203 protein-coding genes, 2 tRNA genes, 1 other RNA gene and 1 riboswitch (2 of these 207 cut by a window edge) are annotated in these 223564 nt (G+C 70.1%); of the genes, 92 read left to right on the top strand and 114 right to left on the bottom strand.

Annotated features, from left to right (window positions below; all coding sequences use genetic code 11):
- Window positions 1–679, top strand: the 3' portion of a protein-coding gene (locus tag ACE37J_RS13240) for a LysR substrate-binding domain-containing protein (RefSeq protein ID WP_409711730.1). The gene continues 188 nt to the left of window position 1, outside the view; only the last 679 of its 867 coding nucleotides appear in the window; its start codon lies off the left edge, out of view; the stop codon is at window positions 677–679.
- A gap of 35 nt (window positions 680–714) precedes the next feature.
- On the opposite strand, the gene ACE37J_RS13235 is transcribed toward ACE37J_RS13240, so the two are convergent.
- The 4 genes from ACE37J_RS13235 to ACE37J_RS13220 are packed head-to-tail and all read right to left on the bottom strand — an operon-like array spanning window position 715 to window position 5953.
- Window positions 715–2328 carry an ABC transporter substrate-binding protein gene (locus tag ACE37J_RS13235; protein ID WP_409711729.1) on the bottom strand — a complete coding sequence of 538 codons (1614 nt, stop codon included), beginning with the start codon at window positions 2326–2328 and terminating at the stop codon, window positions 715–717.
- 58 nt (window positions 2329–2386) lie between these two features.
- Window positions 2387–4036 carry an ABC transporter ATP-binding protein gene (locus tag ACE37J_RS13230; protein ID WP_409711728.1) on the bottom strand — a complete coding sequence of 550 codons (1650 nt, stop codon included), beginning with the start codon at window positions 4034–4036 and terminating at the stop codon, window positions 2387–2389.
- A complete protein-coding gene (locus tag ACE37J_RS13225; RefSeq protein WP_409711727.1) occupies window positions 4026–4988 on the bottom strand; it encodes an ABC transporter permease in 963 nt (320 codons plus the stop codon). Before ACE37J_RS13225 ends, ACE37J_RS13230 begins: the two co-directional genes overlap by 11 nt.
- Window positions 4985–5953 carry an ABC transporter permease gene (locus tag ACE37J_RS13220; protein WP_409711726.1) on the bottom strand — a complete coding sequence of 323 codons (969 nt, stop codon included), beginning with the start codon at window positions 5951–5953 and terminating at the stop codon, window positions 4985–4987. The genes ACE37J_RS13225 and ACE37J_RS13220 overlap by 4 nt, the downstream gene beginning before the upstream one ends.
- Before the next feature lie 151 nt (window positions 5954–6104).
- Between ACE37J_RS13220 and ACE37J_RS13215 the strand changes: the two genes are divergently transcribed.
- From ACE37J_RS13215 to ACE37J_RS13190, 6 genes are read left to right on the top strand one after another with little or no spacing between them, the layout of a single operon-like run.
- Window positions 6105–7022, top strand: a complete 918-nt coding sequence (locus ACE37J_RS13215; RefSeq protein ID WP_409711725.1) for a 3-keto-5-aminohexanoate cleavage protein — start codon at window positions 6105–6107, stop codon at window positions 7020–7022.
- Window positions 7022–8425: a carnitine 3-dehydrogenase gene (locus ACE37J_RS13210; protein WP_409711724.1), complete on the top strand. Its 1404-nt coding sequence runs from the start codon at window positions 7022–7024 to the stop codon at window positions 8423–8425. The genes ACE37J_RS13215 and ACE37J_RS13210 overlap by 1 nt, the downstream gene beginning before the upstream one ends.
- Window positions 8422–9582: an acyl-CoA dehydrogenase family protein gene (locus tag ACE37J_RS13205; protein ID WP_409711723.1), complete on the top strand. Its 1161-nt coding sequence runs from the start codon at window positions 8422–8424 to the stop codon at window positions 9580–9582. Before ACE37J_RS13210 ends, ACE37J_RS13205 begins: the two co-directional genes overlap by 4 nt.
- Window positions 9583–9586: 4 nt before the next feature.
- The gene (locus ACE37J_RS13200) at window positions 9587–11593 is read left to right on the top strand and encodes an acetate--CoA ligase family protein (RefSeq protein WP_409711722.1); all 2007 of its coding nucleotides are present in this window, start codon (window positions 9587–9589) and stop codon (window positions 11591–11593) included.
- Window positions 11590–12195: a DJ-1/PfpI family protein gene (locus tag ACE37J_RS13195; protein WP_409711721.1), complete on the top strand. Its 606-nt coding sequence runs from the start codon at window positions 11590–11592 to the stop codon at window positions 12193–12195. The genes ACE37J_RS13200 and ACE37J_RS13195 overlap by 4 nt, the downstream gene beginning before the upstream one ends.
- On the top strand, window positions 12192–12977 hold the full coding sequence (locus ACE37J_RS13190; RefSeq protein WP_409711720.1) for a carnitinyl-CoA dehydratase: 786 nt from the start codon (window positions 12192–12194) through the stop codon (window positions 12975–12977). Before ACE37J_RS13195 ends, ACE37J_RS13190 begins: the two co-directional genes overlap by 4 nt.
- Window positions 12978–13295: 318 nt before the next feature.
- On the opposite strand, the gene ACE37J_RS13185 is transcribed toward ACE37J_RS13190, so the two are convergent.
- The 4 genes from ACE37J_RS13185 to ACE37J_RS13170 form a co-directional block, all read right to left on the bottom strand.
- Window positions 13296–14207, bottom strand: a complete 912-nt coding sequence (locus tag ACE37J_RS13185) for an alpha/beta hydrolase (protein WP_409711719.1) — start codon at window positions 14205–14207, stop codon at window positions 13296–13298.
- 3 nt (window positions 14208–14210) lie between these two features.
- Window positions 14211–15866 carry a GMC family oxidoreductase gene (locus ACE37J_RS13180; protein ID WP_409711718.1) on the bottom strand — a complete coding sequence of 552 codons (1656 nt, stop codon included), beginning with the start codon at window positions 15864–15866 and terminating at the stop codon, window positions 14211–14213.
- Between the two features lie 167 nt (window positions 15867–16033).
- A complete protein-coding gene (locus ACE37J_RS13175) occupies window positions 16034–16234 on the bottom strand; it encodes a hypothetical protein (protein ID WP_409711717.1) in 201 nt (66 codons plus the stop codon).
- A 127-nt stretch (window positions 16235–16361) separates the two neighbouring features.
- Complete coding sequence (locus tag ACE37J_RS13170; protein WP_409711716.1) at window positions 16362–17507, bottom strand: Mrp/NBP35 family ATP-binding protein; 1146 nt, start codon at window positions 17505–17507, stop codon at window positions 16362–16364.
- 178 nt (window positions 17508–17685) lie between these two features.
- Here ACE37J_RS13170 and ACE37J_RS13165 point away from each other — a divergent pair, with 178 nt between their 5' ends.
- From ACE37J_RS13165 to ACE37J_RS13150, 4 genes are read left to right on the top strand one after another with little or no spacing between them, the layout of a single operon-like run.
- Window positions 17686–19464, top strand: coding sequence for an ABC transporter ATP-binding protein (locus tag ACE37J_RS13165; RefSeq protein ID WP_409711715.1), 1779 nt, complete (start codon window positions 17686–17688; stop codon window positions 19462–19464).
- Window positions 19461–21353, top strand: a complete 1893-nt coding sequence (locus ACE37J_RS13160; protein ID WP_409711714.1) for an ABC transporter substrate-binding protein — start codon at window positions 19461–19463, stop codon at window positions 21351–21353. The genes ACE37J_RS13165 and ACE37J_RS13160 overlap by 4 nt, the downstream gene beginning before the upstream one ends.
- A 37-nt stretch (window positions 21354–21390) precedes the next feature.
- Entirely contained in the window at window positions 21391–22422 is a 1032-nt protein-coding gene (locus tag ACE37J_RS13155; RefSeq protein ID WP_409711713.1) for an ABC transporter permease, read from the top strand.
- Window positions 22419–23576 (top strand): ABC transporter permease, encoded by a 1158-nt coding sequence (locus tag ACE37J_RS13150; protein ID WP_409711712.1) that lies wholly within the window; start codon window positions 22419–22421, stop codon window positions 23574–23576. Before ACE37J_RS13155 ends, ACE37J_RS13150 begins: the two co-directional genes overlap by 4 nt.
- Window positions 23577–23597: 21 nt before the next feature.
- Here the strand turns inward: ACE37J_RS13150 and ACE37J_RS13145 are convergent, their stop codons facing one another.
- The 6 genes from ACE37J_RS13145 to ACE37J_RS13120 form a co-directional block, all read right to left on the bottom strand.
- Window positions 23598–25235: an ABC transporter ATP-binding protein gene (locus tag ACE37J_RS13145; RefSeq protein WP_409711711.1), complete on the bottom strand. Its 1638-nt coding sequence runs from the start codon at window positions 25233–25235 to the stop codon at window positions 23598–23600.
- Window positions 25228–26046 carry an ABC transporter permease gene (locus tag ACE37J_RS13140; RefSeq protein ID WP_409711710.1) on the bottom strand — a complete coding sequence of 273 codons (819 nt, stop codon included), beginning with the start codon at window positions 26044–26046 and terminating at the stop codon, window positions 25228–25230. The genes ACE37J_RS13145 and ACE37J_RS13140 overlap by 8 nt, the downstream gene beginning before the upstream one ends.
- Complete coding sequence (locus ACE37J_RS13135; protein WP_409711709.1) at window positions 26043–26999, bottom strand: ABC transporter permease; 957 nt, start codon at window positions 26997–26999, stop codon at window positions 26043–26045. Before ACE37J_RS13135 ends, ACE37J_RS13140 begins: the two co-directional genes overlap by 4 nt.
- 10 nt (window positions 27000–27009) lie before the next feature.
- Entirely contained in the window at window positions 27010–28593 is a 1584-nt protein-coding gene (locus ACE37J_RS13130; RefSeq protein WP_409711708.1) for an ABC transporter substrate-binding protein, read from the bottom strand.
- A gap of 187 nt (window positions 28594–28780) precedes the next feature.
- On the bottom strand, window positions 28781–31165 hold the full coding sequence (locus ACE37J_RS13125) for a YbcC family protein (RefSeq protein WP_409711707.1): 2385 nt from the start codon (window positions 31163–31165) through the stop codon (window positions 28781–28783).
- A gap of 26 nt (window positions 31166–31191) precedes the next feature.
- Window positions 31192–32754, bottom strand: a complete 1563-nt coding sequence (locus tag ACE37J_RS13120; RefSeq protein ID WP_409711706.1) for a proton-conducting transporter membrane subunit — start codon at window positions 32752–32754, stop codon at window positions 31192–31194.
- Window positions 32755–32854: 100 nt separating this feature from the next.
- Here ACE37J_RS13120 and ACE37J_RS13115 point away from each other — a divergent pair, with 100 nt between their 5' ends.
- Window positions 32855–33724 carry a LysR family transcriptional regulator gene (locus ACE37J_RS13115; RefSeq protein ID WP_409711705.1) on the top strand — a complete coding sequence of 290 codons (870 nt, stop codon included), beginning with the start codon at window positions 32855–32857 and terminating at the stop codon, window positions 33722–33724.
- A gap of 6 nt (window positions 33725–33730) precedes the next feature.
- On the opposite strand, the gene ACE37J_RS13110 is transcribed toward ACE37J_RS13115, so the two are convergent.
- The gene (locus ACE37J_RS13110; RefSeq protein WP_409711704.1) at window positions 33731–34066 is read right to left on the bottom strand and encodes a TfoX/Sxy family protein; all 336 of its coding nucleotides are present in this window, start codon (window positions 34064–34066) and stop codon (window positions 33731–33733) included.
- Between the two features lie 120 nt (window positions 34067–34186).
- On the opposite strand from ACE37J_RS13110, the gene ACE37J_RS13105 reads away from it, so the two are divergent.
- From ACE37J_RS13105 to nusB, 4 genes are all read left to right on the top strand, one after another.
- Window positions 34187–35326, top strand: coding sequence for a COX15/CtaA family protein (locus ACE37J_RS13105; RefSeq protein ID WP_409711703.1), 1140 nt, complete (start codon window positions 34187–34189; stop codon window positions 35324–35326).
- A gap of 77 nt (window positions 35327–35403) precedes the next feature.
- Window positions 35404–36531, top strand: a complete 1128-nt coding sequence (gene ribB / locus ACE37J_RS13100) for a 3,4-dihydroxy-2-butanone-4-phosphate synthase (RefSeq protein ID WP_409711702.1) — start codon at window positions 35404–35406, stop codon at window positions 36529–36531.
- A 3-nt stretch (window positions 36532–36534) separates the two neighbouring features.
- Window positions 36535–37062 carry a 6,7-dimethyl-8-ribityllumazine synthase gene (locus ACE37J_RS13095; RefSeq protein WP_409711701.1) on the top strand — a complete coding sequence of 176 codons (528 nt, stop codon included), beginning with the start codon at window positions 36535–36537 and terminating at the stop codon, window positions 37060–37062.
- Window positions 37059–37550, top strand: coding sequence for a transcription antitermination factor NusB (gene nusB / locus ACE37J_RS13090; protein ID WP_409711700.1), 492 nt, complete (start codon window positions 37059–37061; stop codon window positions 37548–37550). The genes ACE37J_RS13095 and nusB overlap by 4 nt, the downstream gene beginning before the upstream one ends.
- Before the next feature lie 62 nt (window positions 37551–37612).
- Here nusB and ACE37J_RS13085 read toward each other — a convergent pair whose 3' ends face one another.
- The gene (locus ACE37J_RS13085) at window positions 37613–38464 is read right to left on the bottom strand and encodes a hypothetical protein (RefSeq protein WP_409711699.1); all 852 of its coding nucleotides are present in this window, start codon (window positions 38462–38464) and stop codon (window positions 37613–37615) included.
- A 288-nt stretch (window positions 38465–38752) separates the two neighbouring features.
- Here ACE37J_RS13085 and rsfS point away from each other — a divergent pair, with 288 nt between their 5' ends.
- Together rsfS and rlmH are read left to right on the top strand one after the other, a co-directional pair.
- Complete coding sequence (gene rsfS, locus ACE37J_RS13080; protein WP_409711792.1) at window positions 38753–39145, top strand: ribosome silencing factor; 393 nt, start codon at window positions 38753–38755, stop codon at window positions 39143–39145.
- 12 nt (window positions 39146–39157) lie between these two features.
- On the top strand, window positions 39158–39619 hold the full coding sequence (gene rlmH, locus ACE37J_RS13075; protein WP_409711698.1) for a 23S rRNA (pseudouridine(1915)-N(3))-methyltransferase RlmH: 462 nt from the start codon (window positions 39158–39160) through the stop codon (window positions 39617–39619).
- Window positions 39620–39627: 8 nt separating this feature from the next.
- Here the strand turns inward: rlmH and ACE37J_RS13070 are convergent, their stop codons facing one another.
- The gene (locus ACE37J_RS13070; RefSeq protein WP_409711697.1) at window positions 39628–40845 is read right to left on the bottom strand and encodes a matrixin family metalloprotease; all 1218 of its coding nucleotides are present in this window, start codon (window positions 40843–40845) and stop codon (window positions 39628–39630) included.
- 159 nt (window positions 40846–41004) lie between these two features.
- Between ACE37J_RS13070 and ACE37J_RS13065 the strand changes: the two genes are divergently transcribed.
- Both ACE37J_RS13065 and ACE37J_RS13060 read left to right on the top strand, forming a co-directional pair.
- Window positions 41005–41649: a VPLPA-CTERM sorting domain-containing protein gene (locus ACE37J_RS13065; RefSeq protein WP_409711696.1), complete on the top strand. Its 645-nt coding sequence runs from the start codon at window positions 41005–41007 to the stop codon at window positions 41647–41649.
- Between the two features lie 22 nt (window positions 41650–41671).
- Window positions 41672–42292: a phage tail protein gene (locus tag ACE37J_RS13060; RefSeq protein WP_409711695.1), complete on the top strand. Its 621-nt coding sequence runs from the start codon at window positions 41672–41674 to the stop codon at window positions 42290–42292.
- Window positions 42293–42297: 5 nt separating this feature from the next.
- Here the strand turns inward: ACE37J_RS13060 and radC (ACE37J_RS13055) are convergent, their stop codons facing one another.
- The 4 genes from radC (ACE37J_RS13055) to ACE37J_RS13040 form a co-directional block, all read right to left on the bottom strand.
- Window positions 42298–43164 carry a RadC family protein gene (gene radC / locus ACE37J_RS13055; RefSeq protein WP_409711694.1) on the bottom strand — a complete coding sequence of 289 codons (867 nt, stop codon included), beginning with the start codon at window positions 43162–43164 and terminating at the stop codon, window positions 42298–42300.
- Window positions 43165–43265: 101 nt separating this feature from the next.
- Window positions 43266–44168 carry an RNA polymerase sigma factor RpoH gene (rpoH, locus tag ACE37J_RS13050; protein WP_409711693.1) on the bottom strand — a complete coding sequence of 301 codons (903 nt, stop codon included), beginning with the start codon at window positions 44166–44168 and terminating at the stop codon, window positions 43266–43268.
- A gap of 81 nt (window positions 44169–44249) precedes the next feature.
- The gene (locus ACE37J_RS13045; protein WP_409711692.1) at window positions 44250–45242 is read right to left on the bottom strand and encodes an RluA family pseudouridine synthase; all 993 of its coding nucleotides are present in this window, start codon (window positions 45240–45242) and stop codon (window positions 44250–44252) included.
- Window positions 45243–45286: 44 nt separating this feature from the next.
- Complete coding sequence (locus tag ACE37J_RS13040; RefSeq protein ID WP_409711691.1) at window positions 45287–46990, bottom strand: DUF4157 domain-containing protein; 1704 nt, start codon at window positions 46988–46990, stop codon at window positions 45287–45289.
- A gap of 108 nt (window positions 46991–47098) precedes the next feature.
- Between ACE37J_RS13040 and ACE37J_RS13035 the strand changes: the two genes are divergently transcribed.
- A complete protein-coding gene (locus ACE37J_RS13035; RefSeq protein WP_409711690.1) occupies window positions 47099–47494 on the top strand; it encodes a DUF6476 family protein in 396 nt (131 codons plus the stop codon).
- A 21-nt stretch (window positions 47495–47515) separates the two neighbouring features.
- Here ACE37J_RS13035 and ACE37J_RS13030 read toward each other — a convergent pair whose 3' ends face one another.
- The 6 genes from ACE37J_RS13030 to ilvC form a co-directional block, all read right to left on the bottom strand.
- Window positions 47516–48838, bottom strand: coding sequence for a calcium-binding protein (locus tag ACE37J_RS13030; protein WP_409711689.1), 1323 nt, complete (start codon window positions 48836–48838; stop codon window positions 47516–47518).
- A 110-nt stretch (window positions 48839–48948) separates the two neighbouring features.
- Window positions 48949–49620, bottom strand: coding sequence for a 6-phosphogluconolactonase (gene pgl / locus ACE37J_RS13025; protein WP_409711688.1), 672 nt, complete (start codon window positions 49618–49620; stop codon window positions 48949–48951).
- The gene (gene zwf, locus ACE37J_RS13020) at window positions 49617–51086 is read right to left on the bottom strand and encodes a glucose-6-phosphate dehydrogenase (protein WP_409711687.1); all 1470 of its coding nucleotides are present in this window, start codon (window positions 51084–51086) and stop codon (window positions 49617–49619) included. The genes pgl and zwf overlap by 4 nt, the downstream gene beginning before the upstream one ends.
- Window positions 51087–51166: 80 nt before the next feature.
- Entirely contained in the window at window positions 51167–52036 is an 870-nt protein-coding gene (locus ACE37J_RS13015; protein ID WP_409711686.1) for a DMT family transporter, read from the bottom strand.
- A gap of 93 nt (window positions 52037–52129) precedes the next feature.
- Window positions 52130–52387 carry a PepSY domain-containing protein gene (locus tag ACE37J_RS13010; protein WP_409711685.1) on the bottom strand — a complete coding sequence of 86 codons (258 nt, stop codon included), beginning with the start codon at window positions 52385–52387 and terminating at the stop codon, window positions 52130–52132.
- A 169-nt stretch (window positions 52388–52556) separates the two neighbouring features.
- Entirely contained in the window at window positions 52557–53579 is a 1023-nt protein-coding gene (gene ilvC, locus ACE37J_RS13005) for a ketol-acid reductoisomerase (RefSeq protein WP_409711684.1), read from the bottom strand.
- A 302-nt stretch (window positions 53580–53881) separates the two neighbouring features.
- Between ilvC and ACE37J_RS13000 the strand changes: the two genes are divergently transcribed.
- The gene (locus tag ACE37J_RS13000) at window positions 53882–54331 is read left to right on the top strand and encodes a thermonuclease family protein (protein WP_409711683.1); all 450 of its coding nucleotides are present in this window, start codon (window positions 53882–53884) and stop codon (window positions 54329–54331) included.
- Here ACE37J_RS13000 and ACE37J_RS12995 read toward each other — a convergent pair.
- Together ACE37J_RS12995 and ACE37J_RS12990 are read right to left on the bottom strand one after the other, a co-directional pair.
- Window positions 54324–57467 carry an efflux RND transporter permease subunit gene (locus ACE37J_RS12995; RefSeq protein WP_409711682.1) on the bottom strand — a complete coding sequence of 1048 codons (3144 nt, stop codon included), beginning with the start codon at window positions 57465–57467 and terminating at the stop codon, window positions 54324–54326. The two genes, ACE37J_RS13000 and ACE37J_RS12995, sit on opposite strands and share 8 nt — an antisense overlap.
- A gap of 1 nt (window position 57468) precedes the next feature.
- Entirely contained in the window at window positions 57469–58584 is a 1116-nt protein-coding gene (locus tag ACE37J_RS12990; protein ID WP_409711681.1) for an efflux RND transporter periplasmic adaptor subunit, read from the bottom strand.
- A 114-nt stretch (window positions 58585–58698) separates the two neighbouring features.
- Between ACE37J_RS12990 and miaA the strand changes: the two genes are divergently transcribed.
- Window positions 58699–59559, top strand: coding sequence for a tRNA (adenosine(37)-N6)-dimethylallyltransferase MiaA (miaA, locus tag ACE37J_RS12985; RefSeq protein WP_409711680.1), 861 nt, complete (start codon window positions 58699–58701; stop codon window positions 59557–59559).
- Here the strand turns inward: miaA and ACE37J_RS12980 are convergent.
- Both ACE37J_RS12980 and ACE37J_RS12975 read right to left on the bottom strand, forming a co-directional pair.
- Complete coding sequence (locus ACE37J_RS12980) at window positions 59556–59993, bottom strand: DUF488 family protein (RefSeq protein ID WP_409711679.1); 438 nt, start codon at window positions 59991–59993, stop codon at window positions 59556–59558. The genes miaA and ACE37J_RS12980 overlap by 4 nt on opposite strands.
- 60 nt (window positions 59994–60053) lie before the next feature.
- Window positions 60054–60902, bottom strand: a complete 849-nt coding sequence (locus ACE37J_RS12975) for a CmcJ/NvfI family oxidoreductase (RefSeq protein ID WP_409711678.1) — start codon at window positions 60900–60902, stop codon at window positions 60054–60056.
- Between the two features lie 427 nt (window positions 60903–61329).
- Here ACE37J_RS12975 and ACE37J_RS12970 point away from each other — a divergent pair, with 427 nt between their 5' ends.
- Window positions 61330–63084 (top strand): acetolactate synthase 3 large subunit, encoded by a 1755-nt coding sequence (locus tag ACE37J_RS12970; protein ID WP_409711677.1) that lies wholly within the window; start codon window positions 61330–61332, stop codon window positions 63082–63084.
- A 7-nt stretch (window positions 63085–63091) separates the two neighbouring features.
- On the opposite strand, the gene ACE37J_RS12965 is transcribed toward ACE37J_RS12970, so the two are convergent.
- On the bottom strand, window positions 63092–63841 hold the full coding sequence (locus ACE37J_RS12965) for a hypothetical protein (RefSeq protein ID WP_409711676.1): 750 nt from the start codon (window positions 63839–63841) through the stop codon (window positions 63092–63094).
- Between the two features lie 51 nt (window positions 63842–63892).
- Here ACE37J_RS12965 and ilvN point away from each other — a divergent pair, with 51 nt between their 5' ends.
- The gene (gene ilvN, locus ACE37J_RS12960) at window positions 63893–64453 is read left to right on the top strand and encodes an acetolactate synthase small subunit (protein WP_409711675.1); all 561 of its coding nucleotides are present in this window, start codon (window positions 63893–63895) and stop codon (window positions 64451–64453) included.
- 18 nt (window positions 64454–64471) lie between these two features.
- Here the strand turns inward: ilvN and ACE37J_RS12955 are convergent, their stop codons facing one another.
- Window positions 64472–64897, bottom strand: coding sequence for an organic hydroperoxide resistance protein (locus tag ACE37J_RS12955; RefSeq protein ID WP_409711674.1), 426 nt, complete (start codon window positions 64895–64897; stop codon window positions 64472–64474).
- Between the two features lie 105 nt (window positions 64898–65002).
- Here ACE37J_RS12955 and ACE37J_RS12950 point away from each other — a divergent pair, with 105 nt between their 5' ends.
- Window positions 65003–66232: a Coenzyme F420 hydrogenase/dehydrogenase, beta subunit C-terminal domain gene (locus ACE37J_RS12950; RefSeq protein WP_409711673.1), complete on the top strand. Its 1230-nt coding sequence runs from the start codon at window positions 65003–65005 to the stop codon at window positions 66230–66232.
- 194 nt (window positions 66233–66426) lie between these two features.
- On the opposite strand, the gene scpA is transcribed toward ACE37J_RS12950, so the two are convergent.
- Both scpA and ACE37J_RS12940 read right to left on the bottom strand, forming a co-directional pair.
- Window positions 66427–68556, bottom strand: a complete 2130-nt coding sequence (gene scpA, locus ACE37J_RS12945) for a methylmalonyl-CoA mutase (RefSeq protein WP_409711672.1) — start codon at window positions 68554–68556, stop codon at window positions 66427–66429.
- Between the two features lie 179 nt (window positions 68557–68735).
- Complete coding sequence (locus ACE37J_RS12940) at window positions 68736–69182, bottom strand: OB-fold nucleic acid binding domain-containing protein (RefSeq protein WP_409711671.1); 447 nt, start codon at window positions 69180–69182, stop codon at window positions 68736–68738.
- Window positions 69183–69540: 358 nt separating this feature from the next.
- On the opposite strand from ACE37J_RS12940, the gene ACE37J_RS12935 reads away from it, so the two are divergent.
- Entirely contained in the window at window positions 69541–70632 is a 1092-nt protein-coding gene (locus ACE37J_RS12935) for an NAD(P)/FAD-dependent oxidoreductase (RefSeq protein WP_409711670.1), read from the top strand.
- On the opposite strand, the gene ACE37J_RS12930 is transcribed toward ACE37J_RS12935, so the two are convergent.
- Window positions 70619–71440: a DUF547 domain-containing protein gene (locus ACE37J_RS12930; protein ID WP_409711669.1), complete on the bottom strand. Its 822-nt coding sequence runs from the start codon at window positions 71438–71440 to the stop codon at window positions 70619–70621. The genes ACE37J_RS12935 and ACE37J_RS12930 overlap by 14 nt on opposite strands.
- 117 nt (window positions 71441–71557) lie before the next feature.
- Here ACE37J_RS12930 and ACE37J_RS12925 point away from each other — a divergent pair, with 117 nt between their 5' ends.
- A complete protein-coding gene (locus ACE37J_RS12925) occupies window positions 71558–72505 on the top strand; it encodes a GlxA family transcriptional regulator (RefSeq protein ID WP_409711668.1) in 948 nt (315 codons plus the stop codon).
- A gap of 2 nt (window positions 72506–72507) precedes the next feature.
- Here ACE37J_RS12925 and purN read toward each other — a convergent pair whose 3' ends face one another.
- The 3 genes from purN to ACE37J_RS12910 form a co-directional block, all read right to left on the bottom strand.
- On the bottom strand, window positions 72508–73137 hold the full coding sequence (purN, locus tag ACE37J_RS12920; protein ID WP_409711667.1) for a phosphoribosylglycinamide formyltransferase: 630 nt from the start codon (window positions 73135–73137) through the stop codon (window positions 72508–72510).
- Window positions 73134–74186, bottom strand: coding sequence for a phosphoribosylformylglycinamidine cyclo-ligase (purM, locus tag ACE37J_RS12915; RefSeq protein ID WP_409711666.1), 1053 nt, complete (start codon window positions 74184–74186; stop codon window positions 73134–73136). Before purM ends, purN begins: the two co-directional genes overlap by 4 nt.
- A 135-nt stretch (window positions 74187–74321) precedes the next feature.
- Window positions 74322–74801 (bottom strand): hypothetical protein, encoded by a 480-nt coding sequence (locus tag ACE37J_RS12910; RefSeq protein WP_409711665.1) that lies wholly within the window; start codon window positions 74799–74801, stop codon window positions 74322–74324.
- A 220-nt stretch (window positions 74802–75021) separates the two neighbouring features.
- Between ACE37J_RS12910 and ACE37J_RS12905 the strand changes: the two genes are divergently transcribed.
- Both ACE37J_RS12905 and ACE37J_RS12900 read left to right on the top strand, forming a co-directional pair.
- Window positions 75022–75097, top strand: a tRNA-Ile gene (locus tag ACE37J_RS12905).
- A 120-nt stretch (window positions 75098–75217) separates the two neighbouring features.
- Complete coding sequence (locus ACE37J_RS12900) at window positions 75218–76669, top strand: hypothetical protein (protein ID WP_409711664.1); 1452 nt, start codon at window positions 75218–75220, stop codon at window positions 76667–76669.
- Between the two features lies 1 nt (window position 76670).
- Here ACE37J_RS12900 and ACE37J_RS12895 read toward each other — a convergent pair whose 3' ends face one another.
- Window positions 76671–77540: an acyl-CoA thioesterase gene (locus tag ACE37J_RS12895; protein WP_409711663.1), complete on the bottom strand. Its 870-nt coding sequence runs from the start codon at window positions 77538–77540 to the stop codon at window positions 76671–76673.
- 203 nt (window positions 77541–77743) lie between these two features.
- Between ACE37J_RS12895 and ACE37J_RS12890 the strand changes: the two genes are divergently transcribed.
- Window positions 77744–78721: an ABC transporter substrate-binding protein gene (locus tag ACE37J_RS12890; RefSeq protein ID WP_409711662.1), complete on the top strand. Its 978-nt coding sequence runs from the start codon at window positions 77744–77746 to the stop codon at window positions 78719–78721.
- Between the two features lie 158 nt (window positions 78722–78879).
- Window positions 78880–80415: an ABC transporter permease gene (locus tag ACE37J_RS12885; protein WP_409711661.1), complete on the top strand. Its 1536-nt coding sequence runs from the start codon at window positions 78880–78882 to the stop codon at window positions 80413–80415.
- A gap of 236 nt (window positions 80416–80651) precedes the next feature.
- Here the strand turns inward: ACE37J_RS12885 and ACE37J_RS12880 are convergent, their stop codons facing one another.
- From ACE37J_RS12880 to cobA, 3 genes are all read right to left on the bottom strand, one after another.
- Window positions 80652–81692 carry an ABC transporter ATP-binding protein gene (locus tag ACE37J_RS12880; RefSeq protein WP_409711660.1) on the bottom strand — a complete coding sequence of 347 codons (1041 nt, stop codon included), beginning with the start codon at window positions 81690–81692 and terminating at the stop codon, window positions 80652–80654.
- A gap of 69 nt (window positions 81693–81761) precedes the next feature.
- A complete protein-coding gene (locus ACE37J_RS12875) occupies window positions 81762–82751 on the bottom strand; it encodes a glutathione S-transferase family protein (protein WP_409711659.1) in 990 nt (329 codons plus the stop codon).
- 92 nt (window positions 82752–82843) lie between these two features.
- Window positions 82844–83623, bottom strand: coding sequence for a uroporphyrinogen-III C-methyltransferase (cobA, locus tag ACE37J_RS12870; RefSeq protein ID WP_409711658.1), 780 nt, complete (start codon window positions 83621–83623; stop codon window positions 82844–82846).
- A gap of 168 nt (window positions 83624–83791) precedes the next feature.
- On the opposite strand from cobA, the gene ACE37J_RS12865 reads away from it, so the two are divergent.
- A complete protein-coding gene (locus tag ACE37J_RS12865) occupies window positions 83792–84208 on the top strand; it encodes an SH3 domain-containing protein (RefSeq protein ID WP_409711657.1) in 417 nt (138 codons plus the stop codon).
- 123 nt (window positions 84209–84331) lie between these two features.
- Entirely contained in the window at window positions 84332–85249 is a 918-nt protein-coding gene (locus ACE37J_RS12860) for a calcium/sodium antiporter (protein WP_409711656.1), read from the top strand.
- Here ACE37J_RS12860 and ACE37J_RS12855 read toward each other — a convergent pair.
- The 5 genes from ACE37J_RS12855 to ACE37J_RS12835 form a co-directional block, all read right to left on the bottom strand.
- Window positions 85219–86055, bottom strand: coding sequence for an acyl dehydratase (locus ACE37J_RS12855; protein WP_409711655.1), 837 nt, complete (start codon window positions 86053–86055; stop codon window positions 85219–85221). The genes ACE37J_RS12860 and ACE37J_RS12855 overlap by 31 nt on opposite strands.
- Window positions 86052–87182 (bottom strand): CaiB/BaiF CoA transferase family protein, encoded by a 1131-nt coding sequence (locus tag ACE37J_RS12850; RefSeq protein WP_409711654.1) that lies wholly within the window; start codon window positions 87180–87182, stop codon window positions 86052–86054. Before ACE37J_RS12850 ends, ACE37J_RS12855 begins: the two co-directional genes overlap by 4 nt.
- Before the next feature lie 205 nt (window positions 87183–87387).
- The gene (locus ACE37J_RS12845) at window positions 87388–87570 is read right to left on the bottom strand and encodes a hypothetical protein (protein ID WP_409711653.1); all 183 of its coding nucleotides are present in this window, start codon (window positions 87568–87570) and stop codon (window positions 87388–87390) included.
- A 40-nt stretch (window positions 87571–87610) separates the two neighbouring features.
- The gene (locus ACE37J_RS12840) at window positions 87611–88081 is read right to left on the bottom strand and encodes a hypothetical protein (protein WP_409711652.1); all 471 of its coding nucleotides are present in this window, start codon (window positions 88079–88081) and stop codon (window positions 87611–87613) included.
- A gap of 61 nt (window positions 88082–88142) precedes the next feature.
- A complete protein-coding gene (locus ACE37J_RS12835; protein ID WP_409711651.1) occupies window positions 88143–89306 on the bottom strand; it encodes an acyl-CoA dehydrogenase family protein in 1164 nt (387 codons plus the stop codon).
- 194 nt (window positions 89307–89500) lie between these two features.
- Between ACE37J_RS12835 and nhaA the strand changes: the two genes are divergently transcribed.
- Window positions 89501–90688: a Na+/H+ antiporter NhaA gene (gene nhaA, locus ACE37J_RS12830; RefSeq protein WP_409711650.1), complete on the top strand. Its 1188-nt coding sequence runs from the start codon at window positions 89501–89503 to the stop codon at window positions 90686–90688.
- 19 nt (window positions 90689–90707) lie between these two features.
- Here nhaA and ACE37J_RS12825 read toward each other — a convergent pair whose 3' ends face one another.
- Both ACE37J_RS12825 and ACE37J_RS12820 read right to left on the bottom strand, forming a co-directional pair.
- Entirely contained in the window at window positions 90708–92675 is a 1968-nt protein-coding gene (locus tag ACE37J_RS12825; RefSeq protein WP_409711649.1) for a methylmalonyl-CoA mutase family protein, read from the bottom strand.
- A 100-nt stretch (window positions 92676–92775) separates the two neighbouring features.
- On the bottom strand, window positions 92776–93453 hold the full coding sequence (locus ACE37J_RS12820) for a nitroreductase (protein ID WP_409711648.1): 678 nt from the start codon (window positions 93451–93453) through the stop codon (window positions 92776–92778).
- Between the two features lie 102 nt (window positions 93454–93555).
- On the opposite strand from ACE37J_RS12820, the gene ACE37J_RS12815 reads away from it, so the two are divergent.
- Entirely contained in the window at window positions 93556–94887 is a 1332-nt protein-coding gene (locus ACE37J_RS12815) for a 1-acyl-sn-glycerol-3-phosphate acyltransferase (RefSeq protein WP_409711647.1), read from the top strand.
- Window positions 94888–95007: 120 nt separating this feature from the next.
- On the top strand, window positions 95008–96261 hold the full coding sequence (ccrA, locus tag ACE37J_RS12810; RefSeq protein WP_409711646.1) for a crotonyl-CoA carboxylase/reductase: 1254 nt from the start codon (window positions 95008–95010) through the stop codon (window positions 96259–96261).
- A gap of 63 nt (window positions 96262–96324) precedes the next feature.
- Here the strand turns inward: ccrA and ACE37J_RS12805 are convergent, their stop codons facing one another.
- From ACE37J_RS12805 to ACE37J_RS12780, 6 genes are all read right to left on the bottom strand, one after another.
- Window positions 96325–96405, bottom strand: a complete 81-nt coding sequence (locus ACE37J_RS12805) for a hypothetical protein (protein ID WP_409711791.1) — start codon at window positions 96403–96405, stop codon at window positions 96325–96327.
- 294 nt (window positions 96406–96699) lie between these two features.
- Entirely contained in the window at window positions 96700–97266 is a 567-nt protein-coding gene (locus tag ACE37J_RS12800) for a DUF4145 domain-containing protein (protein ID WP_409711645.1), read from the bottom strand.
- Window positions 97267–97440: 174 nt separating this feature from the next.
- Entirely contained in the window at window positions 97441–99096 is a 1656-nt protein-coding gene (ettA, locus tag ACE37J_RS12795) for an energy-dependent translational throttle protein EttA (protein ID WP_409711644.1), read from the bottom strand.
- Window positions 99097–99138: 42 nt separating this feature from the next.
- Window positions 99139–99483 carry a hypothetical protein gene (locus ACE37J_RS12790; RefSeq protein ID WP_409711643.1) on the bottom strand — a complete coding sequence of 115 codons (345 nt, stop codon included), beginning with the start codon at window positions 99481–99483 and terminating at the stop codon, window positions 99139–99141.
- 40 nt (window positions 99484–99523) lie between these two features.
- Window positions 99524–100552, bottom strand: coding sequence for an asparaginase (locus ACE37J_RS12785; RefSeq protein WP_409711642.1), 1029 nt, complete (start codon window positions 100550–100552; stop codon window positions 99524–99526).
- The gene (locus ACE37J_RS12780) at window positions 100545–101141 is read right to left on the bottom strand and encodes a sigma-70 family RNA polymerase sigma factor (RefSeq protein ID WP_409711641.1); all 597 of its coding nucleotides are present in this window, start codon (window positions 101139–101141) and stop codon (window positions 100545–100547) included. The genes ACE37J_RS12785 and ACE37J_RS12780 overlap by 8 nt, the downstream gene beginning before the upstream one ends.
- Before the next feature lie 148 nt (window positions 101142–101289).
- Between ACE37J_RS12780 and ACE37J_RS12775 the strand changes: the two genes are divergently transcribed.
- The 3 genes from ACE37J_RS12775 to ACE37J_RS12765 all read left to right on the top strand — a co-directional run bounded on the left by ACE37J_RS12775 (window position 101290) and on the right by ACE37J_RS12765 (window position 103822).
- A complete protein-coding gene (locus tag ACE37J_RS12775; protein WP_409711640.1) occupies window positions 101290–101844 on the top strand; it encodes an invasion associated locus B family protein in 555 nt (184 codons plus the stop codon).
- Window positions 101845–101867: 23 nt separating this feature from the next.
- Window positions 101868–103055, top strand: coding sequence for a 23S rRNA (adenine(2503)-C(2))-methyltransferase RlmN (gene rlmN, locus ACE37J_RS12770; RefSeq protein ID WP_409711790.1), 1188 nt, complete (start codon window positions 101868–101870; stop codon window positions 103053–103055).
- 68 nt (window positions 103056–103123) lie between these two features.
- Entirely contained in the window at window positions 103124–103822 is a 699-nt protein-coding gene (locus ACE37J_RS12765) for a vWA domain-containing protein (protein WP_409711639.1), read from the top strand.
- A 230-nt stretch (window positions 103823–104052) separates the two neighbouring features.
- On the opposite strand, the gene ACE37J_RS12760 is transcribed toward ACE37J_RS12765, so the two are convergent.
- Window positions 104053–104607, bottom strand: coding sequence for a hypothetical protein (locus ACE37J_RS12760; RefSeq protein ID WP_409711638.1), 555 nt, complete (start codon window positions 104605–104607; stop codon window positions 104053–104055).
- 211 nt (window positions 104608–104818) lie between these two features.
- Entirely contained in the window at window positions 104819–105316 is a 498-nt protein-coding gene (locus tag ACE37J_RS12755; protein WP_409711637.1) for a VOC family protein, read from the bottom strand.
- A 144-nt stretch (window positions 105317–105460) separates the two neighbouring features.
- Here ACE37J_RS12755 and lepA point away from each other — a divergent pair, with 144 nt between their 5' ends.
- Entirely contained in the window at window positions 105461–107260 is a 1800-nt protein-coding gene (gene lepA / locus ACE37J_RS12750) for a translation elongation factor 4 (protein WP_409711636.1), read from the top strand.
- Between the two features lie 395 nt (window positions 107261–107655).
- Window positions 107656–108372, top strand: coding sequence for a hypothetical protein (locus tag ACE37J_RS12745; protein ID WP_409711635.1), 717 nt, complete (start codon window positions 107656–107658; stop codon window positions 108370–108372).
- Window positions 108373–108420: 48 nt separating this feature from the next.
- Here ACE37J_RS12745 and ACE37J_RS12740 read toward each other — a convergent pair whose 3' ends face one another.
- Window positions 108421–108525: a type II toxin-antitoxin system RelE family toxin gene (locus ACE37J_RS12740; RefSeq protein ID WP_409711634.1), complete on the bottom strand. Its 105-nt coding sequence runs from the start codon at window positions 108523–108525 to the stop codon at window positions 108421–108423.
- Between the two features lie 103 nt (window positions 108526–108628).
- Here ACE37J_RS12740 and ACE37J_RS12735 point away from each other — a divergent pair, with 103 nt between their 5' ends.
- Window positions 108629–110470: an ABC transporter ATP-binding protein gene (locus tag ACE37J_RS12735; protein WP_409711633.1), complete on the top strand. Its 1842-nt coding sequence runs from the start codon at window positions 108629–108631 to the stop codon at window positions 110468–110470.
- 104 nt (window positions 110471–110574) lie between these two features.
- Here the strand turns inward: ACE37J_RS12735 and ACE37J_RS12730 are convergent, their stop codons facing one another.
- Window positions 110575–110805, bottom strand: a complete 231-nt coding sequence (locus ACE37J_RS12730; protein ID WP_409711632.1) for a hypothetical protein — start codon at window positions 110803–110805, stop codon at window positions 110575–110577.
- A 107-nt stretch (window positions 110806–110912) separates the two neighbouring features.
- Here ACE37J_RS12730 and ACE37J_RS12725 point away from each other — a divergent pair, with 107 nt between their 5' ends.
- The 6 genes from ACE37J_RS12725 (at window position 110913) to ACE37J_RS12700 (ending at window position 117481) form a co-directional block, all read left to right on the top strand.
- Window positions 110913–111329 (top strand): nuclear transport factor 2 family protein, encoded by a 417-nt coding sequence (locus tag ACE37J_RS12725; RefSeq protein ID WP_409711631.1) that lies wholly within the window; start codon window positions 110913–110915, stop codon window positions 111327–111329.
- 175 nt (window positions 111330–111504) lie between these two features.
- A complete protein-coding gene (petA, locus tag ACE37J_RS12720; RefSeq protein ID WP_409711630.1) occupies window positions 111505–112053 on the top strand; it encodes a ubiquinol-cytochrome c reductase iron-sulfur subunit in 549 nt (182 codons plus the stop codon).
- Between the two features lie 11 nt (window positions 112054–112064).
- Window positions 112065–113381 carry a cytochrome b gene (locus ACE37J_RS12715; RefSeq protein ID WP_409711629.1) on the top strand — a complete coding sequence of 439 codons (1317 nt, stop codon included), beginning with the start codon at window positions 112065–112067 and terminating at the stop codon, window positions 113379–113381.
- A 14-nt stretch (window positions 113382–113395) separates the two neighbouring features.
- Window positions 113396–114190 carry a cytochrome c1 gene (locus ACE37J_RS12710; RefSeq protein WP_409711628.1) on the top strand — a complete coding sequence of 265 codons (795 nt, stop codon included), beginning with the start codon at window positions 113396–113398 and terminating at the stop codon, window positions 114188–114190.
- A gap of 116 nt (window positions 114191–114306) precedes the next feature.
- Complete coding sequence (locus ACE37J_RS12705; RefSeq protein WP_409711627.1) at window positions 114307–114903, top strand: VOC family protein; 597 nt, start codon at window positions 114307–114309, stop codon at window positions 114901–114903.
- A 292-nt stretch (window positions 114904–115195) separates the two neighbouring features.
- Window positions 115196–117481, top strand: coding sequence for a right-handed parallel beta-helix repeat-containing protein (locus ACE37J_RS12700; protein ID WP_409711626.1), 2286 nt, complete (start codon window positions 115196–115198; stop codon window positions 117479–117481).
- Window positions 117482–117536: 55 nt separating this feature from the next.
- Here ACE37J_RS12700 and xrtE read toward each other — a convergent pair whose 3' ends face one another.
- The 3 genes from xrtE to ACE37J_RS12685 form a co-directional block, all read right to left on the bottom strand.
- The gene (gene xrtE / locus ACE37J_RS12695; RefSeq protein WP_409711625.1) at window positions 117537–119192 is read right to left on the bottom strand and encodes an exosortase E/protease, VPEID-CTERM system; all 1656 of its coding nucleotides are present in this window, start codon (window positions 119190–119192) and stop codon (window positions 117537–117539) included.
- 113 nt (window positions 119193–119305) lie between these two features.
- On the bottom strand, window positions 119306–119464 hold the full coding sequence (locus ACE37J_RS12690) for a hypothetical protein (RefSeq protein WP_409711624.1): 159 nt from the start codon (window positions 119462–119464) through the stop codon (window positions 119306–119308).
- Between the two features lie 162 nt (window positions 119465–119626).
- A complete protein-coding gene (locus ACE37J_RS12685; protein WP_409711623.1) occupies window positions 119627–123466 on the bottom strand; it encodes an SdrD B-like domain-containing protein in 3840 nt (1279 codons plus the stop codon).
- 269 nt (window positions 123467–123735) lie between these two features.
- On the opposite strand from ACE37J_RS12685, the gene ACE37J_RS12680 reads away from it, so the two are divergent.
- Window positions 123736–125019: a glycosyltransferase gene (locus ACE37J_RS12680; protein ID WP_409711622.1), complete on the top strand. Its 1284-nt coding sequence runs from the start codon at window positions 123736–123738 to the stop codon at window positions 125017–125019.
- On the top strand, window positions 125016–127085 hold the full coding sequence (locus tag ACE37J_RS12675; protein ID WP_409711621.1) for a hypothetical protein: 2070 nt from the start codon (window positions 125016–125018) through the stop codon (window positions 127083–127085). Before ACE37J_RS12680 ends, ACE37J_RS12675 begins: the two co-directional genes overlap by 4 nt.
- On the opposite strand, the gene ACE37J_RS12670 is transcribed toward ACE37J_RS12675, so the two are convergent.
- Together ACE37J_RS12670 and ACE37J_RS12665 are read right to left on the bottom strand one after the other, a co-directional pair.
- A complete protein-coding gene (locus ACE37J_RS12670) occupies window positions 127075–127983 on the bottom strand; it encodes a pseudouridine-5'-phosphate glycosidase (protein ID WP_409711620.1) in 909 nt (302 codons plus the stop codon). The two genes, ACE37J_RS12675 and ACE37J_RS12670, sit on opposite strands and share 11 nt — an antisense overlap.
- A complete protein-coding gene (locus ACE37J_RS12665) occupies window positions 127980–128876 on the bottom strand; it encodes a PfkB family carbohydrate kinase (protein WP_409711619.1) in 897 nt (298 codons plus the stop codon). The genes ACE37J_RS12670 and ACE37J_RS12665 overlap by 4 nt, the downstream gene beginning before the upstream one ends.
- A 77-nt stretch (window positions 128877–128953) precedes the next feature.
- On the opposite strand from ACE37J_RS12665, the gene ffs reads away from it, so the two are divergent.
- An RNA gene (gene ffs / locus ACE37J_RS12660) (signal recognition particle sRNA small type) lies at window positions 128954–129051 on the top strand.
- An 8-nt stretch (window positions 129052–129059) separates the two neighbouring features.
- Here ffs and ACE37J_RS12655 read toward each other — a convergent pair.
- The 3 genes from ACE37J_RS12655 to ACE37J_RS12645 all read right to left on the bottom strand — a co-directional run bounded on the left by ACE37J_RS12655 (window position 129060) and on the right by ACE37J_RS12645 (window position 131407).
- Window positions 129060–130238, bottom strand: a complete 1179-nt coding sequence (locus ACE37J_RS12655; RefSeq protein WP_409711618.1) for an MFS transporter — start codon at window positions 130236–130238, stop codon at window positions 129060–129062.
- Window positions 130238–130927: a DNA mismatch repair protein MutT gene (locus ACE37J_RS12650; RefSeq protein ID WP_409711617.1), complete on the bottom strand. Its 690-nt coding sequence runs from the start codon at window positions 130925–130927 to the stop codon at window positions 130238–130240. Before ACE37J_RS12650 ends, ACE37J_RS12655 begins: the two co-directional genes overlap by 1 nt.
- Window positions 130928–130993: 66 nt before the next feature.
- Window positions 130994–131407, bottom strand: a complete 414-nt coding sequence (locus tag ACE37J_RS12645; RefSeq protein WP_409711616.1) for a DUF983 domain-containing protein — start codon at window positions 131405–131407, stop codon at window positions 130994–130996.
- Between the two features lie 159 nt (window positions 131408–131566).
- Between ACE37J_RS12645 and ACE37J_RS12640 the strand changes: the two genes are divergently transcribed.
- The 4 genes from ACE37J_RS12640 to ACE37J_RS12625 are packed head-to-tail and all read left to right on the top strand — an operon-like array spanning window position 131567 to window position 133601.
- Window positions 131567–132067, top strand: coding sequence for a calcium-binding protein (locus tag ACE37J_RS12640; protein ID WP_409711615.1), 501 nt, complete (start codon window positions 131567–131569; stop codon window positions 132065–132067).
- Window positions 132068–132106: 39 nt separating this feature from the next.
- Complete coding sequence (locus tag ACE37J_RS12635) at window positions 132107–132709, top strand: RNA polymerase sigma factor (RefSeq protein ID WP_409711614.1); 603 nt, start codon at window positions 132107–132109, stop codon at window positions 132707–132709.
- Window positions 132706–133116: a hypothetical protein gene (locus tag ACE37J_RS12630; protein WP_409711613.1), complete on the top strand. Its 411-nt coding sequence runs from the start codon at window positions 132706–132708 to the stop codon at window positions 133114–133116. Before ACE37J_RS12635 ends, ACE37J_RS12630 begins: the two co-directional genes overlap by 4 nt.
- Window positions 133116–133601, top strand: coding sequence for a hypothetical protein (locus ACE37J_RS12625; protein WP_409711612.1), 486 nt, complete (start codon window positions 133116–133118; stop codon window positions 133599–133601). The genes ACE37J_RS12630 and ACE37J_RS12625 overlap by 1 nt, the downstream gene beginning before the upstream one ends.
- A gap of 415 nt (window positions 133602–134016) precedes the next feature.
- Here the strand turns inward: ACE37J_RS12625 and ACE37J_RS12620 are convergent, their stop codons facing one another.
- A complete protein-coding gene (locus ACE37J_RS12620) occupies window positions 134017–135369 on the bottom strand; it encodes a diguanylate cyclase (protein ID WP_409711611.1) in 1353 nt (450 codons plus the stop codon).
- 29 nt (window positions 135370–135398) lie between these two features.
- A complete protein-coding gene (locus ACE37J_RS12615; protein ID WP_409711610.1) occupies window positions 135399–135776 on the bottom strand; it encodes a response regulator in 378 nt (125 codons plus the stop codon).
- A 114-nt stretch (window positions 135777–135890) separates the two neighbouring features.
- On the opposite strand from ACE37J_RS12615, the gene ACE37J_RS12610 reads away from it, so the two are divergent.
- The 8 genes from ACE37J_RS12610 (at window position 135891) to ACE37J_RS12575 (ending at window position 143961) form a co-directional block, all read left to right on the top strand.
- Window positions 135891–136169 carry a DUF3572 family protein gene (locus ACE37J_RS12610; protein ID WP_409711609.1) on the top strand — a complete coding sequence of 93 codons (279 nt, stop codon included), beginning with the start codon at window positions 135891–135893 and terminating at the stop codon, window positions 136167–136169.
- A 1-nt stretch (window position 136170) separates the two neighbouring features.
- The gene (locus ACE37J_RS12605; RefSeq protein WP_409711608.1) at window positions 136171–136860 is read left to right on the top strand and encodes a hypothetical protein; all 690 of its coding nucleotides are present in this window, start codon (window positions 136171–136173) and stop codon (window positions 136858–136860) included.
- A 59-nt stretch (window positions 136861–136919) separates the two neighbouring features.
- The gene (dnaG, locus tag ACE37J_RS12600; RefSeq protein WP_409711607.1) at window positions 136920–138875 is read left to right on the top strand and encodes a DNA primase; all 1956 of its coding nucleotides are present in this window, start codon (window positions 136920–136922) and stop codon (window positions 138873–138875) included.
- A gap of 76 nt (window positions 138876–138951) precedes the next feature.
- Complete coding sequence (rpoD, locus tag ACE37J_RS12595) at window positions 138952–140961, top strand: RNA polymerase sigma factor RpoD (RefSeq protein WP_409711606.1); 2010 nt, start codon at window positions 138952–138954, stop codon at window positions 140959–140961.
- 97 nt (window positions 140962–141058) lie between these two features.
- The gene (locus ACE37J_RS12590; RefSeq protein WP_409711605.1) at window positions 141059–141838 is read left to right on the top strand and encodes a hypothetical protein; all 780 of its coding nucleotides are present in this window, start codon (window positions 141059–141061) and stop codon (window positions 141836–141838) included.
- Between the two features lie 65 nt (window positions 141839–141903).
- On the top strand, window positions 141904–143073 hold the full coding sequence (locus tag ACE37J_RS12585; protein WP_409711604.1) for a benzoate/H(+) symporter BenE family transporter: 1170 nt from the start codon (window positions 141904–141906) through the stop codon (window positions 143071–143073).
- A complete protein-coding gene (locus ACE37J_RS12580; protein ID WP_409711603.1) occupies window positions 143070–143537 on the top strand; it encodes an N-acetyltransferase family protein in 468 nt (155 codons plus the stop codon). Before ACE37J_RS12585 ends, ACE37J_RS12580 begins: the two co-directional genes overlap by 4 nt.
- Window positions 143538–143604: 67 nt before the next feature.
- The gene (locus ACE37J_RS12575; RefSeq protein WP_409711602.1) at window positions 143605–143961 is read left to right on the top strand and encodes a peptidoglycan-binding domain-containing protein; all 357 of its coding nucleotides are present in this window, start codon (window positions 143605–143607) and stop codon (window positions 143959–143961) included.
- A gap of 286 nt (window positions 143962–144247) precedes the next feature.
- Here ACE37J_RS12575 and ACE37J_RS12570 read toward each other — a convergent pair whose 3' ends face one another.
- The 3 genes from ACE37J_RS12570 to ACE37J_RS12560 are packed head-to-tail and all read right to left on the bottom strand — an operon-like array spanning window position 144248 to window position 147169.
- Window positions 144248–145111 (bottom strand): sulfotransferase, encoded by an 864-nt coding sequence (locus tag ACE37J_RS12570; protein WP_409711601.1) that lies wholly within the window; start codon window positions 145109–145111, stop codon window positions 144248–144250.
- 31 nt (window positions 145112–145142) lie between these two features.
- On the bottom strand, window positions 145143–146960 hold the full coding sequence (locus ACE37J_RS12565) for an HAD-IA family hydrolase (RefSeq protein ID WP_409711600.1): 1818 nt from the start codon (window positions 146958–146960) through the stop codon (window positions 145143–145145).
- Between the two features lie 26 nt (window positions 146961–146986).
- Window positions 146987–147169 carry a hypothetical protein gene (locus tag ACE37J_RS12560; protein ID WP_409711599.1) on the bottom strand — a complete coding sequence of 61 codons (183 nt, stop codon included), beginning with the start codon at window positions 147167–147169 and terminating at the stop codon, window positions 146987–146989.
- A gap of 481 nt (window positions 147170–147650) precedes the next feature.
- Between ACE37J_RS12560 and ACE37J_RS12555 the strand changes: the two genes are divergently transcribed.
- Window positions 147651–148163: a hypothetical protein gene (locus ACE37J_RS12555; protein WP_409711598.1), complete on the top strand. Its 513-nt coding sequence runs from the start codon at window positions 147651–147653 to the stop codon at window positions 148161–148163.
- A complete protein-coding gene (locus tag ACE37J_RS12550) occupies window positions 148160–149383 on the top strand; it encodes a glycosyltransferase (RefSeq protein ID WP_409711597.1) in 1224 nt (407 codons plus the stop codon). The genes ACE37J_RS12555 and ACE37J_RS12550 overlap by 4 nt, the downstream gene beginning before the upstream one ends.
- A gap of 6 nt (window positions 149384–149389) precedes the next feature.
- Here ACE37J_RS12550 and ACE37J_RS12545 read toward each other — a convergent pair whose 3' ends face one another.
- The 7 genes from ACE37J_RS12545 to ACE37J_RS12515 all read right to left on the bottom strand — a co-directional run bounded on the left by ACE37J_RS12545 (window position 149390) and on the right by ACE37J_RS12515 (window position 157881).
- Complete coding sequence (locus tag ACE37J_RS12545) at window positions 149390–151993, bottom strand: autotransporter domain-containing protein (RefSeq protein ID WP_409711596.1); 2604 nt, start codon at window positions 151991–151993, stop codon at window positions 149390–149392.
- Window positions 151994–152057: 64 nt separating this feature from the next.
- Entirely contained in the window at window positions 152058–153716 is a 1659-nt protein-coding gene (locus tag ACE37J_RS12540) for a thiamine pyrophosphate-binding protein (RefSeq protein WP_409711595.1), read from the bottom strand.
- 515 nt (window positions 153717–154231) lie between these two features.
- Entirely contained in the window at window positions 154232–155584 is a 1353-nt protein-coding gene (gene miaB, locus ACE37J_RS12535; protein WP_409711594.1) for a tRNA (N6-isopentenyl adenosine(37)-C2)-methylthiotransferase MiaB, read from the bottom strand.
- On the bottom strand, window positions 155581–156549 hold the full coding sequence (locus ACE37J_RS12530) for a fatty acid desaturase (protein ID WP_409711593.1): 969 nt from the start codon (window positions 156547–156549) through the stop codon (window positions 155581–155583). The genes miaB and ACE37J_RS12530 overlap by 4 nt, the downstream gene beginning before the upstream one ends.
- A gap of 54 nt (window positions 156550–156603) precedes the next feature.
- Entirely contained in the window at window positions 156604–156783 is a 180-nt protein-coding gene (locus tag ACE37J_RS12525; protein WP_409711592.1) for a YdcH family protein, read from the bottom strand.
- A gap of 133 nt (window positions 156784–156916) precedes the next feature.
- Window positions 156917–157675, bottom strand: a complete 759-nt coding sequence (locus ACE37J_RS12520; RefSeq protein WP_409711591.1) for a tRNA1(Val) (adenine(37)-N6)-methyltransferase — start codon at window positions 157673–157675, stop codon at window positions 156917–156919.
- Window positions 157672–157881, bottom strand: a complete 210-nt coding sequence (locus ACE37J_RS12515) for a DUF2007 domain-containing protein (protein ID WP_409711590.1) — start codon at window positions 157879–157881, stop codon at window positions 157672–157674. The genes ACE37J_RS12520 and ACE37J_RS12515 overlap by 4 nt, the downstream gene beginning before the upstream one ends.
- A gap of 62 nt (window positions 157882–157943) precedes the next feature.
- Here ACE37J_RS12515 and ACE37J_RS12510 point away from each other — a divergent pair, with 62 nt between their 5' ends.
- Window positions 157944–158957: a polyprenyl synthetase family protein gene (locus ACE37J_RS12510; RefSeq protein WP_409711589.1), complete on the top strand. Its 1014-nt coding sequence runs from the start codon at window positions 157944–157946 to the stop codon at window positions 158955–158957.
- Between the two features lie 4 nt (window positions 158958–158961).
- Here the strand turns inward: ACE37J_RS12510 and ACE37J_RS12505 are convergent, their stop codons facing one another.
- The 3 genes from ACE37J_RS12505 to ACE37J_RS12495 all read right to left on the bottom strand — a co-directional run bounded on the left by ACE37J_RS12505 (window position 158962) and on the right by ACE37J_RS12495 (window position 163511).
- Entirely contained in the window at window positions 158962–160578 is a 1617-nt protein-coding gene (locus ACE37J_RS12505) for an ATP-binding protein (RefSeq protein ID WP_409711588.1), read from the bottom strand.
- A 92-nt stretch (window positions 160579–160670) separates the two neighbouring features.
- A complete protein-coding gene (locus ACE37J_RS12500) occupies window positions 160671–162245 on the bottom strand; it encodes a hypothetical protein (protein ID WP_409711587.1) in 1575 nt (524 codons plus the stop codon).
- 54 nt (window positions 162246–162299) lie between these two features.
- Window positions 162300–163511 carry an aminopeptidase P family protein gene (locus ACE37J_RS12495; protein WP_409711586.1) on the bottom strand — a complete coding sequence of 404 codons (1212 nt, stop codon included), beginning with the start codon at window positions 163509–163511 and terminating at the stop codon, window positions 162300–162302.
- Window positions 163512–163705: 194 nt separating this feature from the next.
- On the opposite strand from ACE37J_RS12495, the gene gndA reads away from it, so the two are divergent.
- The 4 genes from gndA (at window position 163706) to ACE37J_RS12475 (ending at window position 168468) form a co-directional block, all read left to right on the top strand.
- Window positions 163706–165118, top strand: coding sequence for an NADP-dependent phosphogluconate dehydrogenase (gene gndA, locus ACE37J_RS12490; protein ID WP_409711585.1), 1413 nt, complete (start codon window positions 163706–163708; stop codon window positions 165116–165118).
- Between the two features lie 292 nt (window positions 165119–165410).
- Window positions 165411–166280: a ParB/RepB/Spo0J family partition protein gene (locus ACE37J_RS12485; protein ID WP_409711584.1), complete on the top strand. Its 870-nt coding sequence runs from the start codon at window positions 165411–165413 to the stop codon at window positions 166278–166280.
- A 179-nt stretch (window positions 166281–166459) separates the two neighbouring features.
- The gene (locus ACE37J_RS12480; protein WP_409711583.1) at window positions 166460–167509 is read left to right on the top strand and encodes a DGQHR domain-containing protein; all 1050 of its coding nucleotides are present in this window, start codon (window positions 166460–166462) and stop codon (window positions 167507–167509) included.
- Window positions 167509–168468 carry a hypothetical protein gene (locus tag ACE37J_RS12475; protein ID WP_409711582.1) on the top strand — a complete coding sequence of 320 codons (960 nt, stop codon included), beginning with the start codon at window positions 167509–167511 and terminating at the stop codon, window positions 168466–168468. Before ACE37J_RS12480 ends, ACE37J_RS12475 begins: the two co-directional genes overlap by 1 nt.
- Before the next feature lie 209 nt (window positions 168469–168677).
- Here the strand turns inward: ACE37J_RS12475 and ACE37J_RS12470 are convergent, their stop codons facing one another.
- Window positions 168678–170282 carry a gamma-glutamyltransferase family protein gene (locus tag ACE37J_RS12470; protein WP_409711581.1) on the bottom strand — a complete coding sequence of 535 codons (1605 nt, stop codon included), beginning with the start codon at window positions 170280–170282 and terminating at the stop codon, window positions 168678–168680.
- Between the two features lie 240 nt (window positions 170283–170522).
- Between ACE37J_RS12470 and ACE37J_RS12465 the strand changes: the two genes are divergently transcribed.
- On the top strand, window positions 170523–172034 hold the full coding sequence (locus ACE37J_RS12465; protein WP_409711580.1) for a peroxidase family protein: 1512 nt from the start codon (window positions 170523–170525) through the stop codon (window positions 172032–172034).
- Window positions 172035–172054: 20 nt separating this feature from the next.
- On the opposite strand, the gene ACE37J_RS12460 is transcribed toward ACE37J_RS12465, so the two are convergent.
- Window positions 172055–173515 carry an ATP-binding protein gene (locus tag ACE37J_RS12460; RefSeq protein ID WP_409711579.1) on the bottom strand — a complete coding sequence of 487 codons (1461 nt, stop codon included), beginning with the start codon at window positions 173513–173515 and terminating at the stop codon, window positions 172055–172057.
- Window positions 173516–173669: 154 nt separating this feature from the next.
- On the opposite strand from ACE37J_RS12460, the gene ACE37J_RS12455 reads away from it, so the two are divergent.
- Window positions 173670–174656, top strand: a complete 987-nt coding sequence (locus ACE37J_RS12455; RefSeq protein ID WP_409711578.1) for a 2-hydroxyacid dehydrogenase — start codon at window positions 173670–173672, stop codon at window positions 174654–174656.
- A 68-nt stretch (window positions 174657–174724) separates the two neighbouring features.
- On the opposite strand, the gene rpmG is transcribed toward ACE37J_RS12455, so the two are convergent.
- Window positions 174725–174892: a 50S ribosomal protein L33 gene (gene rpmG, locus ACE37J_RS12450; protein ID WP_409711577.1), complete on the bottom strand. Its 168-nt coding sequence runs from the start codon at window positions 174890–174892 to the stop codon at window positions 174725–174727.
- Window positions 174893–174992: 100 nt separating this feature from the next.
- Window positions 174993–175727: a hypothetical protein gene (locus tag ACE37J_RS12445; RefSeq protein ID WP_409711576.1), complete on the bottom strand. Its 735-nt coding sequence runs from the start codon at window positions 175725–175727 to the stop codon at window positions 174993–174995.
- 56 nt (window positions 175728–175783) lie between these two features.
- On the opposite strand from ACE37J_RS12445, the gene ACE37J_RS12440 reads away from it, so the two are divergent.
- Complete coding sequence (locus tag ACE37J_RS12440; RefSeq protein ID WP_409711575.1) at window positions 175784–176635, top strand: SDR family oxidoreductase; 852 nt, start codon at window positions 175784–175786, stop codon at window positions 176633–176635.
- Here the strand turns inward: ACE37J_RS12440 and ACE37J_RS12435 are convergent.
- On the bottom strand, window positions 176629–178407 hold the full coding sequence (locus ACE37J_RS12435) for an IlvD/Edd family dehydratase (protein ID WP_409711574.1): 1779 nt from the start codon (window positions 178405–178407) through the stop codon (window positions 176629–176631). The two genes, ACE37J_RS12440 and ACE37J_RS12435, sit on opposite strands and share 7 nt — an antisense overlap.
- 67 nt (window positions 178408–178474) lie before the next feature.
- A complete protein-coding gene (locus tag ACE37J_RS12430) occupies window positions 178475–179161 on the bottom strand; it encodes an SDR family NAD(P)-dependent oxidoreductase (protein WP_409711573.1) in 687 nt (228 codons plus the stop codon).
- A gap of 108 nt (window positions 179162–179269) precedes the next feature.
- On the opposite strand from ACE37J_RS12430, the gene ACE37J_RS12425 reads away from it, so the two are divergent.
- Genes ACE37J_RS12425 through ACE37J_RS12405 form a run of 5 tightly spaced genes read left to right on the top strand, consistent with a single transcriptional unit; the run spans window position 179270 to window position 184108 of the window.
- Entirely contained in the window at window positions 179270–180793 is a 1524-nt protein-coding gene (locus ACE37J_RS12425) for a trimethylamine methyltransferase family protein (protein ID WP_409711572.1), read from the top strand.
- A 31-nt stretch (window positions 180794–180824) separates the two neighbouring features.
- Window positions 180825–181880, top strand: a complete 1056-nt coding sequence (locus ACE37J_RS12420; protein WP_409711571.1) for an amidohydrolase family protein — start codon at window positions 180825–180827, stop codon at window positions 181878–181880.
- Window positions 181831–182490, top strand: a complete 660-nt coding sequence (mobA, locus tag ACE37J_RS12415) for a molybdenum cofactor guanylyltransferase MobA (protein ID WP_409711570.1) — start codon at window positions 181831–181833, stop codon at window positions 182488–182490. The genes ACE37J_RS12420 and mobA overlap by 50 nt, the downstream gene beginning before the upstream one ends.
- A complete protein-coding gene (mobB, locus tag ACE37J_RS12410; RefSeq protein ID WP_409711569.1) occupies window positions 182487–182981 on the top strand; it encodes a molybdopterin-guanine dinucleotide biosynthesis protein B in 495 nt (164 codons plus the stop codon). Before mobA ends, mobB begins: the two co-directional genes overlap by 4 nt.
- Window positions 182981–184108, top strand: coding sequence for an MFS transporter (locus tag ACE37J_RS12405; protein WP_409711568.1), 1128 nt, complete (start codon window positions 182981–182983; stop codon window positions 184106–184108). The genes mobB and ACE37J_RS12405 overlap by 1 nt, the downstream gene beginning before the upstream one ends.
- On the opposite strand, the gene radC (ACE37J_RS12400) is transcribed toward ACE37J_RS12405, so the two are convergent.
- Window positions 184101–184832, bottom strand: a complete 732-nt coding sequence (gene radC / locus ACE37J_RS12400; protein ID WP_409711567.1) for a RadC family protein — start codon at window positions 184830–184832, stop codon at window positions 184101–184103. The two genes, ACE37J_RS12405 and radC (ACE37J_RS12400), sit on opposite strands and share 8 nt — an antisense overlap.
- A 153-nt stretch (window positions 184833–184985) precedes the next feature.
- Between radC (ACE37J_RS12400) and greA the strand changes: the two genes are divergently transcribed.
- The 4 genes from greA (at window position 184986) to ACE37J_RS12380 (ending at window position 188303) form a co-directional block, all read left to right on the top strand.
- Window positions 184986–185462: a transcription elongation factor GreA gene (gene greA, locus ACE37J_RS12395; protein WP_409711566.1), complete on the top strand. Its 477-nt coding sequence runs from the start codon at window positions 184986–184988 to the stop codon at window positions 185460–185462.
- A 13-nt stretch (window positions 185463–185475) separates the two neighbouring features.
- Window positions 185476–186498, top strand: a complete 1023-nt coding sequence (locus tag ACE37J_RS12390) for a hypothetical protein (protein ID WP_409711565.1) — start codon at window positions 185476–185478, stop codon at window positions 186496–186498.
- An 83-nt stretch (window positions 186499–186581) separates the two neighbouring features.
- On the top strand, window positions 186582–187556 hold the full coding sequence (locus ACE37J_RS12385; RefSeq protein ID WP_409711564.1) for an MBL fold metallo-hydrolase: 975 nt from the start codon (window positions 186582–186584) through the stop codon (window positions 187554–187556).
- A gap of 53 nt (window positions 187557–187609) precedes the next feature.
- Window positions 187610–187750, top strand: a riboswitch (FMN riboswitch).
- Between the two features lie 76 nt (window positions 187751–187826).
- Entirely contained in the window at window positions 187827–188303 is a 477-nt protein-coding gene (locus ACE37J_RS12380) for a 6,7-dimethyl-8-ribityllumazine synthase (protein WP_409711563.1), read from the top strand.
- A 46-nt stretch (window positions 188304–188349) separates the two neighbouring features.
- On the opposite strand, the gene ACE37J_RS12375 is transcribed toward ACE37J_RS12380, so the two are convergent.
- The 4 genes from ACE37J_RS12375 to ACE37J_RS12360 form a co-directional block, all read right to left on the bottom strand.
- Window positions 188350–188739, bottom strand: coding sequence for a winged helix-turn-helix domain-containing protein (locus tag ACE37J_RS12375; RefSeq protein ID WP_409711562.1), 390 nt, complete (start codon window positions 188737–188739; stop codon window positions 188350–188352).
- 70 nt (window positions 188740–188809) lie between these two features.
- Window positions 188810–189904 (bottom strand): molybdenum ABC transporter ATP-binding protein, encoded by a 1095-nt coding sequence (modC, locus tag ACE37J_RS12370; RefSeq protein WP_409711561.1) that lies wholly within the window; start codon window positions 189902–189904, stop codon window positions 188810–188812.
- Window positions 189901–190599 (bottom strand): molybdate ABC transporter permease subunit, encoded by a 699-nt coding sequence (gene modB, locus ACE37J_RS12365; protein WP_409711560.1) that lies wholly within the window; start codon window positions 190597–190599, stop codon window positions 189901–189903. Before modB ends, modC begins: the two co-directional genes overlap by 4 nt.
- 184 nt (window positions 190600–190783) lie before the next feature.
- Window positions 190784–191434 carry a helix-turn-helix domain-containing protein gene (locus ACE37J_RS12360; RefSeq protein WP_409711559.1) on the bottom strand — a complete coding sequence of 217 codons (651 nt, stop codon included), beginning with the start codon at window positions 191432–191434 and terminating at the stop codon, window positions 190784–190786.
- 161 nt (window positions 191435–191595) lie between these two features.
- Between ACE37J_RS12360 and ACE37J_RS12355 the strand changes: the two genes are divergently transcribed.
- From ACE37J_RS12355 to glnT, 4 genes are read left to right on the top strand one after another with little or no spacing between them, the layout of a single operon-like run.
- Window positions 191596–192492, top strand: a complete 897-nt coding sequence (locus tag ACE37J_RS12355; protein WP_409711558.1) for a class II glutamine amidotransferase — start codon at window positions 191596–191598, stop codon at window positions 192490–192492.
- Between the two features lie 4 nt (window positions 192493–192496).
- On the top strand, window positions 192497–193189 hold the full coding sequence (locus ACE37J_RS12350; protein ID WP_409711557.1) for a protein GlxC: 693 nt from the start codon (window positions 192497–192499) through the stop codon (window positions 193187–193189).
- A 10-nt stretch (window positions 193190–193199) separates the two neighbouring features.
- On the top strand, window positions 193200–194528 hold the full coding sequence (locus ACE37J_RS12345; protein WP_409711556.1) for an FMN-binding glutamate synthase family protein: 1329 nt from the start codon (window positions 193200–193202) through the stop codon (window positions 194526–194528).
- 28 nt (window positions 194529–194556) lie between these two features.
- A complete protein-coding gene (gene glnT, locus ACE37J_RS12340) occupies window positions 194557–195864 on the top strand; it encodes a type III glutamate--ammonia ligase (protein ID WP_409711555.1) in 1308 nt (435 codons plus the stop codon).
- Between the two features lie 15 nt (window positions 195865–195879).
- Here glnT and ACE37J_RS12335 read toward each other — a convergent pair whose 3' ends face one another.
- The gene (locus ACE37J_RS12335) at window positions 195880–196569 is read right to left on the bottom strand and encodes a winged helix-turn-helix domain-containing protein (RefSeq protein ID WP_409711554.1); all 690 of its coding nucleotides are present in this window, start codon (window positions 196567–196569) and stop codon (window positions 195880–195882) included.
- A 10-nt stretch (window positions 196570–196579) separates the two neighbouring features.
- Window positions 196580–197083 carry a hypothetical protein gene (locus ACE37J_RS12330; protein WP_409711553.1) on the bottom strand — a complete coding sequence of 168 codons (504 nt, stop codon included), beginning with the start codon at window positions 197081–197083 and terminating at the stop codon, window positions 196580–196582.
- A gap of 336 nt (window positions 197084–197419) precedes the next feature.
- On the opposite strand from ACE37J_RS12330, the gene ACE37J_RS12325 reads away from it, so the two are divergent.
- The 5 genes from ACE37J_RS12325 (at window position 197420) to ACE37J_RS12305 (ending at window position 202215) form a co-directional block, all read left to right on the top strand.
- The gene (locus ACE37J_RS12325) at window positions 197420–197911 is read left to right on the top strand and encodes an oxidoreductase (protein ID WP_409711552.1); all 492 of its coding nucleotides are present in this window, start codon (window positions 197420–197422) and stop codon (window positions 197909–197911) included.
- Window positions 197904–200474 (top strand): ATP-binding protein, encoded by a 2571-nt coding sequence (locus tag ACE37J_RS12320; RefSeq protein ID WP_409711551.1) that lies wholly within the window; start codon window positions 197904–197906, stop codon window positions 200472–200474. Before ACE37J_RS12325 ends, ACE37J_RS12320 begins: the two co-directional genes overlap by 8 nt.
- Before the next feature lie 74 nt (window positions 200475–200548).
- Window positions 200549–201163: a response regulator transcription factor gene (locus ACE37J_RS12315; RefSeq protein WP_409711550.1), complete on the top strand. Its 615-nt coding sequence runs from the start codon at window positions 200549–200551 to the stop codon at window positions 201161–201163.
- 88 nt (window positions 201164–201251) lie between these two features.
- Window positions 201252–201325, top strand: a tRNA-Gln gene (locus ACE37J_RS12310).
- A gap of 467 nt (window positions 201326–201792) precedes the next feature.
- Window positions 201793–202215: a helix-turn-helix domain-containing protein gene (locus tag ACE37J_RS12305; protein WP_409711549.1), complete on the top strand. Its 423-nt coding sequence runs from the start codon at window positions 201793–201795 to the stop codon at window positions 202213–202215.
- A gap of 210 nt (window positions 202216–202425) precedes the next feature.
- Here the strand turns inward: ACE37J_RS12305 and ACE37J_RS12300 are convergent, their stop codons facing one another.
- The 18 genes from ACE37J_RS12300 to ACE37J_RS12215 form a co-directional block, all read right to left on the bottom strand.
- The gene (locus ACE37J_RS12300; RefSeq protein WP_409711548.1) at window positions 202426–203961 is read right to left on the bottom strand and encodes a tail fiber domain-containing protein; all 1536 of its coding nucleotides are present in this window, start codon (window positions 203959–203961) and stop codon (window positions 202426–202428) included.
- 40 nt (window positions 203962–204001) lie between these two features.
- Window positions 204002–204385 (bottom strand): hypothetical protein, encoded by a 384-nt coding sequence (locus ACE37J_RS12295; RefSeq protein ID WP_409711547.1) that lies wholly within the window; start codon window positions 204383–204385, stop codon window positions 204002–204004.
- Window positions 204385–205152, bottom strand: coding sequence for a hypothetical protein (locus tag ACE37J_RS12290; protein ID WP_409711546.1), 768 nt, complete (start codon window positions 205150–205152; stop codon window positions 204385–204387). Before ACE37J_RS12290 ends, ACE37J_RS12295 begins: the two co-directional genes overlap by 1 nt.
- A gap of 4 nt (window positions 205153–205156) precedes the next feature.
- A complete protein-coding gene (locus ACE37J_RS12285; RefSeq protein WP_409711545.1) occupies window positions 205157–206887 on the bottom strand; it encodes a hypothetical protein in 1731 nt (576 codons plus the stop codon).
- A complete protein-coding gene (locus tag ACE37J_RS12280) occupies window positions 206884–212577 on the bottom strand; it encodes a tape measure protein (RefSeq protein ID WP_409711544.1) in 5694 nt (1897 codons plus the stop codon). The genes ACE37J_RS12285 and ACE37J_RS12280 overlap by 4 nt, the downstream gene beginning before the upstream one ends.
- Window positions 212578–213450 (bottom strand): hypothetical protein, encoded by an 873-nt coding sequence (locus ACE37J_RS12275; RefSeq protein ID WP_409711543.1) that lies wholly within the window; start codon window positions 213448–213450, stop codon window positions 212578–212580. It lies immediately after the preceding gene.
- Between the two features lie 186 nt (window positions 213451–213636).
- Window positions 213637–214176 carry a hypothetical protein gene (locus ACE37J_RS12270; protein ID WP_409711542.1) on the bottom strand — a complete coding sequence of 180 codons (540 nt, stop codon included), beginning with the start codon at window positions 214174–214176 and terminating at the stop codon, window positions 213637–213639.
- Window positions 214177–214184: 8 nt separating this feature from the next.
- Entirely contained in the window at window positions 214185–215498 is a 1314-nt protein-coding gene (locus tag ACE37J_RS12265) for a phage tail tube protein (protein ID WP_409711541.1), read from the bottom strand.
- Window positions 215499–215508: 10 nt separating this feature from the next.
- On the bottom strand, window positions 215509–215928 hold the full coding sequence (locus ACE37J_RS12260) for a hypothetical protein (protein WP_409711540.1): 420 nt from the start codon (window positions 215926–215928) through the stop codon (window positions 215509–215511).
- A 120-nt stretch (window positions 215929–216048) separates the two neighbouring features.
- Window positions 216049–216246, bottom strand: a complete 198-nt coding sequence (locus tag ACE37J_RS12255) for a hypothetical protein (RefSeq protein WP_409711539.1) — start codon at window positions 216244–216246, stop codon at window positions 216049–216051.
- A complete protein-coding gene (locus ACE37J_RS12250) occupies window positions 216243–216584 on the bottom strand; it encodes a hypothetical protein (protein WP_409711538.1) in 342 nt (113 codons plus the stop codon). The genes ACE37J_RS12255 and ACE37J_RS12250 overlap by 4 nt, the downstream gene beginning before the upstream one ends.
- Window positions 216584–217204: a hypothetical protein gene (locus tag ACE37J_RS12245; protein ID WP_409711537.1), complete on the bottom strand. Its 621-nt coding sequence runs from the start codon at window positions 217202–217204 to the stop codon at window positions 216584–216586. Before ACE37J_RS12245 ends, ACE37J_RS12250 begins: the two co-directional genes overlap by 1 nt.
- A gap of 2 nt (window positions 217205–217206) precedes the next feature.
- Window positions 217207–218070, bottom strand: a complete 864-nt coding sequence (locus ACE37J_RS12240; RefSeq protein WP_409711536.1) for a hypothetical protein — start codon at window positions 218068–218070, stop codon at window positions 217207–217209.
- Window positions 218071–218086: 16 nt separating this feature from the next.
- Entirely contained in the window at window positions 218087–218311 is a 225-nt protein-coding gene (locus ACE37J_RS12235; protein ID WP_409711535.1) for a hypothetical protein, read from the bottom strand.
- On the bottom strand, window positions 218311–221145 hold the full coding sequence (locus ACE37J_RS12230) for a hypothetical protein (protein ID WP_409711534.1): 2835 nt from the start codon (window positions 221143–221145) through the stop codon (window positions 218311–218313). Before ACE37J_RS12230 ends, ACE37J_RS12235 begins: the two co-directional genes overlap by 1 nt.
- The gene (locus ACE37J_RS12225) at window positions 221138–222544 is read right to left on the bottom strand and encodes a phage portal protein (protein WP_409711533.1); all 1407 of its coding nucleotides are present in this window, start codon (window positions 222542–222544) and stop codon (window positions 221138–221140) included. Before ACE37J_RS12225 ends, ACE37J_RS12230 begins: the two co-directional genes overlap by 8 nt.
- Window positions 222541–222843, bottom strand: coding sequence for a hypothetical protein (locus ACE37J_RS12220; protein ID WP_409711532.1), 303 nt, complete (start codon window positions 222841–222843; stop codon window positions 222541–222543). Before ACE37J_RS12220 ends, ACE37J_RS12225 begins: the two co-directional genes overlap by 4 nt.
- 64 nt (window positions 222844–222907) lie before the next feature.
- A protein-coding gene (locus ACE37J_RS12215; RefSeq protein WP_409711531.1) for a phage major capsid protein crosses the window boundary here: on the bottom strand, window positions 222908–223564 show its end. Its footprint extends 1359 nt past the window's final position; only the last 657 of its 2016 coding nucleotides appear in the window; its start codon lies beyond the right edge, outside the window; the stop codon is at window positions 222908–222910.

The raw sequence follows: 223564 nt of genomic DNA, 5'->3' as shown, positions 1-223564 counted from the left end.
GGCGCGGGGGCGGCTCTATGCGGCGGAGGCGCGGCGGGCGCTGGCGATCCTCCGGCGGGCCGCGGCGGAGGAGGCGCCGCTTTCGGGCGAGCTGCGGCTCGCCTGCCCGCCCGGCTTCGGCGCGCTCTGGCTCGCGGAGCGGCTCTGCGGGTTCCGCGCGCTCCATCCGGAGATCGCGCTGCAGGTCTCCGCCTCGCGCCGGCTCGGGCGGATGAGCGATGCGGGGGCGGATGTGGAGATCGGCTTCGGCGAGGCGGCGGAGATGCCGCCGGAGGCGCGGCTCCTCAAGCGCGTCTCGCTCTTCCCCATCTGCGCGCCCTCGCTCCTGAACGCGGAGCCGGGGCTCCGCCGCGCCTCGGACCTCGCGCGGCTCACGCTGCTCCACCTCGTCACGCCGGTGGACTGGGAGCGCTGGCTCCAGGCTTCGGGGGCGGAAGGGGCGGACCCGCGGGGCGGGGTCGTCTTCTCCGACATGCCGATGGTGCAGGCGGCGGCGGAGGCGGGACAGGGCGTCGCGCTCGGCGATTCGCTGACCGCGGCCTCGGCGCTCGCCTCGGGGCGGCTGGTGCGGCCCTTCGCGCTCTCCATCCCCTGCCGGTGGAGCTATTTCATCCGCGTCGGAGAGGGGGAGGCGGCGGCGGCCCTTGCGGGCTGGATCGCCGCCGCGCTGCCGAGATAGGGGGGCCGGGGCGGCGCGCGCCCCGGCCCGGTTTCTTACGCCATCGACCAGCGCTCGACGTTCTTGTGGCCGTCGAGCTCCCAGTTGTTGGCGAGCTGCTCGGGCAGGGCGATCTTCGTCGAGGCCGCGTGCGTGTAGGCCATGAAGATCGGGATCAGCGCGCCGCCGTCCTCGGAGCAGATGATCTGCATCTCGACATACATGTCGCGGCGCTTCTTCTCGTCGAGTTCGGAGCGGGCCTGGATGAGAAGCTCGTTGAACCGCGGATTGGCCCATTTCGTCTCGTTCCAGTCCGCGCCGGCCTGATAGACCTGGCTGAACATCCAGTCCTCGGTCGGCCGGCCGCCCCAGTAGCCGCCGCACCAGGGCTTCTTGAGCCAGACATTGTCCCAGTAGCTGTCTTCCGCCTCACGGACGACCTCGATCTCGATCCCGGCGGGCTTCGCCGCCTCGGCGTAGAGCGAGCCCGCGTCGATCGCGCCCTCGAAGGCGGTGTCGGCGAGGCTGAGCTGGACCTTCAGGCTGTCGAGGCCCGCCTTCTTCAGGTGGAACTTCGCCTTGTCCGGGTCATAGGGCCGCTGCGGCAGCTCTTCCGGCGTCGCGCGGTAGGCGTTTGCCGGGCCGATCGGGCTGTCGTTGCCGACCTCGCCCTGGCCGCGGAGGATCTTGCTGACGAGCTCCTCCCGGTTGATGGCGTATTTGAGGGCGAGCCGGACGTCGAGATTGTCGAAGGGCGCCGTGTCGACATGCATCGGCAGGACGGCGTGCTTGTTGCCGGTGATCGGGAAGATCTGGATGTTCGGGTCCCGGCCCATCAGCCCGACCGTCTTCAGGTCGAGGTTGGAATAGGCGTGGAGGCTCCCGGTGATGAGGGCGTTGGCGCGGGCGCCGGCGTCGGGGATGAAGAGGTTCTCCGCGCTGTCGAAATGCGCGCGGCCTTCCTTCCAGTAGTTCTCGTTCCGGATGACGCGGGTGTTCACGCCCGGCTCGAAGCTTTCGAGCTTGTAGGAGCCGGTGCCGGTTCCCGACTGCCAGTCCATCGTCCCGTCAGCATTCGCGGGGCAGATGACGAGGTGATAGTCGGAGACGATGAAGGGCCAGTCGGCGTTGCCGGCCTCCAGGTCGAAGACGACGTTGTCGCCGTCGGCCTTCACCTCCACGATCTGCTTCACGAGGCCGGAGGCGGCGGATTTCGAATCCGGGCCGCGATGATGGTTGAAGGAGGCGACGACGTCTTCCGGCGTCAGCGACTTGCCGTTGTGGAAGGTGACGCCGGAGCGGATCTTGAAGACCCAGCGCTTGCCGCCGTCGAGGCCCTCCCATTCCGTCGCAAGCTCGCCGATCAGCGAGCCGTCCGGCGCGATCTCGGTCAGGTTGTTGCGGAGCTGGCCGAAGCTCACGTTGATCATGTAGCTGTCGAGCGTCTGCGCCGGGTCCAGCACGTCCTTCGTGCCGCCGCCGGTGAGCGCCTGGATGAAGTGCCCGCCCTTGTTCGGCGCAGCCTTCGCCGCCTTGGCGAACATGAAGTCCGCCGCGGCGACGGTGACGCCGGCGGCGCCCGCGATCTGGATGAATTCGCGGCGGGACATGCGGCCCGAGGCCGCCTCCTTCCGCATCCAGCCGAGGCCTATGGATTTCAGGTCGATCATGTCTCGTCTCTCCTTGTTGGTCTTGCGTCGTCTGCGCGGGCCGTTCTCGGCCCGTCGGTCATTGCCCCGCGCCTTCCATGCGGCGGGAGGCGAGGGCGCCTTCCAGCCAGCCGGGGGTCGTCTCAGGCACGGATTTGAGCAGAAGATCGGTATAGTCGTCAAAGGGCGGCGCGAGGGCCGTCTCCAGCGGCCCGGCGCGCACGACGCGGCCCTTGAACATCACGGCGACCTCGTCCGCGATGGCGCGGACGGTCGCGATGTCATGCGTGATGAAGAGGTAGGAGAGCCCCTCCTCCCGCTGGAGCCCGACGAGGAGGCGGAGGATTCCCTCGGCCACCAGCGGGTCGAGCGCGGAGGTCGGCTCGTCGCAGATGATGAGCTTCGGCTTCGCGGCGAGGGCGCGGGCGATGCAGACGCGCTGCTTCTGCCCGCCAGAAAGCTCAGTCGGCAGGCGGTTCGCCAGCGCGCGGGGGAGCTCGATCTGGTCGAGAAGCTGGTGGACGCGCCGCTCGCGCTCGGCGCCCTTCGTTCCGAAATAGAAGGTGAGCGGGCGGCCGATGATCTCCTCGACCGTCTGGCGCGGGTTCATCGCCACGTCCGGCATCTGGTAGATGAGCTGGAGATCGCGGAGCTGATCCTTCGTCCGGTCCTTGAGCTTCGGCGGCAGGGCGGCGCCGGCGAAGCGGACGGCGCCGGAAGCAGGCGGCAGGAGGCCGGTGACGACGCGCGCCATGGTGGACTTGCCGGAGCCCGACTCGCCGACGATGGCGAGGGTCTTGCCGGTCTCCAGCGCGAGCGTCACGTCATGCAGCACCGTCACCGCGCCGCCATAGGCCGCCGTCACGCCCTCCACCGAAAGGAGCGGCGCGGGCGCGGCGGGCGGCGCCTCCTCCTTCCGGAAGGCGCGGAGGGAGACGAGCGCCTGCGTGTAGGGCTTCTTCGGGCGGGAGATGATTTCCTCGGTGGTTCCCCATTCCACCGTCTCGCCATGGCGGAGCACCATGATCTCGTGCGCGATCTGGCTCACGACGGCGAGGTCGTGCGTGATGTAGATCGCCGCGGCGCCCTCATCCTCGATCGCCTCCTTGATCGCGGCGAGGACGTCGAGCTGCGTCGTCACGTCGAGCGCGGTGGTCGGCTCGTCGAAGACGACGAGATCGGGCCGGGGGGCGAGGGCCATCGCCGTCATCGCCCGCTGGAGCTGGCCGCCCGAGACCTGGTGCGGATAGCGGCGGCCGATCGTCTCCGGCTCCGGCAGCTTCAGCTTGCGGAAGAGCTCGACCGCCCGCTTCTCCGCTTCCGCCCGGCTCATGACGCCGTGGATGAGCGCGACCTCCACGATCTGGTCCATCAGCCGCCATGCGGGGTTGAAGGCGGCGGCGGCGGATTGCGCGACATAGGAGACGCGGTTGCCGCGCATCCGGTCGAGCTGGCGTTCGTTGAGGGTGCGGAGGTTCACCCCGTCGAACCAGATCTCCCCGCCGGTGAAGCGGCAGCCGCCGCGCACATAGCCCATGCCGGCGATGCCGATGGTGGACTTGCCCGCCCCGGATTCCCCGATGAGGCCGAGCACCCTGCCCCGTTTCACATTCAGCGAGACGCCCTTGACGATGGGGGACCAGACATCCTCGCTTTCCCCCTCGATCCGGAGGTCGCGGATGTCCAGCAGCGTGGCGTCGCCGCGTTTCGGGGGCGGATTACTGGCCATCGCGGAGCCCGCTCGTCTCGTTCAGGAACCAGTCCACCACGAAGTTCACCCCGATGGTGAGGAGCGCGATGGCGGCCGCGGGCAGGAGCGGCGTGATGTCGCCGAAGGTGATGAGCGTCGCATTCTCCCGCACCATGGAGCCCCAGTCCGCCATCGGCGGCTGGATGCCGACGCCGAGGAAGCTGAGCGCGGCGATGGTGAGGAAGACGAAGCAGAAGCGGAGGCCGAATTCGGCGACGAGCGGGGGCATGACGTTCGGCAGGATCTCCTTCCGCATGATCCAGGCCAGCCCCTCCCCGCGAAGCCGCGCCGCCTCGACATATTCCATCACGGCGACGTTCATCGCGACCGCGCGGGCGAGGCGGAAGACGCGCGTCGCGTCCAGCACGGCGATGATGAGGACGAGGTTGAGGAGCGAGGAGCCGAAGGTGGAGAGCAGCATCAGCGCGAAGATGAGGGAGGGAATCGCCATCAGCACGTCCACCGCCCGGTTCAGCACGATCTCGAACCAGCCCTTGCCGACGACGGCGGCGAGGATGCCCAGCGTCCCGCCGATGAAGAAGGCGAGAAGCGTGGTGACGAGGGCGATGCCCACGGTGTTCCGCGCGCCGTAGATGAGGCGGGAGAGCATGTCCCGCCCGATCTGGTCCGTCCCCAGCCAGTGCATCGAGCCCGTCGCCTCGAAGTTCAGCCAGTACGGGAGCGAAAGCGGGCCGAGATCGGCCCAGACGAGCCGCGGCTCGAAGGCCCAGACCTCATAGGGAATGTCGAAGGTCTGGCTCTCGCCATGCGGGGCGATGGCGGGGGCGAAGATCGCGAGGACGGCGTAGAAGACAATCACAGCAAAACCGAACCACGCGGTGAAGGGCGCCTTGCCGAGACGGCGCCAGGCCGTCCGCTTCGGCGGGACGGCGGCGACAGCCGCGGCGGCGGATGCGGGCGCGTCGGTCATCGCGGGTGCAGGATTCGCGGGTTCGTCGCGATGGCGATCACGTCCGCCGCGAGGTTGAGGAAGATGTAGGTCGCCGCGAAGATGAGCGCGCAGCCCTGCACCACCGGAATGTCCCGCGTCTGCACCGAGTCGACCATCAGCTGCCCGACGCCGGGATAGACGAACACCGCCTCCACCACCACGACGCCGACGATGAGATAGGCGAGGTTGAAGGCGATGATGTTGACGATGGGCGCCCAGGCGTTCGGCAGCACATGCTTCAGGATCACGCGGCGGCGGGAGACGCCCTTGAGCCGCGCCATCTCCACATAGGGGCTGGCGAGGAGCGAGATGATCGAGGCCCGCGTCATCCGCAGCATGTGCGCGATGATGACGAGCGCGAGCGTCATCGCGGGCAGCAGCGTCTTCACCAGCCGTTCGTCCAGCGGCGTCTCCGGCCCGACATTGGCGAGGCTCGGCAAGAGCCGGAGATTGACCGCGAAGATCAGCATCAGGATGTAGGCGACGAAGAATTCCGGGAAGGAGATGGTGGAGAGCGAGGTCGCGTTCACCGTCCGGTCGAACCAGCTGTTGCGGTAGAGCGCGGCGGCGACGCCGAGCGCGAGCGCGAGCGGGACGGCGATGACGGCCGTGATGGCGGCGAGGAAGAGCGTGTTGCCGAGGCGCGGGCCGATCACCTCGGCCACGGAGCGGCTGTAGCCGGCGCCGCTGGCGAAACTGTCCCCGAGATCGCCCTGCGCGACGCGGCCGATCCATTCGAGATAGCGTTCGACCGGCGGACGGTCGAGCCCGAGCTCGCGCTGGAAGGCGGCGACCGTCTCCGGCGTCGCCGACTGGCCGAGGATCGACTTGGCGAAATCGCCGGGCAGGAGCGTGACGGAGGAGAAGATCACGATGGAGACGAGGAAGATCGTCACCACGCTCAGCGCAAGGCGCTGAAAGATCACGCCGAGAATCAGCTTCATAGGCCCCCGCCTGAGACAACGCGCCCGCAACGGCGCGCCGGATATGTCAGCGTTAACCCCCGCTCCTGACATGGCAAGGGAAAACCGCGCGATCCCGCGTGACGGCGGTTTCGCCCAAGGCTAGGCTCCGCCCGAATCGAGGGGAGAGCCCATGCCGCTGACCATGAACAGAGAGGTCGTCATCACCTGCGCCGTCACCGGCTCGGGCGGGACGCAGGACCGGAGCCCGCATGTGCCCCGCTCCCCCGCCGAGATCGCGGCGAGCGCGATCGACGCGGCGAAGGCGGGGGCGGCCATCGTCCATTGCCATGTGCGCGACCCGGAGACGGGGAAGCCTTCGCGGAAGCTCGAATATTACCGCGAAGTGACGCAGCGCATCCGCGAGGCGGAGGTGGATGTGGTGCTGAACCTCACCGCCGGCATGGGCGGGGACCTCGTGCTCGGCCCGCCGGAGCGGCCCATGCCCCCGGTCGAGGGCGCGACGGACATGGCCGGCGCCGCCGCCCGCGTCGAGCATGTGAAGCAGTGCCGGCCCGAGATCGCGACGCTCGATTGCGGCACGATGAACTTCGCCGAGGCGGATTACGTCATGGTCAACACGCCGGGCATGCTCCGCGCGATGGGCCGGATGATGACCGCGCTCGGCGTGAAGCCGGAGATCGAGGCCTTCGACACCGGGCATCTCTGGTTCGCCAAGCAGCTCGTGGAGGAAGGCGTGCTGGAGGCGCCCGCGCTCGTCCAGCTCTGCATGGGCGTGCCCTGGGGGGCGCCGGACGACCTCAACACCTTCATGGCGATGGTGAACAACGTGCCGGCGGAGTGGGCCTGGTCCGCCTTCTCGCTCGGGCGCAACCAGATGCCCTATGTCGCCGCGGCGGTGCTGGCGGGGGGGAACGTGCGCGTCGGGCTCGAGGACAATCTCTGGCTGGAGAAGGGGCGGCTCGCCACCAATGCGCAGCTCGTCGAAAAGGCGGCGACGATCATCGAGACCATGGGCGCGCGGGTGCTGACGGCGGAAGAGGCGCGGGCGAAGTTCGGGCTCGTGAAGCGCGCGCCGGAGGCGATGTGATGCGCGGCGTCGCGGGGATCGTCGGCGGCGGGGTGATCGGCGGCGCCTGGGCGGCGCGGTTCTCGCTGATGGGCTGGGACGTGCGGCTCTACGATCCGGACCCGGAGGCGGAGCGGAAGATGGCGGCGGTGCTGGCCAACGCCCGCCACGCGCTGCCGATGCTCTATGACTTCGCGCTGCCGGCGCCAGGGGCGATCACGCATGTCGCGACGGTTGCGGAGGCGGTTTCGGGCGCGGACTGGATCCAGGAGAGCGCGCCGGAGCGCCTGGACCTGAAGCTGAAGCTCCTCAGGGAGATCGAGGCGGCGGCGGGGGCGGAGACGCCCATCGGCTCCTCCACCTCCGGCTTCAAGCCTTCGGAACTCCAGGAGGGCGCAGCGCGGCCGGGGCGCATCCTCGTCGCGCATCCGTTCAACCCGGTCTACCTCCTTCCCGTCGTCGAGCTGGTGGGCGGGGACGAGGCGACGCGCGACCGGGCGGAGGCGGTTCTCACCGGAATCGGGATGCGCCCGCTCCGCATCCGGAAGGAGATCGACGCCCATGTGGCCGACCGCTTCCTTGAGGCCGTCTGGCGCGAGGCGCTCTGGCTCGTGAAGGACGGAATCGCGACGACGCAGGAGATCGACGACGTCATCCGCTACGGCTTCGGCCTCCGCTGGGCGCAGATGGGGCTGTTCGAGACCTATCGGATCGCGGGCGGCGAGGCGGGGATGCGCCATTTCCTCGCGCAGTTCGGCCCTGCGCTGAAATGGCCCTGGACGAAGCTGATGGACGTGCCGGAGCTGACGGACGAGCTGGCGGGTATGATCGCCGACCAGTCCGACGCGCAATCGGGCCACATGTCGATCCGGGAGCTGGAGCGGCTCCGCGACGAGAACCTCGTCGCCATCCTCCGCGCGCTGAAGGGACGCGGGGCGGCGGCGGGCGCGCTCCTCTCAGCGCATGAGGCGACGCTCCGCCCCGCGGCCGCGGACGGGCCGCCGATGGAGACGGCGCGGCGGATCGTTCCCGTCGACTGGACGGATTATAACGGCCACATGAACGAGAGCCGCTATGGCCAGGTCTATTCCGACGCCGGGGACGCGGTGATGGCCCATGTCGGCGCGGACGCCGCCTATATCGCCTCCGGCCTCAGCTATTTCACGGTGGAGACGCAGGTGAAGTTCCTCGCCGAGACGAAGGCGGGCGAGGCGATCCGGGTCACGAGCCGGGTGCTTGAGGGCGCGGGGAAGAAGCTCCGGCTCTTCCACGAGATGCGGCGTGAGGCGGACGATGCGCTCCTCTCCACATGCGACCAGATGCTGATCCATGTGAGCCTTGAGACGCGCCGTTCCTGCCCGCCTGCGCCGGAGGTGCTGGCGCGGGTCGAGGCGCTGTCGGCGAGCCATGGAGCGGGGCGATGAACTTCGGATTGACCGACGAGCAGGAGATGATCGTCTCCACCGTCCGCCGCTTCGTGGAGGAGGAGATCTATCCGCACGAGGCGGAGGTGGAGCGGACGGGCGCGGTGCCCCCGGCGCTCGCGGAGCGGATCAAGGCGAAGACCAAGGAACTCGGCTTCTACGCCTGCAACTTCCCCGAGAGCGTGGGAGGGGCCGGCCTTTCCCATCTCGAATTCGCGCTGGTGGAGCGGGAGCTGGGGCGGGGCTCGATGGCGCTCAACCATTTCTTCGGGCGGCCGCAGAACATCCTGATGGCCTGCCGGGGCGAGCAGATCGAGCGCTATCTCCTCCCCGCCGTGCGGGGCGAGCGGATGGACGCGCTCGCCATGACGGAGCCGGGCGCGGGCTCCGACATCCGCTCGATGAAGACCACCGCGCGGCGCGACGGCGGCGACTGGGTGGCGAACGGCACCAAGCATTTCATCTCCGGCGCCGACCATGCCGATTTCGTCATCGTCTTCATGGCGACGGGGGAGGACCAGACCGAGAAGGGCCCGAAGAAGCGGATCACCGCCTTCCTCGTGGACCGGGGGACGCCCGGCTTCACCATCCGGCCCGGCTATCGCTCGGTGAGCCATCGCGGCTACGCCAACATGGTGCTGGAATTCGACGATTGCCGCCTGCCGGACTCACAGGTTCTGGGGGAGGTCGACAGCGGCTTCGCGGTGATGAACGAATGGCTCTACGCCACGCGCATCACCGTCGCCACGATGGCGGTCGGCCGGGCGCGGCGCTGCTTCGACATGGGGCTCGCCCATGCGGCGGAGCGCAAGCAGTTCGGGCAGGAGATCGGCAAGTTCCAGGGCGTCGCTTTCCAGCTCGCGGACATGGCGACGGAGATCGACGCGGCGGACTGGCTGACCCTCTCCGCCGCCTGGCGGCTCGACAAGGGCCTGCCGGCGAACCGGGAGATCGCCTCCGCCAAGCTCTACGCCTCCGAGATGCTGGCGCGGGTGACGGACGCGACCTTGCAGATCTTCGGCGGCATGGGCCTGATGGACGACCTCCCCATCGAACGCTTCTGGCGCGACGCGCGGGTGGAGCGCATCTGGGACGGGACGAGCGAGATCCAGCGGCATATCATCGGGCGGGAGCTTCTCCGCCCGCTCGGCGCCTGAGCTCATGCTCGCGCCGCGGGACCTTTCCCGCCTGCTGCGCCCGCGCTCGGTCGCCGTCATGGGCGGCGGCTGGGCGGCGAATGTCGTCGAACAATGCCTCAAGATGGGCTTCGCGGGGGAGGTCTGGCCCGTGCATCCCTCGAAGGCGGCGGTGGGCGGGGTGCGGGCGTATCCCTCCCTCGCCGCGCTGCCAGGCGCGCCGGACGCGACCTTCATCGGGGTGAACCGGCACGCCACCGTCGATGTCGTCGCGGAACTCTCCGCGATGGGCGCGGGCGGCGCCGTCTGCTTCGCTTCGGGCTGGGCGGAGACGGGGGAGCGGGATTTGCAGGCGCGGCTGGTGGAGGCGGCCGGCGCCATGCCGATCCTCGGGCCGAACTGCTATGGCCTCGTCAACTATCTCGACGGCGCGGCGATCTGGCCGGACCAGCATGGCGGGCGGCGGGAGGCGCGGGGCGTCGCCATCGTCTCGCAAAGCTCCAACATCGCGATCAACCTGACGATGCAGGCCCGCGGCCTGCCGCTCGCCTATATCCTCTGCCTCGGCAATGCGGCGCAGACGGGGCTGGCGGAGGTGGCGGGGGCGTTGCTGGCGGACGAGCGGGTGACGGCGCTCGGCCTCTATCTCGAAGGCGTGGGGGACGCGCCGGCGCTCGCGGCGCTGGCGGAGGCGGCGCGGGCCGCGGGGAAGGGGATCGTCGCCGTGAAGAGCGGCAAGTCGGCGGCCGGGGCGGCGGCGGCGGCGACGCACACGGCCTCCCTCGCCGGGGGCGGCGCGGCCTCCTCCGCCTTTCTCGCGCAGGCGGGGATCGGGGAGGTTCCGGGGCTTTCGGACCTGCTGGAGGCGCTGAAGATCCTTCATGTCCACGGGCCGCTTTCGGGGCGGCGGTTGTCGATCACAGCCTGTTCGGGCGGGGAGGCGGGGCTGTCGGCGGACCTTTCCGCCGGGCTGCCCTTCGAGTTCCCGGCGCCGGCGGGCGAGGCCGCGGCGCGGCTCTCCGCCGTGCTCGGGCCGCTGGTGACGCTCGCGAACCCGCTCGACTACCAGACCTTCATCTGGGGCGACGAGGGGAAGATTGCGGAGGTCTTCTCTGCGATGATGGCGGGCGCGGACGCCGGCTTCTTCGTCATCGATCCGCCGCGGGAGGATCGCTGCGACCCGGCGAGCTTCGTGCCCGCGCTCCGCGCGATCGAGACGGCGGGGCGGGTGAGCGGCAAGCCGGCCTTCCCGGTCGCCTCGCTCGCCGAGAATTTCGGGGAGGAACGGGCGCGGGACTGGATCGCGCGGGGCGTCGCGCCGCTGATGGGGCTCGAAAGCGCGCTCCTCGGGCTCCGCGGGGCGACGGCGCCGGCGGGGCGCGCCGGCTGGCGGCCCTGGGCGGCGCGGGCGGAGCGGCCGGCGCGGCTCCTGCCCGAGGACGAGGCGAAGGCTCTGCTGGCGGCGGCGGGCGTGAGCGTGCCGCTTTATGTGGCGGCGCCGACGCTCCCCGCGCTCCGCATGGCCGCCGCCGCGCTCCGCCCGCCGCTGGCGCTGAAGGGGCTCGGCTTTCTCCACAAGACGGAGGCGGGGGCGGTGCGGCTCGGCCTTTCCACGCTCGCGCGCGAGGGGGAGATGCCGGGCGCATCGGGCTATCTGGCGGAGGAGATGGTGGCGGGCGCGGTGGCGGAGCTGCTGGTCGGGCTCCGGCGCGACCCGGTCTATGGCGGGACGCTGACCATCGGCTTCGGCGGGCGGGAGGCGGAATTGCTGGAGGATGTGGAGACGCTGATCCTCCCCGTCACGGGCGGGGAGATCGAGGCCGCGCTCCGCCGCCGCAGGCTCTTTCCGCTGCTCGACGGCTTTCGCGGGCGGGCGCGGGGCGACGTGGCGGCGGCGGTCTCCGCGGCCTTGTCCATGCAGAAGATCATGGAGCGGGATGCGCGGATCGTGGAGATTGAGGTCAACCCGCTGATGGTTCTGCCCCAGGGCGCCGTGGCGGTCGATGCGGTGATCCGGGAGGCGGAGACGTGAAGCGGAGAACGGTCGGCGCCCTCGTCTATCCGGATTTCGAGTTGCTGGACCTTTACGGCCCGCTCGAGATGTTCGGCATGTTCCCGGACGAGTTCGCACTCCGCATCGTGGCGGACGGGGCGAATTCCGTTCCCTCCGCGCAGGGGCCGCGGACGACGGTGGACGACCTGATCGGGGTCGAGCGCTATGACATCCTCCTCGTCCCCGGCGGGCGGGGGACGCGGCGGGACGTGAAGAATGCGCGGCTCCTCGCCTGGCTGCGGGAGGCGGCGGAGGGCGCGGAGATCGTCGCCTCCGTCTGCACCGGCTCCGCGCTGCTCGCCCGCGCCGGGCTCCTGGACGGGCGCGGGGCGACGACGAACAAGCTCGCCTTCGACTGGGTGGCGAAGCAGGGCCCGAAGGTCGACTGGCGGGGCCGGGCGCGCTGGGTGGAGGACGGCAAGTTCTGGACCGCCTCCGGCGTCTCCGCCGGGACGGACATGGCGCTGGCGCTGATCGGCCGGCTGCTCGGCCCGGAAAAGGCGCGGCAGGCGGCGGACTGGGCGGAATACACGCCCAACGAGGACCCGGCGAACGACCCGTTCGCGAAGGAGGATACATGACGACAGGCCCGATCCGGACGCGCCGCGAGGGCGCGGTGCTCGAAGTCACGCTCGACCGGCCGAAGGCGAACGCCATCGACCTCGTCACGAGCCGGATCATGGGGGAGACCTTCCGCGACTTTCGGGACGACGACACGCTTCGCGTCGCGATCCTGCGGGCGGAGGGGGAGAAGTTCTTCTGCCCCGGCTGGGACCTGAAGGCGGCGGCGGCGGGCGATCCGGTGGACGGGGATTACGGCGTCGGCGGCTTCGGCGGGCTGCAGGAATTGCCGCATCTCAACAAGCCGGTGATCTGCGCCGTCAACGGCATCTGCTGCGGCGGGGGGCTGGAGCTGGCGCTTTCCTGCGACCTCATCCTCGCCTCCTCGAACGCCACCTTCGCGCTGCCGGAAATCCGCTCGGGCACCATCGCGGACGCGGCCTCGCTGAAACTGCCGAAGCGCATCCCCTATCACGTCGCCATGGACCTCCTGCTGACGGGCCGCTGGTTCGACGCGGAGGAGGCGCTGCGCTGGGGCATCCTCAAGGAGATCACGGCGCCGGAGGAGCTGATGGCGAAGGCGTGGAGCCTCGCGCGGCTGCTGGAGAGCGGGCCGCCGCTCGTTTACGCCGCGATCAAGGAGGTGGTGCGGGAGGCGGAGGCGATGCGCTTCCAGGACGCGCTCAACCGCATCACGCGGCGGCAGTTCGCGACGGTGGACCGGCTCTACGGCTCGGAGGACAATCTGGAGGGCGCGAAGGCCTTCGCGGAGGGGCGCGACCCGGTCTGGAAGGGGCGCTAGGGGGCGGATTCGGGCCATAACCATGGTTATCGGCCTCGGGGCCTTGATTTCTATGGAATTTTTCCGTGATCGATTGTTTCAGTGGCCGTAGCCGCGTTCCGCTCGCGTCGGGGCAGGCCCCGGCCCGAACGGCGCGCGGAGGGCCGCGGGCTCCCTCGGGGGGCCGCCTCGGAATGACTGGTCCGCGCGGTTTATGGCGTCAGGAACCCCAAAGGTTGCCCGTCTTGCGCCGTTGCGATGCGGCCTCCCTGGCGGGAGGGAGGCCGCGGCCCGGGCTGGTCGCCCGGGCCAAGGGGCGTGGGGCGCGGCTCCCCTACCCTACCCCGCCGCCAGCCGCCCGACGCCCTCCACGATCCGCGCGAAGGCGGCGCCCGCCCTCGGGGACATATGCCGCGCGCGGAGCCAGCCGTGGACGAGGCCGCGGTCGAGCCGCCAGTCCGCGGCGCCCCCGGCGGCTCGGATGCGGTCCCGATATTCGCGCCCGTCATCGGCCAGCGGGTCGCATTCGGCGCTGAAGATGAGGGTCGGCGGGAGGCCGGAGAAATCTTCGTCATGCAGCGCGGCCGCCGTCGGGTCCCGCTCGGGGGCCTCGCCGGCGAAGCGGATGCGGCCGTAGAAAAGCACGTCCGCCCGGGTGAGCATCGGCGCCTCGGCGTGCTCGATGTAGCTGCCGCGGTCGGCATCGCCGCCGAGGCCGGGATAGATCAGGACCTGACCGGCGACGCGCGCGTCGCTCCCGCGCAGCGCATGGGCGACGGAGGCGGCGAGGGCGGCGCCCGCGCTGTCCCCCGCCAAAATCAGCGGCGCGCCGAAGGCCGCGAAGGCCGCGCGCACGGCGGCGAGCGCATCGAGATAGGCGGCGGGGTGCGGATGTTCGGGCGCGAGCCGGTAGTCGGCGCTGACGACGCGGAGGCCGGTTCCGGCGCAGATCTCGGCGCAGACGTCGTCATGGCTTTCGAGCCCGCCGACGACGAAGCCCCCGCCATGGAGATAGAGAACCGCGCCCCCGCCCGGCCCGCTCTCATAGATGCGGGCGGGAACGCCGCCGATCGGCCAGTCCTCCACCCGGACGCCGGAGGGGCGCGGCGCGCGGAAGGCCGCCGCCATACGGTCATAGACGGCGCGCTGCCCGGCGATGTCGAGGCTCGCCGCGTCGGGCGGGTAGTGCCGCGCCGTCTCCCGGATGAAGGCCTTGATCCCTTCGTCGAGCAGCGCGTCGTAATCGGGCATGGCTCAGCGCCTTTCGGTCTCGCGGATGCGGCGGGCGCCGAGCCAGCCGACGAGGATGCTCGGCGCGTTGGTGTTCCCGGCGATCAGGTTCGGGAAGACCGAGGCGTCGCAGATGCGGAGCCCTTCGAGCCCGCGCACCCGAAGGTCCGGGTCCACCACGGAGCTTTCCGGGTCCGTCCCCATCCGCAGCGTCGCGCAGGGATGATAGACGGTGCCGGATCGTTCGCGGATGTCGGCGATCAGCGCCTCGTCGCTTTCGACGGCGGGGCCGGGGCGCAGTTCCTCCGCGATCACGGCGCGCATCGGCGCGGTGGCGGCGAGGCGGCGGAGGAAGCGGGCGCCCGCCAGCATCTCCTCCATGTCCCGCCCGTCCGCGAAGGCGCCGGCGCGGATGCGGGGCGGCGCGAAGGGGTCGGGGCCCGCCAGCCCGATCTCCCCCCGGCTCCACGGCCGCGCGTTGGAAAGGCCGAGGCTCATGCCGGAGAACGGGTCCGGCGTCAGCAGCGGGCGCTTTCCGGGGCGGGGGACGAGGGTGGAGAAGGCCTGGAAATAGAGCTGCATGTTCGGTCGCGGCCGCTCCGGCGACGTGCGGAAGAAGCCGCCGCCGTGGTTGACGGACTTCGCGAGCGGCCCGGTTCCGAAAAGGAGCCAGCGGAGGCCGGCGCGGAGCTTGCCGAGAAGCGGGCGCAGCTCGTCATTATAGGTCGGCGCGTTCGCGCGGTAGGTGTGGTTGAGCCCGAGATGGTCCGCCATGTTGCGCCCGACATGGGGATGGTCGAGGAGCGGCGCCACGCCGTTCGCGGCGAGGTCCGCGGCGGGGCCGACCCCGGACAGCATCAGGAGCTGCGGGGAGTTCACCGCCCCGCCGGCGAGGATCACCTCCCGCGCCGCCCGCGCCTCCCCCTCCCGCCCGTTCCGGCGGAAGGCGATTCCCGTGGCCCGCCGCCCCTCGAAGAGGATGCGCGTCGCCTGCGCCCCGGTCCAGACGGTCACGTTCCGCCGCCGCATGGCGGGGCGGAGGAAGGCGCGGGCGGCGGAGTTCCGCCGCGCGCCGCGGATCGTCATCTGGTAGGTCCCGGCGCCCTCCTGGCGAGCGCCGTTGAAATCCGGGTTATGGGGCAGCCCCGCCGCCGCCGCCCCGGCGACGAAGGCGTCGCAGAGCGGGTGCAGGTCCCGCCGGTTGGCGGAGATGAAGAGCGGCCCGCCGGCGCCGCGCCATTCGTCGCCGCCGGCCTCGTTGTCCTCGATCTCGCGATAGGCTTCCCGCGCCGCCTCCCAGCCCCAGTGCGGGCCGGCGGCGGCGCCCCAATCCTCGTAATCCTCCCGCCCGCCCCGCGCCCAGACCATCGCGTTGATGGAGCTGGAGCCGCCGAGAAGCTTCCCCCGCGGCCAGTAATCGGGGCGCCCGCCGAGGCCGGGGTCGGGCTCCGTCAGGTAGGCCCAGTTCACCGCAGGGTCGAAGAAGAGCTTGCCGTAGCCGAGCGGCATGTGGACGAAGAAGCGCCGGTCGCTCCCCCCCGCCTCGATGACGAGGACGGAGCGCGCGCCGTCCGCCGAGAGCCGCTCGGCCAGGACGCAGCCTGCGGAGCCCGCGCCGACGATCACATAGTCGAAAACCGGCGAGGCCATGATCTCAGGCGCCGCCCTTCGAAGCGTCATGCGGTCGCCGTGCGCCCCGCTCCGTCGTCGCCTTCACGAAGGCGACGAACTCGCACGACAAGGTTTCGAGCGCGACGATGCGGGGCATGGGCAGGGTCCGGCGGGAGAGACTCCTCGCGTTCCTAGCCGCTTCCGCAGCGCCGCGCCACGGGGAGTTTCGGGGCCGTTTACCTGGCCGGCGCGGCCATCTCCGTCAGGTTCGGGGCGCCTGCGCCCGGCAGATCCTCCCCGCCCCCGATCGCCGCAAGCGCGAAGAGCGCTGCGGCGAAGAGGGCGAGGAGGGCGCCGAGGCGGCGGCGGTCTTCCGAAGGCCCGGCCGCGGCGTCGCGCCGCCCGGCGGCGCGGCTTTCGATGGTTCCGTATCGCATGGTGCGTCTCCAGGATCCTGCGGCCCGGGGGGGCCGCCTGCTCATGGAGATGGGCGCCGGAGATCAATTCCGGAAACGAATGTATTTCATCGCTTCCATCACTCTACGTGATGATCGGACGCCGCCCTCACACCCGCCAGCCCACCGCCTCCGGCTCATGCGCGCCGAGACCTTCGGCGAGCGCCCGCGCCATCTCGCGGAAGCGCGCGGCCTCCGGCCCCTCCGGCTTCGCGGCGACGATGGGCGTCCCCCCGTCCGAGGTCACGCGGAGGTCGAGCGTCAGCGGCACGCGGCCGAGGAAGGGCGCGCCGATCCGCTCCGCTTCCGCCTCCGCGCCGCCATGGCCGAAGATCTGCGTCTCGTGCCCGCAATTCGGGCAGCAGAAGGTCGCCATGTTCTCGATCACGCCGAGGATCGGGATCTTGATCTTGTCGAACATGTCGATCGCCTTCCGCGCGTCGATCAGCGCCACGTCCTGCGGGGTGGAGACGACGACGGCGCCGGAGAGCTTCGTCTTCTGGCTCAGCGTCAGCTGCACGTCGCCGGTGCCGGGCGGGAGATCGACGATCAGGAAGTCGAGCGGGGCCCAGTTCACCTGATAGAGCATCTGCGTCACCGCGCTCATCAGCATCGGGCCGCGCCAGATCACGCTCTCCCGCTCGCCCGTCAGGAAGCCCATGGACATGCATTTGACGCCGAAGCCGCGCATCGGCTCGATGTTCTGCCCGTCCGGCGAGGAGGGGCGGCCCGCGATGCCGAGGAGGCGCGGCTGGGAGGGGCCGTAGACGTCCGCATCCAGCAGCCCGACGCGCCAGCCCTCCATCGCGAGCGCGACGGCGAGATTGGCGGAGACGGTGGACTTGCCGACGCCGCCCTTGCCCGAACCGACGGCGACGATGCGGGCGACGCCGGGCACGACACCGCCCTGCGGCGGCGCCGGCGGCGGGCGGAGCGGCTTGTCGCCGGGTTTCGCGCGCGTGCCGAGATCGGGCGGCGCGCCTTTCGGAGCCGTAGGCGTATCGGAATGCGCGGTGAGCGCGGCGATGACGGACGTGACGCCGGGAACCGCCTTCGCCGCCGCCTCCGCCGCCTGCCGCAGCGGCTCCAGCGCGGCGCCCCGCGCCGGGTCCACCTCCAGCGCGAAGCGCACCGCCCCGCCCTCGACCGTGAGGCCGACGACCATGCCGGAGGTCACGATGTCCCGCCCGTGGCCACCCGAATCCGTTACAGCGGAAAGCGCCTTCAGCACGTCCTCGCGTCTCGCGTCCGCCATGTCGCCTCCCGAAAGCGTTCATATTCGGATGCTAGATAGCCTCAGGGGCTCCGCTTCGCCACCGGCCTGTTCGGCGCGTGACGAAGCGCGCACGAAACCGGGCCGCGGCGGCGCAAAATCGGTTGCCCCGCTGGCGCGGCCTTGCGACAAACGGGGCGCAACCGGGGGGAAGAGACGGATGCCGCAGCCTTTGCTGACGGTTGAGGGACTGACCATCGCGTTCGGCGCGGGCCGCTCCGCCGTGCGCGTGGTCGACGACGTCTCCTTCGCCGTGCGGCGGGGGGAGACGCTGGCGCTCGTCGGCGAATCGGGCTCGGGCAAGACGCTGACGGGCAAGGCCCTGCTCGGCATCCTGCCGAAGGGCGCGGCGATCATCGCCGGCCGCGCGATCCTGGCGGATGACGGCGGGGAGACGGACCTCCTCGCCCTCGACCCGGCCGCGCTCCGCAAGGTGCGGGGCAAGCGCGTCTCGATGATCTTCCAGGAGCCGATGAGCTCCCTCTCCTCGCTCCACACGATCGGGGATCAGGTGGGCGAGGCCGTGCGCCTCCACACCGACCTTCGCGGCGCGGCGGTCAAGGCGCGCTGCATCGAAACCTTCGCCGCCGTGGGCTTCCCGGACCCGGAGCGGGCCTTCCGCGCCTATCCGTTCGAGCTTTCGGGCGGGCTCCGCCAGCGCGCGATGATCGCGATGGCGATGGTCTGCCGCCCGGCGCTGATGATCGCGGACGAGCCGACGACCGCGCTCGACGTGACGACGCAGGCGACCGTGCTGGACCTCATCAAGACGCTCCAGCGCGAGACCGGCATGTCCGTCGTCATGGTCACGCACGATCTCGGCGTGGTCGCCAACATGGCCGACAGCGTCGTCGTCCTCCGCAAGGGCAAGGTTGTGGAGAGCGGCCCGGCCCGCGCCGTGCTGAAGACGCCCGGCCACGGCTACACGAGGAAGCTGATCGCCGCCGCGCCGGAAATCCCCGAAAATCTGGAGCCGCGGCACGCCCCGTCCGAGGATTTCATCCTCCGCGCGCGGCATCTCTCCAAGACCTATCCGGGCAAGGCGCAGGGCCTCGGCCGCGTCTCCCCGCCGGTGAAGGCGGTGCAGGACGTGCGGATCGACCTCCGGCGGGGGGAGACGCTGGCCATCGTCGGCGAATCCGGCTCCGGCAAGTCCACCGTCGCCAAGCTGATGCTTCAGGCGGAGCGGCCGGACCCCGGCGCCTCCGTCCTCTTCCGCGGCGCGGACGGCGCGGAGGTGGACGTGGCGGCGCTCAGGGGGGAGGAGCTCCGGGATTTCCGCCGCAAGGTGCAGATCGTCTTTCAGGACCCGTTCTCCTCCCTCTCCCCCCGCATGTGCGTGCGGGACATCCTGACGGAGCCGCTTCGCGTCCACGGCGTCGGCACGGGGCGGGAGCAGCGGGAGCGGGCGGCGGACCTGATGGAGCGCGTCGGCCTTTCCGCCGACCATCTCCAGCGCTTCCCGCACGCCTTTTCCGGCGGGCAGCGGCAGCGCATCTCCATCGCCCGCGCCCTCGCCCTCGGGCCGGAGCTGATCGTCTGCGACGAGCCGACCTCCGCGCTCGACGTGTCCGTGCAGGCGCAGGTCCTCGCCCTTTTCAAGGAGATACGGGACGAGTTCGGCCTCTCCTACCTCTTCATCAGCCATGACCTCGCGGTGGTGGCGGACCTTGCGGACCGCGTCGCCGTCATGCGCCGGGGCCGGGTGATCGAGGAGGGGCCGGTGAAGGCGCTCTTCACCAATCCGGTCCATCCCTACACGCAGGCGCTGATGGCCGCCTCGCCCGAGCCGGACATGGACCGCCCGCTCGACCTCGCCGCCGTGGCGCGCGGGGCCGGCGAGCCCGACAGCTGGCCCGAGCCCTTCGGCTATCGGGACGATGCGGCGCCGGACCTGATCGAGGTGAATGCGGGCCACTACGTCAGGAGAGCAGCATGAGACCCATCCTCCCCGCCCTCTTCGCGCTCTGCCTCTGCGCCGCCCCGGCTTCCGCCCTCACGATGCAGGAGACGCCCTCCCTCGCCCCGCTCGTCGCCGAAGGCGCGCTGCCGCCGGTCACGGAACGGGCGCCGGAGGAGCCGCTGGTCGTCGACCTCGCCGCCCGCGGCCGCACGATCGGCGCGCATGGCGGGCAGATCCGCACCCTGATCGGGCGGGCGCGGGACGTGCGCTACGCCGTCGTCTACGGTTACGCCCGGCTCGTCGGCTATGACGAGGATTTCCGGCTCGCCGCCGACCTCCTGAAGGCGGTCGAGGTGGAGGAGGGGCGTGTCTTCACCCTCCGCCTCCGCAAGGGCCACAAATGGTCAGACGGGTCGCCCTTCACGGCGGAGGATTTCCGCTACTGGTGGCAGGACGTGGCGAACCACCCCGAGCTTTCGCCCGCCGGCCCGCCGGAGCTTTTCCTCGTGAACGGCGTGGAGCCGGTGTTCGAGGTGCTGGACGAGACGACGGTGCGCTACACCTGGCAGGCGCCGAACCCGCGCTTCCTCCCCGCCCTCGCCGCCGCGCGGCCGCCCTTCATCTATCGCCCCTCCGCCTTCATGAAGGCCTATCACGCCCGCTACGCCGACCCGGCCGCGCTGGAGGAGGCGGTGGACGACGCCGGGGTGAGGAACTGGGCGCAGCTCCACAACCGGCTCGACAATCTCTACGATTTCGACAATCCGGACCTGCCGACGCTCCAGCCGTGGGTGAACGTGACGCCGAAGAACAACAGCCGCTATGTGCTGGAGCGGAATCCCTATTACCACCGCTTCGACCCGGAGGGCCGCCAGCTCCCCTATGTCGACACGATCGAGATGACGGTCGCCGCAGGCGGGCTGATCCCGGCCAAGGCGAACCGCGGCGAGGTCGATCTCCAGGCCCGCGGCCTCGCCTTCGGCGACGCGCCGGTGCTGAAAAAGGGGGAGAAGGGGGGCGGATACGTCACCCGGCTCTGGACGAACGGCGCCGCCTCCGACGTCGCGCTCTACCCGAACCAGACGGTGAACGACCCGGTCTGGCGCGCGCTGATGCGGGACGTGCGCTTCCGCCGGGCGCTCTCCCTCTCGATCAACCGGATCGCGATCAACAAGTCGCTCTATTTCGGCATGGCCAAGCCCTCCGCCGTCGCCGCCCTGCCGGCGAGCCCGTTCTATGACGAGGAGCACGCGATGGCCTATGCGAAGCTGAACCGGGACGAGGCGCGCGCCCTGCTCGACGAGGTGGGGCTCGACAAGGTCGATTCCGAAGGCTGGCGCCTCCTGCCGGACGGCAGGCGCGCCGAGATCGTGGTGGAGACGGCGGGCGAGCGGCAGGAGGAGATGGACGCGCTCGAACTCGTGCAGGAGATGTGGAAGGAGGTCGGCCTCAAGATGATCTTCCGCCCGCTGGACCGGGACATCCTGCGCAACAAGGCCTTCGCCGGGGAAAGCATGATGCCGGTCTGGTTCGGATGGGACAACGGCGTGCCGACGCCGGACGCCGTGCCCTCCGCGCTTGCGCCGGTGGACCAGACGAACTTCGCCTGGCCGGCCTGGGGCCAGCACTACCAGACCAAGGGCGCCGCGGGCGAGAAGCCGGCGACACCGGAGGCGCAGGCCCTCCTCGCCCTGTTCGAGCGCTGGTCCATCGCTTCTTCCGAGAGCGAGAAGGCCGCGATCTGGGAAGAGATGCTGGAGATCCACGCCGAGCAGATCATGGCCATCGGCCTCGTCTCCGGCGCGCCGCAGCCCATCGTCATCTCGAAGCGGCTGAGGAACTTCCCCGAGAACGGGATCTACGCCTGGGAGCCGGCGGCGCATATCGGCGCCTACCGGATCGACGAACTCTATTTCGCCGAATGATGCGCGGGACAGCGATCAAGGCCGGAGGGCGCACCTGATGCTCGCCTACATCCTGCGCCGCTGCGTCACGATGGCGGGGACCCTCGCCGTCATCTCCGTCCTCATCTTCGCGATCATCAACCTGCCGGAAGGCAACTACCTCACCAACCAGATCCGGGAGCTGATGGCGACCGGGGAGCAGGGCTCCATCGCGAAGGCGCAGTTCCTCCTCGCGCAGTATTCGCTCGACCGGCCGGTCTGGGAACAATACCTCGTCTGGGTCGGGCTCTGGCCGGGGCCGGACGGGTTCTCCGGCATGTTGCAGGGGAATTTCGGCTATTCCTTCGAGCTTGACCGGCAGGTCTATGACGTGGTGGCCGAGGCGATGTGGTTCACCATCGGGCTCAACCTCGTCGTCGTGCTCTTCGTCTATCTGACGGCGCTGCCGCTCGGCGCGCTCGCCGCCGTGCGCGCCAACACCTGGATCGACTATCTCGCCGCGCTGATCGGCTATATCGGCCTCGCGACGCCCAACTTCCTCCTCGCGCTCGTGCTCATGTATTACGGCAACAAGGCGGTCGGGCTGCCGATCGGCGGCGGCATGGCGAGGGAGTTCATCGACCAGCCGATGAGCCTGGAGAAGTTCGGCTCTATCATGCTCCACATGGTCGCCCCCGTCGTCGTCATCGGCACGGCCGGCATGGCGGGCATGATGCGCCGGCTCCGCGCCAACCTGCTGGACGAGCTCGGGAAACCTTACGTCACCACCGCGGCGGCGAAGGGCGTCTCCCCGACCCGCGCGGTCATCAAGTATCCGCTCCGCATGGCGCTCAACCCCTTCATCGCGGATATCGGCAACCTGCTGCCGCAGCTCATCTCCGGCTCCGTCCTCGTCTCCGTGGTGATGAGCCTGCCGACCATCGGCCCCGTGCTCCTTTCCGCGCTGCGTAGCCAGGACATCTTCCTCTCGGGCTTCATCCTCCTCTTCGTCTCGGCGCTGACGCTGGTGGGGATGCTGATCTCCGACATCCTTCTCGCGGTGGTGGACCCGCGCATCAGGCTCTCGGGCAAGGCGGGGGGCGCGCGATGACGAAGATCGACCCGGACCGGCATTTCATCGCCAAGGACGATTACGACGAGGCGGCGGACCTTCAGGCGCTGGACCGCGCCGATCTCGACGCGCCGACCTGGGTGCTGATCTGGCGGCGGTTCCTCAGGCACAAGCTTGGCGTCGTCTCCGGCGTCTATCTCCTCGTCATCTATCTCGCGCTGCCCTTCGTGGACGTGCTCTCGCCCTATCATTATGCGGAGCGGAACGAGAACCACATCTACGCCCCGCCGCAGCCCGTGCGGCTCTGGTCCGAGGCCTACGGCTTCGGCCTCCACACCTTCGTGACGGAGGAGAAGTTCGACGTGGAGACCTTCCAGATGGGCTCCATCGTGGACTGGTCGCAGCCGCTGAAAATCCCGCTCTTCCAGAGCTGCGGGAGCACCTATCGCCTCCTCGGCCTCATCGAGACGAGCTTCCGCTTCATCTGCCCGCCGGAGGGCGGAACGCTCTTCATACTCGGGACGGACAGGCTGGGGCGGGACGTGCACAGCCGGATCATGCACGGCGCGCAGCTTTCGCTCACCGTGGGGCTCATCGGCGTCGCCGTCTCCTTCGCCATCGGGCTCGTCCTCGGCGGCATGGCGGGCTATTTCGGCGGCTGGGTGGACAGCCTGACGATGCGGGCCATCGAGATCATCCGCTCGCTGCCGGAACTGCCGATCTGGCTGGCGCTCGCCGCGGCGATTCCGGCGAACTGGGGGCCCGTCTCCGTCTTCTTCCTTATATCCATCATCCTCGGGCTGCTGGACTGGCCGGGCCTTGCGCGCGCCGTCCGCTCGAAATTCCTGGCGCTGAGGGAGGAGGATTATGTGAAGGCGGCGGAGCTGATGGGGGCGCGGCCCACGCGGATCATCGGCGCGCACATGATGCCGAACTTCATGTCCCACCTCGTCGCCTCGGCGACGCTCTCGATCCCCGCCATGATCCTCGGGGAGACGGCGCTCTCCTTCCTCGGGCTCGGCCTCCGCCCGCCCGCCGTCAGCTGGGGGCTGATGCTGAACGACGCGCTCGACCTCACGGTGGTGGAGATCTATCCATGGCTCCTGATGCCGCTCGTGCCGGTCATCATGGTGGTGCTGGCCTTCAGCTTCCTCGGCGACGGGCTCAGGGACGCGCTCGACCCCTACAGTTGAGCGCTGACTGGCCCGGGCCGGTTAGTTCCCCGCGCTCTCCATTCGCCGCCGCTCCAGAGCCTCCTCCAGCCAGCCGCGCCGCATCTCGGGCACGGAGGCGAGGAGGAGGTCAGTGTAATCGTCGAAGGGCGGGGAGAGGACGGCGGATTTCTGGCCGTAGCGCTGCACCCGGCCGCGATACATGACCGCGATCCGGTCCGCGATGGCGCGCACCGTCGCGATGTCATGCGTGATGAAGAGATAGGCGACGCCCTCCTCCGCCTGGAGCCGGAGGAGGAGCTTCAGCACGCCGTCCGCCACCAGCGGGTCAAGCGCGGAGGTCACCTCGTCGCAGATGATGAGCCGGGGCTTCGCGGCGAGGGCGCGGGCGATGCAGACGCGCTGCTTCTGCCCGCCGGAAAGCTCGGCCGGATAGCGGTCGATGAAGCCGGAGCCCATCTCGATCTGCTCCAGCAGCTCTTGCACCCGCCGCCGCCGCGCCTCGCCCCTCAGCCCGAAATAGAAGGAGAGCGGGCGGCCGATGATCGTGCCGACCGTCTGGCGCGGGTTCATCGCCGTGTCGGCCATCTGGTAGATCATCTGGATCTCGCGGAGATCGTCCCGGCTCCTTCCCGCGAGGGCGGGGGAAAGGCGGCGGCCGGCGAAGTCGATCTCCCCCTCTCGCGCGGGGAGGAGGCCGGTGATGACGCGGGCGAGGGTGGACTTGCCCGAGCCGCTCTCCCCCACCACCGCCAGCGTCTGCCCGGCGGGGAGGTCGACGCTCACGTCGCTCAGCACGTCGAACCCCGTGCCGCGATAGCGGGCCGTGACGCCGCGGACGGAGAGGACGGGCTCCGCCCCTTCCGGCTTCTCCTCATGCTCGATGGAGCGGACGGAGACGAGGGCGCGGGTGTATTCCTCCCACGGGGCGGTGATGATCTGCTGCGTCTCCCCGTATTCCACCGCCTCGCCGCCGCGGAGGACGAGGATATGGTCCGCCACCTGCGCGACCACGGCGAGGTCATGCGTGATGTAGAGGGCGGCGACGCCGGTATCCCGGATCGCCTCCTTGATCGCGGCGAGAACCTCGATCTGCGTCGTCACGTCGAGCGCGGTCGTCGGTTCGTCAAAGATCACGAGGTCGGGCTCGGGGCAGAGCGCCATCGCGGTCATCACGCGCTGGAGCTGCCCGCCCGAGACCTGGTGCGGATAGCGGCGCCCGATGGTTTCGGGCTCCGGCAGGCCGAGCTTGCCGAAGAGGCGGACGGCGCGCGCCTCCGCCTCCTTTCGGGAGGCGACGCCGTGGGCGAGCGCGGCCTCCACCACCTGCTCCATCAGGCGCTTCGCCGGGTTGAAGGCGGCGGCGGCGGACTGGGCGACATAGGTCGCCTCCTTCCCCCTGAGCGCGCGGAGGCCGGAGGCAGGCTCCTTCATCAGGTCCCGCCCATTGAGCCGCACGGCGCCGCCCGTCAGCCGCACGCCGGAGCGGCCATAGGCCATGGAGGCGAGGCCGATCGTGGACTTGCCGGCGCCCGATTCCCCGATCAGGCCCAGCACCTTGCCCCGCTCCAGCGTGAGCGAGACGCCCTTGACGAGCACGACCTCGCGCGGGGGCTCGCCGGGCGGATAGGCGGTCGCCTCGATCCGGAGGTTCTCGATTTCGAGAAGGCGGTCAGCCACCGCGCCCCCCTTTCAGGCTCGACGTGCGGTTCAGGATCCAGTCCGCCACGAGGTTGACGGAGATCGCCAGCGTCGCGATGGCGAAGGCGGGGACGAGCGCGGCGGGCACGCCCCAGACGATCCCCTCCCGGTTCTCCTTCACGATCCCGCCCCAATCGGCCAGCGGCGGCTGCACGCCGAGGCCGAGGAAGGAGAGCGTGGAGATGAAGAGCACCATGAAGATGAAGCGCAGGCCCATCTCCGCGATGAGGGGGGAGAGGGCGTTCGGCAGGATTTCCCGGAAGATGATCCAGCCGGTGCGCTCCCCCCGCAGCTTCGCCGCCTCGACGAAGTCCATCACCGTCACGTCCACCGCCACGGCGCGGGCGAGGCGGAAGACGCGGGTGGAATCGAGGAGGCCCATGACGAGGATCAGCACCGGCACGGTGACGGGGGTGACCGAGAGGACGGCGAGCGCGAAGATCAGCGAGGGGATCGACATGATGAGGTCGACGAAGCGGGAGAGCAGCTGGTCGACGAACCCGCCCCTCACCGCCGCGACGAAGCCGAGCACGGAGCCGAGGGTGAAGGAAAGGAGCGTCGCCGCCGTCGCGACGAAGATCGTCGTCTGCCCGCCCCAGATCATGCGGCTGAGAAGGTCGCGCCCGATGCTGTCCGTCCCCAGCGGATGGGCGGCGGACCAGGGCTCCCACCTGTCCCCCACCACTTCCGCCATGCCGTAGGGGGCGATGAGCCCGGCGAAGATCGCGCCGAGGAAATAGACCGCGGTGAAGACGAGGCCGATCAGCGCGGCGGGGGGAATCCGCCTCATTTCGGATGCCTCAGCCGCGGATTGGAGACGATGGAGACGATGTCCGCCACGAGGTTGAGGCCGATATAGACGGCGGCGAAGATGAGCCCGCAGGCCTGCACCACCGGGACGTCGCGCTTCGAGACATGGTCGACGAGATATTGCCCCATGCCGGGATAGACGAAGACGACCTCCACCACCACGACGCCGACGACGAGATAAGCGAGGTTCAGCATCACCACGTTCACCACCGGCGCCACCGCGTTCGGGAAGGCGTGGCGGGCGACGACGGCGAAGGGCCGGAGCCCTTTCAACTCCGCCGTCTCGACATAGGCGGATTCCATGACGTTGAGGATCGCCGCCCGCGTCATCCGCATCATGTGGCCGAGGACGACGAGGACGAGCACGAGCGCGGGGAGGGAGACGGCGTAGAGCCGCTCCCCGAGGCTCATCCCCTCATGCACGGCGGCGAGCGAGGGGAAGATGCGGAAATTCACCGAGAGGAAGAAGATCGCGATGTAGCCGAGCAGGAATTCGGGGATCGAGACGGTGGCGAGGGTGAAGGTGGAGATCACCTTGTCCGGCCACCGGTCCCGGTAGCGCGCTGCGAGGAGGCCTAGCCCTATGGCGAGGGGCACTGCGATCACGGCGGCCGTCGCGGCCAGGAAGAGCGTGTTGCCGAGGCGCCGCCCCAAGGCCTCCGCGATGTCCTGCCCGTTCGTCAGCGCCGTGCCGAGATCGCCCTGCAGGACGCCGCCCAGCCAGTCGAGATAGCGGGTCAGCGGCGGGTCGTTCAGCCCCAGCTCCGCGCGGAGATTGGCGAGCGCCACCGGCGTCGCCGATTGCCCGAGGATGCTCTGCGCCACGTCGCCCGGCAGGATCATCGTGCCGGCGAAGAGGAGGACGGAGGCCGCCCAGAGGAGGAGGACGCCCAGCACGACGCGCCGGGCGACCAGGATCAGGACAGGATGCACAAGGCGGCCCTCAGGCCATCCAGGTGTACCAGGAGGCCCGGCCCGTCATCATCTCGCCGTTCGGATCGTCATACCAGCCGGCGATGGCGTCCGCATGCGCGTCAACGAAGTCGTTGAACATCGGGCAGATGAGGCCGCCCTCCTCGTGCAGGATCTTCGCCAGCTCGTGGTAGAGTTCCGTGCGGCGGGCGAGGTCCGTCTCCGCCCGCGCCGCGACGATGAGGGCGTCGAAGGCCTCGTTGCGGAACTTGGTGTCGTTCCAGTCCGCCGTCGAGAGATAGGCGGTGGTGTACATCTGGTCCTGCACCGGGCGGCCGCCCCAGTAGCTGGCGCAGAAGGGCTTCACGTTCCAGACGTCGGACCAGTAGCCGTCATCCGGCACGCGCGTGACCTTGAGCGGGATGCCCGCCGCCTCGCAGGATTGCTGGAAGAGCGAGGCCGCGTCCACCGCGCCGGGGAAGGCGGTGTCCGCCACCAGAAGCTCGATGGGCGAGCCGTCATGGCCGGAGGCGGCGTAATGCGCCTTCGCCTTCTCGATGTCCTGCTCCCGCTGCGGCAGCGGGGTGAAGAGCGGATAGGCGGCGTTGATCGGGATGTCGTTGCCGACGGTGCCGAAGCCGTCGAGGATCTTGTCCACCAGCTCCTGCCGGTTGATCGCCCATTTGAGCGCGAGGCGCAGATCCCGGTTGTCGAAGGGGGCCTTGTCCACATGCATGATGAAGACGTAGTGGCCGCGCCCGGCGACGCTGGTCACGTTCACGCCCGGCGCGCGGGACATGAGCTGCGCGATCTTCGGATCGACGCGGTTGATCATGTGGACCTGGCCGGCCTGGAGCGCGGAGGTGCGGGCCGTGCCGTCATTGATGACGAGGATCTCCACGGCGTCGTAGAAGCCGCGCTCCTTGTCCCAGTCGTCCTGGTTCTTCTCGAAGGCGTAGCGGACGCCGGCCTCGGCGGAGACGAGCTTGTAGGGGCCGGTGCCGATGGCGGCGTTCGGATCGTCGAAGCCGCCGTTCGGCTGGATCACGAGGTGATAGTCGCCGAGGAGATAGGGAAGGTCGGCGCTGCCGGATTTCAGCGTCACGACCACGTCGCGCCCGTTCTGCTCGATCCCGGCGATGCCCTGGAGGATGCCGAGGGCGCCCGACTTCGAGTTCTCGTCGGAATGGCGCTTGAAGGTCGCGACCACGTCCGCCGCCGTCATCTCGCTCCCGTCATGGAAGCGCACGCCCTCGCGGATCGTGAAGGTCCAGACGGTGCCGTCCGCGTTCGGCGAGAAGCTCTCCGCGATGCGGGGGACAAGCTCGCCGGTCGGCGAGACCTCGACGATCGCGTCGCCCCACTGGCTGATCACCGAATAGGGCACCGGGCTGTCGGAGAGGCCCGGGTCCAGCGTGTCCGTCGTCTCGCCGCCGCCGAGGCCCATCTTGAGCACGCCGCCGCGCTTCGGCGTCGCGGCGCGGAGGCTGGCGGGGGCGAGCGAGACGCCGAGCGCGGCGGAGATGCCGGCCGCGCCGGCGCCGCCGAGCAGCGTGCGGCGGGTCAGCCCCGCGCGGTCGAGGCTCGCCAGAAGGCGGGACAGGTCGTCATTCATTCGCGTTCTCCCGTTGTCGGAGGCCCGCCGGCGCGGGCTCTGTGATTGCGGTTCAGGCCGTCGGAGCGATGCTCCGGCGCGGAGGCGCGCTGACGCGCGCCGCCTGCTCCGTAGACCGACTTTGCGACAGAAGCGCAACAGGGTGAAGCGAAATGCGGCGCCCCGGCTTCCGATCGCGACGCGAGGCTCAGGCCGCCGCGCGCATCGGCTCCGCCCCGAACGCCTCCCACTGCAATCCGGGCCGGTAGCGCGCGGAGACGCGGCCGCCCTCCATCAGCAGGAGATGCATCCAGCCGTTGTCGAAGAGCGCGCGGACGCCGGGATGGCGGGAGAGAATGTCCGCCACCGCCTCGCGCGGGGCCTCGACAAGCACGGAGAGCCGGAGCGGCTCATGCACGGGCCTCTCCCCGTCATGCACCGCCTGGAGGGGCAGCCCGGCGCGGAGCGCGCCGCCGTTCCCCTCCACCACGCCGAAGCCGCCGACGACGTTGTGGAGCAGCTTGTCGCCCGAGCCGAAAACCTCGGGCGCGACGGTGGAGCCGTAATATTGCAGGCTGATCCAGCTCGCCACCACGACCGGCGCGGTGAGGATGAGCTCCAGCGTGCCGAAGCCCTCGTCCCCCTTCCAGTCGTAGCAATGGAGGAAGGCGCGGCCGCCGAGATCGGCCCCCACCGACGCCGACCGCGGGGCGGCGATGAAGGCGGCGCAGCCGGCGAGGCCCCATTCGGGGCGAAGCTCCGCCCAGTTGAAGGCCCGCGCGGCGACCGTCTCCGCCTTCGCGCCGGGGATGCGGAGCGCCCGCTCCGCCCGCGTCGCGGCGCCGGCGGCCTTCAGCGCGGCGCGGGCGCGGGCGATGTCCTCCGCATGGCCGGGCGCGGGCGCATCCTGATAGAGGGTCGCCTCGTCCGTCGTCGTGTCGTGGAGCCCGGCGAGGAAGTGGGCGTCCTCCGGCAGGGAGACGCCGTGCGCGGCGAGGCCGGCGCGCGTCTCCGGGTCGTTCAGCAGCGCGGCGAGGAGGCGGGCGGAGACCTCGCCCGTCCTGCCGCCGCAGGCGCCGCACTGATAGGCGCTCTCATGCGGGTTGTTCGCCGCATGGGCGCCGTGGCCCATGAGGATGACGAGCCGCGCATGGCCGGAGGCGAGGCCCATCGCCTTCAGCGCGGCGGCGCCCGTCTCCGCCTTCTGCGCGGGGCTGAGCGGCGGGTCGAAGCGCGGGGCCGGGGAGGGGGCCGTGGCGGAGGCGAGGGAGAGACCGTCCTTCGCCAGCTTCCAGGCATAGGCGGGCCCCGCCGCCTCGACAAAGGCGAAGGAGGAGACGGCGGCCTGCCGGAACCGGCCCCAGGCCCGCTTCGCGCGCGCGGCGATGCGCTCCGCCTCCTCCGCCGCCGGGGCGGCGTGGCCTGTCGCATTCAGCGCCGGGTTGAGGAGGACGGGCAGATGCGCCTCCGCCTCGTCCGAGCCGTGCGGCCGGTGCGCGGCGGGGAGGCCGAAGAAGCCGGCGAAGCCTTTCGTCGCGATCCCCGCATCCTCGGCCTCCAGCGCCCGGCGGAAGACCTCCGAGCGGACGTCGATGCAGAAGACGGCCTGAATGGCGGGCCGCGCCTCCGCCGGGGCGGGACCGGCGCCGAGCGAGGCGGCGAGCCGCCGCTGCCAGCCGCGCTCCGCCGCTTCGAGCAGGATCGCGTCCAGCGCCTCTTCGGCCCCCGCCTCGACCGGCGCGGCGTGGAGGGCGACGATCTCCGACCACTCCGCGGCGACGCCGGGCGCATGGGCGAGCAGCGCCTTCTCGAAGGTCAGGCGGATGGCGAGAAGGTCGATCAGGGTTCCGTCCGTCCCCCCCTCCATCTCCGCCCGCCAGAGCAGCCAGCGCGCGTGCTGCGGCCAGCCGCCGAGATCGAGCAGGAGGCGGTGGAACGCCGTCTCCGCCGCCGGGGCGGAGAGGCCGAGCGCCTCCGCCGCGGCGAGGATCGCGCGCGCCGCATGATCCGGCGACGCGGCGACATGGGCGCAGAAGCCGGCGAGGCCGGCGATCTCCGGCGTCAGGTCGCTCGACGCCCAGGCGCGCCAGGAGGCCCAGGCCGAGAGTTCGGGCGCCGGGGACCAGAGCGCCTGCCCCCGGTCGAACCGGCCCGCGGCCCAGAGGCCGAAGCACCGGGCGATGATTGCGGGCCAGTCCACGCCCGTCGCCTTCGCCGCGAGATCGGCGACGGTCGGCAGCGCGCAGCGCTCGGGCGCCGGCTCCGCCATCCGCGCCTTCAGGTCGGCCAGGCTCGCGGGTTTCAGCGGCGAGGGCGAGGCGGCGAGGGCGGCCTCGAGGTCTTCGTCCGTCACCCGCCCCTCGGCCAGCGCGGCGGCGAGGCCGGCGCGGGGCGGCGTGAGGCTCATCCCGGCGACGCGGGCGAGGCGCGCGGCGGCGGCGGCGAAGGGTTCCTCCGCCTGGCCGAGGAACGGGTTGACGGCGACCGTCGCGTCGAGCGGGAAGGCGGGGGGGATGGCCCGCGCCGCGGCTTCGGCGGCTTCGAGAAGCCCCTGCGACGAGAGGGCGGCGAAGGTTTCGGCGTTGTCGAACATCTGTCTCTCCATGGCCTGGGCGGGGATCAGCGGGGCTTCACGGCGTCGAAGCCGCCGATCAGCCGGTCGAGGACGGCGTTGAGGTAGAACCCGTTGGCGACATGGACGCGCAGGCCCGCAGCCGCCGGGTGATGCGCCCAGCGCGGGAAGAGCGACTGCGCGACCGCCACCAGCCCGAACGAGGCGAGGGCGAGGACGATCAGCGCCCATTCGAGCGCGCCGGGAACGGGCGGCTCAGGCAGGTGCGGCCCCCAGAGCGCGCCGGAGACGGCGTGGAACCCGAAATAGGCGAGCGCGGCGGCGAGCGAGGCCTGCGCCGTCTTCCGCGCGAGGGCGCGCGGCGCGGCGGCGGCGAGGCCCTGGGCGACGAGATAGGCGACGCCGAAGATCAGGATCGCGCCGAGCGCCAGCGCCTGCGCCGATTTCGGGCCGATCAGGAGCCAGAAGGCGGAGGCGACGGCGGCGTAGAGCGCCAGCGCCAGCGCAAAGGCGCGCGCCACGTCCCGCAGGCCCGGGGCCGCGACCGGGCCGGGCCGCCGCGTCTCCGTCGCCGCCTTCACCGCGCCGCCGGCGGAGAGGAAGGCGTGCGCCTTGTAGAGCGAATGGGCGACGACATGGAGCAGCGCCAGCGCCCAGAGGCCGAGCCCGCACTGGAGGAGGAGAAAGCCCATCTGGCTCACGGTGGACCAGGCGAACGCCGTCTTCGCCGCGCTCTGCGTCAGCATCACGGTCGCGCCGAAAAGGGCGGTGAAGCCGCCGATCATGGCGAGCGCGGCCATCGCGCCGGGGCTCGCCTGCACGAGGTCCGCGAGGCGGATGAGGAGGAAGCCGCCCGCGTTCACGACGCCGGCATGGAGAAGGGCGGAGACGGGCGTGGGCGCCTCCATCACCTCGGTCAGCCAGCCGTGAAGGGGGAAGGAGGCCGTCTTCAGCGCGGCGGCGAGCGCGAGGAGGGCGACGGCGATCTTCGCCGCGAGGGGCAGGCCGCCCGAAGCGGCTTCGGCCAGAAGGGCGATGTCGGCCGTCCCCCAGGCGGACCAGAGGAACGCGGCGGCGACGATCAGCGCCGCGTCGCCCGCGCCCCAGACAAGGGCGAATTTCGCGGCCGCGCGCCGCGCCTCGGCCCGCTCCGGAAACCAGAGGAGGAGCCGCCGCATCGCCGCGCCGACCGCGACGAAAGCGGCGACGAGAACGGCGAGCGAGCCGGCCTGCACGAGGAGGAGGACGGCGGCGAGCGTCGCGAGGATCAGGCCGTGAAAGGCCCCCTCCCGCTCCGCCCCGTCGAGATAGGTGCGGGAATAGCGCGTGACGATCCAGCCGATGAAGGCGACGAGGAGCGCCATCGTCGCGCTGACGGCGTCGAGCCGGAAGGCGATGAGCAGCGCGCCCGAGCCGAAGCCGAAGGTCGCCGGGCCGGAGAGGGCGAGCTGCGCCGCGCCCGCGGCGGCGAGGACGAGCGCGGCGAGGGCCGCGCCCTCGGCCAGCATCGGCAGCCGCCCGGGGCGACGGCCCGGCTGCGCGGCGGCGAGGCCGGCTCCGGCGAGAAGGATGAGCGGGGCGAGAAGCGAGAGGGGGATGAGGGACGTCACGGCTGGCCTCCTGTCGGGTTCGGATGGACGGGGAGGTAGCGCTTGAAAGACTTCCAGAAAAATACATATTTTCAGGGTAAACATTCTGTTTGATGGAACAATGGCCGAGATCAACCTGCATCACCTCCGCCTCTTCCGCGCCGTCGCGACCGACGGAACGCTCACCGGCGCGGCGCGGCGGCTCAACCTGTCGCAATCGGCCGTCTCCACGCAGATCAGGGCGCTGGAGGCGGCGCTCGGCCATGCGCTGTTCGAGCGGCGGGGGCGCGGGCTCGCGATCACCGAGGCGGGGCGGATCGCGCTCGACCATGCGGAGGCGGTGTTCCGCGCGGCGGAGGACCTGACGGCGACGCTGAAGGAGACGGGCCGGGCGCGGCGGGCGCTCCGCGTCGGCGCGCTCGCTACGCTTTCGCGCAACTTCCAGATCGGGTTCCTGCGCCCGCTCGTGGGGCGGGCGGATGTGGAGGTCGTGCTCCGCTCGGGCCTGCAGGAGGAACTCCTGCGCGGACTCGACTCGCTGGCGCTCGACCTCGTGCTGACGAACATGCCGCCGGCGCAGGACGCGGCGAGCCCCTGGCTCGTCCAGCGGCTGGCGGAGCAGCCCGTCTCGCTGATCGGCGCGCCGGGGCGGATCGGGGCCGGGCGGACGCTGCGGGACTTGCTGGAGACGGAGCCGCTGATCCTCCCCGCGCGGGGCGCCGCGATCCGCGCCGGGTTCGACGCGCTGGCGGAGCGGCTCGGCGTCTCGCCCGCCATCGCCGCGGAGGCGGACGACATGGCGATGCTGCGGCTTCTGGCGCGGGAGGATGCGGGGCTCGCCGTGATCCCGCCGATCGTGGTGCGGGACGAGCTTGAGTCGGGCGCGCTGCGGGAGGCGGCGCGGCTCGACGGGATCACGGAGAGCTTCCTCGCCGTGACGCGGGAGCGGCGGTTCCCCAACCCGCTCCTCGCGGAGCTGTTCCGCGCCTGACCGGGCTCAGACCTTCGGCGGGAGCGAGGCGGCGAAGCCGAAGGCGAGGTCGACGAGGCGTTCGAGCGTCTCCGGCGCCTCCGCGAGGGCCGGCTCCGCGATGCGGACGAAGCCGGCCATGCGCCGGCCCGAGGGCGTTGCGGCCTCGACCCCCGGCAGGGCGAGCGCCGCGGCCTCGTTCGGCTTGCCGACCCGCGCCATCGCGCCGCGCTTCGTCGCGCCGGCGACCATGTTGCCGTCGACCATGAAGAAGACGCCGCCGAACATCTTCTTCTCGGCAATGCCGGGGAGGCCGCCGATCCGCTCCGCGATGATCGAATAGGCTGTTTCGGAATGCGCCATGAGAGATTTCTTTCTTGCGCCGCCCGAGCGCGGCTCCCCGCCCCGCGACCTTCTAGCAGAGGCGCCCGCGCTTGTCCGCGCACGGGCGCGCCGCTAGATCAGGCCGGGAAAGGGATGGCCATGAAAAAGCGCGCGATCTTCGAGGAGGCGGGGGCGGCCCCGGCCATGGCGGCGCCGGCGCCGGGCGCGGCGGCGGCGAAGAAGACGGGGGCGCGCGCGGCGATCCGCGTCTGGCTCCTGATCCTCGCCGCGCTCGTCGTCGTCATGGTCGTCGTCGGCGGGCTGACGCGGCTGACCGACAGCGGGCTCTCGATCACGGAATGGAACGTCATCATCGGCGCCATTCCCCCGCTTTCCGAGGCGGACTGGATCATCGCCTTCGAGGAATACAAGACGACGGACGAATGGCGGCTCCAGAATTCCTGGATGACGCTGGAGGATTTCAAGCCGATCTTCTGGTGGGAATGGGGCCACCGCTTCATGGGGCGGATGATCGGCCTGATCTGGTTCATTCCGCTCGTCATCTTCGCCGCGCTCGGCATGATCCCCCGCGGCTGGGGGCTGCCGCTGGTCGGCGTCGGCCTCCTCGGCGGGCTTCAGGGCGCGGTCGGCTGGTGGATGGTCTGGTCCGGCCTTTCGGTGCGGGTGGACGTGGCGCCCTATCGGCTCATGGTCCATCTCGGCATCGCGTTCCTGATCTTCGCCGCGCTCGTCTGGCTCATCGCGAAGATCGGGCGGGAGGAATGGGCGCTCCTCCAGGCGCGGCGGGCGCGGGCGCCGGGATTGCGGTTCTGGGGCGGGGCGGCGTTCGTGACGCTCTTTCTCCAAATCCTCCTCGGCGCGCTCGTGGCGGGGACGGACGGCTGGGCGGGCTGGCATGACTGGCCGTTCATGGACGGCTATTTCATCGCGCCCGAAGCCTTCTCCATGACGCCGCATGTGGAGAACCATTTCGAGAATCCGGCGATGACGCAGTTCCAGCATCGCTGGTTCGCGATCGTGCCGCTGACCCTCGCTCTCATCTTCCTGATCAAGGCCCGCCGCTCCGGCCACCGGAAGAGCAAGACCTGGGCGACCGCGCTCTTCCACGCGATGTGGGTGCAGGCGGGAATCGGGATCGTGACGCTGATGCTCGCGGCGCCGGGTCACATGATCTGGCTCGCGCTGCTTCATCAGCTCTGGGGCCTTATGCTCGTCGCGCTCGCCGTCCGGGCGCTCTTCGAGGTCTCCTATCCCGCGGCGCAGTCCGTCCGCGGCTGACGCCGCGGGAGCCGCTCCGCCCCCCTCGCCTTTCCTCGCGCCGCGCGTTACATCCCGGCGCGACGAGAGGAGTTCGCATGACGGACGCAGGCTTCACCGGCGCCATCTCCCCCACCTCCGAGATCATCGAGGAGGCGCGGAACGGGCGCATGTTCATCCTCGTGGACGAGGAAGACCGGGAGAATGAGGGCGACCTCGTGATCCCCGGCCAGATGGCCACGCCCGACGCGATCAACTTCATGGCGACGCACGGGCGCGGGCTCATCTGCCTCGCCATGACGGGGGAGCGGCTGGACAGGCTGGGGCTCAACCTCATGAGCGCCTCCAACCAGTCCCGCCACGAAACGGCGTTCACCGTCTCCATCGAGGCGCGGGAGGGGGTGACGACGGGCATTTCCGCCCATGACCGGGCGCGCACCGTCGCCGTCGCCATCGACCCGGCCTCGGGGTCGGCGGACATCGCGACGCCCGGCCATGTCTTCCCGCTCCGCGCCCGCGCGGGCGGCGTGCTGGTGCGCGCCGGCCATACCGAGGCGGCGGTGGACATCGCGCGCATCGCCGGGCTCAACCCTTCCGGCGTGATCTGCGAGATCATGAACGACGACGGGACGATGGCGCGGCTGCCCGACCTCGTCGCCTTCGCGCAGCGCCACGGGCTGAAGATCGGGACGATTTCGGACCTGATCGCCTGGCGGCGGCGGCACGACAACCTCGTGCGCGAGGTCGCCTCCGCGACCATCGAATCGGAGATCGGCGGCGCCTGGGCGCTCCGCGTCTTCCGCGACACGGCGAGCGGGACGGAGCATCTGGCGCTCGTGAAGGGGGAGATCGGGCCCGAATCGAACAGCGGTCCGACGCTGGTGCGGATGCATCAGCTCGACCCGCTGGAGGACGTTCTGGCGCTCGCGGGCGGGCACTGGCGGCATGCGCCCTCGGCCATGCGCGCCATCGCGGAGGAGGGGCGCGGCGCGCTCGTGCTGCTGCGCGACATGTCGCCCGATCTCGTCTCCCGCCGGCTCAAGGAGGGCGCGCATGACGCGCCGAAGCGGCTCCGGCAATATGGCGTCGGCGCGCAGATTCTCGCGGCGCTCGGCGTCACGGAGATGACGCTGCTGACCAATTCGCCGAAGCCCGACGTCGTCGGCCTCGACGCCTACGGGCTCCGCATCACCGGCGCGCGCCCGATCCCCGACTGGGAGGACTGAGAGATGGCGGAACCGCACGGCCCCGGCCTCGCCCTGCCCCGCTTCGAGGACGGGCCGACGCTCCTCCTCGTCGCCGCGCCGTTCTATCGCGGGATCGCGGACATGCTGATCGCCGGCGCCCGCGCCGCGGCGGAGGCGGCGGGCGCTTCCCATGAGCTGATCGAGGTTCCGGGCGCGCTGGAGATCCCGACCGCGATCCGGCTGGCGGAGGGGCGCTACGACGCCTTCGTCGCGCTCGGCTGCGTGATCCGGGGGGAGACGACGCATTACGAGACGGTGTGCAACGACAGCTCCCGCGCGCTCGCCCTCCTCGGGATCGACCGGGCGCTCTGCATCGGCAACGGCATCCTGACCGTCGAGAATCAGGCGCAGGCCGAGGTGCGGGCGGACCCGGCGGGCATGAACAAGGGCGGCGGCGCGGCGGAGGCGGCGCTGCACCTCCTCGCGCTCAAGCGCCGCTTCGCGGCCCCGCGCGGCGGGCGGCCGGGCGAGTTCATGTTGGCGGGCGATCCGCTGGTCGGCGGCGTATGAGCCCGCGCGAGGTCCAGGCGCCGAAGGGCGCCGAGGCGCGGCTGATGCGCTCCGCCTCCCGCCTCGCGGCGGTGCAGGCGCTCTATCAGATGGAGCTGAGCGGACAGCCGCTGAAGACGGTGCGCGACCAGTTCGAGGCGCACCGGATCGGCGCGGAGCTGGACGGGGAGCAGTATCGGGACGCGGACATCCCGCTTTTCCGCCGCCTCCTCTCCCACGCCGTCGACCGGCAGGCGGAGATCGACCAGCTGACGGACCGGGTGCTGGTGGACAAATGGCCGCTCGGCCGGGTGGACGCGACGCTCCGCGCCCTCTTCCGCGCGGCGGGGGGCGAGCTTTACGGCGAGCCGAAGACGCCGCCGAAGGTCGTCATCACCGAATATGTGGACGTGGCGCGCGCCTTCTTCGCGGAGGGCAAGGAGCCCGGCCTCGCCAACGCCGTGCTCGACGCGATGGCGCGGGAGATACGGCCAGAGGCGTTCGGGTAGGGCGGGGGTGAAGGGGATGGAATATCTGACAGCTTTGCGGACATTGCTGCCACTACTCAACGTCAGCGCAGGTCGCGGCTCGCATCAAATTCTTCCGGCTCGTGTAGAATTATCCTTTTCTCCTTGAGGAAGGATTTATAGCCCTCAATCGTCTTTTCACATAGAACCTTATAGAACATGCACAGTTCCGCGATTTGCGAGTGAGTAAGCCTAATTTGATGTCCTGCCGGGATTGCCAAATCGCGTGGCGTGAAACGAAGGCTTATCTCTACCGGACCATCGCCGGGCAGTGTATCGGTATCGAACGGCGCATGATCGACCACTCTTTCTTCGCCATCTCGACTTGCCACCATATCGAAGGCGAGCCATCGAATGATCAGGGTATCCCGGGCGACATTGTTGCAGTCAAACTGCGGCCGCACTACTCCTGCGTGATGACTAAGAGCGTTGCGAGCTAGACTTAGAGAATTGAGTTCGTCATAGTGATCAGCGACTTTCAACTTAACAGCCACTGCACGTTGTTTTGCGGCAACATTGGTCATCCGAGCGAATTTTGGATCGAACCGGTGATTAGATCGAACTTGCGAGCCGTGCAACTCGCCAACCTCGAGTGCGAACCACAGTTTATCCAGAAACACCCCATAGAACAAATCAAGCTCCCGGAGGCAGCAGCCAACTAACCAAGCCCGATATTCCTCCCGTGCAGCGTCTCGAGATTCGGTGGTGATTTCTTCAGGCCAAAATCTATAGACTATACTGGCCGCTATGTTGAAATCGCCGCCATCCCTCTGATCCAAATCATCAAGCCCAAAGCGCATAAATGCACTTGCGCGACGGATTGCCAGATTGACCACCTCTTGCATCGCATCTACGTCAATATTAATCTTGGCATTCTTTGGCGCTTTGCTGATCACACTCGCGGACCCTGTCTGTTGTTCGCCAATAGGATGCCATAGGTGGGATGTTCAGCCAACCTTGGTCTGCGCGGAGCCAAAGGAATGGCTTTCTCTGGGCTCGAAGCCGCCATTCGCATCAGCGCTTCCTCGAAAACCTATCGTCGCGACGATTGACGCCGGAGGGCCCACGGTGCGCCGGCTTCGAGCGTTGAGAGAGGTCCCCCGATTTGCTATATTAGCCTTGCGCCAGATGGGCGCGACCTGATGGAGGACGTCGTTCTGCATGAACGGACCTATGCGGGCTCGATGACGAGCCCGAGCCCCCTGCCGCCCGCGGCCCTCGCCCCGGAAGCGGCGCTTCTCTCCCGCATCCTCACCCGGCTGGATGAAGACAAGGCCGAGGACATCGTGACGATCGACCTGCGCGGGAAATCCGCCATGGCCGATCACATGGTCGTCGCCTCGGGCCGCTCCTCCCGCCAGGTCTCCGCGCTGACGGAGAAGCTGATGGAGATGATCAAGGCCGAGTTCGGCCGCGCCCCCCGCGTCGAAGGCAAGAACGCCGGAGACTGGGTGCTGCTCGACGCCGGCGACGTGATCGTCCACATCTTCCGGCCCGAGGTGCGCGAGTTCTACCAGCTCGAAAAGATGTGGGCGCCGGAGCAGGACGCCGCCCGCCCGAAGCCCGGCCACGCCTGACGGAACGCGCCGGTGCGGGTCTCCGTGCTCGCCATCGGCCGCGCGCGCGCCGGGCCGGAAGCGGCGCTGACGGCGGACTGGCTCGCGCGGTTCGACGCGACGGGGCGCGCGCTCGGCCTCGGCCCTTCGCGGCTCGTCGAGATCGAGGACCGGAAGCGGCGGGGCGAGAGCGCGCTGCTTGAGGAGGCGATCCCGGAGGGCGCCTTCGCGGTGGCGCTCGACGAGCGGGGGCGGGTGATGACCAGCCCGGATTTCGCCGCCCTCCTCGCCGCCGAACGCGATTCAGGGCGGCGGGAGATGGCGTTCCTGATCGGCGGGGCGGACGGGCATTCGGAGGCGCTCCGCGGGCGTGCGGACCGGCTGCTGAGCTTCGGCCCGATGGTCTGGCCCCACATGCTGGCGCGGGCGATGCTGGCCGAGCAGCTCTATCGCGCCGCGTCGATCCTCGCGGGCGGGCCCTATCACCGGGTCTGAGCGAAGGCTCAGAAGAGGAAATCCGCCTCCGAAAGCGCCGCGGCGGAGACGCCGAGCAGGATGACGGTCGAGCCGGCGCCGTCCGAGACCACGGCGCCGTCCGCCCCGTCGCTGATCGAGAGGTCGGCGAGGGACGCGACGCCGGCATTGCCGGACCAGTCCAAGAGGTCCTGCCCCGGCGCGAAATCCCGCACCCGGTCCCGCCCCGCCCCCTCGCCGAAGACAAACGTGTCCGCGCCGGGGCCGCCGGCGAGAATGTCCCGCCCGGAGCCGCCGATGAGCGTGTCGGCGCCGGCGCCGCCGACAAGTCGATCCTGCCCGCCGCCGCCCCTCAGGAAGTCGTCGCCCCCGCCGCCGCGCGCGACATCCGCGCCGCGGGCGCCGCCGAGCGTATCGTCGCCCGCGAGCCCGGCCAGAGTGTCGTCCCCCGCGCCGCCGCGCAGCGCATCCTGCCCGCCGCCGCCCTTCAGCGTATCGTCGCCGGCGCGGCCGCGCAGCAGATCGTCGCCCGCCATGCCCTTCACAAGCTCGCCGCCGGCGGCGCCGACCATCTCGTTGCTCCGGGCATCGCCCATCATGCGGAGGCCCTCCGGCCCGCTTTCCACGAAGAGGTCGCCGTCGGCGCCGACGCCGATCTCGACCGGAGCGTCGTCCTGCGGGCCGTAGATGATCTGCGCGCCCTCGATATCGTCCGCCACCGGCTCGAAGATGTCGTTGATGCGCGGGTTCATCAGCGCGCGCACGCCGCTGATGTGTTCGAGCCCGATGGAATGCCCGATCTCGTGAGTCACGACGCCGAGGAGCTGGGTCGGATCGCTGAAGAACTGCCGCTCGTCCGAGTCGACGAGAATGTCCCCCGCGAGCGGGTTGTTCTGGTCGAACGGGAAGAAGGCCTGCGCCAGCGTATCGCCGAAGACGCCGTCGATCTCCCCGAAGGCGATACGGATATCGGCGCCGCTCCCCTGGCCGACCGGCGAGCCGTCATCCCGGATCTGGACGAATTCGATGTCCGCGATCTCGGTCCAGGCGTCGAAGCTGGCTCGCAGGACCGACGTGACGTCATAGGAGGCGAGCGCTTCCGGCGCTGTCGTGAAATCGGAGCGGGACGTGCCGTAGGCCGTCGAGACGCCGCTCCTGCCGCCGGCGACGATGCTCCAGGTCACGACGCCGCCCGGCGTCCCGTTGAATTGCGAAGCGCCCCATTTGGCGCCGAAGAGAACCGGCATCGAACGCTCCCGTCTTGGCGGCCCGCAAGATCGCGGCGCGCCCTCCGCAGGTCAAGCCGGAGGGGCGCCACCGATGCGTGTATGATTACAATTACAACAGATGCGTTAACGCCTAGGTTGTTGAACAGACGCCCCGGAGCGGGGCCTCGGGAGACAGCAATGACCTTGAAACGCCTCTGGCGGCCCGCCCTCGCGGCCGCGCTCCTGAGTGCTGGCCAGGCTTCGGCCGCCAGCCTCACCTTCACCCTCGGCGACGAGGATTGCTTCGGCCTCGGCGGGCCCTGCGCCGACGGGAGCGACTTCGTCTCCGTCGCGCCAACAGACCGGAGCGGGCCAGGCGACCCGGCGGGGACGGACGTGTTCGGGCCGAACGGGACGCTGAACTTCAGCTTCCTCGTCGATCTCGGCGGCGAGGTCGCGACTTCGGCGACGGTCTCGGCCCGCACGGTAGGGCTCGATCTGGTCGATCTCGGCGGCTTCGGCGACGCGTTCATCGGCGCGCGGTTCCTCTTCAACGGCGTCGATATCGGGACGTTCTCCACCGGCTCGCCGCTGGAGATCGCCACGGCGAGCTTCGCCGTCGCCCCCGGCGCGCTCATGGACCTAGCGATCAACATGCTGACGATCGTCCCCGAGGAGGCGTTCGAGCAGTTCCAGGTCTTCGAGGATTTCGCCGTGGACTTCGCCCGCCTCTCCATCGAGACGCAGGCGGGGCCGACGGCGGCCGTGCCGCTCCCCGGCGCGCTCTGGCTCCTGCTCGGCGGCCTCGGCGCGCTGGGCGCCCTCCGCCGCAAGGCGGCCTGACCCACCCCTGAAAGGACTGAAAATGCGTATGACGCTCATCGCGGCCGCGGCCGCGCTCGCTCCCCTCATGGCCTCCGCCCCGGCGGCGGAGGCGCAGGAGAAATATATCGGGGAAGTCTTCCTCGCCGGCTTCAACTTCTGCCCGCGCGGCTCGATGGCGGCCGCGGGGCAGCTGATGGACATCGCCTCCAACAGCGCGCTCTTCTCGCTCTACGGCACGATCTATGGCGGCGACGGGAGGACGACCTTCGCCCTGCCCGACCTCCGCGGCCGCGCGCCGGTCGCCTCCGGGCAGGGGCCGGGGCTTTCCAACCTTCCCATCGGCGCGAGGGGCGGGCGGGAGACGACGACGCTGAACGTCGCCAACCTGCCGCCCCACGATCACGCCGTCACTGCGACGCTGCACGGGACGACGACGCCGGCCTCGACCCCGAACCCGACCGGCGCGCTGCCGGCGCTCACGACCTCGGGCTCGGCCTATGCGCAGGTTCCGGCGGGCGGCGCGACCGTGGCGATGGAGGCGTCCGCCATCACCGCCTCAACAGCGAACACGGGCGGCGGACAGAGCTTCGAGACGCGCTCGCCCTATCTGGCGATGACATGGTGCGTCGCCACCTTCGGCATCTTCCCCTCGCGGAGCTGAAGCGCCTATTCGAGCAGGCCGAGGGCGCGGAAGCTCGCGTCCTCGGCCCTGCCGATCACGATATGGTCATGGATCGTGACGCCCACCGCGCCGCAGGCGGCGTCGATCTTCATCGTCATGGAAATGTCCTGCGGGCTCGGCGACGGATCGCCCGAGGGATGGTTGTGGACGAGGATGATGGCGGAGGCGTTGAGCTCCAGCGCCCGCTTCGCCACCTCGCGCGGATAGACCGGGACATGGTCGACCGTCCCCGACCCCTGCGCCTCGTCAGCGATGAGGACATTCTTGCGGTCAAGATAGAGGATGCGGAACTGCTCCGTCTCCCGATAGGCCATCACGGTCTTGCAATAGCTCATCAGCGCCTCCCACGAGCCGATGACCTCCCGCTTGATGACCTTTGCGCGGGCCATGCGATGGCCGAAGGCCTGCACCAGGCGAAGCTGGAGAATCACCTTGTCCGTCACCCCGTCGACCTCGAGCAGGCGCTGCTCCGGCGCGGCGACGACGCCGTTGAGGTCGCCGAAGAGCGCGATGAGGCGCTTGGCGAGCGGTTTCACGTCCCGCCGTTCGATGGCGTTGAAGAGGAGGAGTTCGAGAAGCTCGTATTCCGGCAGGCTCTCCTGCCCGTTTTCGAGGAAGCGCTTCCTCAGCCGCTCCCGATGCCCCCAGTAGTGCGGCGCGGGGTTGGAGCGCCAGCCGGGCGCGCCGCCGGGGATCGACTCATCGGGCCGGGGTTCCGCCGCTGCGGGCGCCGCCGCGGCCGGCGGCGGGGGCGAATCGTAGCTCTCGATGGGCGCAAAGCTGCTTTCGAGTTCGTCGAGCCGCCTCAGCGCAGCCTCCGAAAACCCACGGTCTTTCGACTCGCCGCCCATCACACAATCCTTTCCGCCCGACCGTCAGAATCGGGCGGAAAGGTTAATCTAGGGTTGACGATTTCAACTAAGACGAGCGTCCGGAGGTGGCGCTCGCCCGGTCAGTTGATCCGGCGGACCAGCCCGCGCTCGACGGCCAGCTCCCGCATCTTGCGCTGCAGCTTCTCGAAGGCGCGGACCTCGATCTGGCGGATGCGCTCCCGGCTCACGCCGTATTCGGAGGAAAGGTCCTCCAGCGTCACCGGGTTGTCCTTCAGCCGCCGCTCGGTGAGGATGTGCCGCTCGCGCTCGTTGAGCGCGGCCATCGCCTCGATCAGGAGTTCGCGCCGGCCCTCCATCTCGTCCTGCTCGGCGTATTCGGCGGCATGGTCGCCCTCGTCGGTCAGCCAGTCCTGCCACTCGGCCGCGCCTTCGCCCTCGGAGCCGCCGAGCGGGGCGTTGAGCGAGGCGTCGCCGCCGCCGGACATGCGGCGGTTCATGGAGACGACCTCCTCCTCCGTCACATTGAGCTGCGTCGCGATCTTCTCGACATGCTCCGGGCGAAGGTCCCCCTCCTCCAGCGCGCCGATCTTGTTCTTCGCCTTGCGGAGATTGAAGAAGAGCTTCTTCTGCCCCGCCGTCGTGCCCATCTTCACGAGCGACCACGAGCGCAGGATGTATTCCTGGATCGAGGCGCGGATCCACCACATCGCATAGGTGGCGAGGCGGAAGCCCTTCTCCGGGTCGAAGCGCTTCACGGCCTGCATCAGCCCGACATTGGCCTCGGAGACGACTTCCGCCGTCGGCAGGCCGTAGCCGCGATAGCCCATGGCGATCTTCGCCGCGAGGCGGAGATGGGAGGTGACGAGGCGGTGCGCGGACTCCTTGTCCTCATGGTCCACCCAGGCCTTCGCCAGCATGTATTCCTCTTCCGGCTCCAGCATCGGGAATTTCCGGATCTCGGTCAGGTACCGGCTGAGGCCGGCCTCCGGGCTCGGGGCGGGCAGGTTGGCGTAAGTCGACATCTTCCCTCCTCTCGGCGGTCGAAACCGCGAAGTCTGGACTTGGGGGGCGGCCCCCCCCGTTTCAAGCTGAACTGTTTTCCCTCACGGTTCGTTCATTTCTACGAAACAGGCGCGAAAATCCGGCGGCGGCTCCGAAGTGAAATCGAGGCTTTCGCCCGTGACAGGGTGGCGGAAGCCGAGCCGCGCGGCGTGGAGCATCTGCCGGCCCGGCCTTGCGCCTCCGCCGCCGGCGTTCCCGTAGACCGGATCGCCGAGCAGCGGATGGCCGAGATGGGTGAGGTGGACGCGGATCTGATGCGTCCGCCCGGTCTCCAGCCGGCAGCGCAGGAGCGCGGCGCGGGCGAAGGCCTGCTCGACGCGAAAGCGGGTGACGGCGCGGCGCCCCTCGCCCCTCGTCACCGCCATCTTCTTCCGGTCCGCCCGGTGGCGGCCGATCAGGCTCTCGAACCGGAACCAGGGCGGATCGAGCGTCAGGCCGGGCTGGCCCATGAGGCGCGGGTCCGCCCGGTCGGGCGCGCCGCGGCAGAGCGCGAGATACTCCCGGTCGAGGTCATGGGCGGCGAAGAGGCGGGCGAGGCCCTGATGCGCGACATCCGACTTCGCGGCGACGAGGAGGCCCGACGTGTCCTTGTCGATCCGGTGGACGATGCCGGGGCGCCGCACGCCGCCGACGCCCGAAAGGCTCTCCCCGCAATGATGGAGAAGGGCGTTGACGAGCGTGCCCCGCTCAGCCCCCGGCGCGGGATGGACGACCATGCCGGCGGGCTTGTCCACCACGATCAGGTCCGCATCCTCGTGAACGACGACGAGCGGGATCGCCTCCGGCTCCGGCTCGGCCGCCTCGGGTTCGGGCGGCAGCAGGAGATAGTCCGCCCCCGGCGTGACTTTCGCGCGGGGGTCGCTGACCGTCTCGCCGCCGAGCGAGAGCGCGCCGGCCCGGATCAGCGCGGCGAGGCGGGAGCGGCTGAGCCCTTCGGGCAGAACCTCCGCCAGCGCCCGGTCGAGCCGGAGGCCGGCCGAATCCGGCGGGGCCCGGAGGAGCAGGGGCTCCGGCGCGTCTTCCTGATGATCCATGACGCAAGGCCCCCCTATCGCGGCCAGCAGAACCGCGCCTTCCGCTAAAGGCCCTTGGCTATATCAGCGGGAACCTCGCCGCGCTCGATGCGCTCCCAGTACTCCGCAGGAATGAACTTGCCGATGGCCCGCAACTCATCCGCCATCAGGCGGCGGCGCCGGTCAATTGGGATCGACTTCATCTTGTCGGAAAGAAAGTTGTCCTGTCCGGTCCAGATGGCGTAAGCGTCCATCAGGCCGTCAGCCTTCCGGCCAAAGACCTTCTTGTCCGCAAAGTCGCCTTTCGCCGGATCGACCCAGATGCCCTGGATCGTCTCCTGGGGAACGCCGAGCCTCGTTCTGAGCACGCCCGGGCTCTCGATCCTGCCGGCGGTGCGCTTCGTCACATGGGCCGGATTGTCGGTATAGGTGATGAGCGAGCCGGGAATGGCCGCCTCGGACAGCGTGCGCAGGTCGCTTCCGCGAACGCCGAACTGATCGCTCGCATAGTGCCGGTCCACATTGAAGCTGCGCCCGCGGTTCTCCTTTCGGCCCGCCTCGGCCTCCAGCCCCGCATTCTTCGATATCTCCCTGAACGCCGCGTTCGAGATGAGGAACGACCGTATCAGCGGCTTGTAGCTTGCATCCTGAACCTTGTACTTCTCGTACCACTTGATCGCGCGAAGCGGCTGGCCGGCGTTGACCCAGAGAATGGGGTTGGCCTGCGTCCCCGTGTAGATCTTCACCCGCCCGGCGACCTGCTGAATGTCCTTGTAGTCGCTCGTCCCGTCCTTGTTGACCTTGGCTTCCGAGGCGACAGTGACGTAGATGCGCACTGCGGGCCCGCCTCCCCCCTTCGATCCCCCGGCGAATTCCTGCTCGACGAAACCGCGGTAGATCGCCCGGTTGTGCTTCGGGTCGTCGCCCTTGCGGCCCTTGATCCGGGACGGCGCGACATATCCGAAACGGGCATGGCCGAGCACGGGCTGCGAGCCCTTCGGGGCGCCCTTGACGCCGAAATTGACCATCGACGGCTTGGTCTTGAGCGTCTTGTCATGACCGAGCGCGTCGAAGTCCTCCGCGATGATCTGCGCGATCCTCGCCTGCGTGGCCCATGGCCCGACGACGTTGCGGATATAGCGGTCGAGGTCGAGAAATTTTCGCCGTCTCTCCGCTGCTTCGTGCATGCGCCTGTCGCGCCGGTCCATGATGACCTGACGGCTCTTGTACTTGTTGGGCTGGTCTCGGGGCGCATGCCGGAACGGCTGTATCGAATTCGCCGGAGCCGCAGCGGCGGGCGAAGCCTGCATGGCCTGCAATGCGCGGACCGGAGGCTCGGCTTCGACGCGCCGGGCCATGCGCTCGGCCTCAGCTTCCAGTGCGGGATCCTGCACCACGCACAGGCCGGAGGCGGCGGCGCGCACCCTGCCCTGTCTCTGCTGCACCACATGGGCCAGTTCATGCCCGATGAGCCGCCGCCCCTCCGCCGTCTCGGGGCGGTAGCTGCCCGGAGTGAAATAGAGGTCCGCTCCCGCGGCGAAGGCGACGGCTCCGATCGACCCGGCCTGCGGGCCGACGTGAACCCTCACGGCGGAGAAATCGGCTCCGAAAACGCCTTCCATCCGCGCGCGCAACGCCGCCGGCAGAGGCGCGCCCGGACCGACCTTGCGCAAGACCGCCGGGTCGACCGCGAACGCTCCGTCACTCGCCTGTCCGGCCCGAGCGTGTTGCGGGCGGGAGACAAAGCGACCCTGTATGGCAATCGCCACGATGCATCTCCACTATGGCGCAACCCGCCGATATTCTAGCACGCAGGCGCAACCTGCGCGAGTGCGTCCTCCGCCTCCCTTGACTTGGCGCGTCCGGCATCCGAGGCCTTGAGCCCTGCGACGGAGGAGGCGAAGCCGCTCATGCCCTCACCGCTTTCGCCTCCCGGTGCGGAGGGCCCTGAACTGGCGGAGCCGCCGGGCTTCCGGCGGCTTCGCCTCATGGTCACGGTGCTGACCGCGACGCTCACCATCGGCATGATGGTCATCGCGGCGACGCTTGTCATCCGCATCCTGATGGAAGAGGGGCCGCGCCCGCTTTCCGCGCCGGTCGCCGCCGAGGTGGCGGCGCCGGAGGGCGAGGCGATCATCGCCGTCGGCGCGGGCCCCGGCGCGCTCTCGCTCCTCACGCGGGACGAGGCGGGCGTGGAGCGGCTCCGGACCTATCACCCGGAGACGGGCGCGGAGATCGGCGTGACGCTGATCCGGCGGTCGCCGGGCGGGTGAGGCCGCCCGGCGCAGTCAGGTTCAGAAGATGAAGTCCGAAGCGTCCAGATCGTCGAGGTCGAAGCGCTGGAGGCGGATCGTGTCGCCGCCGCCAAGATCGATCTCGACATGGGAGCGGACCTGCTCGGCGGAGATGTCGTCGAACCCGGCGAGCCCGAAGGCGGAGATGTCCATCACGTCCACGCCGTCCTGGAAGCCGCCGACCCGTTCCGCCGCGCCGTCCACGGTGAAGATCAGCGTGTCGGCCCCGGCGCCGCCCTTGTAGCGGTCCGCGCCCTCGCCGCCGTCGAGCGTATCGTCGCCCGAGCCGCCGGCGAGGCGGTCATCCCCCGCATCGCCGTTGAGGACGTCGTTCCCCGACCCGCCCTTCGCGCGGTCGTTTCCTTCGCCGCCGCTCACGGTGTCGTCGCCGGAATTGCCGACCGCCCGGTCATCGCCGTCGCCGCCGAAGATCCCGTCATTTCCGCTCTCGCCCTTGAGCCGGTCGTTCCCGCTTTCGCCGAAGAGGTCGTCGTCGCCTTCGCCGCCGCGCGCGCGGTCATTCCCCTCGCCGCCGAAGAGCGTATCGGCGCCCGCGCCGCCGCGAAGATCGTCCCGGTCGTCGCCGCCGAAGAGCGCGTCGTCGCCGTCCTCGCCGCGCAGACGGTCCCGCCCGGCGCCGCCGTCGAGCGTGTCGTCGTCATCGGAGCCGTCCAGACGGTCCCGGCGGTCCGAGCCGCTGCGATCATGTCCCGGCTTCCCGCCGCCGTCACGGTCGTCGTCACGGTCGTTTCCGCCGCGGTCATCCTCCTTGCTGTCGTCGTCGTCGCGGTCGTCATCGTCGTCGCTGTCGTCGTCATCGTCGCGGTCGTCGTCATCGTCTTCACGGTCATCGTCGTCACGGTCGTCATCGTCGTGATCGTCGTCATCCCGGTCGTCGTCGTCATCCCGGTCGTCCACGCCGCCGTCGAAGGAGAGGCCCGCCTGCGCCGCGGCGGCCTCAAGCCTCGCAAAATCCTCCGCCGTCGCTTCGCGGTCGACGATGGTGCGTCCGGCCTCGTCCTTCCGCTTGTAGCGGTCTCCGTCGATCTCCTCCTCGGCACCGCCGCGATACTCGACCTCGATCTCGTCGCGCTCGACCTCGACCTCCCGCACAGGCGCGGAGATCGGGCCGAGCGACGCTTCGAACTCCGCCGCCGTGGCGAGGAAGCGCGCGCGGTCCTCCTCCGTGGCGTCGCGGGTCTCCACGATGAGGCCCGCCGCGTCGACAAGCGTATAGACGCCCTTGCGGATCGTCTCCCGGCTCCCGTCTTCGGAGACGAGCGCGAGCGAGTCGCCGAAGACGTCAACCCTGATGATGGCCATCGATTCCGTCCTTTCACATCACAGGCGCAGAGCGCCGTACGCAGGGGAAACGCGCGGCTCCCGCAGTTATTCCCGCGGCTGTCGATATTTTTGTCCTGTTAACAATTCCCTTAAGGCGCCCAGCGGACCTCCGCCGCGCGCGCCGCGCGAAGGACGGCGGAGACGGGCGCCGCGAGCGGGTCCTCCGTCTCCGTCGCCAGCGCCAGCGCCTCGCGCTTCGCCTCGCCGCGAATGAGGAGGACGAGCCGGCCCGCCCCGGCGAGGGGCGGCAGCGTGAGCGTCAACCGCGGCTCGGGCGCGCCCGGCGCGCGGATCGCCATGACCGGGGGCGCATCGGCGGCGAGCGCGGCGGGAAGCGCCCCGGCGCCGGGGAAGAGGGAGGCGCAATGCATGTCCTCCCCCATCCCGATCACCGCGAGATCGAGCGGGAGGAGCGGGGCGAGCTCGGCGGAGAGACGCGGCGCCGCCGCCTCCGGCCCCTCACCCGCGCGCCAGAAGGGGAGGATGCGGGCGCCCGGCATCGCGCGGCGGATCATCCCCTCGTTCGAGCGGTCGTCCTCCGGGGGGACCCAGCGCTCGTCCCCCGGCAAGATCGTGACGCGCGCCCAGTCGAGCGGCGCCGCCGCGAGGGCGGCGAGGAAGGCGGCGGGCGTGGAGCCGCCGGGAGCGGCGAAGAGCGCGCGGCCCCGCGCGACGATGGCGGCGCGGAGCGTCTCCGCCGCCTCCCGCGCCAGCGCCGCGGCGAGCGCCGCGCCGCTCTCATGCGCGTGGAACGGGATCATGCGATCTCGCGCCAGCGCCGGCCGTCCCGATGCAGGAGGATGTGGCTCTCCATCGGCCCCTCCCCGCCCGGCTGATAGGGGCAGGGCGCGGCGCGGCCCTTCTCGAAGGCGGCGATGACCGGGTCGATCCAGGCCCAGGCGGCCTCCACCTCGTCCCCCCGCATGAAGAGCGTCTGGTCGCCGCGAATCACGTCCATCAGCAGCCGCTCATAGGCGTCCGGCATCCGGAAGCCGGCGCCCACCGTCGCGCCGAAGGACATGTCGAGCGGGGCGGAGACGATGCGCATGCCGCCCGGCCCCGGCTCCTTGATGTTGAGCCGGAGCTCGATCCCCTCGTTCGGCTGGAGCGTGATGACGAGGACATTGCCGCGAAGCGCCCCCGCCGCATCCCCGAAGATCGAATGCGGCGCGTCGCGGAAGCGGATGGCGATCTCCGTGTGCCGCGCCTTCAGCCGCTTGCCGGAGCGGATGTAGAAGGGGGTGCCGGCCCAGCGCCAGTTGTCCACCCCGATCTTGATGGCGATGAAGCATTCGGTGGCGCTTTCCGGGTCCCCCGCCTCCTCGCGGTAGGAGGGGCCCTCCGGCCCGGCGGAATACTGGCCGCGGACGATTTCCGTATCCACCGCCGCGCCGTCGATCGGGCGGAGCGCCTTAAGCACCTTCAGCTTCTCGTCCCGCACCGCGTCCGGGTCGAAATGCGAGGGGGGCTCCATCGCCGTGAGGCAGAGGAGCTGCAGGAGATGGTTCTGCACCATGTCGCGGATCGCGCCGTTCTTGTCATAGTACCCGCCGCGGGCGCCGACGCCGACCGTCTCCGCCGCCGTGATCTGCACATGGTCGATGTGATGGGCGTTCCAGAGCGGCTCGAAGAGCGCGTTGGCGAAGCGGAGCGCCATCAGGTTCTGCACCGTCTCCTTCCCGAGATAATGGTCGATGCGGTAGATCTGATGCTCGTCGAAGGTCGCGGCCAGCTGGTCGTTCAGCGCGCGGGCGCTGGCGAGGTCGCGCCCGAGAGGCTTCTCCACCACCACGCGGGTGAGCGGGGTGACGAGCCGGGCCTTGCCGAGGCGGGAGCAGATCGAGCCGAAGATCTGCGGCGCGACCGAGAGGTAGAAGGCGCGGGGCCGCCCCTCCCGCCCCTTCAGCTTGCGGCCGAGCGCGGGCCAGCCCCCCTCCCCCTCCGCGTCGATCTGCTGATAGTCCAGCATTTCGAGGAAGGCCGCGACCTTCTCCTCCGGCCGGTGTTCCGGCGCGATGAATTCCTCCAGCGCCTCGCGCGCGAAGCGGCGGAAGCCCGCCCGGTCCAGCGCGGCGCGGGCGGCGCCGATGATGAGCGCGCCCGCCGGCGCCTGCCCCGCAGCGAAGCGGTGGAAGAGGCCGGGCAGCAGCTTGCGGCGGGAAAGGTCCCCCGTCCCTCCGAAGACGACGAGGTCAAATTCCTCGACCGGGACGACGATCGCCGCCATGCTGCGCTCCCTCGCTTCGCGGCCGATGCTGCGGCCGCGAGAGAAGGCTAATGCGGGCGGGCGGGCGGCGCCAGCATCCTTCAGCGGCGGAGGATCATGTCCTTCGCGGCGATCAGCGCGCCGAAGGTGATGAGAAGGCAGGCGAGCGCGAGCGTCCACGTCGCCGTCGCCCGCCCCGCCCCGACGAGGACGAGCGTGGAGAGGAGCGGCGCGGCGTAGGCGGCGGCGCCGAGCGTCTGGATGTCCCCCTGCTTCACCCCCCGGTCCCAGAGGTAGAAGGCGAGGCCGACCGGCCCCGCGCCGAGCCCGATGACGGCGAGCCACTCCCCGGCGCCGGCGGGCCAGACCGTCTCCTCCAACGCGAGATGCGCGAGGAGGGAGAGCGCGGCGGTGACGAGGCAGAACCCCGCCACCGCATCCGTCGGCGCCGTCGCGAAGCGGCGGGAGAGGACGGAATAGCCGGACCAGACGAAGGCCGCCGCGAAGGCGAGCCCGTAGCCCGCGGCGTATTCCGCCCGGAACGCCACCGCGCCGCCCCCGGTCACGATCAGCGCGGCGCCCGCGAAGCCGAGAAGCGCGCCGAGGAGATGATGCGCCCGGAGCCGCCCGCCCGGCCCGAGCGCGGCGAAGAGGACGATGAGGAGCGGCCAGAGATAGGCGATGAGGCTCGCCTCGACGGGCGGCGCCGCGCGGAGCGCCGAGAAATAGAGGAAATGATAGCCGAAGAGCCCCCCGACGCCGACCGCCCAGACGGCGAGCGGCTGCCGCAGCGCCCGCGCCGCGCCGGGGCGGAAGAGCCAGCTCACCGCCCCGATGGCGCCGCCGATGGCGAAGCAGAGGGCGTTGAGGAGGAGCGGCGGCACGGCGCCGGAAGCGGCCGTCATCAGCGCGAGCGTCGCCCAGAGGAGGACGGCGCCGAAGCCGACGAGGGTGGCCGCGCCGCGGCTCATCCGAGGCTCCGCGAAACCATCCGTGCCGCCATGATCGCCCCCTGCCGCACCACACCACGGCGCCTAGCAGAGCGCGCGCGGCGGCGGAAGGGCTCAGTCGTCCCGTTCGCGACGGATGACCGCAAAGTCGCCCGGGGAGAGCCGCAACTCCCAGACGCCGCCGTCCCCATGGCGCGCCTCGTCGACGTTCCAGTTTCCCTCGCGATCGACCTCGATCTCCTCCCACGAGACATAGCCCTGCTCGGTGAGCGCGGAGACGATCGCGGCCCAGTCGGCGGCGGGCGCGCCGCGCCCGGCATGGGCGGGGGCCGCGAAGACGGCGAAGAGAGCGGCGACGAGAACGGGTTTCATGCGATTGGCCTTCCTGTCATTCCCCGGCTTGCGGCGCAGCATCGCCGCTTCCGCTAGATAGGCGCCGCCGCCTCCGATGGAACCGGCGGGCGCGCAGGCTGAACAGGGCCGACGAACGAAAAGGGGCGGCGCAGCCATCGCCGCGCCGCCCCCTGACAGACCGCCGAGGTCAGTTCTTCGCCTTGTCCACCAGCTTGCCGGCGGCGATCCAGGGCATCATGGCGCGGAGCTTCTCGCCCACTTCCTCGATCTGGTGCGCGTCGTTGTTCCGGCGCGTCGCCTTGAACATCGGCAGGCCGGCCTTGTATTCGCGCATCCACTCGGAGACGAAGCGGCCGTCCTGAATGTCCTTCAGAACCTGCTTCATCCGCGCCTTCGTCTCCTCCCGCGGCAGGATCTGCGGGCCGGAATGGTATTCGCCGAATTCCGCGGTGTTGGAGATCGAGTAGTTCATGTTGGCGATGCCGCCCTCATAGATGAGGTCGACGATCAGCTTCACCTCGTGGAGGCATTCGAAATAGGCCATTTCCGGCGCATAGCCGGCCTCGACCAGCGTCTCGAAACCCATGCGGATCAGCTCGACGAGGCCGCCGCAGAGCACGGCCTGCTCGCCGAAGAGGTCGGTCTCGCACTCTTCCTTGAAATCCGTCTCGATGATGCCGGAGCGGCCGCCGCCGATGGCGGAGCAGTAGGAGAGCCCGATCTCCAGCGCCTTGCCGGAGGGGTTCTGGTCCACCGCCACGAGGCAGGGGACGCCGCCGCCCTTCACGAATTCGCCGCGCACCGTGTGGCCCGGGCCCTTCGGCGCCATCATGATGACGTCCACGTCCGGGCGCGCCTCGATCAGCTTGAAGTGGATGTTGAGGCCATGCGCGAAGGCGATCGCGGCGCCGGGCTTCATGTTGTCGTGGATGTACTTCGAATAGGTCTCGGCCTGGAGCTCGTCCGGCATCGTCATCATGATGACGTCGGCCCAGGCGGCCGCCTCGGCGATGCCCATGACCTTCAGGCCCTCGGCCTCGGCCTTCGCGGCGGAGGGCGAGCCCGGGCGGAGCGCGGCGGCGACGTTCTTCACGCCGGAATCGCGCATGTTCAGCGCATGGGCGTGGCCCTGGGAGCCGTAGCCGACGACGGCGACGTTCCGGTCCTTGATGAGGTTGATGTCGCAGTCACGATCATAATAGACGCGCATGTCCGTCCCTTTTCTGCCGTTTCGCGCGTCTTCGCCGCGCCTTGATGGATCGCGCCCGTGACTAGTTGAGAGGATCGCGCCTGTCCAGCGGCGCCGGGATGTGCGGAAGCGGGCCAAATTCGGCCCGGAAGCCGCAGCAGAACGGCGCCTGCGCGATCACGGCTTGATCGACTCGCGCAAAAGGCGAGCCTCCCTGAAATCGGCTTCCGCATGACAGAATCGCGCTGTTTACCCTTTCCCGTTCCGATTCAGTCTATAAGCGGGTGCGGAGCCACGATCTCTCCGCCAGCATAGGTTGCCCCTTGTTTCGCTCCCTTCTCCTCGCCGCGTTCCTCGCGCCCTCGCTCGCCGCCCCCGCGGCCGCAGAGGACGAGTGCAGGTTCTATACCTACCGCGCCGTGGTGACCGAGGTGCTGGACGGTGACACGGTGCGCGCCAATGTCGATCTCGGCTTTCGCATCTGGGTGAATGACGAGACGTTCCGCCTCTACGGGATCAACGCGCCCGAGACGCGGCTCGGCGGAGCCAACCGGACGACCGAAGCGGAGAAGGCGCGCGGCCTCGCCGCGAAGGCCGCGCTCGCCGAACTGGTGGAAGGGCGACGGATCACGATCTGCACGATCCGGGACCGGCAGGAGAAATACGGCCGCTACCTCGCGCGGCTCTTCCTCGACGATCTCGACGTGAACGAATGGCTCGTCCGCGAAGGCCACGCCGAGCGCTACATGGACGAGCGCGCCTCGCTCAATTGATCACGATCTTCGACGGGAAGAGCCGCCGCAGCGCCACGTAGAAGACGGGCGTGAGCAGGAGGCCGAAGAACGTCACCCCCAGCATGCCGGAGAAGACCGTGGTGCCGAGCGCCTGCCGCAACTCGGCGCCCGGCCCCGTGGCGATGGCCAGCGGCACAACGCCGAGAATGAAGGCGAAGGAGGTCATCAGGATCGGCCGGAGCCGGAGCCGCGCCGCCTCCACCGCCGCCTCGGCGGGGCTCATCCCGCGCTCCCCTTCCGCCTGCCGGGCGAACTCGACGATGAGAATCGCGTTCTTCGCCGAGAGGCCGACAAGGACGATGAGGCCGACCTGCGTCAGCACATTGTTGTCCATTCCCCGGAAGGAGACGCCGATCAGCGCCCCGAGCATGGCGAGCGGCACGATGAGAACGATGGCGAGGGGCAGCACCCAGCTTTCATAGAGCGCCGCGAGGAAGAGGAAGGCGAAGACGATGGAGAGCGCGAAGACATAGAGCGCCGTGTCGCCCTGCTGACGCTCCTGGAGCGCCAGCTCCGTCCATTCGTAGTCGATTCCCGGCGGCGCCAGCGTCTCCGCCAGCCGCTCCATCTCCAGGAGCGCGTCGCCAGAGGCGACTCCGGGCGCCGGCGAGCCCTGGACGGGGACCGAGACCTGGAGGTTGTAGCGCTGCACGAGCTGCGGCCCCGCCGTCTCCCTGAACTTCACGAGCGTGCCGAGCGGGACGAGCGCGCCCGTCGCCGACCGGACCTTCAGCGCCGCGATGTCCGCCTGTTCGAGGCGGAATCTCTGGTCGGCTTGCGCCCGGACCTGGAAGAGCCGCCCGAAAGCGTTGAAGTCGTTCACATAGGCGGAGCCGAGATTGATCGAGAGCGTCTCGAAGATCGCGCCGATGGGCACGTTCAGCATCTGCGCCCGCACCCGGTCGATCTCAAGGAAGATCTGCGGGGAGGAGGCGGAGAAGGTGGTGAAGACGCGGCTCACCTTGTCCGATTGCGCGGCGGCGCCCATGATCGCATAGGCCGTTCCCAGCACTCGGCGCATGTCCGCGCTCTCGTTCTCGCGGAGCTGGAGCTTGAAGCCGCCGCCCGAGCCGACGCCGCGCACGGTGGGCGGCGCGACGGCGATGATGAAGGCCTCCCTGAGCACCTGCATCCGCCCGAAGAGCTGCCCGACGATGGCGCCGGCGGGGAGCCCCGCCGCGCCGCGCTCCTCGAAACTGTCGAAGGTGGTGAAGATCACGCCCTGGTTCGGCGCGTTGGTGAAGGTGGCGCCGGAGAAGCCGGCGAAGGCGACGGCGGCGGAGACGCCGGGCGTCCCGAGCGCGATCTCCGTCGCCTGCTTCATCACCGCGTCCGTCCGGTCGAGCGCGGCGCCCTCGGGCAGCTGAACGACGACGATGGCGTAGCCCTGGTCGCTGTCGGGGATGAAGCCCGTGGGCACGCGCTGCGCCATGAAGGCCGTCGCGCCGAGGAGGCCGGCGAAGACGACGAACATCAGGAGAAGCGCGGCGGCCGAGCCGGTCATCCGCCGCACGAGCCCGCCATAGCCGCGGGCCATCGCGTCGAACCCGCGGTTGAAACCGCCGGCGAGCGCCGCGCCGAGCCGCGCGAGCGGGTTCCCCGGCCCGTGCGCCCCGTGCGGCTTCAGCAGGATCGCGGCGAGCGCGGGCGAGAGCGAAAGGGAATTGACGGCGGAGATGACGGTGGCGACCGAGATCGTCACCGCGAACTGCGTGTAGAACTGCCCCGTGATGCCGGGCACGAAGATCGTCGGCGCGAAGACGGCGATGAGGACAAGGCTGATGCCGATGACGGCGCCCGAAACCTCGTCCATCGTCCTGTGCGCGGCCTCGCGCGGGGAGAGCCCCTCCGCGATGTTCCGCTCCACGTTCTCGACGACCACGATGGCGTCGTCCACCACGATGCCGATGGCGAGGATCAGGCCGAAGAGCGTGAGAAGGTTGATCGTGTAGCCGAAGGCCAGCATGAAGGCGAAGGTCCCGATCAGGGAGACCGGAATCGCGACCAGCGGGATGATCGCCGCGCGCCAGCCCTGCAGGAAGACGAGGATGACGACCACGACGAGGATGACCGCCTCGAAGATCGTGGTGTAGACGGCGTCGACCGAGGCGGAGATGAACTCCGTGGGGTTGTAGACGACGCGGTAGTCGAGCCCCGGAGGAAAGTCCTGTTTCACCTCCTCCATCGTCGCGAGGATCGCGTCCGCCGTGGCGAGGGCGTTGGAGCCCGGCCGCTGGAAGATGCCGAGCGCCACCGCCTCCTTGTTGTCGAGATAGGAATTGTTGACGTAGCTCCGCGCGCCGATCTCGACCCGCGCCACGTCGCTCACGCGCACGATGCGGCCGTCATCCGAGGCGCGGACGATCACCCGGCCGAATTCCGCCGGCTGCTGAAGACGCCCCTCGGTCGTGATCGCCACCTCGAAGGCGGAGCCGAGGGAGTTCGGCGGCCCGCCGAGCGAGCCGCCCGAAACCTGCACGTTCTGCTCACGGAGCGCCGCCACCACGTCCCCCGCCGTGAGGCCGAGGGAGGCTAGGCGGTCCGGCTCGAGCCAGACGCGGGCGGAGAATTCCCGCTCGCCGAAAAGGAGGACCTCGCCCACCCCGTCGAGCCGCACCAGCCGGTCCCGGATGCGCGCGCGGGCGTAGTTTGAGACATAGAGCTGGTCGAAGGTCGCGTCCGGCGAAAGGACATGGACGACCATCATCAGGTCGGGCGAGGATTTCGACGTGGTGACGCCGAGCGCCCGCACCTCCGCCGGGAGCCGCGCCTCCGCCACCGAGACGCGGTTCTGGACGAGCACCTGCGCGGCGTCGAGATCGGTGCCGAGCTCGAAGGTCACGGTGATGCTCATCGAGCCGTCGGAGGTCGAATAGGAGGAGAGGTAGAGCATGTTCTCCACCCCGTTGATCTCCTGTTCGAGCGGGGTGGCGACCGTCGCCGCCACCGTCTCCGCGTCGGCGCCCGGATAGGCGGCGCGGACGACGATGGAGGGCGGCGCGATCTCCGGATATTGCGCGACGGGAAGCTGAAGGTAGGAGACGATCCCGACGATCACGAGGATGATGGAGAGGACGGCCGCGAAGACCGGCCGGTCTACGAAGAAGCGGCCCATCTCAGTTCTCCGCCGCGGGCGGAAGCTCCACGAGCTCGGGCGTCACGGTCGCGCCGGGCCGGGCGCGGGCGATCCCTTCGATCACGATGGTCTCCGACCCGTCGAGCCCCGCGCGGATGACGCGGTAGCCGTCGATCCGCGGCCCCGGCCGCACCTCGCGCGGGGTCACCTTTCCCTCCCCGTCCACAATCATCACCAGCCGGCGGTTCTGGTCCGCCACCAGCGCGGAATCGGGGATGAGGACGCCTTCATAGGGCAGCGAGCCGGTGACGTTCACACGGCCGAAAAGGCCGGGCGTGAGGAGGCCGTCCGGGTTCGGCACGACGAGGCGGAGCCGCAGCGTGCCGGATTCGGCGCTGATCCGGTTCTCGCCGAAATCGACCTGGCCGGAAAAAGTCCCCATCGTCTCATCGAGAAGGGTCACATACGCTTCCAGCCCGCCGCCCTGGTTGAGGGGGACGCCGCGAGCCCGCGCATCACGCGAATAGGCGAGGAAATAGCGCTCGTCGATGTCGAAGGAGAAGTATATCGGATCGGTGGCGACGATGCTCGTCAGCACGGTCTCGTTCGCCGTCACAAGGTTGCCCGGATCGATGCGCCGCCGGTCGATCCGGCCGGACATCGGGGCGCTGATTTCCGAATATTCGAGGTCGATGCGGGCGGACTGCACCGCCGCCCGCGCCTGTTCGAGCGCGCCGGCCGCGGCGAGGAAGGCTTCGCGCCGCTGGTCCACGGTAGCCTGGGCGATATTTCCTGTCGTGATGAGCGCCTCCGCCCGGTCGAGCTGCTCCCGCGCGAAGGCGTGGCTCGCCTCGGCCACCCCGACCTGCGCTTCCGCCTGTTCGAGCAACAGGCGGAACTGCCGCTGATCGATGGCGAAGAGCGGTTCGCCCTTCTCCACCAGCTGACCGTCGGTGAACATCACCGATTCGAGATAGCCGGTGACGCGGGAGCGAACGGTCACGTCCTCCACCGCCTCGAAACGCCCGGTGAATTCGTCATCCTCGACGATGGTCTTGACGACGGGCTTCGCGACGGTGACGGGCGGCGGACCTTGCTGGGCGAAGGTCGGCGACACGACGAGAGAGAGAAGAAACGCGAGGGCGGCGACACGCATGGGGCGACTCGGTGTTGCGGCGCCGAAACACGGACGCACTCGCAGGATAGAGGAGAAAACACTTCTGGCAACCGCGGGCTTGAGGCTTCGCGAACCGCAGGCGAGAACGGGCGCATGGCTCCCCTGCCCCTCCTCATCGCCGGGCCGACCGGCGCGGGCAAATCCGCCCGCGCGCTGGAAGCGGCGGCGAAGGGCGGCGTGATCGTCAACGCCGATGCGAGCCAGACCTATTCCGGCTGGCGCATCCTCACCGCCCGGCCGCCGGCGGAGGAGGAGGCGCGGGCGCCGCACCGGCTCTACGGCCATGTGGACCCATCCGTCCGCCATTCGGTCGGCGACTGGCTGCGCGAGGCGGTTTCGGTTCTGGCGGAGGCGCGGGCGGCGGGGCTGCGCCCGATCTTCGTCGGCGGAACCGGGCTCTGTTTCGAGGCGCTGACACGGGGGCTTGCGGCGATCCCGGAGCCGCCGCAGGAGGTTCGCGACGCGGTCGAGGCCGAGCTGGCGGCGGAGGGGCTGACCGCGCTCGCCGCCCGGCTGGCGAGGCACGACCCGGAGACCGCGGCGGGGACGGACCTTCGCAACCCCCGCCGCGTCGCCCGCGCGCTCGAAGTGCTGCGCGCGACCGGGCGCGGCCTCGCCACATGGCGGCGGGAGACGGGGCCGCCGCTCGTCTCCGAGGCGGAGCGGGTCGTCATTCTCCCCGAAAGGGCCGCGCTCTACGCGCGCCTCGACGCCCGGTTCGACGGGATGCTGGAGGCCGGCGCGCTCGATGAGGCGCGGGCGATGCTGGCGCGGGGGCTCGACCCGTCGCTCCCCGCGATGAAGGCCGTCGGCGCGCCGGAACTCTTCGCGCATCTCCGCGGCGAGATCGGGCTCGAAGAGGCCGCGGACCGGGCGAAGCAGGCGACGCGGAACTATGCCAAGCGGCAGATGACCTGGATCCGGAACCGGATGGCGGACTGGAAGCGGGCTTAAAGGTCCTTCACGGCGCAGCCGGTCGCGCCCCGGATCATCGCGCCGACGATGCGGCGATGGCAGCCGGCGGCGCAGGCCTCGTAGCAGAGCAAGGCCGCGCGTTTCTCGCCTGCGATGGCGATGGCCTCGGCGAGCCCGTCCTGCGCCTCCGGCGTCTCCATATGGGCGGCGAAGATCGCCTCCATCTCCGCCACGCGCCCGGCTCGCGCCGCCTCCCGCCCCGGCTTCGGCGTGCCGAGGGCGCGGATATGGGCGTAGCCGATCCCCTCCGCCTCCAGCGAGGCGCGCAACATGGTCTTGGAGAATCCCGCGCGGCGCGAGGCGGCGACAGCGCGGACGTCGATGACGATTTCGACCCCGGCCTCGCGGAGGCGGCCGATCACGTCGGGCAGGGCCGCAGACTCGTATCCGATCGTGTGGAGGATCGCGCTCATCAGCGTGAAGGATGGCCGAAGGGCGGGCCGGGTTCAACCGGCCCGACCTCCGGCCGCGCCTCACTCGATCACGACATAGGCGCGGACCTCGATGCTCTCCCGCGCCGGGGCGCCGGCTTCGTCAGGCAGCGCAAAGGCCGTGTGCGGGGTGAAGCGGGCGCGGGTCTCGTCGCTGTCCCAGCCCTTGATGAGAAGCACCTCGTCCCGCGTCATCTCCGGCGCATGCCACCAGCGCTGATCCGGATGGAATGCGAGGTGGTAAATCTCGCCCACACGATCCGGGAACATCTGGTCCGTCGCCACAAGATCCTCCGGGCGGATCGACCCCGCCTCGGCGAGCGCGAGCGGCGCGCGGCGGACGGGGCCGGCGATGGGCCGCCAGACATTGACCTGAACGATGCGGGCGCCGCGGGCGACGAGCGCCTCGAATTCGTCGGCGCCGAGCGCGTCCCTCGCCCGCTGCGGGCCCGAGGCGGCGGTGTAGTCGACATGGATGCGCTTCGCCGCGCCGCGCCGCCCGTCCCGGTTCGCCGCGCCGCCGCCGCCGTCTGAGCGGCGGGTGGCGTCGAAGACGACGACGCGGGAGGCGCCGTATTCGGCCTTCAGCAGCGCCTCGATCTCGGCGTGGTAGGCGGTCTCCACCGCCGCATCGTCCCAGAGGTCGGCGACGGCGGTGGGCGCGATGCGCAAGGCGAAGCCTTCGAGATCGAGGGTGAACTCATCCGCATGGAGGCGGAGATCGCCGATCGGCGTCTCGACGGACTCGGTCGCGAAGAAGCTCTTCGCCTCGCCGCCGGTCAGCGCCTGGGAGTGGAAGACGGGCTTCGTCTCCTGCGGGACGATGTAGGCGAGCGGGGCGACGAGGGCGGGCGCCGCGCTCGCGAAATCCGTGGCGGGAAGGGGTCTCATGGGGCTCTCCTTTCGGCGGGCGCTCTCGCCCGGCCCTGTCGAGATGGGCGGCCGTCAGCGCGCCCTCAAACGAGAAGAACTCGCCCTCGCGCAAGCGAAACTGAACCGAATGGGCGAAGGGCGAAGGGCGCGGCGGCCCTCCGCTTTCCGAAAATTGCCGGCCAGACGCCCTCAATGGAGAAAAATGTCGCTCAAGCGAGAAAAACGCATTTTTCTTTCCGCCTTTGCGGTTGACCCTGCGCCCGCATGAGGCTAATCCCGCTTTGCAAAGTGGAGACGGCCATGCGGACGACCCTTCTTGTAATTGCGAGGCGCGCGCCCCGGCGGATGTGATCCATCCGGCGAATGCGCGCATGGGCCCCTTCCGGGGCCTTTTTTATTGGCGAAACGCCCCCGACGACGACCGGGGCGAGGACGGAGAGAGACGATGTCGCGTGAGATGACCGGCGCCCAGATCGTGGTCCAGGCCCTGAGGGATCAGGGCGTGGAAGTCGTGTTCGGCTATCCGGGCGGCGCCGTGCTTCCGATCTATGACGAGATTTTCCAGCAGAACGGCATCCGCCACATCCTCGTCCGCCACGAACAGGGCGCGACGCATATGGCGGAGGGCTACGCCCGCTCGACGGGCAAGCCCGGCGTCGTGCTCGTCACCTCCGGCCCCGGCGCGACGAACGCCGTGACGGGGCTGACCGACGCGCTGATGGATTCGATCCCGATCATATGCCTCACCGGGCAGGTGCCCACCTTCATGATCGGCAACGACGCCTTCCAGGAGGCGGACACGGTCGGCATCACCCGCCCCTGCACCAAGCACAACTGGCTGGTGAAGGACACGGCGAAGCTCGGCGAGACGATCCACGAGGCGTTCCATGTGGCGACGTCCGGCAGGCCGGGCCCCGTCCTCGTCGACATCCCCAAGGACGTGCAGTTCGCCTCCGCGCCCTACAAGGGCCTGAAGCGGCCGACGAACTCCACCTACGCGCCTGCGGTGAAGGGCGACATCCACGCGATCGAGGAGGCGGTGAAGCTGATCGAGAACGCGGAGCGCCCGATCCTCTATTCCGGCGGCGGCGTCATCAATTCCGGCCCGGCGGCGAGCCAGCTTCTGCGCGAGCTGGTCGCGAAGACGGGGTTCCCGATCACCTCCACGCTGATGGGCCTCGGCTGCTATCCGGCCTCGGGGGACAACTGGCTCGGCATGCTGGGGATGCACGGCTCCTACGAGGCCAACCTCGCCATGCACGGCTGCGACGTCATGGTCTGCATCGGCGCCCGGTTCGACGACCGGATCACCGGGCGGATCGACGCGTTCAGCCCGAAGTCGAAGAAGATCCACATCGACATCGACCCCTCCTCCATCAACAAGAACGTGCGGGTGGATGTGCCCATCGTCGGCGATGTCGGCCATGTGCTGGAGGACCTGCTGAAGGTCTGGAAGGCCCGCGGCGCGAAGACGAAGTCGGACGCCTTGAAGAAGTGGTGGGGCGTGATCGGCGGCTGGCGGGGGGTGGATTGCTTCGGCTTCCGCAATTCGCAAACGACGATCAAGCCGCAATACGCGCTCCAGCGGCTCGAGGCGCTGACCAAGGGGCGGGACCGATACATCTGCACCGAGGTCGGGCAGCACCAGATGTGGGCGGCGCAATATCTCGGCTTCGACGCCCCGAACCGCTGGATGACCTCGGGCGGGCTCGGCACGATGGGCTATGGCCTGCCGGCCTCCATCGGCGTGCAGATCGCGCATCCCGACGCCCTCGTCATCAACGTGGCGGGCGAGGCCTCGTGGCTGATGAACATGCAGGAAATGTCCACGGCCATCCAGTTCCGCGCGCCGGTGAAGCAGTTCATCCTGAACAACGAGCGGCTCGGCATGGTCCGGCAGTGGCAGGAGCTTCTGCACGGGGAGCGCTACAGCCATTCCTGGTCCGAGGCGCTGCCGGATTTCGTGAAGCTGGCGGACGCCTTCGGCTGCAAGGGCATCCGCTGCGAAGACCCGGCCGATCTCGACGAGGCGATCGAGGAGATGCTGGCCTATGACGGGCCGGTGATCTTCGACTGCCTGGTGGAGCGGCACGAGAACTGCTTCCCCATGATCCCCTCGGGCAAGGCGCATAACGAGATGCTGCTGGGCGAGGCGGAGACGAAGGGCGCCATAGGGGCCGGCGGGGCCGTCCTTGTCTGAAGGCCGCTCAGCGCAGGCCGAGACGGGGGAGCAGCCCGCGCCGCGGCGGCGCGGGCGGGGCGAAGTCCGGCGCGCACCAGCGCCGGATGAACTCCCCGAACTCCGCCGCGAAGGCTTCGGAAAGAACGGGCGCCATCTCCTGCCGGTGGCGGCGGGGGCGGCCGACATTGAGGTTCGTTCCTGCGGCCAGCGCGGCCTTCGCCGCCGCCTCCGCATCGACCGTCAGGCCGAGCTGCGCCGCGATCCGCGCCGCCTCCCCCGCCGCGCCGAAGGCGAGCGGCTCATAGGCGAGCGGCAGGACATTCGGCGCCGCGACCCATTTCTGGAACTTCTCGATCTGGGCGCGGATCACCGGCGCCGTCTCCTCGATGCCGCCATAGGGGCGGGTGCGGCCGCCCCAGCCGCGGCCCTGCCGCGCGGCGTCCATCATGGAGAGCGCGACGTCGCGCGGGTCCCGCGCCACGGCGTGCGCGGCGATCCAGCCCTCCTCCAGCCCGCGAAGCACGCAATCCCAGAGCCCGGAATGCGTCTTGACCGCGACGATGCGGCCCCGCGCCTCCGCCAGATCGCGGAGCGCCGCCAGCTCCCGCGGGCGGATCACCTCGACGAAGCGCCGGTCGGCGCCGGGGATCAGCGGGCGGAGGTCGACATCCTCCTGCCCCAGCCCCGCCTGCTCCAGCACGGCGGAGACGAGCCGGAAGGCCAGCGTCGAGCCCGACTTCGCCATCCCGTAGGACACATAGATCAGCGGCGTCACGCCCGCTCCTTCCCGGCCTCGCGCCGGAGCCTAGCCTGAAAGGCCAGAGATATGAACGCCCTCTCCATCAAGAAAGGCTCTTCCCGCAAGAGCGCCTACAATCTCCGCCCCACCTTTTCCGACGTGGAGGAGCGGCATACGCTCTCGCTGATCGTCGATAACGAGGCCGGCGTGCTCGCCCGCGTCATCGGCCTCTTCTCGGGCCGCGGCTACAACATCGAGAGCCTGACCGTGGCGGAGACTGACCATCTCGGCCATCTCTCCCGCATCACCATCGTCACGACGGGCACGCCGCAGGTGATCGAGCAGATCAAGGCGCAGCTTTCGCGCATCGTGCCGGTTCACGAGGTCCACGACCTGACGGTGGAGGGCGCGGCGGTGGAGCGCGAGCTTGCGCTCGTCAAGGTCGGCGGCACGGGGGAGAAGCGGGTCGAGGCGATGCGGATGGCGGATGTCTTCCGCGCCAAGGTGGTCGACACGACGCTGGAGAGCTTCGTCTTCGAGCTGACCGGCGACGTGCGGAAGATCGACGCCTTCGTCGACCTGATGCGCCCGCTCGGCCTTCTCGAAGTGGCGCGCACCGGCGTCGCCGCGATGGCGCGCGGGGCCTGACCCCGCGCGCCCTCCGGCTCAGGCGAGGCTGAGCTTCACGTCGAGATTGCCGCGCGTGGCGTTGGAATAGGGGCAGACTTCGTGCGCCGCCTCGATCAGCGCCTGCGCCGCGGCCTTGTCCATTCCCGGCAGATCGACCGCGAGCGCGACGTCGAGCCCGAAGCCGCCTTCGGAGCGCGGGCCGATGCCGACCGTCGCCTTGACCTTCGTATCAGCCGGCACGGCCGTCTTCGTCTGGCTGGCGACGAACTTCATCGCGCCGAGGAAGCAGGCTGCGTAGCCGGAGGCGAAGAGCTGCTCGGGGTTCACCCCCTCGCCGCCCGCGCCGCCGAGCGCCTGCGGCGTCACCAGCTTCGCCTCGAAGGGGCCGTCGAGGGATTTCGTGTGGCCGTCCCGGCCGCCGGTCGCTTCGGAGGAGGTGGAGTAGAGAACCTGGGTGGGCATGGACTGTCCTTTCCGGTTTGGGCTCGCGCGCGGCCTACACGGTTTCGCAAGATTCGGACAGGCCGGCGGCTCGACGGGGCGGCGGCCGGGCGGTAGCCTCCGGCCATGAGCGCCCCGTTCCTCGCCCCCGATCTTCCCGGCGCCCCGCGCCCCGGCCTCTGCACCGATTGCGGCGTCTCGCGGATCGGGGACGGGAAGGCCTGCGGGCGGGCCTGCCAGTTCATCCGGCCCGACTATCCCGCGGCGGAGCGGGCGGCGCACGGGCGGGAGGCGGCGAGGGAGGGGGACGAGGGGTTCTTCGGCGTGACGCAGGCGATGCTCCGCGCCCGGCTCTCCCCCGCGGCGGAGGGCGCGCAGTGGAGCGGGATCGCCTCGACCCTCGGCGCGCGGCTGCTGGAGACGGGGGCGGTCGACGCGGTGCTCGCGGTGGCGCCCCATCCGGAGGATCGCTGGCGGCCGATGCCCGTGATCGTCACCGACCCGGCGGAGATGGCGCGGTGCAGGGGGATGCGGATGGGCTGGGCGCCGACCCTCGCGCTCCTCCCCGAGGCGGCGGCGAAGGGATACAGGCGGATCGCGATGATCGGCATTCCCTGCCAGGTCTACGCGCTCCGGGCGCTGGAGGCGGAGCTGGGGCTGGAGCGGCTCTACGTGATCGGCACGCCCTGCTCGGACAACACGACGACGGAGAACTTCCACGAGTTCCTCGCCCTGCTCGACCCGGAGCCGGGCGGCGTCTCCTATCTCGAATTCCGGGCGGATTTCAGGGTCGAGCTTCGCTACGATGACGGGCGGAAGGGGCGGACGATCCCGTTCCTGAAGCTGCCGATCTCGAAGCTCCGGCCCGACTTCTTCCCCCTCACCTGCCGGACCTGCGTGGACTATTCCAACCGGCTCGCGGACGTCACGGTCGGCTACATGGCGGGGGACGGGGACCAGTGGCTGATCGTCCGGAACGGGCGGGGGGCGGAGATGCTGCGGCTGCTGGAGGGGCGGCTGGAGACGAAGCCGCTCATCTCCAAGGGGCGGCGGAAGGGGGCGGTGGCGGGGTTCATCGCCAACACGGCGCGGGCGGCGGGGGGCCTGCCGCTCCGCGCGATGCCGGACTGGGCGCGGCCCATCGCCGCCTTCCTCCAGCCGCTGATCGGGCCGCGCGGCCTCGAATTCGCAAGGGCGCGGCTGGAGATGAAGGCGGCGGAGACGGTGCTGCACCTCCGCCGGGCGCACCCGAAACGGATGAAGCACATGATCCCCGCCCATGTCTGGCGGCTCGTCGCGCCCTATGGATTGACGCCGGAAAAGGGGGAGGAAAAGGGGCCGGAAGCGGGGCCCTGAAAGGCAATTTCGGCAGATTTCCATGGAAATCGGCCTCGGAGGATTGATTCTGAACGATAAAAGCCGTGATCGGATTGTTTCAATCGTATTTGGCGAGGTAGGGCGCTTCATTCGGCGAGGCCCCGGCTCAAGGCCGGGGCAGCGTGAATGAGGGGCCCCGGCTCAAGGCCGGGGCAGCGGTGAGAAAGGGCGGCTCAGCGCCGCCCGATGAGGCCCAGAATCTCCTTCGCCGCGGCGGGGATGTTCGTGCCGGGGCCGAAGATCGCGGCGACGCCGGACTCCTTCAGGAACTGATAGTCCTGGCTGGGGATCACGCCGCCGCAGATGACGATGACGTCATCCGCCCCCGCCGCCCGCAGCGCCTCCACCAGCTTCGGCGCGAGCGTCTTGTGCCCCGCCGCCTGGGAGGAGATGCCGACGACGTGGACGTCGTTGTCGATGGCGTCCTGCGCCGCCTCCTCCGGCGTCTGGAAGAGGGGGCCGACATCGACGTCGAAGCCGATATCGGCGAAGGCGGTGGCGATGACCTTGGCGCCGCGGTCATGCCCGTCCTGCCCCATCTTCACGACCATCATGCGGGGGCACCGCCCCTCCCGCTCCGCGAAGGCCTCGACATCCCGCTGGATGGCGGCGAAGCCCTCGTCGCCCTCATAGGCGGCGCCGTAGACGCCGGCGAGGGTCTTCACCTCGGCGCGGTGGCGGCCGAAGGCGCGCTCCATCGCGTCGGACATCTCGCCCACGGTCGCGCGCGCCTTCGCGGCCTCGACGGCGAGGGCGAGGAGGTTTCCCGTCCCCTCCTTCGCGCCCCGCTCCAGCGCGGCGAGCGCGGCCTCGCAGGCGGAGGCGTCCCGGCCCGCCTTCACGCGGGCGAGGCGGGCGACCTGCGATTCGCGGACCGCCGTGTTGTCGATGTCCCGGATCTCGATCGGGTCTTCCTTGGCGAGGCGATACTTGTTGACGCCGACGATCACCTCCTCGCCCCGGTCCACCGCCGCCTGCCGCTTCGCCGCGCTTTCCTCGATCCGGAGTTTCGGCATGCCGGAGGCCACCGCCTTCGTCATGCCGCCCATCTCGTCCACTTCCTCGATGATCTTCCAGGCGGCCTCGGCCAGCTCCGCCGTCAGCGCCTCGACATAATAGGAGCCGGCGAGCGGATCGACGACCTTCGTCACCCCCGTCTCGTGCTGGAGGATGAGCTGCGTGTTCCGCGCGATGCGGGCGGAAAACTCGGTGGGGAGCGCCAGCGCCTCGTCGAAGGAATTGGTGTGGAGCGACTGCGTGCCGCCGAGCACGGCGGCGAGCGCCTCGTAGGCGGTGCGCACGACGTTGTTGTAGGGGTCCTGCTCCTGCAGGCTCACGCCCGAGGTCTGGCAATGGGTGCGGAGCATCTTGGAGCTTTCCTTCTTCGCCCCGAAGCCCTCCATGATCCGGTGCCAGAGGAAGCGCGCGGCGCGGAGCTTCGCCGCCTCCATGAAGACGTTCATGCCGATGGCGAAGAAGAAGGAGAGGCGGCCGGCGAAGGCGTCCACGTCCAGCCCCGCCTCGATCGCCGCCTTCACGTATTCCTTGCCGTCGGCCAGCGTGAAGGCCAGCTCCTGCACGAGGTTCGCCCCCGCCTCCTGCATGTGGTAGCCGGAGATCGAGATCGAGTTGTATTTCGGCATGTTCGCGGCGGTGTAGCCGATGATGTCGGAGACGATGCGCATGCTCGGCTCCGGCGGATAGATATAGGTGTTGCGGACCATGAACTCCTTGAGGATGTCGTTCTGGATGGTCCCCGAAAGCTCCTCCAGCTTCGCGCCCTGTTCGAGCCCGGCGACGATGAAGGAGGCGAGGACGGGGATGACCGCGCCGTTCATCGTCATGGAGACGGACATCTCGTTGAGCGGGATGCCGTCGAAGAGGATCTTCATGTCCTCCACCGAGTCGATGGCGACACCGGCCTTGCCGACATCGCCGATGACCCGCGGATGGTCGCTGTCATAGCCGCGATGGGTGGCGAGGTCGAAGGCGACGGAAAGCCCCTTCTGTCCCGCCGCCAGCGCCTTGCGGTAGAAGGCGTTCGATTCCTCCGCCGTGGAGAAGCCGGCATATTGCCGGATCGTCCAGGGCCGGCCCGCATACATCGTCGCCTTCGGGCCGCGCACGAAGGGCGCATGGCCGGGGACGGAGCCGAGATGGCCGAGCCCTTCGAGATCGGCCTCGGTGTAGAGCGGCTTCACGGGGATGCCTTCGGGCGTTTCCCAGACGAGCGCATCGGGGCTCCGCTTCAGCTCCTTCTCCGCGAGGGCGGACCAGGCTTCGAGATCGGGTTTCGTGCTCATGTCTTCTCCTCGCCGCTGGCGACCGGGCGCGCGCAGGCCTTCATTCCGGGGGAGCCGCCGGGAGAGGGCCGCGGCGGCTCGCGCCCGAATAGCGCTGTAGTCCAAGCAGGGGCTTCATGGAAGGCGGCAAGACGCCGGTTCCCCCTGCGCCGGGCCGGAAAGGGCCAAGGCGCCGCCGCTCAGGGGCGGCCCGGGAAATGCGCGCGCGCCTGGTCCCGCGGATGCATCGCGCGCGGGCGCTGGGGCGGGACGGGGCGGCGGACCTCGTCCGTCGGCCCCGCCGGGTCGAGCGGCGGGGCGCCGGCGGCGAGCGAATCGAGCAGGGCGGAGAGATCCTCGACATGGCGGGCGACGACATGCGTCACCGCCCCTTCCCGCTGGATGCGGCCGGTGACGCGGAGAAGCCGCCCCGCGATCACCTGCCGCCGGTAGGCCTCGTAGACCTGCGCCCAGACCACGACATTGACGACCCCGGTCTCGTCCTCCAGCGTCACGAAGATGACGCCCTTCGCCGTGCCCGGCCGCTGCCGCACGAGGACGAGCCCGGCGACGGCGACGAGCGCGCCGTTCGGCGGCAGGTCGAGATCGGCGGCGCGGAGGCAGGACGGGGGGCGGGGCCAGTGCATGGAAGGAAACATAGCATGAACATCGTGGCGGGGAAGGCCGGTTCGTCTCTCTTGTGCGCGGTCATCGTCGTGCAGTCATCGCCGCGGGTTCCGGGCCACGGCCTCGGTCAGCGACCTTCCGGGGGAAGGTCGCCGAGGCCGTTCGGGCGGAGGCGCAAGCCGGAGCCCGAGGGGCGCCAAGCCTTCCCGAATGTCGAAGATCGCGCCGCGGTCGTCGCGGCGGCCGCGGAGACGCGGTCGCCGGGGGGGCGACGACCGCGGGCCGATCTGACACGGGTCAGACCGGCCGGGCGCTTGCGGCGCGTGGCGCATCTCGACCCGACGAATGCGCGCCCGGCGAATTCAGAGTGGCACGCCCGTGGATGAGGTCGAAACCCTCGTCATCGGGGCCGGCGTCGTCGGCCTCGCCCTCGCCGCAGCGCTCGCCGCAAGGGGGCGGGAGGTGCTGATCTGCGAGGGGGAGACGGCGTTCGGAACCGGCATCTCCTCCCGCAATTCCGAGGTGATCCATGCCGGCATCTATTACCCCGCCGGCAGCCTGAAGGCGCGGCTCTGCGTCGAGGGGCGGCGGCTTCTCTACGACTGGTGCGCCGCGCATGGCGTCGGGGCGAGGAAGACCGGCAAGCTCATCGTCGCCGCCGAACCCGCGGAGCTGGAAGGGCTCGACGCGCTCGCCGCAAAGGCGGCGGCGAACGGGGTGGAGGGCATGCGCCGCCTTTCGGGCGCGGAGGCGCGGGCGATGGAGCCGGCGCTCCGGGCGGAGGGCGCGCTCCTCTCGCCCGAGACGGGGATCGTGGATTCGCACGGGTTCATGCTCTCCCTCCTCGGCGCGGCGGAGGAGAGGGGGGCGATGCTCGCGCTCGGCGCGCCCGTCCTCTCCCTCGCGCCGCAGGAGGGCGGCTTCCTCGTCGAGGTCGGGGGCGCGGAGCCGATGCGGCTCCTCGCGCGGGAGGTCGTGAACGCCGCCGGCCTCGCCGCGCCGCGCCTCGCGCCCGGCGGCTCCGGGCCCGCGATGCTGATGGCGAAGGGGAGCTATTTCCGGCTCGAAGGCCGCGCCCCCTTCTCCCGCCTCATATACCCTGCGCCGGTGGTCGGCGGGCTCGGCGTCCACCTGACGCTCGACATGGGCGGGCAGGCGCGCTTCGGGCCGGATGTGGAATGGATCGAGCGGGAGGATTACGCGGTGGACCCGGCGCGCGGCGAAAGCTTCTACGCCGCGATCCGCCGCTACTGGCCGGGCCTGCCCGACGGCGCGCTGAAGCCGGATTATGCGGGGATCCGCCCCAAGCTCGCGGGGCCGGAGGCGGGCGGCGCGGCGGATTTCCGGATCGACGGGCCGGAGGCGCACGGGCTCCCGGGCTATCTCGGCCTCTACGGGATCGAGAGCCCGGGCCTCACCTCCGCGCTCGCCATCGCGGAGGAAGGGGCGGCGCGGCTCATGCGGCGTTGATCGACCAGTCGTATTCGCTCCCCGAGATGCGGGTGACGCCTTCGAGCGCGGCGGCGAGAGGCGGCGCGGCGTAGGCGCGGAGATGGGCGATGACGCCTGCGTCCGTCCCGCCGAAATCCTCCTCGAACCAGTCGTAGATCTTCGAGACGACGAGCCGCCCGCCCTCCGCCCGCGCGCCCCGCGGATGATTGACGAAGACGCGCGCGGCTTCGTCCAGCGCAGCGTCGAGCCCCTCCGCCCGCCAGGGCTCGGCGCCGAGATCGGGGCAGCCGAGCGCGGCGCAGTTCACCGCGTAATGCACGCGCGCGTCGCCCCAGACGGGGCGGAGAATGCCATGCTCGATATCGTCGAGCGACAGCGCCTCGCCGCCGACGGAGAGCCGCGCCTCCCGCCAGGGACCGGGCGAGAAGAGGGAGCCGCCGATCTCCCTTATGCTCCCCACCGGCCAGGCTTCGAGGATCAGGGCGACCGTCTCCGCATTGTAGAGGTTGCTCCAGAAGGCGAAGGCGGCGGGGCGGGAGAGCTGGCCGGGCTCCACGCGCTCCATCGCGCCGATCCAGTCGCGAAGCGGCGCGAGCGCGCCGGCCGCCTTCGCGCCGGCATAGTCCACAAGCGCCACGCCGTCCGCGCCCGGCCGGCGCCAGCGCGTGAGGAACTCGGCCCAGGGGCCGGCTTCCGGGTCTCCGCCCGCGCCGAATTCCGCCCAGCGGGGGGAGAGAAGGCGCGAGGCGGGGGCCGCCTGCGCGCCGCGCGGCGCGGCGAGGGCCGCGGCGGCGAGGGCGAGAAATGCGCGTCTTGTCGTCGTCATGGCCGGCGCCTCCGTTCTTCGCCCCAATATAGCAAGTTCCGCAGGGCTTGCGGCGCCGCGCGCGAAACCGTGTATGAAGCGCGATGGCGCGAATCGGCGCCGGAACCGGGTGCGGAGATGGCGGAGCAACCTCAGGACGTCGTGTTTCTCCTTGTCGAGAACTTTTCCCACATGGCCTTCGCCTGCGCGCTGGAGCCGCTCCGCATCGCCAACCTCAATGCGGAGCGGGAGCTTTACCGCTGGCGCATCGCGGCGGAGGGCGGGGTCGAGCAGCGCTGCTCGAACGGCACCATCACCCGCGCCGACATGGACCTCGCGGACATGCCGGAGGCGATGATCTTCGTCGTCGCCGGGCTCAACGCGAAGAAGCACGCGACCCCTGCGATCAAGACCTGGCTCCGCCGCCATGCCCGGCTCGGCTCCGGCCGGATCGGCGCGATCTGCTGCGGCTCCTATGTCATTGCCGAGGCGGGACTGATGGAGGGCCGCTCCTGCGCGCTGCACTGGGGCTATCACGACGCCTTCATGGAAGATCATCCGGAAGTCGATCTCGACCCTTCGGTCTTCGTGATCGACGGGCGCTATGTCTCCTCCTCCGGCGGCGCGGCGGCGACGGACCTGATGCTGCGCCTGATCGAGGACGCGCATGGCGCCGAGCTTTCCCGCCGGGTGGCGGAGAGCCTCGTCTACACCTCCGCGCGGGCGGAGGGGGAGGGGCAGCGCTTTTCCGCCAACAGCCGCATCGGCATCCGCAACCACCGGCTCGCCAAGGCGGTGGAGCTGATCGAATCGGAGCTGGACGAGCCGCTCCGCACCGCCGACATCGCGCAGCGCGTCGGCCTCTCGCCGCGCCAGCTCGAACGGCTCTTCGGCCGCTATCTCAACTGCTCGCCGAAGAAATACCGGATGGAGATGCGCCTGAACCGGGCGCGGGAGCTGCTCAGGCAGACGGACATGAGCGTCATCAACGTCGCGCTCGCCTGCGGCTTCTCCTCGCCCTCGCATTTCTCGAAATGCTACCGGACGCGCTTCGGCTCCACGCCCTATCAGCGCGGCGCGGTCTGATTTCAGCCCGCCAGCGCGAGCGGGCCGGGCAGGATTTGCTCGCCCTCCGGCCGCAGCTCCCCGCGAAGGAAGGCGGAGAGCGCGGCAGGGTAGAGCCGGTGTTCGAGCGCGAGGACGCGCACGGCGAGGTCGTCCGGCGCCTCCCCCGGCTTCACATGAAGCATCGCCTGCCCGAGGATCGGCCCCGAATCCATTTCGGGGCGAACGAGATGCACCGTGCAGCCGTGGAACGCGACGCCCGCCTCCAGCGCCCGCTCATGCGTCCGGAGGCCGGGAAAGGCGGGGAGGAGCGAGGGATGGATGTTGACCATCCGGTCCCGCCAGGCCGAGACGAAGCCCGGCGTCAGCAGCCGCATGAACCCCGCGAGGCAGACGAGATCGACCTCATGCGCCGCGAGCCTTGCGCCCATCGCCGCCTCGAACGCCGCCCGGTCGCCGCGGAAGGCGCGGTGATCCACCGCCTCCGCCGGAACGCCCGCCGCCCGCGCCGTCTCCAGCCCCTTCGCCGCCGGATCGTTGGAGAGGACGAGCGCCGCCTCCGCCGGAAAGGCCGGGTCGGCCATCGCGGCGAGGAGCGCGGCCATGTTCGAGCCGCGCCCGGAAATGAAGATCGCGGCGCGCCGCCGCGTCACGCGAGGGCGCCCCGATAGGTCACGCCCGCGCCGGGAACGAGCGCGCCGAGCCGCACCGGCGCCTCCCGCTTGGCCCAGAGCGCGCCCTCCACCGCCTCGGCGACGGCGGCGGGCGCGACGACGACCATGCCGATCCCGCAATTGAAGGTGCGGAGCATCTCCGCCTCCGCCACGCCCCCCGCCTCCCGCAGCCAGGCGAAGACCGGCGGCGCGCTGATGGCGGAGAGGTCGATCTCCGCGCCGAGCCCTTCGGGCAGGACGCGCGGCAGGTTCTCCGTCAGCCCGCCGCCGGTGATGTGGGCGAGGCCGGACGCGCCCGCGCGGATCGCGCCGAGAGCGGCCTTCACGTAGATTCGCGTCGGCGCCAGCAGCGCGGCGCCGAGCGGCCCGGCGGCGAAGGGCGCCGGCGCCTCCCAGCCCAGCCCGGCCCGTTCCGCAACCCTGCGAACGAGCGAGAAGCCGTTGGAATGGACGCCCGAGGAGGGGAGGCCGAAGAGCACGTCCCCCGCCGCCATCGCCCGCGGCAGCGCGCCGCCCCGCTCCATCGCGCCGACGGAGAAGCCCGCAAGGTCGAAATCGCCCTTCGCATAGAGACCCGGCATCTCCGCCGTCTCCCCCCCGATCAGCGCGCAGCCGGCGAGGCGGCATCCCTCCGCGATCCCGTTCACGACGGCGGCGCCGGCGGCGACGTCGAGCGCGCCGGTCGCGTAATAGTCAAGAAAGAACAGCGGCTCCGCCCCCTGGCAGACGAGATCGTTGACGCACATCGCCACGAGGTCGACGCCGACCGTGCCGAAAATCCCCGTCTCGATGGCGAGCTTCAGCTTGGTTCCCACCCCGTCCGTCGCCGCGACGAGGATCGGGTCGCGATAGCCGGCGGCGCGAAGGTCGAAGAGCGCGCCGAAGCCGCCGAGCCCGTCCACCACGCCCGATCGGGCGGTGGAGGCGGCGGCGGGCTTGATCGCCTCGACGAGGGCCGCGCCCGCGTCGATATCCACGCCCGCGTCGCGGTAGGTGAGGCCGTTCGGTCGGTCGGTCTGGTCGGGCATGGCGGGCCTTTCGCTGTCGCCGCCGGCCTTATACCGGACCCGGAGCAAAGTTAAGGCCGGACATGCGGAACCGCCGCCCCTTGCGGGGCGGCGGCGTGCGGCGTCCGGATCGTCAGGCGCGCATGGCGCTTCGGTTCAGCCGCCCGACTGGGCGTCACGGTCCGTTTCCGTCGCGGCGGCCTGGCCGGCGCCGGTGAGGCCGGAACCGTCCGGGTCAGCCTCGGCCTGGCTCCCGGCGCTGGTGAGGCCGGAGCCCTCGGGATCCTCCTGCGTGTAGCGGTCGCCCGTCTGCGCGTCGCGGCCGGTATTCGTCGCCGCGCTGTCGGCCGCCGTCGCCGCCCCGGCGGGAGCGGAGGGAACGGTCGCCGCCTCCGTCTGCGGAGCCGGGTCGTCGCCGCCCGCGCCGGTGAGGCCCGAGCCCGGCGGGTTGGAGCCGCCATGGCTCCCGGCGCTGGTGAGGCCCGAACCCGAGGGGTCGGACTGCGCCTCGGACTTCACGTTCGCGCCGGTCATCGCATCGCGGTCGGTCTTGGTGGCGTCCGCGACGGCGCCGGTCGCGCCCAGCGCGAAGCCGGCGACAAGGGAGAGAGCAGTGGTGGAGATGAGGCGTTTCATATGAATGACGTCCTTTCCGTGATCGGTTTCCTGCGACCGCAAGGGCCTTTCGGCGCGGTCGCTTCGAGGCGGCGGGGCCATCCGGCCTGTCGTCGCCTCTCGCCCCCTCTCAACGGTCTCGCCGCCGGATCGTTCCCTCCCGTTTCGCGCCGGCGCCTCCCGAGGGTTGCCGCATGGCGCGCTTTGTCCTATCGCCGGTATGCCGGCCTCGCCGCCGGAAGGGCCCGTAGCTCAATGGTCAGAGCAGACCGCTCATAACGGTTTGGTTGGGGGTTCAAGTCCCTCCGGGCCTACCATTCCGCCTTCCTTCAGCCGCCAAGAAAGGTTAACGCTTTCGCGTTGAGTGAGACTTCTGTTCGTCTTCGGACGAAGCGTAAAAGTGTGGGGCGCGCGACCGGAACCCGGAGGATCATCGCGTGGCCATGGTGGAAGATTATCTCGCGGCCGATGCGCCGCGGGACGAGGAGGCCGATTGCGGCCTGAAACTGTCTCTTGCGGCTGGCGGCGTCACGCTGGTTACGGGCGCTTCGGCGGATGAGATCGCGGCCGCGCTGGAGGCCGACCCCGGGCCGCTGCGGCTCGGGCGCCTTTCCGAACATGCCGGCGGGCAGGGGCATCTCTCCGCCTGGGCGTGCCTCGCCTTCGGGCTGACGCCCTTCGATCTCGAACCGCAGGCCTCGCGCCTCGCCGCCTTTGCGGCGGAGGCGGGCCCGGCGGCGCTGGCGGTCGAGAGGGCCGAGCGCCTGACGGATGCGGAACTCGTTTCGCTGGCCGGGATCGCGTCGAAGGCCGGCTTCGCGCTCCTGCTCCTCGGCGGCGAAGAGCTCGCCCGGCGCGCGCGGCAGCCTGCGCTCGCCGCCCTCGCGCCCGCCCGCGCCGCCGCGTCGCCGCGGCAGGAGCTGCGGCGCGCGGCCCCGAAGCCCGGCCCGAGCGCCCCGGAAGAGCCGAGGGACGCGTTCGGGCTCATCGCCGCGGCCGTCGCTCGCGGCGGGGCGGGGGGAGCCGAGCGCGGGGCCGAGGCCGAACCGGCGGCGCCCGCGGCGGCCCCGGCCCCGGCGCGGCGGACGAGGCGCGCGCATCTGGCGATGGCGGCCTTCGCCGCGCTGGCGGTCACGGCGACGGCGGCGATGATGTCCGGGTTCGCGCCCGGAACGGCCCCTTCGCCCGCCGCAGCGCCGACGCCGCCGTTCGCGGCGGCGCCCGGGGCGGAGCCCGTCTCCGCGGCGGCGGCGGACGCTTCGGCGCCCGCGGCGGCGCCCGCATCCATACCGAAGCCGGTCGCGGCGGCGGCGCCCAGCCTGGAGACGACGGCGGCCGCGAGCCCGGCCCGCGCCGCCGCCGCCGCCACGCCGGAAGCGTCGCCCGCCGGCGGAGCCTTTGTCGCGGCCGCCAGGCCGCAGCCGGCCTCACGCCTCATGCCGCCGGAGGCCCCGGCCCCGGCGCGCGCGGCGCCGGTCGCCCTCGCGGCGCTGGCGGGCGAAGGCGCGGGCGAGGCGGCGGTCCAGTCCGCCTTCCGGTCCCCCGCCCCGCGCCCGCGGCCCGTCTCCGCCGTCTCCGTCGCGCCATCCTCGGGGGCCGCGTGGGTGGTGATCCACCATGCGCCCGAAAGCCGCGCGCTGGCCGAGGCGCTCTCGGTCGCCTTGACGGGCGACGAATTCGCGCATGTGACGCTCCGGGAGGTCGGCTTCGACGTTTCCGCCGACCATGTCCGCTTTTACTTCGCGGAGGACGGGGCGCGCGCCGGCGCGCTCGCCGCCGCGCTGGGCGGGACTCTCGGCTCCGGCTTCGCGGTCCGGGACTTCTCGGATTTCGACGACCTGCCGGGGCGGATGACGCTGGAGGTCTGGCTCGCGGGCGGCGCCGGCTAGGTCAGCGCGGCTTCACCGGCCGCATCAGGCCCTCCTGCGCGACGGAGGCGACGAGCCGCCCGTCCCGGCTGTAGATCGCGCCGCGGTTGAAGCTGCGCGCGCCGCCGCCGAACGGGCTGTCCATCACGTAGAGATGCCAGTCGTCGAAGCGGAGCGGGCCGTGGAACCACATCGCATGGTCGAGGCTCGCGCCCATCACCTCGCCCCGCCACCAGGAGATGCCGTGCGGGCGGTTCCCGCTGGCGAGGAGGTTCATGTCGGAGGCGTAGGCCATCAGGCAGTGATGAACCCAGAGCGGCTGGTCGAGCCGCGTCGCCACGCGAAACCAGAGGCGGTTGAAGTCGCCCGTCTTTTCCGGCTTCAGGATATCCACCGGGTCGCATTCGCGGATCTCGATGGGCCGGCGGCGCTTGAAATGCTCCCGCTTGTCCTCGGGCAGTTGCTCGGCGAGCGCGGCGCGCTGGTCGGCCCGGCTCGGCAGGCCCTCCGGATCGGGCGCCTCCGGCATCGGGTGCTGGTGCTCCCAGCCCGCCTCCGGCTTCTGGAAGGAGGCGGCGAGGTTGAAGATCTGCCTGCCGTGCTGCACGGCGATCACCCGCCGCGTGGTGAAGCTCCCGCCGTCCCGCGCCCGGTCCACCTCGAAGATGATGGGGATCTTCGGGTCCCCCGGCCGGATGAAATAGGCGTGGAGGGAGTGGCAGAGCCGGTCCTCCACCGTGCGGTAGGCGGCGACGAGCGCCTGCGCAATCACATGGCCGCCATAGATGCGGTCCCCGTTCTCGCCGCCCTCGCCCTGCCCGCGGAAGAGATCGACCTCGAGCCGCTCGATATCGAGCAGCTTCAGGAGGTCCGCCACCTCGACGGCGCTCACGCTCGCGCCCGGTCTTGCAGAATGTCGCTCGCCATCGTCCCCATCCCCCTGACCGTTGCGCCGCGATCCTGACGCGCCGCCGTGCGCGGATCAACTGCCGCACGGGAGCGGGCCGCGCCTTGTCCGAACTGTCGCAATCCGGTGATAGTGCGCGCGATGTCGCGACGCGACCCCGACATCCAAGCAAGAAGAGGATCAGCGCCATGCGCATTTCGCTCGCACTCGCCCTTTCCGGGCTTCTCCTCGCCGCGCCGACCTTCGCCGCGCCGGCGGGCAAGCTCGTGCTCTATACCTCGCAGCCGCCCGCTGATGCGCAGGCGACGGTCGACGCCTTCAAGGCCGCGCATCCCGGCGTCGAGGTCGAATGGTTCCGGGACGGGACGACCAAGGTCATGGCCAAGCTGGCCGCCGAGTTCGAGGCCGGCGCGCCGCAGCCCGACCTCCTCCTCATCGCCGATTCGGTCACCATGGAGGGCCTGAAGGCCGAGGGCCGGCTGATGGCCCATCCGGAGGCGGACATCTCCGCCTATGGCGCCGGCGTGATGGACCCGGAAAAGTTCTGGTTCTCCACCAAGCTCATCACCACCGGCATCGTCTACAACACGGCCGCCCCGATGAAGCCCGCCTCCTGGGCGGACCTGACGAAGCCCGAGGCGAAGGGCTCCATCGCCCTCCCCTCCCCGCTCACCTCGGGCGCCGCGACGATCCACATGGTCTCGCTGACCGGCGTCCCCGCGCTCGGCTGGGACTATTACGAGGCGCTGGCCGACCAGGGCGCGCTGGCCGAGGGCGGGAACGGCGGCGTCTACAAGGCGGTGGCCGGGGGCGACAAGCTCTATGGCTTCGTCGTGGACTTCCTTGCGATCCGCGGCAAGGCGGATGGCGCGCCGGTCGAGTTCGTGTTCCCGTCCGAGGGCGTCTCCGCGGTGACCGAGCCGGTCGCGATCCTCTCGACCGCGAGGAACCCCGAGGCGGCGAAGGCCTTCGTCGATTTCCTGATCTCCGAGGAGGGGCAGAAGCTCGCCGCCTCGCAGGGCTATCTTCCGGCGCACCCGGCGGTCGCGCCGCCGGCCGGCTTCCCGCCCGTCTCCGACATCAAGCTCCTCGGCTTCGACCCGGCCGCGGCGCTGACGGACGATGCGAAGAACAAGCTCCGCTTCACGGAGATCTTCGGGGGCTGAGTTGCGCCATCGCGGCGGCGGGGCTCGCCCTCGCCGCACTTCTCCTCCTCGTCTCCGCCGTTGTCGGCCTGCCGCTCCTCCTCCTCTTCGAGGTCGGGCTGCGGGGGCCGGACGGCCCCTCCCTCGCCCCGCTCGCGGAGGCGCTGGAGAGCCGCTCCGTGCGGCGCGCGCTCTTCAACTCGCTGGAAAGCGCGGCCCTTTCCGCGCTCTTCGCCACCATCGCCGGCGCCGCGCTGGCGCTCCTCGTCGGGCTGACGGACATCCGCGCGAAGGGGCCTCTCGCCTTTCTCATCCTCCTGCCGCTGATGATCCCGCCGCATGTGACGGCGATCGCCTGGCTCCAGGCGCTCGGCCCCGCCTCGCCGCTCCTCCTCGCGCTCGGCCTTGCGCCGCCGCCGGGCTCGCCCAACCCGATGCATTCGGCGGCGGGGCTGATCGCGCTCCTTTCCGCGCAGCATGCGCCGCTCGCCTTCCTCACCGTGCGCGCCGCGCTCCGCGCCCTGCCGCGGGAGATGGCGGAGGCCGCGCGGCTCGCCGGGGCGGGGTTCGGGCGCGTGCTCTTCCGCATTGTCCTGCCTCTCGTCGCGCCCGCGCTCCTCGCCGGCTTCGCGCTCTCCTTCACCGCGGCGCTCGGCAATTTCGGCGTGAACGCGATCATCGGCATCCCGGCGCGCTATGACACGCTGCCGGTGCTGATCTGGCGACGGCTGACAAGCTTCGGGCCGGACATGCTCGGTTCCGTCGCCGTCATCGCGCTCCTCATCTCGCTGGTCGCGCTCGGCGCGCTCGCGTTCCAGCTCTTCGCGCAGCGCCGCTTCGGCGCCGCCCTTTCCGGCCCGCCGCAACCGCCGCTCGCGCAGCCGCTCGGGCGCTGGCGCGCGCCGGCGGAGGCGGCGACCTGGCTCCTCGTCGGGGCGACGCTGATCCTGCCGCTGAGCGCGCTCCTCGCCACCGCGCTCTCGCCCACCTACGGCGCGCCGCTGAATGCGGAGACGGTCACGCTCCGCCATTTCGCGGAGATCCTGTTCCGGCAGGAGGCGACGGCGCGGGCCTTCCTCAATTCGACGCTCATCGCCTCCGCCGCCGCGCTGCTGATCGCCGCCCTCGCCATCGGGCTCGGCCATTTCATGAGCCGGGGGGGGAGGGCTGCGCGCCGCCTCGCGAGCCTCGCCGCCGGGCAGGCGGAGATCGCCTACGCCGTGCCCGGCCTCGTCGTCTCGGTCGCCTTCATCATCGCCTTCATCCGGCCGCTGCCGCTCTTGGGCGTGAGCCTCTACAACACGCTCTGGATCATCCTCCTCGCCTATCTCGCCGCCTTCCTCGCGATCGGGCTGAAGCCGGTGCTGGCCGCCTTCGCCGCGGTCGATCCGAGCCTCGACGACGCGGCGCGCGTCTCCGGCGCCGGGTTCGGGCGGCGGCTCCTCCGCATCTCCGCCCCGCTCGTCCTGCCCGCCGCGGCCTCCGGCGCGCTCCTCGTCTTCCTGACGGCCTATAACGAGGTGACGGTCTCGGCCCTCCTCTGGTCCTCCGGGGCGGAGACGATCGGCGCGACGATCTTCAACCTGGAGGACGGGGGCGCCACCAGCCTCGCCGCGGCGATGGCGGCGGTGACGGTCGGCGCGACGGCGCTCCTGATGCTGGCGCTGGACCGGCTGGGCCGGGGCGCGCCGCCGGGGGTCGTGCCCTGGCGGTGAGCCGGCCGTCGCCCGAACGGAGCGCGGAGGGCCGCGGGCTCCCTCGGGGGGCCGCCTCGGGGCGGTTGGTTTCGGCGGTTTATGGCGTCAGGAACTCTTACCCTTGAGCATCTTGAGACATTGCGATGCGGCCTCCCTTGGGGGAGGGAGGCCGCGGCCCGTGCTGGTCGCACGGGCCAAGGAGCGCGCGCGGGCGCGGCGCCTCCGCCCGGCCGGGTTCAACGGTTCGGCCAAACCTACTCGGGCAGAACCCATCCCCCCGAGAGCCGCAGCGAGAGCTTTTCGCCCTCCACGGGCCGCCGCGGGAGCAGGATCGGCGCCGCGCCCTCCACGCCGTCGAGCGCCGCCATCGCCTCCCAATGCCCGCCGCGATAGGCGGCGGAGACGATCCGCGCCGGCATCCCCTCCTCCGCCAGGCTGAAGGATTCGGGCCGGACGAGGAGCCGCGCCGGCCCCGGCCGCGCCGAGACGGCGCAGGCCGCCTCCAGCGCCCGCCCGGCGAGCCGGAGCGCGGCGCGCCCGCCCGACGCCGCCTCGACATGGCAGGGGAGGAGCGCGCCCTTCCCGATGAAGGCGGCGACGCGGGCGGAGGCGGGCCGCTCGTAAACCTCCTCCGGCGCGCCGACCTGGAGGAAGCGCCCCGCCTCCATCACCGCGATCCGGTCCGCCAGCGCCATCGCCTCGCGCTGGTCATGGGTGATGAAGAGCGTCGTCGCCCCGGTCCGCCGGTGGAAATCCGCCAGCTCCTCCTCCATCGCGGCGCGGAGATGCGGGTCAAGATTCGCGAGCGGCTCGTCCATCAGGATCGTCCGCGCCCCCTGCGCGAGGCAGCGCGCGAGCGCGACGCGCTGGCGCTGCCCGCCGGAAAGCTCGGCCGGCTTCCGCGCCGCGAAGGGCTCCAGCGAGACGGCGCGGAGATGCGCCTCCGCCGCCTCCCGCGCCGCCGCCCGTCCCATGCCGGCGGATTCGCCCGGAAAGGCGACGTTGCCCAGCACCGACATGTGCGGCCAGAGCGCGTAGGACTGGAAGACGACGCCGACCTGCCGCGCCTCCGGCGGCGTGTGGAGCCCCGGGCCGGAGACCGTTCGGCCGCCGAGCGCGATCCGCCCCTCCTCCGGCCGCTCCAGCCCGGCGATGAGCCGCAGGAGCGTGGACTTGCCGCAGCCCGAGGGGCCGACGACGACCGTGAACGCCCCTTCCGGCGCTTCGAGGCTGACCCCGTCCACCACCGCGGCCCCGCCGAACCGCTTCACGACGCCTTCGATCAGGATGCCCATGCCCTACCCCGCCCCGCCGGAAGCGGTTGGGTAGCGCATGGGGGCGGAAAGCGCGACCGGTCTCTCCGCTCACGCGGCCTTCAGCCGCTCCCGCCCGTGCGGCGCCGCCCAGTCGATGACGGGACCGGTGGAGACGATCCGGTTCGGGTTGATCGTCTCGTGGCTGTAGAGGTAGTGGCGGCGGATATGGTCCATCCGCACCGTCCCCGCGACGCCCGGCTGCTGGTAGAGTTCGCGCGTATAGGCCCAGAGATTCGGGTAGTCGACGATCCGCCGCCGGTCGCACTTGAAATGGCCGACATAGACCGGATCGAAGCGCAGGAGCGTGGGGAAGAGCCGCCAGTCCGCCTCGGTGATCCGCGCGCCCGCGAGGTAGCGCCGGGAGGCGAGCCGGTCCTCCAGCCAGTCCAGCGACCCGAAAAGGGCCTCCACCGCCTCGTCATAAGCCGCCTGCGTCGTCGCGAAGCCGGCGCGGTAGACGCCGTTGTTGACGGTCGCGTAGATCCGCTCGTTGAGCGCCGCGATCTCCCCGCGGAGGGGCTCCGGGTGAAAGTCGAGCCGGTTGCCGGTGATCCCGTCGAAGGCCGAATTGAACATGCGGATGATCTCCGCGCTCTCGTTCGAGACGATGGTCCCCCGCGCCTTGTCCCAGAGCACGGGCACCGTCACCCGCGTCGTCGCCTTCGGGTCGGCCGCCGTATAGACCTCGTGGAGCCGCCGCTTGCCGAGGAGCGTATCGCCCGTCGCGCCGGGGAAGGCCCCTTCCAGCGTCCAGCCCTCCGAAAGCATGTCCGGGTCGACGACGGAGACGGAGATGTGCGGCTCCAGCCCCTTCAGCGCGCGGAAGATCAGCGTCCGGTGCGCCCAGGGGCAGGCATAGGAGACGTAGAGGTGATAGCGCCCGCTCTCCGCAGGGAACCCGCCCTCGCCGGAGGGGCCGGGCGCGCCGTCCACCGTCACCCAGTTGCGGAAGCTAGAGTCCTGCCGCTCGAACGCGCCGCCGGTCGACTTCGTGTCATACCAGACGTCGCGCCATTCGCCGTCGACGAGTTTTCCCATGTCGTTCTCCTCCTCCCTCGCGATATGGCCGGGAGCGGGCGAGTATAAACCGGGAGCTAAGGCATAGACTGTCGCCCGGCGGGCGACAAAGCTCAGACCGGCAGCCGCCTGACCGGGCCGACGCAGATGATCGCCGGGGCGAGGATGCCGCTGGCGGCGACAGCGGCCTCCGCCCCGGCCAGCGTCGTCTCCAGCACGGCCTGCCGCTTCGTCGTCGCCTCGCGGACGATCAGGACAGGCTCCTCCGGGCTCCGCCCGCCGGCGATGAGCGCCCCGGCGATGGCCGCGAGATGCTTCATGCCCATGTAGATGACGAGCACCTGCCCGCCCCGCGCCAGCGCCGCCCAGTCCACCGCCGGGGCCTCGCCGTGCTGGTCGTGCCCTGTGACGAAGACGAGGGTCTGGTTCACGTCCCGGTGCGTCGCCGGGACGCCCGCGGCGGCGAGGCCGCCGATCCCCGCCGTGATCCCCGGCACGATGCGGAAGGGCACGCCCGCGGCGGCGAGCGCCTCCGCCTCCTCCCCGCCGCGCCCGAAGAGGAACGGGTCCCCCCCTTTCAGCCGCACGACGCGCCGCCCCGCGCGCGCGAGCGCGATCAATCGCTCCGAAATGTCCGCCTGCTTCGGGGAGGGGCGGCCGCCCCGCTTGCCCGCCGGGATCAGTTCGGCCCCCTCGGCCGCGAAGGCCAGCGCCTCCGGCTCGACCAGCGCGTCATGCACCACGGCGTCCGCCTGGGAGAGGGCGTTGAGCGCATGGAGGGTCATCAGACCGGGGTCCCCCGGTCCGGCGCCGACGAGCCAGACCGAACCCGGCTCAAGGCGCGGCCAGGCGCCATCGGGATGCGGCGGCAGAGGGGGCGATGCGGTGCTCACGCGGAAGCTCTAGCGCCCGGCGCCGGACATGGAAAGCGCGCCCGCCCTGCGGTCAAAATCACGCTTTCGCCACATTCGCCCGCGCAGTGACGCCATTGCTTTGAAACAGGGTTAAGAATATGGTCAAAATTGGGCAGAGGGCGAGGCCCTCGATTCGGGCGGGTGCGCATGCGCGCGATAATCTCCTACTTCGCGTTGATCGCGATCTTTGTCTGGCTGGCCAGCGAAGGCGGGTTCGACCGTGCGGGGATCGGGGCGCTGCCCATCGCCAATTCGCGCGCGCCGACCCATTTCTCCGACCTGCCGCTGCCCGACCCGCACGAGCTCAACGACCTCGCGGTGGTCCCCGCCGCGCAGGCTTCGGAGCCTCCCGCGGGCAAGGTGCTCTACGTCACCGGCGCCGTCGTGAACCTGCGCGCCGGGCCGGGGCTCGAACATCGCATGATCACCGTCGCCGAGCGGGGCGACGTGATGCGCCCGCTCGGGCGGGCGGAAAACGGCTGGCTCCCGGTGCGCGATCTCGTGACGGGCGGCGAGGCGTGGATCAGCGAGGAATATCTTTCCCTCCTGCCGCCGCTGCGCTGAGGACTTTATTTCTCGCCGCGCTCCGGCGGCCCTTGCGCCCGTCTCGCGCGCTCCCGAAATCCGCTTCCGGCGCCCGCTCCTTCCCTTGACGGCCCGGCGGTCTGCGCCTCCGGAGTTCCACGAATGACTGTGCTGATGATCGTCGGCGGCTTCGCCCTTCTTGTGCTGGGCGGAGAGGGACTGGTGCGCGGGGCGGCCGCGCTCGCGCTCCGGGCGGGGCTCTCCCCGCTCCTGATCGGGCTCACCATCGTCGGCTTTGGCACCTCGACGCCCGAACTGCTGACGAGCGTGGAGGCCGCGCTCGCCGGCTCCCCCGGCATCGCGGTCGGCAATGTCGTCGGCTCGAACCTTTGCAACATCCTCCTGATCCTCGGGCTCGCCGCGCTGATCCGCCCGGTCACGGTGGCCGGCCCGGCCTTCCGGCGCGACGGCGCGGCGCTCGCGCTCTCCGCCCTGCTCGGCGCGGGCGTTCTTCTCATGGGCGATGTCGGGCGGCTCGCCGGCTTCGCGCTCGTCGCGGCGCTGGCGCTTTATCTCACCCTCGCCTGGCGCGGCGAGCAGGCGGAGCCGGAGCTGCCGGAGACGGGGGGCCTCGGCGCGCCCGCGGCGGCGGCCTTCGTCGCCGGCGGCCTCGCGCTGCTGATGGCGGGGGCGAAGCTCCTCGTCATCGGCGCGGTCGATCTCGCCGCCGGGCTCGGCGTCTCCGAGGCGGTGATCGGCGTCACCATCGTCGCGATCGGCACCTCATTGCCCGAACTCGTTACCTCCCTCGTCGCCGCGGCGCGGCGGCAGGGCGACATCGCCTTCGGCAACATCGTCGGCTCCAACATCTTCAACATCCTCGGGATTCTTGGCGCCACGGCGCTCGTGCAGCCGCTCGTTCCGCCGGCGGAGATCCTTTCCTTCGACCTCTGGGCGATGCTCGGCGCGACGGCGGCGCTGGTCGTGCTCGGCCTCACCGGGCGGATCGGGCGGCTGGCGGGCGGCGCCATGCTCGTCGCCTATCTCGCCTATCTCGCGACGCTCGCCGCCTCGGCCTGAGCCTCCATCAGGAGCCGCCCGTCCGGCCCCTTCGCCCAGAGGCGGACAGCCAGGCCTTCGTCCTTCGCGCAGAGCGCGATCTCCTCGAAGTCGAAGGCCGGGGCGCGGGCGCGGAACTCGAAGGCGGCGGCGGGCCCGAGCCGCTCCTCCGCCAGCGCGAGGAGGAGCTGCGCGATCAGCGGCCCGTGCACGACGAGGCCGGGATAGCCCTCCACCTCGCGCGCATAGTCGCGGTCATAATGGATGCGGTGGCCGTTGAAGGTGAGCGCGGAATACCGGAAGAGCGGCACGGGGCCGAGCGTGAGCCGCCGGCTCCGCGTCTCCCCCTCAGGGGCCTGCGCCGGTTCGGGCGCGGGCGCGCCGGGGGCCGGGTCCTCCCGATAGACGACGTCCTGCCACTCGGTCACGGCGAGCGCGCCCGCCGCAGAAATCTCGTGCCGGAGCGTGACGAAGGCGAGCGGGCCGCTCCGCCCCGCCTTCCGCGCGACGCTCTCGATCGTCGTCCGCTTCTCCGCCGCCGCGCCTATGGGGAGCGGCGCCGCGAACCGGAGCCGCCCGCCCGCCCACATCCGCCGCGGCAGGCCGAGATCGGGGATGAACCCGCCCTTCGCCGGGTGCCCGTCCCGCCCCAGCGCGCGGCCGGGCGCGGCTTCGAGGAAATAGATCCAGTGATGGAAGTGCGGCAGCGCCGCCCCCTCCGCCGGGGGCTCTCCGGGAAGGTCGAGCGCGGCGTGGAGCGCCGCGGCGCGCCACGGATCAATCCGGTCATGCAGCGTGCGGCTGCGGCCGACGCCCTCCGCGCTCACGGCCCGAACTCCGCGCGGATCATTGCGCCGTGGGAATCGAGCGCGGGCGCCGCGCCCGGCCCCGCCCAGTCCGCCCGCGCGGAGGAGGCGGGGAGCCGCACCTCCCCGCCCGCAATCGCGGCGGCGACGCGGCGGAGATGCGGATGGGCGGAGAGGCCGGCCACGTCGTTCACCTCGCCCCAGGCGATGCGCGCCGCATCGAGCGCCGCCTTCAGCGCCGCGGCGGGCTGCGTGGCGAAAGCCTCCGCCACCGCCGCATCCGTCTCCGCCCGCCCGGCGACACGCTCGTTGTTGGTGGCGAAGTCGGGCGCTTCCGCGAGATCGGGCCGCCCCAGCACCTCCCGCGCCAGCGCCCGCCATTCCCGGTCCGACTGGACGGAGATGAGGAGGAGCCGCCCGTCCCCCGTCGCGAAGGCGCCATAGGGCGCGATGGAGGGGTGGGAAAGCCCGGCCCGGCCCGGCGCCTTGCCGAGATAATCGTGGTGGAGGAGCGGCACCGTCATCCATTCCGCCAGAACGTCGAAAAGCGAGACCGCGACATGCGCGCCGATCCCGGACCGCGCCTGCCGCACCAGCGCGGCGGAGATCGCGCCGAAGGCGGTCAGCCCCGCGCCGATATCGGCGAGCGAGACGCCGACGCGCCCGCGCTCCCCCGGCCCGCCGGAGACCTCCACGACGCCGGATTCCGCCTGGATCAGCAGGTCATAGGCCTTCCGCGCCGCATAGGGCCCGTCCGGCCCGAAGCCGGAAATGTCGCAGCAGACGAGCCGAGGGTCCTTCTCACGCAGCTCCGCCGCGCCGAGGCCGAGCCGCGCCGCCGCGCCATGGGCGAGGTTCTGCACGAAGACGTCCGCGCGGGCGAGCATCCGGCGCATGATCGCCCTGTCCCCCGGCGCCTTCAGGTCGAGCGCCACGCTCTCCTTCCCCTGGTTGAGCCAGACGAAATAGGAGGCCTCGCCATTCGCCGCCCGGTCGTAGCCGCGCGCGAAATCGCCCTCCGGCCGCTCCACCTTGATGACGCGGGCGCCCGCCTCCGCGAGCCGCAGCGTCGCCATCGGCGCGGCGACCGCCTGTTCGAGGCTGACGACGAGGAGGCCGGCGAGGGGCTTCGGAGGCTGGTTCTGCATGGCCGGATAAGAGGCGCCGGCGGCGGGGCCGTCAATCCCGCCCGGCCCGCTCCGCCCGATCCCTGCGCCGCGCGCCGCGCGAGGATCGCGGGGCGGAGGCCGGGCTTGCACTTTCAGGAAACGAATGTCCGTTCACTTCAACGGCGGCGAGAGGACGCGGCGCGCCCTGCCCTTCGGCGGACCGGCGACGGCGGCGGGCGGCGCGTCAGCGGTTGCGCGTCATCACATTGTCGAGAAGGTGATAGGGCGCATCGCGCATCGCCTTCTCCGCCAGCGCGGGATTGCGGAAACTGTCGCGCCCCTGGCGGACCATCCAGACGACCCATGCGCTCGCCGCCAAGGATGCGGCGAAGGCTCCGGCGGCGATCACGACCTCATAGAGCGGCATCTCAGGTCTCCTTGGTCGAAGATATAGCATTTTCGCGGCGTCATTGCGAGTCGGCGCTCCCGGGTCGCCCCCGCGCTTCGGTTTCTTTCGCGACGATTTCGGACAGTCTTTCGATCTCTTCGGCCTCCGCGACAAGATCATCCCCGCGTTTCGACCCGCGATACCGGCCCCACGTCGCCCCCGCCGCGCCGACGACGAAAGCGGCGACAAGGAGGAAACCGCCGGGCGGCGTCAAGGTTCCGACGGCGAGCGCCGTCGCGGCCATCGCGCCAAGCCCCGCGAACCATTGCTGCAGCGGAGCCGCGATCTTCTGCTCCACTCTGGCGGCCCTCGCCGCCTCGCGTCGCCTGTCCCTCGCCGCGCGGCGAAGCCAGTCCTCCAGCACATCCGCGAGGTCGACGTCGTTCAGCCGCCGGATCGCCTCGCCGACCTGCTTTGCGCGCATCGGCTCCTCTGCGAGACAGGCGATCAGCGCGTCGATCTCCGCCCAGTCCACCGCTTCGCGTAACACGGCGCGCGCCGCCAGCGCGATCAGCGCCTCCGCGCTGGTGCGCCCCGGCCGGTTTCCGCCATCAGAAGCTCCGCGGCAGGCCGAGGACCTTCTCCGCAAGGAAGGAGAGGATGAGGTTCGTGGAGATCGGCGCGATCTGATAGAGCCGCGTCTCCCGGAATTTCCGCTCGACGTGATATTCCTTCGAGAAGGCGAAGCCGCCGAAGGTCTGCATCGCCGCGTCGCCCGCCTTCCAGGAGGCTTCGGCGGCGAGCAGCTTCGCCATGTTCGCCTCCGCGCCGCAGGGCCGCCCCGCCTCGTAAAGGTTCGCCGCCCGCTCCACCATGAGCGCCGCGGCCTCCACATCCGCATGGGCGCGGGCGAGCGGGAAGGCGACGCCCTGGTTCGCGCCGATGGGCCGGCCGAAGACCACGCGCTCCTTCGCATAGGCGCTCGCCCGGTCGAGGAAATAGCGCCCGTCGCCGACGCATTCGGCGGCGATGAGGATGCGCTCCGCATTCATGCCCGTGAGGATCACGGGCCAGCCGCCGCCCTCCTCCCCGATCAGGTTTTCCGCCGGGATCGCCAGATCGTCGAAGAAGAGCTCGCAGGCGTGGTGGTTTATCATCGCGTCGATGGGCCGGACCTCGAGCCCCCTGCCCCGCGCCTCCCGCAGATCGACGAGGAAGGCGGAAAGCCCCTCCGTCTTCCGCTTCGGATCGAAGGGCCGGGTGCGGGCGAGGAGCACCATCAGGTCCGAATGCTGCACCCGGCTGATCCAGACCTTCTGGCCGTTGACGATCCACCGGTCGCCCTCAAGCCGCGCGGTCGTCTTCAGCGCGGTCGTATCGGTGCCGGTGGTCGGTTCGGTGACGCCGAAGCTCTGGAGCCGGATTTCCCCGCTCGCGATCTTCGGCAGCCATTCCGCCTTCTGTGCGGCGGAGCCGTGGCGGAGGATCACGCCCATGACGTAGAGTTGCGCATGGCAGGCGCCCGCATGAGCCCCGCGGCGGGAGATTTCCTCAAGGATCGCACAGGCTTCGAGAAGGCCGAGCCCCGTCCCCCCGTATTCCTCCGGGATCAGCGCGCCGAGGAAGCCGGCCTCCGTCATTTCGGCGACGAATTCGGTCGGATAGCCCTGCCCGGAATCGAGCTTGCGCCAATAGTCCTCGCCGTAGCGGGCGCAGAGCTGGGCCACGGCGGCGCGGATTTCGGAGAGGGCGGCTTCACGGTCTGTATCGGTCATGGCGCGATATGAACCGGCTCGGCGCGCCCCGGCAAGGGCCCGAAATCCGCGGGAACACGGCGGAAAAGGGTTACATTCGGCGCATCCGCCTCTATTCATGGGGGTCGTGAATACTTGGCGCTGCGGAAGCCCCGCGCCGCCACCCCGGCGAAGGGGCGACGGCATAAAGGGGCTTTCCGGCTTGAGAGGGCGGCATGGACGGCGCGATGACGGCGATTCAGAAATTCATGAAGAAGGACACGTCGGGCGGCATCGTGCTGATGGTCGCGGCAGTTCTGGCCATGATCGCGAACAACACCGTGCTCGCGCCCTGGTATTCCGGCTTCCTGAACGCCCCGGTCTCGCTCCAGCTCGGCGATCTCGTCATCGCGAAGACGGCGGTGCTCTGGATCAATGACGGCCTGATGGCGATCTTCTTCTTCCTTGTCGGGCTGGAGATCAAGCGCGAGGTGATGGAGGGCGAGCTTTCCTCCCTCAGCAAGGCGTCGCTGCCCGTCCTCGCCGCGATCGGCGGCATGATCGGCCCCGCCCTCGTCTATATCTCGCTGACCGCCTCGGACCCGACCGCCTTCAACGGCTGGGCGATTCCGGCGGCGACGGACATCGCCTTCGCGCTCGGCATCCTCGCCCTTGTCGGCGCGCGGGCGCCGACCTCGCTCAAGGTCTTCCTCCTCGCGCTGGCGATCATCGACGATCTCGGGGCCATCATCATCATCGCGTTCTTCTACACCGCGAATCTCTCGACCGGCGCGCTCGGCCTCGCCGTCGCCGGGCTTGCGCTCGCCATGCTGCTCTCCCGCATGGGGGTGAAGAGCCTCGCGCCCTACGTCATCATCGGCGCGTTCATGTGGGTCTGCGTGCTGAAATCCGGCGTCCACGCCACGCTCGCCGGCGTCGCCATCGCGCTCTGCGTGCCGCTCAACGTGAAATCGGGGGGGAGCCCGCTCAGGCGGGCGGAGCATGGGCTCCACTACTGGGTCGCCTTCGCGATCCTTCCGCTCTTCGCCTTCGCGAACGCCGGCGTCTCGCTGAAGGGGATGACGGTGGCGCAGCTGCTCGCCCCGGTGCCGATCGGCATCGCGGCGGGGCTCTTCTTCGGCAAGCAGATCGGCGTGATGCTGACGACGCTCGCCGCGGTCAAGACAAGGGTCGGAGCCTTGCCCAAGGGCGCCAGCTGGAAACAGATGTATGGCGTCGCCTGCCTCACCGGCGTCGGCTTCACCATGTCGCTCTTCATCGGCGGCCTCGCCTTCGACTCGCCGGAGCGGATGAACGAGGTGCGGCTCGGCGTGCTGATGGGCTCGATCGCCTCCGGCGTCTTCGGCTACACGCTGCTGATGATGGCCGGCGGGCGGCGAAAGGCGACGCAGCCGGCGGGGTGATGCGCGTGGGAAGGCGGCCTTACGCCGCCGCCTTCTCCCCGTCCACCAGCGCCACGATGTCGAACATGATGCGGTTGAGGTCGAAATCCTTCGGGGTGTAGACTTTCGCCACCCCCATCTGCCGCAAGGCCGCCGCATCCGCATCCGGGATGATCCCGCCGACGACGACGGGGACGGAGAGCCCCGCCTCCCGCAGCCGCCCCATCACGTCCTGGATCAGCGGCAGATGCGAGCCGGAGAGGATGGAGAGGCCGATCACATGCGCCCCCTCCTCCCGCGCCTGCGCCACGATCTCCTCCGGCGTCAGGCGGATGCCCTCATAGGTCACGTCCATGCCCGCGTCGCGGGCGCGCACGGCGATCTGCTCCGCGCCGTTCGAATGCCCGTCGAGCCCCGGCTTGCCGACGACGAACTTGAGCGTCCGGCCGAGCCGCGCGCTCGCCGCCGCCACGGCCTCGCGCACCTCGTCGAGCCCCTCGGCGGCGTTGGAGACGGCCTTGCCGACGCCGGTGGGCGCCCGGTACTCGCCGAACTCGGCGCGCATGGCGAGGCCCCATTCGCCCGTCGTCACCCCCGCCTTCGCGCAGGCGATGGAGGGCGGCATGATGTTCCGCCCCTCTCGCGCCGCGGCGCGGAGACCGGCGAGCGCCGCCTGCGCCGCCGCCTCGTCCCGGCCTTCGCGCCAGGCCTTCAGCCGCCCGATCTGCTCCGCCTCCACCGCGGGGTCGACCGTCATGATCCCGCCCTCGTTGGCGGTGAGCGGGCTTTCCTCCCCGTTCTGGAAGCGGTTGACGCCGACGACCGTGGTCTCCCCCCGCTCGATCCGGCCGAGCCGGGCGGTGTTCGCCTCCACCAGCGCGCCCTTCATGTAGCCGATGCAGGCGACGGCGCCGCCCATCCCGTCGATCGTCGCCAGCTCCTCCCGCGCCCCGGCCTTCAGCGCCTCGACCTTCGCGGCGACCGCGGGGTTGCCGTCGAAGAGATCGCCGAATTCCAAGAGGTCCGTCTCGTAGGCGAGGATCTGCTGCATCCGGAGCGACCATTGCTGGTCCCACGGCCGGGGCAGGCCCAGCGCCTCGTTCCAGGCCGGCAGCTGCACGGCGCGGGCGCGGGCGTTCTTCGAGAGCGTCACCGCGAGCATTTCGAGGAGGATGCGATAGACGTTGTTCTCCGGCTGCTGCTCCGTCAGCCCGAGGCTGTTGACCTGCACGCCATAGCGGAAGCGCCGGTACTCCTCCGCCTCGACGCCGTAGCGCTCCCGGCAGATCTCGTCCCAAAGCTCGGTGAAGGCGCGCATCTTGCACATCTCCGTCACGAAGCGGATGCCCGCATTGACGAAGAAGGAGATGCGGCCGACGACCTGCGGGAAATCCTCGTCCGAAACCGCCTTCCGCGCCTTCACCGTGTCGAGCACGGCGATGGCGGTGGCGAGCGCGAAGGCCAGCTCCTGCTCCGGCGTCGCCCCCGCCTCCTGCAGGTGGTAGGAGCAGACGTTCATCGGGTTCCATTTCGGCGCGTTCGAATAGGTCCAGGCCGCGATGTCGGAGATGAGACTGAGGCTCGGCTCCGGCGGGAACACATAGGTCCCGCGGGAGAGATATTCCTTGATGATGTCGTTCTGCACCGTGCCCGTGAGCTTCGAGACGTCCGCCCCCTGCTCCTCCGCCACGGCGACATAGAGCGCCAGCAGCCAGGCCGCGGTGGCGTTGATCGTCATCGACGTGTTCATCTTGTCGAGCGGAATCTCGTTGAAGAGCGTCCGCATGTCCCCGAGATGGGAGATCGGCACGCCGACCTTGCCGACCTCGCCGCGGGCGAGCACATGGTCGCTGTCATAGCCCGTCTGCGTCGGCAGGTCGAAGGCGACGGAAAGGCCCGTCTGCCCCTTGGCGAGGTTGCCGCGATAGAGCGCGTTGGACTTTTCCGCCGTCGAATGGCCGGCATAGGTGCGGAAGAGCCAGGGTCTGTCTTTCGTTCCGTCGGGCATCGCGGCCTCACGAGTCGGTCATGTTGCGTTGCGGCGAAAATACCTGCGCAAGATTATTTCGCAAGGGGGCGGCGTGCGGCGCCGAAAATGACCCGGCGCTTCACTCCTCGAACCCGATGAACCGCGTGAACGCCTCCACAGGGCGGCGGCGGGAGACGACGGCGTTGGCGGCGAAAGCCTCGTCCGGCCAGCCGAGCGCGACGCAGGTCAGGATCACCTCGTCCTCCGGAATCTCCGCCACCTCGCGCACGACCGGGCTCTGCATGATCCCCTGCCCGTTGATGACGGCGCCGAGCCCGCGCGCCCAGGCGGCGAGGACGAGGCCGAAGGTCATCGCCCCCGCATCGAAATGCGCGATCGTGTTGCCGAGGAGGGACCGGTCGAAGCAGACGACGATTGAAACCGGCGCGTCGAACTGGCGGAAGCCGCGCATCACCCAGTCCTGCCGCTTCTCCGCATCGTGCCGCTCGATCCCCATCGCCTCGAAGAGCTGCACCGCGATCTCGATCTGCCGCTTCCGGTGCTCGCCCTCATAGGCGGCGTAGTCCCCGATCTCCCGGCTCGGCGGGACGCCGGCGAGCATCCGCTCCGTGTTCCCCCGCCGCACCCGCTCCAGCGGCGCGCCGGTCAGCACATGGAGCCGCCAGGGCTGCGTGTTCATCGAGGACGGCGCGCGGTTGGCGAGCGCGACGATCTCCTCCAGCAGCGCGCGGGGCACCGGCCGGTCGGAAAAGCCGCGGATGGAGCGCCGCTCCCGCATCGCCTGATCGAGATTCATGTCGGTCTCCCTTTTCCGCCGGAGCCGCCGCATCGCCCGGCGGGGCGGAAATGTCGAGGGGCGCCGCTTGCCGCCCGGCCCGCTCCGCCGCATCCTCCGCCGATGGGCGCGACTGTCGAGATTCCCGTCTGGCTGCTCGCCCTCGGCGCGCTCGGCCTCGCCGTCGCCGTGCTGGACCGGCTCGTGGCGCCGACCTTCCGCTGGTATTTCCGCCGCCGGCTGGAGCGGGCGGTGGAGCGGCTCAACCGCAGCCTCTCGCTCCGCATCCAGCCCTTCCGCCTGATGCGCCGCGCCTTCCTGGTGGAGCGGCTGGGGCACGACCCGGAGGTGATGCGCGCGGTCGAGGCGCATGTGGCGGAGACGGGGATGCCGCGGGACATCGCGCACCGCCTCGTCGGCGAATATGCGCGGGAGATCGTACCCTCCTTCTCCGCCTTCATGTATTTCGGCGTCGGCGCGCGGCTCTGCCGCTGGGTGGCGGAGGCGCTCTACAAGGTGCGGCTCGGCGCCTTCGACCGCGCCGCGCTGGCGGAGATCGACCCGGAGGCGGCGGTCGTCTTCGTCATCAACCACCGCTCGAACGTGGATTACCTGCTCGTCACGCACCTCGCCTCGGGCGCCGCCTCGCTCTCCTACGCCGTCGGGGAATGGGCGCGGATCTGGCCGCTCTCCCGCGTCATCCGGAACATGGGCGCCTATTTCATCCGGCGGCGGGAGCGGGGCGCGCTCTATCGCACCGTCCTTCGCCGCTATGTGCAGATGGCGGTCGAGGGCGGGGTGACGCAGGCGGTGTTCCCCGAGGGCGGCCTGAGCCGCGACGGCGCGCAAGGGGAGCCGAAGCTCGGCATCCTTTCATACATCGTGGAGGCGAAGGCGGAGCGGGACGTGATCTTCGTCCCCGTCGGCGTCAACTATGACCGCGTGCTGGAGGACAGGCTGCTTCTCTCCGCCTACGGGCCGCATGGCGCGGGGCGGTTCAACGTAAAGCCCCGCGTCGCGCTCGGCTTTCTCCTCGGCTGGGCGTTCGGGCGGCTCACCGGGCGCGCCTCCCGCTTCGGCTACGCCGCGGTCGGCTTCGGCGCGCCGCTGCGGCTCGGCGGCTTCGCGGGCGGGCCGGAGGCGCTGGCAGCGGAGCTGATGCGGCGGATCGGGGCGGCGACGCCCGTGCTCCCCGTCGGGCTCGTCGCCGCCGCGCTGGAGGCCGGGGCGGCGGACAGGGCCGCCCTCGCCGCCGGAGCGGAGGCCCTCGCGCGACGGCTGGAGGATGCGGGCGCGCATTTCGTCATGCCGCAGGCCGGGCTTGCGGCGGCGGTCGAGGCCGGGCTGGCGCAGCTTCTGCTCCGCCGGGTCGTGGCGGAGGAGGGCGGGCGCCTCACGGTGCGGGACGCGCAACTCCTCGCCTTCTATGCGCGGAGCGCGGCGCTCCCGCGCTGAACCTGCTGCGCCGCACAATCCGGCTTGCGCTCAACGCTTGATAATGTAATTAGCCACATGATCGACGAAACGAACGAATCTTGCGCGGCGAATCGCGGCGCGGGCAAACAGGAGACAGGAATGGCCCTGGACGCGACGAAGGACCTCTACGACGTCGGCGAAATCCCGCCGCTCGGCCACATCCCCGAGAAGATGCACGCCTGGGCGATCCGGCGCGAGCGGCACGGGGAGCCCGACAAGTCCTTCCAGCTCGAAGTCGTGCCGACGCCGAAGCCCGGCGCGGACGAGGTGCTGGTGCTCGTGATGGCCGCCGGCGTCAACTACAACGGCGTCTGGGCGGGGCTCGGGCAGCCGATCTCCCCCTTCGACGTGCACGGCGCGGAATTCCACATCGCGGGCTCGGACGCCTCCGGCATCGTCTGGGCCGTGGGCGAGAAGGTGAAGCGCTGGAAGGTGGGCGACGAGGTCGTCATCCACTGCAACCAGGATGACGGCGACGACGAGGAGTGCAACGGCGGCGACCCGATGTTCTCCCCCACCCAGCGCATCTGGGGCTACGAGACGCCGGACGGCAGCTTCGCCCAGTTCACCTGCGTCCAGTCCCGCCAGCTCATGGAGCGGCCGAAGCACCTGACCTGGGAGGAGGCGGCCTGCTACACGCTGACCCTCGCCACCGCCTACCGGATGCTGTTCGGGCACCGCCCGCACATCCTGAAGCCGGGCGACAACGTGCTCGTCTGGGGCGCCTCGGGCGGGCTCGGCTCCTACGCGATCCAGCTCTGCAACACCGCGGGCGCGAACGCCATCGCCGTGATCTCGGACGAGGACAAGCGCGATTTCGTCATGGGCCTCGGCGCGAAGGGCGCGATCAACCGCAAGGATTTCAAGTGCTGGGGGGAGATGCCCCAGATCGGCACGCCCGAATACAAGACCTGGTTCGCCGAGGCGCGGAAATTCGGCGCCGCGATCTGGGCGATAACCGGCAAGGGCGTGAACGTCGACTACGTCTTCGAACATCCCGGCGAGGCGACCTTCCCCGTCTCCGTCTTCGTGGTGAAGCGGGGCGGCATGGTGGTGATCTGCGCCGGCACGACCGGCTTCAAGCTGACGATGGACGCCCGCTATCTCTGGATGCACCAGAAACGCGTGCAGGGCTCCCACTTCGCGAACCTGAAGCAGGCGAGCGCGGCGAACCGGCTGATGGTGGAGCGGCGGCTCGACCCCTGCATGTCCGAGGTCTTCGAGTGGCGGGACATTCCGGCGGCGCATATGAAGATGCTGCGGAACGAGCACAAGCCCGGCAACATGGCCGTGCTCGTCTCCTCCCCGCGCACCGGGCTCCGGACGGTGGAGGACGCGCGCGAGGCGGTCTGAGCCGCCGACATCGACAGGCCTCCGGCCGGTCCGCCCCGCGGATCGGCAGGCAGCGCGGGCGCGCTACCCCCGCACAGCCCGCTCCAGCGCCTCGCGAATGAGCCGCTGATAGGGAATCCCCCGCTCCGCCGCCCGCGCCTTCACCGCCTGGATCAGCTATTCCGGCAGGCGCATGTTGACCCGCGCTGTCTTCCGCTCGCCCTCCTAGGAGGGCGCGCGGAAGGCGGAGAAATCGAGGCCCGAAAGGTCCTGTTCGAGGAAGGCCTCGGCCTCCTCATCCGTCGTCATCACGGGCACGTCGCGCGGCTTCGTCATGGCGGGCGATCTCCCTCGCATGCATGTATCGCGCGCTGATCGGGCGCACCCGATCACATCGGCTACAGATGATGAAGTTTCAATGCCGTTTCAGTCAACACAGTAGAAAATCCAGAATAAGAGCTAGTGCTCTTTGTCCACCTCATATTTGCTCTCAGCAAGCGCCTTAACGCTTTCCAAGCGCAACCGCCTCCTTTCCCTAGATACATACCATTCCTCAAATAGAGTTTCGACTAGATCTATAAGTATCTGAGGCTCACCACTGTCAACTGAGACAACCTTGGAAATGTTCTTCTGCATATGGGCTCCGATATTTCCAATCTTTCTTACGTGGTCAATAGCGTCTATACTTTCTTCTGACACACCCCGCGGCGCATTTCCAGAGGCGACGGCATCTCGAAGTTTTTCTATTTCTTTATATAGCGTAACCTCAGAGATTCCGCAGAAATCTCGAATCATGCCTTGAATACACCGCCTCGCAAGAGTTGCTGATGCCTTCGGACTCAGGTCCTTTATTCTACAAGCCTCCTTGTAGTCCTCAACAATTGGACCCGGGATATAGTTCGGCTGTGGCTTTGCAGAGCTTTCGGGCATTAGGCGGGCCCTAGCGAAAATCTTGCTAAAGTCTGCGATGTATTTCCCGTTCTCCTTTGAATAAACTCTTCGAGCAATATAAACGGTAGAAGTCACTTGCTTGCAATCTGGATTAGAACAACATATGTGCTGCGACAATATGCCAATACTCCCAAGAGCGCTCTCTCCCACAGATATCTCAGAAAATATAGTGTCCTCCTTGCTGCTGGAAACTGTTTGAGCTCGATTGCAGAATTCGCATGTCCAATTAAACTCCGGCATAGATTGCCCCTACCGCGCGAACTTCTTGTACCGGATCCGCTTCGGCTCCACCGAATCCGGCCCGAGCCGGCGGATCTTGTCCGCCTCGTAATCCTGGAAGTTGCCCTCGAACCATTCCACATGGCTGTCGCCCTCGAAGGCGAGCATGTGGGTGCAGAGCCGGTCGAGGAACCAGCGGTCGTGCGAGATGATGACGGCGCAGCCGGAGAAGCGCTCCAGCGCGTCCTCCAGCGCCCGCAGCGTCTCCACGTCGAGGTCGTTGGTCGGCTCGTCGAGGAGGATGACGTTGCCGCCGCTCTTCAGCAGCTTCGCCATGTGCACCCGGTTCCGCTCGCCGCCCGAGAGGAGGCCGACGGGCTTCTGCTGGTCCCCGCCCTTGAAGTTGAAGGCGCCGCAATAGGCGCGGGAGGGCATTTCCGCCTGGCCGAGCTTGATGATGTCGAGCCCGTCCGAGATTTCCTCCCAGACCGTCTTCTTCGGGTCGAGCGCGTCGCGCGACTGGTCCACGTAGGAGAGCTTCACCGTCTCGCCGAAGGTGATGGCGCCCGCATCCGGCTGCTCCTGCCCCGTCATCATGCGGAAGAGCGTGGACTTGCCGGCGCCGTTCGGCCCGATGACGCCGACGATGCCGCCCGGCGGGAGCGAGAAGGAAAGGTCGGAGATCAGCAGGTTGTCGCCATAGCCCTTCGAGACGCCCTCGACCTCGATCACCTTGTTGCCGAGCCGCGGGCCGTGCGGGATGATGATCTGCGCGCTGCCGATCTGCTCGCGTTCGGACTGGCTGGCCATCTCGTTATAGGCCGCGATGCGCGCCTTGGATTTCGCCTGCCGCGCGCGGGCGGAGGCGCGAACCCATTCGAGCTCCTTCGCCATCGCCTTCTGCTTCGACTTGTCCTCCCGCGATTCCTGCTCCAGCCGCTTGGCCTTCTGCTCCATCCAGTTGGAATAATTGCCCTCGTAGGGCAGGCCCCGGCCGCGGTCGAGCTCCAGGATCCAGCTCGTGATGTCGTCGAGGAAATAGCGGTCATGGGTGACGATCAGGATCGTCCCCTTGTATTCGATCAGGTGCTTCTGGAGCCAGGCGATGGTCTCGGCGTCGAGATGGTTGGTCGGCTCGTCGAGGAGCAGCATCTCCGGCGCTTCGAGGAGAAGCTTGCAGAGCGCGACGCGCCGCCGCTCGCCGCCCGAGAGATTCGTCACCGCCGCATCGTCGGGCGGGCAGCGCAGCGCCTCCATCGCGACGTCCACCTGGCTGTCGAGATCCCAGAGATTGGCGGCGTCGATCTCGTCCTGCAGCTGCGCCATCTCGTCCGCCGTCTCGTCCGAATAGTTCATGGCGAGTTCGTTGTAGCGGTCGAGGATCGCGACCTTCGCGGCGACGCCCTCCATGACGTTCTCGCGGACCGTCTTGTCCTCGGAAAGCTTCGGCTCCTGCGGCAGATAGCCGACGCGCACGCCCTCCGCCGCCCAGGCCTCGCCGGAGAAATCCTTGTCGATGCCGGCCATGATCCGCATCAGCGTGGACTTGCCCGCGCCGTTGACGCCGACGACGCCGATCTTCACGCCGGGAAGGAAGTTCAGCCGGATGTTCTCGAAGCATTTCTTGCCGCCCGGATAGGCCTTCGAGACGCCATCCATGTGATAGACATACTGATAGCTGGCCATGACCGCGCTCCGCCTGACATTCCCGGGGTTCCGGGCGCGGAGTTACCGGAAGCGGGGCCCCGGCGCAATCGCGGCCGCGACGCAGCTCTCCCCGAGGCGGAGGAGACGGGCGGAAATCGCGGCGGCGGCGTGCTCGTCCTCCGTCTTCGCCAGATCGGCGGCGACGCGGGCGAGGGACGGGAGGCCGAGCCGCCGGGCGATCGCCGCGAGGTCGCCTGCGGTGCGGCGCACGGCGGGGAAGCGCCCGCCGGCCGTCAGCGCCTCGATCCGCGCCAGCCGCTCGATCGCCTCGAAGATCAGGTCCTCATAGGCTTCGAGGTCCGACGCGGCCTCGACCGGCTCGCGCCGGGGCGAGAACTGCACGACCGCTTTCGCCGAATCCCGCATGATCGAGGCTCCTTTCGGCGAACTTTCTCCAATATTGGGGTTAACCGAGCGTGAAGCCCGAAATCGCCGCGGTAGGCGCCCCGCCGCCGCAGACGATCCCCCGCCGGTTCGTCTCGACCGGCGCGAGATAGCGCGCTGCCGCCGGGTCCGCCCCGTCCAGCGCGCCGAGCGCGACGAGGAGGCCCGTGAGCGCGCATTCCGCCGCCGCGCCGTTCCCGTCATCGATCTTGAGCGCGAGGCCGAGCCCCCGTTCCGGCCAGATCGCGATGAACGCGCCCTCCGCCCCGGTCTTGACCATCAGCCGCCCCTTCGCGGCGCGCATGATGTCGGTGCAGGCCCGCCCCTCCCCCGCCACCTCGAACGGATGGAGCGCCATCGCCTCGCGGAGCCGGATCGCGGCCGCGCGCCGCGCGCCCGAAAGCGCCGTCTCCGCCGCCGCCACGCGCGCCGCCGCCCGCGCGAGCCCTTCGAGCGAGAGCGCGAAATTGGGGGCCGCGCAGCCGTCCACCGCGAAGTCGGAAACCTCCTCCCCCGCCATCTCCGCCGTCGCCAGCGCCACCGCGCGCTGCACCGGATGGTCGGGGAGGACATAGCCCTCCGTCGCCGCGCCCGTGTGCTTCGCGCAGCAGAGGAAGCCCGAATGCTTGCCCGAACAGTTGTTGTGGAGCTGGGAGGGCGCCTCGCCCGCGCGGATCATCCGCTCCCGCGTCTCCCGGTCCCCGGGCTCCTGCGGCCCGCATTCGAGATCGGCCTCCGAAAGCCCGATGGAGCCCAGCCATTCCGCCGCGAGCGCCGCATGCGCGTCCGAGCCCTGGTGCGAGGCGCCGGCGAGCGCGAGATGCCGGGGCGTGAGCCCCGCCGCGTCCGCCGCCCCCGATTCGACCAGCGGCAGCGCCTGCAATATCTTGCAGGAGGAGCGGGGCAGCATCCGCGCCTTCGCGTCCCCGAGCGCGGCGACGAGCGGCGCGCCCGCCGCCCGCCCGTCCACCACCGCGACCCGGCCATGATGCACCCGCTCGACGAAGCCGGCGCGGCTTCGGGTGGCGAGCGCCGGGTTCACCTCATTCATCGAACATCTCCCTCGCGAACGCCGCGCCGAGCGCGGCGCGCAGCCTCTCCCCGGCCAGCCGGAGCCGGGATTTCACCGTGCCGAGCGGCAGGCCGAGCCGCGCCGCGATCTCGGGATGGCTGAGCCCGACGAAAAAGGCCAGCCGCACCACATCCCTCTGCGGCTCCGAAAGCGCCGCGACGGCGGCGGCGAGCGCCGCATCCCGCTCCCGCTCCGCGATCTCCGCGGCGGCGGAGCGCGGCGGCTCCGGCCGGAAGAGCGGGTCCTCCGGGTCGGGCTCCGGCCGGCGCGCGCGGCGGATCATGTCGATCCGCCGGTTCCGCGCGATGGCGAAGATCCAGGCCGAGGCCGGCGCCCGCGCCGGGTCGAAGCTCCCCGCCTTGCGCCAGACGGCGAGCATCGCCTCCTGCGCCGCCTCGTCCGCCTCCTCCGGCCGCGCCCCCGCCTTCACCAGCGCGCCCCTTATCTTCCCGGCATAGCGACGAAAGAGCGCGGCGAAGGCGTCCCGGTCGCGCATCTCGGCGATCCGCCGGATCAGGGCGGCGTCATCCGGCTCCGCGTCGCCGGCGGCGTCGGTCGTTCCTGTCACGCTCGCCTTGTCCCGATCCTTGCGCTGGGCTGCGCCGCATCGTCGCCGGAGGGTGGCGCCGAGGGGCGATTTCGTCATAGTATCCGCATCGGCATGACGGAAAAAAGAGGCGCTGAGGCCTCATGCGGCATTGCGGCGGAGAGCGGACATGACGAGGTCAAGGGAATTGGCGCGGAGAGGCGCCCTGCGCGGGATGGTTGCGGCGATCTGCCTCGCCGCCACAATGGGCGGCGCGGCCGCCCAGTCGGTGAGCGAGAGCGTCGGCGCGAAGCGGGACTGGAGCATCTTCAAGGAGGGCGCGGCGGCGGACCGGCAATGCTGGATCGTCTCGCAGCCCGTCTCCTCCCGCGCGCTCCGTTCGGGCAAGCCGGTCTCGGTCAACCGGGGGGACATCTTCCTCATGGTGGCGATCCGGCCCGGCGCGAACGTGAAGAACGAGGTTTCCATGCTGCCGGGCTACCCGTTCAGGTCGGGGAGTTCGGTGGAGGTCAAGATCGGGTCGGACCGGTTCGAGATGTTCACCTCCGGCGAAGGCGCCTGGGCCGACAGCGCCGAGAGCGACGAGCGCCTCGTCTCCGCCATGCGCCGCGGCGCGACGGCGGAGGTGACGGGCGTCTCCACCCGCGGCACGACGACGGTGGACACGTTCTCGCTCTCGGGCTTCACCGCGGCGCTGGAGGAGGCGCGCGCGCTCTGCAAGTGAGCGGCGCGGCGGAGAGGATGGCGATGGACACGGCCCCGAAGGTTCAGGAGGCGCTCGCGCCCGAAGCGCGCGTCCTGCCCCGCCTCGTCGCGAAGGAGGCGAAGCCCAACCTCGTCGGCATGAGCCGGGAGGCGATGCGCGCCGCGCTGATCGGGGCGGGGGCCGACCCGAAACAGGCCAACATGCGCGTCCGGCAGCTCTGGTCCTGGCTCTACCAGAAGGGCGTCTCGGACCCGGAGGCGATGACGGACCTCGCCAAGCCCTTCCGCGCCTTCCTCGCAGAACATTTCCGCATCGCGCGGCCGGAAATCGTGGAGCGCCAGGTCTCGAATGACGGGACGCGGAAATACCTCCTCCGGATCGACGGCGGGCACGAGGTCGAGGCGGTCTACATCCCGGAGGAGGATCGCGGCACGCTCTGCATCTCCTCCCAGGTCGGCTGCACGCTCACCTGCTCCTTCTGCCATACCGGCACGCAGACGCTGGTGCGGAACCTGACGGCGGCGGAGATCGTCGGCCAGATCCTCGTGGCGCGGGACGATCTCGGCGAATGGGCGAGCGCGGGAAAGCCGCTCGGCGAGAAGCGCCTCGTCTCCAACCTCGTCCTCATGGGCATGGGCGAGCCGCTCTACAATTTCGATCAGGTGCGGGACGCGATGAAGATCGCGATGGACCATGAGGGCCTCTCCCTCTCCCGCCGCCGCATCACGCTCTCTACTTCGGGCGTCGTGCCGGAGATCGTGCGGGCGGGGGAGGAGATCGGCTGCATGCTCGCCATCTCCTTTCACGCGACGACGGACGAGGTGCGGGACAGGCTGGTGCCGATCAACCGCAAATGGAACATCAAGTCCCTGCTGGACGCCTGCCGCGCCTGGCCGCGGCTTTCCAATGCGGAGCGGATCACCTTCGAATACGTCATGCTGAAGGGCGTGAACGATTCGGATGCGGATGCGAAGCGGCTCGTGAAGCTGATCGCCGGCATCCCGGCCAAGATCAACCTCATCCCCTTCAACCCCTGGCCCGGCGCGCCCTATGAGCGGTCGGACTGGGCGCGCATCGAGGCCTTCGCGGAGATCGTGAACCGCGCCGGCTACGCCTCCCCCGTCCGCACCCCGCGGGGGGAGGACATCATGGCGGCCTGCGGGCAGCTGAAATCCGCGACGGAGCGGGTGCGGAAGGCGCGCGTGAAGGCGGAGGCGGGCGGGGCGTAAGGTCCGGACTCGACAGTCTCGCGGCGGCCTGCGACCGTGAAGGCCGCTTAGCGTCTGCTGAGGTCAGCATGTTCAAGACGACGAAACGGCTCGCGCTGGCCGCCGCCCTGCTGGCGCCCGTCACCGCGCCGGCGGAACCCTCCTGCATCTCGGACGCCATCATCGTCTTCGACGGCTCCGCCTCGATGTCCGAACCGGCGCCGGGGACCGAGGGCGAACCCCGGATCGTTGCGGCGCGCGAGGCGATGCGCCGCGCGATGCCGGAGATCGCCGCCTGGCGCCGCCTCGGCCTCGTGACCTACGGGCCGCAAGGGCACCCCAAGAGCTGCGACAGCGTCGATCTGCGCTTCCCGCCGGTCCACGACGCCGCGCCGCGGATCATCGGCGAGGTCGAGGCGCTCCGGCCCGACGGCGACACGCCGCTCACCTCGGCGGTGCGCCGCGCCGCCGATGCGCTGGACTACACGGCCAGGCCGGGCGTCGTCGTGCTGGTGACTGACGGGCGGGAGACATGCGGCGGCTCGCCCTGCGCGCTCGGCGCCGAACTCGCCGCGAAGGGCGCCGGCCTCATAGTGCATGTGATCGGCTTCCAGCTTCAGCCGGACCTTGAGGGCCACCCCCTCTTCCGGCCGGACAACAGCGTCCACAAGGCCGATTGCATGGCCGAGAAGACCGGCGGGCTGGTCGTGACGACCGAGACGGTCGAGGAACTGGTCGAGGCGCTGCGGGAGACGCTGGCCTGCCCGGTGGTGAGCCTGCTGGACTAGGCCGGCCAGCGCCCGAACAGCGCGCCAAGGGCCGCGGTCTCCCTCGGGTGGCCGCCGCGAAGCGAGTGGTTGCAGCGGTTTGTGGCGTCAAGAACTCTGACGGTTGAGCGTCTTGAAGGGTCGCGATGCGGCCTCCCGGCGGGAGGGAGGCCGCGGCCCGTTCTCGTCGCACGGGCCGACGGTCGCAGGGGAAGCGCGGCGCCCCCGCCCGGCCGGATCGGGCGACCGCTTTAATCCCACAAGAATCTCAGCCGCCGCGCCCCGCCCGGCGCGGCCGCGCCGGGGCCGACGAGCTCGGCGCCCAGCCGCGTCTCCCATGTGCCGACGAGATGGGCCGGGGCCGTCGTGACGATCGTCACCGCGTCCGCCGCGCCGCCATCGACCGAGGCCGGGTCGATCTCGATTGCGATAACGTCGCCCCGCCGCGCCAGCCCCCTGAGCGCGGAAAGCGCCCGCCGCCGCGCCGCCTCGCCGAGATGCGGCGCGATGACCCCGCCCTCCGAGAGGAAGTCCTCCAGCGGCAATCCGGGCGGCGCCGCGCCCTCCCGCCGCGCCTCGCGCAGCCGGAAGAGGAGGAAGGCGGCGCCGAAGACGAGGAGGATGGAGAGCGCCGGCGCGAAAGCCGCGAGGCCGGGGCCGAGCAGCGGCTCGACGAACCGGGTGAGGCCGAAGGCCGCCGCCATCAACACGATGCCGACCGCGAGATAGGGCGCCGCGAAGCGCGCGCCCGATGGCCCGGGGAGCGGCCGCCCGCCGCTCCGTTCCCCCCGGTCCTTCCGCATCATGGCGCGCTTCCTTCCGTTGCCGCGGTCAGCCTAGCGCGATCCGGCGCCGCCGTCACGACGGGCGCGGGTCGAAAGCGGCCGAGGCTCCGTCATCTCGTGCGCCCGGATGAAAGCGGCGGGGGCGAAAAAATTTCGAAATTTTCGATATCCATTTATTTTCAGTCAGATAACCCCCCTGCTCACTGTGCGCACACGGGCGGGCGCGCGCGCCTCATGCCGCCCTGAGCGCCGCGAGGTCCAGCCGCCTTGTGACCATCGCGAGCCGCCCCTGCCCGTCCCGCGGCCATTCCGCCTCCGGCCGGTCGAAGTAGAGCTCCACCCCGTTCCCCTCCGGATCGTCGAGATAGAGCGCCTCGGAGACGCCGTGGTCGGAGGCGCCGGTCAGCGGCCAGCCCGCCGCGTCGAGCCGGCGCAGCGCGTCGCCGAGCGCGGCGCGGTCGGGATAGAGGATCGCGGTGTGATAGAGCCCCGTCGTCCCCTCCGGCGGCCGCTTGCCGCCCTTCGACTCCCAGGTGTTCATCCCGATCGCATGGTGATAGCGCCCGTCCGAGAGGAAGGCCGCCTCGTCCCCGTAGCGCTGCATGACCGAAAGGCCGAGCACGCCGGAATAGAAGCCGAGCATCCGGTCGAGGTCCGCCACCTTGAGGTGGACATGCCCGATCCGCGTGCCGGGGGCGACGGGGTTCGGGGCGGTCTGAAGCGGGATCATGGCGGGCGTCTCCTCTGTCACTCCCCCGACATATCGCCCGCCACGGCGCGCCGATAAAGCGCCCTGTCCGGCCAAGACCGTCTCCGCCGCGGCGCCAATGCGCCGCGCTTGACCGGAGGCCCTTTCCCCCGCATATCGCCGCGCATGACCGACCTTTCCCGCATCCGGAACTTCTCCATCGTCGCCCATATCGACCACGGGAAATCCACCCTGGCCGACCGGCTGATCCAGCTCACGGGAACGGTCGCGGACCGGGAGATGAAGGAGCAGATGCTCGACTCGATGGATATCGAGCGCGAGCGCGGCATCACCATCAAGGCGCAGACGGTCCGGCTCGACTACAAGGGGAAGGACGGGAAGGATTACGTCCTCAACCTCATCGACACGCCCGGACACGTCGACTTCGCCTACGAGGTCTCCCGCTCCATGCGCGCGGTGGAGGGCTCGCTCCTCGTGGTGGACGCGAGCCAGGGGGTGGAGGCGCAGACCCTCGCCAATGTCTACCAGGCGATCGACGCGAACCACGAGATCGTGCCCGTCCTCAACAAGATCGACCTCCCCGCGGCGGAGCCGGACCGGGTGAGGGAGCAGATCGAGGACGTGATCGGGATCGACGCTTCCGAGGCCGTGCTGATCTCCGCCAAGACCGGGCTCGGCATCGCGGACGTTCTCGAAGCCATCGTCACCCGCCTCCCCGCCCCGAAGGGGGAGCGGGAGGCGCCGCTCAAGGCGATGCTGGTGGACAGCTGGTATGACAGCTATCTCGGCGTCGTCGTCCTCGTCCGCATCATCGACGGCGTGCTGAAGAAGGGCGACCGCATCCGCATGATCGGCACGGGCGGAACCTACCCCGTGGAGCGGATCGGCGTCTTCCGCCCGGGCATGACCCCGGCGGGCGAGCTCGGGCCCGGCGAGCTCGGCTTCCTCACCGCCTCGATCAAGCAGGTTCGGGACACGCGGGTGGGCGACACGATCACCCATGAGAAGAAGCCCTGCGACAAGCCCCTGCCCGGCTTCAAACCCTCCCAGCCCGTCGTCTTCTGCGGCCTCTTCCCGGTGGACACGGCCGAGTTCGAGGACCTGCGCGACGCCATAGACAAGCTGGCGCTCAACGACGCCTCCTTCTCCCACGAGATGGAGACGAGCGCCGCGCTCGGCTTCGGCTTCCGCTGCGGCTTCCTCGGCCTCCTGCATCTCGAGGTGATCCGGGACAGGCTGGAGCGGGAATACGGCATCGACCTCATCACCACCGCCCCCTCCGTCATCTACCAGGTCTACAAGACGGACGGCACGGTGATGGAGCTCCACAACCCCGCCGACATGCCGGAGGCGGTGCGGGTGGACCATATCGAGGAGCCGCGGATCAAGGCGACGATCCTCGTGCCGGACGACTATCTCGGCGACGTGCTGAAGCTCTGCCAGGACCGGCGGGGCATCCAGATGGACCTCACCTATGCCGGCTCCCGCGCCATGGTGGTCTATGACCTGCCGCTGAACGAGGTGGTGTTCGACTTCTACGACCGGCTGAAGAGCGTCACCAAGGGCTACGCCAGCTTCGACTACCAGATGATCGGCTACCGGACGGACCATCTCGTGAAGATGCAGATCCTCGTCAACGACGAGCCGGTGGACGCCCTCTCCACCATGGTCCACCGCGACCGGGCGGAGATGCGCGGGCGGGTCATGTGCGAGAAGCTGAAGGAGCTGATCCCCCAGCACATGTTCAAGGTGCCGATCCAGGCGGCCATCGGCGGCCGGATCATCGCCCGCGAAACGATCTCCGCCCTCCGCAAGGACGTGACGGCCAAGTGCTATGGCGGGGACGTGACGCGCAAGCGCAAGCTCCTCGACAAGCAGAAGGCCGGCAAGAAGAAGATGCGCCAGTTCGGCAAGGTGGACATCCCTCAGGAGGCCTTCATCAACGCCCTGAAGATGGACGGGTGAGGGGAAAGCCGTGTGTGTGCGCACAGTGCGCAGGGGGGTTATGTGGTTGATTTTGTTTTATTACTGAAAATAGCACGAAAATTGCATGTGTGAGCCCGGCCCGTCCCGGCCCCGAGCCGGGACCCCGAGGGTCGAAGCGCCGCCGGAGCCGTTGCGCGCGACGCAGAGCATGCGTTTACAGAGCAAGCTTTTTGGACAGCACTGAAGATGCCCCATGGAGAATCTCACGCAGGGCTATGTTTATTTTGTATTTTTTTGTATTGGCCATCCATAAATTTTTGATCGATATTGACCTTAAGGTCAACCTTCCCTCAGGGCGAAACAATAACGCTGTGTTGAAATTTTTGATCTAATTCACCAAACCTAATGACTAAGGGATTCGCCGAGGAGAAAGCATGAATTCATCACCACCGGGATGGGGAGACGATGAGCTCACGCGTTTCTTTGAAATTTGTCGCGAAAATCAACTCGCGACCTTCCACAATAAAATCGAATCCAAAAGGGCAATCCAGATTGATCAGCTCTTTGAAAAGATATTCAGTAAATGGATCAATCCAAGGCCAAGTCTACCAGTTCTATTTTTTGTTCGCGCAGTCTCTGCATTTCGTGCGTCTAGTCAACTTGTATTTTCAGGCCAAATACCTGAGGCGTTCGCTCTCTTGAGACTCTGCCTTGAATGGTCCGGATATGCATCTTTGATTGCATCAGATCCCAAACTGTTTGAAGTATGGATCTCTCGTGAGGATAACAAAAAAGCAAAAAGAGTGTTCCGGGACACCTTTAAGTTCGGTGCAATGCGTGAATCAATTCGGAAGCGCGATATCGTTGATGCGAGGGTGTTCGAGGAGCTTATAGAACGAACGATTGGCTTTGGTGCGCACCCAATGCCAATTTCGACATTTAATCTGATTGAAATTGAGGGATTGGACAATGGAGACACGTCGATAAATTCGATGCAAATAATTGGCGATGGCGCTACTCTGGACTATTCGCTAAAAACACTGTCTCAGGTTGGAATATGTACTCACTATATATTTATGGGTATATATCGCGCGCGCTATGAGCTTCTAGGAGTGCGCTACGACTTGATAGAACTTCGCAAGGGTCTTTAGATTGCAACAGTCTTCAGGAAATCGCTGTGCCACGGAGTGTAACCGCCCTCACATCCCCTTGTAAACTTCCCCCCGCGAGGCCATCGCCAGAACCAGCACCACCAGCGGCCCGTCCTCGATCTCGTAGACGATCCGCCAGTCCCCGACCCGCACCCGCCCGCCGCCGCACCGTCAACCCTTCCCCGCCGCCCCCGCGCAACCCTGCCCTGCGCCCCGCGCTCTGGCGCTCCGGAGCCCTACGCGCTACCTGCAAGGCATGCGCCGCTTCTTCTCCTCCCTCGTCGCGCCCTTTTCCGAGGCCGCCGGCGCGCCGCCCCAGAAGTTCGGGCCCTTCGTCCGCTGGCTGCTGACGGGCGCCTGGCGGGCGATCATCTGGGCGGGGCTGGCGGGCGCGCTCGTGGGCGTGCTGGAGAGCCTCGGCGCGCTTCTCATCGGCGTGGTGATCGACCGGGCGCTGGCTTCGGACCGGGAGGCATGGCTGGCGGCGGAATGGCCGATGCTGCTCTTCGCCGCCTTCTTCTTCATCGTCCTCCGCCCCGCGGCGATGACGCTCTCGGCCGCGCTCAACTCCGTCACGCTCGGGCCCAACCTCTTCCCGCAGATCGTGACGCGGCTGAACCGGCACACGCTCGGCCAGGCGCTGAAATTCTTCGATGACGATTTCGCGGGCCGCATCGCGCAGAAGCAGATCCAGACGGGCACGGCGGTGACCGAGGTGATGCTGGAGATGACGAACTCCATGGCCTTCGCCCTCGCCACCGTCATCGGCGCGATGCTGGTGCTGGCGCAGGTGAATCTCTGGCTCGTCCTCCTCCTCGGGCTCTGGCTCGTCGGCTATGTCTTCCTGATCCGCTGGTATCTGCCGCGCATCCGGCTTCGCGCGCGGGCGCGGGCGGAGGCGCGGGCCCAGGTGACGGGGCGGATCGTCGACACGCTCTCCAACATGGCGGTGGTCAAGCTCTTCGCCCGGTCCGGGCGGGAGGAGACGGGGGCGGAAGATGCGCTCGCCTCGTTCCGGGAGAAGGCGCTGGATTTCGGCGTGCTCTCCGCCGGCTTCCGCGGCTGGCTGATGCTGCTGGCGGGGACGCTGCCGGTGATCCTCGTCGGCGCCGCGCTCTGGCTCTGGCAGGGGGGTGCGGCGAGCGCGGGGGACATCGCCATCGCCGGCATGCTCTCGACCCGGATCGCGCAGATGTCCGGCTGGATCAGCTTCACCGCCATGGTGATCTTCGCCAATCTCGGCGAGGCGGAGGACGGGATGAAGACCCTCTCGCCCCCGCACCGGATCAGGGACCCGGAGGCGCCGAAGCCGCTGGCGCGCGCGCGGGGGGATATCCGCTTCGAGGACGTGACGATGGCCTATGGCCGGGGCGACAGGGGCGGCGGGCTCGACCGGTTCTCGCTCCATGTGCGGCCGGGGGAGAAGGTGGCGCTCGTCGGCCGCTCCGGCGCGGGGAAGACCACCGCGCTCTCCCTCCTCCTCCGGCTCTATGACGTGGAGGGCGGGCGCGTGACCCTGGACGGGATCGACGTGCGCGACCTCCGGCAGGAGGATCTCAGGCGGCAGATCGCCATGGTCCGGCAGGAGACGGCGATGTTCAACCGCCCGGCGGCGGAGAACATCCTCTATGGCCGCCCCGACGCGACCGAGGCGGAGATGATCGCCGCCGCGCGGGAGGCGGAGGCGCACGAGTTCATCCTGAAGCTGGAGGACAATGCGGGCCGCCGCGGATACGCCGCGCATCTCGGCGAGCGGGGGGTGAAGCTCTCCGGCGGGCAGCGGCAGCGCGTGGCGCTCGCCCGCGCGATCCTGAAGGACGCTCCGGTGCTGGCGCTGGACGAGGCGACCTCCGCGCTCGATTCGGAGGTGGAGGCGGCCATTCAGGAAAGCCTCGACCGATTGATGGAGGGCCGCACCGTCATCGCCATCGCGCACCGGCTCTCCACCATCGCGCGGATGGACCGGATCGTGGTGCTGGAGGGCGGGCGCGTGGCGGAGGAGGGGACGCATGGCCAGCTCCTCGCCCGCGGCGGGCTCTACGCCGGGTTCTGGGACCGGCAATCGGGCGGCTTCATCGGGCTCGAGGCGGCGGAGTGAAAAAAAGCCCCGCCTTTGCGGGGCGGGGCCAGTGCGTCGCCGGACAGGGACAGCCTTCGGGCGACAGGGAACTTCGGGCCGCCCCCGGGGGGGGCGGAAATCGGTCAGTCCGCGTAGTGCGGGGTCGCGGCCTCGGCGGCGACGCGGCGCATCCGGGCTGCGAGGCTTTCGAGCTCCGCCGCGCAAGCGCCGAGGAACGGCGTCGTCTCCGGCAGCGCGGCGGCGTTGCGCCGGGCGCGGGCGAGGGCCGCTTCCGTCTCCTCGCAGCTTCGCCCCGCCTCGTCGATGCGGCGGCGCAATTCGGCCAGCCGGGCGCGGGTGGCGTTGTCGAGCATGAGCTCCTCCTCTACAAGATAGGGTATCGGGCAGGTGTGTGACAACGATATGTTCGGTTTGTGAAGAATCGGTTTCGATTCGCAAACGCGCGCGGGAGGGCCGGTGAATGGACGTTCACCCCACGATCGAACGGATGCAGGCGGTCGTCGCCTCGGGAGACCATGAGGCGATCGCGGCGCTGCTCGCGCCCGATGTCCGCTTCCTGCCGCCGACCTACTGGGCGGTCTGGGAGGGGCGGGAGGCGGTGGCGGCCGTTCTCGGCCATGTCGGGCATGTGTTCGAGGCGTTCCGCTACCGGCGGGTGATGGGCGCGGGGGCGGACTGGGCGCTGGAATTCCAGTGCCGGGTCGGCGATCTCGACGCGGTGGGCGTGGACCTTGTCACGCTCGGGCCGGACGGGTTGATCGCGACCTTCGAAGTGGCGATGCGACCGCTGAAATCCGTCGCCGCCCTGCGGGAAGCGATGAACGCCCGCGTCTCGACCGACCCGCGCTTCATGAATTTCCGGCCGAAATCCGCCTGAAGGGTGCGACGAGAGGGCGCCTGCGACCTTCCGCTCTGCGCTGGACGCGGCGTTCACCGCGCGCTAATTGCCTTGGCGATAAGCAAAGGGCGCGCCAGGCGGCGCGCGGTGCGCCGTGTTCCGCCTCCCACGCCCAGAAACGCCGGATGAGACGGCCTGGAAAAGGATGGTAGCCTTGTCAGAAGCCACCGGAACCCGCCGCGACTTTCTTTATGTCGCGACAGCCGCCGCAGGCGCGGTCGGCGTCGGAGCCGCGGTCTGGCCCCTCGTGGACCAGATGAACCCCAGCGCGGACGTGCGCGCGCTCGCCTCAATCGAAGTTGACGTTTCGGGCGTCGAGCCCGGAACGCAGATCACCGTCAAGTGGCTCGGCAAGCCGGTCTTCATCCGTCGGCGGACGGAAGAGGAGATCGAGGCCGCGCGGGCGACCGCGGTCTCCGAGCTTCCGGACCAGGGCGCCGAGAACGCAAATCGCGAAGGCGCCGACGCGTCGGACGAGAACCGGACGCTTGACGAGGCGGGCGAATGGCTCGTGATGATGGGCGTCTGCACCCATCTCGGCTGCGTGCCGCTCGGCGACGCCGGCGATTTCGGCGGCTGGTTCTGCCCCTGCCACGGCTCCCACTATGACACCGCCGGCCGCATCCGCCGGGGCCCGGCCCCGAAGAACCTTCCCGTTCCCGTCGCGTCCTTCGTGGATGACGGCCTGATCCGGCTCGGCTGAGGAGACAAGAGATGAGTGGCATCCCTCATGAGCATTACGAGCCGAAGAGCGGGTTTGCGAAGTGGCTGGAAAGCCGCCTCCCCATCCTCGGCCTGATGCATTCGACGCTGACGATCCCCACCCCGAAGAACCTCAACTGGATGTGGATCTGGGGCATCGTCCTCACCTTCTTCCTCGCCCTGCAGATCATCACCGGCATCGCGCTCGTGATGCATTACACGCCGGACGCGGACCTCGCCTTCGCCTCGGTCGAGCACATCATGCGCGACGTGAACGGCGGCTGGCTGCTGCGCTACCTGCATCAGAACGGCGCCTCGATGTTCTTCATCGCGGTCTATTTCCACATCTTCCGCGGCCTCTACTACGGAAGCTACAAGGCCCCGCGCGAAATCACCTGGATCATCGGCATCCTGATCTACGTCGCCATGATGGCGACGGCGTTCATGGGCTACGTCCTGCCCTGGGGCCAGATGTCCTTCTGGGGCGCGACCGTGATCACGGGCCTCTTCGGCGCGTTCCCGCTGGTCGGCGAGCCGATCCAGACCTGGCTGCTCGGCGGCCCGGCGGTGGACAACGCCACGCTCACGCGCTTCTTCTCGCTGCACTACCTCCTGCCCTTCGTGATCGCCGGGCTCGTGATCGTCCACATCTGGGCGTTCCACTCGACCGGCAACAACAACCCGACGGGCGTCGAGGTGCGGCGCGATTCCATCGATATCGTGAAGAAGGACACGGTGCCCTTCTGGCCCTACTACGTGATCAAGGACCTGCTCGCGCTCGTCCTCTTCCTGATCTTCTTCGCCGTGATGGTCTTCTTCATGCCGAACTTCCTCGGCCATCCGGACAACTACATCGAGGCGAACGCGCTGGTGACGCCGGCCCATATCGTGCCGGAATGGTACTTCCTGCCCTTCTACGCGATCCTCCGCGCGATCACCTTCGACATTCTCTTCATCGACGCGAAGCTCGGCGGCGTGCTGCTGATGTTCGGCTCGATCGCGGTCATGGCCCTTGCGCCCTGGCTCGACACCAGCCGCGTCCGCTCGGGCCGCTACCGGCCGATGTTCCGCTGGGCCTTCCTCGTCTTCGTCATCAACTTCTTCGTGCTGATGTGGGCGGGCGGCATGCCGGCGGAGGGCATCGTTCCGCTGGTCTCCCTGCTCGGCACGATCTACTGGTTCGCCTACTTCCTCGTGATCCTGCCGGTGCTCGGCATCACGGAGAAGCCGCTGCCGCAGCCGACGACGATCGAGGCGGATTTCGACGCGCATTACCCGCCGACGGCAGGCGGCGCCCCCGCCGGCGCCCAGCCCACGCCGGCGGAATGAGAGAGGACAGAACCATGAAGACCAAACTTCTCCTCTCCGCCGCGCTCGTCGCCCCGCTCGCCTTCGCGGCGCCCGCCTTCGCGGCGGGCAAGGCGGGACATGTCGAGGATGTCGATTTCAGCTTCGAAGGCCCGTTCGGCTCCTTCGACCAGGGCCAGCTGCAGCGCGGCTTCCAGGTCTGGTACGAAGTCTGCTCCGCCTGCCATGGCATCAAGTATGTCTCGATCAGGAGCATGGCGGCGGAGACGGGGCCGGCCTTTCCCGAGGCGCAGCTGAGGGCCATCGCCGAGAATTTCGAGGTGATCGACGAGGAAGGCGAGCCGGGCGACTTCCGCACCGCGAAGACGTCCGACAACTTCCCCGCGAACAACGGCGCGGGCGCGCCCGATCTCAGCCTGATGGCCAAGGCGCGGGCGGGCTTTCACGGCCCCTACGGCCTCGGCATCAACCAGCTGACGAAGGGCATCGGCGGGCCGGAATACATCTACTCCCTCCTCACCGGCTATACCGGCGAGGAGAAGGAGGAGGCCGGCACGATCCTCTATGAGAACACCGCCTTTTCCGGCGGCTATATCTCCATGGGGCCGCCGTTCTTCGAGGGGATCATCGAGTATCAGGACGGGACCGAGGCGACGATCGAGCAGATGTCGGAAGACGTCTCCGCCTTCCTGATGTGGGCGGCCGAACCGAAGATGACCGAGCGAAAGCAGGCCGGCTTCCGCAATATCGGCTTCCTGGTGCTGCTCTTCGTCCTGCTCTACCTCACGAACAAGAAGCTCTGGGCGCCGATCAAGCGCAAGGAATTCTGACGGACAGGCCCCCCGGGCCGTCGATCTTCGAGCCCCGCCGGAGCGATCCGGCGGGGCTCTTCATTTGCGCTCTCCGCTCCGTCGGCGCATGATCGGCCCAGGCGAGGGAGGGAGCGATGCGGAAAATCCAGGTCCAGGGCGTCCACCACATCACGCTGACCGGCGCGGACAGGCAGACCTCCATCGACTTCTGGGAAGGCGTGCTCGGCATGCCGTTCCTCTTCGAGCAGCCCAATCTCGACGATCCGGAGGAGGGGCATCTCTATTTCGATCCCGGCGACGGGCGGCTCATCACGATCTTCACGAACGAGGCGCGAAAACCCGCGGGGCGAAAAGTTCCGGAAGCGCCCGGCGCCGTGCACCACATCGCCTTCGCCGTCAGCCGCTCCGTCTTCGAACAGGCTGAGGCGCGGCTCGAGGCGCGGGGCGTGGCCCATTCCGGGCGGAAGGACCGGGGCTTCATGGATTCGCTCTATTTCCGCGATCCGCTCGGCCTCCTGATCGAACTCGCCTGCTATCGCTTCGCGCCGCCCGCCGGCGCAACCCATGCGGAGGTTCTGATGGAGGCGCACCGGCTCCGCCTCGCGCGGGGAGAGCGCGCCATCGCGGACGCCCATCTCGCCGATGCGATCGAGCTCATCGTCGCCCGCCGCAACGAGTCCCTCTCCGCGGACCGCGAAGCCCGGAATCCATGGAACAATTCAATGACATGAAGTCAGCAGAACAATTTACTCGAAGTTCGGTCGCCTTTTTTATTTACGATTTCTGAATTCACGAACTCTTAAATTTTCAGGGTTCGTCAATTTACATGAATTAAGTTCTGGCGAAGAAGGATGCTATCCCTAAGTATAGTCGCGTGAGCCGGTGTTGCGACGCTCACTTGTGTAAACCGCCCCGTCGCCGCTGGCGAAGCTTCGGGGCCGAAGCAGAGGGATGCGCCATATGACGGGCCGGGCATGTGCGCCCGACCCTTGTGTTCTGTAGCGTAAATCTGGGGTGTGTTGAATGAGTGACCTCAACGAAGTGTTCGGCGCGGGCGCCGGGACTGTTCTTGTGTCTTCGCAGGCCGAACTGAATGCGGCGCTGGCCGCGGCGACCGGCGGCGAGACCATCCTCCTCTCCGGCGGTTCCTATGGCGGGCTGAGCCTTTTCGGCCGAACCTTCGAGACGCCGGTGACCATCGCCTCGGCGGATGACGACAACCCGGCCGTCTTCACCGGCACGATCACGCTGACCGGCGTGAACGGGCTCGTCATCACCGGCGTCGATGTCGACGGCGAAGTCCCGCTGAGCGGCGCCGGGGCGCGGATCTCGATCCGCGGGGGCAGCGACATCTCGCTGACGGACATGAACATCTCGGGCACGATCCGCCCCGAGATCGAAGGCGTCGAGGATGAGCTCGCCGGCTATCCGACCGAGTTCGGCATCCGGATGGACGGCGCCTCCCGCGTCAGCTTCGACCGGCTGGAGATGACCGACTTCGCGAAGGCGATCAGCATCGCGAACAGCCAGGACATCTCCCTCACCCGCTCCGAGATCCACCAGATCCGGAGCGACGGCGTGGCCATGTCGAGCTCCCGCGGCATCCTCATCGAGGAAAACCACTTCCACGACTTCCATCCGCTGATCAAACCCAAGGGGGCGGGCGATCATCCGGACTTCATTCAGTATTTCGGAGACCGGAACGGGATCGGCGTCCACGACGTCACGATCCGCGACAACGCCTTCATCCAGGGCGAGGGCTATGCGGTTCAGGTGATCTTCGGCTGGTCCGGCGCCGCGAACCCCTCGCCCTTCACGAATTTCGTCATCTCGGGCAACTTCATCCAGAACAGCCAGTTCCACGGCATCACGCTCGGGGACGTCTCCGGGGCGGAGATCACCGACAATGTCCTGATCCCGCGCACCTTCTTGATGGGAGAGCCGGGCGCGCAGCGGCCGCTGATCTCCGTCAGCGGCGGCGTGGCGACGGACGGCATGCGCGACATCTACATCGCGGACAACATAATGACGCTGGGCTGGGACCCGGTCTTCAATCCCTCGAGGCTCGATGCGGCGGCGAACGAAGAGCGCGGCGTGGTCTATGGCGACGTGACCGTGCTCGAGCAGGGGCGCATCGTTGCGAATTACTGGGCTTCCATCGTCTTGCCGGAGCGGCAGGACTTCGAGGACCACGCGAGCTGGGAAGAGGCCGCGATGGCCGTGCTCCGGGCCGATCTGCCCGAGGCCGTGGCGGCGCTGCTGCCGCCGCCGGCGGAGAGCGCGGCTTCCGGCGTCGTCCATGTCGTCGGGGAGGGCTGGACCCGGCTCGACTCGGTCGACTTCGCGGCGGGCGACACGATCCTCATCGACGAGACCGAGGCGATCGCCTCGCTTGACGGGCTGCTGGCGCGCGCCGCCGCCGTCGGCGCGGAGGCGGCGGAAGGGGTCGACCTTCGCCTGGTCGAGGAGACGGCGAGCGGGCTTCGCGTGATCGACATCGATCTCGCGGGGATCGAGAGCGAAGACGGCTTCTCCTTCCTGCCCGCGCCCCGGGCGGTCGCCGCAGCCTCGGGCGAGGCGGTGTCGTTCGCCTTCTCGGCGGCGGAGATCTCCGGGGCCGCGGTCGCGCACTCCGGCGCCGCGTCCTCCGTCGAGGGCGCGACGCTGACCTACGCCGCGGAGTCCACGCCCGGCCATCAGCTAGACCGGGTGGATTTCGCCGTGACGGACGGGCAAGGCGCGATCGGCCTCGGCTCGGTCTTCGTCGCCGTGCGGGGCTCGGAGGCTGCGCTGAGCGTTGCGGGCGACGGGGGGGAAAGGCTCTTCGGCGGCGGCGGCGCGGAGGCGCTGGTCGGCGGCGACGGGGCGGACGTGCTCTTCGCCCGGGCCGGGGACGACTGGCTGGAGGGCGGCGCGGGCAATGACCGCCTGACCGGCGGCTCCGGGTCCGACTTCCTGATCGGCGGCGCGGGGGCGGACAATTTCGTCTTCTACGGCGCCGACTTCGCCGGCGGCGCCCGCGACGTGATCGTCGATCTCGACTTCACGGAGGGGGACAGGCTGAACTTCGCGCATTTCGAGGCGGGGACCTTCGGGAATGGCTACGCCTTCGGCCCGGCCAACGGCTCCGGCGCCGCGGCGCTGAACATGGCCCATTTCCTCGCCTTCGGCGCGGAGGCGGGCTTCTCGCTCGAGCGGATCGGCGAAGGCCATGCGCTGCTCACGGCGGGCGATGGCGCGGGGGCTGTCGAGGTGCTGTTCGCGGGGGCCTCGGTCACGGCCTTCGAGGCGGCCTGGCCGCTCGCCTGAGCCGCGCCGACGACCATGCGGGCCGCCGCCCCCTCCCGGGGGCGGCGGCTTCGTTTCAGATGAGGCTCCACTTTCCGGCGGCGAGGGCGAAGCCCGCGATCACCGCATTCGCCGCGGCATGGCACCAGATCGCATCTGCGATGCGCCCGCGGCGGAGCGCGAAGGCCGCAAAGACGAGGCCGGCGAGCGCCGCCGCGATCCAGCGGTCATGCAGCGCGGCGAAGAGCGCCGTGCTGACCCCCACTGCGAAGAGCAGGCCCGCGACGGGGCCCAGCCGGGCGGAGAGGTTCAACCGCTCCTGCAGGTAACTGCGGAAGAGGAGTTCCTCCAGCACCGGCACGAGCAGCGACGTGCCGAGGACGCGGCAGACAGCCCAGATCGCGAAGGCCCAGAGCGGCAGGGCCGCAAGCGCGGCGGCGAGCGGATCGTCCGCCGAAGGCTCCGGCGCCGTCGCCACCCAGGCGAGGCCGATCAGCACGCCGGCCCCGGCCGCGAACGGGTCGATCCGCCAATCGAGCCGCATCAGCAGCCGCCAGAAGACCAGCAGCGCCGCAAGCGTGACGACAAACCGGAGCGGATAGGCGATTCCCGGGATCTCGAAGAAGGTGGAGGCGAGCAGCGCGGTCGCCATGAAGGCGATGAAGGGGACAAGCCGCGCCGCGTTCCAGTCCTCCGAAAGCGGCGGGAGCGGCGGCGCCGCCGAGCGCGCGACTTTCGCGCCGCGATCCTTGCGGAAGAACGGCGTCGCATGGGCGGCGGCGGCCAGGCTGAGCGAGAGGAGCGTGAACATCAGCCAGCCGGCATGGCTGTGGAAGCCCTCGATCGCCAGCGTCGGCGAGACATGGGCGCCGAGGAGCACGAGGCCGGCTATCCGCACCACGTTCAGCACCCAGCTGAGGAGAATCCCGATCGGCAGCAGCAGCAGCACATGCGGAAAGCGAAGGTCGCGCCGGAACATCGCGATATAGAGCGCAGTGAAGCCGGAAATCAGCGCGAAGCCCTCGATCCCCGAACATTGCGGCCCGACGCGGACGCCGAAATCCCCCACTTTCAGCGCGACGTTCTCGGGAATCGTGATGGCGTCCGGCTCGAACACCTGAAGGAGCGCCGCGGAGGCGCGGAAGGTCATCTCCGCGAGCGGGCTCCATTTCCAGAATTGCTGCGCGAAGGCCGCCAGATCCGGCGCCGCGATCGCGACGGGGAGGGCGAAGAGCAGCGGCGTTCCGCCAAGGCGGACGAGCCCCGCCCATGTCGCCGCCGGCGCAAGCGCAAGCGCGGCGCCGGCCGAGGCCGCAGCCGCGCCGGCGAGCCAGAGGAAGACGGCGGCGGCGAAGGTTCCGCCGCCGCTCGCGTCCGTCAGGAAGAACCACGGCGACATCAGGAGCGCGAAACCGGCGAAGTTCAGCCCGAGCCATCGAAGCGCGCCGCCCCGCGGCCCTCCGGCGAGAAGCGCGAGCGCCGCCCGCCGGTGCGGCAGCAGCACGAGCGCCAGCGCGGCGAAAAGCGTGAAGGCGCGGGCCGGCGCCAGCGAGAGGAAGCCGCAAAAGGCCTTCGGCGCCCGATCCTCGCAGACGAATTCGAAATTGTTGATGTAGAGCAGGGAGATCAGCGCCAGCTCGACGGCGACGAGCGCCCCCGTCAGCAGCGCCGGCGCCCAGCTCCGCGCGGCCCCGCCCGCGCTCCGGTTATCCGAGGTGGTCATGTCGGTCATGGCGCGCCCCACAAACACGAAAACCCCTTCTCAGGGGTGAAGAGGCCCGTCGCGTCCCGCGCGGGGCTAAGTGAAGGGTCGGCGGCGGGTCGCCCCGCCGCCGGAACCGGGGTTCAGCGCTTCGTGCGCTCGCGCACGAGGGCGACGACGCCGCCGACCACCGCGAGGGCGGCCGCGCCGGCGAGCGCGTCGATCTCGGGAACGTCGTTGAACGGGCCCGCGACGGCGGCGACAGGCGCGAGGATGGCGGCGAGCGCGATAGCGATCTTCATGTCTTCAGTCCTTTCATTGCCCCGATCGATCAGATCGATCTGATTTTACACCGTTTCGAGCGAAAGCGCCCGATAGTTCGGAGGTTTCCCCCCAGGTCACGGCCCCTGCTCCGGGGCCGCGTTTCGTATGGACCCGCCGGCGAACCGCCGGGCCTCTCAGCCTCAGCAGAGGCAATCCAGCTCGGAGAACTGGACGCCGATGAGGAAGGGCTGCAGCGGGGTCGACGGGTTCGGGTCGATCGGATCGAGAAGAAGGCCGACGATGTCGCCCTGCCCCGCTTCGAAGCCCTCGCCGAACGCGAGCGCGTCATTGTAGATCGCGAAGGCGTCCGCCGTCTGCCCCTGCCCGAACGTCGGGTTGTTGCGAACCTGGCCGTTCGCGCCGTCCGTCAGAAGCCAGATGGCGCCCTGGATCTCCGCATCGTTCACGCCGTTGGTGAAGTTGAAGCGATCCGCATCCGCCCCGTCGAAGTCGAGGTTGAGGATGTAGTTGACCATGTCGAGGTTGGCCGCGGCGCTCTGGAGGTTCGCGCCGCCGCGGGAACCGCTGAGCGCGGCGATCACCGCCGGGTCGGAGCCATCCGCAATCAGGACGTTCACGTTCGTGATCGGCCCCGTGATGATCGGCGTCACGGAGTTCGTGCCGTTCACCTCGAGGAAAGCGGAGAGACAGTAGGCGTCCTCGACGAACAGCCCGTCGAAGCGGGCGTCGCCGCCGGAAATCAGGATGTCGTAGGCCTGGCCCGTCCGCGGATTGAGATAGCCGTCCGTGATCTGCACGGAGAGCGCCCCGGCCGTGTCGAAGGCCGGCAGCGATTCGCCGATATCCTCCAGCGTCTCCGCCGAGCCGCAGAACTCCACCGAGACGTTCGCCGGAGTCGAGTCGATCCCGTCGGAGACGGTGTAGGTGAACCCGACCGTGAGAGACTCGCCGATCTCGAGGTCGATGAGCTCCTGCGAGCCGAGCCCGTCGATCACCAGCTCGCCGTTCACGAGGCTCACGATCACGCCGTTGTCGAGCGTCACCTGCCCGTTCGCGTCGAAGGCCTGGCCGTCCACCGCAACGATGCTCAGCGGATCGCTGTCGGCGTCCGTGTCGTTGGCGAGCACGTCGAGCGTCAGGATCTCGTTGGCGCAGATCTTGCCCATGTCGTCCATGGGAGTCGGCGCCACGTTGACCTCCTCCACGCCCGCGTCGTTGTCCGGCGTGTCCTGCCCGGCGACGACGACGATGCCCCGGATCACGGAGACGCCGTTGCCCTCGTCGATCGCGTCGGAGTCGATCGCATCGTCGGTCCCGACATTCGGGGCGACCAGCGTCTTGCCCGAAACCGTGTCGACGAAGCGAACGCCGTAGGTGCCGGCCCTGAGGTCGCCGAAGCTGTAGGAGCCGTCATCCGCCGTGGTCGTCTCGGCCCCGGTCGGGTTCCCGTCCGCATCGAGCAGCAGGACACGCACGCCCGCGATGCCCGGCTCGCCGTCATCGACGTCGTTGTCGTTCTCGTCGCAGAAATAGCGGCCGGAGAGGGAGCCGGGCAGTTCCTCGACGCCCGCGTCGTTGTCCGGCGTGTCCTGCCCGGCGACGACGACGATGCCCCGGATCACGGAGACGCCGTTGCCCTCGTCGATCGCGTCGGAGTCGACCGCGTCATCGGTCCCGACATTCGGGGCGACCAGCGTCTTGCCCGAAACCGTGTCGATGAAGCGCACGCCGTAGATGCCCGCCGTGAGGTCGCCGAAGCTGTAGGAGCCGTCATCCGCCGTGGTCGTCTCGGCTCCGGTCGGGTTCCCGTCCGCATCGAGGAGCAGGACCCGCACGCCCGCGATGCCCGGCTCGCCGTCGTCCACGTCGTTGTCGTTCTCGTCGCAGAAATAGCGGCCGGAGATCGATCCGGTCGGCGCATCCTTCACGCCCGCGTCGATGTCCTTCGTCTTCTCGTCCTTGTTCACGGTGAAGACGTCGGAGACGCCCGCATCGTTCACGTCCGAGTCGATCCGGTCGTCGCCGCCCTGGTTCTGCGAGGTGAAGACCGTGCCGTCCGGCGCGACGAACTTCACGCGGTAGTCGCCGACCGGGACGTCGGTGAACTCGTACTTGCCGTCCGCGTCCGTCACGGTCTGGATCGGCTGGCCGTTCGCGTCGAGCACGTTCGTGCCGTCCGCGTTGAGCAGGAAGACGGTCACGCCCTCCTTCGGCGGCTCGGGGGTGCGGACGACCTTGTCCTGCCCCTCGAACTGGATGTTGTCGATCCGGACGAACTCGGCGTGCTCGCCGTCGATGACGAGCTTGATCTCGGAATGCTGGTTGATCGCGACGTCGCGGATCACGAAATGCGAGAAGCCGCCGTGATCGGAGCCGCCGCCGTCCGAATCCCGGTCGAGCCGCACGGCCTCGACGAACTTGCCGTCGACGAGCAGCTTGATGACGCTCTTGCCGTCATTCTCGTCCTGCACGCGGATCGTGACGTCATAGACGCCGGTCTTGCCGTTGAACGAGGTCTTCAGCCAGCCGTCGTCGCCGGCGCACTTGAGCTTCACGCCCGCGCCGCCGGAGGCCTGGGAGCCGTGGAACGTGATCAGCTCGTGCGAGCGGATCATGTGCTCCGCTTCGATGACGTAGTCATGGCCGGGCTCGACCGTGATCGTGCCGTCGATGCCGTCATGGTTCGTGTCGCAGAAGACGGAGCCGCAGATGGAGCCGGTCGGCGCATCCTTCAGGCCGGCGTCGATGTCGGAGGTCTTCTGGTCCTTGTTGACGGTGAAGACGTCGGAGACGCCCGCATCGTTCACGTCCGAGTCGATCCGGTCGTCGCCGCCCTGGTTCTGCGAGGTGAAGACCGTGCCGTCCGGCGCGACGAACTTCACGCGGTAGTCGCCGACGGGGACGTCGGTGAACTCGTACTTGCCGTCCGCGTCCGTCACGGTCTGGACCGGCTGGCCGTTCGCGTCGAGCACGTTCGTGCCGTCCGCGTTGAGCAGGAAGACGGTCACGCCCTCCTTCGGCGGCTCGGGGGTGCGGACGACCTTGTCCTGCCCCTCGAACTGGATGTTGTCGATGCGGACGAACTCGCCATGCTCGCCGTCGACGACGAGCTTGATCTCGGAATGCTGGTTGATCGCGACGTCGCGGATCACGAAATGCGAGAACCCGCCATGGTCGGAGCCGCCGCCGTCACTGTCGCGATCAAGCCGCACCGCCTCGACGAGCTTGCCGTCGACGAGCAGCTTGATGACGCTCTTGCCGTCGTTCTCGTCCTGCACCCGGATCGTGACGTCATAGACGCCGGTCTTGCCGTTGAAGGTGGTCTTCAGATAGCCGTCGCCGCCCGCGCAATCGAGCTTGACGCCCTGGCCGCCCGAGGCCTGCGAGCCGTGGAACTTCGTGAAGCCGTGCTCGAACATGTGCTCGGCTTCGATCACGTAGTCATGGCCGGGCTCGACCGTGACGATCCCGTCGATGCCGTCATGGTTCGTGTCGCAGAAGACGGAGCCGCAGATGGAGCCGGTCGCCAGCTCGGGCTCGGGCTTCGGGCCGCTGTCGAGATCGTCGAACTTCAGCCAGTCGCCCCTGACGTCGCAAGCGCCATGAACGGAAAGATGCGCGCCCGCGGGCGGAACCGTGTAGCAGCCGCCGGTGAAAAAGGCGAAATAGTCGTCGCCGGTTCCTTCCTGTTCGATCTCGATCAGGACATACCAGTTGCCGTGCTGGTCGGAGACCCAGTGATACTTTTCCGCGTAGATCTGACGGCCGTTGCCGACCTCGTCGCCGTTCGCGTCCATGATCTTGGCGGTCTGGAACGACCAGTCGTCGGCGTTCTCGTTGTGCTTCGAGTCGCCGGAGAGGAACCGGTCATTGTCCGCGACGGTGAAGCAGACGCTCGAAGACGCCGGCATCACGAACTTGTCGCCGCAGCTCAGGCTGTGGTCGCCCGCCTTCAGCAGATCCGCCTCCGTGAAGGCGGTGAATTCATAGTTAGTGACAGAATTGCTCGACCACGTCATTGCAGCGCCCCTTTTTCATCACGCGCAGGGACGCGCTCCCAGAATGGTCGCATTTCGCCCCTCAAGACCGAGCGCTGAACCCGCCGCCACACCGCGACCGACCAACGCCAACACCGTGATCACGTTGTTACCCGAAAGTTTGGCCAAATTGTGCGAAATTTTGCGTCACATGCTGAATTTTCCGGTTAATCGGCCCCTGTGTTTAGACACTGCCAAGATTTTCTCTCGCCGTGCTTGCGGCGCGAAAAAGGCGCTCGCCTCCAGATTGCATGCGGCGCGAAATCCAGGCGGCGGCGGCGGACGGATCGCCGCCCCTCGACCGAATCAGCGCGGCGACGATGACATCCGGCGCCGCCTCGGCGATACTGCCGAAGAGCGAAACCGGGAAAGACATGCGCATCCTCCATCTCTCGGCCGACTATCCGGACCCGTTGCAGCCGGCCAAGACGCGGGCGGTCTCCAACCTCCTCGCCCTCGTGCCGGAGCATGAGCACCGGGTGATCTCGCTCAACCGGGTGGACTGGCGGCTCGGGATCGAGGCGACGGATTTCGCGGACGAGGCGGGGCCGGCGCACCGCGCCGTCGCCTACGGCGCGCCGCCCAAGGGCCTGTTCATGCACCGCTTTCTGATGCGGCTCGCGGATTGGGCGGCGGCGGATTGCGCGGAGGCGGGGTTCCGGCCGGACCTCGTCCACGCGCACAAGCTCTCGGTCGAAGGGCTCGTCGCGCTCGAACTCGCCGCGCGCTGGGGCGCGCCCTTCGCCGTCTCGATCCAGGGGGACAGCGACCTCGCCATCACCGGGGTGAAGCGCGGGCTGCGGCCGCTCCATGCGCGCATCTGGAAGGAGGCGGCGGCGGCCTTCCCGTTCGCCCCCTGGGCGCGGGACCGGCTGGACGCGCGGCTCGGCAGGCGGGAGGGGCGGACGATCCTCCTCCCCTGCCCCGGCCCCGCCGACGCCGTGATGGCGCCCGCCGCCACGCCGCCCGTCATCGTCACCGCCTTCCATTTCGCCTCCGCGGGGCGGAAGAATGCGGCGGCGCTGATCCGCGCGCTCGCCCGTGCGGCGGAGGCGGAGCCGGAGATCCGGCTCGACGTCATCGGCGGGGGCGACCCGGCGGCCTTCGCCCGGCTCTCCGCCCTCGCCCGCGCGGCGGCGCCGGGGCGCGTCCGCTTCCTCGGCGCGCTGCCTCACGCGGAAGTGCAGCGCCGCTTCAACGCCGCCTGCGGCTTCGCGCTCGTCTCGAAGCGGGAGAGTTACGGGATGGTCTTCGCCGAGGCGCTGCTGGCCGGCGCGCCCTGCCTGATCCCGCGCGGCTGGGGGATCGACGGCTATCTGGAGGAGGGTTCCGCAGTCATCTCGGCCGATTCCGGAGACGAGGCGGAGATCGCGGCCGGGCTCGTCCGCCTCGTGCGCGAGCAGGCGGCGCTGAAGGCGCGGCTGGCGGAGATCGGCGCCGCGGGCGGGCTGGAGCGGTTCCGCCGGGGCGCCGTCGCCGCCGCCTATCGCGAGGGGCTGGAAGGGATTTCCGGCGGGAAGGCGCGGGCGGCGTGAGGGGCGCCCCGTTCTTCCACGCGCTCCTCCTCGCGCTTCTCCTCGCGCTCGCGGCCCCGCATTCGCGGGCGGAGGACTGGCGCGGCGTCCCCGTGCTGGAGATTCCGGGCGCCGCCGCCGCGCTCTCCCTCGCGGAGGCGCAGGCGGCCGCGGGCGCAGGCGCGGAGGCGCGCGCCGCGGTCGAGGCGCTGGCGCGGCGCTACGGGAGCGCGGGGCGACCGCGCGCGGCGCTCGCCCTCCTCGCCGCCTCCGCCGGGGCGCAGGAGGAGGCGGCGGCGCTCCTTCTCGAAGCGGTCGAGCGCGGCTACGCCGACGCGCCGCGCCTTCTCTCGGGCCCGCCGCTCATGGCCCTCGCCGCCCGGCCCGAGATCGCCGCGCTCCGCGACGCGCCGCCGCCGCCCGCCCCGGCCCCGCCCCCGCCCGTAGGCGTCGATACGGGCGAGGCCGCGATCTCCCCCTCCGCCCTGGGCTGGGACCGGGAGCGGGAGAGCCTCGTGGCGCGCATCTCCGTCCTGCCGGCGATGCGGCGCTTTCCCGTCGTGGAGCCGAATTCGGAGCGGCCGCTGCCGGAGCTTCAGGCGTGGGTGAACCGGGGCCGGGCGGCGGGCAATGTCGGCGATCTCTACGACAACCGGGACCGCGGCCACTCCGTCCTCTCGCCCCGCAACCAGCTCCAGATGAGCCGTGTGGTCTACGGGCCCGAGATGCGCGCGGCCGGGCTCGACTACGGGCTCAACACCGCGCTCCTCTTCGGCGCGCCGACCATCGGCAACGCCTCCACCGCCGTCCAGGGCCCGTTCTGGCGGAGCCAGGCGCGGCTCGCGCTCACCAGCCCCGGCGGGGCGGCGCGGCTCTGGCGGCTCTACGAGGCCAACCATCTCTATGTCTTTCCCGAGCATCGGGACCATGATCCGGCGGTCCCGGCCGAGGGGGCGGCAGGCCCGGACCGGCGGCCCGGCTTCGGGGACCTCATGCCCGCGAACACGCCCTATTTCCTCGTCTCGCAGGGCTCCTCCCGCTCCGACCAGCCGATCCTCGTCGCGCTCCGGACCATCCTTGCGGCGCTGAAGCCGGAGACGAAGGCGTTCCTGACCGAACGGGGCCTGATCGCGCCGACGCTCCAGCAGATCTTCCGCCGCGGCCAGCGCGGGATCGGGGATGCGGGCTATCTCACGCCGGCGGCGCATCCCCCGGTCTTCCGCGCGGGCGACTCCGACCTCGGCGCGATGATGGCCTTCGCCAACGCGCTGGAGCCGGGGGAGGCGCCGCCCGTCGTGCGGCTCGAACTCCGCTCCGCCTCCGGCGCCGCCGGTGAGGCGCCGGGCCTCGGCGGCGCGACGCCGGGGGAGGAGACGCTCTTCGACACGCCGGCCGCCATCGCCCGGGTCTGGCGCGGCGCGGGGTTCGAGCGGCGCTACATCCTCTCCGCCGCCGCGACGGAGGATCCGAACGGCCGCCCGCTCCGCTTCCGCTGGGTTCTGACCCAGGGCCGCGCGGAGGCGGTGGAGATCCGCCCGCTGAACGAGGCGGGGAGCGAGGCGGAGATCGTCGTGCGCTGGGACGCGCCGGCGCCCACCGCACGCCGGCCGGACATCACGAGCCCGCGGGTCGATGTCGCCGTCTTCGCCGACAACGGCGCCCAGCTTTCCGCCCCCTCCTTCTTCTCCGTGCTGCGCGCCGCGCATGAGGAGCGCGTCTACGAGCCCGGCCCGGGCGGCGCGCCGCGCCTCGCCTCGATCCGGTATCAGAAGCAGGGCGCCTATGCCGACCCGCTGGTCTGGCCCGCGCGCGGCTGGACGGACGAGCTCGTCTGGGCCCCGTCCGGCCGGCTCGAAGGCTGGGTGAGGAAACGCCCGCGGGCGGAGACGCGCTTCACCGCGCACGGCCTCCTCGTCCGCGAACGGGACGAACAGGGCCGCGCCACGCTCGCCGAGGCCGTCTCCTACGGCTTCCAGCAGCAGAACAACCGCCCCCCGCTGGTGACCGAAACGCCGACGGGCCGGCTCTTCCGCTATGTCTACGCCGGCGAGGCGGACCGGGTGGGCCAGCCCGCGCCTATCGACTGAGCGCGACCGCGATCTCCGCCGCGAGGCGGCAATTGCTGAGATAGAGCGCCACGTTGGTCTCGAGGCTCCGCCCCTCCGTCGCCGCCAGCACGCGGGCGAGGAGGAAGGGGGTGACGGCCTTGCCCGAAACGCCCGCCGCCTCCGCCTCGCGGAGCGCCGCGGCGATGGCGGCCCCGATCTCCTCCGCCGGAATCTCCGCCGCCCCGGGGACCGGATTGCAGACGAGCTGCCCGCCCGGCAGGCCGAGCGCGGCGCGCATCCGGTGCGCCGCCGCGATCTCCGCCACGTCGTCGAGCCGGAGCGGCGCGGCGAGCCCGGAGCGGCGGGACCAGAAGGCCGGCAGCTCCTCCGTCCGCCAGCCGATCACCGGCACGCCCCGCGTCTCCAGCGCCTCCAGCGTCTTCGGCAGGTCGAGGATCGCCTTCGCCCCGGCGCAGACCACGGTGACGGCCGTCTGCGCCAGCTCCTCCAGGTCGGCGGAAATGTCGAAGCTCGTCTCCGCCCCGCGATGGACCCCGCCGATCCCCCCCGTCGCGAAGACCGGGATGCGGGCGAGCCGCGCGGCGATCATCGTCGCGGCCACGGTCGTCGCCCCCGTCCGCCCGGTCGCGAGGGCGAGGGCGAGATCGGCGCGCGAGAGCTTCCACACGTCCTCCGCCGAGGCGAGCGCCGCCAGCGCCTCCGTCTCCAGCCCGACATGGAGCCGCCCGCCCATGACGGCGATCGTGGCGGGGGCGGCGCCGGCCGCGCGGATCGCCGCCTCCGCCTCCCGCGCCACGGCGAGGTTGCGCGGCGCGGGCAGCCCGTGCGTCACGATCGTGCTTTCGAGCGCGACGACGGGCCGGCCCGCCGCCAGCGCGGCGGCGACCTCGGCGGAAAGCGTGAGGGGCGGGTTCATGGAGCCTCCGAGACATGGCGGGCGGCGGCTTCGAGCGCGACGAGGAGCGCGTCGCGCGGCGTCGCGCCGGAAAGCTCCGCGGCGATGTGGCCCGCCATGAAGCAATCCCCCGCCCCGGTCACCCGCCGCGCCTCCGTCGGCGGCGGGGCGGCGACCTCGCTCAGCCCCGGCGCGGCGAAGGCGGCGGGGCGCGGCCCGTCCGTCACCAGCACGCGGAGCGCCCCGGCGGCGACGAGCGCCTCCGCCGCCTCCGGCGCCGCGGCGAAGGGCCGGCCGGCGAGCAGCCCCGCCTCTTCGAGATTGAGATAGAGCGTCGCCCCCGGCCGCGCGAGGAAGGGCGCGAGCCGCTCCGCCTTGCCGGGCGAGGCCGGCGCGAGGCGGAGATCGGCGGCGGCGAGGAGGGGCGAACGCGCGGCCTCCGCCATCAGCGCCGCCGTCAGGTTCCCGTCGAGCGCGACGGGGCCGCGCCAGGGCGCATCGGCGGAGCCGAGCCGCCCGTCTGCGAGCGGGGCGAGGATCGCCGCGCCCGCCGCCTCCAGCCCGCCCGCATCCGCCACCGCGGCGACGAGCCCCTCCGGCCCCTCCACCGCCATGTAGAGATCGGTCCGCCCGCCGCGGCTGAGGAAGGCGGCGTCGATCCCCTCCGCCTCCGCCGCGGAGACGAGCGCCTCCCCCTCCGGATCGAGCCCGACATGGCCAAGGAGCGCAGGGCGGAGCCCGGAGGCGCGGAGCGCGCGCGCGACGTTGAGCGCGACGCCGCCCGGCCGCCGCACGATCCGCCCCGGCCGGTCCGCACCCGGCGGCATCGGAACCTCGGCGCGGCCGATCACGTCCCAGAGGACGGCGCCGATGCAGAGGATGTCGGGGGGAATGTCGGGGCCGGGCGCGTTCATGCGCCCCTCTACCGCGCCCCGCGCCGGCTGGCGAGCCGTCGCCTTGCGGCGGGCCTGCCGCTTTCGTATATGCGGGGGGAGAGATCGGCGCGGGCGGGCCCCTCGCCAACCCGGTCAGGTCCGGAAGGAAGCAGCCGCAACGAGATTCGCTCGGGTCGCGTCCGGTCTCTCACCTCACCCCCCTCAGCGTCGCCGCGGCCGGAGCGCCAGCATCGCGACATAGGCGGCGGCGGCGAGCGCGACGATCCAGAAGAGGCCGTGCGGCGGGAACATGTCCAGCGCGAAGCCGAGGAGCGGCGGCGAGACGAGCGCGCCGAGCCCGTAGGCCGACATGAACGCCCCCGTCCCCCGCGCCAGCGCCGCGCCCTCGTAGCGCGAGCCGAGCTCGTTCAGCGAGAAGGTGTAGAGCCCGACGACGAGCCCGCCCCAGAACGCCGTGACGAGCCAGAGCGGCCATTCCGTCCCCGAAAGGGTCGGCACCGCCCATGCCGCCGCCACCGCCGAGAGCGCGCAGAAGCCGAGGAGCCGCCGCCGGTCCAGCTTGTCCCCGATCCAGCCCATCGGGATCTGCATCAGGACATTCCCCGCCGCGACGAGCGCGACGAGCGTCAGCGCCGCCTGCTCCCCGAGCCCGAGCCGGAGCGACCAGACCGGGAGGAGCCCCATCGCCCCCGTCTCGATCAGCCCGAAGAGCGCGACCGCCCAGAGCACGGCAGGGTCCGTCCTGAAGAAGCGGATCACCTCGGAGGGCGAGGCGCCGCCGCCGCCCGATTCGCTCGTGTCCGGCCTGTCCCCCCAGGCGAGGAGGACGGGCGGAATCGCGACAAGGCAGATCGCGGCGCCGGCGATGAAGGGCGCCCAGCCCACCGTCCCGATCAGCTTCAGGAGCGCGGGGCCGGCGAGAAAGCCGAGCGAGAGGAAAAGGCCGTAGACCCCGATCGCGAGGCCCCGCTTGCCCGGCGGCGCGGCGGAGATGATCCAGAGCTCGGAGGCGAAGAAGAGCGCGGCGGCGCCGAAACCGAAGACGAAGCGCAGCCCGATCCAGATCCAGGGATCGGGGAAGAAGGGAAAGACCAGCAGCAGCCCCGCCATGCCGAGGCAGGCCGCGACCATCAGGAAGGGCAGTGAGACGAAGCGGAGCGCCATCGGCAGGAGCGGCCCGCCGATCAGGATCGCCACCGCCGCCGAGGCGCCGGAAAGGCCGATCATGAAGCCGCTCGCCCCCATCCGCTCCAGGAGGATCGAGAAGAGCGGGATCGAGAGCGAGAGCGAGAAGGCGAAGATCGAGATCGCGGCGATGGCGGCGATCATGCCGCGCATCCGCCCCGCCGCCGCGGCGGCGCCGTCGTCGACCGCGACCATCAGAGGTGGTCGAGGAACGAGCGCCCCTCGTCATGGTGGAAGAACGGGGTCGGCCGCGCCGCCCCCGGCTCGCGGAGCCGCGCCTCGACCTCGGCGAGCACGACCTCGGTGATGAACGGCAGGTCGAGCGCCCGGGCCTCCCCCAGCGTCAGCCAGCTGAGATGGCTGAGCTCGCCCGAGGCGCGGGAGAGATCATCCGGGTCGCCATGCACCAGCGCGCTGTCCGCGAGGAAGAACCGCGCGTCGAACCGCCTTGTGCGCGCGGGCGGCGTGATGGCGCGGAAGATGAAGCGCAGCCGCTCCGTCGCCGGGCGGAGGCCGGCGGCGAAGAAGCCGCGCCAGTCCTCCGGCGCGCCCTCCGTCTCCGCCTCGGCCGCCGGGTGGGGCGCGCCGAGGGCGAGGCCCGTCTCCTCCCACGTCTCCCGCACCGCGGCGAGGGCGAGGGCGGCGGGGCTCGCCTCCGCCTCCGCCGCGCGGGAGCGGAGGCGCGGCGCATCCTCCTCGTTCACGGCGAAGCGGGGCGCGAGCGCGCGGTCCGCATCGTCCACCGCGCCGCCGGGAAAGACGAATTTCGAGGGCATGAAGGCGGCCCCGGCCCCGCGCTGGCCCATCAGCACGCGGGGCTCGGAAAGGTCGCGGCGGATGAGGACGAGCGTGGCGGCGTGGCGGGGTATGAGGATCTCGGTCATGCGCGATATACATCGCGCGGGGGGCGCCCTGTCCAGCGCCGCGAACGCAGGCGCCGGCGCCCGGCCTCAGCGCGCCGCGGCCGCGCCCGCTTCGGTGTCGAATCCGTGCATCCGGTGCGCCCACTGGAAAGCCACCACCCCGCCCTTGACGCGGGGCAGGAGGATGACGACGCCGGTCAGCGCCAGAACCGGCCAGATCGCCGCATGCGCCCACATCGGCAGGTCGAAGAGCTGATAGGCGGAGATCATCAGCGGCGCGATCACATGCCCGACGATGAGGATCGTGAGCCAGCTCGGCGCGTCGTCCGCCCGGTGATGATGCAGCTCTTCTCCGCAGATGTCGCAGGCGGGGCGCACCGTCAGGTAGCCGTCGAAGAGATGACCGCCGCCGCAATGCGGGCAACGGCGGCGCCAGCCCTTCGCGAGGGCGGGTCCGAGCGGGCGCGGGGCAGGTTCGCTGCGGTCGATCAGATCTCTCATGCGCGGGAAGGTATGACCGCGCGGGCGGCGCGGCGACTGCGCCGAATGTCTTGCGGCGCCATGTCGCGACGGAAGCGCGGCGACGGAACCCGCCCCGCGGCGCGTGAGAGGTGCGAAGCGGGGAGAAGAACCGCCCCGCCGCAACCGGAAGGACAGGCCATGAACCGCACCTATCTCTATCTCGGCGCCGCCGCCGCGCTCGTCGTCGCCGGCGCCGTCGTCGCCGCGGAAGGCCACGGGGACCGGGGCGACCGCGCGGAGCGGCGCGCCGCGATGGTCGACCGGATGTTCGAGCGGATGGACGCGAACGGCGACGGCGCGATCGACGCGGAGGAGCGGGCGGCCGCGCATGAGGCGCGATTCGACGCGATCGACACGGACGGGGACGGCAAGGTGACCGAGGCGGAGATGAAGGCGCACGCCGCCGCCCGCGCCGAGGCCCGCGCCGCCGAACGCTTCGCCGCGCTTGACGCGGACGGCGACGGCGCCCTTGATCGAACGGAGATCGAGGCCCGCCACGAGGGCCGCCGCGCCGCCATGCTGGAGCGGATCGACGCGGACGGAGACGGCCGCATCACGCGGGAGGAGGCGCTCTCCGCCCGCCACGGGCATGGGCACGGGCACGGACACGGACACATGCGCGACCGCGACGCGGACTGACCCGCGGCGCGGAAGGGGGGGCGAAGGCGCGGCGTGAGCATGTCTTTCGACGGCCCGAACGAGGAGACAGACGAGGCGCTGCTGGCGCGCTTCGCCGCCGGGGACCGGCTGGCGGCGCACGCCCTCACGCTCCGGCTCACACCCGCCGTCTTCGCCCTCGCGCGGCGGATGCTGAACGACGCGGCGGAGGCGGAGGATGTGGCGCAGGAGGCGATGATGCGGCTCTGGCGGATCGCGCCGGACTGGCGGGCGGGGGAGGCGAAGCTCTCCACCTGGCTGCACCGGGTGGCGACCAATCTCTGCATCGACCGGCTGCGGAAGCGGCGCCGCAACGGCCCGCCGCTCGAGGACATCGCGGAGCCGGCGGACCCGGCGCCCGGCGCCCTCGCCCGGCTGGAGGCGGGGGATGCGGCGGCGGCCGTCTCCGCCGCGATGGCGCGGCTGCCGGAACGGCAGCGGGCGGCGGTCGCGCTGAGGCATTTCGAGGATCTCGGCAATCCCGAGATCGCGGCGGCGCTGGACGTGAGCGTGGAGGCGGTGGAGAGCCTCCTCGCGCGCGGGCGGCGGGCGCTGGCGCGCGACCTCGCCGCCTGGTCGGCGGGGGCGGCGAGAACGGGCGCGGGCGGAAAGGTGGGAAAATGACGAAGGATCGCGACATGGGCCCCGGGCGGGCCGACTGGGAGGCGCCGCTTGACGCGGCGCTTGCGGCGGCGCGGGCGGCCCCGCCCGGCCCCGCGCCGGAAGGGCTTCTCGAACGGATCATGGCGGATGCGGCGGATGTCGCCGCTTCGCGCGGGAAAGCCGAAGCCGCGCCGCGGCGCCCGGCGCGAAGCGGCGCGCTCGCGCGGCTCCTCGCCGCCCTGCCCGCGCTCCGCCCGGCGGCGGCCTGCGCCGCGGCGGCGCTCGTCGGGCTCTGGCTCGGGCAAACCTCGATGGTCGCCGGCGCGGCGGACGCGCTGCTGGACCAGGGCGCGGGCGCCGTCGCCTATGAGGACGATCCGCTCTCCGGCGCCCTCATCGCCTTCGGCGACGTCCCGGAGGGCTGGTGATGGCGGGGGCGGACGGGCGCATTCTCGGCCTCGGGTCGAAGGCGGCGCGGCGGGCGCTGGTCGCCTCGCTGGTCGTCAACTGCCTGCTGCTCGGCCTCGCGGCGGGGGCCTTCGTGAAGTCGGGGCGGGAGAAGGACGGGCCCAGGGTCTCCAGTTTCCACCTCTCCCGCCAGATCGTCGAGGCCGCGGGCGAGGACCGGCGCGAGACGGTGCGCGCGCTGATGGAGGGGGCGCGCGGGGAAAGCTGGCGCGAAGCCTCGCTCCGGCGCTGGGAGGAGGTCGCGCGGCGCGTCGGGGCCGCGCAGTTCGACGCCATGGGCATGTCGGCCATGCTCGCGGAGGAAATGGAGCGCCGCGCGGCGGCCCACGCCGCCCGCAACGCGGCGATGGTCGAGGCGCTGATGCTCCTGACCGAGGCGGAGCGCGCGCGGCTCTCCGCGGCGATGGCGGCGCATCTCGAGGCGCGGACGGCGCACGGGCGGTAGTCGGGCGGGCGCGGAAGAACCTGCGGCAAAGGGGAGGAAGCGCTGCTCTCCCGGCGCAGTCACAGGCGCCGACCTGTCGGACCCGGCCGGGCGGAAGCGCCGCGCTCCCGTTCGCCCCTTGGCCCGGGCGACCAGCCCGGGCCGCGGCCTTCCTCCTGCATGGGAGGCCGCATCGCGACGGCCCAAAGCGTGCAATCGTCCGGGGCCGTGACGCCATAAACCGCTTCGAACAATCGGCCCGAGGCGGCCCCCCGAGGGAGGCCGCGGCCCTCCGCGCTCCGTTCGCACGTCGGCCGACCTTGCAGGAACACGCTGTGTCTCTGTCGGATCGGCCCTCGCCGCGGCGTCCGAAGACGTCCATGGCGCTTCGGCCTCGCCAAAGCCGTCCGGCGCGGATGACGCCTCCGCGCGGCCCCTACCCGGCGAACTCGACCCGGTCGCGCCCGCCGCGTTTCGCGGCGCGCAGCGCCTCGTCCGCCTGGCGCATCAGGGCGGAGATGTCGCCCGACGCGCCCGCCGTCCCCGCCGCGAGCGCGGCGACGCCGACCGAGACGGTGAGCGCGATCTCCCCCCCGCCCGGCGCCGGCACCGGCGCCCGCGCCACCGCGGCGCGCACCCGCTCCGCCACGGCGGCGGCCTCGGCCGCGCCTGCGCCGACGAGGATCGCGGCGAACTCCTCCCCGCCGATGCGCGCCACGAGGTCCGCCCCCCGCACCGCCTGGCGCAGGCGGTCGGCGAAGGCGCGGAGCGCGGCGTCGCCCGCATCGTGGCCGAGGCTGTCGTTCACCGCCTTGAACCGGTCGAGATCGAAGAGGAGGAGGGAGAGCCGCCCGTTCGTCTCCGCCGCGCGCATGGCAAGGCGGCTGGCGTGCCGGTCGAAATAGCGCCGGTTGCGAAGCCCGGTGAGCGGATCGGTCAGCGAATCCTCCGCCGCGGCGCGGAGCCCGGCCTCCACCCCGTCGCGGAGCGCGGAGAGCCGGCGCCGCGCGCCGAGCTCCGCCAGAAGCCGCGCCGCCATCTCCTCCGCCGCGCCTTCGGCGCCGGGCGCGCTCTCGTCCGCCCCGGCGGCGAGCGCGGCGGCGGCGCGGCCCGCGGCGCCGGCGTCGCAGAGATGGACGATCGCGCTCCGCCCCGCCTCCCCCCGCGCGCGAAGCGCGGCGATGAGGCCGATCGCATCCTCCCCCTCGGCGAAGCCCCCGGCGGAAAGCCGCTCCAGCCCGTCGGCGACGATCACGGCGTCGGGCGGGTCGGTTTCCGCCGCGCGGAGCGCCGCGAAGCCGCCGGAAGCGAGCCGCGCCTCCCCGCCCGAAAGCGCGGCGAGCGCGGCGCGGAGCGCCTCCGCCTCCGGCCCCTTCGGCGCGACGAGGAGGAGCCGCGGCGGCGTCGCCGCCTCGCGCGCCTCTGGCTCCACGCCAAGCTCCCGCGCCGTCGCGGCGCGCAAGGTGAGCTCCACCTCGGCGGCGCGGCGGCGGATCAGCCGGCGCGCGCGGGCGAGGAGGAGGCGCGGCTCGGCCGCGCGGGGCAGGAAATCGTCCGCTCCCTCGGCGAAGGCGCGCGCTGCGCCCGCCTCCGGGCCGATGAAGAGCACGGGCGCGCCGCCATGGCGGGCCTTCAGTTCCGCCGGCGTCTCCCCGGCCGCCTCGTCGGCGATGACGAGATCGGCGGCGTCGCCCGGCTCGGCCTCCTCGATATAGGCGACGGAGAGCGCGGCCGAGATCCCCGCGCGCCGCGCGTCGTCAGGCTCCACGATCGATACGCGTCCGGCCATCGCCCGTCCCCGATCCGCTCACCCGACGCTCATAGCGCGACATCGCCGAGATGTCGTCGCACGGAGCCGAGAAAATGCACGAGAGAGACCGGCTTCACGAGATAATCCGCACAGCCCTCGGCGCGAAAGCGCGCCTCGTCCCCCGCAAGGGCGCAGCCCGTCACCGCGATGACGGGAATGCCGCTCGTCTCCTCGTCCCGCTTCAGCCGGCGCGTCGTCTCCACGCCGTCGCCGCCGCGATGCCGCATGTCCATGAGGATGAGGTCCGGCCGCGCGCTCCGGGCCATCGCCGGCACGTCCTCCTCGCCGGTCGCGGTCAGGGTTTCGTAACCCTCGGCGGCGAGAACGTCGTTGAAAAGCCGGAGATTGAGGTCATTGTCCTCCACGATGAGCACCTTCTTCCGCATCCACCGCCTCCGCCGTACGGCGCCGGTCAAGCCGCCGTTCGCCCCGGTTCTACCGGCGGAAGTCTTAACGAAAGCTTTTCGGATCGCGGAAATATCGAACGAAATGGAGCGATTTTGAAAAGCGAGGCGGCGGAAGCGCTTGCGCTGCGCGCGCTCGGCTGGATCGTGGGGGAGGAGCGGCTCTCGGGCGCCTTCCTCGCGGCGAGCGGGGCCTCCGCGGCGGATGTCGCAGCCCGGGCGGGGGACCCGGAATTCCTCGGCTTCGTGCTCGATTTCCTGCTGGCGGACGAACCCGCCCTCCTCGAATTCGCCGCGGCCGAGGGCCTGAAGCCCGACGCGCCGATGCGCGCCCGCGCCGCGCTCCCCGGCGGCGACGTTCACGATTGGACATGAGATGACCCGGCAGGCGAACTGGTTCGCGAACGATCTCGATGAAATTCCGCGCCGTGTGGCGGAGGAGCTGGAGGCGGCGGCGATAGCGCCCGGCCGCCCGCTCCTCGCCGTGGACGCGGACGAGGTGCTGGTGCATTTCGCCCGGCATTTCGGCGCCTGGCTCGAATCCCTCGGCTACGCCTTCCGGCTCACCGAATACCGGCTGGACACGGCGATCCGCGGCCCGCGCGGCGAGGCGCTGACGCGGGCGGAGATCCAGCCCCTCGTCTGGGACTTCATCGAGGCGGAGACGCGCCGACAGCCGGCGGTGGACGGCGCGGCGGAGACCCTCGCCCGCCTCTCGCGAGAGGCGCAGGTCGTCGTCGTCACCAATGCGCCGTCGAAGGTCCGCGCCTGCCGCGTCGCCAATCTCGCTGGGCTCGGCATGGACTATCCGGTGGTGATGAACGAGGGCGGCAAGGGCCGCGCGCTCCGCTGGCTGGCGGACCGGGCGGCGGCGCCGGTGGCCTTCGTGGACGACAGCGCGGACCAGCTCGCCAGCGTCGCCCGCCACGCGGCGGAGGCGACGCGGCTCCATCTCGTCGGCTGCGAGACGCTCCGCCCCATCGTCGGCCGGGCCGAGACGGCGGATCATCACGTGGAGGACTGGCGCGCGGCGGAGGAGACGATCCGGCGCGCGCTCGGGCTCTGAACCCGGCGCGCCGTGCGCGAATCCTTGCCAGCCGGGGCCGGGGGGCCGATATACCGGTCATGTCCCTCCCGCCCGGCTTCCTCGACGAGATCCGCGCCCGCGTCAGCCTCTCGCAGGTGATCGGGCGGAAGCTGAGCTGGGACCAGCGGAAATCCAACGCGGGCAAGGGAGACTACTGGGCCTGCTGCCCCTTCCACCAGGAAAAATCCTCCTCCTTCCATGTCGATGACCGGAAGGGATTCTACTATTGCTTCGGCTGCCACGCGAAGGGAGACGCCGTCACCTTCCTGCGCGAGGCGGAGAACATGAGCTTCATGGAGGCGGTGGAGGCGCTGGCGCGCGAGGCCGGGCTGCCGATGCCGGAGCGCGACCCGCGCGAGGCGGCGAAGGCGGAGCGGCGGGCCGGGCTCGCCGACGTGATGGAGGAGGCCGCGCGCTTCTTCCGCCTCCAGCTCCGCGCCGCGAAGGGGCAGGAGGCGCGCGCCTATCTCGCGCGCCGCGGCCTCGGCGAGGCGGCGCAGGACAGGTTCGGGATCGGCTGGGCGCCCGACAGCCGCACCGCGCTCCGCGACCATCTCGCGGGCAAGGGCGTCTCCCCGCGGGAGATGGACGAGGCCGGGCTCGTGATCCAGCCCGAAGACGGCGGCGCCGCCTATGACCGGTTCCGCGGCCGCGTGATGTTCCCGATCCGGGACGCGCGGGGCCGCTGCATCGCCTTCGGCGGCCGTTCGCTCGACCCGGGCGCCCGCGCGAAATACCTCAACTCGCCGGAGACCGCGCTCTTCGACAAGGGCCGCACGCTCTACAATCACGGCCCCGCGCGGGAGGCGGCGGGCAAGGCCGGCGCGCTGATCGTGGCCGAAGGCTACATGGACGTGATCGCGCTGGCGGAGGCGGGCTTCGCCCACGCCGTCGCCCCGCTCGGCACCGCCATCACGGAGGACCAGCTGCGCCTCCTCTGGCGCATCGCGGAGGAGCCGGTGCTGGCGCTGGACGGGGACAGGGCGGGCCTCGCCGCCGCGATGCGGCTCATCGACATCGCCCTGCCGCTTCTCGAACCCGGCAAGAGCCTCCGCTTCGCCCTCCTCCCCGAGGGGCGGGACCCGGACGACCTGATCCGCGCCGAGGGGCCGGGCGCGATGCGCGCCGCGCTCGACAAGGCGCTGCCGATGGTGGAGCTGCTCTGGCGGCGGGAGACGGAGGGGCGGGAGCTCGACAGCCCGGAGCGGCGCGCCGCGCTCGACGCGCGCCTCCGCGCCGCGCTCGCGAAGATCACTGACCCCGGCCTCCGCGGCCACTACGCCGACGCGCTTCGGGAGCGGCGGGCGAAGGCGTTCGGCGCGCCCGGCCTCGCGCCGCGCGGCGGGGCGAAAAGCGCGCGCCGCCCCTTCGCGCCCTTCGCCGACCCGCCCGCGCCGACGGCGGAGACGAAGGCCTCCGCCCTCGTCCGCGCCGCGGGGCGCGAGGCGGAGGCGCGGGGGCGGGAGGCGGCGCTCCTCCTCGCCGCGCTGAACCATCCCGCCCTCGCCTTCGCCCGGCTCGACGCGCTCGAATCCGTCGAATTTCTGTGCCGGGACCTTGAAAGCCTGCGCAGCGCCCTCATCTCCGCGGCAGGGGAGTTTCCGGATATCGCGCCGGGCGCCGATGCTTGGCGCGCGGCGGTGGAGGCCCGCTTCGGGGCGCCTTCGCATCCTCTCCTCGCCTCCGGGGAGGGCGCGCGCTTCGCGGCGCCGGCCGCCGGGCAGGACGCCGCCGCCGCGGGCTTTGACGAGACGCTGGCGCGGCACGCCGCGCTGATCGCGCGGGCGCGGGAAGTGGCGGAGGCGGAGGCCGAGATCGGCGCCGGGGCCGGCGAGGACCTCGACCGCCGGCTCGAAGCGGTGAAACTCCGCGAGTTCAGGGACGCGGCGCCGCCCTTCCCCGAGGCCGATGACGACGAATCGCACCTGCTCGTCGGCCTCGAAAAGATCGCCCGCAGCCTTTCCGCCGAGAAGCGAAAGGGCGCACGCAGTTGACGAATCAGTGATTCGCTGATGATTCGACCGTATCTCGCCTGAGCCGCCGCCCCGCGCGGCAAGCATGGAGACGCTGATGGCCGCCAAGGATGTAGACGAAAGCCAGACGACCGAGGATCAGCGCGAAGCCTCCGGCCCCATGCTCGACATGAGCCAGGCCGCCGTGAAGAAGATGATCGGTCAGGCCAAGGCGCGCGGCTACATCACCTATGACGAGCTGAACGAGGTTCTCCCGCAGGCCGAAGTCTCCTCCGAGCAGATCGAGGATGTGATGGCCATGCTCTCCGAGATGGGCGTCAACGTCATCGAGGCGGAGGAGAGCGCCGATTCGGAGGAGGAGCAGAAGCCGGAGAAGCAGGAGAGCCGGGAGGTCGCGACCTCCGGCTCCGAGAACGCCTCGCTCGACCGGACGGACGACCCGGTGCGCATGTATCTGCGCGAGATGGGCACGGTCGAGCTTCTCTCCCGCGAGGGCGAGATCGCCATCGCCAAACGGATCGAGGCGGGCCGGTCCACGATGATCGCCGGCCTCTGCGAGAGCCCGCGAACCTTCCGCGCCATCACGATCTGGCTCGAGGAGCTCGAGGAAGAGCGGATCATGCTCCGCGACGTCATCGACCTCGAAACGACGTTCGGCCGCTCCGTCGCAGAGGGCGAGGAAGAGCCCGTCGTCGCCGCCCCGGCCGCCGCAGAGCAGGCCGAGCCCGCGCCGAAGGCCGCGAAACCCGCGCCGCGCGCGGATGACGAGGACGGGGAGGAGACGGCCGAGGCCGGGGATGACGCATCCGAGGAGGACGAGGAGGAGGATCAGAGCAACCTCTCCCTCTCCGCGATGGAGGCGGCGCTGAAGCCGCAGGTGCTGGAGACGCTGCGCGGCATCAGCCGCGACTATGGCAAGCTCCACAAGATGCAGGAGAGCCGCATCCACGCGGCGCGGAACGAGGCGCAGTCCTTCACCTCGACGCAGGAGCGGAGCTACCAGAAGCTCCGCCAGAAGATCGTGGACGAGGTGAACTCGCTCCACCTCCACAACAACCGCATCGAGACGCTGATCGACGAGCTCTACGGCATCAACCGCCGGCTGCTGACGCTCGAATCGAACCTCGTGAAGATCGCGGATTCGCACCGCGTGAACCGGCAGGACTTCATCCGCGAATATCGCGGCGCCGAGCTCGATCCGGGCTGGATCGCCCGCGTCGCGAAGCTTTCCGGCAAGGGCTGGGCCGCGATGGTCGAGAAGGACCGCGCCGCGCTGACGGAGAACCGCCGCGAGATCGGCGAGATCGGCGAGAATCTCGGCGTCGACATCACCGAATTCCGCCGCATCGTCCACACCGTCCAGAAGGGCGAGAAGGAGGCGCGGCTGGCGAAGAAGGAAATGGTCGAGGCCAATCTCCGCCTCGTCATCTCCATCGCCAAGAAATACACGAACCGCGGCCTGCAGTTCCTCGACCTCATCCAGGAAGGCAACATCGGCCTGATGAAGGCGGTGGACAAGTTCGAGTATCGCCGCGGCTACAAGTTCTCGACCTACGCGACATGGTGGATCCGGCAGGCGATCACCCGCTCCATCGCGGACCAGGCGCGCACCATCCGCATCCCCGTCCACATGATCGAGACGATCAACAAGCTGGTGCGCACCGGCCGCCAGATGCTGCACGAGATCGGCCGCGAGCCGACACCGGAGGAGCTGGCGACGAAACTCCAGATGCCGCTGGAGAAGGTCCGCAAGGTGATGAAGATCGCCAAGGAGCCGATCTCCCTCGAAACGCCGATCGGCGACGAGGAGGACAGCCAGCTCGGCGACTTCATCGAGGACAAGAACGCCGTCCTGCCGCTTGAGGCCGCCATTCAGGGCAATCTGAAGGACACGACGACCCGCGTCCTCGCCTCGCTCACCCCGCGCGAGGAGCGGGTGCTGCGCATGCGCTTCGGCATCGGCATGAACACCGACCACACGCTGGAGGAGGTCGGCCAGCAATTCTCGGTGACGCGCGAGCGCATCCGCCAGATCGAGGCGAAGGCGCTCCGCAAGCTGAAGCATCCGAGCCGGAGCCGGAAGCTCCGCTCCTTCCTCGAAGGCTGAGCCGGGCGCGCCTCCGGGCGCGCCATTAACGCAAACGTCGCGTTCTTCCGGCTTCCTGCGCCCGGGCGCGCCCTGAAATCCGCGCCCGGGGGGCATGATGGACGAGACCGCTTTTCACCGCGAACCGGCGACCGGAACGGCGCGCTGGAGCATCGGGATCGTCGCGACCAATGCGGAGGAGCTCGCGGCCTGCGTCGCCAGTCTCCGCGATGCCGGCTTCGGCGCCGAGGACACGACGCTGATGATCGTGCGGAATTTCGGCCGCAACCATTACGATTGCTACGAGGCGATCCACCGCTTCATCGACGAGGCGGAGGGGAAGCGCCTGATCGTCCTCCATCAGGACGTGACCCCGCTGGACGACGCCGCCGCGCTCCACGCCGCGCTCGACGCGCTCGACGCGCGAGACCCGGAATGGGCTTTGGCGGGCAATGCCGGGTTCCGCGCGCTGATGTTTCCCGTCTACCGCATCACCCATCCGGGGGACGACAACGTGCGCGTCGGGAAGCCGCCGCAATCCGTCCACTCGCTCGACGAGAACCTGCTGATCCTGAACCTGAAGGCCCCTGTGCGCCCCTCCGTCGGGCTCTCCGGCTTCCATTTCTACGGCACCGACCTCTGCCTCACGGCGCGGGCGGCGGGGCGGCGCGCCTATGTGATCGACTGGCTCGTCCGGCATGACAGTCTCGGCTCCCGCAACGACGCCTGGCGCGAAGGCATCGCGATGATCGAGCGCCATTGGCAGGGCCGGCTCGGGAGCCTCATCGTCAACACGCCGACAACGCTCCTGCTCTTCGGAATCTTCCGCGTGTTGCGGCCGATCCGGCACAAGGTCTACGGCGCGTTCTGGCGGATCGAGCGGCGCATCTGGTGGTGAGCCCCCCGCGCCGCTGAGCGCGCCGGGCGCTGGACGCGCCGCCGCGCTTCGGACAGAAGTCGCGGATGCTGCGCGACCTCTCCCCCTCCGCCGTCTTCATGGGCCTCCTCGCCGCCTTCGTCGGCTTCGCCTCCTCCTTCGCCGTGGTGCTTCAGGGCCTCCGCGCGGCGGGGGCGACGGAGGCGGAGGCGGCCTCGGGCCTCATGGCCATCGCCATAGCGAAGGGCCTCGCGGCGATCCTCCTCTGCGCGCGCACCCGCGTCCCGATCTCGCTCGCCTGGTCGACGCCGGGCGCCGCGCTTCTCGTCAGCACCGGCCCGCTCCCCGGCGGCTTCGCGGAGGCGGTGGGGGCGTTCCTCGTCGCGGGGCTGCTTCTCGCGCTCACCGGGCTCGTGCGCCCGCTCGGCCGGCTGATCGAGCGCATCCCGGCCTCGCTCGCCGCCGCGCTCCTCGCCGGGGTGCTTCTCACGCTCTGCCTCGCACCCTTCCGCGCCCTCGCCTTCGATCCGCTCTGGGGGCTCACGATCCTCCTCGGCTGGCTGATCGGCGGGCGGATCGGGAAGATCTGGTCCGCCCCCGGCGCGCTCCTCGGCTTCGCGCTCGTCGTCGTATTCGGCGTGCGGCCGGGGGCGGAGGCGCTTTCGGCCCTCTCTGCTGCCGCGGCGGCGGAGCCGGTCTTCACCCTCCCGGTCTTCTCCGTCGCCGGGCTCGTCGGCGTCGCGCTGCCGCTCTGGCTCGTGACGATGGCGGGGCAGAACCTGCCGGGCGCCGGCGTGCTGAAGGCGCATGGCTATCCCGCCCATGCCGGCCTCACCCTCTCCCTCTCCGGCTTCGCGACGATGCTGGCCGCGCCTTTCGGCGGCCATGCCTGCAACTACGCCGCCATCACCGCCGCAATGTGCATGGGGGAGGAGGCGCACCCCGATCCGAAGCGCCGCTACTGGGCGGCGATCTCGGCCGGCGCCGCCTATGTGCTTTTCGGCGTGTTCGCCGGCCTCGCCGCCGGCTTCGTCGCCCTCGCGCCCGTCGTGCTGATCGAGGCGGTGGCCGGCCTCGCGCTCATGGGCGCCTTCGCCGGCGCCGCCGCCGCCGCCTTCGCGAAGCCGGAGGACAGGGAGGCCTCCGCCGTCACCCTCCTCGCCACCGCCTCCGGGCTCAGCCTTTTCGGCGTCTCGGGCGCCTTCTGGGGCCTCCTCGCGGGTGGGGCGATCCACCTGATCCGGAGGAAGGCGTGACGACGATCCGCCTGCCGCGCGCGGAAGACGCCGCCGCCCTCGCCGCCCTGGCGGACGGCCTCTCCGCCCATGAGGGCGATCCGACCGGGAATTTCACTGCCGAGACCGCGCTTCGCGACGTGATCGCGCCCGGCGCGCCGGTCCGCTGCCTCGTGGCCGAGGGCGCCGGGGGGCTCGAAGGCTTCGTCTTCTGGCATTTCGCCTATGAGACCGCCTACGCCGCGCGCGGCGCCTTCGTGAGCGACCTTTTCGTCAGCGAGGCGCGGCGGGGCGCAGGAATCGGCCGCGCGCTCCTATCCGCCGTCGCGCGGGCCGTGAAGGCGGAGGGCGGCGAATTCATCTCCCTCACCGCCTTCCGCCGCAACGAGCGGGCCTGCCGCTTCTACCGGAGCCTGATGGAGGAGGAGCCGGGGCTCACGCTCTTCTTCGTCGCCGAGGAAAGTCTCGAACGCCTCGCCCGCTGAGCCCCCCGCCCTTCGCAATCCCGCTCCGGCGCCCTACACTTCGCCCGGAGATTCGAAGGAGACGCCCATGATCCGCCCCGCGCTCGCCCTCCCCCTTCTCGCGCTGCTCGCCGCCTGCGCCGCGCCGCAACCGGCGGAGCGGCGCGCAGGCCCGGCGGAGGCGCGGGTGATCGCGGACCAGTCGCCGCTCACCCGTCTTGAGGTGCAGGAGGCGCAGGTGCTGCTGAACCGGCTCGGCTTCGGCGGCGGGGAGCCGGACGGGGTGGCCGGCCCCCGCTCCCGCGCCGCTGCGGAATCCTTCCAGCTCGACGCCGGCGCCCCGGCGACCGGCGAATTCGACCGCGGACTCCTCCTCATGCTCCGCGCCTCGGCGGAGGAGGCGGGCGTCGCCACCGCCGCCGCGCCCGCGCCCGTTTCGAACTGAGCCTCGGCGCAGGGGCCGATCCGGGAGGCGCGGCGCGCTCCGGCAAGGCCGGTCGCCGGGCGAACGAAGCGCGAAGGGCCGCGGCCTCCCTCGGGCGGCCGCCTCGGAGCGGTTGGTCGGCGCGGTTTATGACGTCACGAACTTCCACGGTTGCACGTCTTGCGCCGTCGCGATGCGGCCTCCCATGCGGGAGGGAGGCCGCGGCCTGCGCTGGTCGCACGGGCCAAGGGGCGGGCGGAGCGCGCAGCGTTTCCGCCCGGCCGGTTCTGTCAGACCGGCCTCAGCTTCAGAACCACGGCAGCAGCCGCGCCCGCCGCTCCGCATGGAGCTGCGCCCAGGGCGCCGCGAAGCCGACGCCCAGATCGACAAGCCGCGCCGTCTCCCGCCGGAAGAGCCGGCGCCAGCGATCCCCGAAGCCGGGCGGCGGCGGCGAAGCCTCCGTGACGTTCACGGGCCGCGCCGCGATCCCCTCCGGGTCCGGCGTCTCGGGCAGGCCGAGAAACGCCTCCACCTCCCGCAGCGCCGCCTGCGGCGAAGCCGCGATCCGCGCATGGTCGAGCAGCAGCACATGCTCGCGCGGAACCGCGGTGAGCATGGCGGAAAGGTTCGTTCCGTAATTCCCGTCCACCAGCAATTGCGAGCGTTCGACGAACCGCTCCATCCCGCGGAGCGAAAGGCCGCGGAACCGCTCCGCCGCGCCGGTATAGCGCGCATGGAACTTGGCGTGGGACCAGAGCCGCGCCTCCGGCTCCCGCATGATGTAGATATACCGCATCTCCGGCGCGAAGCGCGCGACCTCGGCCCAGCCCGAAGCCGGGATGAGCGAGGTCGAGGGCGAGAAATCGCAGGCCCAGCGCTCCGCCGGCGCCGCGTCGAACAGGCTCCGGTACCAGTCGGGCCCCACCGGCCCCTCGACGAAGCGGCGATACCATTCCGCCATCGCCTCGTCCGCGTCGGGCTTCGCGAGCCGCTCCTCCATCTTCCGGCTGCGGATCTCCGGCGTCAGCCGGTCGAACCAGCCGTGCCGCGTGAAGTGGAAGTTCAGCTCCTTCTCCGGCGAGAACCAGAGGCCGGGATTGGCGCGGACATTGCGGTAAAGCCAGGTCGTGCCCGTCTTGGCCGCGCCGACGCAGAGGAGGAGCTTCTTCATCGCCGCGCCTTACGCCGGCCTGCGGGGCGCATCAATCCCACGGCGCGCGCGGGTCCGCCCGCCCGTCCCGCTCCGGCGCGTCCGCGAGGATGAGGGCGAGGAGCCCGAGCCCGGAGCGGCGAAGCGAGCCGCCGATCCACCGGTCCTCCAGCCGCAGCGCCTCCAGCTCGGAGGCGATCCGGAACGGGTTCACAAGCCGCGTCGGCGCCTGCGCCGTCAGCGTCGCCTGCCCGGTCTGGTGCGCGAGCGCGCGCAAGGCCCGCTCCTCCGCGCCCGAGGGCCGGGCGGCGAAGCGGGCGATGCGGCGCTGGAGAAGGGCGGAAAGCTCCTCCGCATCCCCCGGCCCGCCCGGAAACTCCGCCACGAAGCGGAGCGCCCGCGCCCGCAGCCGCTCGCGCAGCGCGCGCCGCGCCGCCGCCGCCGCTTCGTTGAGCATCGGCGGCGCAAAAAGGGGGGCGCCCGCCGCGTCATAGCCCGTCAGCCGCCCGCGCGCCGGGTCGGCGAGGAAGGGCTCCGCCCAGGCGAAATTCCGCGCCGCGAACCGCCCTGCCCGCCGCCGATGGTCAAGCGCGACGCCCGGCAGGAGCCGGATCGCCGGATGCAGCCGCCGGAGATTCATCTCGACATGGCGGGAAGTGAGAAGGAACAGGAAATCGATCCGCCGCGCCCGCGCCGGCTCCGCCATGAAGAGCGCGGAAAGCTGCGCCGCGAAGGTGCCGGAATAGCCGATATCGACCGCGACGGCCCCGCCCTCCCCGAAGAGGCCCGTCCCCTCCAGATGCGTCAGAAGCCGCGCCCGCGCCGGGGCGAGCAGCGCGGCGAGCGCCCCCGCCTCGTCGTCAATCCCCGCGACGAACGCCTCCCCCTCCGCCCGCTCCAGCGCGCCGGGGAGCGCGCCCTCAAGCCCGAAGGCGGCGCGGAAGGCGGCGGCGGAGGGCGGCTGGCCCGTGAGATAGGTGAGGAGATGGGCGAGCCGGCACATATCCTCCGCCCGCCCGAGCGTGAGGAGCGCGCCCTGCGCCCGGCTCACCGCCAGCTCGTTGATCTCCGGCGGACCGGCGAGCCAGGGATGCGCCGCAGCCGCCGCCGCGGCGACCTTCCCCGCGATGGTCGCATCGCGCGAGAGATGGAAGAGCCGCCGCGCCCCCGTTCGCCGCGCATGGGCGAGCGCGCGGAGCGCGAGGAGGCCGACTGCGGGGCCGAAGAGCTGATCGACCATTGCCTCCGGCGAGCCGAGCGCCTCCTCCGCCGCGAACCCGTGCGCCGCGCGGAGCCGCGCGCGCCGCGTCTCCGGCGCCGGAACCCAGCTTTCGGCCAGCCGCGCCGCCTCCCGCGCCGCGAGGCGCGGCCGGTCGAGAAGATGCGCCGCCCGCATCCCCGCCGCCTCGGCGGGCGCCACATCCGCCTCCATCCGGTCCCCGACATGGAGGATGCGTTCCGGCGGCAGGCCGAGCGAAGCCGCGACGAGGGGGAAGAGCCGCCCGCCCTTCTTCGTCCACCCCGCCTCCGAGGAGACGAACACCCGCTCGAACCGCCCGAGCAGCCCCGCCCGCTCCAGCAGGGCGGAGAGCGCCGCCTCCGGCAGATACATGTCCGAAACCGCGACGAGCCGCTTCCCCGCCGCCGCGAGCGCGGCGAGCGTCTCCGCCGCCTCCCCGTCGACCTCCATCGACTCCGCCTCGACCGAAGCCTCGAAGGCGACGAGCCGGGCGGCGAGCGCGCCCGCCTCCGCCACGCCCGCCGCTTCCAGCGCCGCCTCGAAGAGCGCGCCGAGCGCCGGCTCGTCCCCCCGCCCCTCTGCCAGCATCCGCGCCTTCGCCGCCCGCGCGAAATCGTGGCGGGCGACCACGCCGCCTCCCCGCCGCCCGCCGGCCATCAGCCGCGCGAAGCCGCCGTCTTGCGCAGGATCGCCTCGTGCGCGAGCCGGCGGTGGATCAGCGTGTCAAAGACGTCGAAGCTCACCGCCTCCGCCCCGGCGGCGAGCGGCGGCAGTTCGGAGAGGCGGGAGAGGACGAGCGGCCCGCAGCCGCCGAGGCCGCAGGCGCGGCCGCGCCGCATCGTCTCGAAGGCGAGATGCGCCGTTCGGCGAGGCGTAGGCGCGTCCGATCATCAGGGCCCCTCTGCGGCTTCCGTCTCTATAGCGGCGTGGAGGGGCGAGGCGAGGGCGGTTTTCGCGCATGCGGGCAAAATTGTTTCAAGTCGATCACGGTTTTCTAAAGCAATATCAATGGAAAACGACGATAACCATGGTTATGCTCCCGACTGACCTTCGCGAACCGCCGCCAAGAGCTCACCGGCTGATCGACCCGCGTCGATCAGCCCGCGCCGCCGCCCCCGGCGGGCGCGGAGTCGCCCGCCCACCGCGGCGCACGGCCCGATCTTCGACCGTCGCGACGGCTTGCCCTCGCCCTCCGGCCTTCGCCTCCGGGCGACGGCCTCTGCGGCTTTCCCCCGGAAAGCCGCGATCGAGGCCGGAAGCAAGAGCCGCGAGCGAGCCCCGCCCCCTTGCGCCCCCGCCCCGACCGGCCAAACCGGAGCCATGAGCGGGTTCGTCAGCATCTGGAAGGCCGCGCCGACGCGGGCGGATGTCGGCTTCTTCCTCCGCGCCCTCCTCACCCGCCCGCTCGACATTCCCGGCATCCTGCGGCGGGAGGCGGCGAAGCGGCGCGCCAATCTCCAGGCCCCGCCGGCGGAGGACGCGCTCGGCCTCCGCGCCCTGACCGAAAGCTGGGAGGCCGCGCTCGCCGCCGGCCTCTTCGACGCGCCGCCGGGCGGGGGCGAGCCGCTGGAAATCGCGGAGATCGGGGAGCCGCTCGCCCTCCTCTCCGCCCTGCAATCCGCCTCGGCGATCACGTGGCGGGGCGCGGCGGCGCGCGCGCCCGCCTTCCCGCCCCTCAGCTTTGAGGCCGCGCGGCTCGGCCTCCCCCAGCGCGCCGAGGCGCCCGAAGAGGCGAAGGCCGCCCGCCGCTCCTGGGCGTCTCAAGCCGCTCTCTCCCCCGCGCTCCGCGCCCGCCTCCTCGCGCTCGCCGAAGCGCCGGTCGGGCCCGCATGAAGCGCCTCCTCGTCGCCAATGTCTGGTTCGCGCCCCGCTCCTATGGCGGCGCGACGATGGTGGCGGAGGCGCTGGCGCGCCGCGTCGCCGCCTCCGGCGACTGGGCGGTGGACGTGCTCTCCTTCTCCAACTACGGCGCGTCCCCCCGCCCCGCGCTCTTCCGCACCCGGCTCGCCACCGGCGGCGAGCACTGGACGATCAATCTCGGCGGGGAGCGCCCGCGCGACCTCTCCTTCGACAATCCGGCGATGACGGCGGAGATCGCCCGCCTCCTCGCCCGGCTGAAGCCCGACGCGGCGCATCTCCACTGCATCCAGGACCTCGGGATCGGCCTGATCGACGCGCTGCACGCGGCGCGCATCCCCTTCCTCCTCTCGACGCACGACTATTGGTGGCTCTGCGAGCGGAGCTTCCTGATGGATTACCGGGGCCGCTTCTGCGGGCAGGAGCGGATCGACCCCGCAATCTGCGCCCCCTGCGTCGAGAACCGGGGGACGCTGGCGCGCCGCCGCGCGCGGGCGCTCGAAGCGCTCTCCCGCGCCGCGCGCATCACCTATCCGAGCCGTGAGGCGCGGCGGCGGCACGAGATCAACGGCGCGCCGCCGGAGCGGGGCGCCCTCCTCCCCAACGGCGTCTCGCCGCCCGGCCCGGGCTTTGCGAAGCGCCCCGCCGCGCGGCTCCGCTTCGGCTATGTCGGCGGGCCGGGGCCGATCAAGGGCTGGCCGGTCATCGAACGCGCCTTCGCCGCGCTCGACCCGCAAAGGGCGGAGCTGGTGCTGGTGGACGCCGCGACGAATGTGGGCGCCAGCTGGTGGGGCGCCTACCGCTTCGGCCCCCTCGCCCGCCATGTCACGATCGTCCCCGGCTATACGCCGGGGACGGCGGACGAGTTCTATGCGGGGGTCGACGCGCTCTTCTTCCTCTCCGCCTGGCCCGAAACCTTCGGGCTGACGACGCGGGAAGCCGCGCTCCGCGGCGTCCATATCGTGGCGACCGATTGCGGCGCCCCGGTCGAGCCGCTGACGGACGGCGAGAACGCCACGATCCTCCCCTTCGGCGCCGGCGCGCGGGAGCTTCGCCGCGCCCTCTCCCGCCTCGTGAAAGAGGGCCTGCCGAGCCCCGGCCCCGCCGCGCGCGCGAAGCTCGAAGCCGAGGTCATCAGCCCGGAGGCGCAGGCCGCCGCGCTCCTCCGCCTCCTGGAGGAGATCGCCGCGCCCTGAGCGCGTTCAGAAGCGGATCGTCAGGTTCGCGCCGAAGCCATGCTCCTCGCCGTTGGAGCGGTGCGAGTAAAGGTAGCCGGCGCTCAGGCCGATCTCGTCCCGCAGCGCATAGGAGAGGCCGGCGCCGACGACGAAGCCATGGTCGCCGCGCGACTGGCCGACCTGCCGGAACGCGCCGAAGACCGGGCTCGTCACGGTCACGTCATGCTCGTCGTCGGAGCCTGCGAGCCAGTCATGTTCGTAGCGCCCGAAGGCGACCGGGGTCAGCACGCCCGCGCCCGTCGCGATCGGCCGTTCGAGCGAGAGGCCGAGCGAGGTGACCAAGGATTCCGCCGAGCTTCCTCCGATCCGGTAGTTGAAATCGCCGCCCCCTGTTTCCTGCGCGCTCTCCTGATCGACATAGCCGAAATACGCGCCGGCGGAGGGCGTGATGAGGAAACCCTCCGCCCCGAAGGTCTTCGCGGCGCGGAGCCCGGCGAACAGGCCGATGCTGTCGAACTCCGCCTCCGCCGTCCCGCCGGTGAAGCCGCCGACGGCCGGATTGTCCCGCTCGGTCTCGGTGCGCGCATAGCTGAGGCCGGCGACGCCGCTGAGCGTGACGCCGCTCTCCAGACGATACCGCGCGTAGAGGCCGGCATGGACGGCGTCCGTCTCGAAATCCTGGTCCACGACGTCGTGCTCGCCTGTCTCGGAGCGCCCGGCGCCGAGGAAGGCGCCGCCGGTGAAGGCCTCGCTCCGGAAAAGATCGACGCCGACGACGATGTTGTAGAGCTGGTAGTCCACGCCGCCGAGCCCGTTGTCGCCGTCGATGTCTCCGGTGACGAAACCCGCGTCGAACCAGACCCGGCTCCGCGCGTCGCCCGCCGCGCCGCCCTGCGAAGCGACGGGAACCGGCGCGGCTCCCGAGCCGAATGGCTGCCCGAGCCCGCTCGCATGGTCCATCACCGTGTTCGCCACCTCGTCGAGCTGTTCGAGGAGCACGGAGAGATGGGTGGCGTAGGCTTCGGCGTGTACGCCGTTGAAGGCGGCGAGATTTCCGTTGGTCAGCGTCGGAATCACGTCGATGACCGGCTGGCCGGTGGCGAGCGTGACGGTCGGGTTGGTCACCGCCGTCATGGCGACCGTGGTCACGAGCGTCGAGTGGTTCGGGTTTCCGGTCGCCGTCACCTGCGGCTTGTTCGCGATGACGGTCGGGAGCTGCGGGCTCGCCGTCGCGTCGATGAAGCGGATCGTCACCTCGCCGGATTGCGCCGGGTCTCCGACGACCTGAAGCTGCGCCGCGGCGGGCAGGTTCGCGCCCTCCGTCACCGTCGGCGCGCCGCTGAGACCCGTCGCGCGGAGCAGCGTGTAATCCCCGCCCGCCGCGAGTTCCGCGGGGGTGAGGCCGCCGCGGATCCCCGGCGCCTCGACGGTCAGCCGCTCCGCGCGCTGCGCGTCTCCCTCGATCACGAAGAGATCGGCGTTCTGCGCGGCGCCGGGATCGAGCTCGGAGATCAGGCGGGCCCCGCTTTCGAACCGCGTGACGGGCCCGCGAAAGGTCAGCGTTCCGATCGAGGAGCCGGGCGAGATCGTCGCCGTCGACGTGACGAGGATCGGCGCGCCGGACGTCGCCTCCAGCACTCCGGAGCCGGAGACCGCCCCGGAGATCACCGCGCCAAGGTTGCCGAAGGCAGAGACGATCCTGCCCTCGAGCAAGAGAGCCGCGCCGTCATCGAGCAGGAAATCGACGACCGCGAGGTCCGCGCCGGCCGGCGCCGTCAGCCTGCCGCCCGGGCGAACGGTCAGCCCGCCTGACAGGCCGCTTCCGTCAAGGGTCCAGTCGCCGCCGGCGTCGACGAGCACAGTCTCGAAATCGATCAGCGAGGCGTCGATCGCGCCGGCCCCGGTCAGCGTCAGCCTGTCCGCCGCCCCGTCGCCGCCCTGCAGCACGCCCGACACCGTCGCCGCCCCGTCGAGGGTCACGCTGTCATCTCCGCTTCCCGCGTCGACCCCGCCGACGGACCCGCCCGAGAGCAGGATGTCGTCCGCCCCGTCGCCGCCCTGCAGCACGCCCGTCACCGTCGCCGTCCCGTCGAGGGTCACGCTGTCGTTTCCGCCGCCCGCATCGACCTCGCCGACGGACCCGCCCGAGAGCAGGATGTCGTCCGCCCCGTCGCCGCCAGAGATCCGGCCAACGGTCCCGCTCGTCACCCGCACGACGTCGTCCCCGACGAGACCTGACAGGGCGCGGACATCTGCGCCCCGCAGTTCCAGCACGTCATTTCCCTCTCCGCCGGAAACGACGCCGACCGAGCCGGAGAGACCGATGAACGTGTCGTCGCCCGCCTGCCCCGCCAGCGCTCCCGTGACGCCGCCGGAAACCGTAAACTGGTCGTCACCGTCGCCCGCGGTGATCTGCGTGAATTCGCCGCCGATCAGTTCGATCTCCTGCCGCCCCGCGCCATAGGCGAACCGGGCGGCGGCCGGCCCGCCATCGTCACAGGTGACGAGCCCCGTCGGGTTCGCCGCGGGGGCGGGGTCGCAAGAGCCCGAGGCGGCGGGGCCAGCCTCCAGGCAAACCGCAATCAGGCCGACAAACCCGACCCGAGCCAATTGGAAAGGCCAATACATGACGCCGCCTGCATGAGTTTACATTACGCAACGTCAACCAGAGTGTTCACGCTCCGTCGAAATCTCAAGCGGTTTTTCCGGCCTGGCCCGCGCGGCTCCGGAGCGCCGAAATCGTCGTCGTCGGGCTGATCGCCTCCACATCCGTGAGGATATGGACGATCGCGGGCTTCCCGCTCGCCCGCGCCCGCGCGAAGGCCTCCGGGAAGTCCTCCGTCTTCTCCACCCGCTCGCCATGCCCGCCATGGGCGCGGGCGAGCGCGGCGAAGTCCGGGTTCACGAGCCGGGTGGCGGAGACGCGGCCGGGATAGTCCCGCTCCTGATGCATCCGGATCGTGCCATAGGCGGCGTTGTCCACCACAAGGACGATCACGTTCAGCCCGTATTGCGCCAGCGTCCCGAATTCCTGCCCCGTCATCTGGAAGCAGCCGTCCCCCGCGAAGCAGATCACCTCCCGCCCCTTGTTCCGCGCCTTCGCGGCCACGGCGGCGGGGAGGCCGTAGCCCATCGAGCCCGAGGTCGGCGCAAGCTGCGCATGGAGGTCGCGGAAGCGCCAGAAGCGGTGGACCCAGGTCGCGTAGTTCCCCGCCCCGTTCGTCACCACGGCCTCCGGCGCGACGGCGCGGAGATGGGAGACGATCGGCCCCATCTCCGCCGCGCCCGGCGTCGCCGGCGGCTGGCCGGACCAGCCGAGATACTCCCCGTGCGCCTCCGCCGCCGCGCCCGTCCCCGCGCGGGCGGGGAGCCCGGCGACCGCTTCGAGAAAGGCGCCGGGCGTCGCGTTGATCCCGAGCGCGGGCGCATAAATGCGCCCGATCTCCTCCGCCCCCGGATGGACATGGACGAGCGGAACCTGCGGCGCGGGCGTCGTCAGCAGCGAGAACCCCTGGCTCGGCATTTCCGAAAGCCGCCCGCCGAGGAGGATCAGGAGGTCGCTCCCCGCCACGCGCGCCTTCAGCTTCGGGTTCGGCCCGATGCCGAGATCGCCGGCATAATTCTGGTGGTCATGGTCGAAGAGCCCCTGCCGCCGGAAGGTGACGGCCACGGGGAGGTCGTGCGTCTCCGCGAAAGCCCGCGCCGCCTCGACCGCCTCTGCATCCCAGCGCGAGCCGCCGAGGAGCAGCACCGGCCGCTCCGCCGCCGCCAGCATCGCGCCGAACCGGGCGACATCCGCCGCCGAGGGCGCGGGCGCGGCGACGGTCACGCGCGGGCCGGGCCTGGCCTCGGCCCCATCCTTCAGCATGTCCTCGGGGAGCGCGATGACCACCGGGCCGGGCCTTCCCGACATCGCGACATGGAAGGCGTGGGAGAGGACTTCCGGGATGCGGTCCGCATGGTCGATCTCCTCGACCCATTTGGCGAGGTCGCGGAAGGTCTGCCGGTAATCGACCTCCTGGAACGCCTCCCGCCCCTTCATGCGCCGCCCGATCTGCCCGACGAAGAGGATCATCGGCGTCGAATCCTGCTTCGCGACATGAACGCCGGAGGCCGCGTTCGTCGCCCCCGGCCCGCGGGTGACGAAGGCGATCCCGGGCCGCCCGGTCATCTTCCCGTCCGCCTCCGCCATCATCGCCGCGCCGCCCTCGTGCCGCGCGTTCACCACGTCGATCCTGGCGTCATGGAGGGCGTCGAGCACGGCGAGATAGCTTTCGCCGGGCACGCAGAAGACGCGGTCCACGCCCTGCGCCTCAAGACAATCGATCAGGATCTCGCCGCCGGTTCTCATCTCGTCCCTCCGTTTCGGGGGAGATGACCGGAGCGGGGCGGGTTTGGCAATGCCGGGGGTTCCAGGCGGCAGGACGGCGGCATCGGGCGCGCGTCCGCCATTCAAGTCCCCGGCCTCGATCAGCGGCCTTCCGGTGGAAGGCCGCAGAGGCCGTCGCCCGGAGGCGCAAGCCGGAGGGCGAGGGGCGCCGAGCCTTCCCGAAAGTCGAAGATCCGTCCGCGGTCGCCGCGGCGGGCGCGGAAACGCGGGCGCGGGCGGATCAGCCGCGGGTCTGATCCGCCTGGCGCTTGTCGGAGCCGGCAGGAAGACCTTGGCAGTCGCGAACACAGAGAAGCGCGCAGGCGTCAGGAAGGCTCTGCCGATCCGCCCCTCGGATCGGCCCAACACGGCGGCCTGGCGCCCCTCGCCCTCCGGCCTTCGCCTCCGGGCGACGGCCCCTGCATCTCTCCACTGGAGAAATGCTGATCGGGGCCGGGGACGAGATGGTCCAACGACGCCTCAAACGGCGAAGGCCCTCACCACGCCAGCCGCCCCGCCAGCGAATTCGGCCCCGCGCCGACGATCTCCGCCTCGACGATCCGCCCCGTCATCCCCGCATCCGCCTGCATGTGAACCGCCTGGAGATAGGGCGAGCGGCCGACCATCTGCCCCGGCTCGCGCCCCGGCTTCTCCAGCAGCACCGGCAACCGCCGCCCCACCGTCGCCTGCTGGAACGCCGCCTGTTGCTCGCCAAGCAACGCCTGCAACCGCTGCAGCCGCTCCGCCGCTTCCTCCGCCGGAACCGGCGGCAGCTCCGCCGCGGGCGTGCCGGGGCGGGGGGAATAGCGGAAGGAATAGGCCTGCGCGTACCGCGCCTCCCGCACCAGCGCCAGCGTCTCCTCGAACTCCGCCTCCGTCTCGCCGGGGAAGCCGACGATGAAATCGCCCGAAAGCGCGATGTCGGGCCGCGCCGCGCGGATGCGCTCGACGAGGCGGAGATAGGCGGCGGCCGTATGCCGCCGGTTCATCGCCTTCAGCACCCGGTCGGAGCCCGCCTGCACGGGGAGGTGCAGATAGGGCATGAGCTTCGGCTCTTCCCCGTGGGCCGCGATCAGGTCCTCGTCCATGTCGTTCGGATGGGAGGTGGTGTAGCGGATGCGCTCGATCCCGGCGACTTCCGCCAGCGCCCGGATGAGCCGCGCCAGCGTCCAGCGCCCCTCGCCGCCGTCAGAAGAATTGGCCGGCGCCGCCCCGCGCCAGGCGTTGACGTTCTGGCCAAGCAGCGTCAGCTCCACGACGCCCCGCTCCGCAAGGTCCCGCGCCTCCTCGATCAGGGGCGCCGCCGGGCGGCTGATCTCCGCGCCGCGGGTGTAGGGGACGACGCAGAAGGAGCAGAACTTGTCGCATCCCTCCTGCACGGTGAGGAAGGCGGCGGGCGCGCGGCGGGCCTTCGGGCGGGGCGCGGCGAACTTGTCGTCCTCGGGGAAGTCGGTGTCCACCAGCCCGCGCTCCCCCGCCCGCGCCCGGCGCGCGAGGTCGGGGAGCCGGTGCAGCGCCTGCGGCCCGACCACGAGATCGACGAGCTTCGAGCGGCGGAGCATCTCCTCCCCCTCCGCCTGCGCGACGCAGCCGGCGACGCCGACGAGCATCTCGCCCCCCTCCGCCCGCTTCGCCTCGGCGAGCTTCCGGATGCGCCCGAGCTCGGAATAGACCTTCTCCGCCGCCTTCTCCCGGATGTGGCAGGTGTTGAGCAGCACCATGTCCGCGCCCTCCGGCGCGTCCGTCAGGCGATAGCCTTCCGCCGCCATGGCCTCGGCCATGCGCTCGCTGTCATAGACGTTCATCTGACAGCCATAGGTCTTGATGAAGAGCGTCTTCGATCCGGTCATCGCCCGCCTCCTTGCGCGCCTGTTCCCTTATCGGGGCCCGGAACGCAAGGGCGGGAGAGGCCGGCGGCGTAGTCCGCCGCGAAGGCGCGGTAGCCCGGAGACACCCGCTTCAGATGCGCCCGCGCCCGGGCGTGGAGCGCGGGCAGCGCATGAAAGGGCGCCGCCGGCATCGCGTGATGCTCCGCATGATAGGGCATGTTCCAGGCGAGGAGCCGCACCAGCCGGTTGGTCAGCGTCGTCCGCGTGTTGTCGAACATGTCCGCCGCCGCCGGGCAGCGCGCATGTTCCGCGAGGAGGTAGAGGCGGAGGACGGGAAAGCCGAAGGCGAGCGGCAGGAGCCACACGCGAAGCGGCCACGGGTCCACGAAGGCCGCGTAGAGCAGGATCGCGGCGTAGCCCGCCAGCATCCAGCGCGCCTCCCGCCGCACCGCGCCCTCCGCGCGGGCCGGGACGTAGCCCCCTTCGATCCGCCCGAAGGCGTTGGCGAGGAGCACGCGCAGCTTCGCCGCCCAGTATCCGGCGCCGAGGAGATGGAGCGCGAGCGCCCGCGCCGTCTCCGGCTTGGCCCCGCCCTGAAGCTCCGGGTCCCGCGCCGGGTCATTGGTGTGGCGATGATGCGCAAGGTGGAAATGCCGGAACCAGAGGAAGGGCTGGAGGATGAGAAATCCCGTGGCCCGCCCCGCAAGCTCGTTCAACCGGAGCGTGCGAAACGGCGTCTGGTGCGTGCATTCATGCTGGAGCGTGAAGAGGAAGGCCATCGCCACGCCGAGCGGCGGGACGAAGAGCGGCCAGAGCGGCGCCTGCGCGGCGACAGGCCATGCGAGCAGCGCGATCAGGCCGAGATGCGCGGCGAGGCGCAGGAGCCCCGGCCCGTCCCGCCGGAGCGTGAGCGCCGCCCTCTCCGCCGCCGGAAGTGAGGAGAGGAAGGCGCGATGGTCAAGGGGCGCGGAGGCCGCGTCGTTCATCAATCCTTGCGTCCCCGCGCCGGAATCGCCGCCAGATCAAGGCGGCGCCGGCGCTCAGTGGATGGTTTCGGCTCCGCCGAGCCGGACGATCTCGTCCTTCAGCCTGAGCTTCTGGCGCTTCATCTCGGCGATGCGAAGGTCGCTGGAGGCGGGGCTCTTCAGCGCCTCCTCGATCTTCTGCTCCAGCGTGGCGTGTTTTTTCCGAAGCTCGACCAGATGGGACGAAAGGCTCATGAGGCTCCTCCATTTTCACCAGCTTCAACGTGGAAAGTAGAACACCGAACCGCCGGACTGTCACGGACTTGTTGCGTAGGACTGTAAACGAGCGCGGCGGAGTGCACACGCTTAAGATGTATGAACGCCGCGATCACGGCGCCAGCGCCGCGCCATCCCGCAGGATCGCCGCCGCCTCGCGCGAGAAATCGTCCCCGTCTTTCAGATGCTCCGGGCCTTCATGGAGGATCAGCGGCGCGGCGAGGCGGAACGGCCCCTTCGCGCCCTTCCGCGCCGTCACGATCACCCGCTTCGCGGCCCGCCCCGCCCGCGCCGCGAGCGGGATGACGGAAACATCCCCCGCCCCCGCCCCGAGCCCGGCGAGAAGGGCGGGGAGCGATTCGGCCCGGTGGACGAGGGCGAGCCGCCCGCCGGAGCGGAGCCGCGCGAGCGCCGCCGCCGCCCACTCCGCCGCGTCCCTCTGCGCGCGCCGCGCCGCATCCCGCCCCTTGTCCGGCGCGGCGGGCGCCGCGGCGTCGAAGAAGGGCGGGTTGGAGAGGACGAGGTCGAACCCGATCCGCCGCAACTCCGCCGGCGCGGCGAAGGCGTCCCCCTCCCAGATCGTCGCCTCCGCGCCGTTCAGCGCCGCGTTCCGCCGGGCGAGGTCGGCGTAGTCCGGCTGTACTTCGAGCCCGTGCAGCTCCAGCCCCGGCACCCGCGCCGCAAGGCAGAGCATCGCCGCCCCCGCCCCGCAGCCGAGGTCGAGCGCCCGCTCCCCCGGCCTCGCCTGAAGCGCCGCGGCGAGAAGCACCGGGTCCGTCGCCGCGCGATAGCCCCCCCGCGGCTGTAGGAGCCGCACCCGCCCGCCGAGCAGCGCATCCTCCGTCAGCGCCTCGGGCGCGAACCCTGTCATTCGATCAGCCCGTTATCCTTCAGGATCGACCGCGCGAGGAAGAGATCGCGCCGCGCCACCATCAGCCGACGCGGCAGCACGCCGAGCGAACCTTCGAGGATGCTCGTGTGGACGTCGAAGACGAAGCAGTCTATATCCTCCGCGCGAAGGAGAGCCTCCGCGAAGCTGATGACCGTCGGGTCGTTTGTCTTCAGAAGCTCCTCCATGATCCGGATGATAGGCGCGCCGCGCGGCGAAGGTCGAGAGCGCCGGTTGCGAGGAGGCGCCGATGGCCCGACCTGACCCGAAGCCTTCGGAAGGCGAGGACGCGTTCACCCGCCTCGCCGCCCTCGTCGCGCCCGAGCTTGCGGCGGTGGACCGCACGATCCGGGAGCGGATGGCTTCCGAGCACGCCCCCCGCATCCCGGAGCTTTCCGCCCATCTGATCGAGGCGGGCGGCAAGCGCCTCCGCCCCGTCCTCACCCTCGCCGCGGCGAAGCTCTGCGGCTACGAGGGCGAGAACCAGGTGAAGCTCGCCGCCGCCGTCGAGTTCATCCACACCGCCACGCTCCTCCATGACGACGTGGTGGACGAGAGCGCGAAGCGCCGCGGCCGGCCCACCGCCAACATCCTCTTCGGCAACCAGCAGAGCGTGCTCGTCGGCGACTATCTCTTCGCCCGCTCCTTCCGCCTGATGGTGGAGACGGGGAGCCTCCGCGTGCTCGACATCCTGGCCGACGCCTCCGCCGTGATCGCGGAGGGGGAGGTGCTGCAGCTCACCGCGCAGCACGATCTTTCGGGCGGCGAGCCGCGCTATTTCCAGGTGATCCGCGGCAAGACCGCCGCGCTCTTCGCCGCGGCGGCGGAGGTCGGCGGCGTCGTCGCCGGGGCTGAGGAGGCGAAGGTCGCCGCGCTCCGCGATTATGGCGACGCGCTCGGAATCGCCTTCCAGCTGATCGACGACTTCCTCGACTATGGCGGCAGCGCCGCCGCGATGGGCAAGAACGTGGGCGACGATTTCCGGGAGGGGAAGGCGACCCTCCCCGTCCTCATCGCCCATGCGGAGGGCGACGCGGAGGCGCGCGCCTTCTGGTCCCGCGTCATCGAGGAGCATGAGCAGGAGGAGGCGGACCTCGCCGAGGCGCTCCGCCTCTTCGCCCGGCATGACGCGCTCGGCCGCACCCGCGCACGGGCGGAAGACTGGGCGGCGCGCGCCGTCTCCGCGCTCGCCGTCTTTCCCGATGGCGAGATGAAACGGGCGCTGGCCGACATCGCGGAGTTCGTCGTCGCCCGCGGGCGCTGACCCGTCAGAACGGCCGCGCCGCCGCCTCTTCGAATCCCGGCGGCCGCCGCCGCATCGCCTCCGACCGCGCCACGGCGGCCGAAAGCGCGGCTTCGAGCGCCTCGGTCCGGAGCGGCAGGGTCAGCATTCCGTCCGCCCCCGATCCCGCCGCCGCCGCCTCCAGCCCGTCATCGTCCACCGTGGAGACGAGGAAGAGCGCGGAGGGGCGCAGCGCCGGCTCCGCCCTGAGCGCCCGCGCCGCCGCCTCGCCCGCCTCCCCGCGCCGGACGAAGACGGCGCCATGGCCCTCCCCCCGCGCTGCCGCCGCACGGAGCCGTGTGAGCGCCGCCCCGGCCTCTTCCTCGACCGCAGCCTCGACGCCCAGCCCGGCGAGCCGCTCCGCGAGGATGCGCGCCGCCAGCGGGTCGGGGTCCAGCACCAGCGCCCGGCCCGCATGGGGCGCCCGGAGCGGCGCCGAAAGCCGGTCCGCCTCGATCCGCACCTCGCTCCAGAAGGCGGAGCCCCGCCCGACCTCGCTTTCGAACCCGGCGCCCCCCTCCATGAGGCGGGAGAGCGCGGCGACGATGGAGAGGCCGAGCCCCGTGCCCTTCACCGCCGCAACCGTCTCGCCACCGGCGAAGCGGGAGAAGAGCGCGGCCCGCGCCGCCTCCGGCACGCCCGGCCCGGTATCCGAAACCTCGATCCGCAGCCGCAACCCCGCCTCCGAGGGAACCCGAGAGAGCGAGAGGAGCACATGCCCCGCCTCCGTGAACTTCACCGCATTGCCCAGAAGGTTGAGCATGATCTGCCGCAGCCGCCCGGCATCGCCGATGGCGGCGCGCGGCAGGGTCGGGTCGATCCGAAGATGCAGCGCCAGCCCCTTCTCCGCCGCCCCGGCGGAGAGCAGCGTCGCCGCATCCTCCGCCGTGCGCCAGAGGTCGAAGGGCGCGGCGGCGATCCGCATCTTCCCCGCCTCGATCTTGGAGACATCGAGCACGTCGTCGATGATCCGCATCAAGGCCTCGCCCGAGGAGGCGAGGGCGGAGACGAAGAGTTGCTGCCGCTCGTCGAGCTCCGTGGTCTGGAGGAGCCGCGTCATCCCCAGCACGCCGTTCATCGGCGTGCGGATTTCGTGGCTCATATGGGCGAGGAAATCCGCCTTCGCCTGCCGGCTCCTGTCCGCCTCCGCCCGCGCCTCCGCCAGCGCGGCCTCCCGCTCCTTCAGCGCGCTGACATTGACGCCGATGCCGGCGACGCCGCCCGAGGGAAGTCGATATTTCGTGATCCGCTGCCAGAGCCCGCCGTCGTAGAACCGGTCATAGCTGACCCCATCCGCCTTCCGCTGCTTCTCGACGATGGCCTCCACCGCCGCCGGCGGCGCATTGCCGCCGAGATCGGCGCGCACGATCTCCGCATAGGTCGGGCGAGGGAGGCCAGGGTCGTCCTTCAACCCGGCGAGCGCGGCCTCGTGCGTGCGCTCGTAGGCCGGGTTCCAGGCGAGGATCCGGTCCTCCGCGTCGAAGACGCAGAAATTCGCCGGGCTCTGCTCGATCGCCTCGCGGAGCAGCCGATGCTCCTCCACGAGCCGCCGCAGCGCCGCCCGGTCCTCCGCCAGCGCGTCGAGTTCCGAATCCGGAATCATTGTCCGACCTCCCGGCGCGCACCTTGCCCGGAACAGGCGGAGGAGAGGTTAACGCGGAAGCGCGGCGGTCGCACCCGGTTTCGCCGGGCGGCCTATCCCTGGCGAAGCACCGCGAGGGCGCGATCCCGCCGGTCGCGCTCGTCTCTTCGCAGCAACGCCGTCGTGATGTCGCCCTGTGCGAGACCGACGATATAGAAGAGCGCGGCCCCTGAAAGGGAGACGATCAGGCCGTTTTCCGTTGCGGCGCCGAACCCGCCCATGGCCCCCGAAGCGCCCGCCCGGGCGGCGATCTCGCCGAAGGCGAAGCCGCTCACCGCAAGCGCAAGCGCCGTCCTCCGCGAAAGGCGCTCGTAGCGCGCGCGCACATGAACGAGGAGCCGCGAGCCCTCCTGAGAGAGCGAGAGATGGGAGACCTCGGCGTTCACCGCCTCGACAAGGCCGCGCCATGCGTCGGCTTTCAGAGCATGGATCGGGCCCACGCGCTCTATCTCCCGTCGGAGGGCTTGCAGGCGTTCGTCATGCCTGCGGTCGAGAACGAGCCGCCAGACGCCGCGCCAGATTTCGTCCCAGTCCAGCGGCGCCCGGGCCGCACCCCCTCCGGGCTCCACCGCCCCGGAAGCAAGGTCGAGCCTCGCCCCCTCGGAAGCGAGGAGGCTTCTGCCGCGCGACAGCACCGGGCTTCCTTTCGCCGCCTCGTCGAAGGCGTGCTCCCGCAGGTCGGCGGCGATCTGATCCCCGAGGACCCGGTTGGTCACGAGTCGCGCAAGACCGATCAGCGCCTCGCAATCCTCAGGGTCGTGATGCGCGAGGTAGTCCCTGACGCGCGCAAAGCTGGATATGGGCGTCCGCTCGCGTGAAAGGTCGCCCAGCAACCGGACGATGGCGGCGGCGAGGGCCGGGCGCTCCAGATCGCGCTCCGCCTCCGCCTTGATCCCCAGCAGAAGGGCCGGCAATTCCCGGTCGATCCTGCCGCGCGCATCGGGCAGGTAGACGCGTTCGCGCGCGCCGGCCCGCTGGGAGATATGCGAGAGCGCGACGAGACCGTCAGCGAAGTTCTCGTCGGGAAGGAAGCCGGATATGGACTCGTAGAAGGTCGGGTCGAGCGCCACGTCGCTGAGCGGGTCCGCCCCGGAAAGCCGGCTCAGCTGCCTTCCAACGATCTCACGCAGCAGCCGGCGACGGTCGGCTCCCCCCTCGGGATCGTCGCGCGAATTGAGCGGCTGATAGCCCTCCAGCGGCGCGGCTTCCGGCGCGAGCCGCCGGTGAAGCATCGTTAGGAAGGATTCGGCGGGCTCCGCCCGGTTGGCGCCCGGCGGCGCGTCCGCCGCGCCGCCCGCTCGGAAATAGCCGATGGCGAAGGGGGAGAGCGGGGCGGCGCCGCGCCGGTCCGCGGCGTTCTTCATCTCGTGCCAGACCGCCTCGCGCGTCCGCCAGGCCTCCGCGATCACCGTCAGCGCGGGGAGCGAGCAGACGCTCCACCCCTCCGGAACGACGAGCCGCGCGCCGAGAAGCGTGGCGACAAGCGCCCTCGCCCGCACGGTGTCGAGGTGGCGCGCATAGGCTTTGCTCCGCGCCTCGCGGATGGCCGCGGGGCCATCCGCCTCGCCCGAAGGGTCGAAGACGAAGAGCCCCGGGTCCAGCAGGGTGAGAAACATGCGTCCCTGCAACTCGCCCTCCCTCCCCTTTTCAGGAGGGAAGCGTAGCGCCCCGCGCCGCCAGCGTCACCCGATCACGTTCTTCTCCGGCCCGTACGGAAACCCCGTGACGTTCTCCGCGCCCGCTTCCCCCACCACGAGGATGTCATGCTCGCGATAGCCGCCGGCGCCGGGCTTCCCCTCCGGCACGGTGAGCATCGGCTCCATCGAGACGACCATGCCGGGCTCCAGCACCGTCTCGCAATCCTCGCGCAGCTCCAGCCCCGCCTCCCGCCCGTAATAATGGGAGAGGACGCCGAAGGAATGGCCGTAGCCGAAGCTGCGGAGGCCGAGCAGCCCCTCCCCTTCGAGGAAGTCGTTGATCCCGGCGCAGATCTCCGAGCACCGCGCGCCGGGGCGGATGAGGGAGAGGCCGAGCTCGTGCGCCTTCACGTTCGCCTCCCAGTAGCGGAGCGTCGCCGCGTCCGGCTCCCCGAGGAAGAGCGTGCGTTCGAGCGCGGTGTAGTAGCCCGCGATCATCGGGAACGTGTTGAGGGAGAGGAGGTCCCCAAGCCGCAATTCCCGCGTCGTCACCGGGTTGTGCGCGCCGTCCGTGTTGAGCCCCGACTGGAACCAGACCCATGTGTCCCGCAATTCGGTGTCGGGCCAGGCGCGGGCGATGTCCGCCTCCATCGCGTCCCGCCCCGCCATCGCCACGTCGATCTCCCGCGCGCCGGGGCGGATCGCTTCGCGGATCGCCTCGCCGCCGAGATCGGCGATGCGCGCGCCGTCCCTGATGAGGGCGATCTCCTCGGCGGATTTCACCATCCGCGCCCGCATCGCCGCCGGGGCGACATCCGCCAGCTCGACGCCGGGCAGCTTCGCCTCCAGCGCCGCCCGCGCCGCGACCGTCAGGTGGTCCCCCTCCACTCCGACCCGCCGCGCGCCCGGCAGCAGCGAGGCGACCGCGCTCTGGAAATTGTCGCGCCGCCAGTCGGTATAGACGAGGTGCTCCGCATGGGCCCGCCGCCCCGGCTGCCCCGCATCGATCATCGGCGCGACCACGGTCGCTCTCCTCGCATCGACGACGAGCGCGAAGGGCCGCCCGAAGGCGCAATAGAGGAAGCCCGAATGGTAGCAGATGCCGTGCATCGAGGTGAGCACCGCCGCATCCAGCCCCTCCCGCGCCAGAATCGCGCGGAGGGCGCCGAGCCGCCGCTCATACTCGGCGGCTGAGAAGGGGAGGGGCGCCTTCGGCCCGTTGGGGAAGCGGAGGAAGGGCGCGCGCGTGTCGGTCATGGGTCAGCTCCTGAATCGCGGAAGGAAGGCTCCGGGCGTTCAGGAAGCGGCGTTTCCGCCGCGGCGCCTGTCGTTGATGCGGCGACGCCATCGCCGCTTGCGCTGCTTCCATCTCGCGCAAGCGGCCCCCGCTTGTCCAGCCCCTTCCCTTCGCGCCCGATCGCCCCTTTACTGCGCCAAAACGGAGGGGACGGATGGACGCGGATATCGGCATCATCGGCGTGGGCGTGATGGGCGCCGCGCTGGCGCTCAACCTGGCGGAGAAGGGCTTCCGCGTCGCCGTCCACGATTCCGATTTCGACCGGATGCTCGCCGCCCGCCACGCCGCGAAGGCGCTCAAGGGCGAGATCGAGGTGACGGAGAGCCCCGCCGCCCTCGTCGAGGCGGTGAGAAAACCCCGCCCCTTCGTCATCCTCACCCCCGCCGGCCCCGCCGTGGACTCCGTGATCGCCGCCTACTCCCCCCTCCTCAGCGAAGGCGACCTCCTGATCGACGCCGGCAATTCCGACTTCCACGACACCCGCCGCCGCTCCGCCGCGCTGGAGAAGACCGGCCTCGCCTTCCTCGGCCTCGGCCTTTCCGGCGGGGCGGAGGGGGCGCGGCATGGGCCCTCGATCATGGCGGGCGGCTCCCCCGCGCTCTGGAAGCGGGTGGAGGCCCCCCTCTCCGCCATCGCCGCGCGGCATGAGGGCGAGCCCTGCTGCGCCTGGTTCGGGCCGGATGGCGCGGGCCATTTCGTCAAGACCATCCATAACGGCGTCGAATACGCCGAGATGCAGATGCTGGCCGAAGCCTACGCCCTGATGCGAGACGGCCTCGCCATGCCCCCCTCGGAAATCGCCGCCGCCTTCGCCGCCTGGAACGCGGGCCCCCTCGCCTCCTACCTCACCGAGATCACCGCCGCCGTCCTCGTCGCGGAGGCGGAGACGGGCGCGCCGCTGATAGACCTCGTGCAGGATCGCGCGGGGCAGAAGGGCACCGGCGGCTGGTCCGCGCTGGAGGCGCTCCGCCTCGCCGCGCCTGCGCCGATGATCGAGGCGGCGGTCGGCGCGCGGAACCTCTCCGCGCGGAAGGCGGAGCGACTGCGGCTCGAGCGGCAATTCGGCCCCGCCCCCCGCCCGCTCGGGGAGGCGCTCGGGAGCCGGGAGGAGGCGCTCTCCGCAATCGGCGCCGCGCTGCTGGCGGGCCGCGTCGCCGGCTTCGCGCAGGGGTTCGAGGTGCTGCGCGCCGCCTCGCATCAATACGGCTGGGCGATGGACCTCGCCGCCATCGCCCGCGTCTGGCGCGCCGGCTGCATCATCCGCTGCGCGCTCTTGGACCCGATGGCCGCGGCGCTGGAGGCCGCGCCCGAAGCCGCCCTCATCGCCTCCGCGCCCTTCGATGCGATCATGCGGGAGAGCGAGGGCCCGCTCCGCCGCATCGTCTCCGCCGCCGCCGCGCACGGCCTCCCCGCCCCCGCCCTCGCCGGCGCGCTCTTCTGGTTCGACCAGCTTCGCACAGGCCGGGGCGCCGCCAACCTCATCCAGCTCCAGCGGGATTATTTCGGCCGCCACGGCTTCGAGCGGGTGGACCGGGAGGGAACCGGCCTCCACGGCCCCTGGGCCTGAAACACCGCCGGCGGGGCAAGCGCGCGCCGCCCGCCTCCCCTCCCCCTTGGCCCGTGCGACCAGCACGGGCCGCGGCCTCCCTCCCCCCAGGGAGGCCGCATCGCGACGTATCAAATAGCTCAACCCTCAGAGTACCTTACGCCATAAACCGCTGAAACCGATCGCCCCGAAGCGCCCTCCCGAGGGAGCCCGCGCCCCTCCCCAAACCCGCCGCGCAACATCACCGCGCGCCCCCAAAACCCCGCCTTCACCCGAACGCGCCATGATCCGCCCGCCCAAGCCGGAGAGCGCCATGACCGACGAACCCAAAGCCCCCGCCCTCATCCCCGTCGCGGAGATCGACCGCGCCGCGCTCACGCGCGACCGGCTGCATGTCGACCCGGCGGCGCTGGAGGAGCTCGCCCTCTCCATCCTCCAGCAGGGCCTCCGCAACCCGGTGGAGATCTACGAGATGGAGGAGCCCCGGCCCCCCTTCCGCTACGCCCTCGTCTCCGGCGCCCGCCGCCTCGCCGCCTATGAGCGGCTCCATTACCTCACCGGGCAGGAGCGGTGGACGACGATCCCCGCCTGGCTCCGCGCGCCGGAAACGGGGGCGGAGGCGCTGGCGCTCATGGTCACCGAGAATGCGGTGCGGGAGGATGTCTCCCCCTGGGAGAAGGGCCGCATCGTGGTGAAGGCGCGGGAGAAGGGGCATTTCGAAACGCTGGATGAAGCGGTGAAGGGCCTCTTCCCCGGCGCCGACCGCATGAAGGCCGCCCGGCTGAGGGACACGGCGCTGGCCGTGGAGGCCTTCGACGGCCTCTTCGCCGAACCCTGGCGGCTAAGCTTGCGCCAATGCCTCCGCCTCGCGAATGCGGAGAAGGACGGGTCAGGGGACCTCATCGCCCATGTGATCGAGGAGGAGCGGGCGAAGACGCTGGAGGCGCAATGGGCCCTCATCGAACCCATCCTCGCAGAAATCGAAACCCCGCCCGCCGCAAACGCGCCGAAGCGGAAGGAAGGCTATCCGCGCCGGCTGAAGCACCTCCGGCCGGACCTGACGATAAGGCGGGAGAAGACGAAGCTCGGCTATTCCCTGCATTTCACCGGGAAATATGCGCAGGACAGATTGATGGAGGATGTGCTGGACGATGTGATCCGGCGGTTTGAGCCGGTGGGGTGAGTGAGGGCGCCTATATTCCGTGGCTAAGACCCGCCACGAACCGAGCGCACGCCAACCTCACCTCCGTAAAGGCTAATGTCTACTCGCGCAGATCGGTGTGCGGGACTAAGGAATTGCAGCAATCAACCGAAACGTTATACGATACTGTTTCAACCGAATTGACCGGGAGATCGCACAAATTGGCCACGGACCCGAACGGAACAACGCAGTCTGACGATGCGATCGACCCGGTTGAAGAGGAGAACGTCTCAGGCCGAGCGAGCTTCACAGCGAGCCTCCTTACGCAAGGCAGACACCGTTTCTATACGCTTTCAATGCCAAGTGACGTATTGGCGAACACCTGTGTAGTCGAACCTCGAAATGAGGACCCAGAAGAAGGTTTCCAACGCGCTTTAGACGAGAAGCGAGCGCGAGACATCGCTAATTATATCGATGCAGGCATGGGAACAATTCCAACATCAATTGTACTATCAGCCCAGCCTGCGGCAAACTTGCAATACAAAAGGACTAATCGTACATTAAGTTTTGAACTTAACCAACGTGCGTTTTTAATTCTGGACGGGCAGCACAGGGTATTTGGCTTCCGGCTGGCAAAGACATCTCTGAGGGTTCCAGTCGTTATTTATAACGGATTGAATAGAATGGAAGAAGCTCGTCTCTTTATGGATATCAACACGAAACAAAGGCCGGTGCCTAACGAGTTGATACTTGACATTAAGAGACTGGCAGACACAGAATCAGATGCTGAAGCGCTCATGCGTGACGTCTTTGATTTATTCGATAAGAATGCAGATAGTCCTTTGCTCGGTCTGATGTCTGCCTCAGAGCGTCGAAAAGGCAGGATTTCCCGTGTTACCTTTAACGGTGCGATGAAGGCGATCTCAGATTCATTTTCTGGCGCATCTGCAGAACAAATTTATGATGTTCTCAGCGCTTACTTGATTTGCTGTAAATCAGGTCTAAGAGAGTACTCAATGGAGGATCTAATTGTGAATCCTACTATGTTCAAAGCGCTCATGTTAATTTTTCCAACCATTGCGGAACGTGTTAATGATCGGCATCCAAGCAGCTTCACCGTTGCGCATTTTGATGAAATCGTTTCTCCGATGTTTCAAAGAAGCAAGCGGGCAGAGCTGTCGAACCCAGGCAAGAGCCCAAGTCTATTGGTAGACAGCTTCCGAAAAGCCTTACGGTCTGGTTTTACGATTGGTGGGGGCAATGCTGTATAATGTCCGTAGCAGCGGATGCTTTGCAGCCTTTGCTTGTGAAAGAGTTGTTGGTTTTGAGAGGGCGAGCAGCTTTCGGTCACTTTTCAGAGATTATTACGAACGCTCCCGGCGCTGGTTATGATATCGATTTTGACGAAGCGACAAATCAAATACGAATCGACTTTCGAGAGTCGGCTTTTCTCGGAGCAGCCATTGGGAGTGATGCTAGCAGGTTTGCGGGCGCAGCATTTTCGTCGTTCAAAGGGCTCGATGTTCACCTTGATGACGCTAGCAGTTTGGCCTGGGGCCTAGTGCGCGCGTATTATTCGGCATTCTATGCTGGACATGCACTTATCAGATTACTTGGCCGCACATGTACACAAATCGAATCCAGCCACCTAAACAGAATAAAAAATATCGCTAACGCACTGGGAAAACCAGTAAATTCTAGCGTTTCTGCAGGGCTATTCGTTTGTGAATTGAATCCTACGCAAACGGGCTTCGAAATGAGGCAAGCGCGGGGCCGAGTGGGAGGAGCCCATGAGGCATTTTGGGAGGTGTTCGATGGCTTTGTCTCGGAGATTACCGAAGACGTGCTTCGCGGTCGAATAGCACCCGCGGATGCGCGTGCTGTGTTTTTAAAGTTAGATTCATTTCGGAAAATAACAAAACGAGCCTCGGGTGCAAGTTGGTTAAGTACTGTAAGAAATGAAATTCAGTACAGGCATGCTCGCGGCGTTTGGGCGCCTTCAGTGCTAAAACGTAGAGAACGCGGGGTGCTCTCCCGCACTGCGGCGCAATGGAAACGCGATCCAATGACTATGGATATTGATGGCCCTCCGGGAGGAGATATCGGGGCATACGTTATGGCTTGCACTTTCTTGACGGCCCTGTGTCGTGAAGTGTTGCGACGTGTCGCAGACAGATCGTCAGCAGGAGTGAACTCATTTGCTCGCTTTCCTCTTAGACTCTGTGATTGATATCACCTTCTGAATTACTCACCTCAGATGAAGTCTTTTCCACATTTATCGTCGAGTATTTCAGAAATACAGAGCCTAGCGCTGCCCCCAACCTCACTTCGGCACATCCGGCCGGCCTTTCGGGGCACGCATGCATTTTCAAAACGCTATTTCTGATTACCTAATAAATCCAATCACTTAACCCCCCTGCACACTGTGTGCACACACCCTCACGCCCCCACCGCCATGCCGTCCGCCGCCGGGTCCGCCCCGCCGTCGAGCCCCGCCTCCGTCAGCCGGATCGCATGGACGAGGGGCATCATGTGGCTGAACGGGTGGCGCTTCACCGGATAGCCGCGGGCCTTCAGCGCCCGCTCCGTCGAGCGGAGGATGCGGTTGGTCAGTTCGATCGTCTCCGAGGTGGCGGTGAAGCGCGGGGCGCTCACCGCCTCCTGCGCGTCCATCCCGAAATCCACCGCGTTGAGGATCGCCTGGAGGTTCCCCATGGTGATCGTCGTGCCCCCCGGCGCGCCGACGAGGAAGAAGGGCCGCTCCCCCCGGAAGACGATGGTGGGCGAGAGGGCGGAGAACCGCGCCTTCCCCGGCGCCAGCGAGCCCGCCCTGCCCGGCCGCGGGTCGAACACCATCATGCAGTTGTTGTACATGAAGCCGAGCCCCGGCGTGACGACGCCGGAGGAGGAGCCGAGCGAGTGGGTCATGCTCACCGCATTCCCCGCCGCATCGGCCACGCAGATATGCGTCGTCTCCCGGCTCTCATGCCCGCCGCCGAGCCGCGGCACCGCCGCCTTCTCCCCCGCCCTGATCCGCGCCGCCGCCGCATCCGCATAGGAATCCGACAGCAGCTCCTCCTCGGGGATGGTCACGAACCGCGGGTCCCCCATCCGCGCATCCTTCTCCGCCGTCGCGATCTTCATCGCCTCCGCCACGGTCGCGATATAATCGGGCGAGTTGTGCCCCATGGCCCGGAGGTCGAACCGCTCCAGGATGCGGAGCATCAGCGCGACGACGAGCCCGCCGCCCGGCGGCCGGTTCGTCGCCACCCGATGCCCCCGGTATTCGAGCCAGAGCGGGGAGGTTTCCTCCGTCGCGCAGGCGGCGAGGTCCTCCATCGAGAGGAGCCCCCCGTTCGCCGCCATGTCCGCCGCAATCTCCCGCGCGATGGCGCCGGTATAGAAGTCCTCCGCCCCCTCGGCGGCGATCCTTCGCAGCGTCTTCCCCATGTCCGGGTTGCGGAGTATGTCCCCCACCCCGTGGATCGCCCCGTCCGCCTTCGCATAGATCCGCCGCGTCTCCGGATGGTCGACCAGCCCGTGGATGCGCGCGACCCGCCCGTTATCCTCCCCCCGCATCCAGAAGGAATGGACGGCCGGCCGCACCATGAACCCCTCCTCCGCATATGCGATGGCGGGCGCGAGCGCCGCGGCGAGGCTCATCGTCCCGAACCGCCGCAGCGCCTCGTCGAACGCCTTCAGCGTCATCGGCGTCGTCATGGACCGGTAGCCGATCTCGTTGACCCGCCCCTTCAGCACGAAGCCGAACCCGTCATCGCATTCCCGCTCGATCAACGCCTCCCACATCCCCGCCGTAGTCGCCAACGGCGCCCGCCCGTGAAAGTCGATCAGCAGGTGAGGCCCCCCGCTCAGATGCAGGTGCATAGACCCGAACCCCGCGATCCCGCACATCTGCGGGTCCACCACCGTCTGCACGAACGCAGCCGCAATGGCCGCATCCACCACATTCCCTCCCGCCTTCAGAACATCAATCGCCGCCTCCGCCGCTTCCGGCTGCGGGGCGGAGGCCATGAATCGCGTCATCGGAAGGCTCCTTCGCTTGGCCCCAAACCCTAAGCGCGCCCGCTGCGCCGGCGCAAGCCGGCCGGCTCTCGTGCACTTTTGGTGCGATTTCGCACATTATGACGCCACGCTAACGACAGATTCACGATATGCGTGGGGAATCTCACAGCGAGATACCACCATCGCGCGCATGTCTCCTTCCGCGGGCCCCCGCCCGCGCCAAAGCTCCGGGGCTGTCCCGGAGCCAGCCAGGAGACAAGAATGTCAGGCCCCAGCCACGGATTGAGCCGCTACGACATGCTCGTGCGCGCCTGCGACCAGCATCACGCCCTCGCCATCCCCTTCCCGCAGATCTTCGGCCGCCTCGGCCCGCGTAACCCTGTCACCGGAACCGCGCCGGACGGAAAGCCCTTCGACGCGAAGCGGGTGACGGAGGCCTTCATCGCCGCCGTCGACGGGATGCGCGACGAGACGGACCCGGAGGGCGCGGCCGGCGCCGCGCTCACCTTCTTCGGCCAGTTCATCGACCACGACGTGACGCTCGACACGACCAGCGCGATCGGGACGCGGATCGACCCGCGGACGATCCGCAATGTCCGCACGCCGGGGCTAGACCTCGACTGCGTCTATGGCGACGGGCCGGAAGGCTCGCCGCATCTCTACTCGCCGGATCATCACGGCTATCTGCTCTACGGGACAAAGAGCAACCCGCATGACCTTGCCCGCACCTGCAAGGGCGTCGCGCTGATCGGCGACCCGCGGAACGACGAGAACGCCGTCGTCTCCCAGCTCCACGGGCTCTTCGTCGCGCTCCACAACATCCTTATGGACGCGCTGATGAAGGACGAATCCATGGTCGCCGCAGCCTTCGCCGGCGTAAGGGCGCAGGCTGTCGCGGAGGACATGAAGGCGGTGGACCGGCCGTTCGAGGCGGCGCGGCGGATCATGCGGCTGCACTACCACTGGCTCATCCTCAACGAGTTCCTGCCCGCCTTCGTTGACGGCGAGGTTCTGAAGACGGCGCTCCACACGATCCGGAAGGGGCGGCTGCCCGAGCCCTGGACCAAGGACAGCCCGGTCATGCCGGTCGAATTCTCCGGCGCGGCCTTCCGCTTCGGGCACGCGACCATCCGGAGCCGGTTCCGTTTCAATGACGCCCATCCCGATGTCGGCCTCTTCGAGATGGGCGCCTTCGGCGCGCGGGAGGCCTCGCAGAACATCGCCTTCGGCAATCTCCTCGCCTATCCCGGCGGCGGCGCCTTCCAGAAAGCCCGGCCGGTGGGGCGGAAGCTACCGGCGGCGATCTTCTCCTTGCCCTTCGTAAATTCGGGGCTCACAATCGATGGGCATGAGCTCTCGGTCACCGAGGCGAAGAAGCTCCCCGCCCGCAACCTCTTCCGCGACCGGTTCGCGCTGGAGCTGCCTTCGGGCCAGCAGATGGCGCGGGCGATGGGGGCGAAAGAGATCGCCGCACCGAAGGAGCTGACGAAAGCGGGGATCACCAAGACCCCGCTCTGGTACTACTGCCTCCACGAGGCGGAGCATTTCGGCGGAAAGCTCGGCCCGGTCGGCGGCGGTATGGTGGCGACGGTGCTGATCCGGCTCATGGCGCTCGACCATGAATCGCTTCTCTGCTCGGCGGAGGACTTCACGCCCTGGGCCGCGCTCGGCGCGACGGCGAAGGGCGAATGGTCCCTCGGGCGGATGGCGCAGTTCGTGGAGGAGAACCGGGACAAGGTGAGCGTCGCCGCCGCGCTCCGCTGCCCGGACTGAGACGCGCGGGGCGGCGGGGCTCAGGCGCTCCGCCGCCCTTTCGCCCGCCCGTCATGGGCGACGACGCGGGCGAGTTCCTCCTGCAACGCGCCGATATCGAGCGGTTTTGAGGCGTAGCCGTCCATCCCCGCCGCCACATAGCGCGCGCGATCCCCACTCATCGCGTCGGCGGTGAGGGCGATGACAGGAATGCCCGACCAGGGCGCCGGCGACTCCCGGATTCTGCGCAGCGTCTCCGGCCCGTCCATCTCCGGCATGTGGATGTCGAGCAGCACGACGTCGAACGGCCGGATCGACAGCGACCGGAGCGCAGCCGCCCCGCTCTCGACGGCCGTCACGGCGTGGCCCTCGGCGGAAAGGAGAAGGCGGGCGACGAGCAGGTTGGTCGCAGTATCGTCCACCACGAGAATGGAAAGCGGCGGCGGCGGCTCCGACGGCCCCTTGTGGGGCAGACGCTGCTGCGCCGGCGGCGCGCGGAAGCTGAGCGTGAAGCAGGCCCCGGCCCCCTTCTCGCTTTCGAGCGTCACGTCTCCGCCCATCAGCCGCGCGAGGTTGCGGGAGATCGCGAGGCCGAGCCCCGCGCCCCGCCGCCGCTGCCGCATGTCGCCCACCTGTTCGAAGGGTTGGAAGAGCTGCGCCTGCTCTTCCGGCGAAAGACCCGGCCCGCTGTCGCGCACCGCGATCGAGACGAGGGAGCCCCCTTCCACTGTCTCCGGGACAGAGACCGAAACCGAAACCAAGCCTTCAGGCGTGAACTTGATGGCGTTAGAAAGGAGATTCCCGAGGCATTGGCGCAGTCGCGGCCCATCTGTCTCCACCCAGGCCGGCACGTCCGGCGACATGGAAAGGCGCAGCGAAACGCCCTTTTCCGAAGCCTGCGGCCGCCAGAGCGCGACGACGCCTTCAAGCAAGGCATGGAGATCAGTCGGCTCGGGCGCGATCACGAGCCGGCCCGCCTCGACCTTCGAGATGTCGAGAATATCGGTGAGGAGGCGGGAGAGGGACTGCGCGGCCTCGCCGAGAACGGCGACATGCGCGCGCTCGGCCTCGCTCCCGACGCTGCGGCGAAGCATTTCCGCCATGCCGATGATGGCGTTGAGCGGCGTGCGGATTTCGTGGCTCGTCGTGGCGAGGAACGTGGATTTCATGCGGTTCGCCCGCGCCGCCTCCTCCGCCGCCTCCGCCAGTTCATACTTCGTTCGCGCCAGCGCCCGCGCCGTGCGGATACTGTAGAGCATCACCGGATAGGCGATCGCCGCGGCGACGATAACGGCGATGAAGACGTGCGAGTAATGATCGTTCGTGATCGGATAGCCGCGAAGGGCGGTCATTGCGACATTGCCGATTTCCACGATGAGGCTGACGAAGACGACCGCGACGACGACGATGAGACCTGAGCTGCGCGCCGCCGCGGCGCGCACTGGCAAGTGCTTCGTCCGCGCCGCGAACCGGTCGAAATAGGTATTGAGCCAGTGCAGCACGCGATCCTCGCCTTTCGGGGCGGCGCAGATGCTACATCGCTGGTGCAGCGGTCGCGTTAACGCATCGCACGCGAGGATGCAGGCCGTGCGCTCTTGCACGTCTGTACGGCGCGGCCGATTGTCGCCCTGAACACAGTGGCAGGAGGAGCGGCAGATGACGGCGGAGCGGTTCAAGGTAGGCGTGACGAAGGATCTTCTGACCGCGTCCGGGGAGCCCTGCTTCAACCCGGCGGCCTTCGACGAACTCAAGGCGAACCCGGCGATCGAATGGGAATGGCTGGCGCCCTGCGAGGCGATCACGGCGGACCATGCCGCCGCCTTTGACGCGCTTCATGTGAACCTGCCGCGCGTCGGCGCCGATGTCGTCTCGCGCTCCGATCTCCGGCTGAAGATCGTCGCACGGAACGGCGTCGGATACGACAGTGTGGACGTCGCCGCGCTGGCGGCGAAAGGCGTGTTGACGACGAACACGCCCTTCGCGATCCGCCGGCCCGTGGCGGTGGCGGCGCTGACGCTCGTCTTTGCGCTCACCTCCCGCCTCTTCACGAAGGACCGGCTGGTGCGGGAGGGGCGTTGGAACGACCGGGTGGAGCATATGGGCGTAGGCCTGACCGGGCGAACGCTCGGGATCGTCGGCGCCGGCGGCATCGGATCGGAGCTCATCCGTCTCGCCGCGCCCTTCTTCGGGCGCGTCCTCGCCGCCGACCCTCACGTGGCGGAGGCGCAGATCGCCGCGCTCGGCGCGAGGAAGGCCCCTTTGGAGACGGTGCTCGCCGAGGCGGACGCCGTGGTCGTCTGCTGTCTCCTGGCGCCGGAGACGCGCCATCTGATCGGGCGCGAGGCGTTTCGCGCCATGAAGCGGACGGCCTTCTTCGTCAATGTCGGGCGCGGCCCGATCCATGACGAGGCGGCGCTGGCGGAGGCGCTGGCGGCGGGGGAGATCGCGGGGGCGGGGCTCGACGTGACAGAAGTGGAGCCGATCCAGCCCGATTCGCCCCTCCTCCGGATGGAGAACGTGATCGTGACGCCGCATGCGCTCTGCTGGACGGATGAATGTTTCGAGGAGATCGCGAGGACGGCGCTGCGCTCGATCGCCGATCTCAGCCTGGGCCGACGCCCGGCTCACGTCGTCGGCGGTTGAAAACAAAACCGGCCCGCGCGCGAGCGCAGGGCCGGTCTCAGGACGGCTCGCTCTTTCGGGGGATCAGATCACTTGATCTTGCCTTCCTTGTATTCGACATGCTTGCGCACGACCGGGTCGTACTTCTGGACGGACATCTTCTCCGTCATCGTGCGCGAGTTCTTCTTGGTCACGTAGAAATGGCCGGTCCCCGCGGTGGAGTTCAGCCGGATCTTCACAGTCGTCGGTTTCGCCATCTCGTCTCTCCTGCCCCGCGCAAGCGCGCCCGCCGGAGCGGGTGAATTCGGAGCGCTCTATCTACCCGCCCGCGCCGGTGAGTCAAGCCGGCCTTCGCCGTCAGTCGCCGTCAGGCGCATCAAGCGCCTGAAGGGCGGCGCGGGCGATTTTCGCCGCCGGGCCGTCCGGCGCTGCGGCGATGGCGGCGAGGAAGGCGGCGCGGGCCGTCTCCTCCTGCCCCAGTCCGGCGGCGGCGAGGCCGCGCTCGAGCGCGGCTGGCGCGCTCACGGGGTCAGCGGCGAGGGCCGCATCCGCATCGACGAGGGCGCCGGCTGGGTCGCCGAGCCGCCGCCGCGCCGCGGCACGGAGCGTCAGCGCCTCCGCATTCCCTGGCGCGAGACGCAGCGCCGAGTCGAGCGCCTCCCGCGCGCCGCGATCGTCTCCTCCGGCCGCCCGGAGCGCGGCCCGTTCGATCAGCAGCGAGGCCGCCGCGGCGCCAGGGGCGACCGCGAGACCGGAGGCCAGCGCGGACTCCGCCGCCGCCGCCTCTCCAGCGTCCCGGCGCAGGGTCGCCGCCTGCAACCAGACTGCCGCCTGCTCCTCGGGCGAAAGCGCCGGCGCGACGGCGAGGGCCTCCAGCCGCTCCGCCGCGAGCCGGGGGGAGCCGGTGGCCGCGAGCGCCAGCGCCTCGCAATGGAGGGCGCCGAGGGCGGCGGTCTCCTCGCGCCAGATCCGCGCTTCGCGCACGGCCTTCGGCGCGTCGCGCTCCACCCGCGCGACGCACGATTCGTAGTCCTCCACGGCGTAGGCGGCGCCGGCGAGGAACAGCAAGGGCAGGAGAGCGAGGGCTCGCATCGGGGCTCCGCATCGGGTTAAGGAGCGCAGCATAGAGCCAATGGAAGGCGGACCCAATGCCCACGCTCCTTTGCGCCGGTTTCGGCTATTCCGCGCGCGCGCTCGCCGCGCTTCTTATCCCGGAGGGATGGCGCGTGATCGGCACGCATCGCGCTCCCGAGGGGGCCGGCGCCGTCTCCTCGGCGGGAGCGGAGCCGGCCCTGTGGCCGCCGGCGCCGGATATCTTACGCTCGGCGACGCATCTCCTCGTCTCCGCCGCGCCGGACGAGGCGGGTGATCCGACGCTCCGCGCCCTCGGCCCGCATCTCTCCGCGCCGCCGCTCGAATGGGTCGGCTATCTCTCCACCACCGGCGTCTATGGCGACCGGGCGGGCGGCTGGGTGGATGATCGGACGGAGCCCGCGCCGACGACGAAGCGGGGGGAGATGCGCGTCGCCGCGGAGGCGGAATGGCGGGCGACGGGCCTCCCGCTGATGATCTTCCGCCTCGCCGGCATCTACGGGCCCGGCCGCGGCCCGTTCGAGAAGGTGAGGGACGGGACGGCGCGGCGCATCATCAAGCCCGGCCAGGTCTTCAGCCGCATCCACCGGGACGACATAGCCGCCGCGCTCCGCGCCTCTATCGCGCGGCCCGATCCCGGCGCGGTCTACAATCTCTGCGACGACGATCCTGCGCCGCCTGAGGACGTGATCGCCCACGCCGCCGATCTCCTCGGCCTGCCGCTCCCTCCCGCGGTGGACTACGAGACGGCGGAACTGAGCCCGATGGCGCGAAGCTTCTATTCCGAATCGAAGCGCGTCTCGAACGCGCGCACCAAGGAGCGCCTTGGCCTCACGCTCCGCCACCCGACCTATCGGGAGGGGCTGGCCGCCATCCTCGAAGAGGAGGGCGGCGCGCCTGCTCAGTGATTGTGCCGCGGCACGTCCTTCCGCACCCGCTGATACTTGATCGCGAGGTCAATGCAGCCGCCCTGCGCCAGCTGGGTCACATGGTTCCGCGCCATTTCCTGCCACGGGGTCTGGCTGGCGGGATAGGACGTCGGGCCGGCCTTCTTCCGCTCCTCCCATTCGGCTTCGTCCACCAGCGCGTCCACCCGGCCGGTGTTGAGGTCGATCCGCACCATGTCACCGGTCTTCAGGTAGGCGAGCCCGCCGCCTGCGGCCGACTCCGGCGAGGCGTTGAGGATGGAGGGGCTGTCCGCCGTGCCGCTCTGGCGCCCGTCGCCGATGGTGGGAAGCGAGGTGATCCCCCGCTTCAGCAGCGCGTCCGGCGGCTGCATGTTCACCACCTCCGCCGAGCCCGGCCAGCCGATCGGGCCGGCGCCGCGGACGACGAGCACGCAATGCTCGTCGATGTTGAGCGAGGGGTCGTTGATCCGGTCGTGATAATCCTCCGAACCCTCGAAGACGATGGCCCGCGCCTCGAAGGCGTTCTCGTCTTCGGGGGTGGAGAGGTAGCGGTCCCTGAATTCCTTCGAGATCACGGAGGTCTTCATGATCGCGGTGTCGAAGAGATTGCCCGTCATCACGACGAAGCCGGCATGCTCCACCATCGGATCGGCGTAGGGCCGGATCATTTCCCGGTCCTTCGACTCGCGGCCGTCGAGATTCTCGGCCATCTTCCGGCCCGTGACCGTGATCGCCTCTTGGAGCCGCCCGGCCTCGCGCAGCTCCCACATGATCGCGGGCACGCCTCCGGCGCGGAAGAAGCGCTCGCCGAGATACTTGCCCGCCGGCTGCATGTTGAGCAGGAGCGGGATGTCATGCCCGTGAATTTGCCAGTCCCCCGGCTTCAGCTCGACGCCCATATGGTTGGCGATGGCGTGGAGATGCGGCTGGGCGTTGGTGGAGCCGCCGATGGCGCTGTTGACGGCGATGGCGTTGAGGAACGCCTCGCGCGTCATGATGTCGGAGGGCTTGAGGTCCTCATAGGCCATCTCGACGATGCGCTTGCCGGTGACATAGGCCATGCCCATCCGCTCCCGATAAGGCGCTGGAATCGCGGAGCAGCCGGTGAGCGACATGCCGAGCGCCTCGGCCATCGCGTTCATCGTGCTCGCCGTGCCCATCGTGTTGCAATGGCCGAGCGAGGGGGCGGAGCCGGCGGCGCCGACGAGAAACTCCTCCTCCGTGATCTTCCCCGCCCCGAGCTCGCGCCGCATCTTCCAGATTGCGGTGCCGGAGCCGACGAGGTCATCCCCCTCCATCCAGCCGTTCAGCATCGGCCCGCCCGAAAGGACGATGGCGGGGATGTCCACCGTCGCCGCCGCCATGAGAAGCGCGGGCGTGGTCTTGTCGCAGCCGGTGGTCAGCACCACGGCGTCGATCGGATAACCGTGCAGAAGCTCCACAAGGCCGAGATAGGCGAGGTTCCGGTCGAGCGCGGCGGTCGGCCGCTTGCCCGTCTCCTGGATCGGGTGGACGGGGAATTCCATCGGGATGCCGCCCGCCTCCCTGATCCCGTCGCGGAGGCGGGGGGAAAGGTGCTGGTGGATCTTGTTGCAGGGGGAGAGATCCGACCCCGTCTGCGCGATTCCGATCACCGGCTTGCCGGAGCGAAGCTCCTCATAGGTGAAGGCGTTGTTGCAGTAGCGCTCGATATAGAGGGCGACCATGTCCGTGCGGTGGCGGCTGTCGAACCATTCGCTGGAACGGAAACGTTTCTTCTCGGTCATCGGCATTCCTCCGGGGCGCTCTGGCGGCGTATCGCCGGAGGCTATGCGCGGGCGGGGCGGGCCGCAAGCGGGCTCAGAAGGGAATCGCCGCTCCGTCATGGGCGTAAAAACCGCCCGTCGCCTCCGGTCCGAGTCCCTCCAGCACTGAGAGGAGCCTCGCAGCGCTCTCCTCCGGCGTGAACAGACCCTTCGGCGCCGAGGCCTGAAACGGCTTCGAGAGCGCCGTGGCCACTGTTCCCGGATGAAGCGCGACGGCAAGCGCCTCACGGTTCCGCCGCGAGAGCTCGATGGCGAAGCCGCGGATCAGCATGTTGAGCGCGGCCTTTGAGGCGCGATAGCCGTGCCACCCGCCGAGCCTGTTGTCCTCGATCGAACCAACCCGGGCGGAGAGCGCGGCGAAGACGGCGCGGCCCTTCCGCGGCAGGCGCGGCAGCATGTGCTTCGCGATCAGCGCGGGGCCGATGGCGTTTAGCGCGAAGGAAGCGGCCAAGGCCTCCGGCGCGATGGCGGCGAAGGATTTTTCGGGCGCGATCCCCGGCGCATGCAGCATCCCCGTCGCGACGAAGACGAAATCGACCTCCCCCGCCCGCTCCGCGGCGGCGGCGATGGAGACCTCGTCAGTCAGGTCGAAGGGGAGATGGCCGGAGCGGGCGAAGCGCAGCACCTCGGCGCCCCGCGCCTCTACGGCGCCGGCGATGGCGGCTCCGACGCCGCCGGAGGCGCCGAAGATCGCGGCGCGGCGAATGGGGGGAGTGTTCATTCCCGTCGAGCTAGCATCGCAAAGGCGCGCGGAAAGCGCGCCCGGCGCCGCTTTTTGGCAGGCGCTTGCCCCCCGGCGGCGCGAGCCTACCGGCAAAGGGAGCGCGCGATGGGCGAGAGACGGGGAGGAAGAAACCGGCGCGAGGACGCGGCGCCCGCTCGGACGGCGCCGCGGCGCGGCTTGCGGAACCCCTTCGCGCCACAGTCCTTTCTCTCGGCCGACGAGATCGAGGGGATCCACCGCGCGGCGCTGCGCATCCTTGCGGAACACGGGATCGACATCCTTTCCGCCGAGGCCCGCGCGCTCCTTCGCGCGGCCGGTGCGGCGACAGGGCCGGACGGGCTGACCCGGATCGGGCCGGAGATTGTGGAGGCGGCGCTCGCCTCGGCGCCGGCCGGCTTCACGATCCGGGCCGGGGAGCCGGCGCACGATCTCGACCTTTCGCCCGGCGCGCTGAACTTCGGCCCCGGAGCCGGTTGCCCCAACGCGACCGACAGAAGACGCGGCCGTCGGGCCGGCAGCCTGCGGGATTTCGAGGAGCTGACGCGCCTCGCCGCGGGGCTCGACGCGATCCATATCCAGGCGCCGATGACGGAGCCGCAGGACACGCCTCCTCAGATCAGGCACTACGCCATGACGCGCGCGCAGCTTTCGCTCTCTCCCAAGGCGCCTTTTGTCTATGCCCGCGGGCGGCGGCAGGTCGAGGAGTGCTTCGAAATGCTCGCGCTCGTCCGCAGGCTCGACTCGGAGGGCTTCGCCTCCGCCCCGCACTGCTACACGGTTGTGAACACGAACTCCCCGCGCCGGATCGACAGCGCGATGGCGGAGGGGATCATCGACCATGCACGGGCGGGGCAGGCGGTGATCGTGACCCCCTTCTGCCTTCTGGGCGCGATGGCCCCGGTGACGGTGGCCGGCGCGCTGACGCTCCAGCACGCGGAAGCGCTGGCGGGGATCGTATTGGCGCAGCTTGCGCGGCCGGGCGCGCCGGTCGTCTACGGCGCCTTCGCGACGAATGTGGACATGCGCTCCGGCGCGCCGGCCTTCGGTACGCCAGAGCATGTGAAGGCGGCGCTGATCTCGGGGCAGCTCGCCCGGCGGGCGGGTCTGCCCTGGCGAGGCTCGGCGGGGACCGCCTCCAATGCTCCGGATGCGCAGGGCGCAGCGGAGACCTCAGCCTCGCTCTGGGCAGCCGTGCTGGGCGGCGCCGCGATTGTCATCCATGCCGCAGGCTGGCTGGAGGGCGGGCTGACGCATTCTTACGAAAAGCTGATCCTCGACGCCGAGATGCTGGAGGGCTTTGCCGAATTGTGCGCGCCGGTCGTGGCGGATGAGGCTTCGCTGGCGCTCGACGCTATCGGCGAGACGCCTCCTGGCGGGCATTTCTTCGCGGCGACGCACACGATGGACCGCTATCGCACCGCCTTTCACGAGCCGCTTGTCGCGACGACTGCGAATTTCGGCCAGTGGGACGAGGCAGGCGCAGCTGAGGCGGCGGAGCGGGCGACAATTGTCTGGGAGGCGCGGCTGGCCGCCTTCACGCCGGTCGGCGCGCCGGCCGAGAGACTCGCCGCGCTCGACGAGTGGATCGCGAAGCGGGCGGAGGCGGGCGGCGCGCCGCCGGGAGACTGACCAGTTGACGCCCTCGCCGCGCCGCCCTCTCATGCCCGAGAAGAGGGAGGGAACGCCGATGGAAAACGTCTCGATGCCGCATCTTCCTGTGCGGGAGGACTGGCTGGCGCTGCGCGAAGAGGCGCCGATCGAGCCTGCGCGGCCGATCGTCGACCCGCATCATCACCTCTGGGAGCGGCCGGGCGCTCTCTACCTGTTCCACGACCTGCTCAGGGATGTCTCGAAGCGCAACATCCTTGCGACCATCTATATCCAGTGTCGCTCCATGCACCGGAAGGATGGGCCGCCGGAACTCGCCCCCGTCGGCGAGGTGACATTCGCCGCCGGGGCCGCTGCGATGGCGGAGAGCGGGCATTACGGACCATGCCATGTCTGCGCCGGGATCGTCGGCAATGCGGACCTGACGCTCGGCGCCGGGGTGGAGCGCGTGCTGGACGCGATGGAGGCGGCGGGCGGCGGGCGGCTTCGCGGCATCCGTTATCCGATGGCGAAATCGGGGGACACGGCGATCATAGGCTCGGTGGTGGACCCGGCGCCGGGCCTGATGGCGGAGCCCGTTGTGGCGGAGGCGGTGCGGAAACTCGGGCCTCGCGGGCTCGTGCTTGACACCTGGTCCTTCCAGTCCCAACTCGACGACCTACTGACGCTTGTGGACCGTGCGCCGGAGACGACCATCGTCGTCGACCATGTTGGCGGCGTCATGGGGATCGGGAGCTATGCCGGGCGCCGGGAGGAACTCTTCCCCGTCTGGCGGGAGAAGATGGAAAGGCTCGCCGCGCGGCCGAACACGCGGGTGAAGCTCGGCGGGCTCGCCATGCATTCCGTCGGCTTCGGGTTCGAAGCGCGGGACCTGCCGCCTTCATCGGAGGATCTGGCGGCGGCCTGGCGGCCCTATATCGAGACCTGCATCGAGCTCTGGGGCGTCGGGCGGGCGATGTACGAATCGAACTTCCCGGTCGACAAGGGGCAGGTCAGCTACGCCAATCTCTGGAACGCATTCTTCCGCCTCTCCTCCGGCGCATCGGAGGCCGAGAAGGATGCGCTCTTCCGGCGGACGGCGGCGGAGACATACCGGCTTCAGGCTTGAGCGCGTGAACCCGTTCGGCGTCATCCTCGCCGGCGGGCGTGCGACGCGGATGGGGGGCGGGGACAAGACGCTGCGCCTCGTCGCCGGGCGCACGCTGCTCGCCCGCGCCGTCGAGCGGCTTTCGACCCAGGTTGTCGCCATGGCGATCAACGCGAACGGCGACCCGGAGCGCTTCTCGGCCTTCGGCCTGCCCGTGATACCGGACGGGGCCGCGGACTTCCCCGGCCCTCTCGCCGGGGTGCTGGCGGGGATGGACTGGGCCGCGCTGCATGGCCAGACCCATATCCTCACCGCCGCGGGGGACACGCCCTTCTTCCCGGAGGACCTCGGGCCGCGGCTCGCCGCGGCGTTGTCGGAAGGCATCCCGGCCGCCTTCGCCGCCGGAGCCGACGGGCGGGCGCATCCGACCTTCGGGCTCTGGCCCGTGGCGCGGCGCGAAGACCTGCGCGCCGCGCTCGCCGCCGGGATCCGCAAGGTCACGCTGTGGGCGGAGCGCTGCGGAGCGGTTGCGGTCCCTTTCCCCGCCGCCCGCTACGATCCCTTCTTCAACGTCAACGCACCGGATGATATCGCGGCGGCGGAGCGGATCGTGGCGGAGCACGGATTGTGAGGGTCTTCGGCGTCACCGGCTGGAAGAACGCGGGCAAGACCACCCTGATGGAGCGGCTTGTGGCGGAGATTGCGGGGCGCGGCCTCTCCGTCTCCACGCTCAAGCATGCGCATCACGGGTTCGACATGGACCGGCAGGGAAAGGACAGTTTCCGCCACCGCGAGGCCGGGGCGCGGGAGGTTCTCGTCGCCTCGACCGCGCGCTTCGCGATCCTGCATGAGCTTCGGGGGGCGGAGGAGCCGCCGCTTGATGCGCTGATCGCGCGGCTCGCACCGGTCGATCTCGTCCTCGTCGAAGGGTGGAAGCGGGACCGGCATCCGAAACTCGAAGTCTGGCGCCGCGCCACCGGCGCCGCGCTGATCGCCGCGGATGACGAGACGATCCGCGCCATCGTCAGCGACGACGCGCCGGAGATTGCGCGGCCCGTCCTGCCCTTCGGAGACATCGCGCGGATCGCCGATTTCGCGCTCCGCGAGGCGGCGACGCTCTGATGCCCGCCGGGCTCGCCGGCTCCTCGGGTTTCTACGTCTTCTTCTTCCTCGCCATCGGCGCGCACATGCCGTTCTGGCCGCTCTGGCTTTCGGACTGGGGGCTCTCCGCCGCCGAGATCGGGGCGCTCACCGCCTCAGCCGTCGCGGTGCGCGTCATCGCGGGCGTGGCGCTTCCCTACGCGGCGGACAGGGCGGGGCGGCCGCGGCGCGCGCTGGCGCTCCTTTCTGGCCTCGGCGCGCTCGCCTTCCTCGCGCATGAATGGGCCGGGAGCCGCGCGCTCCTCTACGCCGCGACGATCATCGCCGGCGCCGCGCTCGCCGGGGCGATGCCGATCGCGGACGCGCTGACGCTCCGCGCCGCCTCGCGCGGCGGTTTTTCCTATGCGCTGGCGCGGGGGATCGGCTCCGCCGCCTTCCTCTCCGCCAATCTCCTGGCGGGCGTCGCCGTCGCGAGCTTCGGCTCCGGCGCGGCGCTCTGGTGGATCGTGCTCTCCCTTCTCCCCTGCATCTGGTTCGGGCTGCGGCACCCGGGCGGCGCCGGCGCGCCGCTGCCAAGCCCGAAACTGTCGGAGGCGGCGGCGCTCCTCCGCCGGCCGGATTTCCTCCTCATCATGTTCGCCGCGGCGAGCCTCCAGGGCAGCCATGCCGTGCTCTACGCCTACGGCTCGTTGCACTGGAGCGCGGCGGGGATCGGGGACGGGACGATCGGCGCGCTCTGGGCGTTCTCCGTGCTTCTCGAAGTCCTGCTCATGGTCTTCTACGGGCGCCGGTTCATCGCCTGGGCCGGTCCGGCCGGGGCGATGGCGCTTGCCGGCGCGGCGGGCCTCGTCCGCTGGGCGGCGATGGCGCTCGACCCGCCGCTCGCGCTGCTCTGGCCGCTCCAGGCGCTCCATGCGCTCACTTTCACCGCCGCATGGCTCGGCGCGGTGGCGATGACGGAGCGGGCCGCCCCCGCCGCTCTCGGCGCGACGGCGCAAGGCATGGTCGGCGCGATGGCGGGCGGCGCCATGATGTCGGCCGCGGGCTTTGCGGGCTCCTTCGCATATCCCGCCTTCGGCGCTGGCGCGTTCTGGATCGGCTTCGGGCTCTCGCTCCTCGGGCTCCTCGCCGCGCTCCGGCTCAGATGAGGCCGAGGGCGCGGAAGCTCGCATCCCGCTCCTTCCCGATCACGACATGGTCGTGGAGGACGACGCCAACCGCCTGAAGCGCGGCTGCGACCTCCTTCGTCATCCGGATATCGGCCTGCGAGGGCGTCGGGTCGCCCGAAGGATGGTTGTGCGCCATGACGAGCGCCGAGGCGTCGAGGGCCAGCGCGCGCTTCGCCACCTCACGCGGGTAGACCGAGACCCCGGAAACATCCCCTTTCGCCTGCAATTCGTCGGCGATCAGCACGTTTTTACGGTCCAGAAAGAGGAGGCGGAACTCCTCGACGCCCTGATGGGCCATCCGGGTCTTGCAGTAGGTCATCAGCGCGGACCAGGAGGTCAGCGCCTCTTTCCCGATCACGCGCGCCTGCGCGAGGCGCTGCGCCGCCGCCTCGACGATCTTCAGCTCGCGCGCCGCGGCCTCGCCCATCCCTTCCACGGCGAGGAGCCGGGAGAGCGGGGCGGAGATCGCATGGTTGAAATCGCCGAATTCGCGCAAGAGCCGCTTTGCCAGCGGCTTCACGTCCCGCCGCGGAATGGCGCGGAAGAGGACGAGCTCCAGCATCTCGTAATCGGCCAGCGCCTCCGCCCCGGCTCGGTCGAACCGCTCGCGAAGCCGGGCGCGGTGATGGGCGTGGTCGGGCTCCGCGCCCGGCCCTGCAAGGCCGGGAAGCGCCGCCTCCGCCATGTTCGCCCGCTTCGCCATTGCCCCATCCTCGCCGCGCGCGCGCCGCTTGCAACAGAAAAGACGGGCCCATATGGTCACGCGAGTCACCGGGCGCGCCCACCGCGAAATCGCAGTGGGCGCGCGTTGCATTGACGCCGCAGGAAGGGCTGCGCGGGAAGGAAAGAGGCCAGGATGGTCGAGAAGGCGCCGATGACGGCGGCGGGCTACGCCGCCCTGAACGAAGAGCTGAAGGACCTGAAGTCGATCCAGCGGCCGGACGTGATCCGCGCCATCGCGGAGGCGCGCGAGCACGGGGACCTTTCGGAGAACGCCGAATACCATTCGGCGCGGGAGCGGCAGAGCTTCATCGAGGGGCGGATCAAGGAGCTGGAAGGCCTCATCTCGCGAGCCGAAGTCATCGACCCGTCGAAGCTATCGGGCTCCCAGATCAAGTTTGGCGCGACGATCACGGTCGCCGACGAGGACACCGACGAGGAAAAGACCTACCAGATCGTCGGGGAGACCGAAGCGGACATCGCCTCCGGCAAGCTCAACATCCGCTCCCCCCTCGCCCGCGCGCTGATCGGCAAGGAGCCGGGCGACAGCGTCGAGGTGATGACCCCGGGCGGCGGCAAGAGCTATGAGGTCATCTCCGTCGAGTTCCGCTAGGGCGATGGCGGGCGTGGCGGCCGGAGCCCGCCGGCGCCTCTCCGGCCTTGTCCGGGGGGACCGGCCCTTCGCCGCCGCGGCGCTGCTCTCCCTTCTCTGGATCGGCGGGGCAGTCGCCTATGGCGCGGGCTTCTTCGGCTTCGTCGCGAGCGTGACGGAAGGCCCGCGACCCGCCTTCGCGATCGAGATCGCTCTCTTCCTGCTCGCCGCCCTCGCGCCTGTGACCTTCTTCTTCCTCGCGGCTCATCTCGCCCGGCAAGCCTCGCGGCTGAGGGATGAGGCGGCGGGGCTTCGTGCGCTGCTTGCGGAGCGGCCGGCGGACCCGGACCTCGCCGCCGCGCTCGCCGTCGCCGCCCGCGCCGCGCTGGCGGAGGAGAAGACGGCGCTCGCCGCCTCCATCGCGGCGCTCGACAAGGCGGCGGAAGAGACGAAGGCGATGGTCGCCCGGATCGAGGGGCGGGAAAGCGCCGCGCGGCGGGAGGCGAAGCTCGCCCTGCCCCGTAAGCCGCCGGACGCGGCGCAACCCGCCCTCCCGCTCGGGGCCGAGCCGCCGGCGGCGGAGGGTCTCTCCTGGGTCAGCGTCGTCCGCGCGCTCGACTTTCCGCGCAACGAAGGGGACAAGGCGGGCTTCGCCGCCCTCCGCGCCGCACTCCGCGAGCCGGACTTCGCCGCGCTGCTGCAGGCGGCGGAGGACATGCTGACGCTCTTCTCCGAGGACGGGCTCTACATGGAGGACGTCGCCGCCTTGCAGGCGACCGCAGAGGCCTGGATGCGCTACGCCGCCGGCGCCCGCGGCGCGGAGATCGCCGAAGTCGGCGGGGTGACGGATGACGTCGCGCTTGCGCTCGTGCGCGCGAGGATGCGCAAGGACGTGATCTTCCGCGACAGCGCGCTTCACTACCTTCGCCGGTTCGACCGGCTCATGCGGCGCATGGCGAAAGAGCTCGGCCCCGATCCGCTGATCGTCGAGGCGGCGGACACGCGCTCCGGCCGCGCCTTCCAGATTCTCGCAAGGGTCACCGGCGCTTTCGACTGATTGTTTCGGGAATGGCGCCGAACCGTGACGGGCGCGGCGACGAATTCGCGCTATCCTCCGGCTCCCGACAGAAGGAGGAACACATGCCCCGCAACGCCCCCCTAACCCGCCGCGCCGCGCTCGCCGGCCTCGGCGGCGCCGGCCTCGCCCTCGCGGCGGGCCCAGCCTTTTCCGCCGCGCCGATGCTCGGCCCGCTCCGCCCCACGGTCAACCGCGTGAAGCTCGGCTCTTTCGAGGTCACGACGATCTGGGACGGCGCAGCCGTTCTCGACGGCCCGCACCCGATCTTCGGTGAAAATCAGGAGGCTGCCGCCGTCCAGGCTCTCGCAGTGGAGAACGGCCTGCCGGGCGACAAGATGGAGATCAGCTTCACGCCCGTGCTCGTCAACACCGGCTCCGAGCTGATCCTCTTCGACACCGGCAACGGCGAAGGCGCCCGCCCCGGCCGCGGCAATCTCCGCCCTCATCTCGAAGCGGCGGGCTACAGCCCGGATCAGGTGGATGTGGTCGTGCTGACCCACATGCACCCCGACCATATCGGCGGCATGATGGAGGGCGGCGCCCCGGCCTTCCCGAACGCGCGCTATGTCACGGCGGCGGCGGAATACGACTTCTGGTCCCCGGAGGAGCGCCTTTCGGGGCCGACCGAGCGCGTGGCGACGCTCGTCCAGTCCAACGTAAAGCCGATGGCCGAGAAGATGACGTTCATCAAGCCGGGCGACACCGTCGCCTCCGGCGTCGAGGCGATCGACGCTTCGGGCCATACGCCCGGCATGACGAACTGGCATATCGAGAGCGAGGGCCAGCGGCTCGTCATCATCGCGGACACGGCGAACCATTTCGTCGTCTCGATGCAGCGGCCTGACTGGCATGTCCGTTTCGACATGGACAAGGAGGGCGCGGCGGCCACCCGCCAGCGCGTGCTCGGCATGATCGCGGCGGACGGGATTCCCTTCACCGGCTACCACATGCCCTTCCCCGGCATCGGATATCTCGAGGCGGCGGGCGAAGGGTTCCACTATACCGCCGCGGCCTATCAGTTCGCCGTCCGCGGCTGATTGCGGCGCACCCCGCCCCGTGCGAAACTGGCGGGCCGCTCGATGGACGGGCGGCGCGTTCTCGGGGCGGGGCGGAATTCCCCACCGGCGGTCACAGCCCGCGAGCGCCCTCATCGCCCTCGGGCGGCGGGGGGTCAGCAGATCCGGTGAAATTCCGGGGCCGACGGTCACAGTCCGGATGAGAGAGAACGAGCGAACGGCGCCGGCGCTTCCGCGCCTGCGCCGCCGTTCGTCGCCCTGATTCGACGCTTCACCCTTTGGGAGCAGACGATGAATCAGAGCACCGAAAGCAGAAAGACCCTCCGCTTCGCCTTCATCGAGGCCCGCTGGCATGACCGCATCGTGGATCAGGCCCGCATCGGCTTTCTCGACGAGCTGGCGCGGCGGACCAACGGGGCGGCGGATACGGACGTCTATGACGTTCCCGGCGCCTTCGAGATCCCGCTTCTCGCGCAGAGACTTGCGAGAACCGGGCTCTATGACGGGATCGTCGGCGCCGCCTTCGTGGTGGACGGCGGCATCTACCGGCACGAGTTCGTGGCGGAGACGGTGGTGGGCGGGCTGATGACCGCGCAGCTCTCCACCGGCGTCCCGATATTCTCCGTGGTGCTGACGCCGCACCACTTCCAGGAGAGCGCGGCGCACGAGGCCTTCTTCACCGCCCATTTCGTGAAGAAGGGGGAGGAGGCGGCGCGCGCCGCGCTCGCCACCGTCGCCCTCGCCGCGACCCTGCCGAAGGCGGCGTGACCCTTCCGCCCCGGCGCGCCCTTTCGCGCGCCGGGGCGCCCACTCTTCAGGCTTCGGTCGCTTTCGGCGCGGGCCGCAACATGCCCTGCAACTGGCCGATCCGGGCCGCGCCCGCCTCCGCCATGATTTCCTCCAGCTTGCGATAATGGGCGAGCACGACCTCTCCCGCCTCCGTCAGGCGGGCGCCGCCGCCATGGGGGCCGCCGCGCGAGGATTCGACGAGCGGGTCGCGAAACGCGGCGTTCATCTCCTCCACCAGCATCCAGGCGCGCTTGTAGCTCATCGCCATGCTGCGCCCCGCCGCGGCGATCGAGCCCGTCTCGCCGATGCGCTCCAGAAGGTCGGCCTTGCCCGGGCCGAGCATCGCGTCGTCGCCGAAGACGATGCGGATGCGGAGCTCAGGCCTGTCTGAACTGGAGGGCGCCGTTTCGTTCATGCGGGCGTTATGCCCAGCGCGCGATCCGCCGCGCAAGCCATATCGCGCCCCGCCTCCGCCGCTTCGCGGCTCAGCCCGCGGCGCCGGAACCGACATCGGCCGGCGCGACGGCGACCGATTTGACGACGGCATGGACCGAGGCGCCGGGGGCGAGGCCGAGCGCCTCCGCCGAGCGCCGGGTGATCCGCGCGAGGAGCCGCCCGGCCGGCGTATCGATTGCGACCAGGGCGCCCGGCCCCTCCCCCGCGCGGATCTCCGCCACCGTTCCGGGAAGGATGTTCAGCGCGGAAAGGCCCTCGGGCCGGGCCCGTGCAAGCAGAACGTCATGCGCCGCGATGCGGACGCGGATGGCGGCGCCGGGCGCACGGTCGATCCGCGGCAGGAAGAGCGCGCAGCCCCCTGCATCGAGCTCGCTCAGCCCGTCCGCATGATGCCGGGCGACGCGCGCCGTGAGCACCGCGCCGGCCTCGCGCGCGCCGGCCGGCAGGACCGAAGGATCGCCCAGCACTTCCGTTGCGGCGCCCTGCGCGATCACGCGCCCGGCTTCGAGGGCGACGACGGTGGTGGCGAGCCGGGCGACCTCGCTCGCCGCATGGCTGACATAGAGGATCGGGATCGCCACCTCATCCCTCAGCCGCTCGAAATAGGGCAGGATTTCCGCCTTCCGGCCCGGGTCCAGCGCCGCGAGCGGCTCGTCCGCGAGAAGAAGTTGCGGCGCGGAGAGGAGCGCGCGCCCGAGCGCGATGCGGGATTTCTCGCCGCCCGAAAGCGCGCCGGGTCGCCGGTCGAGCAGCGGGCCGATCCCGAGCATCTCGACGATGCGCCAGAATTCCTCCCGCTTCGCGCCGCGCGGCGCGAACCATGAGCCATAGAGCAGATTCCGGCGCACGGTGAGATGCGGAAAGAGCCGCCCCTCCTGGAATACATAGCCGATCCGCCGCCGGTGCGGCGGCAGGAATACCCCCGCGCCGATATCCGTCAGCGACCGCCCGTCCAGCGCGATCCGCCCGGCGGAGGGGCGGAGGAGGCCGGCGACGGCGTTCACGATGGTCGTCTTGCCCGAACCGGAACGGCCGAAGAGCACGGTGATGCCCGGCGGCGCCGAAAAGGCGATATCTATCGAGAACGTTGCGAAGGCGTGGCGGAGGGCGACGTCGAGCGTCATTGGCCGGCGATCCGCCGCGCCACCGCCCGGCTGACCCATTCGGAAAGAAGGAGCGCCGCCATCGCGACGATGACGGCGACGACGACGAGCCGCGCCGCCTCGTCCTCCCCGCCCGGAACCTGGAGGAAGGTGTAGATCGCGCTCGGCAGCGTCTGCGTCTGGCCGGGGATGTTGGATACGAAGGTGATCGTCGCGCCGAACTCGCCCATCGCCTTGGCGAAGGCGAGGATGGCGCCGGCGATGATCCCGGGGAGGATCAGCGGCAGCGTGACCGTGGCGAAGACCCAGGCCCGGGAGGCACCGAGCGTCCCGGCCGCCTGCTCCAGCTTCGGGTCCACCGCCTCGATCGCGAGCCGGATGGCGCGGACCATGAGCGGGAAGGCCATGACGCCCGCCGCCAGCGCCGCGCCCGTCCAGCGAAAGGCGAGGACGATCCCGAACCACTCGTCGAGAAACTGGCCGACCGCGCCACGGCGGCCGAAGGCGAGGAGCAGGAGATAGCCCGTTACGACGGGCGGGAGGATCAGCGGCAGGTGAACGAGCCCGTTGAGCGCCTGCCGCCCCGGAAAGCGCCAGCGCGCGAGCGCATAGGCAGTCAGGACGCCGAGCGGCAGGCTGAAAGCCGTCGCCCAGAAAGAGACGCGAAGCGAGAGCGAGAGCGCCTGCCATTCCGTAGGGGAGAGCCAGTCGGACATCGACCCCGGATCAGCTCGGCGAAACGCCGGGAAGCGGGGCGGTTGCGGCGGCCAGAGGCGGAACGCGGCGATTCCCGGTCGAACGCAAGGCGGTGTCTCCGTTCTGGACGATGAGGCGCAGAGGTATCGCAAGCGCGCCGGAGCGGGGCAAGCGATAACTTCGGGAGGACATATCGCTCCCTCCTCAGCCCTGCGGATAGGCGATGACCGAGAGATAGCGCGCCGGCAGCTTCACGAGCGTCTCCGGCCCGTGCCGCGCATCCGCATCGAAGAGCAGGCTGTCCCCCGGCTTCAGGGGATAGATCCTGTCGCCATGGCGATAATCCACCTCGCCTTCGAGCATGTAGAGAAGTTCGAGCCCCTCGTGCTGAAAGGTCGGGAACCGGTCGCTCTCCGCGGTGAGGGTGATGAGATAGGGCTCGACGACCACGCCCGAACCGTTCGAACCGACATGACCGAGGAGATGATATTGATGCCCCGCGCGGGTTCCCCGCCGCTCGATCTCCACATGATCCCCGGCGCGGACATGGTGCGCCTCCCGCCGCTCCTCGAAGCTGCGGAAGAAGGCGGTGACCGGGGTCGAAAGCGCATGGCCAAGCGCCTGGAGGGTGGTGAGCGAGGGGGAGGTGGCGCCGTTCTCGATCTTCGAGAGCATCCCGAGGCTGAGCCCGGAGGCGCGCGCGAGCTCCGCCACGGTTAGCCCCTGCTGGCGGCGGAGGCTCCGCACCTCCCGCCCGATCGCCGCCTCAAGGTTGCGGCCCCCGGCGTCGCGGACCCGATGCGGATCCTGGTCGAGGGCCGGCCTACGCGGCCGCCTTGCGAATGATGTCGGCATGACCTCGCCCCGGAGTGAACTTTCCAAGAGAATTTTCACTAATAGGAAAATTTCGCGCCGGCAAGCATGCGACCACGGCGCTCGCCGATCTTCCCCATGGAGAATCGACTTGCGCCCCAGTGAAAAAACATTCCTTCTAGGGAGAGACACGGAGACATCGCATGTGCGGCATCGTCGGATTGTTCCTCAAGGACGCATCGCTTGAGCCCCGGCTCGGCGCGCTGTTGACGGACATGCTCGTGACGATGACCGACCGTGGGCCGGACTCGGCGGGAATAGCGATCTACGGTCGGCCGGAGGCGGGTCGCGCGCGGCTCACGCTCCAGTCTGCGGACCCGGAGTCGGACTTTCCCGGCCTCGCGGACGCCGTCTCCCGCGCCCTCGGCTGTGAGGTCTCGCTCCGCGTGAAGGACACCCATGCGTTGCTGGAGCTTCCGGCAGACCGGCTCGACGCAGCGCGGGAGGCGGCGCTCGGGGCACGGCCCGGGCTGAAGGCGATGAGCGCGGGCGAGCGGATCGAGATCTACAAGGAGGTCGGCCTGCCGCGGGATGTCGCCCGCCGCTTCGGCCTCGCCGACATGGCCGGCACGCACGGGATCGGCCACACGCGCATGGCCACCGAATCCGCAGTGACGACGATGGGCGCCCATCCGTTCTCCACCGGGCCGGACCAGTGCCTCGTCCATAACGGCTCGCTCTCGAACCACAATTCCGTCCGGCGCGAACTGCGGCGGAAGGGCATGGCCTTCGAGACGGAGAATGACACGGAGGTCGCCGCCGCCTTCATCAGCGAGCAGATGCAGGCCGGCGAGAGCCTGGGCGACGCGCTGGAGGCGACGCTGAAGGATCTGGACGGCTTCTTCACTTTCGTCGTCGGCTCGCGCGACGGCTTCGGCGTGGTGCGGGACCCGATCGCCTGCAAGCCCGCCGTCATGGCGGAGACGGAACGCTACGTCGCCTTCGGCTCCGAGTATCGCGCGCTCGCGACCCTGCCGGGGATCGAGGCAGCGCGCGTCTGGGAGCCGGAGCCCGCCACTGTCTATTTCTGGGAGCGCTGAGCGGATGGAGACTTTCGACCTCGCCGCCGGCCCGCTCCGGTCGCTGAACGCCGCGCTCCATGCCCTGAAGGGGCAGGAGACGAACCGGACCGAATGGGAAGTGCTGAACCCCCGCGGCGCGCACGCCGTCGCGGCGGGGGTGGACGCGCCGGTGGAGATCAGGGTGCGCGGCTCCACAGGCTATTATTGCGGCGGGATGAACAAGCAGGCGAGCATCCGCATCGAAGGTTCCGCGGGCCCAGGCGTTGCGGAGAACATGATGTCGGGCGCCGTCATCATCGAGGGCGACGCCTCGCAATACGCGGGAGCGACGGGGCGCGGCGGGCTCCTCGTCGTGAAGGGCTCAGCGGCCTCGCGCTGCGGTATCTCGATGAAGGGGATCGACATCGTCGTGCACGGGAATATCGGCCACATGTCCGCCTTCATGGCGCAGTCCGGACGGCTCGTCGTACTCGGCGATGCGGGCGAGGCGCTGGGGGATTCGCTCTACGAGGCGCTGATCTTCGTCCGCGGCTCGGTGAAATCCCTCGGCGCGGATTGCGTGGAGAAGGAGATGCGGGCGGAGCATTTCGAAATGCTGGAGGACCTTCTCCGCCGCGGCGAGGCGGAAGGGAAGGCGCGGCCGGAAGAGTTCCGCCGATACGGCTCTGCGCGCCGGCTCTACACGTTCAGCATCGACAACGCGTCGTCCTATTGAGGCCCGCCCCATGAGCGACTTTCCGAGGACCCCGCCGCGCTTCTCCGCCACCTTCACCCCTGCCGTGAACGCCGAAATCCGCCGCGCGGCGGCGACGGGAATCTACGACATTCGCGGCGGCGGGACGAAGCGAAGCCTGCCGCATTTCGACGACCTCCTCTTCCTCGGCGCCTCGATCAGCCGCTATCCGCTCGAAGGCTACCGCGAATCCTGCTCGACCGATGTCTGGCTCGGCACGCGGCACGCGAAGACGCCGATCCATCTCGCCATCCCGGTCACCATCGCCGGCATGTCCTTCGGCGCGCTTTCGGGCCAGGCGAAGGAGGCGTTGGGCCGCGGCGCGACCGCCGCCGGAACCTCGACCACCACGGGCGACGGCGGCATGACGGAGGAGGAGCGAGGGCATTCGAAAACCCTCGTCTATCAATACCTCCCCTCCCGCTACGGCATGAACCCGGACGATCTCCGCCGGGCGGACGCGATCGAGATCGTCGTCGGCCAGGGCGCCAAGCCGGGCGGCGGAGGCATGCTGCTCGGCCAGAAGATATCGGACCGGGTTGCTGAGATGCGCGACCTGCCGAAGGGCATCGACCAGCGCTCCGCCTGCCGACATCCGGACTGGACCGGGCCGGACGACCTCGAGATCAAGATCCTCGAACTCCGCGAGATAACTGACTGGGAGAAGCCGATCTACGTGAAGGTCGGCGGCTCCCGCCCCTATTACGACACCGCGCTGGCGGTGAAGGCGGGGGCGGACGTGGTGGTGCTCGACGGGATGCAGGGCGGCACGGCGGCGACGCAGGACGTTTTCATCGAACATGTCGGCATGCCGATCCTCGCCTGCATCCCGCAGGCCGTGAAGGCGCTGCAGGATCTCGGGATGCACCGGGAGGTGCAGCTCATCGTCTCCGGCGGCATCCGCTCCGGCGCGGACGTGGCGAAGGCGCTGGCGCTCGGCGCGGACGCGGTCGCCATAGGGACCGCGGCGCTGGTCGCGCTCGGCGACAATGATCCGAAATGGGAGGCGGAATACCAGGCGCTCGGCTCGACCGCCGGCGCCTATGACGACTGGCACGAGGGGCGGGACCCGGCCGGGATCACGACGCAGGACCCGGAACTCGCCAGTCGGCTCGACCCGGTTCTCGGCGGGCGGCGGCTCTCCAACTACCTGAAGGTTATGACGCTTGAGGCGCAGACCATCGCGCGCGCCTGCGGCAAGAGCAGCCTTCGCAACCTCGAAACCGAGGATCTGGTGGCGCTGACGATCGAGGCGGCGGCGATGGCGGGCGTGCCGCTCGCGGGGACGGACTGGATACCCGGCCGGTCAGGCCGGTTCTGAAGGGGCGCGACGAAAGGGAGAGACGGCGATGGCACGAAACCTGGCGGATTGGGCGCGCGAGAAGGGCGTCCGCTATTTCATGATCTCCTATACCGACCTTTTCGGCGCACAGCGGGCGAAGCTCGTTCCATCGCAGGCCATCGCGGAGATGCAGGCCGAGGGCGCGGGCTTCGCCGGCTTCGCGACCTGGCTCGACCTGACGCCGGCCCATCCGGACCTCATGGCGATCCCCGATCCGGAGGCGGCAATCCAGCTTCCCTGGAAGAAGGAGGTCGCCTGGGTCCCCGCCCGCGCGACGATGGAGGGCGCGCACGTCGCGCAGGCGCCGCGCAATGTCCTTGAACGCCTCGTAGCCGAGGCGGCGGAGGACGGGCTCCGGATCATGACGGGGGTGGAGCCCGAGTTCTTCCTCCTCAACGCGGAGGGAACCGCGGCGTCGGACAGCCTCGATACCGCGGAGAAGCCCTGCTACGACCAGCAGGCGGTGATGCGCCGCTATGACGTGATTTCGGAAATCTGCGACCATATGCTGGAGCTCGGCTGGGAGCCTTACCAGAACGATCATGAGGACGCGATCGGCCAGTTCGAGATGAACTGGAGATACGACGACGCGCTGGCGACGGCTGACAAGCACAGCTTCTTCAAGTTCATGGTGAAGTCTGTGGCGGAGAAGCACGGCTTCCGCGCCACCTTCATGCCGAAGCCGTTCGAGGGGATCACCGGCTCGGGCTGCCATGCGCATGTCTCCGGCTGGTCGCCGGACGGGGCGACGAACGCCTTCGCCGACGGAAGCGCGGAGCTCGGCCTCTCCGCTAAGGGGCGCGCCTTCCTCGGCGGGATCATGCGCCATGCGAAGGCCTTGGCTGCGATCACGAACCCGACCGTCAACAGCTACAAGCGGATCAACGCGCAACGCACTGCGTCGGGCGCGACATGGGCGCCGAATACGGTGACCTGGACGGGGAACAACCGCACCCACATGGTGCGTGTGCCGGGGCCCGGCCGGTTCGAGCTTCGGCTGCCGGACGGCGCGGCGAACCCCTATCTCCTGCAGGCCGTCATCATCGCGGCGGGGCTGGACGGCGTTCGCACCTCCGCCGACCCCGGCAAGCGCAGCGACCTCGACATGTACGCTGAAGGCCACAAGGCGAAGGGCGCGCCCCGGCTGCCGCTCAACCTCCTCGACGCGCTCCGAGAGTACGAGCGCGACAGGACGCTTGCGGCGATGATGGGGGCGGACTTCTCCGCCGCCTATGTAAAGCTCAAGACGCAGGAGTGGTTGAGCTACACCGCGCATTTCTCGCGCTGGGAGCGCGAGAATACACTGGACGTCTGAGCGCCGCCGCCCGGCTCAGGCCGCAACGGCGCTGGTGGAAGCGTGCGCCGAGAGGGCATAGCCGCCCCGGCGAGTCTCCACGAGCGGCGACGCGAGAAGCCCCCGCAGCTTCCGACGGAGCGTGCAGATCGTGACGTCGACGATCTTCTGCCCCGGCTCCTCGCGCCCGGCATAGAGCCGGTCGAGGATTGCATCGCGGGAAAGCGTCTCCCCGCCCCGGAGCGCGAGCATCTCCATCACACGGTATTCGAGCGCGCGTAGCGGAGCGGCGACGCCGCGAACCCGCACTTCCCGCCGCTTGAGGTCGATCACCGCCCCACCGCCGCAGGCGATGCGCTCCGCGCCGCGGCCGGCGAGCCGGTCCAGCACGGCGCGGCGAAGCCGCTCCGCCGTCGGCCCCGGCGCGAGCGGACGGGCGAGCGCATCGGCGGCTCCAGCGGCGCGGAGCCGCGCCTCGGCTCCCTCGTTCCGCGCATTCCGGAAGGCGACAACGGCGGCAGCGCGGGCGAAGCGGCCGGTCGCCGCGACGGCCTCGTTCAAGTCGAGCGAAGGGCCGAGCGCGACAAGCTCCGCCATGGTGGAAAGGGCCAGTTCCCGCGCCTGGAACAGGTCGTCGGCCTCGACATGGCCGAACCCGGCCTCGTCAAGCGTTCGGCGTAGCCAGTCCCGGAACGGGCCGGCGGGCTCCACGATGAGAACGAGCATGGGAACCTCCTCAGCTAGCGACGGCCGCGGGCCGAAGCTCCGCGCCAAGGCCGGCGGCGGCGTCGAGGAACGAGAAGAGCTCCTCCGTCATCCGGCCGGCGCCGTAATGGTCCAGCGCGACGAATTCGGGGCATTCCGCGAAGGCGCGGGCTGAGACGAGCGCTGCCCGGACGCGCCGGGCGTGGACGCCCGCGCCGAAGCGCGCCGCGGGGATGCGGATCACGTTGCCGGATGACGCCGCCTGATCGTCGCTGACAAGACCAGCCGCCGCGCCGCTCTCGCGAAGCCCCTCGTGGCGGCGGATCGCCCGGAGCACGGTTTCGTAGTAGCCGGCCCAGCCGGCGATCCAGCCGCGCGTGGCCCGGAACACGGCGAGGTCGAACGGGTCGCCTTTCGCGTCGCGCAGATGCGTCTCGGAGTTAAGATGCATCAACTCCGCCAGCGCGCGCCGCGCGCTGTCATAGCGCGCCTGCAGCGTCTCCTCGGCGCCGAGGCCTATCAGCGTCTCGTTCATTTTCGTGCCCCTTCAGGATGCAGCAACAACAACATGCCAGGCTTGGGTCCCGGCCCGCTGCGCCCCCTCCCGATCGCACCAGTTGGTCCGGATCGTTCGGAAACGCCTAAATACTGATAGAGACGGCATCGGGATTCGTCCCGGCAGCGAAAGCATCGGCGGCCGGTCGTAAAGAGGGGGGGGAGGTCTCCGAATGGATAGCCGCGCGGCGCGTGCGCGGCGAGAAGGGGAGGCCGACCTATCCTTTGGTATAGAGCAGCTCTCTTTTGGGATGATGCCTCGCGGCCGCGGATCGGTTACGAATTGTTCACCATCTTCGCCGCTTCTGGAGATATCATGAGACAGCGCCTTCTCTACGCCCGTACGGTGGTCGCTTCGGCCGCGTTCGCCCTCGCCGCCCTCTCTGCCGCCGCTGATGACGGCGAACGGCTCACCATCATTCCCGAGCCAGGCGCAGCGCCGGTCGAGCTCGATCGCGCCGCGCTCGAGGCGATGCCCGTTACGATGATCGAAACCTCGACGATCTGGACCGAAGGCGTCCGGACCTTCACCGGCGTCCTGCTCGCCGACCTCGTGGCCTCACAGGGCATCCGGAGCGAAATGATTAGCGCCGTCGCGCTGAACGACTACGCCGTGGAGATCCCCCTATCCGACGCGGAGCCGGGCGGCCCCATTGTCGCCTACATGCTCGACGGGGCGGCAATGTCGGTGCGCGAGAAGGGCCCGTTCTGGATCATCTATCCCTACGACTCTGACGCGAAATACAGGACCGAGACGATCTATTCCCGCAGTATCTGGCAGCTGACGAGGATCGAGGCGATTGAGTGACCCTCTCCGTCAACCTCGTCGCGTCGCCGTCCGGGCGCTGATCGGCTCCCTCGCAGGGCTAGCGCTGCTTGCAGCCGGATTCACCGGGCTGAGGCTCTGGGAGGAGTTGGCGCAGCTCCGCGCCTCCCCTTCCGACAACGTTCAGTGGACCTTCGCGCAAGTCGAGGTGGACCTTCTGCAATTCCGCCGCGCTGCGGCGGAGGTTGCGGCGGGCGAGGCGACGCCGGCGGAAATGCGCCGGGCCTTTGACCTTTTCTACAGTCGGATCAGAACGCTGGAGCGAGGCGCCGTCTTTGAGGCCTTGCGCGCCGAACCGGAGGTAGGCCAGTCGCTAGGCCGCATCCAGGCGTTTCTTGCCGGCGCGATCCCGCTCGTGGACGGGCCGGACGACGCCCTCGTCGCCGCGTCGCCCGGCTTCGCTGAGGAGGCCGCCGCGCTTCAGCAGGTCGCGCGCGCAATGTCGCTGACCGGCGTCCGCATTTTCGCACGCATGTCCGACGAGCGCCGCGCCGGTTTCCGTTCGACCCTGGCAGCCGCCGCAGCGCTCGCCGCCGGGCTGATCGCTGCGCTTATCGTCAGCCTCTACGTGATCAACCGCCAACGCGCTGTCTCGCTTCGCCGGGCGGCGGCGGCGGAGCGGATCGGGCGGCGCCTTGCGGCGACGGTGGAGGCGTCGCTTGACGCGGTGATCGTCGCCGACGCGCGCGGCGTGGTGACGGACTGGAACCGGGCCGCCGAGCGCATCTTCGGCCACAGCCCGGAAGCGGCGCTCGGGCGCGACATGCAGACGCTGATTGTACCGCATCGCCACCGCGCGGCGCATAGCGCGGGCATGAAACGCTTTCTCACCACGGGCGAGCGGCGGGTGATCGGGGCCGGTCGAATCGAGATGACGGCGCTCCGGGCCGGGGGGGAGGAGTTTCCAGTAGAGCTCGCTGTCGCCGTTTCGGAGGATCACAAGGGCCCGATCTTCGTCAGCTACCTGCGCGACATCTCGGACCGGCTCGCGGCCGAGCGGGATCTGCGCGGCGCGCTCGAAGCGGCGACGTCGGCGCACCGCGCCAAATCCGAATTCATCGCCGTGATGAGCCACGAGATGCGAACGCCCCTGAACGGGGTCATCGGTCTGGTCGACCTTCTGCTGAGATCCGGACTGGACGAGAGACAGCGCCGCTTCGCAGAGAGCGCGGCCGCTTCAGGGGAGATCTTGCTGCGGCATGTCAACGACGTGCTCGACATCGTTCGCGCAGACGCCGGGCGGCTTACGCTTTCGGACGAGCCGATCGACATCGCCGCAGTCGTCAGGGAAGCCATCGAGATCGTGAGGCCGCTGGCGGAGGAGCAGGGCGACAGCATCGACTTTGATCCCGGCGAGGGGCTCGGCGCGCTCCGCGGAGACGCGCGGCGCGTGCGACAGATCGCGCTAAACCTCCTTGGCAATGCCGTGAAGTTCACAGAAAGCGGAAGCATCCGCGTATCCCTCGCGCTTCTTCGTCAGGATGAGGCGGGGGCGGAGGTCGAGCTCGTCGTCGAGGATACAGGCTGCGGCGTTCCGGAAGCCGAAAAGGAACGCATCTTCGAGGATTTCGTGATGCTGGACCCTTCCTACGAGCGGAAGGCCTCCGGCTCCGGACTCGGGCTCGCCATCGTCCGGCGCATGGCGCAGGCGATGGGCGGCTCGGCGCATGTCGAGCCGGTGGAGAGCGGGGGAAGCCGGTTCCGCGTCGTCATGCGCCTCGCACGCGGCGAAGCAAGTGAGCCGGCCGCTGAGGAGCCCGCACCGCCGCCGTCGCCTTCGGCGGCGCCGACAGCTTCGCTCAGGGTGCTGCTGGTCGAGGACAACGGCGTCAACCGGATGGTTTTCGGCGAGATTCTGCGCGCGGCCGGCCACGAGATCGTCGAGGCGGCGGACGGGCGGGCGGGCGTAGCGGCGGCGGAACGCGAGCGCTTCGACGCCGTGCTGATGGACATCTCGATGCCCGTGATGAACGGCGTCGAGGCGGCGCGGGCGATCCGCGGCGGCGACGGGCCGAACCGGTTGACCCCGATCGTCGGGCTTACGGCGCACGCCCTGCCCGAGGAACTGGCGCGCTTTGCCGAGGTCGGCATAAGGCCCTGCCTTACCAAACCCCTCCGCAGCCGCGATCTGGAGCGCGCGCTCGCCGCGCTTCCTACCGACGGGGAAGGCGCAGCGACCGGGGATGCGGAGAATGAAGAGGAGCAGGACCCGCTCTTCGATGACGAGAGCATCGCTGAGTTGGCCCTGAGCCTCGACGAGGCGCGACTGAAGCGCACGCTCCTCGCCGTCGCCGCGGAGCTGGAGGCGGGCCCGGCGGACCTCGCATCGGGCGCCTGGCCGGAGCGCAGGGCGCTGGCGCATCGCCTCGCCGGCTCCGCCGCGCTCGTCGGCGCGAGCCGGGCGCGGTCCGCGCTGATCGCGCTCGAAACGGCGTGCGCGCACAAGAACCCGCCCGCATGGGAGACGGCCGAAATCGAGTTCGAGGCGGTCTTGCCGGATACGCTCTCCGCCCTCCGCGAATACGCCGACTCGATCGGGGGCTGAGGGCGAGTGGCGGACGGGTTGCGGCGCGCTCCGGCTGCGGCGATGATCGCTGCGCAACCGGAGAAGGCGAAGTCATGAGGATTCTCGTCGCAGACGATCACGAGCTGGTGCGCGACACGATCTCCGCCTATCTCGAACGCGAGCCGGACATCGAGGCTCGCGCCGCCTCCTCCATGGAGGAGGCCGGCCGCGTGATCGAGGAGGAGGGGCCGTTCGACCTCGTCTTGCTGGATTACGCCATGCCCGGCGTCTCCGGCCTCGAAGGGCTGCATCTCGCGATGCGGCTCAATGGCGGCAAGCCGGTCGCGCTCATCTCCGGCGCTGCGGGGCAGGACGTGGCGAAGGCTGCGCTCGCCGCCGGCGCAGCGGGCTTCCTGCCCAAGACCATGGCCGCCCGCTCCCTCGTCCACGCGATCCGCTTCATGGTCTCCGGAGAGCAGTACGCCCCGATCCAGTTCCTGCAGGCGGCCGAGGAGGAGGCCCCCGACCCCTTCGAAGCCCGGCTCACGCCGCGTGAGAAACAGGTGCTCGGCGGCCTCTGCCGCGGCCTGGCCAACAAGGAGATCGCGCGCGAACTCGAACTTCAGGAGGTGACAGTGAAGCTCCACGTCAAGACGATCTGCCGCAAGCTGGACGCCCGAAACCGCACCCATGCGGCGATGATCGCCAAGGAAGCCGGTTTTTCCTGAGGAGCGAACCGGTTCACGGCCCGGCGCATTCCGGCGGCCACGGCGTTGACACTCGCGCCGACGAGCTGTATCCGAGCCTAGCAGTGCTTGGGGAATAGGTTAACGGTAGACCCACGGACTCTGACTCCGTTAGTCCTGGTTCGAATCCAGGTTCCCCAGCCAGCCTACCTGCCTCAAATCACAAACAAAAAAATACCGCAGCGCCCCGCGGCAGGCGATCTACCGCAAAAATGCTACCGCAAAGCAAAATACCGCAAAATTACCGCGCTGTAATCGCTCGCTTTTTCTCCGGTGCGCTCGATTCGCCGCTCGAACCCGGGGCGATTCCAAAACTAACGTAGCCACTTGGCGCGCCTGCATGGCAGCTTTCTGGTGTGCATGAGTCGGCCTACCAAGGCCTACGCTCTGACGTCTTTTCACTTCCGTCTTGCCAATTTTGCATATAAGGCTTGAATTGCCGATATCGTCACTACCTTACGGTTGTGCGACTCCGTCAGGTTCAACGGACGGGCGAGCCGGGGAGAGCGACGATGGTCAAGGGCGAATGGACTGCGTGCGATGGGGTTCCAAGAGGCGGGCTGCGCTTCGACCGGCGGGAGGAGACCCGCCGATGACAGAGGAGACTGAGGATGCGGACGGCGTTCGGAGAGATGCTCGGGGCGGAACTGCGAAAGAGGAACATGACGCAGTCAGACCTCGCGCGGGCGGCAAACGTGGGCAAGGACCGGATCAGCTATTACGTGAGGGGCGGACAGCCGCGGCCGAAGACGTTGCAGAAGCTGGCCAAGGCGCTCGGGATGACGCTCGAGCACATGCAGACGGCGATCAAGGAAGCCGAGGACGCGGCGATACCGTTGACGAAGCCGACGGACCACGACAGCTCAAACTTCTCCATTTTGGAGACCGAGCGGCCGGGGTGGATGGCCGTACGGTTCATCGGCATCCTGCCGCGTCAGGCGGCGCTCCGCGTAGCCACGGCGATCGGGGAGGCCCAGGAGGAGGCGGAGCGCCTTGGAGCGGCGCCGACCGGGGGGACGACAAAGACGTCGTAGCGGCGATCGACTGGCTCGCCCATATCGGCGACGATGTCCTGGCGGCGCTCCGCAAGGAGCAGGAGCAGCGTTTCGGGCGAGAGCTTCCCCAAACGCTCGCCGTCTGCCTCGTCGCGATCGTGGAGAGAATGCTCGAAACCGGCGCGAGCAGATCGGACGTCAAGAAACTCGTGAAGCGCGCCATCAGACCCGAGCCGAGGTCCTGACCGGTCAGGGATGAGCCGCGGCGTAGGCCCTGAACTCGGCGGTCAACTCCTGCAGGGCCTTGATGAGGCACGGCACGAGAACCGAGTATTTCACGCCCTTCATGCCGTCGGCGTCTTCGTCGACGAGGCGGGGCTTGATCGGCTCAACCTCCTGCGCGACGAGACCCATGTAGACGATTTCGGGCGCGTCCTTGAACGCGAAATTCCGCACGCGCAGCTGGAGAAGATCCTCGAGCTGCGGCGAGGCGTCGACGATGCCGGTCTTGAGCCGCTCGTCAGAAAGGCCTCCGTAGGAGTTCGCCTTGGTCTGCATCGTGCCGTCTTTCGCGAAGATGGCGACCGTGCGGGTCGTTCCCTCGAAGACGGAGAAGGCGTGAAACGCCGGATTGTAGAGGCTCGCCTCGGTGTCGACGCGCATCGCCGCAACGGTGTTGGCGTAGGGCGCGTAGATGCGAAAGCCGAAGCCGGTTCCGGGATAGATGGCCGAGGCGCCGGAGGTCTTTACGAAGCCCGAATCCACCTGGGCGCGCGTGTAGCCGCTCGACGTCGTCAGGTAGGAGCCTTGCAGCTGATACCGGCCGTCGCTCTGGCCCTTGGTGTAGTAGCGCGCATCTCCGGACGCGGCGTTCAGGGGAACGAAGCTCGTCTGGTAGAGCCAGCCGGTCGAAGAGATATAGACGTTCGGCGCCGCCGCGGTGTTCGAGGGTATCGCTGTCGCGCGCAGGCGCTCGGCGACGACGTCGCCGCTCACCGTTCCGCCCGTCAGACGAAGATAGCGCGCGTCGCCGCCGGCCTGGTCGATGGGAACGACGCTTGATCTGTAGATCAAACCGTCCGTGTGGATATAGGCGTTCCCAGGAAACAACGTAGAATACGGAGCGGTGGTCGTCAGGCGCACCGCAGCGAGGTTGCCGCTCAGCGTGCCGCCCGTGAGCTGGAGATAGCGAGCGTCGCCTTTCTCGCGGCTTACCAGAGTGTTGGCGTTCGCGAGGGCGGTGCCGGCCGGACCGATTTCGGCTGGAATCGCGCCGCCGATAGCGAACAGAACCGTGCCCGCCGGGCCGACCGCTATCTGCGCTTCCTGAGAGCCGTCGCCGCGCCGGAGGGAAATGTTCGAGCCGTCGCGGCGCGAGACTATCTGGCCGTCCTGGACCGTGAGGTTGCCCGAAAGGGTTCCGCCCGTCAGTCGCAGATAGCGGCCGTCGCCGCCAGCCTGGTCGATGGGCACGAAGCTCGTCTTATACAGTCGCCCCGCCGCGTTGGCGTTGAGATTGGGCGGCTGCACCGAGATCGCCGTCTGGACTTCGACGACTTCAAGTTTGGGGACGGCGAGAATTCCGGTCACGATGGTCTGCTTGAGTCCGGTCGGCGGGTTGGCGACGATCGCCGGAGCGCCGACGATCAGGTCGAGCGGCGCTCCGACGGCGTCGATCACGCCAAGGGCCTTGTCCGCATAGTTGACGTAGAGCTCGCCCGGCTGCTTGCCTGTAGGGCGGCGCCCGACCGTCGAGGAGCGCATGATCTGGAGTCTGTAGCTCATCTGGCCTCTCCGAAGGGCTCATCTGGCCCGGTTGCGTTCATCACGCGACGCCGCCCGCCTTGAGCGCGATCATGGCGCCCGTCGCCGCGAGGAAGAGGAACGGCAGCGCGAAGGCGCCCATGTCGAGCGTCTTCGCCGCCGCCGGTTCGGGGCAGTAGACCGTCTTCTCGCCGGCGGCGAAGCTGACGGGCGCGCCGCCGTTGGAGGAGGAGAGGACGCTGTTTCTCGTGAGCGTCGGACCTGTGAGCGTGCCGAGGCCGATCTCCCATTCGCCGGTCGTCTCGTCGATGATCCCGTAGTAGACGGGGCCGTCGTCGAAGGCGTCAGACCATGCCTGATAGCTCGGCAAGGCCGCACCGAGATTCATCGGCCCCGTCCCCGTCGAGATCGAGACCACCGCCACCCTGTCCGCAACGCGCGTCATCAGCCGCTCTCCCTCAGCACGAATGTCTGCTCGAACCGCCGGAACCCGAGCGCCTGGATCGGGTTCAGCGTCTCCTGGTAGCCGAGGATGGCGTGGCGCTCCGGCGGGTAATATTCGTGGTCGGGGACGAAGAGGACCTGCTTGGCGAGCCCTGCCGTGAGGCTCAGGTCGCGCGCCGGGCCGTCCCACTCAAAGACCGGCATGGCCTCGTATTTGATCTCCTGCCGTCGCAGGCGCGCGGCGGTGTCGGTGAAGACCGTGCCGCTCCTGAGCGCGACCTGTTTCTGGCTGAGGTCTTCGACGAATTGCTGCGCGCCGTAGACATGGGTGAAGTGCGGGCGCCAGAGCGCGGGCCCGGCCCACACGCGCCCGATGTCGAGGCCAGAGGCCGAGAGGACGATCTCGCGCACTGTGAGACCGGTCCCGCCGGGCGCGTCCACATCGGCGATCCAGAGCGCCTGACGCGCCATGCGGTCGATCTTCGGAAGCCACGGGCCCGTGCGGAGGTCGCCGGCGCCCGGCGTCGAGGAGAGCTCCAGAGTCAGTTCGGTGTCGGGCTTGAAGGCCGGGCCCGCGACGAGGATCACGTCGACCTGGACGGCGTTCGCGAAGGTGATCTTGAGCGTGTCGGTCGGCGCGCCCGGGCGCCACGCCTTGCCGCGCCTTGGATCGGCGATGCGGTCGGGCGTCAGCCCCGCGACGGCGCCGGTCGCCGTGATCGCGGCCCGGTCCACCGGATTGTCGACGCACCAGATGTCCTTCGCCATGATCCTAGCCCCACAAGGTCAGGGTGACTTCGCCCGCGGCGTAGCTCTCCGTCGTCGCCACGACGACGAGGCGGCGCCCGCCGTCGAGGCCGAAGCGCGGGAAGGTCACGTTCACCGTCGTCAGGAGGCCCGGCATCCCGATGTTGATCGGGATGGTCACCGAGAACATGGCGCGCTGAACGCCGTGGAGTTCGAGCAGCCGGTTGGCGACGGCCTCGGCGTCGGCGGCGAGGAGCAGCCCGGTCTCCGCAAGCGGAGGCGCGACGGCGCGCCGCCCGGGGATCGGCGTGCCGACGCGCTTCTCGCGCCATTCGATCGCCATGAGCTTCGCGTTCGCCGCGGCGGCGACCGAGCCCGTCGGGCTCCAGTTGCGGCCGAAGAGGATGGTCCGCTCCGAGTGCGGATAGGTGAAGCCGTCCGGGAGCCCGAGCCGCGAGATGCGAAGCACGTCGTATTCGTCGATCTCGAGCTCCGGCGCGCCGATCACGTCCGGCGGCTGGAGCAGGGCGGCGGCGATGAGCCCGCTGCGGTTGGCGCCCCAATGCGCGCCGATGGAGCGCATGACGTCCTCCATGAGGTCGCGCCATGTAACCTCGATGGAGAGGAACCGACCGTAGACGAGACCGGGCAAGGCCGCCGCCAGCGCCGCCCAGGAGGGCTCGTCGGTCGTCGCGCCGAGCGCGTCGTCGGCCGCCGTCGCGATCCATGCGGCGATCACCGCGCCGTCGCTGCTCGCGGCCTCGCCCGCCTCGCAGTCGAGGGTGACGATGAAGCCGCCGGAGACGCCGCCCTGCGTCAGGCCCATGCGGACAAGGCCGAAGGCGAGGCAGGTCGCATATTCGCCCACGGCCAGCGGCGCGGCGCGAAGATCGTCGATGTCGGCGTAGTCGGCGGTGAACGCATGATCGAGACCGCCGTAGCGGGCGGCGGTGACCGCGCGCAGCACGCCGGTATGCGCCATGAAGACGAAGGCGACGGCGTCGATCAGGACCGGCTGAATGTTGAAGACCGAGCCGATCACCACCGGCTTCGGCGAGTCCGCGAGCTCGGGCGGCCCTTCGAGATCGCCCGTCCCCGCGAACGTCATGCTGTTGAAGGGCGCGTCGTAGAGCGTGTCGTATTCGGTGAAGTTGATGGTGGCGTCTTCGCTGGTCAGATCGACCTTCTCGGTCCGACATGTCGCGACGCGCTGGAACGCGCCCCAGGGGGCGCCGCGCCGCCCGATGTCGATATTGACCTCCGCCGTGGCGACGTCGGTGTCGTCGCCGAACTCGTCGAGCGCGCCGTCTGCATTGGCGATGCGCACGGCTCCCGCCTGCGTCGTGACGGCGGCGCTGTCGAGCGGCGAGAGGCGCACGGATCGCGAGACCTCGCCGGCGCCGATGATCCGCCCGTCGAACCACTTGTTCGGCAGATCGGGATCGTCCGCCGCCGTGGTGAAGTCCTCGGTCGCGAAGCGGTCCAGCCGGTCGAGATCGGGCGGTGGGATCTTGAGCGCGATGGAGCGCCGGCCGGCGACCGCATGATCGCCGACGCTGCGCGGCTCCCACTGGCTCGGCTCGGCCGGCACATAGACGCCGGGGCGCGGGCGCGCGAGCGTCAGGGCGTAGACGAGCTCCACATCGAGGAGATCGACGAGACCGGTCGCAGGGGCATAGCCCGGAACGGCGTCCGGCCATGTCGGCGCGTCCCCGCCCGGGGGCGAGAGGATGATGGTGCGGACGAGGGCGGTCATGCGGCGACTCCGGTCGCGTTGCGCGCGGCGGCGGCCGAGGTCGACTGCGACTGGCTGAGCGACTGCCGGTAGAGGTCCTCAAGCCGCTGGTCGAGCTGCGCGAGGGCGGCGAGGAGCTGGTTGGTCGTCCGCTGGGTGATCTCGTCGAAACTCTCGGCGGTGAGCTCGCTCTCGATCCGGTCGGCGGTGATGGCGACGCTGCTCTCGAGCGCCGCGAGGGCCGTGTTCACATCCTTGAAGAGCTCGCCGTAGAGCGTGCTGGAGCCGTAGACCGCCTGACCCTGTTGCAGGAGCGCCTGCGCCAGCCTGGCGGCGTCCTGCGCGGCCTGCGCATTGCCTCCGGCGCCGGCGCTCACCAGGTCGTCGAACTGAGCGCGGATCGCCGCCAGCTGGCTCCGCTCGTCGCCCGGCGAGAGATCAGAGGTCACAAGGTCGCGCCGCGCGTCGGCGAGCGCCTCCTCGGCGGCGCGGAGCTCGTTGGCGCGCCGCGTGAGCTCGGCGAGGACGTCGGCGCGCTCGCCTTCGGCCTCGGCGATGGCGTCCAGCACGCCGGAGATTTCGTCGGAGAACCGGTTGAACTGGTCCGTGAGCTCCGAGAGCGGCAGATCGAGCATGTAGCGGCGGAGGAGCGCGAGCTCCGCCTGGGTGGCGCCGGCCGCGACGGCGGCCTGTCTCTGCTCCTCGTATTCCGCCCTGATCTGCGCCGAGGAGAGCTCGCGGAACTTCGCGAGGGCCGCGGCGTCGGCCTGACCCGATTGTAGCGCGCCGCTGATCGCGTTGAGAAGGACGCTCTCGAACTCGCTCCGGAGCGCGGCGGCGGCGTTCGCCACCTGAGCGGCCAAGTCCTCGAACTCCGCCGCCAGCTCCGCCAGCGGAATGTCGAGCATGACTTCTCTCAAGATGGCGAGATCGTCCTGCGCTGCGCCGGCGGCGACGGCGGCGCGGCGCTGCTCCTCGTAGGCCGCCCTGATCTGTCGCTCCGTGATGGCGCGCCACCGCGAGATCGCCTCGGCGCTGACGTCGCCGGTTTGCAGAGCCGATTCGATGGCGCCCCGCAAGACGTCCTCGAACGCCTCGCGGGCGATTGCCGCGGCGTTCTCGATCTCATAGGCGAACTGGCGGAAGTCCTCGCGGAGCTGCCGCATCGGCAGGTCGAGAAGCACCTCCTGCAAGAGCTCAAGATCGCGGCGGCCCGCGCCCGCCGCGATGGCGTTCTGCCGTTGGACCTCGTAATCGGCCTGAATCTGCTGCGCCGTGAGGCGGCGCCAGCGGTCGAGCGCCTCGGCGCTGGCCTCGCCGGATTGCAGGGCCGACCCGATGGCGTTCCGCAGGGCGTCCTGATAGGCAGCCTGCGTCGCCGCCGCCGCCGCCGCGGTCTCGTTCGTGAGCTCGTCGAGATAGCCGCGATACTGGTCGCGGAGCACCTGATACTGCGCGGCGTAGAGCTGCTTCGTGAGCTCGACGTCGCCGCCGATCTCCTTCGCCGTCGCGATGGCGGCCTGGCGGCTTCGCTGGAACTGCTCCTGCACCAGCGCGAACCAGGCGTCGATTCCCTCGCGGGTGGCGTAGCCGGTCTCGACGAGCTGGCTCGCCACGTCGAAATTGTAGGCCTCGCGGAGCTCGCGGCGGGCCTGACGGCGGGCGAGGACGATCTCCCGCGTCGTCACGCCCAGGGCGCGGACGTCTGCGGTCGCCTCGCGCGAGAAGGTCTCGCGGATGTTGCGGAAGGCCTGCTGATAGGTCGTGGCGGTTTCGTCGACGCCCGTGACGTATTCCCGCGCGGCGGCCTTGATCTGGTCGCGGAAGGCGTATGCCTGCTGGATGATCCGGGCGAAGGCCTCGGGGTCGTCGCCGCTCCGGTCCAGCGCGCTCTCGATGAGGTCGAGCTCGCGCCGGGTGATCTCGCCGGTCGCCTGCATGGCGGCGCCGAGCTCGGTGATCGCGTCCGACAGGTCGAGGCCCGCCTCCTTGTTGATCCCGAACTCGGCGAGGGCCTTCGGGCCCGATGCGACCGTCACGTCGATATTGTCGCCCCGCAGCCCGTCGGCGACGATCCGCGTGATCCCTTCGGTCGTGACAGAGAACATCTCCCGGACGAGTCCGAGAACATCGGCGACCGCCTCGGCGGCGGACGTGCCGGCCTGCCGGAGCGAGCCCGAGCCCCGGTAGACGACCTCGCCCGCCTGCGCGCCGGCGGTGAAGGCCGTGGCCGATCCGCTCGGCTTCGAGCCGAAGAGCGAGCTCGCGAGGCTTCCGACGATTCCGCCGAGCGCCGCGCCGAGGGACGTGCCGATCACGGGGATGAACGATCCGAGGGCGGCGCCGGCGGCCGTGCCGATCCCGGCGCCGATCTGCTGCGAGTTGCCGCTAAGGATCCCGCTGATCCCGATCCCGATGCCGGCGCCGATGCCGGTGATCGTCGCATTGTCGAGCCCGAAGAGCTGGCCCTGACCATCGAAGAGCCCGGAGAAGAGGTCCTTGAACGCGCCCTTGAGGCTCTTGAGCTCGTCGCCGAGGTTTTTCGCGAGATCGTTGGTCAGGCCGCCGGTGATGGTCGAGGCGAGATCGCGGAGGCCGCCGTGGAACGACCCGCTTTCGGAGACGGCGCCGATCACGCCGCCGAAGGCGGAATTGAAGGCGTTGGCGAAGGTCGATCCGAGACGTGTACCGGCGTTTTCCGCTGGTTCTGCAAGGTTTTCCTCGATCGCCTTCCGCGCCTTCTGCGTCTCGCCGACGACGGCGCCGATCTCGGCGACGGCCCGCTTGTAGGCCTCCGATTCCTCGTCGAGATTCATCGCCTCGGCGAGCCGCTCGAACTCCTCTATCGCCTGGGCGAGCTCCTCCCGGTCGGCGAGGGCGTCCTGATAGGCTTCATATGCCTCCCGACTCTCGGCCGCCGCGCGCGCGCCGCCGATGGCCGCGTCGCGGGCACGCTCGAGATCGGTCCAGAACTCCTCGAGATCGCGGCTGAGGTCGCGGAGCGACCCGCCGGCGCCCCTGGCCTCGTCGGCGAGCCCGGAAAGACCCTCGGCGAGGAGCCCCGCCGCCTGCGCCTGTGCGGTCAGGAGCTCTGCGACGTTCTGGCGTCCGGCGGCGATCTCGTCCTCGGTGAGCTTGGCGGCGGTCGCCAGCTTGACGTATTCCGCCTGGGCTTCCTTGATCCTGTCGGCGAGCTGGAAACCCGACTGGAGCGCCTCGACCGCCTCCTTGCCGTCCTTCACCGCGCCGACGAGGACGTTCTGCCGGTCGACGCTCTCCGCGAGGCCGTTCAGAAACTCGGCGAGCTCGGCGTTGGCCTCCGCCCGCGCCCGGTTGGCTTCGCGAGCGGCCTGCGTCTGATTCTCGGCGAGCTCCTTCTCGAGCTCGGCGGCGCGCCGCTCGGCGGAGGCGCGTTCCTCCGCCGCGCGCGCCTGTTCGCGCATCTCGGAGGCTGACGCGACGATAGCCTGCTCGGCCTCGGTGAGCTCCGCCCCGAGATTGGCCACGGCGTCGAACGCGGCGAGGGCGTTGTCGGCCATGTCGCGGAAATGACCCGCGGCGCGTTCGCCGGCCTCCGCCGCGCCGGACCGCCCCATAGCGAGCATGGCGTCGAGCGCCCGGCCCATGCCCTCGGACGTCTCGCGGGCGCTTATGCCGAGACGCTCGAACCCGGGCAGGCCCTCGACGAGCGCGAGGGCGTCGTAGAACTCCTTCGTGGCCCGCGTCGCCGCCTCGAACGGCAAGAGAACGAAGCCGACGATGCCCTTCATGATGGACTCGACTGCGGCGCCGAGGCCCCTGTAGCCGCTGACCATGGACTCGATCGCCAGGGTGGAAGCCTTCGAGAGCCGGTCGATCATGATTCCGGCCGTCGGGAGAGAGGCGATGTAGTCGCCGGTCGCGTCGATCAGCTCCTCGACGGCGTCGGTGATGTCGCCCCAGGCGTCCGCCCAGGACGGAAGCCCGAGATCGTCGAACACGGCTCTGGTCGAGCCGAGCTCGCTCCGCAGCTTCACGAACTCGGCGACCAGAAGGCCGGCGCCGACGACGAGCGCGCCGATGCCGGTCGCGACCAAAGCGCGCGAGAAGAGCCTTACCGCGCCCGCCGCCGCCGCGAAGGCGCGCGCGAGCCCGCCGCTGACGATCACGCCGGCGCCGCGCAGCGCCCCCGAGAACGTGAGAGAGGCGACGTTGGCCGCGACCATCGCGCCCGTGAGCCCCCTGACCGACCCCGAGACCGCCGTGATCGCCGTCACGAGGCCCGCATAGCCCGCGCGGACGCCGGGCGCGACGACGGCCGCCTGAGCGACCGCCAGGCGCTTCATTTCGATGACCGTCTTCGCCGCGCCGAGCGCCCAGCCGCCGAAGACGGCGCCGAGCCGGAGCGCCGCGACCCCGCCGCCGACCAGAACCAGCGCCTTGAGGACCTGCTCGAAGCCGCCGACCGCGTTCGCCGCGTCCGTCGTTGCGTCCACGACGGAGCGGACGGACGAGCCGATGGCGTCGAATATCTCGGCCGCGCCCGCGTCGGAGATCGCGGCGAAGGCCAGCACTGCGAGCCGGATGCCGCCGGTGAGGGTCGTGAAGCTCTTGATGAGGCCGAGAAGGGCCGGGCCGGCGGCGATCGCGCCGAGCGCGGCGAGCGCGACGCCGAACCGGGTCACGCCGTCGATGGCCGGCGTCATGTTGAGCGCGATCTCGCGCAGGGCGCCGGAGAAGGCGGCGATGGGCCCGTCAAGGAGGGCGCCGAGCTCGAGTGCGAAGCGGTCGCGGAAGAGGCTCGCCGCGCGGTCGACGGTGATGTTCACGTTCGAGAGCTCTTCGTTGAGCTTCGGTATCTCGCGCAGGATCGCCCGGATCACGAGATCGGTCGTCAGCACGCCCTCCGCGCCGAACGCACGCAGGTCGGCGATCGTGACCTTCGTCGTTCCCGAGAGCTCGTCCATGCCCTGCTCGAAGAGGACGAGTCCGTCGGCGGTCAGGCGCAGCTGGTTCTGGAGCGCCGTCATGATGCGGACGCCCTGCTCCGCGACCGACCGGAACTCGTCGCCGTTGAACGTCCCGGACGAGAACGCCTGGCTCAACTGATACATGGCGTTCGTCTGTTCCCGCGCGGTCGCGCCGGAGAGGATGAACGCCTTGTTGAGGGCCTCGGTCGTGACCTTCGCGAGCTCGACGCCCTCCGGAAGGTCGCGGAAGATCTGGCTCAGGCGGAAGTAGCTGTTGGTCGTCGACTCGATTTCGCCGAAGGACCGCTCGGCGATGCCGGCGAGGTCCTGCATCTCGGCGGCGACGCGCTCCGTCGAAGCCGAGACGCCGTCCTGGGCCGTCGTCACCAGCTTCGCCTGGTTCTGCATCTTCTGATAGATCTCGACGAGGCTCCTGAGCGACGAGCCGAGCTCCTGCACGCCGTAGACGCCGATGGCCCCGGCGAGCGCGCTCCTGAACAGGTCCGCCGAGCGCGAGACCGTGTTCAGTTGCGTGTTCATCGTGCTCAGCGAGCGGTTCGTCGTGCGCGTGGCCGCGCCGAGCGATGCGACGCCGCGACCCATCGTCTGGAGCTGGCGCGTCGCCTGCCGCGACGATTGCGAGAGCGCGTTCAGATTGCGGTTGCTGCTCTGCGTCTCACGCCGGATCGCCGCTAGTTCGCGGAGCGCCTGGTTGGCTTCGATCTGGAGCCGGACGAGCCGGGTGAGCTGCTCCGTAGCCATCTATCGGAGGCTCCTACGGAAGGCGAAGGCGTAGGCGCCCTGGTAGAAGGAGGCGAAGCCCGTCCGCCGCGAGGTCCAGTCCTGCCGGCCGAGGGGCCGGGGGATCGTGTTGGTGTCCTTTCCACGGATGCGCCGGGGGATGAAGGCGGCGAGGCGCGGCTCCCACAGCATGACGGGCGGCGCGATCCTCGCGCGCTTGAACGACTGGATCACGGTCACAGAGAACTCCGGCCGGATCGTGCCGGAGCGGCGCGCCGCCTGGGTGGTCTCGGCCATGAAGCCCTTGCGCGACCGGGCGCGCCGTTTCGCCGGCCGCGCGCGCTGTTTCGCGCTCGGCTGGATCGTCCGGCCGCCGCGCGACTCGATGTAGGCGATGTTGCGCTGCGCGATCTTCATCTCGTTCGGGCCGCGCGGGACGTAGTAGAGCGTCTCGCCGAGCTTGAGGGTGACCGGTCCGCCCTTCTGGATCTGCGCCCGGACGATGCGCTCCCGGCCGCGGGCATTGCCGACGATCCAGCGCCAGGAGACGCCGACATGCGGCGTGACATGCTCGGCGACGAGCAGCTCGAAGGCGCGCATCGCCGGGCGCGCGTCGTTGCCGAAGACGACGGTCAGCGTGCGCTGCATCTGCGCGATGGTCTTGTTCTGCCGCCCGTCGACGAAGACGCTCTCCGCCGGGTTTCCGAGCCGGTCCTGGCGCTCCGCCTCCTCGTTGGCGATGGCGTAGGCCATGGCGCGGACGCCGTCTTCGGTCCAGTCGACGATGTCGCCGAGGTCGATGGTCTCGATGGCGTTAGCGCCGGCCCCGACCGTCCAGCTGCGCACGGCCGGGATTCGGGAGGGCTGCGGGCGGCCGAACGGCGGAACGCTCATGTGATCTCGTCCTCTCCCGTTTCTGCGAGGACTCGAGCATCATTGCGTCGAAGCTCCTCAGCAGCTCGACGAAGCCGCATCCGAAGCCGTAGCGGCGCGCATACTCGCCCACCGTGAAGAACGGGAGCGGGAACCCGGGCGCGCGCCGCTCGCCCGACAGGCGGACGAAGGCCTCAAGGACAAGCCTCAGTGGACCGGCTTCCGGGCGCCGCCTTTCCTCCGGGATGAGCCCCGAGGCTGCGACGACCTCATATTGGTCTTCTCGTCCGGCCCATTGGTCGTGGAACTGGACGATCCGTCGGAGTTTCCCATCATCTCCTTCATCCGCGCGTCGAAGAGCTCGGAGACCTCCTTCGCCTTCGCGAAGAGGAGGTTCAGGGCGAAGGGATAGGCCTCGAAGAAGGCGGGCGGTTCCATGCCGGCAGGCAGGCCGCGATGCGAGACGATGCAGGTCTCGACGAAGGCCTCCCGCTGCATCTTCACGAACTCCATCGGCTTGACATGCGCGTCGAGCGTGGCGGCGTCAGGCTCGGTCATCGACATCTCGAAGGGCAGCTTCGACATGAGCGCGGTCTGGAAGTCGTCGTTGTAGGCGGAGAGCGGCGCGACCATGAACACGGCGGGCGTGCCTGGAAGCGGGATCTCCACGCCCTCCCGCAGCTCGAGCGGAAGGGCGAAGCGGGCGAAGGGATCGGCGGCGGACCCGTTGGGCTTGGACGTGGTCATTGCGCTCCTCAAGAGATGGCGGCGGAGGCCGCGGTGATGTTGGTGGCGCCGCCTTCCGGCGTGACGGTGACCGTCCCGCCGACGGCCGAGGCGACGAAGCCGGCGTCGACGTCGATGGCGGCGGCGACCGCAGACGCCACATCGGCCGCGGTGTCGCCCTCGGAGATCGGCACGTTGAAGTCGACCGACGCGCCGCCGTCGGCGGTGAGCGAGATGTCGGCCGAGACCTGGGCGACCGTCGCCGGACCCTCGGAGAAGGTGATCGTCACTTCGGTCGAGGCCGGACCCGCGCCGGCGGCGCTGACGGCCAGCGGCAGCGGGCCGCCGCCGACGGCGACGGTTCGGTCGATCCGCGCGGAATAGACGTCTGGCGCCACGCCGACGAGCGCGACCATCTGACCGGAGACGACGACATCCTGTCCGGAGCCGCCGGCCACCGTCTCGGCGGTCGAGATGCGCACGCGCGGGAATGTCAGGAGATAGCTGTTCCCGAGCGCATCCTCGAGCGTCACCTCGAGCGCGAAGTCCTCCTGCGCCACGAGGGCGTCGACGAGGAAGTCGCTCGAGAAATACACGCTGTAGTCGATGGTCGCCTCGAAGCGGCCGAGAACGCTCTCCCGGGAGCCGAGCGTGCCGATGCAGGGCACGTTGCGGGTGTTCGAGGCGAAGTTGACGGCGAGGTTGGTCCAGCAGGCCGTGCCGATATCGAAGACCGTCGCGCCCTCGGAATCCTTCATGCTGATGCCGCGAACGAGCGGCGCGGTCATGACCGGCGTCGTCGAGGGCTGCACATAGGTCGCGCCCGCGGCCTCGGCGTTGTCGTTGGCGAAGGAGGCGCCGACGAAGCCGATGGAGCCGGTGATCGGCTGGTTCGGCGTGATCGTGAGGCTGGCCGTGTCCGGCACGACGCCGAGATAGCGATGGTAGAGGAATGGATCGGGCGCGCCCGCGCCCATGTTCCACCGCTTCTCGAAGGTGAAGGTCTTGAGCGTGTCGGAGACGTAGAGCGTATCCGGGCCGGCGCCGATGGCCAGGGGATCGGCGCCCCAGGCGGAGCCGAAGACGGCGGCGATCATGTCCTCGAAGGCGGCGTCCTTCGCCAGCTCGAAGTTGATCGGACCGGTGACCGCGCCGCCAGTGAGGATGCTGTCGCGGACGCCGCGACCCTCTCCGCCGAGCTCGTTCGATGTGGTGCTCTCATAGGCGAAGCTGACGCCCTCGCCGGTGGCGCGGACGACCTTGAACGCCGGAGCGGCGGCGATGACGCCCGGCGTGGCTTCCGGGGCGATGGCGAGGCGGACGCTGTCGGCGGAGACACCCATGTCATGATCCTCATGCTACGGCGGCGATGAAGTCGTGCTCGGCGTTCAGCTCCGTGAAGGTTTCGTTCCAGAGGCCGCTATAGGCGCCGAGCGGGAGGGGCGGGCTGAGGTCGATGACCCGCACGCCTGCGAAGGAGCGGCGCCGCAGGGCGTCGCGGAGCTGGTCGACGATCAGGCGCGCCGGCTGGTAGCCGTCGCGGGCCTGGGTGAAGACGTGGATCTCGAAGACGCCGGTCTCGCGGAAACAGGCCGCCTCCGGCGCGCCGACGGAGACAAGGGTCTCGATCCCGCCGGTCTCGACAAGCGCGAGGAAGGGCTGGCCGGAGTTCTTCGCGGCGGCGTCGACTTCCTCGAAATCGTAGACCCGCAGCGGCGCTGCGGCCTCCGCGAGCGCCGCCTTGACGGCGGAATATTTGGCTGTGGACGCCATGCCCCGTTATCCCGCCGACCTGTCGGCGACGTAAGTCGCCAGACCGGCGCCAAAGCGGCGCCAGGTTGGCGTCAGGTCGGCTACGTAAGGCCTACGAGACGACGACCAGAGCGGGCGGGATCAGTCCGGGCGGTCGGCGACGACGCGCGGGCGCACCGGATCGCGCCCGGTCAGGATGCCCCGCGACGCGGCTTCGTTCCGGATCAGGACGCGGATGAGCGACGAGAGTGAGCGGTCTTCGGCGGCGGCGAGGCGCTGGAGCAGCTGGCGGTCGTGCGGCGCGAGGCGGATGGTGATGCGGTCCGGGTCTTCGGTCATGTCGCCACCGCGATCTCGTAGGTCAGAGAGACCCCCGAGACTGCGGAGGGAGCCGCGTCCGTGACGCCGTAGCGCACGCCGCCGGCGATGATGACGTCGCCCCGCTCGGGCGCGCGGCCGATGGCGGCGTCCCACTCGTCGATCATCGCGACGATCACCGTGCGGAGGATCTCGAGGCCTTCGGTGCGATCCTCAGGGCGCCGCCGCGCCACCGCGACGACGGGCCCCGGAATGGGCGACGGCGCCTCATGCTTCTCGACCTGGGAGGGCACGCCGAAGAGCCGGACCGCATCGCCGATCGAGGCCTTGAACTGCGGGGCGAAGGGAGCGAGCGCCATCAGACGTGCTGCCGGCGGTAGCTGTCGAGGATGAAGGCCAGCCGCGATCCCGGCGTGATGAGGACGCCGCTTTCGGCGAGATCGCCCGCGGAGACCGCCGTCGATCCGACGTCGTAGGAGACCGAGCCGACGCCGAAGAGCGTGACGGATTTCACTTCGCCGCTCCCCGGCACGATGACCGGGCCGGAACCGCCGAATTCGGAGGGGAACATCTCGGCGAACATCGTGTCGAAGAGCGCGCCTATCGCCCAGGCGAGGTCCGGCGGCAGAGGCTCGTAGCCGCCGGTATAGGTCACCTTGACCGCGCCCTGCCAGGCGGCGTGCGGCCAGATTTCGCCGACCGTCTCAAAGAGCCGATAGGAGGAGACCGGAACCGCCTCTCCGACATTCTCCACCGAGACGACCGGAACGCCGACGATGGGGTAGCGATAGAGGAAGAGGCGGTGACCCTTTCCGATGTAGAACTCGTCCTCTGCCTCCTGCCGGACGATGCCCCGGTCGCAATACCGTTCCGCGAAGGCGACCGCGACGTCCAGCGCGGCCGTGATGTCGTCGTCGCGGCTTTCGTCATCGGGCTCAAGCCCGATGCGCCGCCGGAAGGGTGCGAGGTCGAGCGGCATGGTCAGTCTTCCGACAGGTCCTCGGTGATGACGATGGCGAAGGTGATCTCAGTCGCCGCGCCGGCGGTCGCGATGGTGAGGACAAGCCCGTCGAGCGACGCGGCGATGTCCGTGCGGCCGACGGCGTTGATGGCGTTCAGGATGAGCGTCGCCGCCGCCGCCGCATCGGTTCCGGCCGGAAGCGAGACGTCGGGGACAATGTCCGAGCCGACGTCGGTCACGAAGTTGACCGACGCGCCGCCCTCCGGAGCGCCCGCGCCGCCGCCGGAGAAAGTGAAGGCGACCGACGTGACCCCGGCGCCGGCCGCCGGGACCGGACCCGCCACCGCCACCACGGCGACCGGCTCGCCGCCGCCACCCTCTTCGGGCGGCTCGAAGGCGTAGGTCGTGGAGGCGTCGAGGGAGAGCAGGCTCTCTTCATCGGGCAGGCCGATGTAGACCCGGGCGCCTCGCGCCGTTGCGGAGACCGGGGCCGGGAACTCCGCGGCGAGGTATCCCGCGATCTCTTCCACCGAGTCGGGTGGCGAGAAGGCGTAGGTCACTTCGACCAGCGTTTCCGGCTCCGAGGCCAGCCGATAGGTGACCGTGACGGCGTCGTCTGCGATGGCGACCCCGCCGGCAAGCTGGATCATCTGCATCTCGAGATCGGCGAGCGCCCCGATGGACCCGGCTGGCGCGGGCGTCCCGGGCACGCTGGCGCCGTGATAGTCGTCCGGAAGATCGCCGACCTCTGCGCCGTCGAGCGACGATTCGCCGATCTGCCGGCGGGTGATGCGGTCCCAGGCGAGGCCGCGACCGGTGCGGATGAAACGGGGCACGGCGTCGTCATAGACCCGGCCGTCGAGCGTAGAGAGGCGAAGGGGCATGGCGGTCTCCTGTCGATCAGTCTTCGGTTGCTGGCGGGGCTTCCGCGCCTTCGTCCGGGGCTTCCGCCGCCGCCGGAGGTTCCGGATCGGCGTTCGAGGCGCTCGCCTGAAGGAGGATCTTCTGGATGAGGTCCGCGACGCGCCGGTAGGGCATCTCCGTGAGCGCGTCGAGGATCGTCTGCGCCTCCTCGAAGCTCACGGTGAGGGTGATCGGCGGCGGCGCGGTTGGTTCGTTCAGCATCAGGCGCTTTCTTTTGGCGGTTCGGATGGATCGGGGGGCGCGGCGGTCGGCGGATCGACCCAGGCGGGCGCGCCGTCGGCCGAGATGGCGAGGACATGTCCCGGTCGTCCGCCCGGCGGAAGCGAAACGCCGCTGCCGCCGCCCGACGGCGCGCGCATCATCATCGTCCACGCGCGGCTCATCGGGTCGAGCGGATCGGTTCCCGTGCGCTCGACCGCGAGGTAGAGGCCGGCGCCGGCGGCCACGACGGCGCCCGGCAGATAGTCCCGCCCGCGCCGATACTGGCCGGCGAAGCGCGTGATCCGGGGCTCGCCCTCGACCTCGTCCGGATCGAACGCCCTTTCAACCGCGACAGGATGCTCGGAGCCGTCGTCGAGCGTGAAGACGATCGCGAAGGCGCCGTCAGCCTCGCCGGCGCGGATGTTCCGAAGCCCGACGCCGCGCGGACCCTGCGGGCCGACCTTTCCGGGCGTTCCGCGCTGCGGCTCGTTGACGAGGCGCCATGCGGCCTCGGGCGCCGCGGGCGAAAGACCGGCCTCCACCGGACCGACGGCGATCCACTGGCTATGTCGGAAGACGACGTGGTCGCCGGGCTCATAGGCGCGCGCTTTGTCGTAGACGCCGCAGTAGCGGGAGACGCGGAGGTCGACGACCTGATCCGGGCGCCCGGCGGTGGAGAGCGTCAGGCGGATGACGAGGCCGTCCTGTACGGTCACCAGCGTCTCCGCCGTGATCTGCGTCGCGGCCAGCGTCGGCTCGAAATCGTCCGGCGCTTCATCGGGCGCGTGGTTCGTGCGATGGCGAGCGCGCCAGACCGTCGCGCCGTCAGAGACAAGATCGCCCCGCTCGAGGAGTGTTCCCGAACGCGCCTGGCGAGCGTCGCTCAGAAGCCGGTCGCGTCCAGGCGCGCCGTCGGCGCCCTTCTCTCCCGGAGGGCCGGACGGACCCGGATCACCCTTTTCGCCCGGTGGACCCGGATCGCCGCGCTCGCCCTTGTCGCCGGGATCGCCCGTTTCGCCCGGATCGCCCTTTTCGCCCGGCGGCCCCGGATCGCCACGCTCGCCCTTTTCTCCGGGATCGCCCTTCTCCCCTTGCGGCCCCGGATCGCCTTGATCGCCGCGCTCGCCCGGATCGCCCTTTTCGCCCGGCGGTCCCGGATCGCCGCGCTCGCCCTTTTCTCCGGGATCGCCCTTCTCCCCTTGCGGCCCCGGATCGCCCTGATCACCGCGCTCGCCCCGATCGCCTTTCTCGCCCGGCGGTCCCTGATCACCGCGCTCACCCGGACCGCCGCGTGCGCCCTTCTCGCCCGGCGGACCCGGATCGCCGCGCTCGCCCTTTTCTCCGGGAGCGCCCTGCTCGCCCGGTGGTCCCGGATCGCCGCGCTCGCCCTTTTCTCCTGGATCGCCCTTTTCGCCCGGCGGTCCCTGATCGCCGCGCTCACCGCGCTCACCCGGATCGCCGCGTGCGCCCTGCTCGCCCGGTGGCCCCGGATCGCCGTGCTCGCCCTTTTCTCCTGGATCGCCCTTTTCGCCCGGCGGTCCCTGATCGCCGCGCTCACCCGGATCGCCGCGTGCGCCCTGCTCGCCCGGTGGCCCCGGATCGCCGTGCTCGCCCTTTTCACCGGGATCACCCTTTTCGCCCGACGGTCCCTGATCGCCACGCTCACCGCGCTCGCCCGGATCGCCCTTCTCGCCCGGCGGACCCGAAACGCCGCGCTCGCCCTTTTCTCCGGGATCGCCCTTCTCGCCCGGTGGTCCCGGATCGCCACGCTCACCGCGCTCACCCGGATCGCCGCGCGCGCCCCGCTCGCCTTGCGACCCCGGATCGCCTTGATCGCCGCGCTCGCCCTTTTCACCGGGATCACCCTTTTCGCCCGGCGGTCCCTGATCGCCACGCTCACCGCGCTCGCCCGGATCGCCCTTCTCGCCCGGCGGACCCGGAACGCCGCGCTCGCCCTTTTCTCCGGGATCGCCCTTCTCGCCCGGCGCGCCGGTCTCGCCACGCGGACCGGGCTCCCCATCCTTGATCGAGGCGACGCGAAGGTTGAGGTCATCAAGGCGCCGGGCGATGTCGTCCGCGAGGCCTTCGAGCGTCTGGAGCGTCGGCGCCACCGCTGCGGCGATGATCTCCGGATCAGGTGGCGAACCGCGTTCGCCCTTTTCGCCCTTCTCGCCCTTCTCGCCCGGCTCGAGAGCGCGGGCCTGAGCGATCGCGTCGCCGATGTCCGTAAGCGCCTTCTTGACCGCCGCGCCCGTGAGCTCGGTCCATTCCTCGCATTGAGCGATGAAGGCCGCGAGCTGGCTGAGGTTCGGATCGAAGGCGGCGCTCACCGACTCGTCGACGATGACCTTGAGCGTCTCGGGGTCCGGCGGCGGACCGGGCTCGCCCTTATCTCCCTTCGGACCAGGATTGCCCGGATCGCCCTGCGGCCCGGCGTCGCCGGGAGGCCCTTCCGGTCCCGGCTCGCCGTCCTTGAGCTCGGACATGCGGGCGCGCACGGCCTCGGCCAGATCGTCCAGGAGCTTCACGCGCTCATAGACCTGCCCGAGATCGGCGGCGCGCGCGGCGACGAGCTTCTCGGCGGCGAGGGCGACGGCGCGGGCCTCCGCCTCGGCCGCGAGTCGGGCGCACTGGTCGGCGACGGCGTTCATGCGCTCTTCGACCATCGCCATGACGCCTTCGACGTCTTCGGACGTGGCGCGCGTGGCGATGGCGTCGAGCGTCTCCTTCCGGAGGGCGGCGATGCGCTCTTCGGCGAAGGTTCTCTCTTCGTTGAAGAGGATCCCGAGCGCCGTCTCGAGATCGACCGCCTGGTCCTGGGCGCCGTCAGCCATTGGCGTACTCCTTCGGCGGCGCGAGGCGCGGCTGGTCCCGGCGGGCGCGGATCGCGTTGAGACGGACGACGTTGTCTGCCGAGGCCTGTCCTTCGGGCGGCGGCTCGTCCTCGGCCGCCGCTCCGTCCTGTCCCGCCTCGTCGTTCGCGCCGTCGGCGGGCTCCGGGTCCGGCGTATCTGTGCCGGGCTTCCAGTCGAGCGGGATCATCTGCTGCTGAACGCGCGGCATGTCGCCGCCCTCGACCGGGGGCAGACCTTCCTTCCGGCGGACCTCGTTCGGCGAGAAGATGCCCTTCGTGACGGCCGTGCCGTAGGCCTCCATGCGACCCTTGAAGTCGGTGCGCAGGAGCGTCTCCTCGTTGAACTCGGAGAGCTGGTTCGGCCCGAGTTCGAACAGCCGGTCGCAGCAGAGCTCCACATGGTCGAGCATGAAGCCGAGGCCGGACGCGAGCCAGAACTGCATCAACTGCTCGACATTGTTGAAGCTCGCCTCGCTCATGATGTTCACGAGCGGCAGGGGAACGCGGAAGGCGCGGGCGATGTCCTCGACCGACATGCGGAATGCGTCGATGATCTGGCTGTCGTTCGCGGTGAGCGAGAGGGAGTCCCATTTCAGGCCGTTCGTGAGGATCGGCACGCGGCCTGCGTTGAGGCCCTGACTCATGTCTTCCCATCGCTGGCGGAGCTCGTTCGCCTGCGCGGTGTTGAGCTTCTGATCGGTCGTGAGGACGCCCGATGGCCGGCTCATGTTCTCGAAGAAGGCGGCCTGATGCGCGCTGATGGCGGTGTTCGCGGCGATCCCGGCGGCGGCGGCGGCAAGCGGCGTCTCGCCGATGAGGGGATGGTGCGGCGTGTGCAAGCGCACATGCAGCATGTCGCGTTGCGGGACGAGGATGCGCCCCTCGACCATGAACTCCGTGAAATCCAGCATCGTGCCGCTGGAGACCGAGTAGAAGATATCCCCGGTCTGACGGTCGACCATGGGATAGGCGCACATCGGCATGACCGGATGAAGCTCCCGGATTCGCTGCCCGTCGTCGCGGAGCGCGATGGCGTAGCCGTTCCCGCGCGAGAGAAGGCTCCGGATGAGGTTCAGGAAGAAGTCGGAGCGGGTCTGGTAGTGGTTCGGGTTGCGCAGAACGCGCGCCAGCGGCGTCGTGCGACGGATCGTGCGCGTCTCCTGATCGTCATAGGAGGCGTGGACGATCTCGAGCTGCGCGATGGTCTGCGCGTAGGCGCCGATCACGGCCTCCACCGTCGCGCAGGATCGCTCATGCGACCACCGCATGTCGCGCTGCCAGAAGTCGATCGGGAAGGTCTTGGGCGGATCGTTGAGCGCGGAGATGAATGTCCGCATCCGCGTCAGGAGCCCGCCGCCGATGCGGGCGACCGCCGTCACGATGACGCCTTCCTGCGCCTGCCGCCTGGGCGGCGCTCGACGGTCATGCGCCTGTCGAGATAGCCGCTCGCGTCCGAGGGGCCGGGGTCTTCATCGGGCGAGGGCGGATAGACGCCGGAACGGATCGCCGCGCGGTCGGCGTCGTCGAGCGGCTGGAAGGAGTCGGGCCGCCCGACCTTGAGCGCAGACTTGCCCTCCACGTTCTCGGCCTTGCCGTCCCGGATAAGGCGCTCGGCGACCTCCGTTCTGGCGGTCTGCCATCCGTCGCGCGTCGCGATGAGACGATAGGACTGAGGCATGGCGTGCGTCTCTCTCTGAGGAGACGGGGCGGCGCGGCCGCCCCGTCCGTGGACTGTCGGGCGCTTACCAGGTGGCGCCGGTCGTCACGCCGATGACGCCGGTCCGCATCATCTGCCAGCTCATCGGCAGGATCATGCGGATGCCGATGCTGTCGGTCTGGAAGAGGGACCGGACCGGGGCCGGACCGCCGACGACGCCGGCGGCGCCGTCGACCGAGACCGTGCCCGCAGCCATGTCCATCGTCGGGTCCGTGCCGTCGTCGTTCAGCATGACGAGGGTCGCGGAGCTCGAGACCTCGAATTCGGGGTCGCCCGATGCCGTGGCGAAATCGGCCGCGTCCATCAGCACGACGAGGCCCGCGGGCACATTCGTCGAGGAGATGATCCGCACCCCGAGAAGCCGGCCCTGACCGATTTCGTCACGGAAAAGGAACGTCCCCGTCGCGGCGGTCAGGAGGGTCAGGCCGAGGAGTCGCGTCGGGTTCAGGATCAGGACGAGGTTCCGGCCGGCGTTCGCGTTCGCAACGGTCGTCATCATCGCCCGGAGATCGGCGATCACAGATTCGGCGTCGGTGCCGGCGGACGGGTTGCCGGGGACGCCGTTGATGATCGACGCCGGGCGCAGGCCCGCGACGGCGGCGGCGCCGTCGAGGAGCGACATGTCGAGCCGGTAGGCAGTGTCGTCGATGATCTGCTGCCGGATCAGCCCTTCGATCTGCGG

It is taken from the genome of Pikeienuella sp., assembly GCF_046290545.1.
In the GTDB taxonomy this organism is placed as follows: domain Bacteria; phylum Pseudomonadota; class Alphaproteobacteria; order Rhodobacterales; family Rhodobacteraceae; genus Pikeienuella.
The sequence above is the reverse complement of the archived record's forward strand: the minus strand, read 5'-3'. Positions and strand labels throughout refer to the sequence as shown.

Bases quoted from the DNA above. Each gene is read 5' to 3' on its own strand.
- ACE37J_RS12665 (WP_409711619.1), bottom strand. From the start codon at position 128,876: ATGAACGCGCCCGGCCCCGACATTCCCCCCGACATCCTCTGCATCGGC.
- nusB (WP_409711700.1), top strand. From the start codon at position 37,059: ATGAGCCCGCGCGAGGTCCAGGCGCCGAAGGGCGCCGAGGCGCGGCTG.
- ACE37J_RS12360 (WP_409711559.1), bottom strand. From the start codon at position 191,434: ATGCCGACATCATTCGCAAGGCGGCCGCGTAGGCCGGCCCTCGACCAG.
- ettA (WP_409711644.1), bottom strand. From the start codon at position 99,096: ATGGCCAGCTATCAGTATGTCTATCACATGGATGGCGTCTCGAAGGCC.
- ACE37J_RS13180 (WP_409711718.1), bottom strand. From the start codon at position 15,866: ATGACGCTTCGAAGGGCGGCGCCTGAGATCATGGCCTCGCCGGTTTTC.
- ACE37J_RS12975 (WP_409711678.1), bottom strand. From the start codon at position 60,902: ATGAGACCCCTTCCCGCCACGGATTTCGCGAGCGCGGCGCCCGCCCTC.
- ACE37J_RS12690 (WP_409711624.1), bottom strand. From the start codon at position 119,464: ATGAAGATCGCTATCGCGCTCGCCGCCATCCTCGCGCCTGTCGCCGCC.
- ACE37J_RS13235 (WP_409711729.1), bottom strand. From the start codon at position 2,328: ATGATCGACCTGAAATCCATAGGCCTCGGCTGGATGCGGAAGGAGGCG.
- ACE37J_RS12540 (WP_409711595.1), bottom strand. From the start codon at position 153,716: ATGAGAACCGGCGGCGAGATCCTGATCGATTGTCTTGAGGCGCAGGGC.
- ACE37J_RS12970 (WP_409711677.1), top strand. From the start codon at position 61,330: ATGTCGCGTGAGATGACCGGCGCCCAGATCGTGGTCCAGGCCCTGAGG.
- ACE37J_RS12785 (WP_409711642.1), bottom strand. From the start codon at position 100,552: ATGAATGAGGTGAACCCGGCGCTCGCCACCCGAAGCCGCGCCGGCTTC.
- ACE37J_RS13210 (WP_409711724.1), top strand. From the start codon at position 7,022: ATGCGCGGCGTCGCGGGGATCGTCGGCGGCGGGGTGATCGGCGGCGCC.
- ACE37J_RS12635 (WP_409711614.1), top strand. From the start codon at position 132,107: ATGTCTTTCGACGGCCCGAACGAGGAGACAGACGAGGCGCTGCTGGCG.
- ACE37J_RS12725 (WP_409711631.1), top strand. From the start codon at position 110,913: ATGGACGTTCACCCCACGATCGAACGGATGCAGGCGGTCGTCGCCTCG.
- ACE37J_RS13190 (WP_409711720.1), top strand. From the start codon at position 12,192: ATGACGACAGGCCCGATCCGGACGCGCCGCGAGGGCGCGGTGCTCGAA.
- ACE37J_RS12295 (WP_409711547.1), bottom strand. From the start codon at position 204,385: ATGACGCGCGTTGCGGACAGGGTGGCGGTGGTCTCGATCTCGACGGGG.
- ACE37J_RS12245 (WP_409711537.1), bottom strand. From the start codon at position 217,204: ATGCCGCTCGACCTCGCACCCTTCCGGCGGCGCATCGGGCTTGAGCCC.
- ACE37J_RS12220 (WP_409711532.1), bottom strand. From the start codon at position 222,843: ATGCCTCAGTCCTATCGTCTCATCGCGACGCGCGACGGATGGCAGACC.
- ACE37J_RS13165 (WP_409711715.1), top strand. From the start codon at position 17,686: ATGCCGCAGCCTTTGCTGACGGTTGAGGGACTGACCATCGCGTTCGGC.
- ACE37J_RS12385 (WP_409711564.1), top strand. From the start codon at position 186,582: ATGCCCCGCAACGCCCCCCTAACCCGCCGCGCCGCGCTCGCCGGCCTC.
- ACE37J_RS12270 (WP_409711542.1), bottom strand. From the start codon at position 214,176: ATGACCACGTCCAAGCCCAACGGGTCCGCCGCCGATCCCTTCGCCCGC.
- zwf (WP_409711687.1), bottom strand. From the start codon at position 51,086: ATGGCGGCGATCGTCGTCCCGGTCGAGGAATTTGACCTCGTCGTCTTC.
- ACE37J_RS12700 (WP_409711626.1), top strand. From the start codon at position 115,196: ATGAGTGACCTCAACGAAGTGTTCGGCGCGGGCGCCGGGACTGTTCTT.
- ACE37J_RS13065 (WP_409711696.1), top strand. From the start codon at position 41,005: ATGACCTTGAAACGCCTCTGGCGGCCCGCCCTCGCGGCCGCGCTCCTG.
- ACE37J_RS12755 (WP_409711637.1), bottom strand. From the start codon at position 105,316: ATGATCCCGCTTCAGACCGCCCCGAACCCCGTCGCCCCCGGCACGCGG.
- gndA (WP_409711585.1), top strand. From the start codon at position 163,706: ATGGACGCGGATATCGGCATCATCGGCGTGGGCGTGATGGGCGCCGCG.
- ACE37J_RS13200 (WP_409711722.1), top strand. From the start codon at position 9,587: ATGCTCGCGCCGCGGGACCTTTCCCGCCTGCTGCGCCCGCGCTCGGTC.
- ACE37J_RS13115 (WP_409711705.1), top strand. From the start codon at position 32,855: ATGGCCGAGATCAACCTGCATCACCTCCGCCTCTTCCGCGCCGTCGCG.
- ACE37J_RS12530 (WP_409711593.1), bottom strand. From the start codon at position 156,549: ATGAACGACGCGGCCTCCGCGCCCCTTGACCATCGCGCCTTCCTCTCC.
- ACE37J_RS12285 (WP_409711545.1), bottom strand. From the start codon at position 206,887: ATGACCGCCCTCGTCCGCACCATCATCCTCTCGCCCCCGGGCGGGGAC.
- ACE37J_RS12825 (WP_409711649.1), bottom strand. From the start codon at position 92,675: ATGCCCGACGGAACGAAAGACAGACCCTGGCTCTTCCGCACCTATGCC.
- ACE37J_RS12655 (WP_409711618.1), bottom strand. From the start codon at position 130,238: ATGGTCGCGGTCGACGACGGCGCCGCCGCGGCGGCGGGGCGGATGCGC.
- ACE37J_RS12835 (WP_409711651.1), bottom strand. From the start codon at position 89,306: ATGACCGATACAGACCGTGAAGCCGCCCTCTCCGAAATCCGCGCCGCC.
- ACE37J_RS12995 (WP_409711682.1), bottom strand. From the start codon at position 57,467: ATGGGCCGCTTCTTCGTAGACCGGCCGGTCTTCGCGGCCGTCCTCTCC.
- ACE37J_RS12990 (WP_409711681.1), bottom strand. From the start codon at position 58,584: ATGCGTGTCGCCGCCCTCGCGTTTCTTCTCTCTCTCGTCGTGTCGCCG.
- ACE37J_RS13060 (WP_409711695.1), top strand. From the start codon at position 41,672: ATGCGTATGACGCTCATCGCGGCCGCGGCCGCGCTCGCTCCCCTCATG.
- ACE37J_RS12265 (WP_409711541.1), bottom strand. From the start codon at position 215,498: ATGGGTGTCTCCGCCGACAGCGTCCGCCTCGCCATCGCCCCGGAAGCC.
- ACE37J_RS12430 (WP_409711573.1), bottom strand. From the start codon at position 179,161: ATGAACACTCCCCCCATTCGCCGCGCCGCGATCTTCGGCGCCTCCGGC.
- ACE37J_RS12765 (WP_409711639.1), top strand. From the start codon at position 103,124: ATGTTCAAGACGACGAAACGGCTCGCGCTGGCCGCCGCCCTGCTGGCG.
- ACE37J_RS13225 (WP_409711727.1), bottom strand. From the start codon at position 4,988: ATGACCGACGCGCCCGCATCCGCCGCCGCGGCTGTCGCCGCCGTCCCG.
- lepA (WP_409711636.1), top strand. From the start codon at position 105,461: ATGACCGACCTTTCCCGCATCCGGAACTTCTCCATCGTCGCCCATATC.
- modB (WP_409711560.1), bottom strand. From the start codon at position 190,599: ATGTCCGACTGGCTCTCCCCTACGGAATGGCAGGCGCTCTCGCTCTCG.
- ACE37J_RS12255 (WP_409711539.1), bottom strand. From the start codon at position 216,246: ATGACCGAAGACCCGGACCGCATCACCATCCGCCTCGCGCCGCACGAC.
- rsfS (WP_409711792.1), top strand. From the start codon at position 38,753: ATGACGAGCCCGAGCCCCCTGCCGCCCGCGGCCCTCGCCCCGGAAGCG.
- ACE37J_RS12280 (WP_409711544.1), bottom strand. From the start codon at position 212,577: ATGGCTACGGAGCAGCTCACCCGGCTCGTCCGGCTCCAGATCGAAGCC.
- ACE37J_RS12625 (WP_409711612.1), top strand. From the start codon at position 133,116: ATGGCGGGGGCGGACGGGCGCATTCTCGGCCTCGGGTCGAAGGCGGCG.
- ACE37J_RS12250 (WP_409711538.1), bottom strand. From the start codon at position 216,584: ATGGCGCTCGCTCCCTTCGCCCCGCAGTTCAAGGCCTCGATCGGCGAT.
- ACE37J_RS12715 (WP_409711629.1), top strand. From the start codon at position 112,065: ATGAGTGGCATCCCTCATGAGCATTACGAGCCGAAGAGCGGGTTTGCG.
- ACE37J_RS12440 (WP_409711575.1), top strand. From the start codon at position 175,784: ATGCCCACGCTCCTTTGCGCCGGTTTCGGCTATTCCGCGCGCGCGCTC.
- purM (WP_409711666.1), bottom strand. From the start codon at position 74,186: ATGCCCGACCAGACCGACCGACCGAACGGCCTCACCTACCGCGACGCG.
- ACE37J_RS12590 (WP_409711605.1), top strand. From the start codon at position 141,059: ATGGACGAGACCGCTTTTCACCGCGAACCGGCGACCGGAACGGCGCGC.
- ACE37J_RS12330 (WP_409711553.1), bottom strand. From the start codon at position 197,083: ATGAACGAGACGCTGATAGGCCTCGGCGCCGAGGAGACGCTGCAGGCG.
- ACE37J_RS12735 (WP_409711633.1), top strand. From the start codon at position 108,629: ATGCGCCGCTTCTTCTCCTCCCTCGTCGCGCCCTTTTCCGAGGCCGCC.
- ACE37J_RS13160 (WP_409711714.1), top strand. From the start codon at position 19,461: ATGAGACCCATCCTCCCCGCCCTCTTCGCGCTCTGCCTCTGCGCCGCC.
- ACE37J_RS12860 (WP_409711656.1), top strand. From the start codon at position 84,332: ATGACTGTGCTGATGATCGTCGGCGGCTTCGCCCTTCTTGTGCTGGGC.
- ACE37J_RS12620 (WP_409711611.1), bottom strand. From the start codon at position 135,369: ATGGCCGGACGCGTATCGATCGTGGAGCCTGACGACGCGCGGCGCGCG.
- ACE37J_RS13220 (WP_409711726.1), bottom strand. From the start codon at position 5,953: ATGAAGCTGATTCTCGGCGTGATCTTTCAGCGCCTTGCGCTGAGCGTG.
- ACE37J_RS12745 (WP_409711635.1), top strand. From the start codon at position 107,656: ATGAATTCATCACCACCGGGATGGGGAGACGATGAGCTCACGCGTTTC.
- rpoD (WP_409711606.1), top strand. From the start codon at position 138,952: ATGGCCGCCAAGGATGTAGACGAAAGCCAGACGACCGAGGATCAGCGC.
- ACE37J_RS12455 (WP_409711578.1), top strand. From the start codon at position 173,670: ATGACGGCGGAGCGGTTCAAGGTAGGCGTGACGAAGGATCTTCTGACC.
- ACE37J_RS12880 (WP_409711660.1), bottom strand. From the start codon at position 81,692: ATGGGCATCCTGATCGAAGGCGTCGTGAAGCGGTTCGGCGGGGCCGCG.
- ACE37J_RS12520 (WP_409711591.1), bottom strand. From the start codon at position 157,675: ATGACAGGGTTCGCGCCCGAGGCGCTGACGGAGGATGCGCTGCTCGGC.
- ACE37J_RS13010 (WP_409711685.1), bottom strand. From the start codon at position 52,387: ATGAAACCCGTTCTCGTCGCCGCTCTCTTCGCCGTCTTCGCGGCCCCC.
- ilvC (WP_409711684.1), bottom strand. From the start codon at position 53,579: ATGCGCGTCTATTATGATCGTGACTGCGACATCAACCTCATCAAGGAC.
- radC (WP_409711694.1), bottom strand. From the start codon at position 43,164: ATGGGCGGCGAGTCGAAAGACCGTGGGTTTTCGGAGGCTGCGCTGAGG.
- ACE37J_RS12315 (WP_409711550.1), top strand. From the start codon at position 200,549: ATGAGGATTCTCGTCGCAGACGATCACGAGCTGGTGCGCGACACGATC.
- ACE37J_RS12505 (WP_409711588.1), bottom strand. From the start codon at position 160,578: ATGATTCCGGATTCGGAACTCGACGCGCTGGCGGAGGACCGGGCGGCG.
- radC (WP_409711567.1), bottom strand. From the start codon at position 184,832: ATGGCGAAGCGGGCGAACATGGCGGAGGCGGCGCTTCCCGGCCTTGCA.
- ACE37J_RS12260 (WP_409711540.1), bottom strand. From the start codon at position 215,928: ATGGCGTCCACAGCCAAATATTCCGCCGTCAAGGCGGCGCTCGCGGAG.
- ACE37J_RS12380 (WP_409711563.1), top strand. From the start codon at position 187,827: ATGAATCAGAGCACCGAAAGCAGAAAGACCCTCCGCTTCGCCTTCATC.
- ACE37J_RS13175 (WP_409711717.1), bottom strand. From the start codon at position 16,234: ATGCGATACGGAACCATCGAAAGCCGCGCCGCCGGGCGGCGCGACGCC.
- ACE37J_RS13170 (WP_409711716.1), bottom strand. From the start codon at position 17,507: ATGGCGGACGCGAGACGCGAGGACGTGCTGAAGGCGCTTTCCGCTGTA.
- ACE37J_RS12335 (WP_409711554.1), bottom strand. From the start codon at position 196,569: ATGCTCGTTCTCATCGTGGAGCCCGCCGGCCCGTTCCGGGACTGGCTA.
- ACE37J_RS12405 (WP_409711568.1), top strand. From the start codon at position 182,981: ATGCCCGCCGGGCTCGCCGGCTCCTCGGGTTTCTACGTCTTCTTCTTC.
- ACE37J_RS12525 (WP_409711592.1), bottom strand. From the start codon at position 156,783: ATGAGCCTTTCGTCCCATCTGGTCGAGCTTCGGAAAAAACACGCCACG.
- ACE37J_RS13015 (WP_409711686.1), bottom strand. From the start codon at position 52,036: ATGAGCCGCGGCGCGGCCACCCTCGTCGGCTTCGGCGCCGTCCTCCTC.
- ACE37J_RS12705 (WP_409711627.1), top strand. From the start codon at position 114,307: ATGCGGAAAATCCAGGTCCAGGGCGTCCACCACATCACGCTGACCGGC.
- ACE37J_RS13185 (WP_409711719.1), bottom strand. From the start codon at position 14,207: ATGCCCGATTACGACGCGCTGCTCGACGAAGGGATCAAGGCCTTCATC.
- ACE37J_RS12475 (WP_409711582.1), top strand. From the start codon at position 167,509: ATGTCCGTAGCAGCGGATGCTTTGCAGCCTTTGCTTGTGAAAGAGTTG.
- ACE37J_RS12485 (WP_409711584.1), top strand. From the start codon at position 165,411: ATGACCGACGAACCCAAAGCCCCCGCCCTCATCCCCGTCGCGGAGATC.
- ACE37J_RS12290 (WP_409711546.1), bottom strand. From the start codon at position 205,152: ATGGCGAAGGACATCTGGTGCGTCGACAATCCGGTGGACCGGGCCGCG.
- ACE37J_RS12585 (WP_409711604.1), top strand. From the start codon at position 141,904: ATGCTGCGCGACCTCTCCCCCTCCGCCGTCTTCATGGGCCTCCTCGCC.
- greA (WP_409711566.1), top strand. From the start codon at position 184,986: ATGGTCGAGAAGGCGCCGATGACGGCGGCGGGCTACGCCGCCCTGAAC.
- ACE37J_RS13030 (WP_409711689.1), bottom strand. From the start codon at position 48,838: ATGGCCATCATCAGGGTTGACGTCTTCGGCGACTCGCTCGCGCTCGTC.
- ACE37J_RS12815 (WP_409711647.1), top strand. From the start codon at position 93,556: ATGGGCGCGACTGTCGAGATTCCCGTCTGGCTGCTCGCCCTCGGCGCG.
- ACE37J_RS12510 (WP_409711589.1), top strand. From the start codon at position 157,944: ATGGCCCGACCTGACCCGAAGCCTTCGGAAGGCGAGGACGCGTTCACC.
- ilvN (WP_409711675.1), top strand. From the start codon at position 63,893: ATGAACGCCCTCTCCATCAAGAAAGGCTCTTCCCGCAAGAGCGCCTAC.
- ACE37J_RS12875 (WP_409711659.1), bottom strand. From the start codon at position 82,751: ATGGGAAAACTCGTCGACGGCGAATGGCGCGACGTCTGGTATGACACG.
- ACE37J_RS12605 (WP_409711608.1), top strand. From the start codon at position 136,171: ATGACCCGGCAGGCGAACTGGTTCGCGAACGATCTCGATGAAATTCCG.
- ACE37J_RS12465 (WP_409711580.1), top strand. From the start codon at position 170,523: ATGTCAGGCCCCAGCCACGGATTGAGCCGCTACGACATGCTCGTGCGC.
- ACE37J_RS12845 (WP_409711653.1), bottom strand. From the start codon at position 87,570: ATGCCGCTCTATGAGGTCGTGATCGCCGCCGGAGCCTTCGCCGCATCC.
- ACE37J_RS12445 (WP_409711576.1), bottom strand. From the start codon at position 175,727: ATGCGAGCCCTCGCTCTCCTGCCCTTGCTGTTCCTCGCCGGCGCCGCC.
- ACE37J_RS12680 (WP_409711622.1), top strand. From the start codon at position 123,736: ATGCGGCGCGAAATCCAGGCGGCGGCGGCGGACGGATCGCCGCCCCTC.
- miaA (WP_409711680.1), top strand. From the start codon at position 58,699: ATGGCTCCCCTGCCCCTCCTCATCGCCGGGCCGACCGGCGCGGGCAAA.
- mobA (WP_409711570.1), top strand. From the start codon at position 181,831: ATGCGCTCTTCCGGCGGACGGCGGCGGAGACATACCGGCTTCAGGCTT.
- ACE37J_RS12645 (WP_409711616.1), bottom strand. From the start codon at position 131,407: ATGAGAGATCTGATCGACCGCAGCGAACCTGCCCCGCGCCCGCTCGGA.
- xrtE (WP_409711625.1), bottom strand. From the start codon at position 119,192: ATGACCGACATGACCACCTCGGATAACCGGAGCGCGGGCGGGGCCGCG.
- ACE37J_RS12325 (WP_409711552.1), top strand. From the start codon at position 197,420: ATGAGACAGCGCCTTCTCTACGCCCGTACGGTGGTCGCTTCGGCCGCG.
- ribB (WP_409711702.1), top strand. From the start codon at position 35,404: ATGACGGACGCAGGCTTCACCGGCGCCATCTCCCCCACCTCCGAGATC.
- ACE37J_RS12955 (WP_409711674.1), bottom strand. From the start codon at position 64,897: ATGCCCACCCAGGTTCTCTACTCCACCTCCTCCGAAGCGACCGGCGGC.
- rpmG (WP_409711577.1), bottom strand. From the start codon at position 174,892: ATGGCGAAACCGACGACTGTGAAGATCCGGCTGAACTCCACCGCGGGG.
- ACE37J_RS12495 (WP_409711586.1), bottom strand. From the start codon at position 163,511: ATGACCGACACGCGCGCGCCCTTCCTCCGCTTCCCCAACGGGCCGAAG.
- ACE37J_RS12420 (WP_409711571.1), top strand. From the start codon at position 180,825: ATGCCCGAGAAGAGGGAGGGAACGCCGATGGAAAACGTCTCGATGCCG.
- ACE37J_RS12570 (WP_409711601.1), bottom strand. From the start codon at position 145,111: ATGAAGAAGCTCCTCCTCTGCGTCGGCGCGGCCAAGACGGGCACGACC.
- ACE37J_RS12850 (WP_409711654.1), bottom strand. From the start codon at position 87,182: ATGCAGAACCAGCCTCCGAAGCCCCTCGCCGGCCTCCTCGTCGTCAGC.
- ACE37J_RS12790 (WP_409711643.1), bottom strand. From the start codon at position 99,483: ATGCGGGATTCGGCGAAAGCGGTCGTGCAGTTCTCGCCCCGGCGCGAG.
- ACE37J_RS12240 (WP_409711536.1), bottom strand. From the start codon at position 218,070: ATGCCCCTTCGCCTCTCTACGCTCGACGGCCGGGTCTATGACGACGCC.
- ACE37J_RS12730 (WP_409711632.1), bottom strand. From the start codon at position 110,805: ATGCTCGACAACGCCACCCGCGCCCGGCTGGCCGAATTGCGCCGCCGC.
- ACE37J_RS13070 (WP_409711697.1), bottom strand. From the start codon at position 40,845: ATGCCGGTTCTCTTCGGCGCCAAATGGGGCGCTTCGCAATTCAACGGG.
- ACE37J_RS12560 (WP_409711599.1), bottom strand. From the start codon at position 147,169: ATGCGGCGCGGCCGCGCCTGCGGCCTCGGCGGCTGCGGGCCGCTCGTC.
- ACE37J_RS12630 (WP_409711613.1), top strand. From the start codon at position 132,706: ATGACGAAGGATCGCGACATGGGCCCCGGGCGGGCCGACTGGGAGGCG.
- pgl (WP_409711688.1), bottom strand. From the start codon at position 49,620: ATGATCCCGTTCCACGCGCATGAGAGCGGCGCGGCGCTCGCCGCGGCG.
- ACE37J_RS13045 (WP_409711692.1), bottom strand. From the start codon at position 45,242: ATGGATCATCAGGAAGACGCGCCGGAGCCCCTGCTCCTCCGGGCCCCG.
- glnT (WP_409711555.1), top strand. From the start codon at position 194,557: ATGGCACGAAACCTGGCGGATTGGGCGCGCGAGAAGGGCGTCCGCTAT.
- ACE37J_RS13230 (WP_409711728.1), bottom strand. From the start codon at position 4,036: ATGGCCAGTAATCCGCCCCCGAAACGCGGCGACGCCACGCTGCTGGAC.
- ACE37J_RS12375 (WP_409711562.1), bottom strand. From the start codon at position 188,739: ATGAACGAAACGGCGCCCTCCAGTTCAGACAGGCCTGAGCTCCGCATC.
- ACE37J_RS13155 (WP_409711713.1), top strand. From the start codon at position 21,391: ATGCTCGCCTACATCCTGCGCCGCTGCGTCACGATGGCGGGGACCCTC.
- ACE37J_RS12940 (WP_409711671.1), bottom strand. From the start codon at position 69,182: ATGCACTGGCCCCGCCCCCCGTCCTGCCTCCGCGCCGCCGATCTCGAC.
- ACE37J_RS12350 (WP_409711557.1), top strand. From the start codon at position 192,497: ATGGAGACTTTCGACCTCGCCGCCGGCCCGCTCCGGTCGCTGAACGCC.
- miaB (WP_409711594.1), bottom strand. From the start codon at position 155,584: ATGACCGGATCGAAGACGCTCTTCATCAAGACCTATGGCTGTCAGATG.
- ACE37J_RS12515 (WP_409711590.1), bottom strand. From the start codon at position 157,881: ATGGAGGAGCTTCTGAAGACAAACGACCCGACGGTCATCAGCTTCGCG.
- modC (WP_409711561.1), bottom strand. From the start codon at position 189,904: ATGACGCTCGACGTCGCCCTCCGCCACGCCTTCGCAACGTTCTCGATA.
- ACE37J_RS12235 (WP_409711535.1), bottom strand. From the start codon at position 218,311: ATGCTGAACGAACCAACCGCGCCGCCGCCGATCACCCTCACCGTGAGC.
- ACE37J_RS13150 (WP_409711712.1), top strand. From the start codon at position 22,419: ATGACGAAGATCGACCCGGACCGGCATTTCATCGCCAAGGACGATTAC.
- ACE37J_RS12425 (WP_409711572.1), top strand. From the start codon at position 179,270: ATGGGCGAGAGACGGGGAGGAAGAAACCGGCGCGAGGACGCGGCGCCC.
- scpA (WP_409711672.1), bottom strand. From the start codon at position 68,556: ATGAGCACGAAACCCGATCTCGAAGCCTGGTCCGCCCTCGCGGAGAAG.
- rlmN (WP_409711790.1), top strand. From the start codon at position 101,868: ATGGACACGGCCCCGAAGGTTCAGGAGGCGCTCGCGCCCGAAGCGCGC.
- ACE37J_RS12355 (WP_409711558.1), top strand. From the start codon at position 191,596: ATGTGCGGCATCGTCGGATTGTTCCTCAAGGACGCATCGCTTGAGCCC.
- ACE37J_RS12820 (WP_409711648.1), bottom strand. From the start codon at position 93,453: ATGAATCTCGATCAGGCGATGCGGGAGCGGCGCTCCATCCGCGGCTTT.
- ACE37J_RS13215 (WP_409711725.1), top strand. From the start codon at position 6,105: ATGCCGCTGACCATGAACAGAGAGGTCGTCATCACCTGCGCCGTCACC.
- ACE37J_RS12760 (WP_409711638.1), bottom strand. From the start codon at position 104,607: ATGATGCGGAAGGACCGGGGGGAACGGAGCGGCGGGCGGCCGCTCCCC.
- rpoH (WP_409711693.1), bottom strand. From the start codon at position 44,168: ATGTCGACTTACGCCAACCTGCCCGCCCCGAGCCCGGAGGCCGGCCTC.
- ACE37J_RS12775 (WP_409711640.1), top strand. From the start codon at position 101,290: ATGACGAGGTCAAGGGAATTGGCGCGGAGAGGCGCCCTGCGCGGGATG.
- ACE37J_RS13205 (WP_409711723.1), top strand. From the start codon at position 8,422: ATGAACTTCGGATTGACCGACGAGCAGGAGATGATCGTCTCCACCGTC.
- ACE37J_RS12545 (WP_409711596.1), bottom strand. From the start codon at position 151,993: ATGTATTGGCCTTTCCAATTGGCTCGGGTCGGGTTTGTCGGCCTGATT.
- ACE37J_RS12670 (WP_409711620.1), bottom strand. From the start codon at position 127,983: ATGAACCCGCCCCTCACGCTTTCCGCCGAGGTCGCCGCCGCGCTGGCG.
- ACE37J_RS12275 (WP_409711543.1), bottom strand. From the start codon at position 213,450: ATGAGCGTTCCGCCGTTCGGCCGCCCGCAGCCCTCCCGAATCCCGGCC.
- ACE37J_RS13125 (WP_409711707.1), bottom strand. From the start codon at position 31,165: ATGTTCGACAACGCCGAAACCTTCGCCGCCCTCTCGTCGCAGGGGCTT.
- ACE37J_RS12230 (WP_409711534.1), bottom strand. From the start codon at position 221,145: ATGGCTGACGGCGCCCAGGACCAGGCGGTCGATCTCGAGACGGCGCTC.
- ACE37J_RS13140 (WP_409711710.1), bottom strand. From the start codon at position 26,046: ATGAGGCGGATTCCCCCCGCCGCGCTGATCGGCCTCGTCTTCACCGCG.
- ACE37J_RS12555 (WP_409711598.1), top strand. From the start codon at position 147,651: ATGAGCGGGTTCGTCAGCATCTGGAAGGCCGCGCCGACGCGGGCGGAT.
- dnaG (WP_409711607.1), top strand. From the start codon at position 136,920: ATGTCCCTCCCGCCCGGCTTCCTCGACGAGATCCGCGCCCGCGTCAGC.
- ACE37J_RS12710 (WP_409711628.1), top strand. From the start codon at position 113,396: ATGAAGACCAAACTTCTCCTCTCCGCCGCGCTCGTCGCCCCGCTCGCC.
- ACE37J_RS12650 (WP_409711617.1), bottom strand. From the start codon at position 130,927: ATGACCGAGATCCTCATACCCCGCCACGCCGCCACGCTCGTCCTCATC.
- ACE37J_RS12615 (WP_409711610.1), bottom strand. From the start codon at position 135,776: ATGCGGAAGAAGGTGCTCATCGTGGAGGACAATGACCTCAATCTCCGG.
- ACE37J_RS12980 (WP_409711679.1), bottom strand. From the start codon at position 59,993: ATGAGCGCGATCCTCCACACGATCGGATACGAGTCTGCGGCCCTGCCC.
- ACE37J_RS13105 (WP_409711703.1), top strand. From the start codon at position 34,187: ATGAAAAAGCGCGCGATCTTCGAGGAGGCGGGGGCGGCCCCGGCCATG.
- ACE37J_RS12345 (WP_409711556.1), top strand. From the start codon at position 193,200: ATGAGCGACTTTCCGAGGACCCCGCCGCGCTTCTCCGCCACCTTCACC.
- ACE37J_RS12550 (WP_409711597.1), top strand. From the start codon at position 148,160: ATGAAGCGCCTCCTCGTCGCCAATGTCTGGTTCGCGCCCCGCTCCTAT.
- nhaA (WP_409711650.1), top strand. From the start codon at position 89,501: ATGGACGGCGCGATGACGGCGATTCAGAAATTCATGAAGAAGGACACG.
- ACE37J_RS12300 (WP_409711548.1), bottom strand. From the start codon at position 203,961: ATGAGCTACAGACTCCAGATCATGCGCTCCTCGACGGTCGGGCGCCGC.
- ccrA (WP_409711646.1), top strand. From the start codon at position 95,008: ATGGCCCTGGACGCGACGAAGGACCTCTACGACGTCGGCGAAATCCCG.
- ACE37J_RS12575 (WP_409711602.1), top strand. From the start codon at position 143,605: ATGATCCGCCCCGCGCTCGCCCTCCCCCTTCTCGCGCTGCTCGCCGCC.
- ACE37J_RS12685 (WP_409711623.1), bottom strand. From the start codon at position 123,466: ATGACGTGGTCGAGCAATTCTGTCACTAACTATGAATTCACCGCCTTC.
- ACE37J_RS12910 (WP_409711665.1), bottom strand. From the start codon at position 74,801: ATGAAACGCCTCATCTCCACCACTGCTCTCTCCCTTGTCGCCGGCTTC.
- ACE37J_RS12930 (WP_409711669.1), bottom strand. From the start codon at position 71,440: ATGACGACGACAAGACGCGCATTTCTCGCCCTCGCCGCCGCGGCCCTC.
- ACE37J_RS12305 (WP_409711549.1), top strand. From the start codon at position 201,793: ATGCGGACGGCGTTCGGAGAGATGCTCGGGGCGGAACTGCGAAAGAGG.
- ACE37J_RS12925 (WP_409711668.1), top strand. From the start codon at position 71,558: ATGGCGGAGCAACCTCAGGACGTCGTGTTTCTCCTTGTCGAGAACTTT.
- ACE37J_RS13130 (WP_409711708.1), bottom strand. From the start codon at position 28,593: ATGAATGACGACCTGTCCCGCCTTCTGGCGAGCCTCGACCGCGCGGGG.
- ACE37J_RS12435 (WP_409711574.1), bottom strand. From the start codon at position 178,407: ATGCCGATGACCGAGAAGAAACGTTTCCGTTCCAGCGAATGGTTCGAC.
- ACE37J_RS12890 (WP_409711662.1), top strand. From the start codon at position 77,744: ATGCGCATTTCGCTCGCACTCGCCCTTTCCGGGCTTCTCCTCGCCGCG.
- ACE37J_RS13110 (WP_409711704.1), bottom strand. From the start codon at position 34,066: ATGGCGCATTCCGAAACAGCCTATTCGATCATCGCGGAGCGGATCGGC.
- ACE37J_RS13095 (WP_409711701.1), top strand. From the start codon at position 36,535: ATGGCGGAACCGCACGGCCCCGGCCTCGCCCTGCCCCGCTTCGAGGAC.
- ACE37J_RS12865 (WP_409711657.1), top strand. From the start codon at position 83,792: ATGCGCGCGATAATCTCCTACTTCGCGTTGATCGCGATCTTTGTCTGG.
- ACE37J_RS12950 (WP_409711673.1), top strand. From the start codon at position 65,003: ATGAGCGCCCCGTTCCTCGCCCCCGATCTTCCCGGCGCCCCGCGCCCC.
- ACE37J_RS12640 (WP_409711615.1), top strand. From the start codon at position 131,567: ATGAACCGCACCTATCTCTATCTCGGCGCCGCCGCCGCGCTCGTCGTC.
- ACE37J_RS12470 (WP_409711581.1), bottom strand. From the start codon at position 170,282: ATGACGCGATTCATGGCCTCCGCCCCGCAGCCGGAAGCGGCGGAGGCG.